General features: G+C 68.8%; 221 protein-coding genes, 4 tRNA genes and 1 other RNA gene (2 of these 226 only partly in view). 96 read left to right on the top strand and 130 right to left on the bottom strand.

Annotated features, from left to right (window positions below; translation table 11 throughout):
* The 6 genes from glyA to CVV72_RS32020 all read right to left on the bottom strand — a co-directional run.
* Positions 1–1,124 carry the 5' portion of a serine hydroxymethyltransferase gene (gene glyA / locus CVV72_RS32045; RefSeq protein WP_219147589.1) on the bottom strand. It extends 145 nt beyond the left edge of the window, so 1,124 of the gene's 1,269 nt are visible here — the first part of the coding sequence; the start codon lies at positions 1,122–1,124; its stop codon lies off the left edge, out of view.
* A 111-nt stretch (positions 1,125–1,235) separates the two neighbouring features.
* Positions 1,236–1,655: a hypothetical protein gene (locus CVV72_RS32040; protein ID WP_219147587.1), complete on the bottom strand. Its 420-nt coding sequence runs from the start codon at positions 1,653–1,655 to the stop codon at positions 1,236–1,238.
* Entirely contained in the window at positions 1,652–2,083 is a 432-nt protein-coding gene (locus CVV72_RS32035; RefSeq protein ID WP_219147585.1) for an uL11 family ribosomal protein, read from the bottom strand. The genes CVV72_RS32040 and CVV72_RS32035 overlap by 4 nt, the downstream gene beginning before the upstream one ends.
* Before the next feature lie 34 nt (positions 2,084–2,117).
* Positions 2,118–2,639 (bottom strand): gamma carbonic anhydrase family protein, encoded by a 522-nt coding sequence (locus tag CVV72_RS32030; protein WP_219147583.1) that lies wholly within the window; start codon positions 2,637–2,639, stop codon positions 2,118–2,120.
* 88 nt (positions 2,640–2,727) lie between these two features.
* Entirely contained in the window at positions 2,728–3,954 is a 1,227-nt protein-coding gene (locus CVV72_RS32025) for a M14 family metallopeptidase (protein ID WP_219154262.1), read from the bottom strand.
* A gap of 115 nt (positions 3,955–4,069) precedes the next feature.
* On the bottom strand, positions 4,070–4,657 hold the full coding sequence (locus CVV72_RS32020) for a TetR/AcrR family transcriptional regulator (RefSeq protein WP_034310021.1): 588 nt from the start codon (positions 4,655–4,657) through the stop codon (positions 4,070–4,072).
* A 123-nt stretch (positions 4,658–4,780) separates the two neighbouring features.
* On the opposite strand from CVV72_RS32020, the gene CVV72_RS32015 reads away from it, so the two are divergent.
* A complete protein-coding gene (locus CVV72_RS32015) occupies positions 4,781–5,245 on the top strand; it encodes a GreA/GreB family elongation factor (protein ID WP_034310019.1) in 465 nt (154 codons plus the stop codon).
* 231 nt (positions 5,246–5,476) lie between these two features.
* Here the strand turns inward: CVV72_RS32015 and CVV72_RS32010 are convergent, their stop codons facing one another.
* The 6 genes from CVV72_RS32010 to CVV72_RS31985 all read right to left on the bottom strand — a co-directional run bounded on the left by CVV72_RS32010 (position 5,477) and on the right by CVV72_RS31985 (position 11,715).
* Positions 5,477–7,009 carry a PstS family phosphate ABC transporter substrate-binding protein gene (locus CVV72_RS32010; RefSeq protein WP_219147582.1) on the bottom strand — a complete coding sequence of 511 codons (1,533 nt, stop codon included), beginning with the start codon at positions 7,007–7,009 and terminating at the stop codon, positions 5,477–5,479.
* Between the two features lie 72 nt (positions 7,010–7,081).
* Positions 7,082–8,569, bottom strand: coding sequence for an NAD(P)/FAD-dependent oxidoreductase (locus tag CVV72_RS32005; protein ID WP_219147580.1), 1,488 nt, complete (start codon positions 8,567–8,569; stop codon positions 7,082–7,084).
* Positions 8,566–9,051, bottom strand: a complete 486-nt coding sequence (locus CVV72_RS32000; RefSeq protein ID WP_219147578.1) for an FAD-dependent oxidoreductase — start codon at positions 9,049–9,051, stop codon at positions 8,566–8,568. Before CVV72_RS32000 ends, CVV72_RS32005 begins: the two co-directional genes overlap by 4 nt.
* Positions 9,048–9,977 carry a ferritin-like domain-containing protein gene (locus CVV72_RS31995; protein WP_219147576.1) on the bottom strand — a complete coding sequence of 310 codons (930 nt, stop codon included), beginning with the start codon at positions 9,975–9,977 and terminating at the stop codon, positions 9,048–9,050. The genes CVV72_RS32000 and CVV72_RS31995 overlap by 4 nt, the downstream gene beginning before the upstream one ends.
* The gene (locus CVV72_RS31990; protein WP_219147574.1) at positions 9,977–10,792 is read right to left on the bottom strand and encodes an SDR family oxidoreductase; all 816 of its coding nucleotides are present in this window, start codon (positions 10,790–10,792) and stop codon (positions 9,977–9,979) included. Before CVV72_RS31990 ends, CVV72_RS31995 begins: the two co-directional genes overlap by 1 nt.
* Positions 10,789–11,715 carry an alpha/beta hydrolase gene (locus CVV72_RS31985; protein WP_219147573.1) on the bottom strand — a complete coding sequence of 309 codons (927 nt, stop codon included), beginning with the start codon at positions 11,713–11,715 and terminating at the stop codon, positions 10,789–10,791. The genes CVV72_RS31990 and CVV72_RS31985 overlap by 4 nt, the downstream gene beginning before the upstream one ends.
* Before the next feature lie 44 nt (positions 11,716–11,759).
* Here CVV72_RS31985 and CVV72_RS31980 point away from each other — a divergent pair, with 44 nt between their 5' ends.
* Positions 11,760–12,413 carry a TetR/AcrR family transcriptional regulator gene (locus CVV72_RS31980; RefSeq protein WP_219147572.1) on the top strand — a complete coding sequence of 218 codons (654 nt, stop codon included), beginning with the start codon at positions 11,760–11,762 and terminating at the stop codon, positions 12,411–12,413.
* A gap of 66 nt (positions 12,414–12,479) precedes the next feature.
* The gene (locus tag CVV72_RS31975) at positions 12,480–13,010 is read left to right on the top strand and encodes a hypothetical protein (RefSeq protein ID WP_219147571.1); all 531 of its coding nucleotides are present in this window, start codon (positions 12,480–12,482) and stop codon (positions 13,008–13,010) included.
* 71 nt (positions 13,011–13,081) lie between these two features.
* On the opposite strand, the gene CVV72_RS31970 is transcribed toward CVV72_RS31975, so the two are convergent.
* A tRNA-Thr gene (locus CVV72_RS31970) sits at positions 13,082–13,155 on the bottom strand.
* 140 nt (positions 13,156–13,295) lie between these two features.
* On the opposite strand from CVV72_RS31970, the gene CVV72_RS31965 reads away from it, so the two are divergent.
* The gene (locus CVV72_RS31965) at positions 13,296–14,987 is read left to right on the top strand and encodes a hypothetical protein (RefSeq protein ID WP_219147570.1); all 1,692 of its coding nucleotides are present in this window, start codon (positions 13,296–13,298) and stop codon (positions 14,985–14,987) included.
* Between the two features lie 384 nt (positions 14,988–15,371).
* Here CVV72_RS31965 and CVV72_RS31960 read toward each other — a convergent pair whose 3' ends face one another.
* The 11 genes from CVV72_RS31960 to CVV72_RS31910 form a co-directional block, all read right to left on the bottom strand.
* Positions 15,372–16,580 carry a DNA polymerase III subunit delta' gene (locus tag CVV72_RS31960; protein WP_219147569.1) on the bottom strand — a complete coding sequence of 403 codons (1,209 nt, stop codon included), beginning with the start codon at positions 16,578–16,580 and terminating at the stop codon, positions 15,372–15,374.
* Positions 16,577–18,631 carry a dTMP kinase gene (locus CVV72_RS31955; RefSeq protein WP_219147568.1) on the bottom strand — a complete coding sequence of 685 codons (2,055 nt, stop codon included), beginning with the start codon at positions 18,629–18,631 and terminating at the stop codon, positions 16,577–16,579. Before CVV72_RS31955 ends, CVV72_RS31960 begins: the two co-directional genes overlap by 4 nt.
* A gap of 146 nt (positions 18,632–18,777) precedes the next feature.
* A complete protein-coding gene (locus tag CVV72_RS31950) occupies positions 18,778–19,383 on the bottom strand; it encodes a hypothetical protein (protein ID WP_255632323.1) in 606 nt (201 codons plus the stop codon).
* 13 nt (positions 19,384–19,396) lie between these two features.
* Positions 19,397–20,617 carry a hypothetical protein gene (locus CVV72_RS31945; RefSeq protein ID WP_219147565.1) on the bottom strand — a complete coding sequence of 407 codons (1,221 nt, stop codon included), beginning with the start codon at positions 20,615–20,617 and terminating at the stop codon, positions 19,397–19,399.
* Between the two features lie 43 nt (positions 20,618–20,660).
* Positions 20,661–21,434: an ESX secretion-associated protein EspG gene (locus CVV72_RS31940; RefSeq protein WP_219147563.1), complete on the bottom strand. Its 774-nt coding sequence runs from the start codon at positions 21,432–21,434 to the stop codon at positions 20,661–20,663.
* A complete protein-coding gene (locus tag CVV72_RS31935; protein WP_034309984.1) occupies positions 21,427–22,218 on the bottom strand; it encodes an ESX secretion-associated protein EspG in 792 nt (263 codons plus the stop codon). Before CVV72_RS31935 ends, CVV72_RS31940 begins: the two co-directional genes overlap by 8 nt.
* A 117-nt stretch (positions 22,219–22,335) precedes the next feature.
* Entirely contained in the window at positions 22,336–24,294 is a 1,959-nt protein-coding gene (locus tag CVV72_RS31930; protein ID WP_219147561.1) for a TniQ family protein, read from the bottom strand.
* Entirely contained in the window at positions 24,291–25,373 is a 1,083-nt protein-coding gene (locus CVV72_RS31925) for a TniB family NTP-binding protein (protein WP_219147559.1), read from the bottom strand. The genes CVV72_RS31930 and CVV72_RS31925 overlap by 4 nt, the downstream gene beginning before the upstream one ends.
* Before the next feature lie 168 nt (positions 25,374–25,541).
* Positions 25,542–27,806 carry a hypothetical protein gene (locus CVV72_RS31920; RefSeq protein WP_219147557.1) on the bottom strand — a complete coding sequence of 755 codons (2,265 nt, stop codon included), beginning with the start codon at positions 27,804–27,806 and terminating at the stop codon, positions 25,542–25,544.
* Positions 27,803–28,411 carry a TnsA-like heteromeric transposase endonuclease subunit gene (locus CVV72_RS31915; protein ID WP_219147556.1) on the bottom strand — a complete coding sequence of 203 codons (609 nt, stop codon included), beginning with the start codon at positions 28,409–28,411 and terminating at the stop codon, positions 27,803–27,805. Before CVV72_RS31915 ends, CVV72_RS31920 begins: the two co-directional genes overlap by 4 nt.
* Before the next feature lie 332 nt (positions 28,412–28,743).
* Positions 28,744–29,178: a VOC family protein gene (locus tag CVV72_RS31910; RefSeq protein ID WP_219147555.1), complete on the bottom strand. Its 435-nt coding sequence runs from the start codon at positions 29,176–29,178 to the stop codon at positions 28,744–28,746.
* Positions 29,179–29,289: 111 nt separating this feature from the next.
* Here CVV72_RS31910 and CVV72_RS31905 point away from each other — a divergent pair, with 111 nt between their 5' ends.
* The 3 genes from CVV72_RS31905 to CVV72_RS31895 all read left to right on the top strand — a co-directional run bounded on the left by CVV72_RS31905 (position 29,290) and on the right by CVV72_RS31895 (position 32,742).
* Complete coding sequence (locus tag CVV72_RS31905; protein WP_255632322.1) at positions 29,290–29,826, top strand: MarR family winged helix-turn-helix transcriptional regulator; 537 nt, start codon at positions 29,290–29,292, stop codon at positions 29,824–29,826.
* A 124-nt stretch (positions 29,827–29,950) separates the two neighbouring features.
* The gene (locus CVV72_RS31900) at positions 29,951–31,474 is read left to right on the top strand and encodes an MFS transporter (RefSeq protein ID WP_219147554.1); all 1,524 of its coding nucleotides are present in this window, start codon (positions 29,951–29,953) and stop codon (positions 31,472–31,474) included.
* 62 nt (positions 31,475–31,536) lie between these two features.
* A complete protein-coding gene (locus tag CVV72_RS31895) occupies positions 31,537–32,742 on the top strand; it encodes an FAD-dependent monooxygenase (RefSeq protein ID WP_219147553.1) in 1,206 nt (401 codons plus the stop codon).
* 875 nt (positions 32,743–33,617) lie between these two features.
* Here the strand turns inward: CVV72_RS31895 and topA are convergent.
* On the bottom strand, positions 33,618–36,515 hold the full coding sequence (gene topA, locus CVV72_RS31890) for a type I DNA topoisomerase (protein WP_219147552.1): 2,898 nt from the start codon (positions 36,513–36,515) through the stop codon (positions 33,618–33,620).
* A 269-nt stretch (positions 36,516–36,784) separates the two neighbouring features.
* Here topA and CVV72_RS31885 point away from each other — a divergent pair, with 269 nt between their 5' ends.
* A complete protein-coding gene (locus tag CVV72_RS31885; RefSeq protein WP_219147551.1) occupies positions 36,785–37,597 on the top strand; it encodes a serine protease in 813 nt (270 codons plus the stop codon).
* Between the two features lie 328 nt (positions 37,598–37,925).
* On the opposite strand, the gene CVV72_RS31880 is transcribed toward CVV72_RS31885, so the two are convergent.
* The 4 genes from CVV72_RS31880 to CVV72_RS31865 all read right to left on the bottom strand — a co-directional run bounded on the left by CVV72_RS31880 (position 37,926) and on the right by CVV72_RS31865 (position 42,208).
* Positions 37,926–38,537 (bottom strand): hypothetical protein, encoded by a 612-nt coding sequence (locus CVV72_RS31880; protein WP_219147549.1) that lies wholly within the window; start codon positions 38,535–38,537, stop codon positions 37,926–37,928.
* 34 nt (positions 38,538–38,571) lie between these two features.
* The gene (locus tag CVV72_RS31875) at positions 38,572–39,156 is read right to left on the bottom strand and encodes a hypothetical protein (protein WP_219147547.1); all 585 of its coding nucleotides are present in this window, start codon (positions 39,154–39,156) and stop codon (positions 38,572–38,574) included.
* 91 nt (positions 39,157–39,247) lie between these two features.
* The gene (locus CVV72_RS31870) at positions 39,248–39,799 is read right to left on the bottom strand and encodes a hypothetical protein (RefSeq protein WP_255632321.1); all 552 of its coding nucleotides are present in this window, start codon (positions 39,797–39,799) and stop codon (positions 39,248–39,250) included.
* A gap of 114 nt (positions 39,800–39,913) precedes the next feature.
* Positions 39,914–42,208: a sodium-translocating pyrophosphatase gene (locus tag CVV72_RS31865; RefSeq protein ID WP_219147546.1), complete on the bottom strand. Its 2,295-nt coding sequence runs from the start codon at positions 42,206–42,208 to the stop codon at positions 39,914–39,916.
* A 318-nt stretch (positions 42,209–42,526) separates the two neighbouring features.
* Here CVV72_RS31865 and CVV72_RS31860 point away from each other — a divergent pair, with 318 nt between their 5' ends.
* On the top strand, positions 42,527–44,992 hold the full coding sequence (locus tag CVV72_RS31860; RefSeq protein WP_219147545.1) for a DEAD/DEAH box helicase: 2,466 nt from the start codon (positions 42,527–42,529) through the stop codon (positions 44,990–44,992).
* 13 nt (positions 44,993–45,005) lie between these two features.
* Here CVV72_RS31860 and CVV72_RS31855 read toward each other — a convergent pair whose 3' ends face one another.
* The 8 genes from CVV72_RS31855 to ssd form a co-directional block, all read right to left on the bottom strand.
* A complete protein-coding gene (locus tag CVV72_RS31855) occupies positions 45,006–45,632 on the bottom strand; it encodes a bifunctional DNA primase/polymerase (RefSeq protein ID WP_219147544.1) in 627 nt (208 codons plus the stop codon).
* A gap of 419 nt (positions 45,633–46,051) precedes the next feature.
* Positions 46,052–46,408 carry an Rv3654c family TadE-like protein gene (locus CVV72_RS31850; RefSeq protein ID WP_219147543.1) on the bottom strand — a complete coding sequence of 119 codons (357 nt, stop codon included), beginning with the start codon at positions 46,406–46,408 and terminating at the stop codon, positions 46,052–46,054.
* Positions 46,405–46,749 (bottom strand): TadE family type IV pilus minor pilin, encoded by a 345-nt coding sequence (locus CVV72_RS31845; protein WP_219147542.1) that lies wholly within the window; start codon positions 46,747–46,749, stop codon positions 46,405–46,407. Before CVV72_RS31845 ends, CVV72_RS31850 begins: the two co-directional genes overlap by 4 nt.
* Positions 46,749–46,922 carry a DUF4244 domain-containing protein gene (locus tag CVV72_RS31840; protein ID WP_219147540.1) on the bottom strand — a complete coding sequence of 58 codons (174 nt, stop codon included), beginning with the start codon at positions 46,920–46,922 and terminating at the stop codon, positions 46,749–46,751. Before CVV72_RS31840 ends, CVV72_RS31845 begins: the two co-directional genes overlap by 1 nt.
* A gap of 113 nt (positions 46,923–47,035) precedes the next feature.
* Positions 47,036–47,614: a type II secretion system F family protein gene (locus tag CVV72_RS31835; protein ID WP_219147538.1), complete on the bottom strand. Its 579-nt coding sequence runs from the start codon at positions 47,612–47,614 to the stop codon at positions 47,036–47,038.
* Positions 47,608–48,351, bottom strand: coding sequence for a type II secretion system F family protein (locus tag CVV72_RS31830; RefSeq protein ID WP_219147536.1), 744 nt, complete (start codon positions 48,349–48,351; stop codon positions 47,608–47,610). The genes CVV72_RS31835 and CVV72_RS31830 overlap by 7 nt, the downstream gene beginning before the upstream one ends.
* Positions 48,348–49,490: a TadA family conjugal transfer-associated ATPase gene (locus tag CVV72_RS31825; protein ID WP_219147534.1), complete on the bottom strand. Its 1,143-nt coding sequence runs from the start codon at positions 49,488–49,490 to the stop codon at positions 48,348–48,350. The genes CVV72_RS31830 and CVV72_RS31825 overlap by 4 nt, the downstream gene beginning before the upstream one ends.
* Positions 49,487–50,560: a septum site-determining protein Ssd gene (gene ssd / locus CVV72_RS31820; protein WP_219147532.1), complete on the bottom strand. Its 1,074-nt coding sequence runs from the start codon at positions 50,558–50,560 to the stop codon at positions 49,487–49,489. Before ssd ends, CVV72_RS31825 begins: the two co-directional genes overlap by 4 nt.
* A gap of 564 nt (positions 50,561–51,124) precedes the next feature.
* On the opposite strand from ssd, the gene CVV72_RS31815 reads away from it, so the two are divergent.
* The 7 genes from CVV72_RS31815 to CVV72_RS31785 all read left to right on the top strand — a co-directional run bounded on the left by CVV72_RS31815 (position 51,125) and on the right by CVV72_RS31785 (position 60,622).
* Positions 51,125–51,922, top strand: a complete 798-nt coding sequence (locus CVV72_RS31815) for an HAD family phosphatase (protein WP_219147530.1) — start codon at positions 51,125–51,127, stop codon at positions 51,920–51,922.
* Positions 51,923–52,498: 576 nt separating this feature from the next.
* Positions 52,499–54,313, top strand: coding sequence for a glycoside hydrolase family 3 protein (locus CVV72_RS31810; protein ID WP_255632320.1), 1,815 nt, complete (start codon positions 52,499–52,501; stop codon positions 54,311–54,313).
* Positions 54,310–55,578: an exo-beta-N-acetylmuramidase NamZ domain-containing protein gene (locus tag CVV72_RS31805; RefSeq protein ID WP_219147528.1), complete on the top strand. Its 1,269-nt coding sequence runs from the start codon at positions 54,310–54,312 to the stop codon at positions 55,576–55,578. The genes CVV72_RS31810 and CVV72_RS31805 overlap by 4 nt, the downstream gene beginning before the upstream one ends.
* Positions 55,579–55,589: 11 nt before the next feature.
* A complete protein-coding gene (locus CVV72_RS31800) occupies positions 55,590–57,365 on the top strand; it encodes a serine hydrolase (RefSeq protein ID WP_219147527.1) in 1,776 nt (591 codons plus the stop codon).
* Between the two features lie 209 nt (positions 57,366–57,574).
* Positions 57,575–58,573, top strand: coding sequence for a MurR/RpiR family transcriptional regulator (locus CVV72_RS31795; RefSeq protein ID WP_370641834.1), 999 nt, complete (start codon positions 57,575–57,577; stop codon positions 58,571–58,573).
* A 17-nt stretch (positions 58,574–58,590) separates the two neighbouring features.
* Positions 58,591–59,520 carry an N-acetylmuramic acid 6-phosphate etherase gene (locus CVV72_RS31790; protein WP_219147524.1) on the top strand — a complete coding sequence of 310 codons (930 nt, stop codon included), beginning with the start codon at positions 58,591–58,593 and terminating at the stop codon, positions 59,518–59,520.
* Between the two features lie 67 nt (positions 59,521–59,587).
* On the top strand, positions 59,588–60,622 hold the full coding sequence (locus CVV72_RS31785; RefSeq protein ID WP_219147522.1) for a HoxN/HupN/NixA family nickel/cobalt transporter: 1,035 nt from the start codon (positions 59,588–59,590) through the stop codon (positions 60,620–60,622).
* Between the two features lie 142 nt (positions 60,623–60,764).
* Here the strand turns inward: CVV72_RS31785 and CVV72_RS31780 are convergent, their stop codons facing one another.
* Entirely contained in the window at positions 60,765–61,934 is a 1,170-nt protein-coding gene (locus CVV72_RS31780) for an MFS transporter (RefSeq protein WP_219147520.1), read from the bottom strand.
* Positions 61,935–61,986: 52 nt separating this feature from the next.
* On the opposite strand from CVV72_RS31780, the gene CVV72_RS31775 reads away from it, so the two are divergent.
* Positions 61,987–62,292: a helix-turn-helix transcriptional regulator gene (locus tag CVV72_RS31775; protein WP_219147518.1), complete on the top strand. Its 306-nt coding sequence runs from the start codon at positions 61,987–61,989 to the stop codon at positions 62,290–62,292.
* On the opposite strand, the gene CVV72_RS31770 is transcribed toward CVV72_RS31775, so the two are convergent.
* Positions 62,233–63,126, bottom strand: a complete 894-nt coding sequence (locus CVV72_RS31770; protein ID WP_219147516.1) for a PHB depolymerase family esterase — start codon at positions 63,124–63,126, stop codon at positions 62,233–62,235. The two genes, CVV72_RS31775 and CVV72_RS31770, sit on opposite strands and share 60 nt — an antisense overlap.
* A 115-nt stretch (positions 63,127–63,241) precedes the next feature.
* Here CVV72_RS31770 and CVV72_RS31765 point away from each other — a divergent pair, with 115 nt between their 5' ends.
* Both CVV72_RS31765 and CVV72_RS31760 read left to right on the top strand, forming a co-directional pair.
* Positions 63,242–64,513 (top strand): tannase/feruloyl esterase family alpha/beta hydrolase, encoded by a 1,272-nt coding sequence (locus CVV72_RS31765; protein WP_219147515.1) that lies wholly within the window; start codon positions 63,242–63,244, stop codon positions 64,511–64,513.
* Between the two features lie 4 nt (positions 64,514–64,517).
* Positions 64,518–65,102 (top strand): nitroreductase family protein, encoded by a 585-nt coding sequence (locus CVV72_RS31760; RefSeq protein WP_219147513.1) that lies wholly within the window; start codon positions 64,518–64,520, stop codon positions 65,100–65,102.
* Here CVV72_RS31760 and CVV72_RS31755 read toward each other — a convergent pair.
* From CVV72_RS31755 to CVV72_RS31735, 5 genes are all read right to left on the bottom strand, one after another.
* Positions 65,080–66,915, bottom strand: coding sequence for a GAF domain-containing protein (locus CVV72_RS31755; protein WP_219147511.1), 1,836 nt, complete (start codon positions 66,913–66,915; stop codon positions 65,080–65,082). The genes CVV72_RS31760 and CVV72_RS31755 overlap by 23 nt on opposite strands.
* On the bottom strand, positions 66,912–68,228 hold the full coding sequence (locus CVV72_RS31750) for an MFS transporter (protein ID WP_219147509.1): 1,317 nt from the start codon (positions 68,226–68,228) through the stop codon (positions 66,912–66,914). The genes CVV72_RS31755 and CVV72_RS31750 overlap by 4 nt, the downstream gene beginning before the upstream one ends.
* Before the next feature lie 23 nt (positions 68,229–68,251).
* Entirely contained in the window at positions 68,252–69,010 is a 759-nt protein-coding gene (locus CVV72_RS31745) for a 3-hydroxybutyrate dehydrogenase (RefSeq protein ID WP_219147507.1), read from the bottom strand.
* A gap of 158 nt (positions 69,011–69,168) precedes the next feature.
* The gene (locus tag CVV72_RS31740) at positions 69,169–69,900 is read right to left on the bottom strand and encodes an oxidoreductase (protein WP_219147505.1); all 732 of its coding nucleotides are present in this window, start codon (positions 69,898–69,900) and stop codon (positions 69,169–69,171) included.
* A complete protein-coding gene (locus CVV72_RS31735; RefSeq protein ID WP_005166906.1) occupies positions 69,897–70,394 on the bottom strand; it encodes a phosphoribosyltransferase in 498 nt (165 codons plus the stop codon). Before CVV72_RS31735 ends, CVV72_RS31740 begins: the two co-directional genes overlap by 4 nt.
* A 115-nt stretch (positions 70,395–70,509) precedes the next feature.
* Between CVV72_RS31735 and CVV72_RS31730 the strand changes: the two genes are divergently transcribed.
* The 3 genes from CVV72_RS31730 (at position 70,510) to CVV72_RS31720 (ending at position 73,819) form a co-directional block, all read left to right on the top strand.
* A complete protein-coding gene (locus tag CVV72_RS31730) occupies positions 70,510–71,097 on the top strand; it encodes a GNAT family N-acetyltransferase (protein ID WP_219147503.1) in 588 nt (195 codons plus the stop codon).
* Between the two features lie 100 nt (positions 71,098–71,197).
* Positions 71,198–73,168, top strand: a complete 1,971-nt coding sequence (gene acs, locus CVV72_RS31725) for an acetate--CoA ligase (protein WP_219147501.1) — start codon at positions 71,198–71,200, stop codon at positions 73,166–73,168.
* A 165-nt stretch (positions 73,169–73,333) separates the two neighbouring features.
* Positions 73,334–73,819: a DUF6319 family protein gene (locus tag CVV72_RS31720; RefSeq protein ID WP_219147499.1), complete on the top strand. Its 486-nt coding sequence runs from the start codon at positions 73,334–73,336 to the stop codon at positions 73,817–73,819.
* 55 nt (positions 73,820–73,874) lie between these two features.
* Here CVV72_RS31720 and CVV72_RS31715 read toward each other — a convergent pair whose 3' ends face one another.
* Entirely contained in the window at positions 73,875–74,210 is a 336-nt protein-coding gene (locus tag CVV72_RS31715; RefSeq protein WP_219147497.1) for a cupin domain-containing protein, read from the bottom strand.
* Complete coding sequence (locus CVV72_RS31710; protein WP_219147495.1) at positions 74,207–75,511, bottom strand: MFS transporter; 1,305 nt, start codon at positions 75,509–75,511, stop codon at positions 74,207–74,209. Before CVV72_RS31710 ends, CVV72_RS31715 begins: the two co-directional genes overlap by 4 nt.
* Positions 75,512–75,618: 107 nt before the next feature.
* Between CVV72_RS31710 and CVV72_RS31705 the strand changes: the two genes are divergently transcribed.
* Positions 75,619–76,299 (top strand): DUF2848 domain-containing protein, encoded by a 681-nt coding sequence (locus CVV72_RS31705; protein WP_219147493.1) that lies wholly within the window; start codon positions 75,619–75,621, stop codon positions 76,297–76,299.
* On the opposite strand, the gene CVV72_RS31700 is transcribed toward CVV72_RS31705, so the two are convergent.
* Together CVV72_RS31700 and CVV72_RS31695 are read right to left on the bottom strand one after the other, a co-directional pair.
* Positions 76,263–77,039, bottom strand: coding sequence for a tRNA(His) guanylyltransferase Thg1 family protein (locus CVV72_RS31700; protein ID WP_219147491.1), 777 nt, complete (start codon positions 77,037–77,039; stop codon positions 76,263–76,265). The two genes, CVV72_RS31705 and CVV72_RS31700, sit on opposite strands and share 37 nt — an antisense overlap.
* Before the next feature lie 3 nt (positions 77,040–77,042).
* The gene (locus tag CVV72_RS31695; RefSeq protein ID WP_255632807.1) at positions 77,043–77,486 is read right to left on the bottom strand and encodes an ATP-binding protein; all 444 of its coding nucleotides are present in this window, start codon (positions 77,484–77,486) and stop codon (positions 77,043–77,045) included.
* 120 nt (positions 77,487–77,606) lie between these two features.
* Between CVV72_RS31695 and CVV72_RS31690 the strand changes: the two genes are divergently transcribed.
* Positions 77,607–78,326: a VIT family protein gene (locus CVV72_RS31690; protein WP_219147487.1), complete on the top strand. Its 720-nt coding sequence runs from the start codon at positions 77,607–77,609 to the stop codon at positions 78,324–78,326.
* A gap of 214 nt (positions 78,327–78,540) precedes the next feature.
* Here CVV72_RS31690 and CVV72_RS31685 read toward each other — a convergent pair whose 3' ends face one another.
* A complete protein-coding gene (locus tag CVV72_RS31685) occupies positions 78,541–80,001 on the bottom strand; it encodes a peptide MFS transporter (RefSeq protein WP_219147485.1) in 1,461 nt (486 codons plus the stop codon).
* Between the two features lie 208 nt (positions 80,002–80,209).
* Here CVV72_RS31685 and nhaA point away from each other — a divergent pair, with 208 nt between their 5' ends.
* Genes nhaA through CVV72_RS31665 form a run of 4 tightly spaced genes read left to right on the top strand, consistent with a single transcriptional unit; the run spans position 80,210 to position 83,310 of the window.
* Positions 80,210–81,406, top strand: a complete 1,197-nt coding sequence (gene nhaA, locus CVV72_RS31680) for a Na+/H+ antiporter NhaA (protein ID WP_219147482.1) — start codon at positions 80,210–80,212, stop codon at positions 81,404–81,406.
* Positions 81,407–81,457: 51 nt separating this feature from the next.
* The gene (locus CVV72_RS31675) at positions 81,458–81,961 is read left to right on the top strand and encodes a phage holin family protein (protein ID WP_219147481.1); all 504 of its coding nucleotides are present in this window, start codon (positions 81,458–81,460) and stop codon (positions 81,959–81,961) included.
* Positions 81,962–81,976: 15 nt separating this feature from the next.
* Positions 81,977–82,900 (top strand): alpha/beta fold hydrolase, encoded by a 924-nt coding sequence (locus CVV72_RS31670; RefSeq protein WP_219147479.1) that lies wholly within the window; start codon positions 81,977–81,979, stop codon positions 82,898–82,900.
* Positions 82,897–83,310: a DUF1992 domain-containing protein gene (locus CVV72_RS31665; RefSeq protein WP_219147477.1), complete on the top strand. Its 414-nt coding sequence runs from the start codon at positions 82,897–82,899 to the stop codon at positions 83,308–83,310. The genes CVV72_RS31670 and CVV72_RS31665 overlap by 4 nt, the downstream gene beginning before the upstream one ends.
* Before the next feature lie 40 nt (positions 83,311–83,350).
* Here the strand turns inward: CVV72_RS31665 and CVV72_RS31660 are convergent, their stop codons facing one another.
* The 4 genes from CVV72_RS31660 to nth are packed head-to-tail and all read right to left on the bottom strand — an operon-like array spanning position 83,351 to position 86,522.
* Positions 83,351–84,535, bottom strand: coding sequence for a MarP family serine protease (locus tag CVV72_RS31660; RefSeq protein ID WP_219147475.1), 1,185 nt, complete (start codon positions 84,533–84,535; stop codon positions 83,351–83,353).
* Positions 84,536–84,541: 6 nt separating this feature from the next.
* Positions 84,542–85,249, bottom strand: a complete 708-nt coding sequence (locus tag CVV72_RS31655; RefSeq protein ID WP_219147473.1) for a CoA pyrophosphatase — start codon at positions 85,247–85,249, stop codon at positions 84,542–84,544.
* Positions 85,246–85,842, bottom strand: a complete 597-nt coding sequence (locus CVV72_RS31650; RefSeq protein WP_219147471.1) for a TlpA disulfide reductase family protein — start codon at positions 85,840–85,842, stop codon at positions 85,246–85,248. The genes CVV72_RS31655 and CVV72_RS31650 overlap by 4 nt, the downstream gene beginning before the upstream one ends.
* Positions 85,839–86,522: an endonuclease III gene (nth, locus tag CVV72_RS31645; RefSeq protein WP_219154254.1), complete on the bottom strand. Its 684-nt coding sequence runs from the start codon at positions 86,520–86,522 to the stop codon at positions 85,839–85,841. The genes CVV72_RS31650 and nth overlap by 4 nt, the downstream gene beginning before the upstream one ends.
* Before the next feature lie 237 nt (positions 86,523–86,759).
* Here nth and CVV72_RS31640 point away from each other — a divergent pair, with 237 nt between their 5' ends.
* From CVV72_RS31640 to dnaN, 4 genes are all read left to right on the top strand, one after another.
* Entirely contained in the window at positions 86,760–87,011 is a 252-nt protein-coding gene (locus tag CVV72_RS31640; protein WP_005166943.1) for a hypothetical protein, read from the top strand.
* A gap of 160 nt (positions 87,012–87,171) precedes the next feature.
* Positions 87,172–87,846, top strand: a complete 675-nt coding sequence (locus tag CVV72_RS31635; protein ID WP_003081747.1) for a Crp/Fnr family transcriptional regulator — start codon at positions 87,172–87,174, stop codon at positions 87,844–87,846.
* Between the two features lie 464 nt (positions 87,847–88,310).
* The gene (locus CVV72_RS31630) at positions 88,311–89,573 is read left to right on the top strand and encodes an MFS transporter (protein WP_219154253.1); all 1,263 of its coding nucleotides are present in this window, start codon (positions 88,311–88,313) and stop codon (positions 89,571–89,573) included.
* A 9-nt stretch (positions 89,574–89,582) separates the two neighbouring features.
* Positions 89,583–90,647, top strand: coding sequence for a DNA polymerase III subunit beta (gene dnaN, locus CVV72_RS31625; RefSeq protein ID WP_219147469.1), 1,065 nt, complete (start codon positions 89,583–89,585; stop codon positions 90,645–90,647).
* Positions 90,648–90,840: 193 nt separating this feature from the next.
* On the opposite strand, the gene CVV72_RS31620 is transcribed toward dnaN, so the two are convergent.
* From CVV72_RS31620 to CVV72_RS31590, 7 genes are all read right to left on the bottom strand, one after another.
* Complete coding sequence (locus CVV72_RS31620; protein ID WP_034314716.1) at positions 90,841–91,092, bottom strand: glutaredoxin domain-containing protein; 252 nt, start codon at positions 91,090–91,092, stop codon at positions 90,841–90,843.
* Positions 91,089–91,859: an MBL fold metallo-hydrolase gene (locus tag CVV72_RS31615; protein ID WP_219147467.1), complete on the bottom strand. Its 771-nt coding sequence runs from the start codon at positions 91,857–91,859 to the stop codon at positions 91,089–91,091. The genes CVV72_RS31620 and CVV72_RS31615 overlap by 4 nt, the downstream gene beginning before the upstream one ends.
* Positions 91,856–92,668, bottom strand: a complete 813-nt coding sequence (locus tag CVV72_RS31610) for an NUDIX domain-containing protein (protein WP_219147465.1) — start codon at positions 92,666–92,668, stop codon at positions 91,856–91,858. The genes CVV72_RS31615 and CVV72_RS31610 overlap by 4 nt, the downstream gene beginning before the upstream one ends.
* Before the next feature lie 89 nt (positions 92,669–92,757).
* Positions 92,758–93,900, bottom strand: coding sequence for a hypothetical protein (locus CVV72_RS31605; protein WP_219147462.1), 1,143 nt, complete (start codon positions 93,898–93,900; stop codon positions 92,758–92,760).
* Between the two features lie 38 nt (positions 93,901–93,938).
* Positions 93,939–94,568 (bottom strand): hypothetical protein, encoded by a 630-nt coding sequence (locus CVV72_RS31600; protein WP_034314705.1) that lies wholly within the window; start codon positions 94,566–94,568, stop codon positions 93,939–93,941.
* Positions 94,568–95,023, bottom strand: a complete 456-nt coding sequence (locus CVV72_RS31595; RefSeq protein WP_034314703.1) for a RidA family protein — start codon at positions 95,021–95,023, stop codon at positions 94,568–94,570. Before CVV72_RS31595 ends, CVV72_RS31600 begins: the two co-directional genes overlap by 1 nt.
* Positions 95,024–95,035: 12 nt before the next feature.
* The gene (locus tag CVV72_RS31590) at positions 95,036–95,197 is read right to left on the bottom strand and encodes a DUF4177 domain-containing protein (protein WP_005166970.1); all 162 of its coding nucleotides are present in this window, start codon (positions 95,195–95,197) and stop codon (positions 95,036–95,038) included.
* 129 nt (positions 95,198–95,326) lie between these two features.
* Between CVV72_RS31590 and CVV72_RS31585 the strand changes: the two genes are divergently transcribed.
* From CVV72_RS31585 to CVV72_RS31570, 4 genes are all read left to right on the top strand, one after another.
* Positions 95,327–96,271 carry a triacylglycerol lipase gene (locus CVV72_RS31585; protein WP_219147460.1) on the top strand — a complete coding sequence of 315 codons (945 nt, stop codon included), beginning with the start codon at positions 95,327–95,329 and terminating at the stop codon, positions 96,269–96,271.
* 106 nt (positions 96,272–96,377) lie between these two features.
* A complete protein-coding gene (locus CVV72_RS31580) occupies positions 96,378–96,626 on the top strand; it encodes a hypothetical protein (protein WP_219147457.1) in 249 nt (82 codons plus the stop codon).
* A 22-nt stretch (positions 96,627–96,648) separates the two neighbouring features.
* Complete coding sequence (locus tag CVV72_RS31575) at positions 96,649–97,653, top strand: ArsA-related P-loop ATPase (protein WP_034314838.1); 1,005 nt, start codon at positions 96,649–96,651, stop codon at positions 97,651–97,653.
* Positions 97,653–98,783 carry an ArsA family ATPase gene (locus tag CVV72_RS31570; RefSeq protein WP_219147455.1) on the top strand — a complete coding sequence of 377 codons (1,131 nt, stop codon included), beginning with the start codon at positions 97,653–97,655 and terminating at the stop codon, positions 98,781–98,783. Before CVV72_RS31575 ends, CVV72_RS31570 begins: the two co-directional genes overlap by 1 nt.
* A 63-nt stretch (positions 98,784–98,846) precedes the next feature.
* Here the strand turns inward: CVV72_RS31570 and CVV72_RS31565 are convergent, their stop codons facing one another.
* Positions 98,847–99,164, bottom strand: coding sequence for a WhiB family transcriptional regulator (locus tag CVV72_RS31565; protein WP_005166974.1), 318 nt, complete (start codon positions 99,162–99,164; stop codon positions 98,847–98,849).
* A gap of 350 nt (positions 99,165–99,514) precedes the next feature.
* On the opposite strand from CVV72_RS31565, the gene CVV72_RS31560 reads away from it, so the two are divergent.
* From CVV72_RS31560 to CVV72_RS31550, 3 genes are all read left to right on the top strand, one after another.
* Entirely contained in the window at positions 99,515–101,683 is a 2,169-nt protein-coding gene (locus CVV72_RS31560) for a transglycosylase domain-containing protein (RefSeq protein WP_219147454.1), read from the top strand.
* A 221-nt stretch (positions 101,684–101,904) separates the two neighbouring features.
* Positions 101,905–102,885 carry a metallophosphoesterase gene (locus tag CVV72_RS31555; protein WP_219147453.1) on the top strand — a complete coding sequence of 327 codons (981 nt, stop codon included), beginning with the start codon at positions 101,905–101,907 and terminating at the stop codon, positions 102,883–102,885.
* A 29-nt stretch (positions 102,886–102,914) separates the two neighbouring features.
* Positions 102,915–102,988: transfer RNA gene (locus CVV72_RS31550), tRNA-Pro, on the top strand.
* A 644-nt stretch (positions 102,989–103,632) separates the two neighbouring features.
* Here CVV72_RS31550 and CVV72_RS31545 read toward each other — a convergent pair.
* Positions 103,633–104,325 (bottom strand): class I SAM-dependent methyltransferase, encoded by a 693-nt coding sequence (locus CVV72_RS31545; RefSeq protein WP_219147452.1) that lies wholly within the window; start codon positions 104,323–104,325, stop codon positions 103,633–103,635.
* Between the two features lie 39 nt (positions 104,326–104,364).
* Between CVV72_RS31545 and CVV72_RS31540 the strand changes: the two genes are divergently transcribed.
* A complete protein-coding gene (locus CVV72_RS31540) occupies positions 104,365–106,209 on the top strand; it encodes a prolyl oligopeptidase family serine peptidase (protein WP_219147451.1) in 1,845 nt (614 codons plus the stop codon).
* 13 nt (positions 106,210–106,222) lie between these two features.
* Here the strand turns inward: CVV72_RS31540 and CVV72_RS31535 are convergent, their stop codons facing one another.
* The 6 genes from CVV72_RS31535 to CVV72_RS31510 all read right to left on the bottom strand — a co-directional run bounded on the left by CVV72_RS31535 (position 106,223) and on the right by CVV72_RS31510 (position 110,223).
* Positions 106,223–106,408, bottom strand: coding sequence for a 2-hydroxymuconate tautomerase (locus CVV72_RS31535; RefSeq protein ID WP_034314685.1), 186 nt, complete (start codon positions 106,406–106,408; stop codon positions 106,223–106,225).
* 10 nt (positions 106,409–106,418) lie between these two features.
* Entirely contained in the window at positions 106,419–107,045 is a 627-nt protein-coding gene (locus tag CVV72_RS31530) for a TIGR03085 family metal-binding protein (RefSeq protein WP_219147450.1), read from the bottom strand.
* A 62-nt stretch (positions 107,046–107,107) separates the two neighbouring features.
* The gene (locus tag CVV72_RS31525; protein WP_219147449.1) at positions 107,108–108,481 is read right to left on the bottom strand and encodes a glutamate decarboxylase; all 1,374 of its coding nucleotides are present in this window, start codon (positions 108,479–108,481) and stop codon (positions 107,108–107,110) included.
* Positions 108,482–108,552: 71 nt separating this feature from the next.
* The gene (locus CVV72_RS31520) at positions 108,553–109,029 is read right to left on the bottom strand and encodes a Dps family protein (protein ID WP_034314675.1); all 477 of its coding nucleotides are present in this window, start codon (positions 109,027–109,029) and stop codon (positions 108,553–108,555) included.
* A 57-nt stretch (positions 109,030–109,086) separates the two neighbouring features.
* Positions 109,087–109,509, bottom strand: a complete 423-nt coding sequence (locus tag CVV72_RS31515) for an organic hydroperoxide resistance protein (RefSeq protein WP_125679742.1) — start codon at positions 109,507–109,509, stop codon at positions 109,087–109,089.
* A 138-nt stretch (positions 109,510–109,647) separates the two neighbouring features.
* Entirely contained in the window at positions 109,648–110,223 is a 576-nt protein-coding gene (locus CVV72_RS31510) for an NADPH-dependent FMN reductase (protein WP_219147448.1), read from the bottom strand.
* 147 nt (positions 110,224–110,370) lie between these two features.
* Between CVV72_RS31510 and CVV72_RS31505 the strand changes: the two genes are divergently transcribed.
* Positions 110,371–111,417, top strand: coding sequence for an alpha/beta hydrolase (locus tag CVV72_RS31505; RefSeq protein WP_219147446.1), 1,047 nt, complete (start codon positions 110,371–110,373; stop codon positions 111,415–111,417).
* Positions 111,418–111,700: 283 nt separating this feature from the next.
* On the opposite strand, the gene CVV72_RS31500 is transcribed toward CVV72_RS31505, so the two are convergent.
* Both CVV72_RS31500 and CVV72_RS31495 read right to left on the bottom strand, forming a co-directional pair.
* A complete protein-coding gene (locus CVV72_RS31500; RefSeq protein ID WP_219147444.1) occupies positions 111,701–112,231 on the bottom strand; it encodes a hypothetical protein in 531 nt (176 codons plus the stop codon).
* Positions 112,232–112,663: 432 nt separating this feature from the next.
* Positions 112,664–114,106, bottom strand: a complete 1,443-nt coding sequence (locus CVV72_RS31495) for a catalase (RefSeq protein ID WP_219147442.1) — start codon at positions 114,104–114,106, stop codon at positions 112,664–112,666.
* A 208-nt stretch (positions 114,107–114,314) separates the two neighbouring features.
* Here CVV72_RS31495 and CVV72_RS31490 point away from each other — a divergent pair, with 208 nt between their 5' ends.
* Complete coding sequence (locus CVV72_RS31490) at positions 114,315–115,457, top strand: MFS transporter (protein ID WP_219154252.1); 1,143 nt, start codon at positions 114,315–114,317, stop codon at positions 115,455–115,457.
* Between the two features lie 73 nt (positions 115,458–115,530).
* Here the strand turns inward: CVV72_RS31490 and CVV72_RS31485 are convergent, their stop codons facing one another.
* The 4 genes from CVV72_RS31485 to CVV72_RS31470 form a co-directional block, all read right to left on the bottom strand.
* The gene (locus CVV72_RS31485) at positions 115,531–115,902 is read right to left on the bottom strand and encodes a hypothetical protein (protein WP_034314657.1); all 372 of its coding nucleotides are present in this window, start codon (positions 115,900–115,902) and stop codon (positions 115,531–115,533) included.
* A gap of 73 nt (positions 115,903–115,975) precedes the next feature.
* On the bottom strand, positions 115,976–117,166 hold the full coding sequence (locus tag CVV72_RS31480) for an RtcB family protein (RefSeq protein WP_219147440.1): 1,191 nt from the start codon (positions 117,164–117,166) through the stop codon (positions 115,976–115,978).
* A gap of 147 nt (positions 117,167–117,313) precedes the next feature.
* Entirely contained in the window at positions 117,314–118,354 is a 1,041-nt protein-coding gene (locus CVV72_RS31475; protein ID WP_219147438.1) for an aspartate-semialdehyde dehydrogenase, read from the bottom strand.
* A complete protein-coding gene (locus CVV72_RS31470) occupies positions 118,354–119,619 on the bottom strand; it encodes an aspartate kinase (RefSeq protein WP_034314653.1) in 1,266 nt (421 codons plus the stop codon). Before CVV72_RS31470 ends, CVV72_RS31475 begins: the two co-directional genes overlap by 1 nt.
* A gap of 227 nt (positions 119,620–119,846) precedes the next feature.
* Here CVV72_RS31470 and CVV72_RS31465 point away from each other — a divergent pair, with 227 nt between their 5' ends.
* Positions 119,847–120,443: a nitroreductase family protein gene (locus tag CVV72_RS31465; protein ID WP_219147436.1), complete on the top strand. Its 597-nt coding sequence runs from the start codon at positions 119,847–119,849 to the stop codon at positions 120,441–120,443.
* Here CVV72_RS31465 and CVV72_RS31460 read toward each other — a convergent pair.
* Positions 120,404–121,864, bottom strand: a complete 1,461-nt coding sequence (locus tag CVV72_RS31460) for an MFS transporter (protein ID WP_219147434.1) — start codon at positions 121,862–121,864, stop codon at positions 120,404–120,406. The two genes, CVV72_RS31465 and CVV72_RS31460, sit on opposite strands and share 40 nt — an antisense overlap.
* A 103-nt stretch (positions 121,865–121,967) precedes the next feature.
* On the opposite strand from CVV72_RS31460, the gene CVV72_RS31455 reads away from it, so the two are divergent.
* Positions 121,968–122,807 carry a helix-turn-helix transcriptional regulator gene (locus CVV72_RS31455; RefSeq protein ID WP_219147432.1) on the top strand — a complete coding sequence of 280 codons (840 nt, stop codon included), beginning with the start codon at positions 121,968–121,970 and terminating at the stop codon, positions 122,805–122,807.
* A gap of 9 nt (positions 122,808–122,816) precedes the next feature.
* Entirely contained in the window at positions 122,817–123,410 is a 594-nt protein-coding gene (locus CVV72_RS31450; protein WP_255632316.1) for a hypothetical protein, read from the top strand.
* Here CVV72_RS31450 and CVV72_RS41785 read toward each other — a convergent pair.
* Positions 123,403–123,729 carry an ANTAR domain-containing protein gene (locus CVV72_RS41785; RefSeq protein WP_255632315.1) on the bottom strand — a complete coding sequence of 109 codons (327 nt, stop codon included), beginning with the start codon at positions 123,727–123,729 and terminating at the stop codon, positions 123,403–123,405. The genes CVV72_RS31450 and CVV72_RS41785 overlap by 8 nt on opposite strands.
* A gap of 154 nt (positions 123,730–123,883) precedes the next feature.
* On the opposite strand from CVV72_RS41785, the gene CVV72_RS31440 reads away from it, so the two are divergent.
* Complete coding sequence (locus CVV72_RS31440; RefSeq protein ID WP_255632314.1) at positions 123,884–124,219, top strand: ANTAR domain-containing protein; 336 nt, start codon at positions 123,884–123,886, stop codon at positions 124,217–124,219.
* 1 nt (position 124,220) lies between these two features.
* Here CVV72_RS31440 and CVV72_RS31435 read toward each other — a convergent pair whose 3' ends face one another.
* From CVV72_RS31435 to CVV72_RS31425, 3 genes are read right to left on the bottom strand one after another with little or no spacing between them, the layout of a single operon-like run.
* Entirely contained in the window at positions 124,221–126,071 is a 1,851-nt protein-coding gene (locus tag CVV72_RS31435; protein ID WP_219147428.1) for a CheR family methyltransferase, read from the bottom strand.
* Entirely contained in the window at positions 126,068–126,673 is a 606-nt protein-coding gene (locus CVV72_RS31430) for a chemotaxis protein CheB (protein ID WP_219147426.1), read from the bottom strand. The genes CVV72_RS31435 and CVV72_RS31430 overlap by 4 nt, the downstream gene beginning before the upstream one ends.
* Positions 126,674–126,696: 23 nt before the next feature.
* Positions 126,697–127,062, bottom strand: a complete 366-nt coding sequence (locus CVV72_RS31425) for a hypothetical protein (RefSeq protein WP_219147424.1) — start codon at positions 127,060–127,062, stop codon at positions 126,697–126,699.
* A gap of 244 nt (positions 127,063–127,306) precedes the next feature.
* Between CVV72_RS31425 and leuA the strand changes: the two genes are divergently transcribed.
* Entirely contained in the window at positions 127,307–129,064 is a 1,758-nt protein-coding gene (gene leuA, locus CVV72_RS31420; RefSeq protein ID WP_219147422.1) for a 2-isopropylmalate synthase, read from the top strand.
* Positions 129,065–129,225: 161 nt separating this feature from the next.
* On the opposite strand, the gene CVV72_RS31415 is transcribed toward leuA, so the two are convergent.
* Complete coding sequence (locus CVV72_RS31415; RefSeq protein ID WP_219147420.1) at positions 129,226–129,864, bottom strand: peroxiredoxin-like family protein; 639 nt, start codon at positions 129,862–129,864, stop codon at positions 129,226–129,228.
* Between the two features lie 58 nt (positions 129,865–129,922).
* Here CVV72_RS31415 and CVV72_RS31410 point away from each other — a divergent pair, with 58 nt between their 5' ends.
* Positions 129,923–130,528 (top strand): TetR/AcrR family transcriptional regulator, encoded by a 606-nt coding sequence (locus CVV72_RS31410; protein WP_370641832.1) that lies wholly within the window; start codon positions 129,923–129,925, stop codon positions 130,526–130,528.
* Here the strand turns inward: CVV72_RS31410 and CVV72_RS31405 are convergent.
* A complete protein-coding gene (locus tag CVV72_RS31405; protein WP_219147418.1) occupies positions 130,464–131,423 on the bottom strand; it encodes a LysR family transcriptional regulator in 960 nt (319 codons plus the stop codon). The two genes, CVV72_RS31410 and CVV72_RS31405, sit on opposite strands and share 65 nt — an antisense overlap.
* An 87-nt stretch (positions 131,424–131,510) precedes the next feature.
* Here CVV72_RS31405 and CVV72_RS31400 point away from each other — a divergent pair, with 87 nt between their 5' ends.
* The gene (locus CVV72_RS31400) at positions 131,511–132,434 is read left to right on the top strand and encodes an EamA family transporter (protein ID WP_219147416.1); all 924 of its coding nucleotides are present in this window, start codon (positions 131,511–131,513) and stop codon (positions 132,432–132,434) included.
* Here the strand turns inward: CVV72_RS31400 and erm are convergent.
* Together erm and CVV72_RS31390 are read right to left on the bottom strand one after the other, a co-directional pair.
* The gene (erm, locus tag CVV72_RS31395; protein ID WP_219147414.1) at positions 132,337–133,071 is read right to left on the bottom strand and encodes a 23S ribosomal RNA methyltransferase Erm; all 735 of its coding nucleotides are present in this window, start codon (positions 133,069–133,071) and stop codon (positions 132,337–132,339) included. The two genes, CVV72_RS31400 and erm, sit on opposite strands and share 98 nt — an antisense overlap.
* Positions 133,072–133,254: 183 nt before the next feature.
* On the bottom strand, positions 133,255–133,953 hold the full coding sequence (locus tag CVV72_RS31390) for an SDR family oxidoreductase (protein ID WP_219147412.1): 699 nt from the start codon (positions 133,951–133,953) through the stop codon (positions 133,255–133,257).
* A gap of 87 nt (positions 133,954–134,040) precedes the next feature.
* Here CVV72_RS31390 and CVV72_RS31385 point away from each other — a divergent pair, with 87 nt between their 5' ends.
* Positions 134,041–134,604, top strand: a complete 564-nt coding sequence (locus CVV72_RS31385; RefSeq protein WP_219147410.1) for a CGNR zinc finger domain-containing protein — start codon at positions 134,041–134,043, stop codon at positions 134,602–134,604.
* Here the strand turns inward: CVV72_RS31385 and CVV72_RS31380 are convergent.
* From CVV72_RS31380 to CVV72_RS31325, 12 genes are all read right to left on the bottom strand, one after another.
* Positions 134,597–135,238, bottom strand: a complete 642-nt coding sequence (locus CVV72_RS31380) for an SDR family oxidoreductase (protein WP_219147408.1) — start codon at positions 135,236–135,238, stop codon at positions 134,597–134,599. The genes CVV72_RS31385 and CVV72_RS31380 overlap by 8 nt on opposite strands.
* A gap of 134 nt (positions 135,239–135,372) precedes the next feature.
* Positions 135,373–136,485 carry an ABC transporter ATP-binding protein gene (locus CVV72_RS31375; protein ID WP_219147406.1) on the bottom strand — a complete coding sequence of 371 codons (1,113 nt, stop codon included), beginning with the start codon at positions 136,483–136,485 and terminating at the stop codon, positions 135,373–135,375.
* A complete protein-coding gene (locus tag CVV72_RS31370) occupies positions 136,482–137,477 on the bottom strand; it encodes an ABC transporter ATP-binding protein (protein WP_219147404.1) in 996 nt (331 codons plus the stop codon). Before CVV72_RS31370 ends, CVV72_RS31375 begins: the two co-directional genes overlap by 4 nt.
* Before the next feature lie 6 nt (positions 137,478–137,483).
* Entirely contained in the window at positions 137,484–138,419 is a 936-nt protein-coding gene (locus tag CVV72_RS31365; protein WP_126737230.1) for an ABC transporter permease, read from the bottom strand.
* Positions 138,416–139,417 (bottom strand): ABC transporter permease, encoded by a 1,002-nt coding sequence (locus CVV72_RS31360; protein WP_219147403.1) that lies wholly within the window; start codon positions 139,415–139,417, stop codon positions 138,416–138,418. Before CVV72_RS31360 ends, CVV72_RS31365 begins: the two co-directional genes overlap by 4 nt.
* Before the next feature lie 86 nt (positions 139,418–139,503).
* Entirely contained in the window at positions 139,504–141,045 is a 1,542-nt protein-coding gene (locus tag CVV72_RS31355; protein ID WP_219147401.1) for an ABC transporter substrate-binding protein, read from the bottom strand.
* Between the two features lie 605 nt (positions 141,046–141,650).
* Positions 141,651–142,199, bottom strand: coding sequence for a uridine kinase (locus CVV72_RS31350; RefSeq protein ID WP_219154246.1), 549 nt, complete (start codon positions 142,197–142,199; stop codon positions 141,651–141,653).
* The gene (locus tag CVV72_RS31345; protein ID WP_034314607.1) at positions 142,196–142,633 is read right to left on the bottom strand and encodes a DUF2304 domain-containing protein; all 438 of its coding nucleotides are present in this window, start codon (positions 142,631–142,633) and stop codon (positions 142,196–142,198) included. Before CVV72_RS31345 ends, CVV72_RS31350 begins: the two co-directional genes overlap by 4 nt.
* Before the next feature lie 10 nt (positions 142,634–142,643).
* On the bottom strand, positions 142,644–143,345 hold the full coding sequence (locus CVV72_RS31340) for a glycosyltransferase family 2 protein (protein WP_125679871.1): 702 nt from the start codon (positions 143,343–143,345) through the stop codon (positions 142,644–142,646).
* Between the two features lie 59 nt (positions 143,346–143,404).
* Positions 143,405–145,372: a DUF6541 family protein gene (locus CVV72_RS31335; RefSeq protein WP_219147399.1), complete on the bottom strand. Its 1,968-nt coding sequence runs from the start codon at positions 145,370–145,372 to the stop codon at positions 143,405–143,407.
* Between the two features lie 80 nt (positions 145,373–145,452).
* Complete coding sequence (locus CVV72_RS31330) at positions 145,453–146,757, bottom strand: lipopolysaccharide biosynthesis protein (RefSeq protein ID WP_219147397.1); 1,305 nt, start codon at positions 146,755–146,757, stop codon at positions 145,453–145,455.
* On the bottom strand, positions 146,754–147,773 hold the full coding sequence (locus tag CVV72_RS31325; RefSeq protein ID WP_219147395.1) for a glycosyltransferase family 2 protein: 1,020 nt from the start codon (positions 147,771–147,773) through the stop codon (positions 146,754–146,756). The genes CVV72_RS31330 and CVV72_RS31325 overlap by 4 nt, the downstream gene beginning before the upstream one ends.
* Before the next feature lie 86 nt (positions 147,774–147,859).
* Here CVV72_RS31325 and CVV72_RS31320 point away from each other — a divergent pair, with 86 nt between their 5' ends.
* Positions 147,860–148,957 (top strand): UDP-N-acetylglucosamine 2-epimerase, encoded by a 1,098-nt coding sequence (locus CVV72_RS31320; protein WP_219147393.1) that lies wholly within the window; start codon positions 147,860–147,862, stop codon positions 148,955–148,957.
* 45 nt (positions 148,958–149,002) lie between these two features.
* Here the strand turns inward: CVV72_RS31320 and CVV72_RS31315 are convergent, their stop codons facing one another.
* The 4 genes from CVV72_RS31315 to CVV72_RS31300 form a co-directional block, all read right to left on the bottom strand.
* Complete coding sequence (locus CVV72_RS31315) at positions 149,003–150,961, bottom strand: DUF6541 family protein (RefSeq protein WP_219147391.1); 1,959 nt, start codon at positions 150,959–150,961, stop codon at positions 149,003–149,005.
* Between the two features lie 168 nt (positions 150,962–151,129).
* Positions 151,130–152,050, bottom strand: coding sequence for a PIG-L family deacetylase (locus CVV72_RS31310; protein WP_219147389.1), 921 nt, complete (start codon positions 152,048–152,050; stop codon positions 151,130–151,132).
* Between the two features lie 114 nt (positions 152,051–152,164).
* Positions 152,165–152,761: a recombination mediator RecR gene (gene recR, locus CVV72_RS31305; protein ID WP_005166260.1), complete on the bottom strand. Its 597-nt coding sequence runs from the start codon at positions 152,759–152,761 to the stop codon at positions 152,165–152,167.
* Position 152,762: 1 nt separating this feature from the next.
* Positions 152,763–153,119 (bottom strand): YbaB/EbfC family nucleoid-associated protein, encoded by a 357-nt coding sequence (locus tag CVV72_RS31300; protein ID WP_007035126.1) that lies wholly within the window; start codon positions 153,117–153,119, stop codon positions 152,763–152,765.
* A gap of 68 nt (positions 153,120–153,187) precedes the next feature.
* Between CVV72_RS31300 and CVV72_RS31295 the strand changes: the two genes are divergently transcribed.
* Both CVV72_RS31295 and CVV72_RS31290 read left to right on the top strand, forming a co-directional pair.
* Positions 153,188–154,045 (top strand): N-acetylmuramoyl-L-alanine amidase, encoded by an 858-nt coding sequence (locus tag CVV72_RS31295; RefSeq protein WP_370641831.1) that lies wholly within the window; start codon positions 153,188–153,190, stop codon positions 154,043–154,045.
* Positions 154,046–154,262: 217 nt separating this feature from the next.
* Positions 154,263–155,243: a helix-turn-helix transcriptional regulator gene (locus tag CVV72_RS31290; protein ID WP_219147387.1), complete on the top strand. Its 981-nt coding sequence runs from the start codon at positions 154,263–154,265 to the stop codon at positions 155,241–155,243.
* 80 nt (positions 155,244–155,323) lie between these two features.
* On the opposite strand, the gene CVV72_RS31285 is transcribed toward CVV72_RS31290, so the two are convergent.
* Positions 155,324–157,372, bottom strand: coding sequence for a DNA polymerase III subunit gamma and tau (locus CVV72_RS31285; protein WP_219147385.1), 2,049 nt, complete (start codon positions 157,370–157,372; stop codon positions 155,324–155,326).
* A gap of 30 nt (positions 157,373–157,402) precedes the next feature.
* On the opposite strand from CVV72_RS31285, the gene CVV72_RS31280 reads away from it, so the two are divergent.
* Positions 157,403–158,236, top strand: a complete 834-nt coding sequence (locus tag CVV72_RS31280; protein ID WP_219147383.1) for a spermidine synthase — start codon at positions 157,403–157,405, stop codon at positions 158,234–158,236.
* A gap of 7 nt (positions 158,237–158,243) precedes the next feature.
* Here the strand turns inward: CVV72_RS31280 and ffs are convergent.
* An RNA gene (gene ffs, locus CVV72_RS31275) (signal recognition particle sRNA small type) lies at positions 158,244–158,338 on the bottom strand.
* A gap of 46 nt (positions 158,339–158,384) precedes the next feature.
* On the opposite strand from ffs, the gene CVV72_RS31270 reads away from it, so the two are divergent.
* Entirely contained in the window at positions 158,385–159,275 is an 891-nt protein-coding gene (locus CVV72_RS31270; RefSeq protein WP_219147381.1) for a serine/threonine dehydratase, read from the top strand.
* On the opposite strand, the gene CVV72_RS31265 is transcribed toward CVV72_RS31270, so the two are convergent.
* Both CVV72_RS31265 and CVV72_RS31260 read right to left on the bottom strand, forming a co-directional pair.
* Positions 159,253–160,734: a cell wall metabolism sensor histidine kinase WalK gene (locus CVV72_RS31265; protein ID WP_219147379.1), complete on the bottom strand. Its 1,482-nt coding sequence runs from the start codon at positions 160,732–160,734 to the stop codon at positions 159,253–159,255. The genes CVV72_RS31270 and CVV72_RS31265 overlap by 23 nt on opposite strands.
* The gene (locus CVV72_RS31260) at positions 160,712–161,461 is read right to left on the bottom strand and encodes a response regulator transcription factor (protein ID WP_034314576.1); all 750 of its coding nucleotides are present in this window, start codon (positions 161,459–161,461) and stop codon (positions 160,712–160,714) included. The genes CVV72_RS31265 and CVV72_RS31260 overlap by 23 nt, the downstream gene beginning before the upstream one ends.
* Positions 161,462–161,632: 171 nt before the next feature.
* Here CVV72_RS31260 and CVV72_RS31255 point away from each other — a divergent pair, with 171 nt between their 5' ends.
* On the top strand, positions 161,633–162,202 hold the full coding sequence (locus tag CVV72_RS31255; protein WP_219147377.1) for a hypothetical protein: 570 nt from the start codon (positions 161,633–161,635) through the stop codon (positions 162,200–162,202).
* Here CVV72_RS31255 and CVV72_RS31250 read toward each other — a convergent pair.
* On the bottom strand, positions 162,196–163,254 hold the full coding sequence (locus tag CVV72_RS31250) for an AAA family ATPase (protein WP_219147376.1): 1,059 nt from the start codon (positions 163,252–163,254) through the stop codon (positions 162,196–162,198). The two genes, CVV72_RS31255 and CVV72_RS31250, sit on opposite strands and share 7 nt — an antisense overlap.
* 52 nt (positions 163,255–163,306) lie before the next feature.
* Here CVV72_RS31250 and CVV72_RS31245 point away from each other — a divergent pair, with 52 nt between their 5' ends.
* From CVV72_RS31245 to CVV72_RS31235, 3 genes are all read left to right on the top strand, one after another.
* Positions 163,307–164,476: a sensor histidine kinase gene (locus CVV72_RS31245; protein WP_219147374.1), complete on the top strand. Its 1,170-nt coding sequence runs from the start codon at positions 163,307–163,309 to the stop codon at positions 164,474–164,476.
* The gene (locus tag CVV72_RS31240; protein WP_034314566.1) at positions 164,473–165,129 is read left to right on the top strand and encodes a response regulator transcription factor; all 657 of its coding nucleotides are present in this window, start codon (positions 164,473–164,475) and stop codon (positions 165,127–165,129) included. The genes CVV72_RS31245 and CVV72_RS31240 overlap by 4 nt, the downstream gene beginning before the upstream one ends.
* A gap of 68 nt (positions 165,130–165,197) precedes the next feature.
* The gene (locus CVV72_RS31235; protein WP_219147372.1) at positions 165,198–165,404 is read left to right on the top strand and encodes a hypothetical protein; all 207 of its coding nucleotides are present in this window, start codon (positions 165,198–165,200) and stop codon (positions 165,402–165,404) included.
* A gap of 424 nt (positions 165,405–165,828) precedes the next feature.
* Here CVV72_RS31235 and CVV72_RS31230 read toward each other — a convergent pair whose 3' ends face one another.
* A complete protein-coding gene (locus CVV72_RS31230; RefSeq protein WP_219147369.1) occupies positions 165,829–166,287 on the bottom strand; it encodes a nitroreductase/quinone reductase family protein in 459 nt (152 codons plus the stop codon).
* A 117-nt stretch (positions 166,288–166,404) separates the two neighbouring features.
* On the opposite strand from CVV72_RS31230, the gene CVV72_RS31225 reads away from it, so the two are divergent.
* Positions 166,405–167,094 carry a TetR/AcrR family transcriptional regulator gene (locus tag CVV72_RS31225; protein WP_219147367.1) on the top strand — a complete coding sequence of 230 codons (690 nt, stop codon included), beginning with the start codon at positions 166,405–166,407 and terminating at the stop codon, positions 167,092–167,094.
* Here the strand turns inward: CVV72_RS31225 and CVV72_RS31220 are convergent.
* A complete protein-coding gene (locus CVV72_RS31220) occupies positions 167,078–167,701 on the bottom strand; it encodes a TetR/AcrR family transcriptional regulator (RefSeq protein ID WP_219147365.1) in 624 nt (207 codons plus the stop codon). The two genes, CVV72_RS31225 and CVV72_RS31220, sit on opposite strands and share 17 nt — an antisense overlap.
* Positions 167,702–167,710: 9 nt before the next feature.
* Complete coding sequence (locus CVV72_RS31215) at positions 167,711–167,905, bottom strand: hypothetical protein (protein ID WP_219147363.1); 195 nt, start codon at positions 167,903–167,905, stop codon at positions 167,711–167,713.
* A gap of 169 nt (positions 167,906–168,074) precedes the next feature.
* Between CVV72_RS31215 and CVV72_RS31210 the strand changes: the two genes are divergently transcribed.
* Positions 168,075–169,598: a 3-hydroxyacyl-CoA dehydrogenase gene (locus CVV72_RS31210; protein WP_219147361.1), complete on the top strand. Its 1,524-nt coding sequence runs from the start codon at positions 168,075–168,077 to the stop codon at positions 169,596–169,598.
* Positions 169,599–169,653: 55 nt separating this feature from the next.
* Here the strand turns inward: CVV72_RS31210 and CVV72_RS31205 are convergent, their stop codons facing one another.
* The 4 genes from CVV72_RS31205 to CVV72_RS31190 form a co-directional block, all read right to left on the bottom strand.
* Complete coding sequence (locus tag CVV72_RS31205; protein WP_219147358.1) at positions 169,654–172,476, bottom strand: PQQ-dependent sugar dehydrogenase; 2,823 nt, start codon at positions 172,474–172,476, stop codon at positions 169,654–169,656.
* Positions 172,477–172,598: 122 nt separating this feature from the next.
* Positions 172,599–173,234 carry a L,D-transpeptidase gene (locus tag CVV72_RS31200; RefSeq protein WP_219147356.1) on the bottom strand — a complete coding sequence of 212 codons (636 nt, stop codon included), beginning with the start codon at positions 173,232–173,234 and terminating at the stop codon, positions 172,599–172,601.
* Between the two features lie 94 nt (positions 173,235–173,328).
* Complete coding sequence (locus CVV72_RS31195; protein ID WP_219147354.1) at positions 173,329–174,213, bottom strand: serine/threonine-protein kinase; 885 nt, start codon at positions 174,211–174,213, stop codon at positions 173,329–173,331.
* Entirely contained in the window at positions 174,214–175,866 is a 1,653-nt protein-coding gene (locus CVV72_RS31190; protein ID WP_219147352.1) for an N-6 DNA methylase, read from the bottom strand.
* 77 nt (positions 175,867–175,943) lie between these two features.
* Between CVV72_RS31190 and CVV72_RS31185 the strand changes: the two genes are divergently transcribed.
* From CVV72_RS31185 to CVV72_RS31160, 6 genes are all read left to right on the top strand, one after another.
* Positions 175,944–176,690 carry a PP2C family serine/threonine-protein phosphatase gene (locus tag CVV72_RS31185; protein WP_219147350.1) on the top strand — a complete coding sequence of 249 codons (747 nt, stop codon included), beginning with the start codon at positions 175,944–175,946 and terminating at the stop codon, positions 176,688–176,690.
* Between the two features lie 72 nt (positions 176,691–176,762).
* Positions 176,763–176,847: transfer RNA gene (locus tag CVV72_RS31180), tRNA-Ser, on the top strand.
* Between the two features lie 140 nt (positions 176,848–176,987).
* The gene (locus CVV72_RS31175; protein WP_005167132.1) at positions 176,988–177,248 is read left to right on the top strand and encodes a hypothetical protein; all 261 of its coding nucleotides are present in this window, start codon (positions 176,988–176,990) and stop codon (positions 177,246–177,248) included.
* 1 nt (position 177,249) lies between these two features.
* On the top strand, positions 177,250–177,495 hold the full coding sequence (locus CVV72_RS31170) for a hypothetical protein (protein ID WP_016337967.1): 246 nt from the start codon (positions 177,250–177,252) through the stop codon (positions 177,493–177,495).
* A 15-nt stretch (positions 177,496–177,510) separates the two neighbouring features.
* A complete protein-coding gene (locus CVV72_RS31165) occupies positions 177,511–180,252 on the top strand; it encodes an FtsK/SpoIIIE domain-containing protein (RefSeq protein WP_219147349.1) in 2,742 nt (913 codons plus the stop codon).
* The gene (locus tag CVV72_RS31160) at positions 180,245–180,616 is read left to right on the top strand and encodes a hypothetical protein (protein WP_219147348.1); all 372 of its coding nucleotides are present in this window, start codon (positions 180,245–180,247) and stop codon (positions 180,614–180,616) included. Before CVV72_RS31165 ends, CVV72_RS31160 begins: the two co-directional genes overlap by 8 nt.
* Positions 180,617–181,013: 397 nt before the next feature.
* Here CVV72_RS31160 and CVV72_RS31155 read toward each other — a convergent pair whose 3' ends face one another.
* Positions 181,014–183,491 (bottom strand): endonuclease/exonuclease/phosphatase family protein, encoded by a 2,478-nt coding sequence (locus CVV72_RS31155; RefSeq protein ID WP_304511296.1) that lies wholly within the window; start codon positions 183,489–183,491, stop codon positions 181,014–181,016.
* 173 nt (positions 183,492–183,664) lie between these two features.
* Between CVV72_RS31155 and CVV72_RS31150 the strand changes: the two genes are divergently transcribed.
* Both CVV72_RS31150 and CVV72_RS31145 read left to right on the top strand, forming a co-directional pair.
* A complete protein-coding gene (locus CVV72_RS31150; RefSeq protein ID WP_219147347.1) occupies positions 183,665–184,993 on the top strand; it encodes a BNR-4 repeat-containing protein in 1,329 nt (442 codons plus the stop codon).
* A 126-nt stretch (positions 184,994–185,119) separates the two neighbouring features.
* A complete protein-coding gene (locus CVV72_RS31145) occupies positions 185,120–185,290 on the top strand; it encodes a hypothetical protein (RefSeq protein ID WP_167373521.1) in 171 nt (56 codons plus the stop codon).
* 146 nt (positions 185,291–185,436) lie between these two features.
* Here CVV72_RS31145 and CVV72_RS31140 read toward each other — a convergent pair whose 3' ends face one another.
* On the bottom strand, positions 185,437–185,883 hold the full coding sequence (locus CVV72_RS31140; protein ID WP_219147346.1) for a limonene-1,2-epoxide hydrolase family protein: 447 nt from the start codon (positions 185,881–185,883) through the stop codon (positions 185,437–185,439).
* 94 nt (positions 185,884–185,977) lie between these two features.
* Here CVV72_RS31140 and CVV72_RS31135 point away from each other — a divergent pair, with 94 nt between their 5' ends.
* The gene (locus CVV72_RS31135; RefSeq protein WP_219147345.1) at positions 185,978–186,523 is read left to right on the top strand and encodes a DUF305 domain-containing protein; all 546 of its coding nucleotides are present in this window, start codon (positions 185,978–185,980) and stop codon (positions 186,521–186,523) included.
* A 468-nt stretch (positions 186,524–186,991) separates the two neighbouring features.
* Here CVV72_RS31135 and CVV72_RS31130 read toward each other — a convergent pair whose 3' ends face one another.
* The 5 genes from CVV72_RS31130 to CVV72_RS31110 form a co-directional block, all read right to left on the bottom strand.
* Entirely contained in the window at positions 186,992–187,897 is a 906-nt protein-coding gene (locus CVV72_RS31130) for a hypothetical protein (protein ID WP_219147344.1), read from the bottom strand.
* A 257-nt stretch (positions 187,898–188,154) separates the two neighbouring features.
* A tRNA-Ser gene (locus tag CVV72_RS31125) sits at positions 188,155–188,245 on the bottom strand.
* Positions 188,246–188,295: 50 nt separating this feature from the next.
* Positions 188,296–188,502, bottom strand: a complete 207-nt coding sequence (locus CVV72_RS31120) for a CsbD family protein (RefSeq protein ID WP_007035155.1) — start codon at positions 188,500–188,502, stop codon at positions 188,296–188,298.
* An 84-nt stretch (positions 188,503–188,586) separates the two neighbouring features.
* Positions 188,587–188,988, bottom strand: coding sequence for a nucleoside deaminase (locus CVV72_RS31115; protein ID WP_241783701.1), 402 nt, complete (start codon positions 188,986–188,988; stop codon positions 188,587–188,589).
* A gap of 74 nt (positions 188,989–189,062) precedes the next feature.
* A complete protein-coding gene (locus CVV72_RS31110) occupies positions 189,063–189,545 on the bottom strand; it encodes a tRNA adenosine deaminase-associated protein (protein WP_199745611.1) in 483 nt (160 codons plus the stop codon).
* 76 nt (positions 189,546–189,621) lie between these two features.
* On the opposite strand from CVV72_RS31110, the gene CVV72_RS31105 reads away from it, so the two are divergent.
* The 8 genes from CVV72_RS31105 (at position 189,622) to CVV72_RS31070 (ending at position 196,764) form a co-directional block, all read left to right on the top strand.
* A complete protein-coding gene (locus tag CVV72_RS31105) occupies positions 189,622–190,851 on the top strand; it encodes a M20 family metallopeptidase (protein WP_219147342.1) in 1,230 nt (409 codons plus the stop codon).
* A gap of 33 nt (positions 190,852–190,884) precedes the next feature.
* The gene (locus CVV72_RS31100; RefSeq protein ID WP_219147340.1) at positions 190,885–191,355 is read left to right on the top strand and encodes a heme-degrading domain-containing protein; all 471 of its coding nucleotides are present in this window, start codon (positions 190,885–190,887) and stop codon (positions 191,353–191,355) included.
* Between the two features lie 539 nt (positions 191,356–191,894).
* Positions 191,895–192,812, top strand: a complete 918-nt coding sequence (locus CVV72_RS31095) for a dihydrodipicolinate synthase family protein (protein WP_255632313.1) — start codon at positions 191,895–191,897, stop codon at positions 192,810–192,812.
* A 434-nt stretch (positions 192,813–193,246) separates the two neighbouring features.
* The gene (locus tag CVV72_RS31090; RefSeq protein WP_219147336.1) at positions 193,247–194,269 is read left to right on the top strand and encodes an acyl-CoA desaturase; all 1,023 of its coding nucleotides are present in this window, start codon (positions 193,247–193,249) and stop codon (positions 194,267–194,269) included.
* Positions 194,269–194,448, top strand: a complete 180-nt coding sequence (locus CVV72_RS31085; protein WP_219147334.1) for an RGCVC family protein — start codon at positions 194,269–194,271, stop codon at positions 194,446–194,448. The genes CVV72_RS31090 and CVV72_RS31085 overlap by 1 nt, the downstream gene beginning before the upstream one ends.
* Positions 194,449–194,457: 9 nt before the next feature.
* Positions 194,458–194,616 (top strand): DUF6307 family protein, encoded by a 159-nt coding sequence (locus tag CVV72_RS31080; protein WP_167373519.1) that lies wholly within the window; start codon positions 194,458–194,460, stop codon positions 194,614–194,616.
* Between the two features lie 141 nt (positions 194,617–194,757).
* Positions 194,758–196,101 carry a diaminopimelate decarboxylase gene (gene lysA, locus CVV72_RS31075; protein WP_219147332.1) on the top strand — a complete coding sequence of 448 codons (1,344 nt, stop codon included), beginning with the start codon at positions 194,758–194,760 and terminating at the stop codon, positions 196,099–196,101.
* 168 nt (positions 196,102–196,269) lie between these two features.
* A complete protein-coding gene (locus CVV72_RS31070; RefSeq protein WP_034314503.1) occupies positions 196,270–196,764 on the top strand; it encodes an Lrp/AsnC family transcriptional regulator in 495 nt (164 codons plus the stop codon).
* 82 nt (positions 196,765–196,846) lie between these two features.
* Here CVV72_RS31070 and helR read toward each other — a convergent pair whose 3' ends face one another.
* Both helR and CVV72_RS31060 read right to left on the bottom strand, forming a co-directional pair.
* Positions 196,847–199,051 (bottom strand): RNA polymerase recycling motor ATPase HelR, encoded by a 2,205-nt coding sequence (gene helR, locus CVV72_RS31065; RefSeq protein WP_304511292.1) that lies wholly within the window; start codon positions 199,049–199,051, stop codon positions 196,847–196,849.
* Positions 199,052–199,225: 174 nt separating this feature from the next.
* Positions 199,226–201,040, bottom strand: coding sequence for a LamG-like jellyroll fold domain-containing protein (locus CVV72_RS31060; RefSeq protein WP_219147328.1), 1,815 nt, complete (start codon positions 201,038–201,040; stop codon positions 199,226–199,228).
* A 77-nt stretch (positions 201,041–201,117) separates the two neighbouring features.
* Between CVV72_RS31060 and CVV72_RS31055 the strand changes: the two genes are divergently transcribed.
* Positions 201,118–201,645: a hypothetical protein gene (locus CVV72_RS31055; RefSeq protein WP_219147326.1), complete on the top strand. Its 528-nt coding sequence runs from the start codon at positions 201,118–201,120 to the stop codon at positions 201,643–201,645.
* Here CVV72_RS31055 and CVV72_RS31050 read toward each other — a convergent pair whose 3' ends face one another.
* On the bottom strand, positions 201,646–202,110 hold the full coding sequence (locus tag CVV72_RS31050; RefSeq protein WP_219147324.1) for a DUF6328 family protein: 465 nt from the start codon (positions 202,108–202,110) through the stop codon (positions 201,646–201,648).
* Complete coding sequence (locus tag CVV72_RS31045; RefSeq protein WP_219147322.1) at positions 202,055–203,017, bottom strand: DMT family transporter; 963 nt, start codon at positions 203,015–203,017, stop codon at positions 202,055–202,057. Before CVV72_RS31045 ends, CVV72_RS31050 begins: the two co-directional genes overlap by 56 nt.
* Before the next feature lie 83 nt (positions 203,018–203,100).
* Here CVV72_RS31045 and CVV72_RS31040 point away from each other — a divergent pair, with 83 nt between their 5' ends.
* The gene (locus tag CVV72_RS31040; RefSeq protein WP_034314490.1) at positions 203,101–203,652 is read left to right on the top strand and encodes a superoxide dismutase family protein; all 552 of its coding nucleotides are present in this window, start codon (positions 203,101–203,103) and stop codon (positions 203,650–203,652) included.
* Here CVV72_RS31040 and CVV72_RS31035 read toward each other — a convergent pair.
* Positions 203,649–204,050 (bottom strand): TIGR03667 family PPOX class F420-dependent oxidoreductase, encoded by a 402-nt coding sequence (locus CVV72_RS31035; RefSeq protein ID WP_219147320.1) that lies wholly within the window; start codon positions 204,048–204,050, stop codon positions 203,649–203,651. The genes CVV72_RS31040 and CVV72_RS31035 overlap by 4 nt on opposite strands.
* Before the next feature lie 43 nt (positions 204,051–204,093).
* Positions 204,094–206,058: a DUF2339 domain-containing protein gene (locus tag CVV72_RS31030; RefSeq protein ID WP_219147318.1), complete on the bottom strand. Its 1,965-nt coding sequence runs from the start codon at positions 206,056–206,058 to the stop codon at positions 204,094–204,096.
* A gap of 253 nt (positions 206,059–206,311) precedes the next feature.
* Between CVV72_RS31030 and CVV72_RS31025 the strand changes: the two genes are divergently transcribed.
* From CVV72_RS31025 to phoU, 8 genes are all read left to right on the top strand, one after another.
* Positions 206,312–206,527, top strand: coding sequence for a hypothetical protein (locus tag CVV72_RS31025; RefSeq protein ID WP_219147316.1), 216 nt, complete (start codon positions 206,312–206,314; stop codon positions 206,525–206,527).
* A complete protein-coding gene (locus tag CVV72_RS31020; RefSeq protein ID WP_219147314.1) occupies positions 206,524–206,901 on the top strand; it encodes a hypothetical protein in 378 nt (125 codons plus the stop codon). The genes CVV72_RS31025 and CVV72_RS31020 overlap by 4 nt, the downstream gene beginning before the upstream one ends.
* 112 nt (positions 206,902–207,013) lie before the next feature.
* Positions 207,014–208,159 (top strand): tRNA dihydrouridine synthase DusB, encoded by a 1,146-nt coding sequence (gene dusB, locus CVV72_RS31015; protein ID WP_034314478.1) that lies wholly within the window; start codon positions 207,014–207,016, stop codon positions 208,157–208,159.
* A gap of 22 nt (positions 208,160–208,181) precedes the next feature.
* Positions 208,182–209,015: an alpha/beta fold hydrolase gene (locus tag CVV72_RS31010; RefSeq protein WP_219147312.1), complete on the top strand. Its 834-nt coding sequence runs from the start codon at positions 208,182–208,184 to the stop codon at positions 209,013–209,015.
* Between the two features lie 58 nt (positions 209,016–209,073).
* A complete protein-coding gene (idi, locus tag CVV72_RS31005) occupies positions 209,074–209,685 on the top strand; it encodes an isopentenyl-diphosphate Delta-isomerase (RefSeq protein ID WP_219147311.1) in 612 nt (203 codons plus the stop codon).
* A 65-nt stretch (positions 209,686–209,750) separates the two neighbouring features.
* Positions 209,751–210,479: a GGDEF domain-containing protein gene (locus CVV72_RS31000; RefSeq protein WP_219147310.1), complete on the top strand. Its 729-nt coding sequence runs from the start codon at positions 209,751–209,753 to the stop codon at positions 210,477–210,479.
* A gap of 806 nt (positions 210,480–211,285) precedes the next feature.
* Complete coding sequence (locus CVV72_RS30995; RefSeq protein WP_219154242.1) at positions 211,286–212,692, top strand: LCP family protein; 1,407 nt, start codon at positions 211,286–211,288, stop codon at positions 212,690–212,692.
* 80 nt (positions 212,693–212,772) lie between these two features.
* Positions 212,773–213,435 (top strand): phosphate signaling complex protein PhoU, encoded by a 663-nt coding sequence (phoU, locus tag CVV72_RS30990; RefSeq protein ID WP_034312635.1) that lies wholly within the window; start codon positions 212,773–212,775, stop codon positions 213,433–213,435.
* 396 nt (positions 213,436–213,831) lie between these two features.
* On the opposite strand, the gene pstB is transcribed toward phoU, so the two are convergent.
* From pstB to CVV72_RS30960, 6 genes are all read right to left on the bottom strand, one after another.
* Complete coding sequence (pstB, locus tag CVV72_RS30985) at positions 213,832–214,608, bottom strand: phosphate ABC transporter ATP-binding protein PstB (protein WP_016338000.1); 777 nt, start codon at positions 214,606–214,608, stop codon at positions 213,832–213,834.
* Positions 214,609–214,618: 10 nt separating this feature from the next.
* Complete coding sequence (gene pstA / locus CVV72_RS30980) at positions 214,619–215,536, bottom strand: phosphate ABC transporter permease PstA (protein WP_034312630.1); 918 nt, start codon at positions 215,534–215,536, stop codon at positions 214,619–214,621.
* A gap of 2 nt (positions 215,537–215,538) precedes the next feature.
* On the bottom strand, positions 215,539–216,456 hold the full coding sequence (pstC, locus tag CVV72_RS30975) for a phosphate ABC transporter permease subunit PstC (protein ID WP_219154240.1): 918 nt from the start codon (positions 216,454–216,456) through the stop codon (positions 215,539–215,541).
* Positions 216,457–216,668: 212 nt separating this feature from the next.
* Positions 216,669–217,796: a phosphate ABC transporter substrate-binding protein PstS gene (pstS, locus tag CVV72_RS30970; protein WP_219147309.1), complete on the bottom strand. Its 1,128-nt coding sequence runs from the start codon at positions 217,794–217,796 to the stop codon at positions 216,669–216,671.
* A gap of 229 nt (positions 217,797–218,025) precedes the next feature.
* A complete protein-coding gene (gene mshD / locus CVV72_RS30965; protein ID WP_219147308.1) occupies positions 218,026–218,901 on the bottom strand; it encodes a mycothiol synthase in 876 nt (291 codons plus the stop codon).
* A 63-nt stretch (positions 218,902–218,964) separates the two neighbouring features.
* Positions 218,965–219,717, bottom strand: a complete 753-nt coding sequence (locus CVV72_RS30960; RefSeq protein ID WP_219147307.1) for a response regulator transcription factor — start codon at positions 219,715–219,717, stop codon at positions 218,965–218,967.
* A 143-nt stretch (positions 219,718–219,860) separates the two neighbouring features.
* Here CVV72_RS30960 and CVV72_RS30955 point away from each other — a divergent pair, with 143 nt between their 5' ends.
* From CVV72_RS30955 to CVV72_RS30920, 8 genes are all read left to right on the top strand, one after another.
* On the top strand, positions 219,861–220,754 hold the full coding sequence (locus CVV72_RS30955) for a DUF2993 domain-containing protein (RefSeq protein ID WP_219147306.1): 894 nt from the start codon (positions 219,861–219,863) through the stop codon (positions 220,752–220,754).
* Positions 220,755–220,761: 7 nt separating this feature from the next.
* Positions 220,762–221,181, top strand: coding sequence for a thioredoxin family protein (locus tag CVV72_RS30950; protein ID WP_219147304.1), 420 nt, complete (start codon positions 220,762–220,764; stop codon positions 221,179–221,181).
* Between the two features lie 226 nt (positions 221,182–221,407).
* Positions 221,408–221,842 carry a DUF4395 domain-containing protein gene (locus CVV72_RS30945; RefSeq protein WP_219147302.1) on the top strand — a complete coding sequence of 145 codons (435 nt, stop codon included), beginning with the start codon at positions 221,408–221,410 and terminating at the stop codon, positions 221,840–221,842.
* A 22-nt stretch (positions 221,843–221,864) separates the two neighbouring features.
* Positions 221,865–222,701 carry a sulfurtransferase gene (locus CVV72_RS30940; RefSeq protein WP_034312619.1) on the top strand — a complete coding sequence of 279 codons (837 nt, stop codon included), beginning with the start codon at positions 221,865–221,867 and terminating at the stop codon, positions 222,699–222,701.
* Positions 222,701–223,009 (top strand): DUF1416 domain-containing protein, encoded by a 309-nt coding sequence (locus tag CVV72_RS30935; protein ID WP_125679653.1) that lies wholly within the window; start codon positions 222,701–222,703, stop codon positions 223,007–223,009. The genes CVV72_RS30940 and CVV72_RS30935 overlap by 1 nt, the downstream gene beginning before the upstream one ends.
* Before the next feature lie 227 nt (positions 223,010–223,236).
* The gene (locus CVV72_RS30930) at positions 223,237–223,860 is read left to right on the top strand and encodes an FABP family protein (RefSeq protein ID WP_219147300.1); all 624 of its coding nucleotides are present in this window, start codon (positions 223,237–223,239) and stop codon (positions 223,858–223,860) included.
* Positions 223,861–223,870: 10 nt separating this feature from the next.
* A complete protein-coding gene (pxpB, locus tag CVV72_RS30925; protein WP_219147298.1) occupies positions 223,871–224,482 on the top strand; it encodes a 5-oxoprolinase subunit PxpB in 612 nt (203 codons plus the stop codon).
* Positions 224,479–225,079, top strand: partial view of a biotin-dependent carboxyltransferase family protein gene (locus CVV72_RS30920; RefSeq protein WP_219147296.1) — the 5' portion only. Its footprint extends 272 nt past the window's final position; 601 of the gene's 873 nt are visible here — the first part of the coding sequence; the start codon lies at positions 224,479–224,481; the stop codon falls past the right edge of the window. The genes pxpB and CVV72_RS30920 overlap by 4 nt, the downstream gene beginning before the upstream one ends.

Here is a 225,079-nt window from a genome sequence, read left to right as displayed (position 1 = left end):
TTGAGCCCGCGGGTGGTGATCGCGGAGGTGCCGAGCCGGATGCCGGACGGGTCGAACGGCTTGCGCGGGTCGAACGGCACGGTGTTGTAGTTCAGTTCGATGCCTGCCCGGTCCAGCGCCTGCGCGGCGGGCTTGCCCGGCACGTTCTTGTTCGTCAGGTCGATCAGCAGCAGGTGGTTGTCAGTGCCGCCGGACACGAGGTCGTAGCCGCGCTCCACCAGTGCCTCCGCCAGCGCCCGCGCGTTCGCGACGATCGTGTGCGCGTACTCGGAGAACTCCGGCTTCTGCGCCTCGCCCAGAGCGACGGCGATCGCCGCGGTCGTGTGGTTGTGCGGCCCGCCCTGCAATCCGGGGAACACCGCCTTGTCGACGGCCTTCGCGTGGTCGGCGTCGGAAAGGATCATCGCGCCGCGCGGACCGCGCAGCGTCTTGTGCGTGGTCGTGGTGATGACCTGCGCGTGCCCGACCGGCGACGGGTGCGCGCCACCGGCGACCAGCCCGGCGATGTGGGCGATGTCGGCGACCAGGACGGCGTCGACCTCGCGGGCGATCTCCGCGAACGCCGGGAAGTCGATGGTGCGCGGGATCGCGGTTCCGCCCGCGAAGATCAGCTTCGGCCGGTGCTTCAGCGCGAGTTCGCGGACCTGGTCGAGGTCGACCCGGCCGGTCTCCTTGCGGACGCCGTAGCGGACCGGGGTGAACCACTTGCCGGTCGCGGACACGCTCCAGCCGTGCGTGAGGTGGCCGCCGTCCGGCAGCGCCATGCCGAGCACGGTGTCACCCGGCTGCGCGAAAGCGAGGTACACCGCGAGGTTCGCCGGGGAGCCGGAGTACGGCTGGACGTTCGCGTGGTCGACGCCGAAGACGGCCTTCGCGCGCTCGATGGCGAGGTTCTCGACCTGGTCGATGAGCTGCTGGCCTTCGTAGTACCGCTTGCCGGCGTAGCCCTCGGAGTACTTGTTGGTGAGGACGGTGCCCGTCGCCTCCAGTACGGCCTGGGAGACGTAGTTCTCGGACGCGATCAGGCGGATCTTGTCGTGCTGGCGTTTCGCCTCGTCCTCCACGAGCCCCGCGATCTGCGGGTCGGCGGCGGCGAGCGCGGAAAGTTCGGGCTGGTGTGTCATCGGACGTACTCCTGCCAGAGACGGCCGGACCCAGGCGCGCGGTACCGGCCTTGTCGTCGCTTCCCGGTGGTGCTCCACCTCAAATGGCGCCAGTCGCTGGTGCGGACCAGACTAGAGCACTCCGCTCGAGCGGGGCTCGGCGTGCGGACGATGCCGGGCGCACCATCGGCGGCTGCATCCGGCCGTGCGATCACAGAACGCCTGCGCGCAGACGGCGCAGCGTTTGATCCGCCGCCAGCCGCCGAACACGACGAGTTCCGCCAGCCCGGAGGCGCCCGCGACCAGGTCCCCGCAGCCCGGCCACGACGGCACCTGCACCAGGCGCCAGCCGTTCACGGCCTCGACCAGCCGGGGCGCGGCACCGTTCCCGGCGAGGACGCGGTTGAGCCGATCGGCGGCGGCGTGCTCGTCGGGCAGCGCCGACACAACGCCGGTGAGCCAGGGATTCCCTTGCGCCAGCAGCCTTTCCGCGACCTCGAGCGCCGGGTCGAGGTCGCGGAACGGCGGGACGATCACGTGCTTGCGCGTCACGGTTCTTCGATCGCGACACCCATCGAGCGCGCCGTGCCCGCGATCGTGCGCATGGCCGCCTCGATGTCGCCGGTGTTGAGGTCCGGCAGTTTCCGTTCGGCGATCCCGCGCAACTGCTCCTGGGTCAGTGCCCCGGCGACCTCATGCCCCGGACGGCCGGACCCCTTGCCGCCCAAGGCTTTCTTGATGAGGAACGACGCGGGCGGGGTCTTCAGCCGGAGTTCGAAGGAGCGGTCCTCGAACACCGACACGACCACCGGGACGATGTCGCCGCGTTGCGCGGCGGTCGCGGCGTCGTAGGCCTTCTTGACCTCGACGAGGTTCACGCCGGTCTGCCCGAGCGTCTTCCCGAGGTCGACCACCGGCGCGTTGCCGGCGGTCAGCTCGAGTGTCGCCTGATGGGTCTTCTTCTTGGACTTCGGTGCCATATGCCCGAAGCTATGGTCTCCAGTTACTGGAGAGTCAATCGATCGGTTTGACGCTTTCCGCGTGACGGCGCGCCAGCTCCTGGTAGATCGCCGCGTTGTGCTCGACCCAGCCTCGGGCGGTGCCGTCGAGCGGGACGTGCTTCTTGGCCGGGCTGCCCATGGCGACCGTCTCCGGCGGGATGATCATCCCGGGCGTCACCGTGGCGCCGGCCGCGACCAGCGCCTTCGCGCCGATCTGCGCCTTGTCGAGCACGGTCGAACCGTTCCCGATCAGCGCCTGCTCGCCGATCGTGCAGTCGTGCACGAGGCACTGGTGCCCGACGGTGACGTTCTTGCCGACCTCGGTCACGCCGCCGTTGACGTGGATGACCGAGTTGTCCTGGATGTTGGCGCCCTCGCGGACGAGGATCTTCCCGAAGTCGGCGCGCAGCACGGCGCCGTACCAGACGGAGGCGCCCTTCTCGACGACGACGTCGCCGATCAGGGTGGCGGTGGGGGCGATCCACGCTTCGGGATCCACCTGGGGACGGTGTCCCTCGAATTCGAACATCGGCATGCCCCGCACCCTATGCGTCCTAGCGCGTGAAGGCCCCCTTCCCTCGGCTGAGCCGAGGGAAGGGGGCCTTCACGCGCTGGAAGCAGTATCAGCCGATGGCGGTGTTCAGGAGGAGGTCCACGGCCTTGTCGTTACGGGTGGTTTCGCGGACGATCACCTCGTCGGGCGGGTAGAAACCGGGGTTCGACCCCCGCGGGTACATCTCGAAGGTGAAGCTCAGGATCTTGTGGGTGCCCCACATCCAGTCGTCGATCGTCCCGTCCGTGATGTACAGGTCGCTCGACTGCTGCGGCGTGTAGCCGTTGGTCGCCGCGAGCTGCCTGCCCACCGTCTGGAACCGCTGCGCCTCCGCGGCGGTCATGCCGGGAGCGGTGTCGTTGTAGGTGAAGCCGAACGGCCACAGCACGAGCTCCGAATAGGTGTGGAAGTCGATGCTCGCCTTGATCTGCTGGACGCCGCCGATCTTGCGCGAGTTGACGAAGTTGGACACCGCGCGGGTCTCGGGTGCCGAGAACGCCGACGGGCCGCGGTAGGTCTCGCTGGTGGTCGAGCCCGACGAACCGCCGCAGCAGCCCCAGTTGTAGGCCCAGTTGCGGTTGGGGTCGGTGCCGTTGCCCTGCCGGTTCTTGCGCCAGTACTTGTAGCTGCCGCCGGAGATGTCGTACTCCGAACCGTCCGGGTTGACGTTCGGGATCACGTAGATCTCGACGCTGTCGACGAACCGTTTGATCGCCGGGTCGGAGGCGTAGCCCTGGGTGAACCGGTTCACGATCCGGAGGCACATCTCGGTGGTGAGGTGCTCACGGGCGTGCTGGTTGCAGGTGAAGAGGACTTCGGGCTCGTTCTCGTCCGTGGCGACGTTGTCGCTGATCTTGAGCAGGTTCAGCGCCCGGCCCTGGTACGAGTTGCCGACGCTGCTCAGCCGGGCGATCGAGCCGAAGTTCGACTGGGCGTTGCGGAGTTCGGTCGTCACCTCGGCGTAGTTGTGGAAGCCGGAATCCGACGGCGGGAAGTCGTTGATCGCGTTGGTGCCGACCTTCTCCGACCTGTCGACGACGCCGCGCTGCTCGACGCGGTAGCCGAGCGAACGGATCTTCGCCGCGTCGCGCGCCTCGCCGATGAACGTGGTCGTGCCACCTGCGGAGCCGAGGACGTCGACACCGAGCCGGGAGATCTGGGTGCGCTGCTGCGAGGTCCCGGTGCCGAAGACCTCGTAGATCTGCACCTGCGCGTCCTCGGCCTGCTGGTCCGCGGTCGCCGGACTCGCGGCGACCGGGATGGTGAACGCCGCGACGGCCGCGATCGCCACGGCCATGCACCGTCTTATGCGCATCGTCGTCTCCTAGCTCTCAGGCAGGGAAGGGGAACCTCACCATGGCCGGAGCGGGAAGACCGAACAATCCGTAACGGTACGGATCTAATGCGTATTTCTACCCGTAGTTCGCGAAACAGAGAGCTTCGATGTCGCCACGCAACGCGGCGAACGGCCGCCGCCGGACGCGCTGCTGGACGATCGCGCCGAGCAGGTAGGACAGCAGTGCCCGCGCCCGTGCCCGCGGGTCTTCGACGTCGAGCGGGGCGAGCAGTTCCGCGAGCAGTTCGGTGATCGACGTCAGCATCACGTCGATGGCCTGAGGATGCTGCGCGCGGCCCGCGGCGATCCAGTATTCGAACCAGAGGAAGGCCGCGTTCGGGCGGCCGGAGAACTCGCCGAGGAAGGCTTCGAGCGCGGCGAAGAGCCGCTCGGACGGGTGATCGTGCTTCGCCGAAATTTTGCGCAAATCGGCGATGAACGTTGTGATGTGCGCCGCCATCGCGCGATCGATCAGGACGTCGATATCCGCGAAGTAGTAATGAATCGCACTCTTCGTGAGCGGTCCGGCGTCCGCGATCGCGCGGACGGTGCAGCCCGCGAGCCCGTCCCTGGCGAGCACGACACGCGCCGCTTCGACGATCTGCTCCTGTTTCTGCAGCTGATTGGGGGAGAGCCGCGCGCTGCGGCCGGGAACGGCGGTCACGAAGTTCCTTACACCAAGTAGTCAGGACAGGAGCCCTGAAGCTTAGGGCAACCGTCCTGGCCGATCACAGCGGGTGAAAAATCTAGGTGGCTAGCCGCCGATCCGTAGCGGACAATGCGCGGCATGGTGACCTCAGGGGACAACGGGTTCAGCCCGGCCGCGCGACGGCAGCTGGAGAAGGAACTCGCCGATCTGCGTGCGCAGCGCGACGCGATGGCGCCGCTCGTCGGCGAGCAGGAACGAACCGGCGACGCCGCGGATCAGGCGGAGGTGCTGGACCGCGCGGAGGCCGCCGCCTACCTGGACCGGCGCATCGCCGACGTCGCGGCGAAGCTCGAGCACGGCGGCCGGAACAGCAAGGGTCTGCTGCCCGACGGCACCACCGTCACCCTCAGGTTCGCCGACGGCGACGAGGACGAGCTCCACATCGTCACGATCCCGGGCGAGGACGCCGACGCCTCCACGGTCACGTCGGACAGCCCGCTCGGCCTGGCGCTCGTCGGCGCCAAGGAAGGCGACGAGATCACGTACCGGACGCCGCGTGGCGAGACCAGCGCCACCGTCGTCACGCTGAAGCCTCCTGCCTGACTCGTTCGCGCGTGAAGGCCCCCTTCCCTCGGCTGAGCCGAGGGAAGGGGGCCTTCACGCGCGTTGTCGAGGGGGACGTCGAAGGCGGCGTGTTGCGAAAGCGGCTTTCGCAACGTCAGCGGCCTGCCCAGGTCGTCTGGACGCATGTCGCGAAAGCCACTTTCGCGACGCCTGATGTCTCGAAAGTGGCTTTCGCGACACCCAAGCGCAAGGGGGGCGGCAAAGGGCACCTCACGTACCCGGACGGCACAGCACCGGATTCGCCAGCTCGGCGCACGGCCGGTGCCCGTGCGACCGCACGATGTCCTTGCCGACCTGATTCGTCAGGTACCGCAGGAAGCTCGCGGCGAGCGAGTCGGCCTTCGGCTCGCCGAAGGTGTACGCGTACTCGGTTTCCCAGAACGGGTAGGCCGCGTGGATCGCGCCCTCCAGGGTCGCCTGGTGGCCGTCGATCCGCACCGGCAGCACGTCCTCGCGTTTCGTGGCCGCGCCCAGTTCGCTGTAGCCCAGCGCGCCCGGCACCCGTGACACCGCGTCGAGAACGTCGCTGGTGGACGGCTTCGCGCACCGCACCACTCCCGGCTGTGCGCCCCGCGCCGGTTTGAGGCAGTCGTCGGAGTTGTCGCCGGGTTCCCGTTTGCCCGCCAGGATCCGGGCCTCGAACGTCCGCCGCGTGCCCGAGTCCGAATGCCGGTCGACGAGCCGGACCGGCTGGTCCTTGCCGCCGATCTCCTTCCAGTTCGCGATCTTGCCGTCGTAGACGTCGTGGATCTGCGCGAGCGAAAGGTCCTGGACCCCGGCCTCCTTGTTGATCACGAGCGTGAACAGCGAGAACGCGACCGGACGCGGCAGCAGTTGCGGAAACCCCTCGCCCTTCGCACCGTCGGAGAACGCCAGCGTGCCGTCGTTCGCCGCCTGTTTGAGGCTGCCCAACCCTTCGGCGCTCCCCCGGCTGTCGAACACGAACGACGCTCCCGGGCACGTCTTCGCGTACGAAGCCGTCGCTTCCTTCAGCACGGGAGCAAAGGCCGTCGACCCGGTGATCGTGAGCTTCCCGGACGCGCAGTCCAGCGGCGGCGGCTTCTCGTCGAAGAACAGTGAGCGGGTCAGCTGGAAGATGCTGATCACGACGAGGAAGAGGATCAGCGCCATCACCGAACCCGTCGGCCCGGTGCGGCTCTTGGTCTCTCGGAGACTCCCGCCCTTGATCTCGCCGATGACCTGAGGATCGTCGAAGGCGTCCGGCGAGCCGTTGGGGACGCGGTCGAGGACGGCGAGGATCTTGTAGTGCGCGCCGCGGTTCAGCGGCACCCTCGGCAGATCGATCACCCCGGTGGGGCGTTCGGGATTCTCGTCGCGAGCGCCCCACCCGGAGTCGTCACCGAAGCATTCGTGCAGATGCGGCGAGCTGAGCTCGGTCACCACCATCCCGGCCACGGTGCGGCCGGGGAACTTCACGCGGATGCCGACGCGGTCGTTCTCGTTGACCGCGTAGTCGTCGGTGTCGATGTCGGTGGTACCGCTGTTCTCGATGCGCAGCAGCACGAACGACGGGTCGACGAGCCGTTCGCCGTTCTCGTGCTGGAGTTGCGCCAGCGCGTCGGCCGTCGGCGCGAACCCGCGCCCGGACGCCGTGGGGGTGTCCATCTGCACGCGGTAGCCGAGCCGTTTGCGGCCGACGAGCACGAACTCCCACAGGAACGCGACAGCCGGGACGGTGATCCCGACCACCGCGAGCAGGACGTCCCAGGGAAACCCTTCCAAGACCAGCCTCCAGGTTCGGGGTATCGAACCTATGGCTCATCCCGGCGGACGACGGCGGACTTCAGCCAGTGTTCACCGGCCGTCCGCGAAGGCGTAGTCGTCGAGGTCGAAGAACCGGCTCGTCACCATGGTTTCCAGGGTGGGCGAGGCGCGGAAGGGCACGTCCCCGTTCGCGTCGAAGTAGTAGCTGTTGGCCAGGGAACAGCTGTCCTGGAAGAAGACCTGGTGCTTGCGCCGCTCCAGCATGGTCCGGAAGTACCGGTCGTTGGCCTCGTGCGTGACCTCGACGCGGGTCGCGCCGGTCTTCCTGGCGTTGCGCAGGCAGCGGACGATATGCGCGGTCTGCGTCTCGATCAGGTTGAAGTACGAGGAACCGTTGTAGCCGTACGGCCCGAGAATGGTGAAGAAGTTCGGGAAACCGGGGACGCTGACGCCCTGATACGCCTGGAACCGGTTCTCCGCCCAGAACTTCTCCAGATCGGCGCCGCCGGATCCGCGCACGGTGAAGGCGGGCATGTTGCCCTTCTCGAACACTTTGAACCCGGTGGCCAGCACCAGGACGTCCACCGGATGCTCGGTGCCGTCGGTGGTGCGCACCCCGGATCCGGTGATCGCGTCGATGCTCGTGGTCTCCAGCGTGACGTTGTCCCGGTCGAACGTCTGGAGGTACTCGTTGGAGAAGCTCGGCCGCTTGCAGCCCAAGGCATAACGCGGGGTGAGCTTCTCGCGGGTCACGGGGTCCTTCACCGCGCGGCGCAGATGCGCGCGCCCGATCCGCTCCCCCGCGCCCGCGGTCGGCAGGAGGTTGTGGAAATGCGCGGCCAGCGGGAAGGTCACTTCGACGAGCGCCTGGCTGGCCAGGCGGGACACCAGTTTCGCGCCCGGCAGCCGCCGCAGCGCGAGCCGCGCCGGCCGCGGCAGGACGGCGTCGGGTTTGGGCAGGCACCAGATCGGCGTGCGCTGGAACACCGTCAGATGGCCTGTCTCCGGCGCGATGGACGGGATCACCTGCACGGCCGAAGCCCCGGTACCGACGACCGCGACGCGTTTTCCGCGCAGATCGACGCCGTGGTCCCAGCGCGCGGTGTGCATGACCGTGCCCCGGAAGCCGTCGAGCCCGGCGATGTCCGGCGGTTTCGGCTGGGTGAGCACGCCGGTGGCGCCGACCACGAACCGTGCCGTCATCGACCAGCCGTCGGCGGTTTCGAGGCGCCACAAGTGCGTTTCGTCGTCGAAGGCCGCGGAGACGACCTTGCTGCCCAGGCGCGTGCGGCGGCGGATGTCGTACTTGTCGACGCAGTAGTCGGCGTAGGCCTTCAGCTCGCGGCCCGGCGCGTAGACCCGCGACCAGCCGGAGATCTGCTCGAACGAGAACTGGTAGCTGAACGACGGGATGTCGACGGCGACGCCCGGATAGGTGTTCCAGTGCCAGGCGCCGCCGACGCCGTCGCCCTCTTCCAGCATCAGGAAGTCTTCGAAACCGGCTCGGTGCAGCAGGATGGCGGCACCGATACCGGAGAAACCCCCGCCGATGATCGCGATCTCGTGGTCCGGCGTCATGCGGGAAGTCCTTCCTTGGCGAACAGCGAACTCGCGCCGAGCACGACGACGTCGGCCTGGTGCTCGATACCTTCGGCGGTGCGGATCCCGTCGGGCGCGAAGGCGTAGATCGGCCATGTGACGAGCTTGCAGCCCGGCCGCCGCAGTGCCCCGTAGTAGCCGAGACCGGGTGCCGTCCGCCGCGAGCCGAAACGCCGGTCGGGCGTCAGGAGCCTGCGGATCCAGGGGTCTTTCACCTGCCAGCGCAGGAAAACCCGGGCTACGGTGATGCCGAGGACGTGCGGTCCGGGGACCGGCATCGGCACGACCCAGTCGGGTTCTTCCTGGAACACCTTCACCGAACGTGCGGTGGCCGCCACCTCGGGCACGATCTGCGCCGCCTCGCGGCCGGGCGCGACCACGGCCACCCGCTGCCCGGAGAAGTCGTGCCCGAACCACTCGGTGCCGCGCAGCACCTCGCCCCGGAATTCGCCGAGCGTCATGACGCGACCGGCTCGTGGGTGATCTCCTCGGTCCACGACTGCGGCTTTCCGAGTAGCCGCGCGGGGATCAGGCGGGTCATCTTCACCATCGGGTCGGCGAGCAGCCGATGGTAGACGTGCGAGCGGTCGACGATCATCGCCGCCTGCGCCTTGAGCACGTGGTACGCCGGGATGCGTCGGGTGAACTCGCCTCGGCCGCCGATGGTGGAGAATCGCTTCACGGCGTTGTACAGCTTCTTCTCCGGCAGGCCCATCGCGACGATGTTGTCCCGCATCTTGTTGATCAGCGGGACGAACACCACGATCAGGCCGAGCACGATCTGGGGTTTGAGCGAGCCGACGGATTCGGTGATCAGCTTGGTCGTGGATCCGGCACCGATCAGCTCCAGTACCTCGAAGTCGGCCGTGATGTGCCGGGCCTCGTCGGAGTTGATATGCCGGAACACCTGGTGGCACACCGGATCGGAGACCTCGTCGAGCAGGAACTTCACCAGCGCGCCGTCCAGCGCGCATTCCAGCAGCGGGATGAGCGTGGCCAGCGCCGTCAGCGGGAGCGTGTCGCCGTAGTCGTCGAGGACCTTGATGGCGAGCTTGACGTTGATGTTCGGCTCGGGCATCGACCCGTGCTCGTCGAGCATGCCCCAGCGTTTCATCAACGCCAGTTCCGCGTTGGCGTGTTTCTGTTCCTCCGCGTGGAAGTAGCGGTAGATCTCCTGGATCACCGGGGTCGGCGCCTTCTTGGCCAGCGAGGCGAACCCGCGCGCGCCGACGTGCTCGATCCACACGAGATCGGCCATGAACGGCCGCATCTTGGCCCGGAGTTCGTCGGTCATCGTCTCCGCGCCGGGCGCGTCCCAGTCGATGTCGGCCAGCGACCACTGCTTGTCCTTGATGGTCCGGAGCATCGCGTCGAAGTCGTAGGCCATCACTTCTCCTTTTCGGCGGGCAGGAACCGGCCGAGCAGACCGGCGATCCGCGTGTACGGAACGGGCACGAAACGCTTGGCGTGCCAGAGAAGCTGAGCGTCGGGCTGCGGCACCACGTACAGGCGTCCGCGATCGTGGGCGTCGAGCGTCATCCGCGCGACGCGCTCCGGCGAAAACCCGACCACGTCGGAGACCCGCTGGGCGAGCCCGCGTGCCCCGTCTTCGATGAGCTCGCCGCCGAAGATGTTGGTGCGCACGAAGGTCGGGCACAGCACGGTGACCGCGACGCCGGTGCCGGACAGTTCGGCGGCCAGCGTCTCGGAAAGACTGACGACGCCCGCCTTGCTCACGTTGTACGCGGCCATCCTCGGCGCGGCGGTGAAGCCGGCCGCCGAAGCGACGTTGATGACGCCGCCCGCCTTCGCCGCGCGCATGGCGGGGACGAAGGTGTGGCAGCCGTGGATCACGCCCCAGAGGTTCACGCCGAGGGTGCGCTGCCAATCGGACAGCGGGCTCTCCCCGACGAGTTTGCCGCCCGCGCCGATCCCGGCGTTGTTGACGACGAGATCCGGCTCGCGGCCGAACCAGGACCGCGCCTGGCTCGCCAGGTCGGCGACTTCGTCCACATCGGACACATCGCAGGCGATGGCGACCGCGCCCTCGATCATCTTCGCGGTCTCTTCGGCCGCTTCGAGGTCGATGTCCGCGCAGACGACCCGGCTGCCGCGCCGGACGAGTTCGGCCGCGATGGCCCGCCCGATCCCGCTTCCCGCGCCGGTGACGACGGCGTGTGCTCCGTGGGTCCGTTTCGTCATGCCGCCCTCACGATCGCCGGAAGGTTGCCGGTGAGGAAGCGGCAAGCCCGCTCCATCGCCGGTGCCGCTTCGGGGATGAAGCGGGTCAAGGCCTGGAAAACGTGCATCTGGCCGGGGACCACTTCGAGTTCGCAGTCGGCCCCCGCGCGACGCAGGGCCCTGGCCAGTTCGATGGCGTCCGCGGCGAGCATTTCCAGCCCGCCCGCCTGGATGATCGTCGGCGGGAAACCCTTGATGTCGTCGAAAGCGAACCTCAACCGTGTCGAAGCGAGGTCGGCGTCCACCGTGTACAGACCGACCAGCCGCGCGGCCGCGGCGGCGGAGATCATCGGGTCCGGGCTCATGCGTTCTCGTTGGGCGGCCAGCGAAAACGTCACGTCGAACAGCGGCGAGAAGAGGGCCAGCGCGGCAGGAGGTTCCCGGCGTTCCCGGATCAGCTGCGCGGCGAGGTCGACCGCGAGATGCCCGCCCGCGGAGTCGCCGGCGACGAGGATCCGCCGATACCCCTGGTCGAGGAGCCGGTCGTAGGCCGCGCGGACGTCTTCGGCGGCGCTCGGGAACCGATGTCCGGGCGCGAGGCGGTACTCGCAGGCGAAGACCGGCAGCCCGGTGCCGCCGGAAACCCGTGTGGTCAGCCCTCGATGGGTGCGCGGAGAGCAGAGCACGTATCCGCTGCCGTGGATGTACAGGACCACGGCGTCGCCCTCGGTCACCTCGGGCGCGCGGACCCACTCGCCGCGGATGCCCGGCTCGACTCGGCTTCCCTTCAACGGCGGCGAAGCCAGCCACAGGCTGCTCGCGATGAAGGCGCGGGAAAAGGCGACACCCGCCCGGTTGGCCGGGATCGCGTTGGCGATCGGCCGCACGAAAGCGGACGTCAGCGCGGCGGCCAAACCAGTACGCAGGCCATTCTGCGGTCGCATGCCCTCAGAATGAATCCGAGGGCATCTGCTGTCAAGATGAGGAGGTGACCGCGTCCCGCCGCTACAGCGGCAAGACCGCCGACGAACGCCGCGCCGAACGGCGGCTCGCCCTCCTCGGCGCCGCACTCGACATCTGGCAGGAACAAGGCTGGGCCGCGGTCACCATGCGGGGCGTCTGCGCACGGGCGAACCTGACCGACCGGTACTTCTACGAGAGCTTCGCCAACCGCGACGCGCTGCTCGCCACCGCCTGGGAACAGGTCCGCGACGAGACCCTGCGGATGGTCCTCGACGCCGTCGCGGCCCACATCGAGCGACCAGCCCTGGAGCAACTCCGCGCCGCCGTCGACGTCGTCGTGCACCACGTGCAGGAAGAGCCCGCCCGCGCGCAGATCCTGTTCGGCGACCACGCCGGCAGCGCGGTGCTGGAGCAGCTGCGGCGGCAGACCGTCCAGGACACCACCGGCCTGCTGATCGAACTCGCGCGGCCGCATCTGAAACCGGACGTGGACGGACTGGAGTTCCGGGTCAACGTCCTGCTCGGCATCGGCGGCTTCGTGGAGATCATGCTCGCGTGGCGCTCCGGCCTGCTCGACGCGGACGCGGACACGCTCGTCGGCCACCTCACCGGTGTGGGCACTTCGCTGTCGCGGATGTTCCTCAAAAGCTCCGCCGAAGGGGAAATTCCGGCGGATTGAAGCGGCCCCGGCCGGAGTGTTCACTGATACGCAGGAAGGCGGCGGTGGACATTCAGGGGGAAGTGAATGCAGGTCATTTCGGCACTGATCGGCGTGCTCGTGGGAGGCGCGATCTCGTTCACGGTCCAGCGACTGGAATCCCAGCGAGCCACCCGCGTGAGCAGGACACATCGGCTGTACGAGACCTGGCAATCCGCGGAAAGCCTGGTCCACCGGGTCAAGGCGGTCCATGTCCTGCGCGACAACATGGACTCGCCGGATCCCGTGGGATTCATTTCGCTGATGAGCGACGAGTCCTCGCTGGCGGCCGACGACCAATTCGCACTGACGCGTATTTTGCATTTCTTCGAAGAGTGCGGCACATTGCTCGAAGTCAAGGCCATCGACCAGAAACTGTACAAAAAGCTCTTCGAGAGATATGTCGTCTACTGGGTGGACGGCTACCTGCAGCCGCTCCACGAGGTGTCCTCCAGGACGGAGAGCGAGATCGAGACCGGCTGGTTCCCGCACGTGGCACGTCTCCGGTCCGCGATGGACGCGCCTCGAGGGTTCCCCGGAACGGGTGAACTTGACCAAGCCGCGGACCCGGCGGCTTAGTCACTCGGTCAGTCACTCAGCCAAAGGGTCAGGGCCCCACCCGGGTGTCCGGATGGGGCCCTGACCTGCGGAGCCGCCTAGGGGAATCGAACCCCTGACCTATTCATTACGAGTGAATCGCTCTGGCCGACTGAGCTAAGGCGGCGGACATCGGGCTCGCACCCGATGACGGAGACAAGTGTAGCGGAGGCTTGAACGTCACCTTCGAGGGCCACCGTCGTTAGGGTCCTATGACGCCGGTCTCAGTCCCCCAAGATCGGCCCATCCCCACTGGAGGACCTGTTCATGCGGCAACGACTGCCCCGTGTGCTGGCGCTTCCGGCCGCCGCGGCCCTGCTTCTGCTGACCGCGGCCCCGGCGACGGCCCAGACGATCCCGACCACGCCGATCCCCGATCCGGCGAACCCGGGACAACCGCCGATGTCGGCGCCGATCGGTCCGCAGCCGCTGGGCAAGGCGGTCGGTGACGCGGGTGCGGCGCTCGGCGTGCTGCGGCTGCTGCCGAACGCGGTGCCGACCAGCGCCATCCTCCCCGGAGCGGGCGAGATGCTGCCGAAGCAGTCCGCGCTCGAAGCCGGAATGGGGCTTTCCAGCGCGCAGGCCAACTCCGAGGCCTACCTGAACTACGAAAAGGCGATCGCGCAGTCGTCGCCGTTCGGCTTGTCCGCCGCGGGCAACGCGCCGCAGACGCCGGGCAGCCTCGTGCAGACGGCGCTGCCGGACAACCCGAAGCCGATCAGCGGCGGCCTCAACGCGCCGAAGAACCCGCTGTTCAATCTGGGCCTGCTCAACGGCGAGGCGCACGCGCGCTGGAGCCCGACGCTCGGCCCGTGCGTCGGCACGATCGCCGACTCGAGCACGTCGATCGCGAACCTGGCCTTGCTGCCGACCATCCCGAACATCCCGGGCGCCGACCAACTGACCCAGGCCTCGGAGCAGCTCACGGCCGGTTTGAAGGCGCTTCCCGGCCCGCTGGCGAACCTCGGCGGTCTGCTTTCGGGGAACAGCACCAGCGCCGACGGCAAGGGCGCCGTGCTGAGCCTGCCGAACACGCTGTCGTCGCGTTCGGTCGTGCGGCTGGTCGACATTCCCGGCTCGAAGAACAAGGCCGTCGAATCGACGTCGACGTTGCAGGCGGCCAACATCGAACTGCTGAAGGGCACGCCGCTCGGCCTGACGATCAAGGTCGCCAGCCAGCCGACCCTGCGGGTCACCTCGACCGGCGACAAGAAGACGTCGAAGGTCGAGTACACCGCGCCGGTGCTGCAGATCGTCCGCGGCGACAAGGTGCTGTTCACCCTCGACGCGAACAACCCGGCCAAGGACATCCCGATCGGGATCCCGCTGCCGTCGCTCAAGCAGGTCCCGGGCTTCGAGCAGCTGAAGAACGTGCCGGTCGTCGGCGGGCTCGCCGAGATGCTGGACGGTGCCACCAAACAGCTTCCGGGCGGCGAGGCCGGGAACGGGCTCACCCTCGACCTCGGCGTGCTGAAGCTGTCGATCGCCGGGCTGAACCAGAAGTCGAGCGACATGACTTCGCCGTTCAAGGGTTTCCAGATGGGTGCCTCGGCGCGGCTGCTGGACCTGCAGATCCTGCCGACGACGGCCCTGCAGAAGGCGCTGCCGCCGGAGGCCGCGAAGAACCTTCCGTCGTCGCTGGCCCAGGTCTCGCTCGGTGAGCAGATCGCCCGCGCGTACGCGCCGGCCGGCGGTGTCGAGTGCGGCACGGCCACTCCGCCGCCCGCGGGCAACAACGGTGGCGCGGCGCCGAAGGGTCCGGTCAAGAACCTGGCCTACACCAACGCGGCCTACGACACGGTGCCGATGTTCTGGACGGGTACGGCGATGCTGCTGATCGGTGTCGTTCTCGTGGCCGCCATGCCGGGACGCCGACGGCTCGCGGTCGTTCCGGTCGCGAAGAACTCGCCGGGCTTCAAGCCTTCGCCGCGGCCGCGTTCGCTGGATTCGGAGGACTAGACGGGTGATGAACGGTCCTTTCACGCCTTGCCCGGCGTGAGAGGTCCGTTCGTCGCTTTTAGACAGTCAGGGGCCTTCGCCGCTTTGAAGCGGCGAAGGCCCCTTTGCTTTGGCCTCGGGCAGACTCGGCGTGGCCGCTCCCGATTCCTCGCCTGATGTCCCCAATGCCACATTGGGGACACTGAGCGTCTCTAATGCGACATTGGGAACACTGCCGCCCCGCGAACCCGAAGCGACTTCACTTACCCACAGCACTTGTCCACAACCATCCCCACCTGTGGACAACTCCCGCGACCAGCCCTTTTCCCCCTCCACCCCCGGTAGACTGGACTCGGGGTCGCCCCCCTGGGACGGGCGGGGGGCTGGGGTGGTGAGTGAAGCGCGTCAGCCTTGGCGCAGGGTGGTGACCATGGCTTCGACGGCGATCCTCGGTTTCACGTTCAGGTCGATGGCCTCGCGGCATTCCAGGACGGCTTCGAGCCGCCGCAGGATCGAGTCCGGCGCCCAGGCGGAGGCGGCCTGCGCGATTTCCGAGGCGTGGTCGGGGTGGTTCAGCGTCGCGCCCGCGCCGCTCGCGGTCACGAGCACGTCCCGGTAGAACGCGGCAAGGTCCACCAGCGCGAGGTCGAGAGTGTCCCGCTGGGTTCGGGTCGCGCGGGACTTCTGGCGCTTCTCGAGCTGCTTCACGGCGGCTTCGGCGGCTCGTTTCGCCCCGGCGACGCCCTTCCCGATGCCGTCGCCGCCCATCGCGGTGCGGAGTTCGGAACGTTCGGCCTCGTCGCGGACCTTGCTCTCCTCGCCCGCGTCGGCCTCCGCGGCGCTGATCAGCTGGTCGGCGCAGGTGAACACATCGGCCGGACGGCGCAGGCCGAGCGGGATCCGCAGCACGGTCGCCCGCCGCTGCCGGGCCGCCTCATCGGTCGCGAGCCGCCGCGCGCGCCCGACATGTCCACTGGAGACGGACGCGGCCCACCGCGCGCGTTCGGGATCGATGCCGTCCCGCTCCATGAGCACCTGCGCGATCGCCTCCGGCGGCGGCGTCCGCAGCGTGACCAGACGGCACCGCGAGCGAATCGTCACCGACACGTCGTCCGGGTGATCCGACGGCGCGCACAGCAGGAACACCGTGCGGTCCGGCGGCTCCTCGACGGCCTTCAGCAACGCGTTCGACGCGCCTTCGGTCAGCCTGTCGGAGTCCTCGATGATCACCACCTGCCACTTCCCGGTGGTCGGGCGGCGGGCGGCGGCCTGCACCAAGGAACGCATTTCCGCGACCGAGATCGAAAGACCTTCGGGCACGACGAGCTTGACGTCCGCGTGTGTCCCGGCCAGCACGGTGCGGCAGCCGGGGCATTCGCCGCATCCGGTGCCGGTGCCGCACTGCAACGCCGCCGCGAAGACCCGCGCGGCCGTCGAGCGCCCCGAACCCGGCGGACCGGTGACCAGCCAGGCATGGGTCATCGCGCCGGGCGCGACGGGCTGGTTGTCGACGATCCGCGCGGCCGCGGCCGACGCCGTGGAAAGCGTGCGCGCGGCGGGCTCCTGGCCGACGAGCTGCTTCCAGACACCGATCAGCGCAGGGGCTTCCGTCATCTCACCTCGACCTTTTCCTCCGCCGGGGCGAGCCCGGCGAGCCTGCCGACGAGCACCGCGCGGATCGCCGTCCGCACCCGGTCGCTCACCTCGTCCTCGGTGCCTTCCGCGTCGACCACGACGTACCGGTCCGGGTCGGCGGCGGCCATTTCCGTGAGCAGATGCTGCACCCGCCACTGCGCGTCCAGCGACGGGGACTTCCGCATCACCGTGCCGGGATCGGCGTCGAGCAGGATGGTGATGTCGGGCCGCAAGCGCCCGGTCGCCCAGTCGGCGAGCCCTTCGAGTTCCTGGCTGTCCAGCCCGGCGACCGCGGACAGATGCGCCAGCGGCGAGTCCACGAACCGTTCCATCACCACGACGGACCCGGCGTCGAGCGCCGGCTGGATGTCCCGTTCGACGATGTCCGCCCGCACCGCGGCGGCGGCCAGCGCCTGCGCCCGCGCGCCGGACAGCGAAGCACCGGAGACGAGCTTCGCGAGCCGCTGATCGTCCAGCGCCGGGTCGGCCGCCAGCACGACGGGACGCGTCCCCGCGCGCAGCCATTCGGCCAGCCGCGCGGCCTGCGTCTCGGTGTTGATCGCCCGCGTGCCTTCCAGCGCGATCAGCAGCCCGTTCACGCGACGCGGGCTGCGGCGCAGGGCGTTGCGGAGGTCGGCGAGGATCGGCTCGGCCCGCCGGTCGTCCATCTGCCGGTACGCGAAGATGCCGGCGAGCAGCGCGAGGATGCCGCCGCCGATCATCACCGGCCGCGTCCCGTCGATCGTGATCGTGCTCCCCCACACGGAGATCGCGGTCGGCTGCACCAGGCTGATCAGCACGGGCACCAGCACCGTCGAGCCGAACAGCACGATCTTCATCAGCGACTGGTAGATCGCGTTGATCCGGCCGCGGATGGAGTCCTCGATCCGCGAACCGATGATCGTGACACCGGTCAGGAACGCCGTCCCCGCCCAGACCCCGACGGCGGCGACCGCGACCAGCGAAACGGCGAGATGCGGCGAGAGCGCCACGACGACGAGGCACAGGCCCGCGGCGACGATCGAGATCCCGAACAGCCGGTCGTGCGCGAGCCGCCGCGCGAGCTTCGGGGCCACCGCCATCCCGGTGGCGAGCCCGAGGAAGACGGCGAGGACGAGCAGGTTGAACGCCGCGTCACCGGCGAGCAGGCTCGACGAGTACGGCTTGGCGGAACCGATCACCGCGCCACCGGCGGCGAACGCGCCGAAAGCACCGATCATCAGCCCGCGGACCAGCGGCGTCGTGCGCACGAAACGGGCGCCGTCGGCGATCATCTGCCGGAAGCCGAACTTCTCTTCGTCGGCGGCCTTGACCTTGGGTTTCTCGACCGAGTGGACGTTGCGCAGCGACAGCTCGGGGATCCGGGTGGCGATCACGATCGCGCTGGTCAGGTACAGCAGGCCGGTGATGACGACGGCGACCTTGGCGATGCCGAGCTGGGCGTCGCCCTGGAAGAAGTGGAACGTCGTGTTGCTACCGGTGAGCACGGCGTTCGCGCCGGCCGCGGTGATCACCGCGAGGCCGTAGGTCATCACCATGCCGAGCTGGTTGGCCGTCTCGACCTGGTCCGGACGGCGCAGCAGGTTCGGCACCGCCGCGTCCTTCGACGGGATCCACATCATCGAGCAGCAGCCGACCAGGAAGTTCCCGACGAACACCCACCACGGCGTGCCGACGAACGCGATCGACAGCAGGAACCCGCACCGGCCGAGGTCGCAGAGCACCATCACCTTGCGCCGGTCGAACCGGTCGGCGAGCAGCCCGCCGAGCGGGGCGAACAGCAGCCCCGGCAGCAGCGAGGTCAGCACGACCCCGACGAACGCGAAGTTCTGCGCGGCATAGTTGTCGGTCAGTTTGGTGACCAGACCGGTCAGCGTCAGGAGGTTCAGCCAGTCCGCGACGCTGCACAGGTACGAGACACCCCAGATCCGGCGGAACGGCTTGATCGCCAGCACCCGCCGCACGCGGTGCATGGTCGAAGCGTCACGCCCCGACGAATCACCCGTGCCCGCTTCGGGCACCGACCGCACGCCCTCGCTGATACGCCCACCCCACTAGTCACGCGGCGCCGAGGTGCGACCCGGGTCAACACCGGGTACCCCGACCGTACGGCCAGGGTATCCCGATGGGTGAGGTATGGACGGACGGGCCCGTCCGGCGCTATCCGCCGGACGGGTTACCCGAAGATCCCTGCGATGCTGTTGAACAGGCTGGCCAGCAACTGGATGGCCAGGACCGCGAAGACGATCATGAGGGCGATCGCGATCATGACGCCCGCCGTGTTCGACGACGGTTTGCCGAGCCGCGGCATCTGCATGGAGCGCTTTGCCCGCCGTACTTCGACTTCGGCCTCTTCGTCGATCTCGACCGGCTCTTCCTGCCTGACGCGCCGTGGCTGGCGGATCAGCTGGGAAGGCCTCGACGGCCAGGTGCGCTGCTGGGGCAGGATCCCGATCGGCGCAGCGCCCTGCTCACCGACCGTGCTGACGATCTTCGACGGCGGCTGCGCGGCGGTCTGCTCGGGGCCGGGGCTCTCGGCGGGCCGCTCGTCCGCGAGCATGGCCGCGTCGACCATCCTGCTCACGACTTCGGGGTCGTGCTGTACCGGTCCCGGCACCTGCACGCGGACGTCGTCGGCTCCCGCCGACGGGGCCGCCGGGGCCGTCGTGACCAGCCCGGACAGCGGGTCGGCGAACCTGTCGCCCGGAGGATCTGCCTGAGTGCCGTCGCCTTTCACGAAGTCGGGGGCATCGAAGAAGGGAGTTTCGCCCTTCCCGCTCATGGTGACCACCTCACTACGGAATGTCCTCTGCTTCCAGGGTAACCACCTCGGCCCGCCGCACATCCGCCCAATGGGCCAGATAAATGTCACGCGCCGCGAGGCTGATCTTCACATCCTCCAGCAAAGGTTCGAAGAAAGAACGCCGGTACCGGACATCTGTCGCGGTCGATGCGGCGAAGTACAAACCGGAGAAGACGGCCAGGAAGACGGAGACGTTGACGAGCGCGGAACTCACCGGAAGAGGGACACCCAGCAGTGTTCCCGGCGCCGATTCACGGCCGGCGAACTCGGTCACGACCTCGGGGCTGAGGATCAGCACCCCGAACACGACGAAGAAGGCGAACACCAGCACCCCGAACGCCACGATCTGCACCGCCTGGGCGAAGAACAGCACCAAGGCGATGTTCAGGCGCTCGGTCTTCGTCAGCGCGCGCCGGTCCGGTGGAGGCGTGTCGTCGTCGAACGGCGTGCCGCGCAGAACGGCCGCCCCGGGTTCCACGGTCCAGGACTTCAGCTCCTTGATCTCGTCGGACAGCATCGACGCCAGGAACACCGCACCGATCAGGACGAGGAAGCCCGCCACCAGCCACAACCGGCCGGGGGTCAGCCGTTCGACGGCCTGCCACAGCTCGGCGGTGAAGAAACTGAACATCACCACCAGCAGGAGCAGCGGCAAGGCCCGGGACGCCAGCGTGCCGATGGCCCTGACCTGGGCGACCGCGCTCCGCGCCGCCCAGGTCAGGATCGAACCGACGCCGATCCTGACCAGCAGCATCAACACGCCCAGCGCGGCGAGGTTGGCGAGCACGGCGACCCACAACGGGTTGTCCCACGCCACCAGCCCGGTGAGCCGCTCGCCGAGCGGCAGCACGAACAACCAGAAGCCGATCGTCGCCGCCATGACGGCCAACCGGACCCTGGTGCGGCTCGGCACGCGGAGCAGCTTCGCCATCAAGCGGCCGGCGATCACCGGGACCACGACCACGGCGAACGTCAGCGCCAGCACGCCGAGGACGTAACCGACACCGCTGTCGCGCATCCTGGCCGCGAGCACGTCCTCGGGGACGTCGAGCAGCTTCAGCAGCCCGGCCAGCAGCAGGTCGAGCAGGCACAGGAACACCAGCCCGGGCGTGGACCGGCGCACCATGCCCGCCCCGCGCCTCCGCCGGTGGATGACCATCGGCAGCCCTCGCCGCCGGAACCACGCGTCGGCCGCGCGCCGGTCCAGGTCCATGCCCGTCCTCCCCAGTCGTTCATCGCTCAAGGCGCCAGGAACACTAGGTACGACTCAAGTCCACCGCCTCGTGCAGCCAGCCCGCCAGTGCCCGGCGGTCCATTCCACCGAACATCAGCCACCCTTCGGAAGGGGCGGCGTACAACACGAACCTCCCCAGATCGTTGTCGACGATCACGAAGCCGTAGTCCGGGTACTCGGCGTTCAGCCCGCCGAAGGCGACCAGGTCGAGGATCGCCGTGCCGGTCCGCGGGTGGCTTAGTGTGTCGGCGACCAGGCCGACCTCTTCGTCCTGGCCGGGCAGCGGCACGCCGTGCCCGTCGATCCTGATGCGCATCAGCTCGGTCTCCCCGGCGGGGACGTGCGGGAGCCCACCGAAGACGCGGGCGCCCAGCTCGCCGAAATCGCTCAGGCTGAACGTGGTCCGCCGCCCCGACCGCATCCGCCAGACGACCGCCTGATGCCCGTCGCCGTAGCAATCGACGCGCACCGAACGAGGCGCGGACGCGAAGACGCCGGTGAGGACGCCTCGCACCGAACCCCGCAGCATCACACCGTGCATCCGGACCGCCGCGGGATGGATTTCGCCGTTCTCCATCAGCCCGGCCTCTTCGAGCATCGCCGCCTTGGCCGCGTACCGCTCGGCCTGGGTGACGAGATCCGCCGGCTCGTCGTACGACGGGCACAGGCGGCGGATCTCGTCGTCGGTGATCTCCGGGTCGTAACCCAGGTACACGCTCCGCCGCTCGGGCACGGCGCGCAGCACCGGCTCGGCGGCGCGCCTCATCAGTTCCTTCACGGTCGCCGGTTCACGCATGGTTCTGCACCGCCTTCACGATCCATTGCTCGGCCGTCGACCGGCTGGCCGGGCCCCAGGTGAGCGTCCAGCGGCCGTCGCCGTCCATCGCCGCGCTGAACTGGTACCGGCCGAGGTCGTTGTCCACCAGGCCGAACGCGCCGTGCGGATACTCGGCGAGGATGGAGTTCCGCACCGCGAGATCGACGAGGACCGTGCCGTGCCGGGGCCGCGAAGCACCCTCACGGATCACCTCGACGGCTTCTCGCGCCCGCAGCGGGATCAGCCCGCCCGCGTCCGTCTCGATGCGCACGGTCTCGCCGGTGCCGGGCGGATGGTCGGGCAGCCCGTCGAACACCCAGCCCGGCAGCGCGCTGAGGAAGCCGGACCGCAGCCGCGCTCGCCTGCCGAGCTTGTTCAGCACCGTGGTGTAGTCCTCGTCGCCGAAGAACCGGACCTCCCACGGCTCCGCGCGCGAGGGGAACACCCCGGTCACCACGCCGCGGATGAACCCGCCGCGCAGTGCGCGATACAGCCCGACGGCCTCGGGCGTGACCTCACCGCCGGGGGCCAGCCCGATGGTCGCCATCCCGCTCACGAACCGGGTGTACTGCTCCACCTCCTCGGCCAGGGTGAGCCCCGGCGTCGGCTCCTCGTCGGCCAGGACCGGCGGCACGGAAAGCTCCGGATCGTAGAACTCCATCACCGAGGGACGCTCCGGAACCTCGGCGGCCAGCGGGGCGATGACCTCGTCGATGACGTCGAAGACAGCGGTCGTTGAAGTGCTCACCTGACCATTGAACACCCTGGTACCGACAATTTTTAGAACTTTTGTTCGAACGGGTGAGGTCGTTCGGCGAGCGGTCGGTGAGCGGTTTTCGTGCGACTGTGAGCGATATCTGTCACTTGTGAGCGCTTGTTGTCACAAACGCGGACGGGTAGGCGCGATGAAGGTTCCGTGGTCGATGGCGTGTTCGAGTTGGGCTCGGTAGGGGTCGAACGCGTTGAGCAGGTCGAAGACGTGCTTGTTGCGGTCCTTGCCTTTGCCGGTCAGGAACTCGAACATCAGGCGGTGGGTCAGGCTCGCGAACCGGTCGTCCCGCGGTCTGATCTGGGTTCGGTTGCGGAACAGGGAGGCCGCGCGGTAGTCGCCGTTGGTGATCACAGTCCAGAGCAGCAGCGAGGTGATGTGGCGTTTGCGGGGGCCGAAGTCCTTCGCTGGGCGGGGCAGGCGCTGGAGTGGTTCGGTGACGGTCTCCCAGACGTCTTCGGGGATCAGCCATCCGTCGAGCGCTCGTCTTCTTCGTTGATAGTCGATGGTCGGCGGGGAGCTGTTGAGTCTCTCGATGACGTCCTGGACTGCTGTCACGATCTCGGTTGAGGCGTCGTTCAGTTTTGTCCATCTGGTCCAGTGGGCGACGGCCTTGTTGGCGCGAGTTCCCCAGCCGTAGGGCAGGTCGAGTTCGGCGGTGGCTGCCTCCGTGGAGAGTCCGGCGGAGCGGATCGCGGTGATGGCCGCGAACCGGTGCACTGTGCGCCGTTGTATGGCGGTTTCGGGGATGAGCATGGTGAGCGGCCGAATGTGATCGTCGTCCAGGTAGTGCGGAATGTGGCGGCGATCGATGGTCAGCCGCCACTTGAGCTTGGGCATGGACTCGATTAAGGCGAGTCGTCGTCGCGGCGGTGCAGCATTGCGTCGTCTTGTCGTCGGTGCGTCACTGCGTCGCTTTGCTGGGACCTTCGACAGCTCTGCCTTCACGTGCGGCTCGGCGGCCGCTTGTGTCGTTGCTGAGCAGTGGCGGAGGAACACCTCGAGTTCGCGTCCCCAGACGCTGCCGCCGCTCACCGATGACACCAGCGTGCGGAGCTGGTCGTGATCCTGGCGCAGGTGTCCGGCGAAGGCCAGCAGGTGCGCGGAGGCGCGCGGGTCATCCGGCGGGCCCGCGCGCAGCAGCTTGTTGTGGACCGGTTTGCCCGCCTCCCGGGCCTGGGCCATCTCGCGCCGGAGTTGGTCGACGTGGTCGTCGAGGACGTTGAGGTCAATGCCTGGTGGGGCGAGCTGAGCAGCGAGCGGCCAGGATCCGCGAATGAGCCGCGTGATCAGGTGCAGGTCGTAGAAGTAGCGATTCCCGCTGTCGGGGTGCGTGGTCGCCTCGTCGCGGTCGAGCTGTAGCCGGGTCAGTAGTTGATCCTGGAACTCGAACAAGCGCGGGGCTGTTGTCCGGCTGGGCTCGTCCGGCTGGGCGATGTCGTGATCGAGCCGGTGCCCGCAGGCGGGCGCTCCTGCCGTGGAGGTGCTGCGGCATTGGGCGGGGTGCTGGACCAGCGACGGCGCGGCGAAGATCCGCGGGTTGACTCGGTTGCGTTGGAGAGCGGGAACCTTGCAGCGCGGGCAGTCGTAGCGCAGGAGCCGATTGTGGATGGGGCAGGCGAAGACGACGGACAGTCGCCATGTCTTTCGCCAGGATCCGCCGTGAAGTTGCTGGACCTCGCTGCCGTCGCCGGCGAGGCAGTCCGGGCAGTAGCGCGTCGCGCTGGTGAGAACCCAGCCGGGGACGCTCGGTAGGTTCTTGCTGCGGCGGACAAGGTTGCTGTCGGTGTATTGCAGCTCCAGCGGCGGGTAGCGCTCTCGAAAGCTGTCCAGGCAGAGCCTGGCGATCTCCGTCTGTGTCAGCCGGGTCGCCCGCGCGAAGTCTAGCGCGTTCGCCGCGGGGATCCGCAGCTGATGGATCGCGATGGTGATTCCGGATGTCCTGCTCAGCCCGGTCAGCGTCGCGAGGCGAGTGGGCGGCAGTTCGAGCCGGTGAGACAGTCGCAGCATGAACCCGATCAGGGATTCGTCGGGGAGCGGATCGAGACTGCGTGGCAACGCCTGGATCATGCGCTGGCCTCTCCGGCGGATGGCGTGCCGGTGTCGTCGAAGACGGTGTTCCGCGGCTTGCGTCCGCGCCGCTTCCGCGTGCCGGGCGCGGGGACGGCGGGGACTTCGCCCGCGGTGGGATCGCGGGTCGGGTCGTTGCCCAGGTCGATCAGGATGCCGTCGAGCAGGTCCTCGGTGAGCACTTCGGTGCCGGTGTCGACGGCGTCGGCGCAGCCTTCCTCGACGAGTCGTTCCAGCAGGCCGACGACTCCGCTGGTGCGGCGGAACAGGTATTCGGGCATCGTGCCGCCGGTGAGCATGTCCGGGCCGGCGTGGAAGAGCCGCAGTTCGTCCTGCAGCCCGGCCAGGTGCGCGGTCCAGGCGGCGATGCCGTCCGGGGTGTCATAGGTGAACGGTTCGAGGTGGATCAGGTCGAAGCGGCGTTCGGTCTGCGTGGACGGGTCGTCGCCCAGGTGTCCGCGCGGTGGCGGGAACACCCAGTGGCCGGTGCGCGGGTCGTGCCGTCCTTCCCGCAGCAGCCCGGAACCGGGGATGTTGACCCCGACCAGCACCAACGTGGTGTGCATGCTCATGAACGCGCGCATCAGGTCGAGGGTGTCCTGGTCGTCGGCGCGGTGCATCTTCAGGCGGGTGATGTCGTCCAGCAGCAGGACCCGGTTGCCGTGATCGTGCAGTGACGTCCGGACCGCCCGTGTGAGCTGGGGAAGCGTCATTCCTTTGTGGTCGGCGCCGAAGAAGTCCAGGATCGCCTGGCAGGTGCTTTTCGGCTTCGCGGTCACCGGGGTCTGGACGTAGGCGACCGGGGCGTGCAGGTCGCGGGTTCCGGGAACGGCGTTCGGGTTGAGCTGGGCGTGCATGGCCAGCCAGGTGTCCTCGAACGCGGCCGCGATCTCGCAGGTGGTTTCGGTCTTGCCCTGATAGCCGCCGCCGGTGATCATCAGCCCGGCCCGGGTGGTCGGTTTGTGCTTGAGCGCGTTGGTCTGCAGTCGCGACCGCATGATCCGCCCGACCGCGCGCGTCATCGGCGTCTCCAGCAGCGGCAGGTTCGCGTGCGTGGCCGCGCGGTGCAGGTCGTGCAACTGTCGCTTCCGAGGGCTCAGCGCCTTATAGGCCGCCAGATCCAGTTTGGGCGCCGGGACGAACTGGTGACGAGTCAGCCGCCACTGTTTCCAACCCTCGACGGTTTCGCGGTCTGGAATCTGTCCGGGAAGAACAAATGAGCTGGCGCTGGGATCGGGGGCTGGTGCTCACGAATCACCTTCCGCGGTGTCGGCGGTGTCCGTCGGGTCGTCGGCGAGCAGGAACAGGTTGCCGCGCCGGAACGCATCCCCCAGCCGCGCGGGCCGGGCCGGGGGCTCGGCACCGAGCGCCTCCCGCCGTCGACGCCGGTCGCCGTCGACGACCTGCTCGACGGTCCGAGAGTGCTCAGGCCAGCTCGCCGGGCCCGACGCTGGAGCGGGAGCAGGCGTGCGTCGGCGCGCCGCGGTGGCCTCTCGCAGCGGCCGTGCGCTGGCCCGGTCCGCGGTCGCCGCGCGGCCTTGGGTGGTGTCGCGGGCCAGGTCGGTGCGCTGGGCCTTGGCCAGCGTGGGCCAAGACTCGACCGGAACGTGCGCGCCGAGCAAATCCAGCAGCAGCGGCAACAGCTCGGTGTCGCTGCGTGGCTTCAAGCCGGCCGCTTTCGCGGCCGCGAGCAGGTCGCGGGCGCGGGCGTCGCTGAAGGCGGGGACCTCGTCCTCCGGTGGCAGCCCGGTCCAGCGCAGCGTGTGCCAGGCGTGCGTGCGCGGGTCCTGGAAGAACACTGTCCGTGCGTCGCGGGGATCCCGGCGGATCTGCCACTTTCCCTTGTGTCGTCCGCCGCGCACCGACTTCTCGTGCCGGTAGGGCTCCAGTGCCGGGCCGTCGTAGAACAGGCCCCGGATCTTCACCCCGCGCAGGCCGTGGATGACGACGTAATGCGCGGGCAGCAACTGGTAGTAGAGCTCTGGCGCCGGGATCTGCATGGCGAAGCCGCCCTGGTTCATCGCGGCGGCGAACAGGGTGTTCGGGCTGTGGTCCCCGGCCGGGTCCCAGCTCGGGGCGTGCTCGCCGAGCCGCCGGTTCTGCCAGACCGAGACGATCCAGGTCGCGATCAGATGCTCCATCGCGTCGATCGTCAGCGTCGCGTCGGCCTCCGGATCCGCGCCGCGGTCATAGACATCGACCCCGGAATAGCCGGGCAGGACCTCGAACAGCAGCGATCGGATTGAGCCGAACGCTCGCTCGACGGCCTGCTTGTCGGTCGGGCGCAGCACCCGAGCGGGCAGGATGTTCGCGCCGATCACCCGCTCGACCTCGACCAGATGATGGTTGCGATAAACCGATCCATGATCGGTGGTGACCGTCTCCGGCGCGAAGAACGGCAGCCCGGCGACCCGGTGCCCGGCGAACTCGGCCACCACGTTCGCCGGCAACCCCGGATAGGGCCATTCCAGGTCATCGCCCCAGTCCGGGCGCATCGGCAACGGCATCATGATGTCCCGCAGCACCATCGCGACGTCGACCGAGCTGTCCGAGACCAGCGTCAGCCGGAACGCGACCAACGACCTGGTGTGAACATCCAGCGCCAGCGTCAGGTGAACCGACACCGGATCACCGAACACCGTCTCCCGGACCTTCACCGGCAAGATCGTGGTGTCCATCGCGACGACCTGCCCCGGCCGGTGGATCACCACGTGCTGCCCGCTCGTCGGCTTCGCCGCCGACCGGACGTAGCGCTGCCGTCCACCACCCGAGCCGAACCAATCCGCCCAGACTGCCCGCAGCGTGTAGTAGCCCGGAATCTGTGCTGTCGCGTCCGGGCCGTGCAGCTCGCGGACGTACTGATGGATCAGGCGTTCCTTGGCCCGCAACGACATCCGCGACCGATGCAGCGTCTCGGCGTGGACGGCGAAGATCGCCTCGCGAACCAGCTCGTTTACGCTGGGATGACCGCCGCCCGGCCGAAGCCACCGATCATCGGCGCAGCCGACCGCGCCGACCTGGCGGTGCCGTGCCGCCCATCGGATCAACGTGCGGTAACCGACCTTGTCCAAGCCCAGCAACCGAGCCTGCTCACGATCCATGGCCGCCAGCTCCGCCGCCTTCGCCTGCCGCCGCTGGGTCAGCGTCGTGACCGACGGATCGAACTCCGGCCGCGGCTCTCCTGAGCCCGGCCGCAGCGGGTCGCCGCCCCGGAACCCTGTCTCGGCCTCCAGCAGATGAGCCAGCCGAAGCTCGACCACGACGCGCTGGTGCTCGGTCAGATCCGCCAGCGTCGGCTGTTGCCGTCCCCGCCCAGCCGCGAACTCGCCCGACGTCGACGACGACCGGCAATCGGGGTGGTTCACCAAGAACCGTATGGACACCGGAAGCCGACGGCCGCCACGATCGAGCAGCACCACCCGCCCGAACTGCGGCTCGGCCCGCTCTACTGTCCACTCCTGCCCGTCCAGCACCACCGTGGCCCCCGGCGCCAGATTCAACGTGCCAGTCACCGAACCGCCCCGGTGACCAGCGTTCGATCGGTGAGCGGAGCGGACAGATCCATGCCCAGCCTCCGATGCCAAAGCAGATGCAGCAGGAAAGCCCGTCCGATCACCGGTGCCGACGTCGCGGCAGCCAGTTCGCCGAATGGTCTGCTGCCCTCACCGACGTCGTCGAGCAACTGCGCCGCGATGCCGAGCGGGTCCGCCAACGGCCGCCGCTGTGCCGAGAACGCGTCGACCGTCGCCTCCGCCGGCTGACGCCAACCCGTCACCACCACATAACCCCAGCCCAGCAGCAACGCCACTTCGGCGGTCGCGGCGAACGCGACTTCGTCTCGCGCTGCGATCCGGCCCGCCGGGCGAACGTCGATCAGCCATCGTCCTGACCGCGTGTCAGCATAGAAATCCGGGATATGCTCCCGAGGGCCGTCAGAGGTCTGGAACTGCAGTTTCATCGGCTGCGACAAGACGTCGTTCAGCTCACCGGCGAAGTCCAGCATCAGTAACAACCGTGACTCGGCCAGCGACTCGAAGCCGTGCAAGCGGCCGGTGCTTACCAGGAACTCCAGGCCAGGACGATGCCGCTGCGCCCGGCTCCAGGAAAACCGCCGCATCGGCTCTCTGCCTACCAACGGCAACGACGCCAGATCTCGCACCGGGACGACGACTTGGTCCCCCCTGAATGACGCAGACGCACTCCAGCTTCGAGACCAGCCGCTCCCCAAACTCAGGTGGCTCCGACTATGAGCGAACCCCGTCTCGGCCAGGGCGAGATCCGGCCAGCGACACACATGCGACCAGAACACCCGCCCAAGCTCGACAGCCACCGCGATATCCAAGCGCAACCCCACGCCCCAGCACGCAGTGGGTGACCGCAAACGCTCACACTTCGGCTGTGACCGGGTTCTTGTGGTCTTGCAGGTGAATGCCCACGGCGCCAAGGAGGTCAAGGGGCGGGTAGTTCACCGGGTGAGGTGCCGAACAGCCAGCGGTTTCCTTCTGGGTCTTGGAGTTCGCAGTCGCGGGTGCCATGCGGGGTGTCGTAGGGCTCGCGGACCACGTCGGCTCCGGCGGCGATGGCACGGAAGAAGAGCGCGTCGGGGTCGGGTTCGACGACGTAGCACCGAATCGGCGCCACGGGCATCCGCTGTCGTGGATCGACGTAGTCGTTACCGTCCAAGCCCAGCATGATGCCACCACCGCGAGGACCGGCGAGTTCGGCGTGAACGAGTTGCCCGGTGTGGTCGGGATAGGCGACCCCGGCCCGGAAACCGAATGCCGCTTCGTAGAAGCCGATCAAAGTGCGAAGGTCACGGCATCGCAGGGTGGGCCAGATCTGGGGGCCAGCCGGGGTGAGCCCGGCCGTGTTGCTTGTCGTCATGAGGACCAGACGCTACGAGGCGACTCCACTGCGGGGAAGACCTTGACCTGGTGGCAACCGTCACACAATTTCACTAAGCTAGTTAGTGACTTATCTAGTAGTCTATCTGTCATGACTTCCTCTGCTCGCGCGTCTCGTCTCGCCGACATGCCGCCCGCCACCGGGCCGGACCACTTGTCTGGCCGGCGACCGGTCGAGTCCCCTGGCGTGGGCAACGCGGTGATGGAGCGTCTGCAAGAGGTAGGAGTGCTGACGCGGGTGGTCGAGCAGCGGCTGAGCGGCGCACTGGGGATCAACGCCACCGACCTGGCGGCGATGGAGCACCTCACGACCGACGGACCGCTGACCGCCAAGGACCTCGCAGACAGGCTGCGGGTCTCGACCGCGGCGAGCACGCACATCGTCGACCGGCTCGAGAAGGCCGGGCACATCGTCCGCCGCCCGCACCCGACCGATCGCCGCAAGGTGATGGTCGAGCCGGTCGCGGAGTCGATGGACCGGCTCTTCGGTCATCTGCATCCGCTGCTGCGCGGCGTGGAGGGCCTCGTCGAAGCGCTGGCTCCCCGCGACAGGGATGTCGTGGAGGCCTTCCTGGCCGGAGTCGTGCAGGTCTACACGGACACGGCGGATTCCTTCCCCCAGGGCTGACATCTCGCTGCGGCCGGCAAGCCGCCACACCTACCCAGCGGGGGCGCGTTCGTTCCGCGCGGATGTCCTCCGGCGTACGAACACGCCCTGAAACGGGCGCTATCACCAGAATCCGGAGAAAATCATGGCTGTATCAGAGAAGAAGATATCGCCGAGGGCGGTGTGGTGGCTGCTGGCCACGGTGCTCGTCGTCGAGCTGATGGATCTGCTCGACTCGACGATCGTCAACGTGGCGGGCCCGTCGCTGGAAAAGTCGCTGGATTCGAGTCCGGTCGGTTTGCAGTGGGTGATCGGCGGCTACGCCCTGACTCTCGGCGCGGGCCTCGTGCTGGGCGGGCGGCTCGGCGATCGCTACGGACGCCGCCCGATGTTCCTGTTCGGGCTCGTGGCCTTCACTCTCGCGTCGTTGCTGTGCGCGATCGCGCCGAGCATCGAAACGCTGATCACCTTCCGGCTGGTCCAGGGCGTGGCGGGGGCGATGATGCTGCCGCAGGGCCTCGGCATCCTGCGCGACAACCTGGCTCCCCGCGATCTCACCAAGGCCCTGGCGATCTTCGGGCCGGTGCTGGGGCTCGGCGGTGTCCTGGGCCCGGTACTGGGTGGCGCGCTGGTCGACTGGGACCTGTTCGGTCTCGGCTGGCGCCTGGTGTTCCTGGTCAACGTCCCGGTCGGTCTCGCGGCGTTGGTGTTCGCCTGGCGGCTGGTGCCCCGCGGCGTCGGGACCAGGACCCTGCGCGTGGACGTCGTCGGAGCCGTGTTCGTCGCCGCCGCGTCCGCGCTGCTGGTCCTTCCGCTCAACGAGGGACAGGCCGCGGGATGGCCGTTGTGGACGTGGCTTTCGCTGTCCGCCGCCGCGCTCGGCTACGTCGGATTCGCGCTGTGGCAGCGCCGGGTCGTGCGCTTGGGCCGCGATCCGCTGGTCACCCCGGCCCTGTTCGGCAAACCCGCGTTCACCGTCGGGCTGGTCGCGGTCGCGTTGTTCTTCGGCGGCATGATCGGCACCCAGCTGGTGTTGACGTTCTTCCTGCAGATCGGCCAGGGGTTCACCGCCGGACAGGCCGGGCTGGGCAACCTCCCGGTCGCACTGGGAACCGCCGTCGGCGGCACGATCAGCGGAGGCCTGCTCGCCGCCAAACTCGGCCGCCGGGTGTTGCAGGCCGGAGCCATCGTCCAGCTCGCCGGTGTCGCCTGGCTGTGGCTCGCCCTTGCCGACACCACCGACTTCACGATCTGGCGGATCGTGCCCGGCAGCGCCGTCGCCGGCATCGGCTCGGGAATCGTGATCGCCGCGGTGTTCAACACCGTGCTCGGTGCCGTCGACGATGACGAGGTCGGCTCCGCCTCCGGCGTCCTGTCCGCGGTCCAGTCCATCGGCGGCTCGGTCGGTGTCGCGGTGTTCAGCACCGTGTTCTTCGCCGGCGCCCTCAGCGGCGCGGTCACCGAGAGCTTCCGTGACGCCCTCGTGGTCCAGGCGATCGTCATCGGACTGTTCCTGCTCATCTCACCGCTGTTCCCCCGACGCGCCCGCCCGGACGACGCGGACCTCGCCGCCGGTACCGACGCCACGACACCGGCGGACATCGTGGACGCGGACACCACGCTGGCGAGCGCCGCGCCAGCGTCCCGGACCGCCGAAGGCTCCCGCTGATCATGAGCACCGCACCGGTGCCCATGATCAGGCCCCGCCACCGCTTCGCGAGGAGGACACCCATGTCCCGCACCGTCCTGATCTCCGGCGCCAGCATCGCTGGACCCGCACTCGCCTACTGGCTCCACCAGCACGGCATGACCGCGACCGTGATCGAACGCGCACCGGAACTACGTCCTGGCGGGCAGACCGTCGACCTGCGCGGCGCCGGTCGCACCGTCATCGAACGGATGGGCCTCGAGCAGGCCGCCCGCGACCGCGTCACCCACGAGGAGGGAGTGCACTTCGTCGACGGCCGCAACCGGATCCGCGCGTCGTTCGGCACCGATTCCCTTGATGGCGACGGGTTCGTCACCGAACTGGAACTCCTGCGCGGCGAACTCGCCGGCCTGCTTCACCAGCGCACCCGAGACGATGTCGACTACGTCTTCGGCGACGAGATCACCGGGTTGACCGACACCAGCGACGGCGTGGACGTCACCTTTCGAAACGGCGCGGACCGGCGATTCGACCTCGTCGTCCTCGCCGACGGCCTCCGATCCCGAACCCGGGACCTCGTCTTCGCCGACATCGCCCGCACCCGCTCGTTCGGCCTCTACACCGCCTACTTCACCATCCCCCGCGCCGCGTCCGACGGCCGCTGGGCCCGCTGGTACAACGCCCCCGGCCGCCGCGTCGTCCTCCTGCGCCCCGACAACCAAGGCACCACCCGCGCGTCACTGTCCTTCCTGTACCCGCAACGCGGGCTCGAACGGCTGCAAGCCCTTGCACAGCAGGACTTCCTGCGCCGCCACTACGCCGACGCCGGTTGGGAAACCCCACGCGTGCTCGACACCATGGCCGACTCCCCGGACTTCTACTTCGAATCCATCGGCCAGATGCATCTCAAGAAGTGGTCACGCGGCCGCATCGCAGCCGTCGGTGACGCCGCCTACTGCGCCTCCCCGCTCAGCGGTATGGGCACCAGCCTCGCTCTCGTCGGCGCCTACGTCCTCGCCGGCGAACTCAGCCGACACACCGACCACAGCGACGCCTTCCGCGCCTACGAAACCATCATGCGGCCCTACGTCGCACAAGCACAGAAAGTCCCCTGGATCGCACCCCGGCTGGCCTCCCCGAAAACCCGCACCGGCATCCGGCTCCTCAACACCATCGCGAACCTCGCCACCAACCCCAAAATCAGCCGCCTCGCCACCCGATTCACCAACCCACCCTCAGACGCCATCGACCTCCCCACCTACCCCCAGACCCAGCCGCCCCCGCCCTGAACAGCGCACGACCCACCCCATACAGGACGGCGCCCCGCCCCCACCAAAGTGCCGGTGGCACAGCATCACTGCGCCACGTGACCGATGTGACTCCCCTCGGCCCAGGAGCCCTTCGACGCCCCGTCACCCACAAAATCAACCCATGTACGCACTACTGACAACTAACGCTCACAACTAGTGACAGAAACCCTTCACTACGCGCGGTCCCCCTCCAGCTCACCATCGTTTACATGTGACAGGTACCGCTCACAGTCACATTTCGGTCACCGAAAGTGCGCGATGCGCACAGCCAGTGACGACTGTCATTGGGTCGATCGCCGAGTTCGGCTACCCCCGCACGCCAGGCGAAACCCGCTTCGCGGACAAGGAGGAACTCGTCCGAGAGCGAGGCGCCGCGGGCGCACCTGGAGCCGAACCTCGGATTCGCCGCCGCGCTAACGCACCCGGATGCGCGCGTCGCTGAAGATCTTCCTCGGCGGCGCCTCGACGAGGATCCGGTGTCCGGTGGAGGCCGGTCTTTCCTGCTCGCCGGAACGCCCGGCCGTCCTGTCGGGTGTCGGTTGACTCCGTTCCCGCCCTCGGCATCGCGCTCGAACAGTCGCCGGGCGAGGCGCGGAAACGTCTTTCGGCGCAGATGATCGCGTACTGGACCACCTTCGTGCGCCTAAGTGATCCGAACGCGCCCGGATCACCCGCTGGGATTGGGAGGCCGTGCCGCAGCTCGCCCCGGACGCACTTCGTCCTGTCTCGCCTGCGGCCGATCACCGGGCCGCTTCCTGCCCCCGGACGAACCTTCGCTTCTGCCCCCGGATGCTATGAACGGGCCGTTACTTGCAAATTTGCAAGTAACGGCCCGTTCTAGCGCGCTAAGGGAGCTACTTCGTCTTCGTGGCCGTCGAGCGCGTCGAGGGCTTCTTCGCCGCCGCGGTCTTGGTCGCCGTCGACTTGGCCGCGGTGGTCTTCTTGGCCGCGGTCGACTTGGTGGCCGTCGTCTTCGACGCCGCCGTCTTCCGCGCGGGAGCCTTGCGCTTGGGCGCCGGGCCCTTCGCGCGCTTCTCGGCCAACAGTTCGGCGCCGCGCTCGGCGGTCAACTCCTCGATGCTGTCCGACTTCCGCAGCGTCGCGTTGTACTCGCCATCGGTCACGTACGGACCGAATCGGCCGTCCTTGACCACCATCGGCTTACCGGACACCGGGTCGTCGCCCAGTTCCTTGAGCGGCGGCTTCGCGGTGGCGGACCGGCCACGCTGCTTCGGCTCCGAGTAGATCTTCAGCGCCTCTTCGAGCGTGATCGAGAACAGCTGATCCTCGGTCGTGAGCGAACGCGAGTCCGTGCCCTTCTTCAGGTACGGCCCGTAACGCCCGTTCTGCGCGGTGATCTCGTCGCCGGATTCCGGGTCTTTGCCAACCACGCGCGGCAGCGAGAGCAGCTTCAGCGCGTCTTCGAGGGTCATCGTCTCGATCGACATGGACTTGAACAGCGAACCCGTACGCGGCTTCGGCTGCTTCGCCTTCGCGGCCTTCTTCTGCGCGGCTGTGGCGCCTTCGGGCAGCGGCTCGGGCTCAGGCAGCAGCTCGGTGACGTACGGGCCGAAGCGGCCTTCCTTCGCCACGATCTCGTGTCCGCTGACCGGATCCTTGCCGAGTACGCGGCCTTCCTGCGGCGTCGCGAACAGCTTCTCCGCGATGTCCTTGGTCAGCTCGTCCGGCGGCAGATCCTCGGGCAGGTTCGCCCGCTGCGACGTCCCGTCGACCTCGCGCTCGAGGTACGGGCCGTAGCGGCCGACACGCACCACGACGGTGTGCCCGTCGGCGTCGGTGAACAGGGGGATCGAGTTGATCTCGCGGGCGTCGATGTCCTCGACGCCCGAGCCGACCAGCTTCTTCAGCCCGCCGAGACGGCCGACCGAACCGTCGACGCCCATGTCTCCGCCGAAGTAGAACTTCGACAGCCACTGCGTGCGGTGCTCGTCACCGGCGGCGATGCGGTCGAGCTCGTCCTCCATGCCGGCGGTGAAGTCGTAGTCGACCAGCCGCTCGAAGTGTCGCTCCATCAGCCCGATCACGGCGAACGCGACCCAGGACGGCACCAGCGCGGAACCCTTCTTCCACACGTAGCCGCGGTCCTGGATGGTCTTGATGATCGACGCGTACGTCGACGGGCGGCCGATGCCCAGCTCTTCGAGCTTGCTGACCAGGCTCGGCTCCGAGTACCGCGCCGGCGGGGACGTGGTGTGCCCGTCCGGGCTCAGCTCGGTCGCGGTCAGCGCCTGGTCCTTGACCAGCTGCGGGAGACGGCTCTGCTTGTCGTCCGCCTCGCCACCGCTCTCGGTGTCGACGGCCTCGACGTACGCCTTCAGGAACCCGGCGAAGGTGATCGTGCGGCCCGACGAGGCGAACGTGACCTCCTCGCCGCTGGTGGCGGTGCCGACGATGCGCACCGACATCGTGGTGCCCTTCGCGTCCGCCATCTGCGACGCGATCGTGCGCTGCCAGATCATCTCGTAAAGCCGGTACTCGTCGGTGTCCAGATCCTTCGCGACCTGGCCCGGCGTGCGGAAGACCTCGCCGGAAGGACGGATCGCCTCGTGCGCTTCCTGCGCGTTCTTCACCTTGCGGGTGTACTGGCGCGGCGACGGCGAGACGTACTCCTTGCCGTACAGCTGCGTCGCCTGGCTGCGCGCCGCCGAGATCGCCGACTCCGACAGCGTCGTGGAGTCGGTACGCATATAAGTGATGTACCCGTTCTCGTACAGCTTCTGCGCGATCCGCATGGTGCGCTCGGAGGTGAACCGCAGCTTGCGGCCCGCTTCCTGCTGCAGGGTCGAGGTCATGAAGGGCGCGTACGGCTTCCGCGTGTACGGCTTCTCCTCGACGCTCGCGACCTTGAAGTCACGGTTCTTCAGCGCTTCGGCCAGCCGGACCGCGTCGGCCTCGGCCAGTACGCGGATCTCGTTGTTGGACGCCTTCAGCTGCCCGTCGGAGCCGAAGTCACGGCCGGTGGCCAGTCGCGCGCCGTCGACGGCGATCATCCTGGCCGGGAAGTTGCGCGGAGACGCGTCGGCGCCGGCGTCCATCGTCGCCGAGATGTCCCAGTACGACGCCGAGGTGAAGCGCATGCGCTCGCGCTCCCGCTCGACCACGATCCTGGTCGCGACGGACTGCACGCGGCCCGCCGAAAGCTTCGGCATGACCTTCTTCCACAGCACGGGCGAGACCTCGTAGCCGTACAGGCGGTCCAGGATGCGGCGGGTCTCCTGCGCGTCGACGAGGTCTCCGTCGAGCTCGCGGGTGCTGTCGGCCGCGGCGCGGATCGCCTGCTCGGTGACCTCGTGGAAGACCATCCGGCGCACCGGGACCTTCGGCTTGAGGGTCTCCAGCAGATGCCACGCGATGGCTTCGCCCTCGCGGTCGGGGTCCGTGGCGAGGTAGAGCTCGTCGACGTCCTTGAGGAGGCTCTTCAGTTCGGTGACCTTGGACTTCTTGTCCGGCGTGACGACGTAGAGCGCCTTGAAGTCGTTGTCGACGTCGACACCCAGCCGTGCCCACGACTCGCCCTTGTACTGGGCGGGGACGTCGGCCGCGCCGCGAGGGAGGTCGCGGATGTGTCCGACGGAGGACTCCACGACGTAGTTACCGCCGAGGTACGGGGCGATCTTGCGGGCCTTGGTCGGCGACTCGACGATCACCAGCCGACGACGGCCCGCGCCGTCGTCCGACGCCGCGGTCTTCTTCGTCCGTGCTCCTGCCACGCTGTCCTGCTCTCCGCTCATCTTCGGCGCCTTCGCGCCGCCTCTCGACCCGTCAGTGTGCACGCTCGCACCGCCCGGACCACGGCTAGGTGGTGCAACACGCCGCCGATCGTGTGTCCAGCGCATCGCCGCTGACCTCGTCGATGTTTCCTTTCAACACCTAGCACGTGATGTCGGACACGTCCGCCTGGGGTCCCGCGTGACGGGGCGAACACCCTCCGTTCGACGGTGGTGGCTCGCCGCCCGCCAACGCTTCACTTGATGTCCACGCCGACCCGAAAGGACTCCACGTGACCCGACGACTCCTCGGCACGCTGTTCGCCATGCTGACCGCGTCCGCACTGGTCGGCACCGCGCCGGCGCAAGCGGCCACGACCACTTTCGCCGGAACCGTGGCGTTGTCGAACTGCTCCGGGTCGGTGGTCAAACCACCCGAGGCGAGCCTCGACGACCCCGCCCTCGTCCTTTCCAACGGCCATTGCCTGCAAGAAGGTTTCCCGGACCCCGGAGAAGTAATCGTCGACAAGCCGTCGTCGCGGACCTTCAGCCTGCTGTCCAAGGACGGCCGCTCTTCGCTCGGCACGCTCAAGGCGAAGAAGCTGCTTTACGCGACGATGACCGACACCGACGTCTCGCTCTACCAGCTCGACACCAGCTACGCCAAGATCAAGTCGGCCTACGGTATCGCCCCGCTGACGCTCTCGCCGACCCGTCCGTCGGCGGGCATCGGGATGGACGTGGTGTCGGGTTACTGGAAGAAGATCTACTCCTGCAACGTCGACGGCTTCGTCCACGAGCTGCGCGAAGCGAACTGGGTCTGGAAGGACTCGATCAGGTACACCTCGGCGTGCAAGACGATCGGCGGGACTTCGGGTTCGCCGATCGTCGAGAGGTCGACGGGCAAGGTCGTCGGCGTCAACAACACCGGCAACGAAAGCGGCCAGCGGTGCACGATGAACAACCCGTGCGAGGTCGACGCGGCCGGGAAGGTGACCGTGCGGAAGGGCATCAACTACGGGCAGCAGACCTACCAGCTGACCTCCTGTCTCTCTCACAGTGAACTCGACCTCTCGAACCCGAACTGCCGGGCGCCTAAACCCTGACGTCTCACCCCCTCGTGAGCGGCTAGTCGGTTCTGACCGTCCTAGCCACTCACGAGGGCTTTGTGCCGTCCAGCCCGCGCGTGACCAGACGGCCTTTTCGCGTGATCAGGCGGACGGCACGTGTGATCAGGCGGACGACACGCGTGACTGAATGGACGACACTCCCGTACTCGGGTCAAGCGCACGTGTCGTCCGTCCCATCACGAGAGTCGGCCGTCTGAACACACGTGTCGTCTCCCCACTCACGCGAGCCGTCCCCAGCACGCGAAACCGCTCGGCAGCGGACACCAAGCCACGGCTGTCCTGACCGTCCTCACCACTCACGAGTTCAAACCGCACGGACCACGGGCACCAGGCTCGGCCAAGCGGGCTCGGCACCCGCCGGCGCGTCTCCGATCAGCTCCAGCACATGCGCGAGCCGCCTTCGTCCGGTGACCCGAAGCAGCGCTTCTTCACCCTTCTGCGCCTTCGCCGGCACGCCCAGCTGGGCCAGCGCCGTGATCAGCCGCTCGTGCGTCTCCGGCGCCTCCGGATCGAGCGCGAGCAGGTAGCCGTTGCCCTGGGGACTGCCCGCCGCGAGCGCCCACATTCTCAACATCGCCCCGTCGAGCCGGAAGCCCTCCGGCAGGACCTTCTCTTCACCACGGTTCCAGCGCTGCTCCAGGGGCAGCAGGTCGACACGGAACGGCGTCCTCACGAGCGGCCGCCCGCATTCGGCGGCCGAGACCTGCGCCTCCGCGCCGCGCCGACGGCATTCCCTGGCGAGGGCACCCGCCCGCCACGGCTCGTCGACCACGGCGGACAGCCGCGCGGCCGTCCGCCCGAAACCCGTCATCCGCCCGGGCCCGCACAGCACACCGGCGAGGTCGGCGAGCCCCGGCCCGCTCGCCTCCGCCGAGAAGAGCGAGATCGTCCCGTCCACCCGGACAGAATAGAACACAAGTTCGAGTCATGGCCAGTGATCGCGGGGTGACTCAGCGAGGTTGTTTGACCAATTCCTGGCAAATCGGGATCCGGCTGCTCGCCGCAGCGAGCTGAGGAACGTCGTTAAGGCCCCTGAGAAGGTCGAGGCGGTCTAGTTCGTCGAGGGACGTCCTCGCGTCACGAAGCGCCGTCTTCGTCGCTTCGGGGTCGCTTGAGGAGCCGAGGCGGTGACGGACGTCGTCGGCGCGGGCCCGGATGCCTTCAAGCTGGGCGACGGCGGACGTACGCGAAGAGTCACCGCCCGCGACCGGCGCCGGACCGAGGTTCTCGAAGGCCGCGGACGTGCGATCCAGCCCTTCGACCACCGAGGTCATCAGCTCGCTGGACGTCCGGGAAGCCTGCTGCGGCGTGCTCGGATCGACGCTGGGCAGCGTCGCCAGCGTCCGGACGAGGCCGCCCGCCGCGCCGCAGTATCCCTCTGTCCAAGCGGAGGCGGGGTCGGCCTCCGACGCGCTGACCGTCGCGAGACCTTCTTGTCTGGCGTGGGAAGTCACCGCGGGCTGGTGCCCGCACCCGGCGAGGCCGAGTCCGATACCTGTTGCTAGCGCGGCAAGGACGGTGAACCGCGGCCGCACGAAAACACCTCCCGACCTGACGACTTCCCGGCTGGCCCCCGACGGTACCGATACCGGTGGGCAATGCAAATCAACGCGGCGGAAAGAAGCGTCAGGAAGGCAGCTTCTTGCAGTTCGGGGCCTGCGCGGCCAGTGTTTTCAACGAAACGTTCGTTTCCAGCTGCTGGAACGGTTCGGGCATGTCGTTGATGTCGGATCCGATCTGCCGGAAGGAAACCGCGGCGGCCGCCACGGCGGCCTTGTCGTCCTTCGGCGCCGCGTCGAGCGCGGCCTTCGCGGCGAGCACCTTGTCCCGGATCGGCGTCAGCGCGGCGACGATGCTCTCGCGCGCCGCGTCGGCTTCCGCGCTCGGCGCCTGGCCGAGCTTCCCCAAACCGGTGACCGCGTTGTCGAAACCGGGCGCGAACACCCCGAAGGCCTCGTCCATCACCTTCCGCGCGCCGGCGACGTCGTCCTGCTCGAAATCGGGCATCCTGAAATCGCCGATCTTGGCGAAGTCGATCAGCGAACCGCAGAAACCGTCCATCCAGGAACTTCCGGCCATGGGCGCGGGAGAAGAAGGAGAAGGAGCGGCCGCCGGCTCCGCGCCACCACAGCCCGCCAGCAGGAAAGCGGCGGCGAACAGGATGATCGAACGCCTCATGGCAGGGACTCCCCGGATCGGATCGGTGTGACGCGCAGACATTAGCCCTCGCCGGACAGACGCCGGGCCCGCCACGGGAGATCGTGGCGGGCCCGGCGGGCGGAACTTTCGGAGTTACGCCTTCGCTTGCGCGGGGTTGTCGGAAAGAACCGACTCGCGCCGCTTCGAGACGACGATCGCGGCGACGATGATCGCGACGGCGACCAGCGAAATCCCGATCCGGACGGCGACGTTCGCGTCCGCGCCGATCGAGAACTGCACGACCGCGGGGGCGATCAGCACCGACACCAGGTTCATCACCTTGATCAGCGGGTTGATCGCCGGACCGGCGGTGTCCTTGAACGGGTCACCCACGGTGTCACCGATGATGGTGGCCTCGTGCGCGTCCGAACCCTTGCCGCCGTGGCTTCCGTCCTCCACGAGTTTCTTCGCGTTGTCCCAGGCGCCACCGGAGTTGGCGAGGAAGATCGCCATCAGGGTGCCGGAAGCGATCGCACCGGCCAGGTAGCCGGCGAGCGCGCCGGTGCCGAGGCCGAAGCCGACCGCGATCGGGGCGAAGACCGCGAGCAGACCGGGCGTGGTCAGCTCACGCAGCGAGTCACGCGTGACGATGTCGACGACCCGGCCGTACTCGGGACGGGTGGTGCCCTCCATGATCCCCGGGATGTCCCGGAACTGGCGGCGCACTTCGTAGACGACCGCGCCGGCGGCACGGGACACCGCGTTGACCGCGAGACCGGAGAACAGGAACACGACCGCGGCACCGATGATCACACCGACCAGGGTGTTCGGGCTGACCACCGAGTTCACGAAGAAGTTCACCGCGCTCGTGCTCGCCTCGGCCGCCTCCGGGATCGACTTCAGCGCCTTGCTGATCGCGTCCTGATAGGACCCGAACAGCGCCGTCGCCGCGAGGACCGCCGTGGCGATCGCGATGCCCTTGGTGATGGCCTTGGTGGTGTTGCCGACCGCGTCGAGTTCCGTGAGGATCTGCGCCGCGTCCTCGTCGACGTCACCCGACATCTCGGCGATGCCCTGCGCGTTGTCCGAAATCGGGCCGAAGGTGTCCATCGCGACGATGACGCCGACCGTGGTGAGCAGACCGGTACCGGCCAGCGCCACAGCGAACAGCGCGACGCCGCCACCGAGCAGGTACGCACCGAACACGGCCGCGCTGATGACCAGCGCGGTGTACACGGCGGACTCGAAACCGACCGAGATTCCGGCCAGGATCACCGTCGCCGCACCGGTTTCGGAGGACTTGCCGACCTCCTTGACCGGCTTGTGCTCGGTGCCGGTGTAGTAGCCGGTCAGCTTGAGGATGACCGCCGCGAGCACGATGCCGATGATCACCGAGATGGTCGCGATCAGCGCCGGGCTGCCGGACTCGTTGGTGGCACCGCTGGTCAGCTCGGAGAACGAACCGGGCAGGTAGACGAACGCGGCGATCGTCGAGAGCACCGCGGAAATCCCCGCGGAGATGTAGAACGAGCGGTTGATCGTGACCAGGCCGCCTTCACCCGCTTTGGCCTTGGTGATGTAGACACCGATGACCGCGGTGATCACGCCGATGGCGGGAACGATGAGCGGGAAGATCAGGCCGTGCACGCCGAAGGCCGTGCTACCCAGGATCAGCGCCGCGACGAGCATGACCGCGTACGACTCGAAGAGGTCCGCCGCCATGCCGGCGCAGTCGCCCACGTTGTCACCGACGTTGTCGGCGATGGTGGCCGCGTTGCGCGGGTCGTCCTCGGGGATGCCCTGCTCGACCTTGCCGACCAGGTCCGCGCCGACGTCGGCGGCCTTCGTGAAGATACCGCCGCCGACACGCATGAACATCGCGATCAGCGCGGCACCGAAACCGAAGCCCTCCAACACCTTCGGGGCCTGTCCGGTGTAGACCAGGACGACCACCGCGGCGCCGAAGAGGCCGAGACCGACGGTGATCATGCCGACGACGCCACCGGTGCGGAAGGCCAGGCGCATCGCCTTCTCGCGACCGCCTTCCTCGCGCGAAGCGGCCGCGACGCGAAGGTTCGCCTGCGTCGCCAGCCACATGCCGAGATAGCCGATCGCGAAGGAGAATCCGGCGCCGACCAAGAAGAAGATGGACCTGCCGATCTTCTCGTTCCAGTCATCGGCCGGCAAAGCGAAGAGCAGCACGAACACGATTCCCCCGAAGATCACGAGGGTGTTGCGCTGCCGTTTGAGATAGGCAGCCGCGCCTTCCTGCACTGCCTTCGCGATGTCCTGCATCTTGGAGGTGCCCTGGCCGGCGGCCAAGACCTCCTTGAGCAGAACGTAGCCGATGACCAGTGCGGCAAGGGCGACCACGGCGATCACACCGACGATGGTGTAACCACCTCCGGAGAGCGTGAGTTCGCCCTCCGCGAGGAACTGCCGGGACATTCGTCCTCCTGGAGACGTCGCCGTTGGCCAACGACGATCCGCCGATGGAACCGGCGTGCCGACGTTGGCATGGGGATCTGAGCCGAACGTCACGCTAGTCGCACTGCAAGGCACGTCTCACATGACGCTCGCCACAGACGGTGTGGATTGCGGGAGTGTATTGGTAGTGGGATGGCGGGCGGCAAGGCGTCCCCGCCACCGTACGTTCCGTAATCTTGTGAGGCTGGTCACTGTATCGATCATCGGGGGCCGCTTCCAGTGCCTGTTCTGTCCGGCGGCGGACCGTTTCTGTCGGTGCGCTGTGCCAAGCTTCCGAAGGTGGACGGCACGGTGCGATCCGGCAAGGGCCGGCGGCTTCTCGACCGCGCGACGGCGGGGATCCCGGCTTCGCTGTACCCGGTCACCCATGTGGCCGAGTTGCCGGCCCGTCCGGCGGATCGCGTGGACTGGCCGGAGTGGGCGGCGGGTCCGGTCGTCGAGGCGCTGAAGGCGAACGGGGTCGAGGCGCCATGGCGGCATCAGGTGGAGGCCGCGTCCCTGGCTCGCGCGGGCAGGCACGTCGTGATCTCGACCGGCACCGCCTCGGGCAAGTCGCTCGCGTACCAGTTGCCGGTGCTCTCGGCACTCGTCGAGGACGAGCGGACCACGGCGCTGTACCTGTCGCCGACCAAGGCGCTCGGCGCCGACCAGCTGCGCGCAGTGTCCTCTTTGGACATCAAGAAGACCCGGCCGGCGTCGTTCGACGGCGACACTCCGCTGGAGGAGCGGGACTGGGTCCGCGCGCACGCGAACTGGGTGTTCACGAACCCGGACATGCTGCACCGCGGGATCCTCTCGTCACACGCGCGCTGGTCCCGGTTCTTCCGACGGCTCTCGTTCGTCGTCGTCGACGAATGCCACAGCTATCGCGGTGTCTTCGGTTCCCATGTGGCGCTGCTGCTGCGCAGGCTGCGAAGGGTCGCGGCGTACTACGGCGCTTCGCCGGTCTTCGTCCTCGCGTCCGCGACGACGGCGGACCCGGCGGCGTTCGCGTCGAAACTCACCGGACACGACTGTGTCCCCGTCACCGAGGACGGCTCGCCGCGCGGCGAGCGCACGGTCGCGCTGTGGGAACCCCCGCTGCTGTCGGAACTCTCGGGCGAGAACGGGGCGCCGGTGCGGCGTTCGGCGGGGGCCGAGGCTTCCCGGATCCTCGCCGAACTGGTCATCGAAGGCGCTCGCTCGCTGGCTTTCGTCCGGTCGCGGCGGGGCGCGGAGCTGACCGCGCTCGGCGCCAGGCGCATTCTGTCCGAAGTGGACGGTGCGCTGGCGGAATCCGTCGCCGCGTACCGATCCGGATATCTCCCGGAGGAACGGCGAGCCCTCGAAGCGGCGTTGCTGTCCGGGCGGTTGCTCGGTGTCGCGACGACGAACGCGCTCGAACTCGGTGTCGACATCGCCGGGCTGGACGCGGTGGTACTGGCAGGCTATCCGGGGACGCTCGCTTCGTTCTGGCAACAGGCGGGCCGGGCCGGGCGCGCGGGCGACGCGGCACTGGTCGTGTTCGTGGCCCGCGACGATCCGCTGGACACCTACCTCGTGCACCATCCGGCCGCGATCCTGGACCGACCGGTGGAGGCCGCCGTCCTCGACCCGTCGAATCCGTATGTGCTCGGACCGCAACTGGCCTGCGCCATCGCCGAACTCCCGCTGACCGAACCAGAGGTCGCGGCCTTCGGCGGTGACGCGGCACGCGCCGTACTCGCCGATCTGGTCAAGGAGAAGATCGTCCGCCGCCGCACGAGCGGCTGGTACTGGACCTCGCGCGACCGGCCGCACGCCGAGGTCGGCATCCGGGGTTCCGGTGGCGAGCAGATCGCCGTGGTGGAAGCCGATTCCGGCCGGATGCTCGGCACCGTCGACCCGGGTTCCGCCTGTTACGCGGTCCATCCCGGCGCGGTGTACCTGCACCAGGGTTCGTCCTACGTGGTCGACGAACTGGATCTGGAGACCGGGCTCGCCCTGGTTCACGCGGAGGACCCGGACTGGACCACGTCACCGCGCGAGATCGTCGACATCAGCGTGTTGCGCACCGAAGAGAAGCGAGTGCACGGCGGGGTCACGGTGAACCTGGGCGAGGTTTCGGTGAGCTCGCAAGTGGTCGGCTACTTGCGGAGACGTCCGTCCGGTGAGGTGCTGGACCAGACTCCGCTGGATCTGCCGGAGCAGAGCCTGCACACGCGTGCCGTCTGGTACACGATCTCCGCCGAGCTGCTCGGCGCGTCCGATGGCGTGGCGGGGACCGGGGGCCATCGGTCGGGGACCGAAGTTCTGGAGCCGGTGGGGACCGGAGGCTCCAGGGTGGGGACCGAGGAACTTGGCGGGGCACCGGGGACGGGCGCCGAGTTGGATCCGGCGCGCGTCCCCGGTGCCCTGCATGCCGCCGAGCACGCGGCGATCGGCCTGCTACCGCTGTTCGCTACTTGCGACCGCTGGGACATTGGCGGGGTGTCGACCGCGTGGCACGAAGACACCGGGGAGGCGACGGTGTTCGTGCACGATGGCCATCCCGGGGGTGCGGGATTCGCCGACCGCGGGTTTGCCGCGATTGTCCCTTGGCTGGCCGCAACGCGGGAGGCGATCGTTTCCTGCGAGTGCCCGGCCGGCTGCCCGTCCTGCGTCCAGTCGCCGAAGTGCGGGAACGGCAACGATCCGCTGGACAAGGCGGGGGCGGTGGCCGTTCTGGACACCGTGCTCGGGGCTTTGCGTCAGCACGGGTCCGTGTCCGGCCACTTGGTGGTTTGAAATTGTGGGTTGATCAGGCGGCGGTGCTGAGGCTCGCCACCGGGGCGACGGCCTGGTCGCCGGCCAGCGCACGGACGAGCACGTCGTGCACCTCGGCGGCCTCGGGCAGCTGCCAGCCCCAGACCTCGGGCTTGACCCGCCAGTGCACGACACCGTGCTGGAACGGCGACGGGGGCAGCGGGATGTAGCCGTTCGCACCGTGCCACTGGATCGAGGCCTGGTCGGCCAGTTCCCGCGGGATGCTCGCGGCGACGGTGGTGAGGAACAGCCAGCGGCCGTTCGGCATCGCGACGATCGGGGCGGGGTGCCCGGTGGCGCGCAGCAGGCGGGCGGCGGCCTTGCCGAGCTCGTCGTCGACCTCGATGGCGTCGAGCACGGTGCCGGTGGCGACGAGCAGGCTGTGCGTGTCGTCGCCGAACCAGGTGGCGACCTCGTGCGGGTGGGTCTCGGTCAGCTCGCGCCAGTTGTCCTGGGCCGGGACGGGACGCCGCCAGGTGAGGTCGTCTCCTTCGGCGGTGAGCGCCGCGGGCTCGGCACCCGGGAGCACCGGCCAGCCACGCCAGGCGAGACCGATCGCCTCCGCACGCATTTCGATGCGGAAGGCGCCCCGCCAGCTGTCCGGCCAATTCGCGTCCAACATTACTGTCCCTGCCTCAGGTCAACTCTGTCCTGTGTCTGTCTCTGTCCGCACCGGCCTCGGCGAGCTTTCGAAGTGGCGCACATCTCAATAAACGGCAAGTTGCACATCGGGAGAAGACCTCACGCGACAACCGGCGGTTACTTAGCGATGAACGCGCGGTAGTGCGACCGGACGGACCGAACGCCGGACGTCCGGTTAACGGGCCCGCGCGACCGGGATGGAGCCGCTGGTCGCAGCCGACCTGGGCTTCCCGCCTGCGTGACGGCGCTCAGGATGAGCGGCGGGCGGCCGTTCGGCGGCGAGCTGATCATGGGTTCGACCGCTCGCCGCGCCTCAACGACCGCTGCTCGCGCCCAGCGGTTACTCGCGCGTACTACCGGCCGGTCACCGCCCGGCGACCGTTCACCGGGCGACGTCCGTCACGGTGGCCGGTCGACCGGACCCGCCCGGGCCCGTGCCTCCGCCCGACCGGCGACCGCCGGCCGGCCCGACGGCTCAGAGCGCACTTCGACCAGGGCGTCGCCGCGTTCCCACCGGCAGCTCAGCAGCGTGACCGACATCCGGACGGCGACCTGCCGCGCCCGTTCGCAGGCCGCGGCGGGACCGTCCGACGCGTGTGATGCCGCCGCGAGCGCCGCCAGGTCCGCGGCGGCCTCGGCACGGTGCCGGGTCGTGACGGCCGCGCCGATCCAGAAGGCGACCGCCGCCGCGGCGACCAGGACGGCGACGAGCGAGGCGGTCCACACGGTCGCGACGCCGCGATCGTCGGCGGTCACGGCCCGCTCCCCGGCTCGGCGATGGCGAAGGCGCTGGAGCGCAGCCGGATACCGGGCAGGAGCCCGGCGACCGGTTCGGCCTCGACGCCGGCCGTGATCGTGTCGCCTTCGCGGACGATGTTCAGCCGGGCGCCGGGCGGCGCGATCTCCCGCACGGCCTGTTCGGCACGGGCGGGCTGGCCGCAGGCGAGCAGCCTGGCGGCCTCGCGGGCCGCGTCCGTGCAGCGGAGCTGGTCGGAGGCGACGCCGATCCCGGCGAGCAACAGGGCCGAGACGAAGGTCAGCGCGCCGATGCCGAGCGCGGCCTCCACCGTGACGGAGCCGCGATCCTCCCCGCGCATCAGAACTTCACCGACAAGGCCCGCTCGATGAGCGCGGTGAGCCCGGCGCGGACGGGTTCGCTGTCGATGACCAAGTAGAGGAGGGTCGCCAGCGCGGCGGCGGCCAGGGTGGCGATGGCGTATTCGATCGTCGCCATGCCGTCGTCTTCACGGAAGGTGGGGAGCTTGTTCAAGGGAATCGCCTTTCAGTGATAGCCGGTCGGTGAACCCGCGACCGCGATCGACGCGGCCGTGTTCACGTCTTTCGATCGCTTCTCGCGCTTTCTTCAGCGCCGCTCTCCGGCGCTCAGAGGACGCCGTCGAGCCGCCCGGCGAGGCCGAGCACGACGGGCAGGACACCGAGGCACAGGAACGCGGGGAGAAAGCACAGGCCGATCGGGGCCGCCAGGAGCACTCCCGCCCGTTCCGCGCGTTCCTCGGCCTCGGTGGAAAGCGACTCGCGCAGTCTTCGCGCGAGGTCCTTCGCGTGCGTGGCGAGCGCGGTGCCCGCCCGCGCCGTCCGGACGGCGGCGACGGCCAGTTCGGTCAGGCCAGGCCGGTCACGGACCGGCGCCCAGGCTTCCGCCGGCTCGACACCCACGGCGAGGTGCGACGCCACCGAACGCAAAGCAGCCGCGGTCTTCGGAGAGGCGGTCGGCACGACGGCCTCGAGCGCGACGGGTACTGGCAGCCCGCCGGCCAAGCAGGCGGCCAGCAGATCGAGGGTGGCCGCCGACCGGACGAGTTCGAAGGTGCCTTTGTCCCGGGGCGGGCGTTCCCGAAGCCGCGTGAACAGCCGGCCTGGCCGCGCTACGCCTCCGGTCGCCACGTACGGCCAACAGAAGACGGCACCACCCAGCAGGATCAACGCCGCGCCGGTCAGCATGACGCCACCCGACCGGTGAGGGCCCGGCACCATGCCGTGCCCGCCCAGACGAGTCCGCTGCCCACGACGAGCAGCAGCTGCCCGGCGCCCGTCCCGGTGAGGACTTGGACGGGGCCCGCCCCCATCGCCTCGCCGAGCGGCAGGCACACCAGCGGGAGAGCCGCGAGCACGGCGGCACTCGCCCGGGGACCGGCCATCTTGGCTTTGAGCCGGCGGCGGAAACCGATTTCCGCCTCCGCGTCCTGCCGCGCGGCATCGAGCACGTCGGCCATCGGCAGCCCGAACCGGTTCGCGAGCGTCCACGCGTTCACCAGCGCCGGTGGCGCGTCCGGATCGGCGACGGTCTCACCACCGAACCGGGCGGCCGCGATGAGTCCGCGCAGCCGCTCGGACGCCGCGGGGATCGCCTCCGCGGTGGCTTCGGCCGCCGTCACCGGATGGGCGCCGGCGCGGAGTTCACCGATCATCGTCCGCAGCACGGACGCGCTGAGCTCGGCTTCGGCCAGCGCCGCCTTCGCCCGTGCCCGCGACCGGACCTCCTGGCGGACGGTCACGGTGAACACGAGTACGGCCACCGCCCAGCCGATCCCGAGGAACGGCAGGACGAGCAGCGCCGGCAGAGGCCACCAGCCCGTCCGAACCACCCGGGGCGAACGCCAGGCGATCGGCGCGCGCACCATCGGCTCAGGCCAGCAGGCCAGCCCCGCGCCGCAGGAGAGCAGGAACCAGGGATTCATGCCGCCAGCTCCTCGAAGGGCGTCTCGTCACCGATCCAGGTGCCTTTGCTCCACACCGGAACGACTTTGGCCTCACCTCGGAAGGACCGAAGGACACCGACCTCGTCCAGCCGCCGGATCCCGCTCGGCAACCGGACCATGTGCAGGACCACCCGCACCGCCGCCGTCAGCTGGCTGTGCAGCGCGTCCCGTTTCAGGCCGCCGAGCGCGGCCAGCGCCTCCATGCGGGCCGGGACCTCCTCCGAGGAATTGGCGTGCAGGGTGCAGCCGCCGCCCTCGTGCCCGGTGTTCATCGCGTTGAGCAACGCGATCACCTCTCCACCGCGCACCTCACCGACGACCAGGCGGTCCGGGCGCATCCGCAACGCTTGCCGCACCAGTTCGCTCAGCCCGATCTCGCCCGCACCCTCGACGTTGGCCGGGCGGGTGAGCAGGCTGACGAACTGTGGATGGTCCGGTTGCAGTTCTCCGGCGTCCTCGACGCAGACGATGCGCTCGCCCGGCGGCACGGCGCCGAGCAACGCGGCGAGCAAGGTCGTCTTGCCCGACCCCGTCGCGCCGGAGACCAGGAATGCGAGCCGTCGCCGGATGACCGAGTCGAGCAGCTCCGCACCGCTGGTGCCGAACACCCCGCGCAGCCGGAGCTCGGCGAGGTCATGGGTGGCGGGCCGGAGAACGCGGAGCGAGAGGGAGGTCCCGGCGGGCGCGAGCGGCGGGAGTACCGCGTGCATCCTGACCCGGCCCTGTGGCCCCACTCCAGGCAGCCAGCAGTCGGCGAACGGTTGCGCGTCGTCCAGCCGCCGCCCGCCGGCGAGGGCGAGCCGCTGGGCCAGCCTGCGGACCGCCTCCTCATCGGCGAAACGGATCTCCGTCTTCTTGGGGCCTGTGCCGGTGTCCACCCAGACCTTGTCGGGAGCGGTGACGAGAATGTCGGTGACGCCGGACTTTTCGAGAAGCGGCGCGAGCGGGCCGGCGCCGACGAACTCGTCGCGGGCCAGCCGGACCGCTCCGAGTACGGCGTCCTGACCGAGTGCGCCGCCCGCTTCGGCGCGGACCGCCCGCGCGACGCTCACCGGATCCGCCGGGGCCGCCGATCCGGCCAGCCGCCGCCGGACCCGCTCGACCAGATCTTCGGTCATCGCGCGGCACCGGCCAGGTTTCCGCGCGCGGCCGCGAGGACCTCGGTGGCGGCCGTGGCCAGGTGCCCGCGATGTCTCGGGACGAATTCGCCGCGGTCGAGCGCGACCGAGAGAGCCCGCTCGCGGCCCATCGACGTGATGAGCGGGACGCCGACCGCGTCGGCGATCTCCTGCGGGATCAGCCCGGCGGGCGACGGCCCGCGGACCGCGACACCGATCCTCGTCGCGTGGGGTTCGAGCCTGGCGATGACCTGTTTCGCCGCGGCACAGGCACGGAGTTCGGCGGGTACGACGACCACGACGAGATCGGCCAGTCCGAGCACGGTGGCCGTCTCGGCGCCGAAATACCTCGGCAGATCGCAGACGACCGTCCGTCCCGCCCGCCGTCCGGCGTTCAGCACACCCTCGATCGCCTCCGGCCCGGGGCCGCGGCCTTCCCTGCCATAGGACACAAAGGACAGTGAGCCGGTCGAGTATTTCTTTCGCGGCAGGGCTTCGCTCAAAGCGGCCATGGACACCCTGCCGCCGAGGTCGAGCTCCGGCCAGCGGGGCCCGCGATCGCGTTCGGCGGCGAGCAGGACGTCGACCCCGCCACCGAGCGGGTCGCAGTCGACCAGCAGCCCGCCGGTGCCGGACTTTTCCGCTTGGTACGCGACGGCGGCCGCCAGCACGGAAGCCCCGGCACCGCCCCGCCCGCCGATGATCCCGATGACGACACCGTCGTCACGCGCGGGCCCGTCGACGACGTCGGCGAACTCGCCGATGAGGTCGCCTTCCTCGTCCGGGAGCGACAGGACCTTCTCCGAACCGGTGTTGAAGGCACGCTCCCAGGTCACCGGCGTCGGCGCGCCCTTGCAGACCAGCAGGACCTTGTTCCTTCGCAGCAAGCGGTTCGGCGCGCTCGCGGCTTCCTCGTCGAGCACCACGAGCGGCGCGCGGGCCCACCTTCCGCGGGCGGCGGCCAGATCGGATGCGCGCTCGACCTCGCAGCCCGCGGCCGCGGCCACGCGCAGGATCTCGTCGAGCAGGATGTCGTCGCCGGCGACGACGAGCGGATGTTCCGCGGTCATGGCTCCCCCAGTGATTCGGTCGGACTCGGGTGATGACTCCACGGTCGCGCCGGCCCCCGCCGCGCACAACGCCATTCCGTCCCGCCTGTGGACAACCGGGGTGTTGTGGACAACTCCGCCACGAGAAACCGGTTTTCGTCGGTCCTTCACCGCACGGATCCAGGACACCTCTCACCCTGGGGCGAGAGCGCGAAAAGGGTTGAGAGAAAAGAAAGTTAACGAACTCCCGGCGAGTTCAGCCTTGTCCTGGCACGCTTTTCACGAGAAACGAGGTCTGAACCATTGGCACCGCAAGGGATAAGGAGGCGGCCCTCGCCAGGGGGGAGGGACGAGGGCCGCCTGGGGTTCAGCCCCGGGGGGTCGGACTGAACCTGGGCCCGGTGCAATACCGGACAATCTCACTGTAACTCCGGTACCGGCCCGTTGCGGGCGACCTCCGTACCCACAATTCGATAACGGCACGACACGCCGGAGCGGGTACGCGGTCGTGGATTTTCCACCGCGGCATCCCGATCGTGGTCGACCAACGGGCGCGCGGCCGTCCGGCTCTCCTATCCTTGGCGAGTGGACCGACCCAGTACGACGCCCAGCCAGGTCGCGGCGTTCTTCGATCTCGACAAGACGATCATCGCGTCATCGAGCGCGTTGGCCTTCAGCAAGCCGCTTTTGCGCGAAGGCCTGATCAACCGCCGAGCCGCGCTTCGCAGCGCGTACGCCCAACTCGTCTTCTCCCTCGCGGGCGCGGACGCGGCGAAGACCGAGCGGATGCGGGCCGAGGTTTCCGCGCTGTGCGCCGGATGGGATGTCGCGCAAGTCTCCGCGATCGTCCGCGAAACGCTGCACGACGTCGTCGATCCGCTTGTCTACGCGGAGGCGGCGGAACTGATCTCCTCGCATCGCGCGGACGGGCACGACGTCGTGGTGCTGTCGGCGACCGGCGAGGAAGTCGTCGCGCCCGTCGCCGAAATGCTCGGCGCGACGCGCAGCGTCGCCACGCGGATGCAGATCGTGGACGGTCGCTACTCGGGCGAAGTCGATTTCTACTGCTACGGCGAGAACAAGGCCGTCGCGGCGAAGCAGCTCGCGGCGACTTACGGCTACGACCTCGCCCAGTGCCACGCGTACACCGACTCCAGCACCGACATCCCGCTCCTCGAGGTCGTCGGACGGCCGCACGCGGTCAACCCCGACCGCGTGCTGCGCAAGCACGCGACGGAGCAGGGTTGGGAGATCCTCGCCTTCGAGCACCCGATGTCGCTGCGGACCCGGATCCCGGCGCGCTCGGCCGGCTTAGTCGCGCTCGGCGCCGTCGCCGCGGGGGCCACTTGGTACGGCTACAACCGGCGCAAACGTACCCGCTGAGCGCACACCCACACGGCGGTACCGAACCGGTTTTCGCAGTCAGGGCCGCGAATTGTCCGTCGCGGAGGGTGCCCGTGTCACTAGATCGAGCCTCTGTACCGGTGCACCCGTCTGCGCACTTGAAGTGACCCGGCTCACGGCGTAGAAAGTAGGTGCGGACGTTCGGTCGGCCAGGGAACAGGTAGAAGAGAAGCCTGTTCCACCCCGGCGAATCTCCGTGTGCGGACACCGGGTACCCACGCGCAGCGCGCCGCGGGAGGCTCGTCGTCTAGGGACTGCGTACCGGGACGCCGGACGCCGAGTCCATGAAGGTACGACCAGAGTTGCACGCTTGGTCGCCCGAGTGGTCCGCACCGACTGGCGGCGCCCGCCGGCTTCTTGCCGACGGGCGCCGCCAGTGTTTTGCCCCCGTTTTCAAGCGTGACAGGCCCCTTCGCGTCCCTTTGTGTATGAACGGACCGTTCGTGCGGGTGGCCGATGGACAAGCAAAGTGCTCGTGGGTAGCTTCCGGATATCAGTGCTTCCAGGTGGACTTCTTTCCATCTGAGAGTCAGGCACGAATCTGGGAGGCTTGAGGTGACGACCCGAACCGCGCACGCCCGTCATCGGAGGATCCATGCGCTCGCCCTGCCCCTCGCGGGCCTGCTCACCCTGGGTGCCGGAGCCTCGGTGGCGGTTCCGGCGACCGCGCAGCCGGTGACGGCGGACGTGGAGGCGCAGCGGACGCTGCGCGGGCTGACCCTGGAGCAGAAGGTCGGGCAGCTGTTCGTCACGTGGGTGAACGGGAAGTCCGCCGACGAGGTCAACGCCAAGAACAAGGCCGACTTCGGCGTCGACACCCCGGCGCAGGTGATCGAGAAGTACCACCTGGGCGGCGTCATCTATTTCAACAACGACAGCCGCGACAACTTCGACGACCCGGTGCAGGTCGCCAAGCTCTCGAACGGGCTCCAGCGGGCCGCGCTCCGCAGCGGCGCCCGTATCCCGTTGCAGATCGCGACCGACCAGGAAGGCGGCACGGTCACCCGGATGGGTGCCCCCGCCACCGAGCTGCCGAACGCGATGGCGATCTCGGCGGGCCGTGACACCAAGGCCGCGCAGGAAGCCGCCCGCATCCTCGGGCACGAACTGCGCGCCGTCGGCATCAACCAGGACTTCGCACCCGACGCCGACGTGAATTCCAACCCGGCCAACCCGGTGATCGGTGTCCGGTCCTTCTCCGGTCGCCCGGAGCTGGCGAGCCAGTTCGTCGAAGCGCAGGTCAAGGGCTTCCAGAACTCCGGACGGCGCTCCGAGACGGTGTCCGCCGCCGCGAAGCACTTCCCCGGTCACGGTGACGCGGCCACCGACAGCCACCACGAGCTGCCCAGGATCGACCGCAGCGAGGACAGCTGGCGCGCGACCGACGTGCCGCCGTTCAAGGCCGCCATCAAGGCGGGCATCGACTCGATCATGAGCGCGCACATCCAGTTCCCCAGCCTCGACCCGTCGGGCGAGCCGGCCACGCTGTCGAAGCCGATCCTCACCGGCAAACTGCGCGAGGAACTCGGTTACCGCGGCGTCGTCGTCACCGACTCGCTGTCGATGGACGCCGTGCGCGAGATGCACACCGACGCGGAGATCCCGGTGCTGGCCCTCAAGGCGGGTATCGACCAGCTCCTCATGCCGGTGAACCTCGAACTCGCGATCAACTCCGTGCTCGACGCCGTCCGCAAGGGCGAGCTGACCGAGCGCCGCATCGACGAGAGCGTCCTGCGGGTGCTCAAGCTCAAACTGAACCGGGGCATCCTGACCTCGCCGTTCGTCGACCCGGCCAAGGTGATGTCGAAGGTCGGCACGCCGGCCAACCTCGCGACCGCGCAAGGCATCGCCGACCGGTCGGTCACCGCGATCCGCAACGACGGCGGTGTCCTGCCGCTCGAGCAGCAGCCCGCGAAGACACTCGTGACCGGCTGGGGCGTGAGCACGACGACGTCGCTGGCCGCGAAGCTCACCGCGCACGGAACGCAGGCGACCGCGTTGCAGACCGGTCAGACGCCGACCGACGCGCAGATCTCCCAGGCCGTCGCGGCGGCGAAGAACGTCGACCTCGTCGTCGTGCTGACCAACAACGTCGGTACGTATCCCTTGCAGGGCAAGCTGTTGCAGGCGCTGGCCGACACCGGGAAACCCGTCGTCGCGGTCGCCGCCCAGATCCCGTACGACGCCGGTTACGAGAACCCGATCAAGACGTGGCTCGCCACGTACGGCTACATCTCGCCTTCGCTCGAAGCGTTGGCGAAGGTGATCCTCGGGAAGGTGAAGCCGCAGGGCAAGCTGCCGGTGGACGTTCCCGCGGGCAAGGACGTAGGCACGGTGAAGTACCCCTTCGGCCACGGACTGACCTGGTGAGCCTCAACCGCCGCCACTTCCTCACCACCGGTGTGCTCGCGGTCCCCGCGCTGACGGCCGGGTCCTCCGTCGCGGGGGCCCAGCCGGAAAGCGAGAGCAAAGGTCCCCCGCTCACCCGCACCGGAGCGGACGTGCTCGCCGCGAAGGGCTGGGCGCCGCTGTCCGGCCGCAAGCTCGGTGTGCTGTCGAATCCGACGGGAGTACTGGCGAGCGGCGACCACATCGTCGACTCGATGGTCGCCGCCGGGGTCCGGCCGCTCGCCGCGTTCGGGCCGGAGCACGGTTTCCGCGGCAGCGCGCAAGCGGGCGGCTCCGAAGGTGACTACACCGATCCACGCACCGGCGTACCCGTCTACGACGCGTACGGCGCCGACGCGACGAAGCTCGCCGGGATGTTCACGAAGGCGGGCGTCGACACTGTCGTCTTCGACATCGCCGACGTCGGCGCGCGGTTCTACACCTACATCTGGTCGCTGTACACGGCGATGGTCGCGGCGGCGAAGGCCGGTGCGGCGGTCGTCGTGCTGGACCGGCCGAACCCGTTGGGCGGCAAGGCCGCCGGGCCGATGCTGAACCCGGCGTTCGCCTCGGGTGTCGGCCGGAAGCCGATCGTGCAGCAGCACGGCATGACCGTCGGCGAGCTCGCGCGGTTCTTCGCCGCCGAGTTCCTGCCCGCCGAAGGTGTCACGCCGGGCAAGCTCGAAATCGTCGAAGTGCGTGATTGGCGCCGTGATCAGCTCTTCGCACGCACCGGGTTGACGTGGGTCCCGCCGAGCCCGAACATGCCGACGCCGGATACCGCGCTCGTCTATCCCGGCACCGGGATGTTCGAGGGCACCGCGTTCTCCGAAGGCCGGGGCACCACCAGGCCGTTCGAGATCGTCGGCGCGCCGGGCCTCGACTGGCGCTGGCGCGAGAAACTCGGCGAACAACGGCTGCCCGGGGTGAAGTTCCGCGAGGCGTACTTCGTGCCGACGTTCGGCAAGTTCGTCAACGAGCCCTGCGGCGGCGTGCAGGTGACGGTCACGGACCCGCGGGCCTTCGACGCCATCCGCACCGCGGTCACCATGTTCGTCACCGCGAAACAGGTGCACCCGGACAAGTTCACATGGCGGCCCGACAACTTCCTCGACAAGCTCTCCGGCTCCGACAGGTTGCGCACGATGATCGACAAAGGCGCGGGAGTGGACGAGATCGTCGGGTCCTGGCAGGCCGAACTGGCCGAGTTCGACCGGAAACGCCGTCGCCATCTCATCTATCGCTGAGGGGAACGACCTTGCGTGTTAGGAAGATCCTGATCGCGGCCGTCTCCGTACTGGTCGCGGCGACCACGCTGTCGACGGCGGGAGCACAGGCGATTCCAGGGAGCGAGCAGCAGCGCGACCGCGCGGCGGGCCGGTTCGACAAGCCGCGTGAAGGTTTCGCGCCCGCGGCCACCGTCCTGCGTGACGGCGCACCCTCCGACGTCGGTCTCGACCCGGAGCCGATCAAAGCGGCCGAGCGGTTCATCGAGAGCTGGACGAAGCCGGACGCCACCGGGCATCCGCACTTTTCGGGCGCGGTCGGCCTGCTGGCGCACGACGGCGTGGTCGTCGAGCGGCAGGCCGTCGGCGGCGCGGTCCGCTACGCCGACGCGAAGGGCACCGAGTTGCCGCCCGAGCAGCAGGTGCCGATGCGCGCGGACACGATCTTCGACATGGCCTCGATCTCGAAGCTGTTCACCTCCATCGCGGTGATGCAGCTGGCCGAGACGGGCAAGCTGGACATCTCGGCGCCGGTGGCGCGGTACCTGCCGGAGTTCGGGGTGAACGGCAAGGAGGCCGTCACCGTCCAGCAGCTGCTCACCCACGTCTCGGGCTTCGCCGCGACACCGCTCCCGTCGCTGTGGGAGGGCTACCCGGACATCCCGTCGCGCCGGAAGGCCGTCCTCGACAGCCCCCTGAAGAACGCACCGGGCAGTACGTACCTGTACTCCGACATCAACCTGCTGACCCTCGGCTTCCTGGTCGAGAAGGTGGCCGGGGCACCACTGGACAAGGTGGTCCAGGACCGCATCGCCACCCCACTGGGCCTGGCCGACACCGGGTACAACCCGCCCGCGTCGAAGCTCGCCAGGGTCGCGGCGACGGAGTACGCCGCGAAGCCGCCTCGGGGGCTGGTACGCGGCGAGGTGCACGACGAGAACGCCTGGTCCCTGGGCGGCGTCGCCGGGCACGCGGGCGTGTTCTCCACGGCCGCCGACATGGCGGTGCTGGCGCAGGCGATCCTCAACGGTGGCGCGTACCGAGGCCACCGGATCCTGCGCGAGGAGACCGTGCGGGCGATGCTGACGAACTACAACCACAAGTTCCCCGACAACGCGCACGGCCTCGGCTTCGAACTCGATCAGCCTTGGTACATGGGCGCGCTGTCGGCGCCCTCGACGGCCGGGCACACCGGGTTCACCGGGACCTCGCTGGTGATCGACCCGCTGTCGCGGTCGTTCGCGATCCTGCTCACCAACCGCGTGCATCCGACCCGGAACTGGGGCTCGATCAACATCGCCAGGGAGACCTGGGCGAGCTCGCTGGCGAAGGCGATGGCCGTCCGCCCGGTGCGCGGCAACGACGCGTGGTTCAGCGGCGCCGGGGATGTCTCCACGGCCACGCTCACGACTCAACCGTTACAGACGCGTGGCGGGCCGCTGAAGGTCTCCTTCGACACCTTCGTGGACACCGAGGGGCCCTCGGACTCGCTGTTCTTGGAAATAAGTACCGACGGCGGAGCGACCTGGAAAACGATTACTCTGCGTGCAAACGGACCAGGCGCTCCAGCCGGGGACCAAGCCGGCCTCGGCGGGCACGGTCATCGGGCTTGGTGGCGCGCGGCGGCCGAGGTGCCACAAAGCTCACAAATCACCCTCCGCTGGCGTTACACGACCGATGCCCGTTACACCGGACGGGGAATTTCCTTGGACGGTGTGAAAGTCACTGAACGCGGCCGCACACTGCTGGACAGTGAGCATAATCCGCCTACTTTCGTCGCTACCGGCTGGAAGTTGAGCCGTAGGTAACCGGCCAGCTCCGATGCGCTGACCGGACGCCCCGTTGACCGGGACACATCCCCTTGCATCGCGACACTAAGTTGCCAAGTCGTTAGCTCGACCTCGTTAACGGCCTCGACCTGGTTAGCGACTTTCTGGTCAACGATTAATCGCAAATCGAATCCGCAGACACGGATAGGTTGCGATCTTCCCGAAGGGTGTGGGTAGCCTTGTCGCAGATGCCAACGGTTAGTAACTTTCCCACGGTGGGCGATACCGATTCCGTAATCGCGGCCGCACCGTCCGAGGCCGTGCCGGCGCAGCCGACACGGGACGCTGACGCGAGCCCGCTCGTCCGGATTCGCTCCCTCCTGCCCGGGCTCGCCCGGGCCGAGCAGCGTGTCGCGAAGGTCGTCCTCGACGACCCCGCGACGGTCGCGCGGCGCAGCATCACCGAGGTCGCGCTCGCGGCCAACACCAGCGAAACCACCGTCACGCGGTTCTGCAAGGCGGTCGGCGTCGGCGGGTATCCGCAGCTCAGGATCGCACTGGCGGCCGACACCGCGCGGTCCGAGGCGCGGTCGTCCCGCAACCTCGGCGGCGAGATCGGTCCGGAGGACGACCTGGCCGCGGTCATCGGCAAGGTGAGCTTCGCGGACGCCCGTGCCGTGGAGGAGACCGCCGACCAGCTCGACATCCCGTCGCTACAGCGGGTGATCGACGTGCTGGCCGGCGCGGGCCGCGTGGACGTCTACGGGGTGGGCGCGAGCGCGTTCGTCGCCGCGGACCTGCAGCAGAAGCTGCACCGCATCGGGCGGGTCAGCTTCGCCTGGTCGGACACGCACATCATGCTGACCTCGGCCGCCGTGCTGAGCCCCGGAGACGTCGCGATCGGCATCTCGCACACGGGCGCGACCACGGATACCGTCGAGGCGCTGCGGGTGGCCCGCGAGCACGGCGCGATCACCGTCGCCGTGACGAACTTCCCGCGTTCGCCGATCACCGAGGTCGCCGACCACGTACTGACCACGGCCGCGCGGGAGACGACGTTCCGCTCGGGTGCGACCGCCAGTCGCATCGCGCAGCTGACCGTCATCGACTGCCTGTTCATCGGTGTCGCGCAGCGGCACATGGACGCGTCGGTCAACGCGCTCGACGCGACCAGGGACGCGGTGGGTTCGCACCGTCTGGGCGTCCGGCCCGACGGCAGGCGGCGGCCGCGGGAAACCGGCAAATGAGCGAAAAAGTGAGGCGCATGATGACCGTCCCACGCCAGGTGGTGCACGTCGATTCGCCAACCGAACAGCGCAATCCACGGACGACCGACATCGACCTGATGTCGACCATGGGCATCCTCGGCGCCATCAACGCCGAGGATCGCCGGGTCCCCGAAGCCGTCGCCGCGGTGCTACCGCAGGTGGCTCGGGCGGTCGACTTCGCCGTGGAAGCGCTGCGGTCGGGACACCGCGTGCACTACTTCGGGGCCGGCACGTCCGGCAGGCTGGCGACGTTGGACGCGGCGGAGCTCGTGCCGACGTTCAACGTGCCCTCCGATTGGTTCATCGCGCATCACGCGGGCGGCGCACGCGCGCTGCGCCAAGCCGTCGAAGACGCCGAGGACAACGCGAAGGCCGGAGCCGCCGAGGTGGCCGAGTCCGTCGCACCCGGTGACTTCGTGCTCGGGCTGACGGCTTCCGGCCGGACGCCCTACGTCCTCGGCGCGCTGGCCGCGGCCAGCCGTCGCGGCGCCCGCACCGCCTTGGTGTCGGGCAATCCGGCCGCGGTGACGCCGCCGGGTGTCGATGTCCTCATCGCGGTGGACACCGGCCCCGAGGCGATCGCCGGGTCGACGCGGATGAAGGCGGGCACGGCGCAGAAGATCATCCTCACCGCGTTCTCCACCGCGACGATGATCAAGCTCGGCCGTACGTATTCGAACCTGATGGTCAGCATGCGGGCGACCAACGCGAAGCTGCGCGGACGGACCATCAGGATCCTGCGCGAGGCCACCGGGATGAGCATGGCGGACTGCTCCGACGCGCTCACCGAGGCCGACGGCGACCTCAAGGTCGCGCTGGTCCATCTGCTGTCCGGCGAGGACGTCGCGAACGCGGCGAACGCGCTGGCGGCCAACGATGGCCACGTACGCAAGGCTCTCGACTCCTTGCGGGTGCGCGCGAGCTGATCGATTGCCCAGTTCCGGCGGACAGACCCGTTCATCCCGACGCCTCGCCCTCACGCGACGCGAACGGGTGTCCGTCGCCGGGATGGCCGGGTTCATCCTGCTGCTCAACGTCATCGGCTGGGGGGTCCTGACACTTTTCGTGGCGCCGCGCCACTACGAGCTCGGCGCCACGGGCGTGTTCGGGGCCGGCCTCGGTGTCACGGCGTTCGTGCTCGGGATGCGGCACGCGTTCGACGCGGACCACATCGCCGCGATCGACAACACCACCCGCAAGCTGATGGCCGACGGGCAACGGCCGCTTTCGGTCGGTTTCTGGTTCTCCCTCGGCCATTCGACGATCGTGTTCGTCCTGTGCCTGTTGTTGTCACTCGGCGTGCGGGCGCTGGCCGGCGCCGTCGAAGACGACTCGTCGGCGCTCCACGAGGTGACCGGGCTGATCGGGACGTCGGTTTCCGCGGCGTTCCTGTACCTCATCGGGATCATGAACCTGGTCGTGCTGGTCGGCATCGTGAAGGTGTTCCGGCGGATGCGGCGCGGCGAGTTCGACGAAGCGGCGCTGGAGCGGCGACTCGACGACCGCGGCTTCCTGAACCGCCTGCTCCGCGGTGCCACCAAAGCAGTGCGCAAGCCGTGGCACATCTACCCGATCGGCCTGCTGTTCGGCCTCGGCTTCGACACCGCGACCGAGATCAGCCTGCTGGTGCTCGCCGGCGGGGCGGCCGCGTTTTCGCTGCCCTGGTACGCGATCCTGGTACTGCCGATCCTGTTCGCCGCGGGGATGACGCTGTTCGACACCGCCGATGGTTGCTTCATGAACTACGCGTACGGCTGGGCCTTCGCGAAGCCGGTGCGGAAGATCTATTACAACCTCACCGTGACGGCGCTTTCCGTCGCGGTCGCCTCGCTCATCGGGACGATCGAGGTCATCTCGATCATCACCGAACGGTTCGGCATCACGACCGGACCGCTCGCGGCGATCGGATCGCTGAGCCTGGACTACGTGGGCTACGCGGTCGTAGCGCTCTTCGTGCTTACGTGGGTCTTCGCGCTCCTCGTGTGGCGCTTTGGGCGTATCGAGGAGCGCTGGTCCGTCTCAAAATAGCCCCTGACCTGCGGCCGGAGAGCAAGGGACCTTTGCTATCGCTGCGCACGGCCCCAGGGTGACCCAGCGTCCCCCATGCGGCCACGCACTATTTAGCGTACTCACGCTAACGAGAGCAAAGGTCCCTTGCTCCCACTTTCGGTCAGACGGGCTCGGGCACCTTCGCCCGCGAAGACACCGAAAGCGCGAAGCCCAGCAGGGCGACGAAGGCGGCAACAGGACCGACCCACCCGACACCCGCCGAGGACAGTACGACGCCGCCCAGCGCGGCGCCGAGAGCACCGCCGCCGTAGATCGCGGAGCCGTTGAGTCCCATGGCGACCGTCGGCGCGTCGGGCGCCAGAGAGAACAGCCGGTGTTGCTGCGGCACCATCAGCATTCCGCCGAAGATCCCCGATGCCAGCGCGAGGACCAGCGCGCCGGGCAGGCTTAGCACGGCGACGTCGAGCAGCGCGAAAGTCACGACCGTCCCGACGAGCGAGATCGACCGGACGCGCGCGGGGCCGAGTGAGTCGGTGGCCGGGCCCGCGAAGGCGTTGCCCGCGATCTGCCCGATCCCGAAACCGACGAGCAGCCACGAGATCATCGCGCCCGCCGCCACCGGAGCGACCAGCACCGGCAAGTACACGAAGGCCGCGAAGGCCGCGGCGGTTCCGAGAACGCTCACGCCGAGCACGCGCGCGATCGGCGGCCGCGCGACGACGGCCAGCCTGTCGCGCAACGACACCGTCGGCATCCGGACACCCGGCAGAAGTGGCACGAGCAGCATCACGATCAGCGCCACCGCGCCGATCCCCCACACCACCGCGCGCCAGCCGAACCAGTTCCCGGCGAGCACGCCGATCGGCACGCCGAGCACCATCGACACGCTCATCCCGGCGGAGACCGTGGCCAAGGCGCGGCCGCGGCGCTCGTCCGACGCCAGCGCGCCGGCGAGGACGTAGGCGTTGGACTGGAACGCGGCGGCGCCGAGGGCGGCCAGCACGCGTGCGACGGCGACCACGGCGAAGGACTCGCCGAGCGCCTGACCGGCCATGCCGATCGTGAACAGCACCATCCCCGCGCCGAGCACCCAGCGGCGGTCGAGCCGTCCGGTGAAGGCCGCGATGATCGGTGAGGAAACCGCGTAGGTCACCGCGAAGACCGTGGTCAGCTGGCCCGCGACGGCTTCGGAAACGCGCAGGTCGGCGGCGATGGTGGGCAGCAGCCCGTTCAGGACGAAGCCGTCGGTGCCGACGGTGAACGTCCCGACGGCGAGTACCAGCAGAGCCCCCAGAGCGAGCCGATCATTAGATGATCGTCGAATCGTCATGGGAGGTATAGTGGCGGGACTATTCGATGACTGTCAAATAGTTTGGAGTGAAGTGAGCAGCACGCTGCCGCAACCGTCGATCGACGAGATCGAGATCGTGCCGGTCCTCCAAGCGCTCGCGGACCCCGTGCGCCTGGAGCTCATCCGCGCGCTGCGAAGCAATCCTTCACCGCGAAGCTGCGCCATCACCGAGTACGACGTCGAGATCAGCGCACCGACGCTCTCCCATCACTGGAAGGTGTTGCGCGAGGCCGGCCTCACGACGACGTTCGTCGAGGGCCGGACCCGCTGGGTCGAGCTACGCACCGAAGACGTCCACTCGCGCTTCCCCGGGCTGCTGGACGCCGTCCTCGCCTAGCCGCCACTTCGCCGCGAGCTCGGCCGCGGCGCACACGCCGACGTCCAGCAGATACGGGCCCGCCTGCCCACATCCGGCTCCCGGCGCGATCGGCTGACCGTGCCCCATGCCGGTGACGGCGTGCGTGTCGACGGCGGCGCCGACGTCGGTCCACTGCTCGGAAAGCTCGCGCATGTTCAGCGGAACGACCGTGTAGTCCGCGGTCCCGTGCCAGGCGCTGACCGGCGAACGCGGCCCCGTGCCCGCCGCGCGCACCTTGTCGCCCCACTGCTTCGGCGTCAGATCCTTGCCGGGATTCATGCAGGAGTACGCGTCGATCATCGAAGTCGCGCAACCGTAAGGAAGCCCCGCGACGACACCGCCGCCCGAGAACAGCTCCGGGTACGCCGCCAGCATCACCGACGTCATCGCACCACCCGCCGACAGACCGGTCACGTACGTCCGGCTCCCGGCCGAGAACCGCGCCATCTGCGCGATCGACTCGGCCTCACCGGATCCTCGCTTGATGTCGCCTGCCTGGAACCAGTTGAAGCATTTGGTGAAGTTGTTCGCCGAAACCTGCTGTGGCAGAACGAGTTTGAACCGCAGCCTGTCCGCGAGGCCGACCCAGCCGGAGCCGCGCGCGTAGCCGGCCGCGTCCTGGGTGCAGCCGTGCAGCACGACCACCGCCGGACGTCCGGACGGCAACCCGTCGGGAACGTATTCGAACATCTGCAACGCACCGGGATTGCTCCCGAACCCGGTCACCGGGCGGATCTCCGCCGCCTGTGCCGGAGTCGCGAAAAGAAGGGCCAATGCCGAAACCACCGCGCCGATGAGGAGTTTTCGCATCATTTCAGGATAAAACCGACGGCATCCGCTTCCCACGTGGGAGAACACCACAGCGGCGGCCCGTTTTGTGTGGCCGCGCCCGATACCGGCGCACGAAGCCGCCGCTTACCGTCGTCCGATGCGGCTCTTACTGGTCCTCGCGATGATGCTGGCCCTGGCCACCCCCGCCCAGGCGGCGAGCGGCTGCGCGAACGTACGCGTTCCCGGGGCCGCGAAACAACAACTGTCCTGTTTGGACGATTTGACGACCACCGGCACCCTGGTCACCGGGCACACCGTCCAGGCCGACTGGGCCGGGCTCACCTCCGCCGGTTTCCCGGCACCCAAGGGTGTCCCCGGCATCCAGATCGACGGCTACTTCCCGGATTCGTCGACGGCCAACACGACGCACGGCTGGAACCACGACGCGCAGTTCGTGCTGCGGCTGCCCGATCGCTGGAACGGCGGCCTGGTGGTCTCGGGGTCGCCCGGTGTGCGACGGCAGTACGCGAACGACCGCGCGATCGGCGACCAGGTCCTCGCCGCCGGCTACGCGTTCGCCGCCACCGACAAGGGCAACACCGGCGCCGACTTCCACAGCGACGGACGCCGCCCCGGTGACGCGCTCGCCGAATGGAACGCGCGGGTCACCCAGCTGACGATCGCCGCGAAGGCCGCCGTCGCGCATCGCTACGGGCGCCTGCCGAGCCGCACCCTCGCGGCCGGGATGTCGAACGGCGGCTACCTCGTCCGCTGGCAGCTCGAGAACCGGCCGTGGCTCTACGACGGCGGCATCGACTGGGAGGGCACGCTTTGGCACGAAGACGGGCCGAACCTGTTCACCTTCCTGCCGCCCGCGATCAAGGCCTACCCCGCGTACGTCGCCGGTTCCGCGCAAGCCCAGCAAGAAATTCTCGACGCCGGTTTCGCGCCGGGCTCGGAATTCCTCTGGCCGTACCACAACGACGTCTACTGGGGGCCTACCCAGCGCATCTACCAGGCCGAATTCGATCCCTCGTTCGCCGGAACCGACTACGACTACGCCACTCGTCCGCCGTCGGTGCACCGCGCGGTGGAACGGATCTCACTGACCGGCCGGATCGGCAAACCGCTGATCACCCTCCACGGCACCCTCGACACCCTGCTGCCGATCACCCGCGATTCCGACGTCTACCAGCGGATGATCGCCGACCAGGGCCGCGCCGGGCTCCAGCGCTACTACCGGATCGTCGACGGTAACCACGTCGACGGGCTCTTCGACGCGTATCCGGACAAGCTGCGGCCCATCGGCCCGTGTTTCCGCACGGCGTTCACCGCGCTCGAAGGCTGGCTCGACGGCGTCCGCCCGCCCGCTTCCGCGACGATCCCGCGCGCGAGCGGTGACCTGGCGACCAGGTGCGCTCTAGGCTGATCGCATGGAATTCCAGGACGTCGTACGACGCCGTCGCATGGTCCGGAAGTTCACCGGCGAGCCCGTCGCCGAGGCCAGCCTGAAGCGCATCCTGCGCAACGCGCTGAAGGGGCCATCGGCCGGTTTCTCACAGGGACAAGGATTTCTCGTCCTCACCGGCGAGGAGCTCGCGAGATTCTGGGAGTTCGGGGCGAGCTGGGCGCCGGAAACCGTGACCACGGCACCGGTCGCGATCGTGCCGCTCTCGGTCAAGAACGCCTACCTCGACCGCTATGCCCAGCCTGACAAGGGGTTCGCCGACCGTGACGACTCGTGGTGGCGCGTGCCGTACTGGGACGTCGACACCGGGATGGCGACGTTGCTGATCCTCCAGACGGCCGTCGACGAGGACCTCGGCGCCGTGTTCTTCGGGCTGGCACCCGAAAGCGTGGAACGGCTGCACAGCGAGTTCGGCGTGCCCGAGGATCACGACCCGATCGGCGTCGTGGCGCTCGGGCACGGCGCGGAATCCGGGCCTTCGCCCGGTTCTTCGGCGACCAAGATCGCTCGCCGCGACTTCGACGACGTCATCCGTTTCGGTCACTGGTGAGGCGGTGCAGCCTGAGCGCGAGCTGAAGTTCCAGCGCGCGCTCGGGCGCTTGCCACTGGTCGCCCAGCAGGGACGCGATGCGGTCCAGCCGCTGCACGACGGTGTTGACGTGCACATGGAGCAGGTCTTTGGCCCGCGTCAAGTTGCCGCCACAGGCGAAGTACGCGCGCAGGGTGCCGATCAGATCCGTGCCGCGGCGTTCGTCGTAGTCGAGCACCGGGCCGATCGTGGCGGTCACGTACGCGCCGAGGTCGGCATGCTCGCCGAGCAGCAGCCCCACGAAGCCGAGGTCGGCCATGCTCGCCCCTTCTCCCGCCCTGCCCAGCGCCAGCAGCGACGCGACGCATCGCGCGGCTTCGGCGTGCGCCACGGCCAGCTCCCGCGGTGACGCCGCCGGCCCCGCCGCGCCCACCGTCACCGGGCAGTCCATTGTGGACGACAGGTCGGCCGCGACGGACCGGGCCAGCACTCCGGGGTCCGCACCGCGGACCAGAAGGACCACCTCGTCGGCGTGCACCCCGACCAGGTCCGCGTGCCGCGAAGCCGCCGCGGCCAGCCTTCGCCGGGAGGCGCCGTCGGCATGCGCGACCAGCACCGCGTGCGATGTCGACAAGTCGACTCCTAAGCGACGTCCGCGGGCCAGTAGCGCGGCGGGATTGCGGCCCGGCGCGGTGAGCAGGTCCGACAGCAGCTCCCCGCGCACCTCGTCCTCGGCGCGCGCGACGGAACGCCGCTGCATCAGCAGGACGGCGGTGACCACACCCGCCCGTTCGAACAGCCGCCGGTCGGCCTCACCGAGCGACCGTCCGCCGCCCAGTACCAGGCTGCCGAGGAATTCCTGCCCCGCCTGTACCGCGCACAGCCAACCGTCCTCAGTGGACACAGCGCGCCCGCTCGTCCTGGAGGCCGAAACCGCCGCACGCGAAAGATCCAGCTCGCCGTCGGTCCTGGCGAGGACGACGCCGTCGGCGTCGTAGACGGCGATCGCGCCGCCGAGCACATCCGCGACCGCGGCGGCGACCTCGGCCAGGTCTCCACCGCGCAGCACGAGATCCATCAGCCGGTCGTGGGCGTCCTCGGCGCGGCGCATCGCGTCGTTGTGCGCGCTGATCGTCGCGTTGGCGGCGTTCAGTTCGGCGACCGCGCGGCGCGTCTCGTCGAGCAGATGCGCGTTGTCCAGCGCGATCGCCGCGTGGTCGGCCAGCGACGACAGCAGTGCGACCTCGTCGGGCGAGAACTCGCGGGTGGTCCGGTCGGAGGCGAACAGCACCCCGATGACCTTGCTGCCGATCGCCAGCGGCACCCCGAGGATCGCCGTCAGCCCCTCGTCGAGCACGCCGGTGTCGATCGCCGACGTATGGCGGAACCGCTTGTCGTCGAAGTAGTCCGCCGTCGCGTACGGCCGCGCGGTCTGCGCGACCAGCCCGCCGAGCCCCTCGCCCATGCCCAGCACGATGTCCTGGAACAGCGCGGAAACCGAGCCGTCGGTCACGCGGACGTAGGTCTTGCCCTCGGTTTCGTCATTGAGACTCAAGTACGAGACGTCCACGCCGAGCAACGCCCGCGCCCGCCGCACGATCGACCGCAGGACGGCGTCCGGATCGTCCAGCCGGGCGAGGTCGCTGGCCGTGTCGAACAGCGCGGCCAGCTCCGCCTCTCGCCGCCGGTGCTCGGCGACGGTGTCCCGGATCCGCAGCGCCAGCTCGGTGGCCTTCGGGTCGACGGGGACGTGCGCCAGCTGCTCGCTGCCCGCCCCGGAGGCGAGCAGTTCGAGCAGCCGGCGCAACTGTGCGGAACTGTCCACAAGGGTCATGCTGACACGTGGCTGCGCTCCGTGAGAACTTCGGAGTGCAGGGACTCGCCCTTGGTCTCACGGGCGGCGAGCAGGGCGATCACGGTCAGCACGCACATCGCGACCACGTAGAGCGAGACCGGGATCGTGCTGCCGAACTCCTTGAACAACGCGACCGCGATGAGCGGGGCGACCGCTCCGGCCGCGATCGACGACAGCTGACCGCCGACCGAGAGGCCGGTGTAGCGCACCCGCGTCGGGAACTGCTCGGAGAAGAACGCGGCCTGCGGGCCGTACATCGCGCCGTGCAGCACCAGCCCGACGGTCGCCGCGAGAATGATGACACCGGAATTCTTCGTGTCGAGCATCGCGAAGAACGCGAAACTCCAAGCCGCCATGCCGATCGCGCCGAACAGGTACACCGGGCGGCGGCCGATCCGGTCGGAAAGCATGCCCCACAAGGGAATGGTCAGGAAGTGCACGGCCGAACCGATGAGCACCGCGTTGAGTCCCGCCGATTTCGGCAGGCCCAGCCCGGTGGTGACGTAGACGAGGATGAACGCGGTGATCACGTAGTACGAAACGTTCTCCGCCATCCGCGAGCCGATCGTGATCAGCACCGCGCGCCAGCTCTTGCGGAACACCTCGACGACCGGGGCCTGCGTGGTCGCGTTGTTCTTCTGCGCCGCGAGGAAGACCGGCGACTCACTGACCGCGAGCCGGATCCACAACCCGATCACCACGAGGACACCGGAAAGCAGGAACGGGATCCGCCAGCCCCAGCTGAGGAACGCCTCGTCGGACTGCGTCGCGGCGAGGACCGCCAAGACCGCCGTCGCGAGCAGGTTCCCGCCGGGAGCTCCGCATTGCGGCCAGGACGCCCAGAATCCGCGCCGCTTGTCGTCGCCGTGTTCGGAGACGATCAGCACCGCGCCACCCCATTCGCCGCCGAGCGCGAAACCCTGCACCAGCCGCAGCAGCGTCAGCAGGATCGGCGCCAGGACACCGACGGAGGCATACGTCGGGAGGATGCCCATCGCACAGGTCGAACCGCCCATCAGCAACAGGCTCAGCACCAGCAGCTTCTTGCGGCCGACGCGGTCACCGAAGTGGCCGAACACCAGCCCGCCGATCGGGCGGGCGAGGAAGCCGACCGCGTAGGTCAGGAACGCCAGCAGCGTGCCGGTCAGGGGATCGTTGGAGGGAAAGAACAATTTCCCGAACACCAGCGCCGCGGCGGAGGTGTAGAGGAAGAAGTCGTACCACTCGATCGTCGTGCCGATCAGGCTGGCGCTGACGACCTTCGCGATCGAACCACGGTTCTGGGTGGTCACCGGGGACGTCCTTTCTTGGGGGTTCACGCGGCGGTCCAGCCGCCGTCGAGGGGGATCGAGGTTCCGGTGACATGGGCGGCGTGCTCGCCGGACAGCCAGAGCACGCACGCGGCGACGTCGGCGGGTTCGATGAGCCGCTTGATCGCGGACCGGCGCAGGAGGACCTGTTCGATCACCGCGTCGCGTTCGAGGCCGTGTTCCTCGGCCTGCGCCTGGAGCTGGCCGGTGACCAGCGGCGTGCGGACGTAGCCGGGGTTGACACAGTTGCTGGTCACGCCGTGCTCCGCGCCTTCGAGCGCGGTGACCTTGGAGAGGCCTTCGAGCGCGTGCTTCGCGGTGACGTACGCGGATTTGAACGGGCTCGCGCGCAGGCCGTGGACGCTGGACATGTTGACCACGCGCCCCCAGCCGCGGTCGTACATATGCGGCAGCGCGCGGCGGATGAGCAGGAACGGCGCGGTGACCATCAGCGCCTGGATCCGGGTGAACGTCTCCGGCGGGAACTCGTGGATCGGCGCGATGTGCTGGAAACCGGCGTTGTTGACGAGGATGTCGATCTCGGCCGGCAGGGTCCCGACGGCTCGAGCGTCGGTGAGGTCGACGACGTGCGCGATGCCGTCGACGTCGGCCGCCGCCTTCTCGACGGCGTCGTCGATGTCGGCGAGGTAGACCTTGGCCCCCGCCTCGGCGAGCGCTCCGGCGCAGGCCAGGCCGATCCCGCTCGCCGCGCCCGTGACCAGCGCGGACTTACCGGCCAGATCGCTGTGATACGCACCACTCATGCCGGACGACGTTAGGTCGCTCTCGGCACTTAGACCATGTGGTTAGGCCCTACACCGCCCCAAGATCCCATGTGCGCTCCCCACACCCCCGCAATTCGTCACCTGGTTGCGATGGTTGCGCGTGCAAGCATCGCAACCAGATGACGAATTGCGGGCGTTTAGCCGGCGGCGTCGGAGATCGACTTCGCCTCGCGGGCGCCCGCCTCGAAGGCTTCACACGAAAAGAGCAACCAAGCCCGGACGCCTTCCGGAGTTCCGCCCGCGAACGCCGAAGCGGCTTCGAGGTACTTCGGCACCCGCCGGAAGTACGCGACCTCCGGCACCGTCAGCGCCTTCGGGTCCAGCCCGGTCGCCACCGCCGAAAGCCGCGCCGCGGCCCGCGCGACGACACCGTCCGCCGAGCCGAAAGGCTTCAGCGCCAACAGTTCCCCGTGCACGACGGCGGTCAGCACCGGCCCCGGCACCGACGTCGCGCCGGTGACCAGCTGCGCCAGCATCTCCAGCCGCGGCCCGACGTCACCGGACGACCGAGGCCGCCCCAGCGCGTCGGGATCCGTCACCAGATCCGACGCGGCGAGAACGTGCAAGCGCGCCAGCGCCTGCGACGGCGCACGCCGCCACGTCGGGAGCAGACCCTCCAACGCTTCCGCGACCCGCAGCGCGCCCGCCAGCACCGGATCGGTCACTTCACCGGATTCGGGCAGCTCGGGTGCGGCGCCTTCGATCCCGGCCGACGCCCGCGCCGACCGCACGGAGGCTTCGGCGGCCGTCGCCGCGCCGCCGCGCAGGTTGGCGGGCAGCCGGTGGACGGCGAACACCGCGTCCTGCGCCGATTTCGCGGCCGCGGCGACCCCTTCGAGGTCCAGCAGCGGCTTCAGCGGATCCGTCACGCGTCCAGCACCTGGCCCTCGCGGCGCACGACCGGCGCCTGCACCGACCACGGGAAGTTGATCCAGCGGTCGGTGTGCTTCCAGACGTACTCGCATTTGACCTCGGAGCGCGGCTTCTCGTAGACGACCGCGCAGCGCACCTCGGCGACGTGGTCGGCGCAGAAGTCGCGGACCAGCTTCAGGGTCGCGCCGGTGTCCGCGACGTCGTCGGCGACGAGCACCTTCTTCTTCGTCAGGTCGACGACGTTCGGTACCGGCGGCAGCATGACCGGCAGGTCGAGACGCTGATCGACGCCGGTGTAGAACTCGACGTTCATCACGTGCAGGTTCTTGACGTCCAGCGCGTAGCCGAGCGCGCCGGCGACGAACAGCCCGCCGCGCGCGATCGACAGGATCAGGTCCGGCTCGAAGCCGTCGTCGGCGACGGCCTGCGCAAGCTCCCTACTGGCCGTCCCGAACAACTCCCAAGTGAGCTCTTCCCGCTCTTCGGCCATGCCGCCTCGCCTTCGTCGATCGTTCCCGCGAGCATAGGCAACGCCGCAGTGGCCTTCTCGAATGCTTCGAAACTGGCTATCCAGTAAGGCCATTGCCATCCGTAGCGTCGAGCCTATGACCGACTGGAACAGCTGGAGTGTCCATGCCACCCTGACCGGCGAACGCGTCCGCCTCGAACCGCTCTCCCGCGACCACGCGAAGGGCCTGTTCACGGCGGGCTCCGACCCGGCGATCTGGACGTGGCTCAGCCTCCGGCAGCCGAGGGACCTCGCCGCGGCCGAAGCGATGGTCGACGACATCCTCGCCGACACCGACCGCCGCGCCTGGGCCCAGATCGACGCGCGCACCGGCGAGGTCGCCGGCACGACGTCGTTCTACGCGATGAGCGCGCGCCACAAGATCGTTTCCGTCGGCTACACCTGGATCGGTTCCGAATGGCAGCGGACCGGACTCAACCGCGAGTCGAAACTCCTGTTGCTGCGCCACGCTTTCGACGACCTCGGCGCGAACCGCGTCTCGTGGGAGACCGACATCCGCAACCTCAAGTCGCAGAAGGCGATCGAACGTCTCGGCGCGCAGCGGGAAGGGGTGCTGCGCGCACACCGCGTCCGCCCGGACGGAACCGTCCGCGACACCGTCGTCTACTCCCTCACCGGACCAGAATGGCCGGCGGTCCGTACCGCTTTGTCCTCAAGCGGATGAATGCCGCGCGCAACCACGATGCAACCTTTTACTTCGCGTCGTAACGTCGATAGCGTGCCAACGGGCGTGAAGACACGCGAATCACAGGAGGCATCGCACCATGACCGAGCAGTCGCCGGCGCTGGACAATTTGCTCACGGAGAGCAGGACCTTCCCCCCGAGTGAGGCTTTCAGCGCGCAAGCGAATGCCACCGCCGACTTCTACGCCGAAGCCGACGCAGACCGGGAAGCGTTCTGGGCCAAGCAGGCCGAGCGCCTCCACTGGGAAACGAAGTGGTCGCAGGTACTGGACTGGACCAATGCGCCGGTGGCGAAGTGGTTCGTGGGCGGGAAGCTCAACGTCGCGTACAACTGCGTCGACCGCCACGTCGATTCCGGGCACGGCGACCAGGTCGCCATCCACTGGGTCGGCGAGCCCGGCGACAGCCGTGACATCACCTACGCCCAGCTGAAGGACGAGGTTTCCCGGGCCGCGAACGCGTTCGAGTCCCTCGGCCTCAAGGCGGGCGACCGCGTCGCCATCCAGATGCCGATGGTGCCCGAAGCGATCTTCGCGATGCTCGCGTGCGCCCGGATCGGTGTTCTGCACAGTGTCGTCTTCGGTGGTTTTTCCCCGACAGCCCTGCGTTCCCGGGTGGACGACCAGGCGGCGCGGATCGTCATCACCACCGACGGCCAGTACCGCCGCGGCAAGGCCGCCCCGATGAAGGTCAATGTCGACGAAGCGCTCGAAGGCGCCGAATCGGTCGAGAAGGTCATCGTCGTCCGCCGCACCGGCGAAGAGGTGCCGATCACCGAAGGCCGCGACCTCTGGTGGCACGACTTGGTCGACGGCCAGTCCGCGGAGCACGCGCCGCAGGCGTTCGACTCGGAGCACCCGCTCTTCATCCTCTACACCTCCGGCACCACGGGGAAGCCGAAGGGCATCCTGCACACCTCCGGCGGATACCTGACGCAGGCGGCGTACACGCACCACAACGTCTTCGACCACAAGGCAGGCGAAGACGTCTACTGGTGCACCGCCGACATCGGCTGGATCACCGGGCACACGTACATCGTGTACGGGCCGCTGGCGAACCGGACGACGCAGGTCGTCTACGAAGGCACGCCGAACACCCCGCACGAGGGCCGCCACTGGGAGATCGTCCAGCAGCACAAGGTCTCCATCTACTACACCGCGCCCACGCTGATCCGCACGTTCATGAAGTGGGGCAACGAGATCCCGCAGAAGTACGACCTCTCGTCGCTGCGCGTGCTCGGCAGCGTCGGCGAGCCGATCAACCCCGAAGCGTGGATCTGGTACCGCGAGAACATCGGCGCGAACTCGGCGCCGATCGTCGACACCTGGTGGCAGACCGAGACCGGCGGGATCATGATCTCGCCGCTGCCGGGCGTCACCGCCACGAAGCCGGGCTCGGCGCAGAAGGCGCTGCCGGGCATCTCGGCGAAGGTCGTCGACGACCAGGGCGTCGAGGTCGGCAAGGGCGGCGGCGGATACCTGGTGCTCGACAAACCGTGGCCGGGCATGCTGCGCGGCATCTGGGGCGACGAGCAGCGGTTCCGTGACACCTACTGGTCCCGCTTCGCCGACCAGGGCTACTACTTCGCCGGCGACGGCGCGAAGTACGACGCCGACGGCGACGTCTGGCTGCTGGGCCGGGTCGACGACGTGATGAACGTGTCCGGGCACCGCATCTCGACCACCGAGGTCGAGTCCGCGCTGGTCTCGCACCCGACGGTCGCCGAGGCCGCCGTCGTCGGTGCGACCGACGCGACCACCGGGCAGGGCATCGTCGCGTTCGTGATCCTGCGCGGCAACGCCGTGGATGGTGGAGACGAGGCCGTGCAGGAACTGCGCAACCACGTCGCCAAGGAGATCGGGCCGATCGCGAAGCCGCGGCAGATCCTGGTCGTGCAGGAACTGCCGAAGACGCGGTCGGGCAAGATCATGCGCCGCCTGCTGCGCGATGTCGCCGAGAACCGCCAGGTCGGCGACGTGACCACGCTGGCCGACTCGTCGGTGATGGACCTGATCTCGTCGGGCCTGAAGTCCGGCAAGACCGAGGAGTAACCCACCTCGAGCGCTATGAGCGGTCCGTTCCTCGCAAATTTCGCAAGGAACGGGCCGTTCCTCGCATCCGACACGCCTACCACACCCCGGTTCGCTCTACTCGAACGCCTGTTCTAGGATGTGCCGGGTACCACCCCATACCCGGGCAAGGAGACGACACCGACGATGACCGTGGATGCCTTGACACGCACTGACGCCGTGTCCGAAGAAGCGGCTACCGAAGCGCCCGTCGACTCGACGCCGCAGGCGGAGACGGCCGAAGCCCCGGCCGAGGCGAAGACCGAGACTCCGGAAACCCCGGACACCCCCACCGACGAGAACGCGGTGGAGTCCCCCAAGCCCAAGCGTGGCCGCCCGAAGGTCGCCACGACGGCGAAGAAGACCCGCACCGTCGAGCTGACCCTCACGGTCACCGGCACCGCCGACGGCGAGTGGCAGGCCGAGCTCAAGAACGGCAGCAAGTGGGTCACGAAGGGCCTGGAGATCCCGGCCGCGGCCGTGTCCCGCGCCGCCAAGGAGCTGCACGCCGACCTGTCCGGCCCGATCGACGAGGTCATCAACGCCGCCCGCGAGTTGCAGGCCGCGAAGGTCGCTCAGCTCGAAGCCGAGCTGGAGAAGGCGAAGCTGGCGCTGGCCGAGCTGGACGCGTAAGACTTTTCTCCCGACCGGGGCGGACGCTGGATATCAGTGTCCGCCCCGGTTTTTTTCATTCCGCGATCGGCGGCCGCGCGGGCAGTGGCGTCTTGAACTCGATCCACTGACTGTCCACAATGGCCTCGACACTGTGCGGGACACCGCGCGGGTGGACGATCGTGCCGCCGGCTTCGAGCGTCACCTCCCGGCCGTCGAGCGTGCCGCGGAGGGAACCCGAAACCAGGTACACGATGCTGTCGTGATCGTGGCTGTGCACGGGAGAAGCGACGCCCGCCGGGTAGGAGATCTCGTACGCCAGCCCGCCTTCCGCCGTGGCGAGCGTCCGGAACCGGCCCTGCCCGCCGATCAGCGGCAGACCCTCCACTGTGGACATCGTCGTCCAGGTCATCGCACGGGCTCCATGGCGGCCGCCTCCTCGCGGTCCGGGTCACGGGCGAGCAGGACACCGACGACGGTCACCACCGCGGTGGCGAGCAGATAGACGCCGATCGCGACCCAGGTGTCGAAACCGGCCAGCAGCGCCGTGAACAGCAGCGGCGCGGGCGCACCGCCGATCACGCCGGCGAGGGTGTACGCCAGCGAGCTGCCGGTGTAGCGCAGCCGCGGCGAGAACTGCTCGGTGACGAGCGCGGCCTGCGGCCCGTAGAGCGCCGCGTGGATGACGAGCGCGAGCACGATCCCGATCGCCAGCATGAGGAACGAACCGCCGCTGACCATCGGGAAGAACACGAACGGCCAGATCCCGGCGGCGATGGTCGCGACCAGGTACATCTTCCGCCGCGAGATCCGGTCCGAGAGCGCGCCGAACAGCGGCATCAAGATCAGCTGGAACGCCGAACCGATCATCACCGCGGCCAGCCCGGCGCCGCGCGAGAGGTCGGTATGCGTGGTGACGTACGTGAGGACGAAGACGGTGAACAGCGCGTACAGCACGTCCGGGCAGACGCGGATCAGCACGGCCGCGACCAGCGCGCGGCGTTCGGTGCGGAAGACCTCGGAGATCGGCGCCGACGGACGTTCGCCGCGCTCCTGGATCTGCTTGAAGACCGGCGTCTCCTCCAGTTTGAGCCGGATCCACAGGCCGAACCCGACCAGCGCGCCGGAAAGCAGGAACGCGATCCGCCAGCCCCAGCTGTTGAACTGGTCCTCGGTGAGCAGCCCGGCCAGCACGGCGAGGACACCGTTGGCGAGCAGGTTGCCCGCGGGCGGGCCGATCTGCGCGGCGGACGCCCAGAAACCGCGTTTGTTCGGATCGCCGAACTCACTCGACAGCAGGACGGCGCCACCCCATTCGCCGCCGATACCGACACCCTGCGCGAACCGCAGCGCCACGAGCAGCACCGCCGCGAAGCCGCCGATGGTCTCGTACGTGGGCAGGACACCGATGAGGAACGTCGCCACCCCGGTGAGCACGAGCGTCATGACCAGGATGCGCTTGCGGCCGAGCACGTCGCCGAGGCGGCCGAACAGGAACCCGCCGAGCGGCCGGGCGAGGTAACCGACGGCGTAGGTGGAGAACGCCGCCATCGTGCTCGCGAGCTGGTCTTCCGAGGGGAAGAAGAGATTCCCGAAGATCGTCGCGGCCGCCACCGAGTAGGCCGCGAAGTCGTACCACTCGAGCGCCGTGCCCGAGAGGCTGGCCGCGAAGGCCTTGTGCAACGAACGCCGGTCACCGGCTGGTGAGGTCATGTCCACATCCGTCCGTAGGAGATCCGCAACCCCGCCGGGAGGGGTTGAATTGCGGATATACTCCTTGTATACAAGCTGTATGCGCAACCCCCAATCTCGGAGGACAAATGCCTGAGCTGCGTTTCACCCTTCCCGACGGCCAGGAGCGGCGGACCGAGGTCCACACGCTGCTGAACGCCGGATACGCCGGTCGCAGCCAGGAGGACGTCGCCGCCCACGTGGCCGAACTGGCCGAACTCGGCGTTCCCGCGCCTTCGGTGATCCCGGCCCTCTACCCCGTCGCGCCGTACCTGGCGAGCCAGACCGACGAGGTCCCGGTGCAGCACGAGCGGACCTCCGGCGAGGCCGAATGGGCCATCGTCATCACCGGCCCCGCGCCCGAGGACGTCCTCCTGACCGCCGCCTGCGACCACACCGACCGCGCGCTCGAAGCGCACGGCGTCGCATGGAGCAAGAACGCCGGCCCCGACGTCCTCGCCACCAAGGCGTGGCGGCTGCTGGACGTCCAGGACCGGCTCGACGACCTCACGCTGTCCGCCTGGGCCGGGGAAACCCTCATCCAGCAAGGAAAGCTCGCGGAACTGCTGCCGCCGTCGTACTGGCTGGACGTGCTGCGCGAGCGTGACCTCTACGCCCCCGGCACCGTGCTGATCTCCGGGACCATCCCGATGGTCCACGGCGTCGACCAGTTCGCCGGCTCGTGGCGCGTGGAACTGGGCGACCCGGCGACCGGTGAGACGATCGACCTCGCCTACACCGTGCGACGGCTGCCCGAACCGATCGGCTGAAGCAGCTCGCCGAGGAAGGTCCGGTACTCGTCCTTCATCGGCAGCTCGCGGTCCACGCGGACGCGGCGGCGGGTCGCGGAGACCTCGACCTCGCGCACCGGATCGAATCCCGTGCGCTCGTGGGATTCCCAGTACAGCCCGACGCCGCGCCGTTGCCAGGCGGGGACTTCGGCGAAATTGACGCCGTGCGCGAAGAGCAGTTCGTTCTTCTCGGAGACGCTGGCGCCGTCGAGAACGGCTCCGGCTTCGGTCGCCGATTTCCCCGCCTTGCGGAGGATCCAGTAGCACCAGCCGTTGAGCGCGCACCGGGCCGCGTCCGCCTGGCGCCAGGAGAAGTAGTCGACGACGTCGTCCGCCGACGTGCCGAGCCAAACGCGGCCGTCGAAGTGCGCGGGCACGCCGGCCGCGTGCGTGAACGCGGCCGAGGCGACCCCGGCGGAGATCGACACGAGCTTTTCGACGCCCCGGCCGAAGAGGTCGGCGGAAGGGGCGAGCACGAGCGAGATCTCGTCGCTTTCCGTGTATACGTAAGGTGAAGCGAACTCCGACAGCAACGCGCTCGCCGTCTCGGCCATACAGTCCGCGAACCGGGGATCGAACGGCTTCTCGAACCGCGCTTCGGTGAACTTCGAGAACCCCCGGCCGTCGACGCGGAGCACCGTCCACGCTCCCGGTGGCACGGTCAGCCCGTGGAACCATTCGCGTTCCCGTTGTCGCGCCTCGAAATCACCGGCGTCCATGACTCACCCCCGCTCGACGACGAAACCGCCCTCACCGTCGAAACCGACGGTGTACAGCTCGTCAAAACCGTCTTCGGCGCTCGGACGCCTGAGGCGTTTCAGCGTCGCATACAGACCGACGTCGGGCACCCGGGTTTTCCCTTTCCGGCGCGCGTTGCGCACTCGAGAGCCTTCGAGATCCGGCGGGAACCAATACCCGAGGACCCGCGCGCCGTACCGTCTGGCGACTTCGACCAGCGGGGCCCATTCCTCCGGCGAGGGGTTGGTGTTGTCCACGACCACCGACCGGCCGTCCTCGAACGCTTCGGCCAGCATCCGCAGTTGCCGAGCCTGCGGCCGCCGGGCGTTGGGGAAGGTGTCCTTGCTGACGTGGACGTGCGTCCCCACGAACTCGCGCCGGAAGAACGTCGACTTCCCGGACGCCTGGAGCCCGATCAGGATCACCATCTCCGCCACGGACACAACGTAGCCGATGAGTTAGGTAAGGCAATATTCAATAAGGATTGCCTCTATTCACCGAAACGGTCTTCGCTCGCCGGATAGCGTTCTTTGTGTTTCACTGAAAAGGTGACCGATACCGTATCGACTTCACATCCTCACGAACCGCACGAGGACCTGAGCGGCAAGCTGAACTGGCTGCGCGCCGGGGTTCTCGGCGCGAACGACGGGATCGTCTCGGTGGCGGGCATCGTGGTCGGCGTCGCGGGCGCGACCACCGACTCCACCACGATCGCCACCGCGGGAATCGCGGGGCTCGTCGCGGGCGCGCTTTCCATGGCGGGCGGCGAATACGTCTCCGTGAGCACACAGCGCGACACCGAACGCGCCCAGTTGCGACTGGAAAAGCGCGAGCTGAAAGAGATGCCCGAGGCCGAAGAACGGGAACTCGCGGAAATCTACGAGGAGAAGGGCCTTTCCCGGGAACTCGCCGCCGAGGTCGCCCGCGAACTGACCGAAAAGGACGCGCTGCAGGCGCACGCCGAGGCCGAACTCGGCATCGATCCGGACAATCTCACCAGTCCGTGGCAGGCGGCGTGGGCGTCGCTGGTGGCGTTCACCGTCGGCGCGCTGCTGCCGCTGCTGGCGATCGTGTGGACGCCGACCTCGGCGCGGGTGTGGGCGTGCGCGTCGGCGGTCGGGGTCGGGCTGGCGCTGACCGGGTTCATCAGCGCGAAACTCGGCGACGCCCGCGCCGGCCGCGCGATCGCGCGCAACGTCGGCGTCGGCGCGCTGACGATGCTGGTGACCTACTACGTCGGCGTGCTGTTCGGGACGACCGTCGGCTAGACGCCGTTTCTCGTGCTCGAAGGCGTAACTCGCGTGATCGGACGGCGATCTCGCGTGTTTGGAGGCGTAACACACGAGTTACGCCTCCAAACACGTGAGTTACGGCTTCCATCACGTGAGTTCTGGATAGCGAAAGGGCCCTTCACCGCTCCTCGGCGGTGAAGGGCCCTTTCAGCACGTTCGAGGATCACTCGTCAGTGCGGCATGAAGCGCGTCAGTGAACGCCCTTCATCAGCTTGCGGATCATCGGCGTCGCCACCAGGAGCGCCACACCGACCACGATGGCCACCCCGCCGACGATGCTGAAGTACGGCGCCTCGTCCTCCACCGAGTAGAACTCGGCGAGCTTTCCGGACATCGCCGTACCGAGCGAGATGGACAGGAAGTTCAGCGCCACCATCTGCGTCCGGAACGCCTCCGGCGCGAGTTTGGTCGACAGCGAGAGACCGACCGGCGAAAGCATCAGTTCCGCCATGGTGAACACGAACAGGATGCCGGCCAGCGCGAGCAGCGGGCTGGCGTTCTTGCCGCTGCCGACCATCGGGAGGAACAGCAGGAACGCCACGCCCATGGTGACCGTGCCGAGCACGAACTTGATCGGCGAGGACGGCTGCCGCGAACCCAGTTTGGTCCAGATCGCCGCGATCACCGGCGCGAACAGGATGATGAACACCGGGTTGATCGAGTTGACCCACGCCACCGGCATCTCCCAGCCGAAGATCGTCCGGTCGAGACGTTCGTCGGTGTAGGCCGCGACCACGGTGAACTGCTGCTGGTAGAGCGAGAAGAACGCGGCGCTCGCGATGAACATCGGGATGAACGAGTACACCCGGCTGCGTTCGTCGGAGGTGATCTTCTTGCTGCTGATGATCACCACGAAGTAGATCACCGAGATGACCGCGACGGCCCAGACGACGACGTCGACCAGGTTCGCCGGGTTGATCACGCCGAAGACGACGAGCAGCACGATCGCGGCGACACCCACCGCGGTACCGCCGAAGACCAGCGGCCGCTGCGACGCGGGCAGCGGGTTGGGGATCTCGCTCGCCTTCTCGCCGAGGTTCTTGCGGCCGATCGTGTACTGGATCAGGCCGAGCGCCATACCGAACGCGGCGAGCCCGAAGCCGACGTGGAAACCGATCTCGCTCTGCGCGAGCCCGGTCAGCAGCGGGCCGACGAAGCCACCGACGTTCACGCCCATGTAGAAAATCGTGAAACCGCCGTCGCGGCGCTCGTCGCCCGGCGCGTACAGCGTCCCGACGATGGCCGTCGCGTTGGACTTCAGCCCACCGCTACCCACCGCGACGCAGACGAGGCCGACACCGATACCCGCCAGACCGGGCAGCACGGCGAGGCTGATGTGGCCGATCATGATCAGGATCGCGCTGTAGAACAGCGTGCGTTCCGAGCCGAGCACCCGGTCCGCGACCCAGGCGCCGATCACCGCCGACAGGTAGACCATGCCGCCGTACGCGCCGACGATGCCGAGCGCGGAGGCCTTCGGCAGCGCCAGGCCGCCCTGGCTGACTTCGTAGTAGAGGTAGATCGGGAGGATGCCGAGCATCCCGTAGAACGAGAAACGCTCCCACATCTCGACGCCGAAGAGGTTCGCGAGCCCTCGTGGGTGCCCGAAAAACCTCGTGTCTCGCTGGACCTCGGTAGAGGTACTCACCATGCCGTCCTTAGTGAAGACATCGTTGTCGGTTTCCGGTTGACATGCTAGAAGCCCACAATGTGGACGGGACACCGACGTCCGCATGATCTCTGTGGCAGCTGTCATGAAGGCGAGATTTCCGCAGCTTGAAGCGTTAAAATCGTGTCAAGGTGCGCCGGGAAGTCTGGTCGGCAACAGTATTCGTCGTTGCCGAAACCCGGAGGATGCCTTGTCCGGCCCCACCCGCCCCGCGAAAGCCGTCGCAGAGTTCGCCCGCTACCTGCGCACGGAGACGACCGGCGGGATGATCCTGCTGGGCGCCACCGCGATCGCCCTCATCTGGGCCAATTCGCCCATCGACGACATTTACCGCGCGATCCGCGATTTCCGGCTGGGTCCCGAATTCCTCCACCTGAATCTGACGATCGGCGACTGGGCGAAGGACGGCCTGCTCGCGCTGTTCTTTTTCGTCGCGGGGCTCGAACTCAAACGCGAACTCGTGGTCGGCGAACTTTCGCGGTTCAAGCAGGCGATCCTGCCGGTGGTCGCCGCGATCGGCGGCATGATCGTCCCGGCGCTGGTCGCGCTCGCGGTCGGCTGGGGAACGCCGGGCATCGAACGCGCGTGGGCCATCCCGGTCGCCACGGACATCGCGTTCGCGCTGGGCGTGCTCGCCCTGACCGCGTCGAACCTGCCGAGCAGCGCCCGTGTCTTCCTGCTCTCGCTCGCGGTGGTCGACGACCTCGGCGCGATCCTGGTCATCGCGATCCTGTTCACCGCGAAATTCGACCTCGTCGCCGCGGGCGTCGCCGTCGTCGCGCTCGCGCTGTACGCCTACCTACAGAAGCGCCGCGTCCGCAGCGCCTGGATCTACGTGCCGCTGGCCTTGATCACCTGGGTCGCGGTGCATTCGGCGGGTATCCACGCCACGATCGCCGGCGTCGCGCTCGGCCTGCTCACCCGCGTCCGCGCCGACGAGGGCGAGGAGCACGCGCCCGCGATCCGGCTCGAACACCGGTTGCAGCCGTGGTCGGCGGCGGTAGCGGTGCCGTTGTTCGCGCTGTTCGCGGCCGGGATCAAAGTGGACGGCGAGTCGCTCGGAGCGGTGTTCACCACCGCGTTGCCGCTCGCCGTGCTGGTCGGTCTGGTCGGCGGGAAACTGATCGGGATCTTCGGCGCCAGCCTGCTCGCCGTGAAGTTCAAGCTCGCGGAGAAACCACGGGGCATGGGCTGGCGGGACATCGGCGCGTTGTCGATGCTCGGCGGTGTCGGGTTCACGGTGAGCCTGCTGATCGCCGACCTCGCGCTCGACGGCGAAGCCGTGGACCAAGCCAAGATGGCGGTCTTGATCGCCTCGGCCATCGCCTCGCTTTCGGCCGCCGCGATGCTGCTGCACCGCAGCCGGGTGCACGCGCGCGAAGATTGAGAATGCGACACTCGCCGGTCCGCCGCGCCCGTGATCGGGGCACGTGGCACGATGACCGGTGTGAGCAGCCCCAAGCACGAACGTACCGGCCCCGACGGCGTGGGGGCCGTGCCCTACCTCCCCCTGTCGAGCGATGACGACGTGGTAGCGAGCGAGCAGTCCCTCGGGAAACTCGTCGGCGATGCCACACAACACGTCTCGACGCTGATCCGCGCCGAGGTCGAGCTGGCCAAATCCGAGGTCGTCGCGGAGGCGAAGAAGGGCCTCAAGGGCGCCATCTTCTTCCTGGTCGCGCTGGTCATCGGCCTGTACAGCTCGTTCTTCTTCTTTTTCTTCCTGGGCGAACTGCTGTCGGAGTGGCTGATGCGCTGGGCGGCGTTCGCGATCGTGTTCGGGCTGATGCTCGTCGCGACGGCGGCCGCGGGCTTCCTCGGCTACCGCAAGGTGAAGAAGATCAAGGCGCCGGAGCGCACGATCAACAGCTTCAAGGACACCGCCGCCGCGTTCAAGCCGCGTCACAGCGCCGAAGACGACGCGCCCGCGGGCCGCGACTGAGAAGTTTTCGAGTCGGTGCAGGCGACACCGGATCCGTCGATCGTCCGGATCGACGGTCCGTGGACCCATCGTGACGTCTCGGCGAACGGCATCCGGCTGCACGTCGCCGAACTCGGTGACGGACCGCTGGTCGTGCTGCTGCACGGCTTCGCCGAGTTCTGGTGGGCCTGGCACCACCAGCTGAAGGCGCTCGCCGGCGCCGGTTTCCGCGTGGTCGCGGTCGATCTGCGCGGCTATGGCGACTCCGACAAGCCCCCGCGCGGCTACGACGCGTGGACGCTCGCCGGCGACGTCGGCGGGCTGATCAAGTCGCTCGGCGCGCGCAAGGCCCATCTCGTCGGGCATGCCTGGGGCGGCATGCTCGCCTGGACGGTGGGCGCGCTCCACCCGCGGCTGGTCTCGTCGGTCAGCGTGCTGGGCGGCGCGCATCCGCTGGCGTTGCGCCGGTCCGTCCGGCGGCCGGGACAGCTGCGGGCTTCGGGACATCTGTTCCGCTTCCAGGTGCCGATGGCGCCGGAAAAATGGCTGGTCAAGGACGAGGCGCTCGCCGTCGAGGAGCTCTTCCGCACCTGGTCCGGTCCACAGTGGACGGATACCTCCGACTTCACCGAGACGGTGCGGACGTTCCGGCAGGCGATGCTGGTGCAGGGAGTGCCGCACAGCGCGCTCGAGTACTACCGATGGGCGTTCCGCGCGCAGTTCCGCGGCGAAGGACGCCGGTTCGGCGAAGCACTGCAAGGCCGCTTCGCTCCTCGCGTGCTGCAACTGCATGGCGAGGAAGACCGGTGCGTCCTGCCGGAGACGGCGGCGGCGTCACGTCGCTGGGCCCCTGAAGCCCGTCTCGAACGCTGGCCCGGCATCGGCCACTTCCCGCATCTGGAGGCCCCGGAGCGCACGTCGGCCGCGCTGCTGGACTTCTTCCGTATCTTGGAAGCATGACCGAGCGCAAACCGACGGGCGTGTCGTTCGAGTCCTGGGTGGACAGGCAGATCAGCGCCGCGGAGGCGAGGGGCGAGTTCGACGACCTCCCCGGCGCGGGAAAACCGCTGCCGAAGACCGACGGCAAGGACACCGCGCTGGCCTGGGTGGTGGACAAGGTCCGCGCCGAGGGGCACGACGTTTCGGCGCTGCTGCCGCCGTCGCTGGCGATCGCGAAGGAACTGGACGACCTGCCGGACACCCTGGCTCGGGTACGTCGCGAGGCGCGGGTGCGGGAGATCGTCGAAGACTTGAACGAACGGATCCGCGCCGAGCACCGGCGTCCGGCGGGCGGCCCGGTGCTGCGGGCACGGCCGCTGGACGTGGACGAGGTCGTGGCCTCCTGGCGCGAAGGCCTCTCGTCCTCGTGAATGGTAAGGACGGTTCTAACCGTCCTTACCATTCACGAGGCTAGTTGGCGCAGGGCCCCGTCGACGTGTTCGCGCTCAGCGCGGGAGCCGTCTCCACCACCGGCCGCACCTGCTCCGAGGTCAGCGTGAAGCCGGTCTCCGGATCCTCGACCGCCGCACCGAAGACGACCCCGATGACCTCGCCTTCGGGGTTGATCATCGGCCCGCCCGAGTTGCCGCTGCGCACCTGCCCGCGCACGGTGAACACGTCGCGCTGCACGGTGTTGGCCTCGTAGATGTCCGGTCCGCGCAGGTTGATCCGGCCGCGCACTCTGGCGGGCGTCGCGGTGTACGGGCCGTCGAGCGGGTAGCCGAGCACGATCGCGTTGTCGCCTGCCCGGGCGACCCGCGGCGTGAACGGGAGGACCGGCGCCTGGAACCTCGGCACCGCGAGCACGGCCACGTCGGCCTCCGGGTCGAAGTACACGACCCTGGCCGGGAACTTGCCCGAAGTCGATTCGATGGCGACCTCGTCGGTCCCCGCGACGACGTGCGCGTTCGTCATCACGCGCTGCGGCGCGACGACGAATCCGCTGCCCTCCAGCGCCCGCGAACACGAAGTCGCGTTGCCGCGGATCTTCACGACACTGCGGTGCACCTGTTTGACGATCGCGCTCGCCTGCAGCGCGGTGTCCGGCGGGCTGGTGTCCTCGACGTTCGGCTTCTGGAAGGGGTCCACAATGGACGGGAAGCCGGAGGCGTCCAGCAGTTTGCGCAGTTCGCTCGGGAAGCCCTGCGCCGCCTCGGGCATGACGTTGTTCACTTCGCCGAGCACGACCGAGCTGTTGATCGACTTGGCCAGCCCGGGCACTCCCGAAACGGCCGTCAGCGGCGTCGCGATCAGCCACGCGACCACGAACACCACGGCGGCCTGCACCACCGCGCCGAGCGTCTTGTCGACGCCGGAAAGCTTGTCCGGGTTGATCTTCTGCCGCAGCTTCCGCCCCGCCCAGACCCCTAGGGTCTCGCCGAGCGCGACCAGGAACACCACGGTGGCCACCGCGAAGGCCACCTTCGCCGCCGGGTGCTCGAAGAGTTCGACGATCAGCGGCGCGATCTTGATCCCCGCGAGCGCGCCGAGCACCACCCCGACCAGCGAGGGGAGGGCGATGATCACCCCCTGGAACGCGCCGGACACGCCCGCCAGCAGCGCGAGGAGGATCACCAGTACGTCGACCCAGTTCACCGGCGCCTACTCCTTCTCCGGCACTTGCCGCCCGTCGACCCGCGCCTGATGTTCGGCCAACGCTACGTCAAGCTCCCGGACGTCGCCGTGGTCCCAGTCCCGTTCCCAGCCGCCGAGCGACAACGTCATCGCCAGCAGGCCGCCCGTGAACCCCCAGACGAACATCCCGCCGACGTCGAACGCGGGCCCTTTCCAGTCGTAGCCCGCGCGTTTGACCTGGAACCGGTTGGCCGGGTCGGTGAGCTCGGCGATCGGCACCCTGGCCACCGCCGCGGTCTCGCCGGGATCGACGGCGTGCACCGGCGACGGCGTCCGCCAGTAGGCGAGCACCGGCGTCACGGCGAAGCTCGACACCGGCACGAAGAGCTCCGGGAAGACCGCCACCGGCAGTACGCCCTCGGGTTCGACGCCGGTCTCCTCCTCCGCTTCGCGCAACGCGGTCCCGACCGGGCCGCCGTCTTCCGGTTCGGCGCCCCCGCCGGGGAAGCTGACCTGCCCGGCGTGCGAGCCGAGCGTGTCGGCGCGGCGCTGGAGCAGGACGTCGGGCCCCTGCGGGCCCTCGCCGAAGAGCATCAGGACGGACGCGGACCGGTAGGTCGCGTCCCTCGGCACGCTGAACCGGCTGAACGCGTCCGCGCCGACCTCGCCGCTGATCTTGACCAGCGGCTGCAACCAGGCGGGCACGGCGTCCGGGTCCACGAGGGGGCCGGTCATGGTGTCCCTTCCACAGCTGCGCGCACCTGCTCAGTGTTCAGGAAGACGCGTGGGTTCTCGATGAGCCGGACGTCGCCACCCGCCGTGACCAGGTACGTCGAGGGAAGGGAGGAAGGGACCTTCAGTGCCGTCCGCACCGGCCCCGACTGCCCGTCACCGTCGAACACGGACGGCAGCCGGACCCCCAGTCCGGCCAGCATCGCCAGCCCGTCGGCCCCGGAACTCGCGACCTGGACGAGGAGCACGCGCGCGGCACCGGGCTGTGCGGCGTACTTCTGGAGCAGCGGCAGTTCGGCGCGGCACGGCTCGCACCACGACGCCCACAGGTTGACCAGCACGGGGCCACCCGAAACCACCTTGGCGAGGTCGACCCGGGAGCCGTCACCGAGGCATTCGACGTCGACTCCGCGCAGCTTCGCCACCTCGCCCGGCCCAGGCGGCGGGCAGGGGGCGAGCGCGGCCTTCGCCCGCGCGGCCGTGAGATCCCCCGACGTCTTGGCGGGCGCCTGCCCGTCACGCGTCGTGAGCAGCGCGACGATCAGGGCCACCACCAGCACGGCGGCGCCGACGGCCAGTTTGGTGACCCTGGTCACCGGCGGGCCGCCAGTTCCAGGATGTGGTCGCGTTCTTCGCCCTTGACCAGCTTCGCGGCCTCTTCGAAGCCCGTCGGGCCGATTCCGTACGAGGGGCACATCTTCGCCAGCGGGCAGGCGCCACAGGCGGGTTTACGGGCGTGGCACACGCGACGGCCGTGGAAGATCGTCCGGTGCGAGAGGAGCGTCCACTCCTTGCGCGGGATCAGCTCGCCGACGGCGTGCTCGACCTTGACCGGGTCCTCCTCCTCGGTCCAGCCCCAGCGGCGGACGAGACGGCCGAAGTGCGTGTCGACGGTGATCCCGGGAACCCCGAAGGCGTCGCCGAGCACGACGTTGGCGGTCTTGCGGCCGACACCCGGCAGCGTGACGAGGTCTTTGAGCTTGCCGGGCACTTCGCCGTCGTAGCGCTCGACCAGGGCGGCGCCCAGCCCCATCACCGAGTTCGCCTTGGCGCGGAAGAACCCCGTCGGACGGAGGTACTCCTCGAGTTCGGCGCGGTCGGCGCCGGCGTAATCGGCGGCCGTCCGATAGCGGGCGAAGAGCGCGGGCGTGACCTGATTCACGCGGACGTCGGTGGTCTGCGCCGAAAGCACGACCGCGACCAGCAATTCGAGCGGAGTGGTGAAGTCAAGCTCACAGTGCGCGTCCGGGAACTCGTCGTCGAGGCAACGCTTCATCCGCCTGGCGCGTCTCACCAATGCGAGCCGGCTTTCACCCTTGCCACCCGCACGGGGGGCGTTGGTGGGGGCAGGAGGCACCCCGATAGCCTACGGGCGCCATCGGACGAGCCAGTGGGAGCACCCGCCGGTCGACGGCCGACACGCCAGAGCACCACCTCGGCGCTTCGATCGAGGACGCCATGAGCGAGGATCTGGAGTAATGCACAACTTTTCGGAATTCCCGGGGCAGGGCGCATGACCGTCTGGTTCGTCATCCTGGTGCCACTGGTGATCATGTTCTTCGCGCTGTTCATGGAACGCGTGGAGACCAGGCTCAAGCACGTCGCGGTACAGGAGAACGAGGTCGAGGAGTTCCTCGAGCAGGCTCAGCCCAACGAGGTCAGGGCCCTTTACGGGCACGGCATCGGGCGCGCGCTCGAGCTTTTCCGGCTGCGCAGGCTGGGCGGGAAGGCGGCCAGGCTTCGCGCGCGACGCGTGCGGAGTTAGGCTCCACGTTCGAGCGAGATCGTTCCCCGGCCACGCGCACGTTCGGCGTGCCGACGAGCGATCTCGCGCGCACGACCTAGACTGACGCGAAAAGTGATCGACGACACGGTCCTCGGCAGAATGAGGATCGACGTCGTATCTCGATGAGGAGGCACCCGAGGTGGACGAAACCCTGGCCCGAGCGGGCATTTTCCAGGGTGTTGAGCCGGCAGCCGCCGAGGCGCTGGCACAGACCTTGGAATCCGTGGAGTTCCCTCGCGGGCATGTCATCTTCAACGAGGGTGAACCCGGCGACAAGCTTTACATCATCCAGTCCGGCAAGGTGAAGATCGGCCGCAAGTCACCCGACGGCCGCGAGAACCTGCTGGGCATCTTCGGCCCGTCCGACATGTTCGGCGAGCTGTCCATTTTCGACCCCGGCCCGCGGACGTCCAGCGCGACGACCGTGACCGAGGTCCGCGCGGTGACGATGGACCGCCCGGCGCTGCGGCAGTGGATCTCCACCCGCCCGGAGATCGCCGAGCAGTTACTGCGGGTGGTCGCCCGCCGGCTGCGCCGGACGAACAACATGGTCGCCGAGCTGATCTTCACCGACGTTCCCGGCCGCGTGGCGCGTGCGCTGCTGCAGCTGGCGCAGCGTTTCGGCAGCCAGGAGGCCGGCCTGCTGCGGGTCACGCACGACCTGACGCAGGAAGAGATCGCCCAGTACGTCGGCGCTTCGCGCGAGACCGTCAACAAGGCTCTCGCCGACTTCGCGCACCGTGGCTGGCTGCGGCTCGAAGGCAAGAGCGTGCTGATCCTGGACCCGGAGCGTCTGGCCCGCCGCGCCCGTTGATTTCAAGTACGTGAAGGCCCCCTTCATTGCGCTAGACGCAATGAAGGGGGCCTTCACGTACTTGCGCTGAGCACAGTGCTCGACACAACGAAGAGCCGGGCGCCACCCCCGACGTGGCGCACCGGCTCTTCGCTGTGCGCGGACCATCCCCCGACGATCCGCGCTCCCCGCCCTCCGGAACAAGGCCCCGACCCGTACGCCGGAGGGAGCTGGAGACTGTGTGTTTGTCGTTCAACCATCCACGGCCATCGGCCGTGAACTCAAGCTCTTTCACTCTCAAGGACGCCAAACGCGTCGATTTGTTGCCCCGAATGACCCAGAATGGACCGACTGTTACCCGATCGTGATGAACCGAGGGCACTTCGAACCCCCGTAGTACCCAAAACCGGTGGTGACCAAACTTACCGCCACAGATCTGGTACTCGCGTACCAAAGTCTTCATACTGGTACGCGTGTCCCAGTCTGTGTCCGCTTCCGCCGAGAGCCACCGCACCTCCCTCGCCGACTACCGAGCCGCGCTGACCGCGCCCGGATCCCGCGGGGCGGTGATCGCGTCCCTGCTCGCCCGCCTGCCGATCGCGATGATCGGCATCTCCGCGCTGCTCTACGTCCAGCGCGAGACGGGCTCCTTCGCCTCGGCCGGGCTGGTTTCGGCCGGGTCGCTGGTGGGCGTCTCCGTCGGCGCGGTCGTGCAGGGACGGCTCATCGACCGCTTCGGGCCGACGAGGCCGCTGCTGACCACCACGGTGCTGTTCGCGCTGGCGATGACCGGGCTGGTGTTCGCGATCGAGGCGCACGCGCCGACCCTCGTACTGGTCCCGCTCGCCTTCGGCACCGGAATCACGGAACCGATGGTCGGTTCGGCCTCGCGCGCGCTGTGGACACGGCTGTTGCCCGCCGGGCCGACGCGGAACGCCGCGTTCTCCTACGAGGCGATCAGCATGGAGGTCTTCTTCATCCTCGGCCCCGGGTTCGCGGGACTGCTGATCGCCGCGCCGTGGGCGGGCACCGGCATCGTGACCGGCTCGCTGACCATGATCGCGGGCGCGGTGCTGTTCGCGCTGAGCCCGACCGTGCGTGCCTGGGGTCCGTCGCCTTCGTCGGGCGGCAAACTGCTCGGCGCGCTGGCCAGCCCCGGGATGCGCACGCTCGCGGTCGCCGCGCTGGGCTTCGGCGCCGTGATCGGGTTCGTCGAGGTCGCCGTCCCGGCGGCCGCCACCGAGGCGGGGAACACCTCCATCGGCGGCCTGCTGCTCTCGGCGTGGTCGGTCAGCTCGGTCGCGTTCGGGGTCGCGTACAGCCTTCGCCCGTGGCCGCGTCAGATGGGCCTGCGCTTGCCGGTGCTGCTGGCCGGATTCGGCGCGCTGGTGGCGCTGCTCGCGCTGCCCGGCTCGCTCTGGGGCCTCGCGCTCGCCATGCTCGCCGCGGGGGCGCTCATCACACCGCAGTCGACGACGCATTCGGCGGCCATCGAGATCGCCGCGCCGAAGGGCACGGCGGCCGAGGCGTTCGGCTGGGTGCTCACCGCGGTGACCCTCGGTCTCGCGTTCGGGCAGTCGATCAGCGGCTACCTGGTCGAGCACGCCGGGCACGAAGCGGCCTTCCTCGCCGCCGGCGGTGTCGGGTTCGCGCTCGCCGCGGTGGTGTGGCTGTTGCGCGGCACGTTCCGCCCGCAGCCGGCCGGAGCCGTCGCCGAAGCTCCCGAACTTGTCGGTGCCGCCCGCTAGCTTGCGGGCATGGACCTGACTGCCGCCACCCGCTCCCTCTCGTCCGCCGTTTCCGCCGCCGCCCGGCTGCTCACGGCCCGCTCCGGTCTGCTCCTGCGCGCCGGGAAGGACGGGCTGACCGTCGGCGGCAGCGACAGTGAACGGGCGGTGCTCCTCACCGGTGACGCCATGGTCCACACCGACGGCGAGGTCATCGTCCCGGCCGGGCCGCTCGCGGAAACACTCCGGATGCTCGAAGACGACCTGGTGCGCCTGGTCGTCGAAGGTTCGAGGCTGGCCGTGCGGGTCGAAGGCGGCCGTTTCGCGCTTCCGTTGCTGAGCCGGGAACTGCATCTCCCGGACCTGCCGCCGAAGGTGTCCGAAGTGGACGGTCAGGCGCTGGTGACCGCGTTGCGCACCGTCGCGGGCACGGCGGCGAAGGACGACGCCCTGCCGATGTTCACCGGAGTCCGGGTGCAGAGCTTCAGCCGCGAACTGCGGCTGACGGCGTCCGACCGGTACCGGATGGCCGTGGCCACCCTGCCACTGCGGTCCGAAGGCGAGCCGATCGACGCGCTCGTCCCGGCAGGCCTCCTCGCGGAGACGGCGAAGCAGGCACGCGGCGTCGTCGGCCTGCACGGCGACAAGACCCGCTTCGGGCTGAGCTGGGCCGGAGTCACCGTCACCACCGCCGTACTCGACGCGGGATTCCTGTCGGAGAAGCTGATCGAGTCGTCCACCGTGGACACTACCGTCGAGGTCGCCGCCGACGCGCTGGCCGCCGCCGTGCGCCGGGTGGGCGTCTACGCGGACGATCGCCGGGTATTGACCTTGGAGGTCGGTGACTCCCAGGTGCGGCTGGCCAGTTCCAAGCAGGACACCGGGGAGGCGGAGGAGACTCTGAAGGCCGAGGTTTCGGGCGGCCGGACGTCGCCTTCGTTCCAGGCGCGGTACCTGCTGGACGCGCTGCAGGGTTTCGCCGGGGAACGGGTGCGGCTCGAGATCCAGCCCGGGATGCGGGCCTGCGTCATCCGGGCGGTGGAGCCGGGCGATGTGGAGCTGACGTACTACGTGATGCCGATGCTGGCGCGCTGACCCTGTCCACAAGGGACTCGTGTCGTGGCGCCGTGTCGCGAAAGCCACTTTCGCGACGTCTGGTGTCCCGAAAGTGGCTTTCGCGACACCGGCCTCGGCGCCCCAGCTCGACGCGCCGCCCCGTCCCGCATGCCATGAACGGTCCGTTACTTGCAAAATTTGCAAGTAACGGACCGTTCATGGCATTGGCGACTCAGGCGGAGGCGGCCTTCACGGCGGCCTCGATCTCACCGAACGAGGGATTCACCATCGCCTTCGAGCCCACGAAGACCGTCGGCACGACCTCGTTCCCGTTCGCCACCGAACGCACCCGCGCGGCGGCGTCCGGGTCCTCCCAGATGTTGACCCGCTTCACCTTGAAACCGCTCTTCGACAGCGGCCGTTCCAGCGCGGCGCAGAACCCGCATCCGGGGCGCCAGTAGAACTCGACCTCGACGTCACTCATTCGCCGTCCTCCGACCTCAAGTAGTCCAACTGTGCCTGCACACTCCACTCCGCGGGCGCCCACAGAGCCTTGTCGACGTCGGCGTAGACGACCTCGACGACCTGGCGCGGGGTGGCGTCGGCGCCGAGCTTCTCCAGCGCCGAACGCACCTGGTCGAGCCGTTCTTCCCGGTGCGCCAGGTATTCGCGCGCGGTCGCGGCCAGGTCGGGCAGTTCGGGGCCGTGCCCCGGTAGTCCGATGGTGCCGCCGGGGAGGCCGATGAGTTTCCGCAGCGAGCGCAGGTAGTCGCCGAGGTCGTGCAGCACGGTGGTGCCGCGGCCGAGGATGGTGTCGCCGGTCAGGATCTGCCCGTCGGACACCAGACAGATCGAGTCGCCGGTGTGGCCGGGCGTGTGCAGCACCGACAGCCGGAGACCGGCCGCCTCGATCACCTCACCGTCCACAAGGGACTTCCCGCCGATGCAGAGCGCCTCGTCGAAGGCCCGCACCGGAGCACCGGCGCGCTCGGCGAACCAGGGCGCGCCCTCGGCGTGGTCGGGGTGGTGGTGGGTCAGCACGATCAGCTCGACGGCGCCGGTCTCCGCCAGCAGTGTCAGATGCTCGACGTCTTCGTGACCGGGGTCGACGACAACGGAGCCTGCCGCGCCCGGTGCGCGCAGCACCCAGGAATTGGTGCCCTCCAACGTCATCGACGACGGGTTGTGCTCCAGCAGCACGGACGCCGTCGGCGTGACCTGGCGCAGCACGCCGTACGCGGGGGCGCTCATGCCGGGTCCAGGACGACGCGGACCTTGTCGCCTTCGCGCACCAGCGTCGGCATGATCTTCGAGATCTCGCGCTCGACGGCCTGAGCCGCGGCCGCCGAGCCGAACTCGCCCAGTTCCGCGAGCGTCATCCAGGTCGGTGGCATGAGCATGCGGCGCCCTTCCTTGGCATCGGCGATGGCCTCCTCGGGCCGCTGCCAGCCGGAGCTGACGGCCTCGGAGGTGGCGCCGTCCGCCTGCTGCCCCTCGGGCAGCACGGCGACGAAGAAGCAGGTGTCGTAGCGGCGCGGTTCCTGCGGCGGGGTGACCCAGTTCGCCCACGGGCGCAGGAGATCCGCGCGCAGTGTCAGGCCGTTGGCTTCGAGGAACGCGGCGAGGGAGAGTTCCCGGGAGACCAGCTTCGCGCGCGCGTCGTGGTAGGGCGTCGTGTCGGTGACGACGGCGTCCCCGACGCTCGCGAGCAGCACGCCCGACTCCTCGAACGTCTCACGCACGGCCGCGCACACCAGGGCGCGAGCGAGCGATTCGTCGCAGCCGAAGCGTTCCGCCCACCACGCGGGCTCCGGGCCCGCCCAGCTGACGGAGGTGTCGACATCGCGGGAATCCACGCCACCGCCAGGGAAGACGGTCATCCCGCCGGCGAACGGCATGCCCTTCACCCGGTGCTGCAGGAAGACCTCGACGCCGTCGGTGCCGTCGCGGAGGAGGATCACGGTCGCCGCGTCCTTGGGTGTCACCGGCACGCCGTCGGCGTTGGCGCGGGTGCCCACCCCGGCCCCCACCGGGATGTCGAATGTCAGTTCTTCAGCCACACCAGCAACCTAACATCGCAATTCGGCACCTGGTTGCGATCGTTGCGCGTGCAACTACCGCAACCAGGTGCCGAATTGCGTGGGACTCGCTAGGACCAGCTCGAACCGCTGCTGCGCGAAGCGCCGTTCAGCCGGATCTTCGCCGCTTCGGCGCGCTCCCGTTCGGCGAGCTCGGCGTGCAGCTCGCGCAGGAGCGCGCGGTCGCGCTCGCTCAGGCTGGGGTCGTCGAGGTCGAGAGCGGGCAGCTCGACGACCTCGTGCATGCTCGGCTTGCCCGTGGCGATCTCGCGGCCCTTTTCGGGGTCCTCCTTGAGCGCCTGGCGCAGCTGCGCCACCTCGGCCGGAGTCAGGTCGGCCGTGCGCTCGGCGCGGGTCTCCGCCCGCGACTTGCGCGGTGTCGCCGACTCCGACGACGACGGCGTCGCCGCGGGCGCCTGCTGCACGATCGGCACCACCGGCGCGATCGGCTCGACCGGTTCGTGCGTACCACCGCCGACCGGCCGCAGCCCGTGCCTGCTCGGCTGCTCCTTGACCGGCTCGGGAGCCGGGGCGGGAGCGGGCGGCGGAGTCACCGGCTCGGACCGAAAGTCACTGGAGTGGGTACTCCCGGTGACCCAGACAGGACTCGCGGCCGACGACGCGGCCTGGTGGTACGCGGACCGTGCGACGCCGGGTCCCGCGACCTCGACGACCGAACGGATGCCCGCGCGGCGAAGCGCGGTGTCCACGCGGAACGCGACCGCGGGCGGGTTGCCCTCCGGGCCGATCTCGACCAGGACCACCCGCTGCGGTAGCGCGCCGGGCACGCTGCCCGCCGGCGTGTTCCGCCACACCGCGTGCACCGACCGGACGTCCGGCAGCACCTGCAGGGTGCGGTCGAGCGCCTCGACGAGGCCGAATTCGGGCTGGTTCTCACCGGTGAACCGGTGGGTGAGCACCGGCTCGTCCTCCTCGACGACCAGCAGGTCGTTCGCCAGGGTGGCGTCGGACCTGCTCATTTCGAGGACGAGCGCGAGTTCACGCTGTTCGGCCGAGCTCACCGGGATCTTCCCCGCGATCAGGGTGCCGGTGGTGAGCTCCACCGCTTCGTCGATGTGCGCACGCGCGATCAGCTCACGCGCTTCGGTCAAAGCACTGTCGTCGATCCGACCCGCCAAGGCCAGTAACAGGTTGTGCAGGCGCAGGGGCACCGAGAACCCGTCCATGGGCGGGCCGTCGTGGACCTCCACCATTGCTCTGCTCCCTCCCGGCTCGCCTGGTGGAGCGAGCGTTAAGCGGCGACCAGCCGACTTCCGGTGTCCACCGCGCCCACACAGATCAGCTCGGAGTTGGCGAGCGCGGTGCGGTGATAGCCGGTGAGGTCGATGCTCGGCGGGAGAACCTCGACGCCGGGCTCCTCGTCACCCAGCACGCGCAGGACGCGTTGCAGTTCGCCGGTCAGCCTCGGCAGCCCGTTGAGCGCCGTGACCAGGAGGACTCGTTTCGCCCCACCCTCGCCGACCACACCGAGGTGTCGCCAGCTTTGCCGCACTTCACCCACATCCGGCCGTCCCCGCAACGTCGCGTGGATCAATACGGACACAGAGTCGACGGAGTTCACCCATTCGGGCGCACTCTGCGTGAATGTGTACCTGGTCTCGGTGACGTCGTCTACCCCCAGGGTGGAACTCACCTGATGCCAGTCGGCTCCGTGAGGGATGAGCCCGGCGACTAGCAGGCGATACTCGGTTTGATCGAGGTCGATCCTGTGCTTAAGCAAAGACCTGGGCAGGGTTCGCGCGAGCGTGCCCATCGCGCCCTCGCCCAGCCAGTCACGGAACCGCCACAAGAGCTGGTCCGGCAGCCGTCCGGCCAGCCGGAGCAGGAGCTCGTGCGAGGACCGTTCGATGTCCGGGTCCATCACTTCACCTCCACGATCAGTTCGATCTCGACCGGCGCCCCGATCGGCAGCTCGGCGACCCCGACGGCCGAGCGGGCGTGGATACCCGCCTCGCCGAAGATCTCGCCGAGCAGCTCGGACGCCCCGTTGATCACCGCGGGCTGACCGGTGAAGCCCTCCGCGGACGCGACGAAGCCGACGACCTTGACCACCCGCACGACGTTGTCGATGCCGACGACCGAGTCGACCGCGGCGAGGGCGTTGAGGATCGACGTCCGCGCGTACTGCTTCGCCTCTTCGGGGCTGACCTCGGCGCCGACCTTGCCGGTCGCTTCGAGCTCACCCTTCACGAAGGGCAGCTGCCCGGCCGTGTAGACGTGCGAACCCGTGCGGACGGCGGGCACGTAGGCCGCCAGCGGGGCGGCGACGGCAGGCAGCTCGATCCCGAGCTCGGCGAGTCGATCGCTCCAGGTCATGGCTTCAATCCCTCAGTTCTTCGCTCGTTTGAGGTAGGCGACGTGCTGCTCGCCGGTCGGGTTCGGGAGCACGGTGACGAGCTCCCAGCCGTCCTCTCCCCACTGGTCGAGGATCTGCTTGGTGGCGTGGATCAACAGGGGGACGGTCGCGTACTCCCACTTGGTGGCGCTCATGCCCGGGAGCGTAGCCAAACCGGCAAGCGCGCCCGACACACATGCGGAAAACCCTCTCGCGGACGGTTCGCCGAATTCCCGTCGATGTGGTTCACTTCACACCTACTCGGGAGTAGATAGGACGCCGACATGCGGACGACGAAGTCCCTCGCCGCCACCTTCCTGGCCGCGGCCCTTGCCCTGATCTGCGCTTCACCGGCGAACGCCGAGGAGGACCTCCCCGTCCCGTGGACCCTCGCCGCGGCGCTGCCCGCGCAGGCGGCGAATCCCGGCGGCCCGCCACCCGGCGCGAACGACTTCGACTGCCGTCCGAGCGAGGCTCATCCGAATCCGGTGGTGCTCACCCATGGCCTGAGCGCCAACCAGACGGTGAACTGGCAGACCTTCGCCCCGCTGCTCAAGAACAACGGGTACTGCGTCTTCTCCCTGACCTACGGGGTCCCGGGGAAGCCGCTGCCGATCTACCAGCCCGGCGGCCTCCTGCCGATGGAGCAGAGCGCGAAGGAGCTTTCGGCGTTCGTCGACAAGGTGCTCGGCGCGACCGGCGCGTCCAAGGTGGACCTCCTCGGCCATTCCGAAGGCACACTGATGCCTTCCTATTACGTGAAATTCCTCGGTGGCGCGTCCAAAGTGGACAAGTACGTCAGCCTGACCCCGCTCTGGGACGGCACGACCTTGTTCGGTGCCTCTCATCTGTACGCGCTCGCCGTCGCGCTGGGGCTCGCGCCCGGGTTCAACGGCATCCTCGATCCCGCCTGCGGTTCATGCCGCCAGTTCCTGCGCGGCTCGGAATTCCTCACGAAACTGCGGTCGGGCAACGGCGTCTTCCAGCCGGGCGTGACCTACACGAACATCATGACCCGCTACGACGAAGCCGTCGTCCCGTACACGAGCGGCATGGGCTCCGGACCGAACGTGAAGAACATCGTCCTGCAGGACAGCTGCGTGCTGGACCTGGCCGAGCACGCCGGCGTCGCCGCCGACCGCAACGCGGCCGGGCACGTCCTCAACGCGCTGGACCCGGCGCACGCGAAGCCGGTCCCCTGCGTGCCCGCCACCCCCATCGGGAGTTGACCCAACGACCCAACGCGCGTGAAGGCCCCCTTCCCTCGGCTGAGTCGAGGGAAGGGGGCCTTCACGCGCGTTGGACAGTGCTAACCCACGCGCTAACGTCACCCGCATGGAGACCTGGCGTGTGGTCGCGACCGTCCTGCTCGCCGCGGCCGGGCTGCCGCTGGTGCTGGTCCTGATGGCGAAGGCACGGGACCGCACGGACCGCTCGTCGACGGTCGCGATCACCGGCGCGGTGGCCTCCGTGGTCCTCCTCCTGCTCGGTGTGGTGATGCTCACGGTGCTGCCCGGCGCTCTGACCTGGGGTGTCGTCGCGGTGGTCGCGGCCGCGCTCGGCGTCATGATGCTGGCGGGCTGACCGCTCAATTAGGGTGGGACCGGTGAGCACATCCCTTGCCGGCTGGACCGACGAACTCGCGAGAGCCAGGCTGCATTTCGTCACCGGTAAGGGCGGGACGGGCAAGACCACGCTCGCCGCCTCCCTCGGCCTCGCGCTCGCCAAAGGCGGGCGCCGGGTGCTGCTGATCGAGGTCGAAGGCCGCCAGGGCATCGCCCAGCTCTTCGACACCGAGCCGCTGCCGTACGCCGAGCAGCGCATCGCCGCCGTTCCCGGCGGCGGCGAACTGCGCGCCCTGCACATCGACGTCGAGGCGGCGCTGCTCGAATACTTCGAGATGTTCTACAACCTCGGTTTCGCGGGGCGGACGCTGCGGCGGATGGGCGCGATCGAGTTCGCGACCACGCTCGCGCCGGGTCTGCGCGACGTCCTGCTCACCGGGAAGATCAAGGAATGCGTCGGCCGCACCGAATCGGACGGCCGCCACACCTACGACGCCGTCGTCGTCGACTCGCCGCCCACCGGCCGGGTCGTCAAGTTCCTCGACGTCACCAAGGCGCTGACCGATCTCGCCAAGACCGGCCCGATCCGCGGGCAGGCCGACGGGGTCGTGCGCCTGCTGCACTCCGGTGAGACCGCGGTCCACCTGGTGACGCTGCTGGAAGAGATGCCGGTGCGGGAGACCGTCGAAGCGGTCGCCGAACTCGACGGCGCCGACCTGCGCCCCGGCGCGGTGCTGGTCAACCGGGTCCGCCCGCCGCGGCTGCCCGCCCGTTCGGTGACCGCCGCCGCGGACGGCCGCGTCGACGCCTCGCGCGTCCGCGCCGGCCTCGCGTCGGCCGGGCTGAACCTGCCCGACAGCACCCTCGACGCGCTGGTCGAGGAGACCGTCGAGCACGCCGTGCGGGTCGCGGCCGAGCAGCGCGCCCGCGAGCAACTCGCCGAAGCGGACTTGCCGGGCCTCGAACTGCCGGACCTGACCGACGGGGTCGACGTCGCGGCGCTCTACGACCTCGCCGAAGCGCTGACCGAGCAGGGGGTGCGCTGATGTCGGACATCCTGGAGGTCGACCGCCTGATCGACGATCCGGAAAGCCGGGTCATCGTGTGCTGCGGATCCGGCGGGGTCGGCAAGACGACCACCGCGGCGGCGCTGGCGTTGCGCGCGGCCGAACGCGGGCGGCAGACGGTGGTGCTCACCATCGACCCGGCCCGGCGGCTGGCGCAGGCGCTCGGCCTGCGGGAACTGGGCAACCACCCGAAGCAGGTGCAGGTCGAAGGCTTCGAGCCCAAGGGTGAGCTCTGGGCGATGATGCTCGACATGCGCCGCACCTTCGACGACATGGTGCGCGTGCACGCCGGCCCGGAACGCGCCGAGCAGCTGTTGCAGAACCCCTTCTACCAGACCATTTCCACGTCGTTCTCCGGAACGCAGGAGTACATGGCGATGGAGAAGCTGGGGCAGCTCGCGGCCACCGACGAGTGGGATCTGATCATCGTCGACACGCCACCGAGCCGGTCGGCGCTGGACTTCCTCGACGCGCCGACGCGGCTTTCCAGCGCGCTCGACGGCCGGATGATCCGGCTGCTCACCGGTCCGGCCAAAGCGGGCGGCTGGGGTTTGCGCAAGGTCGTCAACGCCGGGTTCTCGATGTTCGCGAAGGCCGTCTCGACCATCATCGGCGGCCAGCTGCTGACCGACGCTTCGGCGTTCATGCAGGCCTTCGACAGCATGTTCGGCGGCTTCCGCGAACGCGCGCGCAAGACCGCCGAGCTGCTGCGGTCCGGCGGGACGTCGTTCCTCGTGGTGGCCGCGCCGGAGCCGGACGCGCTGCGCGAGGCGTCCTACTTCGTGGAGCGGCTCTCGGAGGAGAGCATGCCGCTGGCCGGGCTGGTCGCGAACCGGACGCACCCGGTGCTGGCGCCGTTGTCCAGCGCCGAAGCCATCGCGGCCGCCGAGCAGCTGGCGAAGGGCGGGGCCAGCGCTCCGCTGGCCGAAGCCGTCCTTCGCCTGCACGCGGACCGAGTCGCGCTGGCCGATCGAGAGACGCGGCTGCTCGCCAGGTTCACGCGGGCGCATCCCGAGGTCCCGCTGGTGCGGGTGCCCGCGCTCCCCAGTGACGTGCACGATCTCGAAGGCCTGCGCGACATCGGCACGCGTCTGGCCACCCAGTCCTGAATCTCCGTGAAGGACCCCTTCCCTACCTTGGACTCAGGGAAGGGGCCTTTCACGAAGCCATGATCACGAGACTCGGACGCGTACGTCTTCCTCTTCGTCGATCCCGGTGAAACTGCGCTTCGCCGCTTCAAGCAGGTCCGCCCAGCTGGAAACGTCCGGCCGCCGCCGCAGCAGCGCCCGCCGTTCCCGTTCGGTCATACCTCCCCAGATGCCGAAGTTGATCCGGCCATCGAGCGCTTCGGCGAGGCATTCCGTCCTGACCGGGCAACCGAGGCAGACCGCCTTGGCCCGGTTCTGTTCCGCCCCCCGGACGAACAAACCGTCCGGATCGGTGTCGCGGCACGACGCATTGACTCGCCAGCTCGACTGGTTGGTTTCCATACCCCCAGCTCCCTACCCTGGTGTTCGACACACCACGGGGGGACGAAAAGCCTGCGCTCCTGCCCCCATGAGCGTGTCTCCCTTTGTGCTCACGTCGGTTGAGCCGGCACCTCCCCGGTGCCGGTGCCTCCGTTCGGTCGAATGCGACTGCCGCTCGCACTCACCCGTCTGTCGGCTTTTTCATACGTGAGACGTTGACGGACTGTAGGGGCCCTCGGTTCCCCCCGCCAAGCCCTAGAATGCCTGCCGTTACCGAAAGTCACCTCATGGGGTCGATTTCGTGACCGAATCCCCACTGACAGCGAGGTGACGTCACGGTGGGCTAACGGGATCCGCGTACCCTGGTCCGCGTGCGCAAAACGGACGGTCTGCTGAAGCTCATTGGCCTGTGTGTGCTCGCTGGGGTGCTGGTCGCGGGGATGTTGTTCCCGGTGGCGGGCGCCGCGGGGGTGTTGTCGAACCAGGCGAGCGAAACCGTCGACAAGACATCTTCGGACCTTGCGGACATACCGCCGCCGTTGGTGACGACGATCACCGACAACACCGGCAAGCAGATCGCGACGCTGTACAAGCAGTTCCGCATCCCGACGAGCGAGACACAGATCAACGACGCCATGAAGTGGGCGCTGATCTCGGTCGAGGACAAGCGCTTCTACGAGCACAACGGGGTGGACTGGAAGGGCACGCTGCGCGCCGCGGTCAGCAACAGCACCGGCGGGGACACGCAGGGCGCTTCGACGCTGACCCAGCAGTACGTCAAGAACTATCTGATCAACGTCGTCTACCGGGACGACAAGCCGGGGCAGAAGCGCGCACAGGAACAGTCGGTCGCCCGGAAGCTGAAGGAAGCCCGGATCGCGATCCAGCTGGAAACCAAGCTGAACAAGATGCAGATCCTGACCGGCTACCTGAACGTCGTCGAGTTCTCGCGCGAGATCTACGGCGTCGGCGCTGCCGCGACCGCGTACTTCAACACGCCAGTCGAGAAGCTCACGGTGCCGCAGGCGGCGCTGCTGGCCGGTCTGGTGAACAACCCGATCGTCAACGACCCGTGGAAGAACCCCGCGAAGGCGACCGAGCGCCGGAACCTGGTGCTGGACCGCATGGTCGACAACCAGAAGCTCGCGAAGGTGGACGCGGAACGCTTCAAGGCCGAGCCGCTCGGCGTCGTCGAAGGCGGCCCGCAGAAGCCCGCGTCGAACTGCACCGGCGCCGGTCCGGAGAACGGTTTCTTCTGCCAGTACGTCGAGGACTATCTCCTCAAGTCCGGGATGACGAAGGACGACCTCTACACCGGCGGTTACCAGATCAAGACCACTTTGGACGAACGGGCGAACCACGAAGCCAAGATGTCGGCCGAAGCCCAGGTCAAGAAGACCCAGGACAACGTCGCGAACACGCTTTCCCTGGTGAAGCCGGGCAAGCAACGGCACGAAGTCGTGGCACTGGCGGCGAACCGTGACTACGGGCTCCACGAAGACCAGGGACAGACGACGTTCGCGCTGCCTTCCGGCGTCTACAACACCGGTGGCGCCGGGTCGGCGTACAAGGTCTTCACCGCCGCCGCGGCGCTGGAAGCGGGCGTCGCCGGGATCAACTCCCCCCTTCCGGTGCCCGATTTCTACACCTCCCACGTGTTCGCCGGTGGTGGCCCCAAGTGCGCCCCGACCGGGCCGCCGTTGCGCTCGCGTTGGTACTGCCTCGGCAACGCGGGTGACTACAACCCGGCGGGCGGGACCATGTCGATGCAGCAGGCGCTGGCGACTTCGCCGAACACGGCGTTCGTGGCCCTCGAAGAGAAGGTCGGGAGCACAGGCCCGATCGTGGAGATGGCGCGCAAACTCGGTATGCGCGACACCATGGCCAGCAACCTCGGCGGCGGTGCCGTCGACCCGAAGTCCGACAACCCCGGCGCCAACGCCAGCCAGCTTCAGGCCTTCGGCCCGCGGCCCGGGTGGCCCGGAAACGCTTCGTTCACCCTCGGCCCCGCCCCGTTGAGCGGCCTGGAGCTGGCGAACGTCGGCGCCACGATCATGAGCGGTGGCGTCTGGTGCCCGCCGACGCCGCTGTCCGGCGTCACCGACCGGGACGGAAAGCCGGTGCCCGTCAAGGAAGCCGCCTGCGAGCAGGTGGTGCCCGAAGGGCTCGCCAACACCCTCGCGGTCGGCATGAGCCGGGACAGCCAGCCCGGCGGGACGTCGTTCGGCGCCGCGAGCGGTGCCAAGTGGAACCGGCCGGTGATGGGCAAGACCGGGACCACCCAGAGCAACGGCTCGGGGACATACCTCGGGGCCACTCCGCAGCTCGCGGGCGCGGCGATGGTGTTCCGTCCGAAGGGTGGAAACGGCGGTCTCTGCTACCTCGGGCCGGGTAACGTGACCACCCGCGGCTGCGAAAACATGTTCGGCGGGAAGACGCCGGCGCAGACCTGGTTCGGGGCGATGTCGAAGATCCTCGAAGGCCAGGAGCCGCTGCCGCTGCCGCAGCCGGACCCGAAGTACATGGGTGGCGGACGCTGACCATGTTCACCAGCGCAAATTACGATGTGTCACACGAATCTAACTTTGAGTGAGCGCCTGGCGGCCTAACGGGGAACAGCGGTCGACGGGATCGTGCCGGTTCATCGCGACACTCCGCGCCGACCACGGAAGGTGAAGAAAAGAGGCCATTCCAGCGATTTACCGAGATCGCCGGAATGGGGGCGAACGATCACCACCGAAGAGCACGTAAACTGGACTTTGTGAGCACGCTCAGTAACGAAAGCACTTCGGGGGCGACGGTACGGCGCTTGGCCGTGGGAACCGTCGCCCTGGGAGCCGCGACCCTCGGTTACGCGGTCGGCATCGAAAGGCGCCGGTGGACGCTTCGCACCGCGGAGCTCCCGGTCCTCGCGGCAGGGGCGAAGCCCTTCACGATCCTCCACATCTCGGACCTGCACATGCTGCCCGGTCACGTGAGCAAGCAACGCTGGGTAGCGGCGCTCGACGAACTCGAACCGGACCTCGTCGTCAACACCGGTGACAACCTGTCACATCAGCAGGCTGTCCCGTCCGTGCTACGCGCACTCGGCCCCCTGCTCGAGCGGCCCGGCGTGTTCATCTTCGGCAGCAACGACTACTACGCGCCGAAGCCGAAGAACCCCGCGCGCTACCTCATGCCGAAGGGCAAGAAGAAGCGCATCCACGGCGAGCACCTGCCGTGGCGCGACCTCCGCGCGGCCTTCGTCGAACACGGCTGGCACGACCTCACGCACGTCCGGCGCACCATCGAGGTCGCCGACCAGTACGTGTTCACCGCCGGCGTCGACGACGCCCACCTCCGCCGCGACCGCTACGCCGACATCGCCGGCCCGGTGGACACGGCGGCCGCCGTCCGCATCGGCGTCACGCACTCCCCGGAGCCCCGCGTCCTCGACGAGTTCGCCGGCGACGGTTACGACCTCGTCCTCGCCGGGCACACCCACGGCGGGCAGCTCCGCGTCCCCGGCTACGGCGCGCTCGTGACCAACTGCGAACTCGACCGCACCCGCGCCCGTGGCGCGTCCCGCTGGGGCGCCCAGATGTGGCTTCACGTCTCCGCCGGGCTGGGCACGTCGCCCTACGCCCCCGCGCGCTTCGCGTGCCCTCCCGAGGCGAGCCTGCTGACCCTCGTCCCACGGGGTACGACCAGCGGCAATCGCCGGAACGCGGCCCCCCGTAAAGCCCGGAACACCGTCCGCTAGACTTCTCCACGACCCGTTAAGCAGTACCCCGGGGTGTGGCGCAGCTTGGTAGCGTGCCTCGTTCGGGTCGAGGAGGTCGTGGGTTCGAATCCCGCCACCCCGACGTTGGATCGAAAGAGCCTTGTTCGCTTTGGCGAGCAAGGCTCTTTCGCGTTGGTCCGGCTCTGTATGTCCTGAAGGGCACCTTTGAGACGTTGAGCGTCTCAAAGGTGCCCTTCAGGACAGGGGTTCCCGTCGGACCGAGCACGAACGACGCTAAGCGCCGCGGACCGGGCAGCCCCGCACACCGGGCGGCCGTGCCTGCCTGGAGCGCCTTCGCAAAACTCCTGCCACTGCGTGTCGCCAGCCTCCGGCCCCGGTAGCCCAGCCCATCGGTCAGCCGCCGCGCACCGGCCAGCACCCGGCCATCGGCCAGGCCCCTCCATCAGGCAGCCCCCTCCACTCCCAGGGGGGCGACCCCGGGTCCAGCGTATCGCCGAGGGGCGTCGGGGGCGGGCGAAAGCGGGGGTGTTGGGGGGTTTTGTCCACAACGGCGGGTGGGTGTGGACAACCGGAGGGGGCGCCGGAATCGGGGTTCCCAATGCCGCATTGGGGACACTGAGCGTCTCCAATGCGGCATTGGGAACACCGACGGAGGGCGCAAGCAACCGGACGGCGAGCGGCGGCGGAGCGCAAGCAACCGGACAGCGAGCGGCGGCGGAGCCGAAGCAACCGGACAGCGAGCAACCAGAGAAGACGAAGCAGGCCTCAGCGGGTGGCGAGGAGTTCGGTCCAGCATTGCGCGAAGTCCCCATCGCCCGAGCGCGCCCACGACCACGCCGAGCGGGCCGCCGAAGCGAGCTGATCGCGGTCCGGGGTCGTCGCGGTTTCCAGCGCCGTCACCAGCCGCGCCTCCACGGAGGTCGCCAGCGCCCGGTATGTCGTATCCGTGCGGTAGCGGATTTTCGTTCGCACGTCGGCGAAACCCGCGGCCGTGACCGCGGCGGGCAGCGAGCGTCCGGCGAACGGGTCGCCGCCCGCGCGGCGCCACAGCAGATAGTGGCCGCGGAGGGCGGCGTCGACGTTCGCCGTCTTCGGCCGCAGCCGCGCCCGGCTCCAGTCCGATGTGGACAGTGCGAGCGTGCCGCCCGGTTTGAGGACCCGCCGGAATTCCGCCAGCGCGGCGCCCGGTTCCCTCAAATGCTCGAAGACGGCGTGCGCGAAGAGCACGTCCACCGACGCCTCGGCGAACGGCAGCGCGCACGCCTCCGCCACCAGAAAGTCCACTGTGGACTTTCTGTGCCCGCTGTCGATACCGAGGGTGATCGAACCCGGCCCGCAGCCGACGTCGACGCACCCCATCCCCGGGCCGAACAGCGGTTGCGCGAACACGGCCCGCTCGACCGCCTGACGCGCGAACCGCGCGGACGCCGCGGCGCGCGGCGCGTTTCCCTCCAGCACCCCGCACACAGTACGGCTCCGGAGTGGCAGGATCGAGGGGTGAGCACGCAGCCAGGCACTGAATATCCGTCCGCGGCGGTCCCGGACCGCCTGTTCGACGACGCCGAAGCCGAGGCCAGGTGGCGGGCCCGCTTCCGCGCGCCGCGCATCTCGGTGCCCGAATGGGCCATCGACGCCCCCGACGCCAACGTCTACGTCTCCAACGCCAGCGGCGTGTGGGAGGTCTACTCCTGGGACCGGTCGACGGGCGAACACCGCCGCGTCACCGATCGGCCCAACGGCACCCTGCACGCGACCCCGTCTCCCGACGGCCGCTGGATCTGGTGGTTCAACGACACCGACGGTGACGAATTCGGTTCCTGGGTCCGCGAACCGTTCGCGCCGGGGGCCGCCGCCGAGCGCGCGGTGCCGGGCGTCCACGACGGCTATCCCGCCGGGCTCGAGATCGGTACCAAGGTGGTCGCCGTCGGTGTCTCGACCGACGACGGAACCGAACTTTTCGCCCATATCGACGGCGAAACCACGTCCTTCTACCAGCATGAGGACGACGCCGGGATCGCCTCGCTGTCCCGCGACGAGTCGCTGCTCGTGATCTCCCACTCCGAGCACGGTGATTCACGACACCCCGCGCTGCGCGTCCTGTCGACCGACGGCTTCACGGCGGTCGCCGACAAGTGGGACGGCGAAGGCAAGGGCCTCGGCGCGCTGGAGTTCTCGCCGGTCGCGGGTGATCAGCGGTTGCTGGTGCTGCACGAGCGGCGCGGTCGCGAAGAACTCCTGATCTGGGACACCGCCGCGGACACCGAGCAGGAGATCGAGCTGGACCTGCCCGGCGAGGTGGTCGCCGGCTGGTACCAGGACGCGCGGGCACTGCTGGTCGTCCATTTCCACCAAGGCCGCAGTTCCCTGCACCGCTACGATCTCGCCAGTGGCGAATTGTCCTCTTTGGACACCCCGCTCGGCCGGATCGGCGGCGCGGGAGTGCGGCCCGACGGCACCGTCGAGTACTCGTGGTCCAGTGCCGCGCAGCCGACGGCCGTGCGGGCGCGGACGGCGGACGGCACGGACTCGGTGCTCCTCGAACCGCCGGGCGAGCGCGCCCCGGGGTCGGTACCGGTCACCGACGCTTTCGTCGACGGGATCGGCGGGCGGATCCACGCGCTCGTCTCGCGTCCGGCCGACGCGCCGGAAGGTCCGCTGCCCACGGTCTTCTCGTTGCACGGCGGGCCGCATTCGGCCGACGAAGACCGCTTCTCCGCGTACCGCGCGGTGTGGCTCGACGCGGGATTCGCCGTCGTCGAGGTCAACTACCGCGGTTCGACCGGCTACGGGTCGGCCTGGCGTGACGCCATCGAAGGCCGCCCCGGCCTTACCGAACTCGAAGACGTCGCCGCGGTGCACGACTGGGCGGTCCAAAGTGGACTTTCGGACCCGGAGAAGTGCGTGGTGAACGGCGCTTCGTGGGGCGGATACCTGAGCCTGCTGGCGCTGGGCACCCAGCCGTCGCGCTGGGCGGCGGGGATCGCCGGAGTGCCCGTCGCGGACTACGTCGCCGCGTACGAGGACGAGATGGAGCAGCTCCGCTCGTTCGACAGGGCGCTGTTCGGCGGTTCGCCGGAGACGGTGCCGGCGGTGTACCGGGAATGCTCACCGATCACCTACGTCGAAGCCGTGACGGCGCCGGTGCTGGTGCTCGCCGGGGACAACGATCCGCGCTGCCCGATCCGGCAGGTCGAGAACTACCTCGACAGGCTCGCGAAGCGGGAGATCCCGTTCGAGTTCTACCGGTTCGACGCGGGCCACGGGTCGCTGGTGATCGCCGAGACGATCAAGCAGACCGCGATCGAGGTGTTCTTCGCGCAGCGGGCGGTCGGTCTTCGCTGACCCCGGCGAGGGGTCAGCGCTCGGAGAAGAGAGTCCCGCCGGACGCCCAGTGTTCGGCGGGAATCTCGGTGATCGTCACCCAGACTCCTTCGGCTTTGCCGCCGCAGGTGCGGACGAAGGCGTCGGTCACCTCGCGTACGAGGGCCTGCTTCTGTTCGGCCGTGCGGCCGGGGAACATCGAAACACTGATCATCGGCATGGCCGGAACTCTAAAGGCCACGGTCGTGCTTCCGGAGCCTGTCCACCGCGTAAGCGTCACCCTCGAAGGTGAGACGGACCGCGTCGCGGCCGAAGACGAACAGCAGCAGCTCGATCGGCTCACCGACCACGGTCACCGTGTCCGGGCCTTCCTTCACCCGCGCTTCGCGGCCTTCGGGAGTCTTCAGGATCACGCCGACCGGTGATTTACGCAGGTTGAGCTTCGAGGCCTGCTTCGCCGACTTCCACGCCGCCGCGTCCCGCGTGGCGTCCGCCGGACGCGGTTCCCAGCCGGGCTGTCCTCGGCGGACGTCCTCATGGTGGATCAGGAACTCCGCGCTGTTCGCCAGCTCGTCGAGCGCGGCGATCGACGTCGGCCAGTACCAGGCGGGGCCGGACCGCACCTTGCCGACGACGTCGGACCACGGCCGCGCCGCGTAGGAATCCTGCACACGCTGCGTGTACGACGCCAGCGCCGGGACCAGGATGCCGGGCGCCGCGTCGGGCCGCCGCTCGCGGACCAGCAGGTGCGCCGCGAGATCCCGCGTCTTCCAGCCCGCGCACAGGGTCGGCGCGTCCGGGCCGACCTCTTCGAAAAGCTCGCTCAACGCACGACGTTCGTCTCCGGCGACTCCCATACCCCACGACGTTACGCGCCGGTAGGACTCGGGGAAATCCGGCGTGACGCAGGGCACCCGGCTCAGTGATGGAACGCGGTGCGCTGCCGGGGGCCGCGATCGAGCTCGGGCAGCAGGCGCCGGAGGTCGGCGAGCAGCAGATCCGCGAGGTCGTGCGTGAAACCGTTGCGCACCACGATCCTCAGCACCGCGAGATCGGTCCGGTTCTCGGGGAACGTGTACGCCGGGACGAGCCAGCCACGCTCGCGAAGCCGCCGTGACACGTCGAAGACGTCGAAGCTGTCGACACCCGCCTTCGTCGTGAAGGCGAACACGGGCAGCTGATCACCGCGGGTCAGCAGTTCGAACGGCCCCAGCTCGGCGATCCCGTCCGCCAGCTGGGTCGCGACATCACGCGAAGCCTGTTGCACGGCACGGAAACCTTCGCGGCCGAGCCGGACGAACGTGTAGTACTGCGCGGCCACCTCGGCGCCGGGGCGGGAGAAGTTCAGCGCGAAAGTCGGCATGTCGCCACCGAGGTAGTTGACGGTGAAGACGAGCTCCTCCGGAAGCGCCTCCTTGTCGCGCCACACCACCCAGCCGACACCGGGATAGACCAGCCCGTACTTGTGCCCGGAGGTGTTGATCGACGCCACCCTCGGCAGGCGGAAGTCCCAGCACAGCCCGGGGTCGAGGAACGGCGCGATCATCGCGCCCGACGCGCCGTCGACGTGCACCGGGATGTCCCAGCCGGTTCGTTCCCGCAAACCGTCGAGCGCGGCGGCGATCTCGGCGACCGGCTCGTAGCTGCCGTCGAACGTGGACCCGAGGATCGCGACGACGCCGATCGTGTTCTCGTCGCAGCGGGCGATCGCCTCGTCGGCGGTGAGGTGGAAACGGTCACCGTCCATCGGCACCAGCCGCGGCTCGACCTCCCAGTATTCGCAGAACTTCTCCCAGCAGACCTGGACGTTCGCGCCCATCACCAGATTCGGCTTCCCAGTGCGGCCCAGTTTCGACCAGCGGCGCTTCAACGCCATCCCGGCGAGCATGCAGGCTTCCGACGAACCGGTCGTGGAGCAGCCCATGATCGCGGCGGGATCGGGCGCGTGCCACAGGTCGGCGAGGATGTTCACGCAGCGCCGCTCGAGTTCCGCGGTCTGCGGGTACTCGTCCTTGTCGATCATGTTCTTGTCGACGCATTCGGTCATCAGCTCGCGGGCCTGCGGCTCCATCCACGTGGTGACGAACGTGGCGAGGTTGAGCCGGGCGTTCCCGTCGAGCATCAGCTCGTCGCGCACCAGCTGGAGCGCGGTGTCCGGCGGGAGCGGGTCTTCGGCGAGGCTGTCGTGCGGGAGACGGATGTTCGCGGCGAGCGCGGGATACGCGCCGGCGTGCAGCGGGTTGGCCCCGCTCTTGCGGTCCGGATCGGACGCGGTTCCCTTGTGCAGCACCATGAATCGAACGGTAGCCGCTCGTGAGTGGTAAGGACGGTTAGAACCGTCCTTACCACTCACGAGGTGGAAGGTCAGGCCTGCTGCGCCTGCCACATCCAGTGCGCCTTTTCGAGCTCCTGGGTGATCTCGATGAGCAGGTCCTGGGTGACCAGGTCGCTCTTGTCGGTCTCGTCGATGCGCTTGCGCAGCCGCTCGATCAGCGCCGCGAGGATGTCGACGATCGCGGCGACCGTGGATTCGACGGACTGCCAGTTGTCGGGGTAGTCCGGCAGGCCGGAGCTCTCCACGACGGCCTTCGCCTGGCCGTTCGGCGAGATGCCGATGGCGTTGGCGCGCTCGGCGACCTCGTCGACGTACTGGCGCGCGGTGGCGACCAGCTCGTCGAGCTGCAGGTGCGCGCTGCGGAAGTTCGCCCCGACGACGTTCCAGTGGGCCTGCTTCGCGATCAGCGACAGATCCACCAGATCGACCAGCGTGGCCTGCAAGGCGTTACCGGTGATCTCCTTGTCGGCGTCGCTCAGCGGACTCTTGATCGGAGACTTGCCCATCTTCGGTCTTCCTTTCGGAAATCAGTCGGTTCGGGAATGGACCTGCCGCGGCCGGGATCAGACCGTCGCGGACAGCGCGACCTCGATGTTGCCGCGGGTCGCGTTCGAGTAGGGGCACACCTGGTGCGCCTGCTCGACGAGCTGATCGGCCTGCGCCTGCTCCAGGCCGGGCAGCGAAACGTTGAGTGCCACGCCGAGACCGAAGCCCTCGCCCTGCTTGAGCACGCTGACCTCGGCGGTCACGGTGGAGCCGTTCAGCGTCACCTTCGCCTGGCGCGCGACGAGCTGCAACGCGGAGTGGAAACAGGCGGAATACCCGGCGGCGAAGAGCTGCTCGGGGTTGGTCTTGTCCCCGCCCGGCCCGCCCATCTCCTTCGGGATCGCCAACGACTCGTCGATGACGCCGTCAGAGGACGTGACCTCACCGTTGCGGCCGTCGCCGCGAGCGGTGGCCACAGCGGTGTACAGAGCCTCAGCCATTCTTCGCCTACCTCCTGGTCTCAAGACACGCCCCGTTGAGCGTCTCTTCGGTGTCAACGTCCCGCAACCGCGAAACCTTGCCACCCCATGGCAGGCATCACGTCCGGGAACTACCCGGACGAAGACCGGAGCAAACGATTAGTGACCAGCGCGACTCAGCGCGAACTCGGCGACCTGGGTGCCGATCAGGCGAAGCGTGCGGACGCTCTTCTCGTCCGAGGCGCCGCCGGCTTCGTCGAACTTGGTCTCCGCGGTGTTGATCGAACCACCCAAAGGGGTGGCCCAGCCGCGCAGCGCGTGCGTGATCGTGCGCAGCTGCTCCAGCGTGGTGACCGCCGCCTGCCAGCCGTACGCGACGGCGGCGAGGCCGACCGCGCGGCCGTCGAGGTACGGGCGGGCATCGTCGCGCAGGTCTTCGACGTAGTCCAGGGCGTTTTTGACCAGGCCGGACAGCGCGCCGTGGTAGCCGGGCGAGACGACGACGATCCCGTCGGCGCGACGGATCGCTTCGACCAGCCGGGTGGCCCGCTCGTGCCGCTCGTCCAACGCGGTGTCGTAGAACGGCAGCACCAGCTCGGGTCCGGCGATCAGCTCCGTGGTGACTCCGGTTTCGGCCGCGGCGCCGAGCGCGATGCGCAGCGCACGCTCGGATTGCGAGCCCTCCCGGAGGGAGCCGCCGATACCGAGGACATGCACCGCGTTCGTCGAAGTCACGCTTTCGAGGCTAACCCCTCTACTTAAGTGGAGGACCAGGATCTGGAACGGAGGCCTGCATCACACCCGTTCGCCGCAACGGCCCCGGTCCCGCTGGACGGCATACCTACTCGAAAGTAACCTGGCGGGAAGCCCCCAGGAGGAAGCATGGCGATACCGCTCCAGATCCGTGCCGAGGCCGCGTTTTCGCAGCTGGCGTTCTGGCTCCCGAAGCCGGTCAGACGGGCCATCGCGGGACCGCCCCTCCGCTTGGACGGACAGGAACTCGCGCTGGACGCCCAGCTCCTGCTCCGCCTGCAGAAGCTGGCGAAAGCGTCGCTGGTGCGGGGAACCGTCGAAGAGTCGCGCACCATGCTCCTGGCGAGCAGGCATCTGGTCAGCGGGCCGACGATCGAACCGGTCGCCACCAGGGAACTGCTCATCCCCACGGGTGACGGCGACGTGCCCGCCACGCTCTACACCCCCGCCGGGCTACCGGATCCCTCCGGGCTGCTGGTGTTCTTCCACGGTGGCGGCTGGGTGGTCGGCAGCCGCGTCTCCCATGACAACACCGTCCGCTACCTGGCGAAACAGGCGGGCGTGCGGGTTCTTTCGGTGGAGTACCGGCTCGCGCCGGAGACACGGTTCCCCGGCGCCACCGAAGACGCGATCGCGGCGTTCGAGTACGCCTTCGCGAAAGCGCGGGACCTGGGTGCCGACCCGGCGCGCATCGCCGTCGGCGGTGACAGCGCGGGTGGGAATCTCGCCGCGGTGACGGCGCAGCAGGCGGTCAAACGCGGCGGCGGGATCCCTGCGTTCCAGCTGCTGTTCTATCCGGCGACCGATTTCACCGTGCGGCGCCGCTCCCGGGAATTGTTCGCCGAGGACCTGTTCCTCACCGATTCGGATATGACCTGGTTCGAAGGGCATTACGTGCCGAAGGGCACCGATCTGTACAACCCGAAACTGTCGCCGTTGCACGGTGACGTTTCCGGACTGCCGCCCGCGTATATCGCGACGGCGGGTTTCGATCCGCTGCGCGACGAGGGCGAGGCGTACGCGGAGAAATTGCGGAAGGCCGGTGTCCCGGTGGCGCTCAGCCGCCAGCCGGACCTGATTCACGGGTACATCAACTTCCTCGGCGTCGGACGGCGGTTCCGCGAGGCGACGGCCGAAGCGGCGGGAGCCCTGCGGCTGGGTCTCGCGCCGAAGTGAAAGCCAGAGCCCGAGTGAGGAGAAATGTCCCCACTCGGGCTCCGGCCCCCATATCGTGGCCCGCCGCCCTGCACGGCGGAACCTGACGATTCTCGATCAACTCGACCGCTCTCGGCCGACCCAACGACTGTCTCTCGGTAGCGCGTCAGCGCGAAGAGAGACTTCACCGCGCGCCTCTTTGGCCGGAGGCCACGGAAACCTTTCGTAGGGCGCCCCTACCTGCCTGCGTGAGCGGGCCTCGCTCCCGCGCCCTGCGAAAGGTTTCCGTCAGCGCGCGGCGATGTCACGGCGTGGGAAGCGGTACGGGCGGGACCGGCAGCGGCGGGACAGGGAGTCCGCCGAGCAGGCCCGCGAGGATGCCGGTCACAGCCGTCAGCAGGGCTTTCACCAGGTCGCTGACGATCTTCAGCGGTCCGGGAAGGTCCGGAAGCGAGGGGATCGGCACCGGCAGCGGCGGCAGCTGTCGCGCCTTCGCCGTCGGGTCGGCCAGCAGCCTGCTGGACTCGACGGAACGACCCTGGGCCAGGTCGCCGAGCTTCTGGGTTTCGGTCTGGATCTGGTAGCGCTTGCCCGCGGCGATGTCACCGAGGACGGGGCTGAGCTTGTCCAAGTCCGCCCGCGTCTTGGCGACGTCGCCGGCGTAGGCCACCTTGGTGAGGCCGTCTCGCATCTGCAGCACCTGCGCGGCGAGCGCCTGTGTGTTGGACGAGCCCTTCCCACCATCGGTGCTAGCCGTAGCGGCGCCGGCTGAGGCCACCGCCAACAGACTGCCTGCGGCGACCGCGGCAATCGTCCGGGCAATGTTGCCTTTCATTCCCTTACCTCCTGGCCTCTGGGACCTGACGAGGTAAATCGATACCCGCCGTATCGGCCGAACACCACCCGATCACCGGTTGGAACACTTTTCTAACCCTTACGTGCCGGATTCATTCCCGGAGAAGACCCCCGCAATTGATTAACGTCGAAATCTTGTGCTTCCCCCTGAAGATCATCCTTTTCCCGCCGTTTTATGACCACCCGTGACCGATCGACACGGTGGTGCGGCTCGTTCACCCACAGCGGTGTAAACGGTGATCGTTTGGCTTGATCACTCCGTCGGACAGGCGTGTCGCACTGCTCCACTCGGGTTGTCCCCCACGCACGCCACGCCCACTTCTGGTTTCACATGCGAGTGGGGACATGGGAACGCCCCCGGTGCGCGCACCGGGGGCGTTCCGTGGTGGGAGCAGCCTCTCGAAAGAGGTCATTACTCGCGGAAAGCGTCCGCGACCTTGTCGCCGAGGTCCTTGTCGACGTTCCGCCAGTACTCGAAGACACGCTCGAGCACCGGGCGCGAGACGTCGTTCGAGGCGTGGCCGATGATGTTGCTCGCGAGCCGCTCGCGCTGCGCGTCGTCCATCACGTCGCGGACGAGCGTGCCCGGCTGGCCGAAGTCGTCGTCCTCGGCGTGGAGCTTGTACGCCGACCGGATGACCTCGTCCTCGACGCCGTAGCCCGAAGCGGTCTCGGCGGCGATCTCCGCGTTCGCGTGCGGACCGCCGTAGGAGTTCGGCGCGTACACCGGGTCGCCCGGGTTGTTGTAGCGCATCGCGCCGTCGCGCGAGTAGCTGTTCACCTGGGACTTCGGCGCGTTGACCGGCAGCTGCGTGTAGTTCGCGCCGATCCGGTAGCGGTGGGCGTCCGGATACGCGAACAGGCGGCCCTGCAGCATCTTGTCCGGCGACGGGCCGATGCCCGGCACCAAATTGGACGGCTCGAACGCGGCCTGCTCGATCTCCGCGAAGTAGTTCGCCGGATTACGGTCGAGCACCCAGCGGCCGACCTTGATCAGCGGGTAGTCGCCCTTCGGCCACACCTTGGTCAGGTCGAACGGGTTGAAGCGGTAGTCCGCGGCCTCGGCGTAGGGCATCACCTGGACGTACAGCGTCCAGCTGGGATGGTTGCCCTGCTTGATGTTCTTGAACAGGTCGCGGATGTAGTAGTCCGAGTCCTCGCCGGCTATCCGGTCCGCGTCGGCCTGCGAGAGGTAGCCGATGCCCTGGTCGGTCTTGAAGTGGTACTTGACCCAGAACTTCTCACCGCCCGCGTTCTCCCACAGATAGGTGTGCGAGCCGAAACCGTCCATCTCACGCCAGTTCGACGGGATGCCGCGGTCGCCCATCAGCCAGGTGACCTGGTGCGCGGACTCGGGCCGCAGCGTCCAGAAGTCCCACTGGATGTCGTGGTCGCGCAGGTGGTTGTCGGCGCGGCGCTTCTGCGAGTGGATGAAGTCGGGGAACTTGATCGGATCGCGGATGAAGAACACCGGGGTGTTGTTGCCGACGAGGTCGTAGTTGCCCTCGGAGGTGTAGAACTTCACCGCGAAGCCGCGCGGGTCGCGCCACGTGTCGGGCGAACCGTTCTCACCGGCGACCGAGGAGAACCGGGCCAGGCTCTCGGTGCGCACACCCGGCTGGAACAGCGCGGCCTTCGTGAACTGGCTGACGTCCTCCGTGACCTCGAGGAAGCCGTGCGCGCCGCCGCCCTTGGCGTGGACGACGCGTTCCGGCACCCGCTCACGGTTGAACTGGGCGTTCTTCTCGATCAGGTAGTGGTCCTGGAGCAGGATCGGGCCGTTGGCGCCTACGGTCAGGGAATCGTTGTCGCTCGCGACGGGGATGCCCACGTTGTTCGTGGTCGGCAGGGTCACGCCGATGCCTCCTGGTTCGTGGTGGTGAGCGGTCGGTCCTCCCCCACCCTCTCGCCTAATCTGGAATCAGTCAAGAAAGCACCCCGGACCGGGTGACCCGGGCCTCGCGAAAAAAACTTGCACGCGCGTACCAGGTTACGTTCTCATCGGACGTATGGCCCTCGCTCCGTATCGTCGTGTGTTAGCCGTGCCCGGAGTTCCCAGCTCGATGCTGCTGATGTTCCTGGCCCGCCTCCCGATGACGGCCATGGGCGTGACGATGACGCTGTACGTGGTCAACGACCTTGGCCGCGGCTACGGCGCGGCCGGGCTGGTCGGCGCCGCCACCACCCTCGGCAGCGCGATCGGGGCACCGCTCGTCGGCCGGTACGTCGACCGCTACGGGCTGCGGCCGGTGGTCGCGATCTGCGGGCTGGCCTCGTCGACGTTCTGGATCAGCGCGCCGCATCTGCCGTATCAGGTGCTGCTCGTGGTCGCGCTCCCCGCCGGTGTCCTGTCGGTGCCCGCCGGGACGCTCGCGCGACTGGTGCTCACCGCGCTCGTACCGCTCGAACAACGGCGGGCGGCCTACTCGCTGGACACGATCCTGGTGGAGGCGTCGTTCATGATCGGGCCGTCGGCCGGGATCATGGCGATCACGCAGCTGCCCGCGGTCTACGCGCTCACCGGGATCGGGGTCTGCTTCGCGATTTCGGCGACGCTGATCTACCGGCAGAACCCGCCGATCCGCGCCGAGGCCGACGCCGAGGTGTTCACCGGGGAGCGGCCGTCCGTGCGGAGCTGGCTCACCGGACGGCTCGTGATGGCGATGTTCATCGCCGCGGGCGCGCTGTTCTGCCTGGTCGGCATGGAGCTCGCCGCGCTGGCGACGCTGCGCGCGAGCGGTGACATCGCCTGGTCCGGGCTGCTGATCACGCTGATGTGCGTCGCGTCGGTCCTCGGCGGGGCGATCCACGGCGCGGTCCGGCGGTCGCTTTCGCAGGGCACGCTGATGCTGCTGCTCGCGGTGCTGACCCTGCCGGTCGGGCTGATCTCGGAGCCGTGGTGGCTGCTGGCCATCGTGCTCTTCCCGAGCAACGTGCTGTGCGCGCCGACGCTCGCGGCGAGCACGGAGACCGTCAGCGCCGCCGCGCCCGCCCGCGTGCGAGGGGAGGCGATGGGCCTGCTGGACGCGGCCAGCCGGATCGGGCTGGCGATCGGGAGCCCGGTCATCGGATTCGCGATCGACCACTCCAGCCCCGGCTGGGGCTTCGCGGCTTCGGCGCTGGGAGCGCTGGCGATCGCCTCGGTCGGCCTGTTCTGGCGCCGCTCCCACACCCCGGCCCAGGTGCCCGCGCTCACTTCCTCCTGATGCGCGTGAAGGCCCCCTTCCCTCGGCTGAGCCGAGGGAAGGGGGCCTTCACGCGCTAGGGGATGATGCCGGGCTAGGCGCAGACCTTCCGGAGGGCTTCCAGCTGTTCGAGGTTGCGCTTGGTCCAGTCCGCGACCTTGCCCGCGTCCTGGATGTTCTCCTTCTGCACCTGCAGGTACGAGTCGGCCATGCCGGTGAGCGCACCCGCCACGTTCTGCTCGCCGACGCTGCCCGCCAGCTCACGCAGGCGCTTCTCCTTGTCCGCGGCGCGCTCCTTGAGCGTCGCCGGGTCCGGATTGAGGTCGGCGAGGCTGAGGGCCTCGGCGCAGGCGCTGACCTTCGTCGCCGCCTTGTTCGTCTGATCGACCGCGTTCGTGACCTCGCTGCAGCCCGCCAGCGCGAGCCCGGCGGCCGCCAGGAGCGCCGCGATTCCCAACCTCTTCATGAGAACCACAGTAGCGAGAACGTGGGTGGTATGTCGGGTTCCCCCGGCCACCACCCACGAACCGCCCGGTAATTCAGCCCTTCACACAGACGACCTGCTTGAGGTGCGCGACCACCTCGACGAGATCCGTCTGCGCCTTGATCACCGTTTCGATGTCCTTGTACGCGGCCGGGATCTCGTCCACCACACCGGAGTCCTTGCGGCATTCCACGCCGGCGGTCTGCGCGGCGAGGTCCTCGGCGGTGTACAGCTTCTTCGCCTTGTTCCGCGACATCCGGCGGCCCGCCCCGTGCGACGCGGACCGGAAGGACGACTCGTTCCCGAGGCCGCGCACGATGTACGAACCGGTGCCCATGCTGCCCGGGATGATCCCGAGATCACCCGAACCCGCGCGGATCGCGCCCTTGCGGGTCACCAGAAGGTCGACGCCGTCGTAGGTCTCTTCGGCGACGTAATTATGGTGGCAACTGATCGCGTCGTCGAACGTCGTCTGCGGCACGACGTCCTTCAGCGCCTGCTTCACGAGCGCGACCATGGTGGCGCGGTTGCGCGCCGCGTAGTCCTGCGCCCAGAACAGGTCGCGCCGGTACGCCTGCATTTCGGGCGTGCCCGCGACGAACACCGCGAGGTCCGGATCCGGCAGGTCCGCGTTGTGCGGCAGCTTCCGCGCGACGGCCATATGCCGTTCCGCGAGTTCCTTGCCGATGTTGCGGGAACCGGAGTGCAGCATCAGCCACACGCGGCCTTCGTCCTCGCCGCCCTGTTCGAGGCAGACCTCGATGAAGTGGTTGCCGCCACCGAGGCTCCCGATCTGGCGCGACGCGCGGTCGTGCAGGTCCTGGACACCGGGATGCAGCTCGCCGAAGGACTTCCAGAACGCGTCCCAGCCACCGACACCGTGCACCTTCGCCGGGTTCACCGGGGTCTTGTGCAGGCCGAACCCGACCGGGACGGCCGATTCGATCCGGCGGCGGAGCTTCAGGAGGTCGTCGGGCAGATCGGCGGCGGTGAGCGAGGTCCGTACCGCGCTCATCCCGCAGCCGATGTCCACGCCGACGGCGGCCGGGGACACCGCGTCGCGCATCGCGATCACGCTGCCGACGGTCGCGCCCTTGCCGTAGTGGACGTCGGGCATGACCGCGACGCCGTGCACCCACGGCAGGTTGGCGACGTTGTGCAGCTGTCGCATGGCTTGGTCCTCGACCGATGTGGGGTCTGCCCACATCCGGATCGGAACCCGCGAGCCTTCGACCGCCGTGTACATGATTTTCCCTTCGTGGAAACGTTTGTCGCCACAGAGCATGCACCGGCCGAAGGCGCCCCACAACGCAATTAGTCACCTACTTGCCTGGACGCCTTCCGGCGCCTGACCACGCTCGGGGGCAAGTAGGTGACTGATTGCGGGAGAGCGTCAGGAGTTCGCGGCGACCAGTTCCGCGATCTGCACGGCGTTGAGCGCCGCGCCCTTCCGCAGGTTGTCGTTCGACACGAACAGCACCAGACCGCGGCCGCCGTCGACACCCGGGTCCGTCCGCAGGCGCCCGACGTACGACGGGTCCTGGCCGGCGGCCTGCAGCGGCGTCGGGATGTCCGACAGCTCCACGCCGGGGGCGCCGGTCAGCAGTTCGGTCGCGCGGGCGACCGAAAGCGGCTGCGAGAACTCGGCGTTGATCGAGATCGAGTGCCCGGCGAACACCGGCACCCGCACGCAGGTGCACGAGACCAGCAGCTCCGGGATGCTCAGGATCTTGCGGCTCTCGTTGCGGAACTTCTTCTCCTCGTCCGTCTCGAACTCACCATCGTCCACAATGGACCCGGCCAGCGGGAGGACGTTGTGCGCGATGGGGCGCGCGTACTTCTTCGGCTCGGGGAAGGCCACCGCCGAGCCGTCGTGGGTCAGCGCGCCCGCGTTCGCCGCCGCGGCGGCGAGCTGGCCTTCCAGCTCCTCCACGCCGGCGAGCCCGCTGCCGGACACGGCCTGGTAGGTGCTGGCGACCAGCCGCACCAGGCCCGCTTCGGCGTGCAGCGGCTTGAGCACCGGCATCGCGGCCATGGTGGTGCAGTTGGGGTTCGCGATGATCCCCTTGCGCGCCTCCTTGACCGCCTCCGGGTTGACCTCACTGACGATCAGCGGGACATCCGGGTCCATCCGCCACGCCGACGAGTTGTCGATGACCGTGGCACCGGCGGCGGCGAACCGCTCCGCCTGCGCCTTGGAGGTCGCGCCACCGGCCGAGAAGAGCGCGATGTCCAAACCGGACGGATCCGCGGTCGTCGCGTCCTCGATGACGATCTCCCCGTCACGCCAAGGAAGCTTCGAACCGGCGGACCGCGCCGAGGCGAAGTACCGCATTTCGGCGACCGGGAAACCCCGTTCGGCCAGCAGACGGCGCATCACGCCGCCGACCTGACCGGTCGCCCCGACCACGCCTACCCGCAAACCTTCCGACATCAGCGACCACTCCCCGCGTAGACGACGGCTTCTTCGTCGCCGCCGAGTTCGAACGCCTCGTGGATCGCGCGCACCGCGTCGTCGAGCTGCGCGTCCCGGATCAGCACCGAGATCCGGATCTCCGAGGTGTTGATGATTTCGATGTTGACGCCCGCCTGCGCGAGCGCTTCGCAGAACGTCGCCGTGACACCGGGGTGCGAACGCATCCCCGCGCCGACGAGCGACACCTTGCCGACGTGGTCGTCGTAGAGGACCGACTCGAAGCCGATCTCGTCCTTGATCTTCTCCAGCGACTGCACGGCCTTGGCCCCGTTGGCCTTCGACAGCGTGAAGGTGATGTCGGTGCGGCCGGACGAGGTGCTGGACACGTTCTGCAGCACCATGTCGATGTCGATCTCGTTGTCGGCGATCACGCGGAAGATCCGGGCGGCGGCACCGGTCGTGTCGGGCACGCCGGTCACCGTGATCTTGGCTTCGGAGCGGTCGTGCGCCACACCGGTGATCAACGCTTGTTCCACGGGGATCTCCTCGATAGAACCGGTCACCGTGGTGCCCGGCTTGTCACTGTAGGAAGAACGGACTCGGATCGGGACGCCGTAGCGGCGCGCGTACTCCACCGAGCGCAGGTGCAGGATCTTCGACCCGCTCGCCGCCAGCTCCAGCATCTCCTCGTAGGCGATGGTGTCGAGCTTGCGCGCGTCCGACACGACCCGGGGGTCGGCGGTGTACACACCGTCCACATCGGAATAGATCTCGCAGACGTCGGCGTTCAGCGCGGCGGCCAGCGCGACGGCGGTGGTGTCCGAACCCCCGCGGCCGAGGGTGGTGATGTCCTTGGTGTCCTGCGACACGCCCTGGAAACCCGCCACCAGCGCGATGTAGCCCTGGTCGAGAGCCTCCGTCACGCGGCTGGGGCTGACGTCGATGATCCGCGCGTTGCCGTGCACCGACGTCGTCACCACGCCGGCCTGCGAGCCGGTGAACGACCAGGCCTCCGCGCCCTGCGCCGAAATCGCCATCGCCACCAGGGAGTTGGAGATGCGCTCACCCGCGGTGAGCAGCATGTCCATCTCGCGTTCCGGCGGCGCCGGGTTGACCTGCTGCGCCAGGTCGAGCAGTTCGTCGGTCGTGTCGCCCATGGCGGAGCAGACGACGACCACGTCGTTGCCCGCCTTCTTGGTGGCGACGATGCGTTCCGCGACGCGTTTGATCCGGTCGGCACTTTCCAGCGACGAACCGCCGTACTTCTGGACCACGAGGGCCACGCCCGAACCTCCTCGACGGGCCGGGCGTGCTCCTGGTGGGCACCGAGGAGCCCCCGCGTCCCTTATTTGGGCGAAAGCCTACCGGGGTGACGCGCGCTCGCCACCCTCGTAAGTGGTCCTGACCACCACTTCGAGGACTCCTGGAAGTAAATCTTCCTTAACACCAACGAAATAGTCGGAGGGCTTTCACTTTAGTGACGGAGAGCACGCCTTGTTAGGGTCCGGCCGTGGACAAACCCGCCGAAACGAGTACCCCGATCGCGCCGCTCCTGGCCGCGAGGTGGAGCCCGCGCGCCTACGACGAGTCAGCGATCGTCACCGAAGACCAGCTCCGCGCGCTGCTCGAAGCGGCCCGCTGGGCGCCGTCGTTCGGCAACACCCAGCCGGCCCGCTACCTGGTCGGCCTGCGGGGCACGCCGTCGTTCGACCGCATCCTCTCGACGCTCAACTCGGGCAACCGCGCGTGGGCCCATCGCGCCGGGCTGCTGCTGATCGGCGTGATGGTCACCACGAACGAGAAGGGCGAAGTCCCGTACGCCGAGTACGGGCTGGGGCTGGCGAGCGAGAACCTCGTGCTCCAGGCCGTCGACCTCGGCCTGATCGCGCACCAGATGGCGGGCTTCTCCGCCGAGGCGGCGAAGGACTTCTTCGGCCTCCCCGACGACGTCGTCCCCAAGGTCGCCATCGCCGTCGGCTCGCCCGCGGACCCGTCGGTGCTCGAAGAGGACTGGCGCATCGAGCGCGAGAAGGCGCCGCGCGAACGAGTTCCGCTGGCTGAATTCGCCTACGCCGACGCTTGGGGCACGAGCGCTTTCGACGGCTGAGGGAGCCAGCGCAGGGCGAGGATCCCGAGCCCGACGTGCAGCAGGCTCAGCACCGCGACGGCGATGTGGAGGCCCGCGACGAAGGCACCCTTCGCGTCAAGGGCGGCCGCCGGCGCGATCTCCAGGGTCTCACCGAGTGTCGGCGCGAGATCCGGGCCCGCCAGCCGGAACACCAGCGCGGCGAGCGAACCCATGAGCGCGATCCCGAGCGCGTTGCCGATCTCGTTGCTCGTTTCGGCGATCGCGCCCGCCGCTCCCGCTCGTTCGGCGGGCACCGCGGCGACGGCCGTGTCCGCCACCAGGCTGAACGAGATGCCGTAGCCGGCACCGGCGACCACCGTCGACGCGACGTACCAGCCCGCCCCGCCCGTGACCCCGGTCATGAGCAGCAGCGCGAGCCCGGCGGCGATGGAGAAGGGGCAGGCGATCAATGCCGCGCGTGCGCCGATCCGGTCGACCAGCGCGGGCGTGAGGACGCACATGATCGTGAGCACGGCCGCGCCGGGCAGCGCCAGCAACGCCGCGTGCAGGACGGGCAGGCCGAGCACGGACTGCAGGTGGATCCCCGATAGGTACGCCGCCGCCGACCACGCCGCCAGTGGCAGCAGCCCGGTGACGATCGCGATCGTGAAGACGCGGTCGCGGAACAGGGAGAACTCGATCAACGGGTACTCCAGACCTCGCTGGCGCCGGGCGAACCACACCAGCAGCCCGGCCCCGGCGATCGCGGCGGAGACCGCGGTGACGGACGGTCCGCCGGCGGCCGCGTGCTTGATCCCGTAGATCGCGAGCAGGAGCCCGGTGGCGGAGAGCGCGACGCTCAGCACGTCGACACGCCCCTTCCCGGTGGCCCGCACCTCCCGCAGCAGTACCGGCGCGAGCGCCAGGAACACCGCGATCACCGGCAGGTTGACCAGGAAGACCGAGCCCCACGCGAACCGTTCCAGCAGGACCCCGCCGACGACCGGGCCGATCGCGAAACCGGCGGCGAACGCGGCCGCGAAGATCCCGATGGCCCGCGCCCGGCGTCGCGCGTCGGGGAAGAGCTCGCTCAGCACCGCCAGCGCGGACGGCAGGAGAGTCGCTCCCGCCAGCCCCATCAGGGCACGGAACACGATGAGCAGTTCCGGGTTCGGGGCGAACGCCGCGCCCGCCGAACCGATGCCGAACACGGCGGCGCCGATCATCAGCAGCTTGAGCCGTCCGTACCGGTCGCCGATGTTGCCGAACGCGATCAGCAGCGAGCCGACGGCGAAGCCGTAGACGTCGAGGATCCACAACGCCTGATCGGCCGTGGGGGTGAGCGCCTGGCTGATCCTGGGCATCGCGAGGAACAGGATCGAGCCGTCCATGGAGACCAGGAACACCGGGCAGAGGATCACCAGCAGGCCGAACCAGGCCCGGTTGTGCTGTCGTGTCATGCCTTCGACGCTCTACCGGCTTCGGGACAGCAGCCATCCCCGCGCCGTGGGTACACCCGGCAGGTACACCCACGCGACGCGCGGAGAATTTAGGCTCGGAGTCATGGAAAGCCTCGGCGTGTACCTCAAGAGCCGTCGTGACCGGGTGACGCCAGCCGAGATCGGCCTGCGCACCTACGGGACTTCGCGCCGCGTGCCGGGCCTGCGCCGCGAGGAACTCGCCCAGCTCGCCGGGGTGAGCGCCGGGTACTACACACGGCTGGAGCAAGGACTGGCCGAAACCGCTTCACGGCAGGTGCTCGACGCGCTCGCCCGCGCGCTCCGGCTCGACGACGTCGAGACCGGCCATCTGCACAACCTCGCGCGGCAGCCGTCGCTCCCGAAACTGTCCGACCCCGGCCCCGAAGACCCGCATCCGCGGGTGCTCGCGCTGCTGGAGAACCTCGGCGAGGCCGTGCCTGCCCTCGTCTTCGGCCGTCGCGGCGATGTGCTCGCGTGGAACCACGCCGGCCACACGCTCATGGCCGAACACCTCGATTTCGACGCGCCGAAGGATCCCGAACGGCGGCCTTCGCTGCCTCGCATGTTCTTCCTCGACCCGCTGACCCGCGAGCTGCACCGGAACCGGGCCGAACTCGCGCCGATCCACGTCGCCTACCTGCGGTTGACCGCGGGCCGGTATCCCACCGACGCCCGCCTTGCCGCGCTCATCGGCGAACTTTCGATGCGCAGCGACGAATTCGCGACCCTGTGGGCGACCGGCGACGTCGCCGACTGCACCGTCGGGCCCATGCATCTGCGGCACCCCACCGTCGGTGCGGTGAGCGTCGACTATCAGGTGTGGCTCCAGCCCGACAGTCCCGACCACCGGCTGGAGATCTACACGCCGAAGGATCCGGGATCCGCCGACGCGCTGAAGATCCTGACCCACTTCGATCGCTAACCTGGAGACATGGGGGCATTTCGGAGCGTTCTCCGCAACGAATCCCGCACGATGGCCGGACTCTGGCTCTATCTCAGGCGCCGGCAGGACGGAATCGACGGGGACGCCGTCGCGGTGCCGTATGGCGCGAACGGCAAGTCGATCTTCATCGTGTTCGCGGTGGTGAGCGCCGTCGAAGCGGGTCTCCTCTGGCTGATCGACTTCGGCCTCGTCGTCGACATCCTGCTGCTCGCCCTCGGCGTGTACTCGGCGCTGCTGGTGTTCGGGGTCTACGCCGGCACCGTCGTCCGGCCGCACGTGATCTCGTCGCGTGAGGTGCGGGTGCGCTACAGCTCCTTCTACGACGTGCGGATCCCGCGAGAGAACGTGGTCGGCCTGCGGCACGTCGAGGAAAGCCACGATCCCCTCAAGGCGAAGGCCTTTCGCGACGGAACCTGGGTCAGCCACGACAACTTCTACGAGACGAACCTGGTCGTCGAACTGCGCGAGCCGATCACGGTGACCCGGCCGCTCGGCGCGACCGAGACCGTCCGCGTCGTCAAGTTCCAGGCGGACGACCCGAAAGCCGCCGTCGAGGCCTTCGAACGGCTCGGCGTCAGCTGAGCCGGTACGTCCTGGCCACGATGGCTTGGGCCAGCTCGGTGACGCTCAGGTCCCGCGCGAAGGCATGCGCGCGGATCAGGGCCAGCGCGTCCGAGGCCGTGCAGTCGCGGCCGGCCATCACCACCCCCGTGGCCTGGTGCACCACGACCCGGAGATCGATGTCACCGAACAGCGGATGCACGGGGAGCCCGTCTTCGCCGTCGAGCCGCACCTCCGGGTTCAGCGCGGTGGTGGTCAGCACCTCGGCCAGGCTTTCAAGGGAACGGGCGATCTCGATACCCGGTTCGGGCTCGGACCGGTACGCGGTGAGGGTGCCCATCGGTGCTCCCGCCACGCTCAGCCGAGCGGAAATCACCGCCCGTACCCCGACTTCCCGCACAGCGGGACCGAACTGGGGCCATCGGCTCACGAGGTCGCGCTCGACGCAGACCCCCGGTCGCAGAGGCTCGCCCCGACACGCGGAAACCGCGCCCTTGCCGGTCGCCGACCTGCGGCTCGCGGTCGCGCTCGTCGACGTGGCGACGATCGGCATGCTCAACCACCGCGCGATCACCGGCCTGACCAGGACCTCCGAGCAACTTCAAGGCGCACTGGACAGCCGGGTGATCATCGAACAGGCGAAAGGCCTGGTCTCCGCTCGGCTGGAGATCGACCCGTCCGACGCGTTCCGCGTGTTGCGGCACTACGCGCGCGCGAACAACCGCAGGCTCAGCGAGTTGTGCGAACTGCTGGTCGACCGCCATATGTCGGCGTCCGATCTGGTCGGCTCGGTTTCCCACCGCGCGAAACGCACCGGCTCCCGGCGCTGAATCACTCGCGCAGGCGCCGCTCCATCATCAGGACGACCCCGCCACCCGGTCCGCTCAACGGCGAGCAACTGACCACGGCGACGAGCCGCCTGCCTTTCCGGTCCACCGCGTCGATCTCGACCTGGCTGGCGCGTTGCCCGGTCTCGTTGCAAAGGCCGACGACGTCGCGGAAGCCGCCGGTCGGCAGGCCGAAGTCGAGGGTGAAGAACTCCTCCATGCGCACTTCTTCGGCCCGCAGTCCCCAGAGGTCCTCCGCGCCGCGGTTCCAGCTGCGCACCCGGAGATCGCCGTCCAAAACGACCATCCCGGCTTCGATGCTGGACAGGACTCCTTCGAAGAACATGCGCGTCTCGTCCAGTTCCGCGGTGCGGATGCGCATCTCCTCGTTCATCGTTTCGAGTTCCTCGTTGCCTGACTGGAGTTCCTCGTTGGTGGTCTCGAGTTCCTCGTTCGTGGACTGGAGTTCCTCGTTGGTCGTCTCGAGTTCTTCGATGCTGGACTGGAGTTCCTCGTTGACGGTCTCGAGTTCGGCGTTCGTCGATTGGAGTTCCGCGTAGGCCGTGGCCAGGTCTTCCTGCACGCGTTTCACCTCATGCTGGAGCCTGGTGGCCTCGGTGGTGTCGACGAAGGTGATCGCGGCGCCGATGTCCTCGCCGTCGATGGTGAGCAGGGGCCGAACGATGATGTCGAAGTACTGGGTCTCTTCGGTGGTCTTCTGCCGTCGCACGGAATCGACCCGGATGCTGCGGCGTTCGTTGTGCGCCTGGTCGACCACGGACCGGAGTTCGATCGGCCGGTAGGAAATCTCCAGGTCGTGGAACGGCCTGCCCACGTCGTGCGAGGAAAGCCCGAAGTGCAGCCTCGCCGAACCGTTGATCAGGGCGACCGTGCCATCACGATCGATGCCCAGTACCGAATCGGGCGAGGACGCCAAGGCGAGTTCGCTCACGTGGCGCCGCCGATTGGCGTCCCGCACCCCCGCCCCCGCCCGGACGTCGAATCGGCCAGGACGCCCGGTGGTACCGCCCGTCCGCGGTTTGAACACCCGGTTCCGGATGTCGGCGACATCGAACCGGACACCGTCGGAAAGCAGCATTTCGGCCTTCCCCAGGAACAGGTGGCCACCTTCGTTCAGCGCGAAATGGAAGCGTTCGATGATCTTCGCCTGCGCCTCGACGTTGAAGTACATGAGGGTGTTGCGGCAGGCGAGCAGATCCACCCGGGAGATGGGGGCGTCGCGCGTGATGTCGTGCCTGCCGAAGATCACCCGGCGGCGAAGGTCTCGCCGGAACGCGAACAGATTCCCACTCGGCTCGAAATACTTCTTCTTCAGCTCCTCCGGCAGCCGCTCCAGCGACTTCGACGAATACAGTCCCGTCCTCGCCTCGCGCAAGGCTTCCTCGTCGACGTCGGTCCCGTAGATCTTGACCCGCCGGGTGGCCTCCTCGACGCCTAGCTGTTCCGCGAAGATCATCGCGAGGGAATAGGCCTCCTCGCCGCTCGAACAACCGGCGCTCCAGATCCGGATCTCTTCGTGGGGCGGCACCTTCGCGACGAGTTCGGGCACGACGGTCTTCTGCAGGAACGTCCAGGCTTCGGGGTCGCGGAAAAAGCCGGTGACGTTGATCAGGATGGTGTTGAAGAGCTGCGGGAACTCCTCGGCGTTGATCTCCAGGAAATCCCGGTATTCGGCGTACCCGTCGATGTTCACGGTCTGCATCCGCTTCTGGATCCGGCGGGCCAGCGAAGTCCGTTTGTAGCCGGTGAAATCGAAACCTCGGGAATCCCTGATGAAGGTGAGGAGGTCTTCGAGGTCCTCACCGTGGCCGATTTCGCCGTCCGGCGTGCTCATAACGTCCTCGTTCCCTCGACCAGGCCGACGAGCGCCGCGGCGATCTCGTCCAACGGGAGCACCAGATCGACCGACACGGACTTCAGCACGGCCTGGGGCATACCCTTGAATTCGGCGGTCTCCGGATCCTCGGAGAGGACGGTACCGCCCCGCGCCTTCACCATTCCCGCGCCCACGGCCCCGTCGGTCCCCGTCCCGGTCAGGACGCAGGCGAGCGCCGCCGGGCCGTAGACGGCGGCGACGGATTCGAAGAGCAGGTCGGCCGACGGCCGGACGAATTTGACCTTGTCCACCGTCGACAGGCTGAGCGTCCCGCCGGGTTCCACCAGGAGATGACGGTCCGGCGGTGCCACGTGGACGACGCCGGGTTCGAGGCGTTCCCCGGCCTCGGCCAGCTTGATCCGCAGCTTCGACTGGCGGTCGAGGATGTCGGCGAGAATCGTGTCGTGACGCGGGTCGAGGTGCTGGACGATGACCAGGGGCAGGGGAAAATCGGCGGGCAGGGCACCGAGCACCGCGAGCAGTGCCTTGACTCCGCCCGCCGAAGATCCGATGGCGACGATCTCGTAAGGCGCCGCCCGAGGACGGCTGAGGCCGGACATCTTCCGAGCGTAGTGCTCCCGGGCTAGGCCGAACCGCCGACGCGGCGGATGATCTTGGCCAGGATCCCGGTGACCACCATCCAGAAGACCGCGGCGATACCGTAGTTGATCAGCACGCGGAGCTTGGCGTCTTCGGGCATGAAGAGGTCCTTGAAGCCGAGCAGCAGCCCGTCGGCCCAGCCGCGGACGAACGACACGATGCCGTTGTCGGGGTTCGCCTCGCCGATCACGAAGACGACGTGCAGCACGAGGATGGCCGCGAAGATCAAGCCGACCCAGCGGACCACGCTCGCCAGTATTCCGGCCGCGCGACCACCGCCCGCGCGCCAGTCGACCTTGCGTCTGGTCGGCTGATCAGCGGTTTCCTTCTCTTCAGCGTGCTCGCCCATGCCGGGCAGTGTGGCACGCCGCCTGGTCCGATTGCTACCCGCGAGTAACCCGAATGGGCGCCACTGTGGTCACGGTTCGATCGCGGCCCGGGTTTCCTTTCGAGAGATCTCGCGGTTAAGGTGACGTCGTGGCTCGAGCTCTCCTGCTTCGCTGCCGCGACGGGGCCTGATCGGACCGGCTCCCCGTCGCGGGGCTTCGTGGTGCCGGTCGTCGCACCCGATTCTTCAGGAGAACCGACCCCTCATGAGCATCCGCAAGCCCACCCGTCCTGCCCCTTCCGAGCAGGCTTCGTGGAACACCCAGCGCGGCACTTCGATGCCCGTGCACCGCTATCGCCCCTGGTACGACCTGGTCGAGGACATCTCGCTGCCCGACCGCACCTGGCCGGACAAGCGCATCGACACCGCGCCGCTGTGGTGCGCGGTCGACCTGCGTGACGGCAATCAGGCCCTGATCGACCCGATGTCGCCCGCGCGTAAGCGCAAGTTCTTCGACCTGCTGGTCCGCATGGGCTACAAGGAGATCGAGGTCGGCTTCCCGGCGGCATCGCAGACGGACTTCGATTTCGTCCGCGAGATCATCGACGAAGGCGCCATCCCGGACGACGTCAGCATCCAGGTGCTGACCCAGTGCCGTCCGGAGCTGATCGAGCGCACCTTCAAGGCACTAGAAGGCGCGCCGCGCGCGATCGTCCACATCTACAACTCGACCTCGATCCTGCAGCGCCGCGTCGTGTTCCGCGAGGAGCGCATCGGCATCACGAAGATCGCTTCGCAGGCCGCTGAGCTGGTCGTCGACTACGCCGCGAAGCAGCCGGACACCGACTTCCGGTTCCAGTACTCGCCGGAGTCCTACACCGGCACCGAGCTGTCATACGCGCTCGAGGTCTGCAACACCATCACCGAGATCTGGCAGCCGACACCGGCGAAACCGGTGATCCTGAACCTGCCCGCGACAGTCGAGATGGCGTCGCCGAACGTCTACGCCGACTCGATCGAGTGGATGCACCGCAACCTGGAGCGCCGCGACTCGGTGATCCTGTCGCTGCACCCGCACAACGACCGCGGCACCGGTATCGCCGCCGCCGAACTGGGCTTCCAGGCGGGCGCGGACCGGATCGAAGGCTGCCTGTTCGGCAACGGCGAGCGCACCGGCAACGTCGACCTGGTCGCGCTGGGCATGAACCTGTACAGCCAGGGCGTCGACCCGCAGATCGACTTCTCCGACATGGACGAGATCAAGCGGACCGTCGAGTACTGCAACCAGCTGCCGGTGCACGAGCGCAGCCCGTGGGCGGGCGACCTGGTGTTCACCGCGTTCTCCGGCAGCCACCAGGACGCGATCAACAAGGGCCTCGACGCGATGAAGGCCGCCGCCGACAAGGCGGGCACGCCGATCGACGAGCACCCGTGGGAGGTCCCGTACCTGCCGATCGACCCGAAGGACATCGGCCGCAACTACGAGGCCGTGATCCGGGTGAACTCGCAGTCCGGCAAGGGCGGCGTCGCCTACATCATGAAGGCCGAGCACCAGCTCGACCTGCCGCGGCGCCTGCAGATCGAGTTCTCGAAGGTCGTCCAGCGTCACACCGACACCGAGGGCGGCGAGGTCGACCCGACCACGATGTGGAACGCGTTCTCGGCCGAGTACCTGGAGCTGAAGACGCCGCTGGAGCTGGTTCGCCAGCACGTCAGGGACAACGGCGACGGTGAGTACGACATCACCGCCACCGTGCGGGTCGAGGGTGACGAGCACGAGGTCACCGGCCGCGGCAACGGCCCGATCGCGGCGTTCTTCGACGCGCTGTCGACCGTCGGTTTCGACTTGCGGCTGCTGGACTACAGCGAGCACACGCTCTCGCCGGGCGACGACGCGCGGGCCGCGTCGTACATCGAGTGCGCGATCTCCGACCGGGTGTACTGGGGCATCGGGATCGACCCGTCGATCGTGACCGCTTCGCTGCGGGCCGTCGTCTCGGCCGTGAACCGGGCTCACCGGTAGTTTCCCGCGTTCCGTGAAGGCCTCCTTCACTACCTTGAGGGTAGGGAAGGGGGCCTTCACGGCTTTTCCGGCTTTGTCGTAACTCGCGTGATCACAGCCGTAACTCGCGTGCTTGAAGGCGTATCTCGCGAGTTACGGCTCCAATCACGTGAGTTACGCCTTCAAGCACGCGTGATCGCTGTTTTCACGGCGGCCAGGATGTCGGCCGGATCGGTGCGCGTGGTGTAGTCCGGGTGCACGTCGATGTACCGGATGACGCCCTCGCCGTCCACGACCAGGACGGTCGGATAGGGCAGCTCCCATTCCGCCACCCCGTTGATCTTCTCGACGTCGCCGATGAGCGTGTCGAAAGCCGGCTTCGTCTCCGGAGCCAGCCGGAACGTGATGCCGAGCGCGCGGCCGAGCTCGTTGTCCACATCGGACAGCACGGTGAACTCGAGCTCCTTCGTGGACAGGGAATCGTCCGGGAGCTGCGGGCTGACCGCCACCAGCTTCACGCCCAGGTTCTCCAGCTCCGACACCAATTCCTGCTGATACGTGCGCAGAGCCAGGTTGCAGTACGGACACCACGCGCCGCGGTAGAACACCACGACCGCGGGCCCGTCCGCGACCCGGACACGCTCGCCACCGGCGTCCGGCAGCGCGAGGTTCGGCATCGCCGTCCCCGGTTTCGCGGCCGCCTCGGCGACCACCCCGACGAACGCCGCCCGGTCGGCCTTGAGCACCTCGGCGACCTCGGCCGGGACGTGGCTCGCGACGGATTCCCGCAGCTCGGCCAGGTCGGTGTTGAGATCCCCCATCGTCAGCTCCTTCGGTTGTACTGATCGGTACAGTGAGGCCGACTGTACTATTCGGTACATGAGCGGTCAACCGGCGAAGACCCCGCAGGGGCGGATGACGAGGGACGCGATCGTCGACGCGGCGGCGGAACTGATGTACGTCAACGGCGTCGCCGGGACGAGCGTCGACAAGGTGCTCGCGGCGAGCGGCGCCGGGAAATCGCAGATGTACCACTACTTCAAGAACAAGGATCAGCTCGTCGAGGCGGTCATCGTCCGCTTCCTCGAAAACATCCTCGGCAATCAGCCGACCATCTTCGAGCTGCACGACTGGGCCGATTTCGACCAGTGGGCCCGCGAGATCCTGGCCATCCAGAGCACGCCCAAGGGACCGATCGCCTGCCCGCTGGGCAACCTCACCGGCGAACTCGGCGACGACCCCAAGATGGCGCCGCTGCTGGACAAGGCTTACCGCGAATGGGAGTCACATCTCCAGCGCGGACTGGAATCGTTGCGGGAACAGGGAAAGCTCGCCGCGGACGCCGACCCGGCCAGGCTCGCGCAGGCCGCGATGAGCTGCGTCCAGGGCGGCCTGCTGATGGCCCACCTGCGCCATGACGTCACGCCGATCGCCGACGCGCTCCAGATCGCGTTGGCCCACCTGAAGAGTCACGCTCGCCCGTGAGCACCGCGACCTCGTCGGCGAGCGCGTCGAGCACCTTCGCCACCGCCGGCCGGGAAGACGCCCCGAGCCGGTAGACCGCCTCGACGTGCCGCGCCGCCTTGATCCCGGCGAGCGGGCGGCAGACGAGGCCACTGCCGCGTCGAGTGTCCATTGTGTACCGGGGCAGCAGCGCGATCCCGTGCCCGGCGGCGACGAGCCGTTCGGTGATGCGGAAGTCGTTGATGCGCTGGACGACCTGCGGGCGCACCCCGGTGCGGATGATCAGCGACTGGAGGATGTCGTCCACCGGGAACCCGGAGTTGACGCTGATCCAGCGTTCGTCGGCCAGCTCGGCCAGCTCGATGCGGCGCCGCTTCGCGAGCCGATGCCCGGCGGGGAGCGCGACGTCGAGCGGTTCACGCAGCAGATGCCGTGTCTCCAGCCGATCCGAACCGAGCGAGGGCGCGTGCTCGTCCCGGTGCGCCACCACAATGTCGTAGTCCGCGACGAGCCCGGGAACCTCCGGCGGGGTCATGTCGACGTCACGCACGATGACGTCCAGCCCGTCGAACTCCGCCGTCCGGTGCAGGAGCCCGGGCAGCAGCATCAGCCCGGCCGACTGGAAGATCGCCACCCGGACGCTGCCACGCGGGGCGCTCCGATAAGTGTCCAATTCGGACTCCGCGCGCTCGAGCGCGGCGAGCACGTCGTCCGCGCGGGCGACCAGCGCGCGGCCCGCGTCGGTCAGCCGCAGGCCCCGGCCGGCAGGCTCGGTCAACGCGAGACCGACGTCACTCTGCAAGGCGCGCAGCTGCTGGGAAACCGCGGACGGCGTGCAGTGCAACGCCTTCGCGGCCGCCGTCACGCTGCCGCGATCGGCGAATTCCCGCAGGGTCCGCAACCGGCCGATGTCCATATCGCCAGCATATGTGAAGCCGAACTGAACGATCGCTGCAAATATTCTCGCTGGTCCTAAAGGGTCGTTCCCCGTAAGAGTGAAGACATGCCCGCCCGCGATCGTCTGCTCGCCCTGCTCGTCGCCGTCCTCTGGGGCTGCAACTTCCTCGCCATCCACGCCACCCTCGGCCAGTTCCCGCCCGTCTTCGCCGGCGGGCTGCGCTTCGCGGTCATCGCGATCCCGACGATCCTGTTCGTGCCGTGGCCGAAGGTGAAGATCCGCCACCTGCTCGGCTACGGGCTGGGCTTCGGCACCGGGCAGTTCGTGTTCCTCTTCATCGCGATGGACACGGGCATGCCGACCGGCCTCGCGTCGCTGGTGCTGCAGGCGTCGGCCCCGTTCACCGTCCTGCTCGGCGCCGTCTTCCTGCGCGAACGCGTGTCCGGGCGACAGCTCACCGGCATCCTGCTCGCCGTCGCCGGGATGGCGACGATCGCCTGGCAGCAGGCCGGGAACGCCGCCCTCCTGCCGGTGATCCTCACCCTGCTCGGCGCCTTGAGCTGGGCGTTCGGCAACCTGAGCACCCGGCAGGCGGCACCGGACAACCCGCTGAACTTCGTCCTCTGGATGTCGGTGGTGCCGCCGCTGCCGATGTTCGCGCTGTCGCTGGTCATGGAGGGCCCCGCCGAGATCGGGCACTCGCTGAGCACGCTCGGCACCAGCACCGGGCTGATCGGCCTCGGCGGCCTGGCCTACGTCGTGCTGTTCGGCACGATCGTCGGCTCCGGGATCTGGACGTCGCTGATGCGCCGCAACCCGGCGGGCGTGGTCGCGCCGTTCTCGCTGCTGGTGCCGGTGGTCGGACTGTCGATGGCGTTCCTGGTCCTCGACGAACGCCCTTCACCGGTGGAGATCCTCGCCGCGGCCGTGGTCATCGGCGGGGTCCTGTTCGGTTCGACGAAACGCCGCGTGCGCGAGCCGGACTTCCTAGCCGAAGCCGAAACGCCTCAGCCCACTGGTGTGCGGTGAGACGTTTGGGCACGACTTCCTTGCCGGGGCGGGTGAACACCCGCCGTACGAAGTCCTGGTAGCGCTGACGATCCGCGTCTTCGACGAGCGGACGCTCGCGGCGGGTCATGGTCAGCAGGCCGCCGTCGACCCCGGGTTTCGGCCGGAACGCCGTGGCGGGCACCCGGCCCGCCAGCCGGAAGTCGAACCACGGCCACCATTGCGCGGTCATCATGGTCGCGCCACCGACCCCGGCCCGGCGGCGCGCCACCTCCCACTGCACGAGCAGGACGGCGTCCGTCCAACCGAGAGCGGCGAGGACGTGGCGCAGCGTCGCCGTGGTCAGATGGAACGGCAGATTGCCGACCAGTACGTGGGGCGTCTTCGGCAGGGGGAACCGCAGGAAGTCCGCGGTGACGATCTCCGTGGACGCCCGGACGCGGCGCGCCAGCCGGGCGGCACGACGGTCGTCGATCTCGATGCCGGTCAGTGGCCTGCCGAGCCGTTCCAGTGGCAGGGTGAGCGCGCCGTCGCCCGTGCCGAATTCGATGATCGGCCCGCCGGTCGCGGCGACGAGCTTCACGACGGTTTCGATGGTGTTCCGGTCGATGAGGAAGTTCTGGCCGAGTTCGTGACGGCCAGGACGCTGTGTGCGCAAGGGATCTCCGCGGCTTCGAGGTGAGCCGGGCAGCACGGGGCAGGCCCGGCGATGACTCGCTCGGGCGGCGGTTCCTTGCTGGACGCTGGGGATCCGCCGCTAGGCGCGGCGGGTCCTGGTGAACGCGGAAGCACACATGGCGGCGAAACTACCTCGGGCGCGAGGCCGCGTGCCAACCGTTTTCTACGCGCCGATCCGGCTGGTGCCGAGGTGCTCGACCGGGCCGGACAGCGCGGCCTTGACGTGGCGGGTGAGGTCGTCGGTGAGCACCTCGGTCTCACCCTTCTCCAGGCCGTCGACGACCTGACGGGCGACGTCACGCGGGTCGTTCTTGGGGATGTCGAGGCCCTGCGTCATGTCGGTGTCGGTGTAGGCGAGGTGGACGCCGACGACGTGGGTGCCCTGCTCGGCGAACTCGATGCGGAGCGAGTTGGTGAGCGACCAGAAGGCGGCCTTCGACGCGCCATAGGAACCCGAGCCCGCAGCCCACGACAGGATCGAGTGCACGTTGACCAGCGCTCCGCCATCCCTGAGCTGCGGCGCAAACGCTTGCGCGACGCGCAGTGCGCCGAAGACGTTCGTCTCGAAGACCGGGCGGTGCGCGTCGACGTCTTCGGTGAGCAGCGAACCGAGGCCGAGGATCCCGGCGTTGTTGAAGACGATCGTGGCGTCGCGCGCCTTCTCCGCCAGTGTGCGGACGGATTCCGGATCGGTGACGTCGAGCGGGAGCGGGACGATCCGGGGGTCGGCCTCCGCACGCGGCGACCTGGCGGTCGCGTAGACCTTGGCGGCGCCGCGGTCGAGCAGTTCGGCGACGAACGCCTTGCCGAGTCCCCGCTGCCCGCCGGTGACCAGGACGACGGCGCCTTCGATGGAGGTCATGACATGCTCCCTTGACAGAAGTGTTCTTGGTTTGCCTCTGTCGTCAGCATGGCGACGTGGGACGACAGAGTCAAGTACGCTTGACCTATGTCATGGACCGCGACGGACCGCTACCGGTTACGCACCGCCCCCTCGGGGCTGGCGCTCGTTCAGGACTTCCTCAACACGAAGGCGATCAAGACGTACGGCCTCGACCTGCTGAGCAACGCCGACCTGACGCGGCCCTGGGCCACCGAGGCGCTGGCGGAATGGTCGCTGGCCCGGGACGCCGAGGTGCCCGAGATCCCGCTGGGGCCGGGTGACCTTCGCGCGCTTCGCGACCTGCGGGAGACGTTCGTTTCACTCGTGGAAGGCGGGGACGCGGACTTCGGCAAACCGGTCAAGGCGGAGCTGACGCTCCGGGACGGTGTCGTCCGGCTGTTCCCGTCCGGCACCGGACGGCAGTGGCTCGCGTCGGCGCTGTGGACGGAGACGCTGCTCGCGCAGCAGGCCGGGATCTGGCCGCGGCTGAAACTGTGCCGTCTCGACGGCTGCCGTTCGGCGTTCTACGACGTCTCTCGCAACAACAGCGGCGTCTGGCACGACGTGCGTACCTGCGGGAACGTCGCGAACCTGCGGGCGTCGCGGGAGCGGAAGAAAGCGCTCAGCTGAACGAAGCCAGCGCCGTGGGGATCGGGATATCTCCGCCGATGACGTCGAAACCCTGGTTCTCGGTGAGCGGCTCTTCGAGGGTGGCGACCAGGACGGCGGCGACGTCCGCGCGGGAGACGCGGCCCGGTTCGAGATGACCGGCGATCTTGACGTGGCCGGTGGGCTGGTCGTCGGTGAGCGTGCCGGGCCGGACGATCGTCCAGTTCAGGCTGGAACGCTGGAGAACGCTGTCGGAGATCTGCTTCGCCATCAGGATGGACCGCACCAGGCGATCGCCCTGGTCCGGCGAATCCGCGAACTGCGCGGAAAGCTGTACGAACCGCGAGACACCCGCCTTCTCGGCGGCGCGGATCGCGGTGATCACGCCGTCGCGGTCGACGAGGTCGACCGAGGCCTGATCGGGATCGGGCGCGCCGATCGCGCTGATCACCACCTCGGAACCGGCGAGTGCCTCGACGAGGTCGTCCGCGTCCGCGGTGACGTCCGCGACGACGGTTTCGGCGCCGAGGCCGGCGACCTCGTCGGCGCGGCGGCGGCTGCGCAGCCCCGCCCGCACCTGATGACCCCGCCCCCGCAGAAGCCGGACCACGTGGATCCCCGTCCGCCCCGACGCTCCCAGCACTGTGACCCGCATGACACCGAGTCTGCCCGATCACGCCCTTCCGCGCCTGCCCGCAATTCGTCACCTAATTGCGGGCGAAGCGCGTGAAGGCCCCCTTCCCTCGGCTGAGCCGAGGGAAGGGGGCCTTCACGCGCGTTCGGAACGAACTAGAGGATCTCGACCGCCGAGCCGATGTCCGGCAGGTCGCCCTCGTCGGGGTTCAGGTCCCGAACCAGTTCCGCCTTGACCTCGTGCGGTTTGATCCGCCCGTCGCGGATGTCCTCCGCGTAGTGGCACGCGACCCGGTGCCCGGCGCCGATCTCCCGCAGCTGCGGGCGGTCGGTGTCGCACAGGCTCTGCTGCTTCCACGGGCACCGCGTGTGGAACCGGCAGCCGGACGGCGGCCGCGCCGGCGAGGGCAGGTCTCCGGCGAGCAGGATCTGCTCCCGGTTGTCCTCCACCTCGGGGTCCGGCACGGGGATCGCCGAGAGCAGCGCCCGCGTGTACGGGTGCAGCGGGTTCTCGTACAGCGTGTCGGCGTCGGCCTCTTCGACCAGCGAGCCGAGGTACATCACGCCGATCCGGTCGGAGATGTGCCGCACCACCGCGAGGTCGTGCGCGATCACCAGATACGTGAGCCCGAGCTTCTCCTGCAGATCCTCCAGGAGGTTGACCACCTGCGCCTGCACCGAGACGTCCAGCGCGGACACCGGTTCGTCGGCGACGATCAGGTCCGGCTCGACCGCGAGCGCCCGCGCGATGCCGATGCGCTGACGCTGGCCGCCCGAGAACTCGTGCGGGTACTTCCGCAGCGAGGACTCCGGAAGACCGACGGCGGCGAGGAGTTCGCGCAGCCGCTTGGCCGTCGCCTCCTTGTCCTTGGCGAGACCGTGCGCCTTCATTCCTTCGGTCAGAATGGATTCCACCGACTGCCGAGGGTCCAAAGAGGACATCGGGTCCTGGAAGACCATCTGCATCCGGCGGCGGGCCTTGCGCAGTTCCTCGCCCTTGAGGCCCGCGACGTCGGTGCCGTCGAAGACGACGTTGCCGTTCGTCAGCTCGGTCAGCCGGAGGATCGCCCTGCCCAAAGTGGACTTCCCGCAGCCGGATTCCCCGACCAGACCGTAGGTTTCACCCTTGCGGATGGCGAGATCGACGCCGTCCACGGCATACACGTACCCGACCGTCCGGTCGACCACGATGCCGCGTTTGATCGGGAAGTGCACCTTGAGGTCGTTGACCTCGAGCAGCACTTCCTGCTCCGGTACCGCGTGCGTCATCGGGCCCCTCCTCGTGCGGCCACGGCCGGGATCACCGGGTTGTGGCAGCGCAGCAGTCCACCGCGGTCGGGGGTCAGCTGCGGTGAAACCTCCCGGCACACGCCGAGAGCGTTCGGGCAGCGGGGCGCGAAGGCGCAGCCGCCGTCCCACGGGATGTTGTCGGAGACGGATCCCTTGATGGGGATCAGTTTCTCGCCGCGGCCCGCGTCGAGCCGCGGGATCGAGGCGAGCAGGCCGTGCGTGTACGGATGCCGCGGCTCGGCGAACAGCGAGTGCCGCTCCGCCCGCTCGACGATCTTGCCGCCGTAGAGCACGTTGACCTCGTCGCAGAGACCGGCGACGACACCGAGGTCGTGCGTGATCATGATCAGCGCGGTCCCGGTGTCCTGCACCAGTTCCCGCAGCAGCGCGAGGATCTGCGCCTGGATCGTCACGTCGAGCGCGGTGGTCGGCTCGTCGGCGATGAGCAGCCGCGGACGGCACGCCAGCGCGATCGCGATCAGCGCGCGCTGCCGCATTCCGCCGGAAAGCTGGTGCGGGTACTCGGAAAGCCGCCGTGCCGGGTCGGGAATACCGACCTTGTCCAGCAGTTCCGCCGCCTCCACCGACGCCACCTTGCGCGACATCCCGCGGTGCCGCTCCAGCACCTCGGTGATCTGAAGCCCGATCGGGATGACCGGGTTCAGCGAGGACAGCGGGTCCTGGAACACCATGCCGAGGTCACGGCCGCGGCGGTCCCGCATTTCCTTGTCCGACAGGCTGAGCAGATCCGTGCCTTCGAACGACACCGAACCGCTGACGTGGTTGCCGCGTTTCGCGAGCAGCCGCATGATCGCCAGCGAGGTCACGGACTTGCCGCACCCGGACTCACCGACGAGACCGACCGTCTGGCCGGGTTCGACGTCGAAACTGACCTCGTCCACCGCGGTGAACGGCTTCTCGCCGCGTCGCTGGAAAACGACCTTGAGGTCGCGTACTTCAAGGAGAGCCATGAAAGATCACCGCCTGTTCTTCGGATCGAGGGCTTCCCGCAGGGACTCGCCGAGCAGCGTGAACCCGAGCGCGACGATGATGATCGCGATGGCCGGGTAGTACGCCAGCTCGGGGCGGATGTCGAGGAACTGCCGAGCACTGCGGCTCAGCATGATGCCCCATTCCGCCCGGTTCGGGTCCGGGTCGCCGAGACCGAGGAACGACAGCGCCGCCGCCTCGAGGATCGCGGTCGCCAGGGTCAGCGTGGCCTGCACGATGACCGGGCCGAGCGAGTTGGGCAGCATGTGCCGCAACACGATCGCCCCGCGTTTGACGCCGAGTGACGTCGCCGCGAGCACGTGGTCGCTGTTTCTCTGCGCGAGCATCGAACCGCGCAGCAACCGCGCGAAGATCGGCACGCTGACCATCGACACCGCGACGATCACCGTCCACTGGCTCGGCTTCTGGAACAGCGCGGCGACCGAGATCGCCAGCAGCAGCGACGGCACGGACAGCATGACGTCGACGAGCCGCATCAGCACGGTGTCGACCCAGCCGCCGAAGGCGCCGGCGAGGCCGCCGATGATCATGCCGACCACGACGCCGATGATCGTCGCGAGCACGCCGACCAGCAGCGTGTTCTGCGCGCCGACCAGCAGCCGCGAAAGGTAGTCGCGGCCGAAGTCGTCGACACCGAGCGGGAATCCGGGCTGAGCGCCCGGGATGATGCCCTGGCCGAGGATGACCTGGCTCTGCAGATACCGCTCGTAGGGATCCTTCGGCGCCAGGAGCGGCGCGAAGATCGCGACCAGCAGGAACAGGCCGGTGATCACGGCGCCGGTGATCGCCACCGGGCTCCGCATCATCCGGCGCAGCGCCTCGCCACCGAGGCTGTGCCCCTTCGCCGAGGAAGCCGCGAGCCGGTCGATCGGCTCCTTCTTCTTGTTCAGCAAGGTGTTCATCGGACACGCACCCTCGGGTCGATGAGCCCGTACGAGATATCGACCAGCATGTTCACCAGCACGTAGACCAGCGCGCCGAACAGCAGCAGCGCCTGCAGACGTGGGTAGTCACGCCGCTCGATGCCTTCGGCGAGCAGGAAGCCGAGGCCGCGGAAGTTGAACACCCGCTCGGTCAGCACGGCGCCACCGAGCAGCGCGCCGGTCTGAAGACCGATGACGGTGACCACTGGAAGCAGGCCGTTGCGGAGCACGTGACGGCGCCGGACGATCGGCTGGGTCAGGCCCTTCGAGTTGGCCGTGCGGATGAAGTCCTCGTTCAGCACGTCCAGCACCGAAGCCCGGGTGATCCGGACGATGACCGCGAGCGGGATCGTGGCCAGCGCGAACGCCGGGAGGATCAGGTGGGTGATCGCGTCCCAGGCGGCGTCCCATTCCTGGGTGATGATGCCGTCGAAGACCGCGAAACCGGTGACGGTGGTGGCGTCGAGACCCGCCATCTGACGGCCCTGCGAGGGAAGTCCCAGCGGGGCGGCCAGCAGGTCCTGCATCATGTAGCCGAGGAAGAACACCGGCACCGCGACGCCGACCAGGCTGAGCACGATGATGACGTTGTCGACGGCCCCGCCGCGGAAGCGGGCGGACAGATAGCCGAACGGGATGCCGAGGCCCACCGCGATGAGCATCGCGCAGAAGCCGAGCTCGATCGTGGCGGGAAGGAAGTTCCCGATCTCCGACATGACCGGCTGGGCGGAGACCAGCGAGTTGCCGAAGTCGCCGGTGATCGCCCGGCCGAGGAACTTGAAGTACTGGACGAAAATCGGATCGTCGAGGCCGAGAAGCTTGTTCAGGTCGGCGATCTTCTCCGGGGTCGCCTTGTCACCCAGGAGGGCGCCGGCGGGGCCACCGGGCAGGGACCGGAGCCAGGCGAAGATCAAAATGGACAGGATCAAGAGCGTCGGTATCGCTTGTAGCAGCCGACGCACGAGAAAACGGAGCACGTGCGTTCCTTTGTTGCCAGCCCGGGAATGGGCCACAGGGGGCGGGCGCGGTAGCGCCCACCCCCTGGTGGCTCAGTGGTGGTGGATCAGTTGACCGTGACGGTGTAGAAGCGCTCGTCGGTCAGCGGGCTGGCCACCAGGCCCTTCACCTTCGGGCCGACGACGATCGCCGGGGGGCCGTAGGAGATCGGGATGGCGGGCAGGTATTCCATGATCTTCTGGTTCACTTCCTGGTACGCCTTGGTGTGCGCCTCACCGGCGGGCGCGGCGTCCGCGGCCGAGATGGCCGAGAACAGCTCCGGGTTGCTGAAGCCGAACTCCGGCTTCTCGCGGCCGAAGAAGGTACCGACGAAGTTACCGGCGTCGTTGTAGTCACCGGTCCAGCCGAGCAGGTGCACGTCGTGCTTGCCCGCCTTCTGGACGTCGTCCTTGTAGCCACCGTTCCACGGCTTGGCGATCGGCTCGACCTTGATGCCCATGGCCTTCATGTCCTCGGACAGCGAGGTGAAGATGTCGGCCGGGTTCGGCATGTACGGCCGGGTGACCTCGGTCGGGTAGTAGAACTTCAGCGTCATGCCCTCGGCGCCGGCTTCCTTCAGCAGGTCTTTCGCCTTCTGAAGGTTGTATTCGTACTTGGTGACGTTCTCGTTGTAGCCGTCGATCGCCTTCGGCACGAACTGCGTCGCGGTCTCGGCGCCCTCGGGGAGCTTCGACTTCACGAACTGCTCACGGTTGAGACCGTAGGCCAGCGCCTGGCGGACCTTGGGCTCCTTCAGCTTCGGGTTGTTCTTCTGGTTGATGCCCAGGTACAGGATGTTGAACGACGGGCGGATGAGCACCTGCTCGCCGTCGTTGCGCAGCAGGCCGTAGTCCGCGGGCGACGGGTAGTCGTAGCCCTGGATGTCACCGGCCTTGAGCGCCTGCTTGCGGGCGTTCTCGTCCGGGATGACCTTGAAGACCAGCTTGTCGAGCTTGGCCGTCTGGGTCGGCGAGTCGGTGGCCTTGACCAGCGTGATCTCACCCTTGGCCTGGTCCCAGCTCTCGAACTTGAACGGGCCGGTGCCGGTCGGGTGCTTCAGCGCGTACTCCGGGTAGGAGAACGAGTCACCGCTCTGGGTGACGGCGTCGGCGTTGTACTTCTTCAGCGCGTCCGGGCTCTGGATCGAGAACGACGGCAGCGTGAAGGCCGCGGGGAAGGCGCCCTTGGCCTTGTTCAGGTTCAGGACGGCGGTGGACTCGTCCTTGGCCTGGCAGTCCTTGAAGACCGGGTCGCCGGAAGCGTCGCCCTCGTTCTTGGCGAAGCCCTCGAAGACGTCGCCGTAGTAGATCATCTGGCTCTGGGCGGCGGCGCCCTTCATGTTGAACATGCGGTTGAAGTTGAAGCAGACCGCTTCCGCGTTGAACGGGGTGCCGTCGTGGAACTTCACGCCCTTCTTCAGGGTGAAGGTCCAGGTCTTGCCTTCGTTGCTGCCTTCCCACTTCTCCGCCAGACCGGGCTCGAGGTCCGCGGTCCCCGGCTTGTTCATGATCAGCGTGTCCATCATCTGGCGGATGATGCGGAAGGTCTCACCGTCGTCGTTGAAGAGCGGATCGAAAGTCTTCGGGTTACCGGCGGCACCGAAGACCATGGTGCCTCCCGAGCCACCCCCTGCGCCTTCTTCACGCTTCGATTCGGCACAGGCGGAAATGGAGACCGCGAGTGCGCCGGCAAGCCCGATCAGGGCCACACGGCGTGCTCGGGTCACCCGCAGTTGCTGCATCTGGCACCCCTTGAGGAGATTTTCGGTGTTTAGGCACCGTCCGGTCGGTCGGAAAGTCGAGCTCCACGGACGATCGGTGTGCCCGCCGACACTAGCGGGAACTCAGCCCGCACTTAAGCACGCGAGGTTACGATCGCGCTACACGACGGCCAATACGACCGCAAAGTGTCCGCAATTCCGGACGGAGTGTAATCAATTCCCGACCACTAACGCGCAGAGTGCCGGGTCACTGACTCAAATGGGTGTCCACCACTACGACCAATGGGTGCCGGACAAAACAGGACATTCGCGGGTATCGGGTCGCGTCTCGTGAGTGGTACGGACGGTTAGAACCGTCGACAAAGGGGGTCGCGCCGGATCGCGCCTCATCGAGAGGTAGCGATGGCCTCCTTCACTACCTTCACGGTAGGCAAGGAGGCCTTCACGGCCAGGTGATCGGACGGCACATGTCCGGTCACGCGAAACCGCCGTCCTCACCACTCACGAGAGGTGACCACTCGATCCGCCGCGGCCCGGGTGCCGTCGACGGCGAACCACCCTCGTTCGAACAGCTGCCAGCGCCGCAGTTCCGCGCGGGAGTCCTCACCGTCACGCTCGACGCCGCGGTCCAAGCGTTCGGCCTCGCTCCCGCCGTCCAGCCAGGTCAGCAGGGACAACGAAGGCCTCATCCGCGCGCGGCCGCTGGAAACACCTTCCAGCACCAGCACTTCGGGGACCGGGATCTCGACCTCTTCACCCGGCAGTGGGACACCACTGGACCAGTCCACCCGCCGGTATCGGCCGGGCCTGCCCGCGCGCAGCGGTTCCAGGACGCCGGTTTCCAGCCGCGGCCACCACGAAACGGGTTCGTCCCAGGTGGCGAACTCGTCGGTGCTCACCAGCGCCACCCGGACGCCGCGACCGGCCAGATCGGCCACGATCTTCCCGGCCAGCGTGGACTTCCCGGAGCCGGACGGGCCGTCGACGGCCAGCACGCGGACGGCGCCCAACCTCGGCGGAGCCGCGAGAAGGGCGTCGATCAGCGTGCGCGTGCGGGGCTCACTTCGGGGAGCCCGTTGACGTTGTCGGGAGCCGCGGTCTTGGCTTCGAGTGCCGCGACGCGTTCTTCCAGCTCACGCTGGGCGTCGGCGAGTTCGCAGCGGAGCAGCGCGATCTCCTCGACGGAGGTCCGGACCTCCTCTTCGAGGTGCCCGACCTCGGTCGACAGATGCAGCGCGACCAAGGCCAGCACCACACCGGCCATCAGGAACACGAAGTTCGACGGCGTCTGCATGCCGGTGACGTCGGCGAGGAAGTCCGCGGCCTGCGGAACGAGCGCGAGCACCACCACGCCGACGGCGAGGAAGAGCCAGACGCCCGCGTACTTCTCGCGCAGCTTCCGCCGCCGCATCATCTCGAGGACGACGAACAGCACCAAACAGGCGATGACGATACTGAGAATGCGCCAGCCAGCCATGAAAGCTCCTTTACGCCGAATCCGACGAGTCGACAGCCGGTCGACGGCGCATGAGCGCCAGCAGCAGAGCGAGCCCGGCCCGACCGAGATAAACGGCCGATTTCACCGGCGAATGGCTCGGCGTGCCACCCGCCCGCTCCCGCATGATCACGGGGATTTCCTTGATCTTCAGTTCGGCACGGATCGCCATCACCAGCGATTCGACCGTGTCCCCGAGGTACTCGGCGGGGTAATACGCGGCGAACAGCCTGATCGCGCGGGGGCCCATCGCCTTGAAGCCGGAGGTGACGTCGGTGAGCCGCGTCTTGCCGAGCCTCGAAAACACCAGGGACAGCGCGACCATCGCGTATTTCCGCGGGCCGCTCGCCTTGTAGGAGCCCTTACCCGCGAACCGCGACCCGATCACGATGTCCGCGTCGTTCAGCCCGTCCAGCAAAGCCGCGACCTCGTCGGGGTCGTGCTGGCCGTCCGCGTCCACCTGGACCACGACGTCGTAACCGCGGGCGGCCGCGTACCGGAAACCGGTGCGCATCGCCCCGCCGACGCCGAGGTTGACCGACAGACGCGCGACCTCGGCACCCGCGGCGCGGGCGAGGTTGGCCGTATTGTCGACGGAACCGTCGTCGACCACCAGCACGTCCATCCCCGGCAATGACTTCTTGACCTGGGAAATGACCGCGCTGACACTGGCCTCCTCATTGAGAGCAGGCATCACGATGAGTACGCGACGGGTGGTCACGGACGTACTGGACACTGGATCACTCTATCCTCTTACTGGCCGTGAGCGGTGTCGGCCCCGGTGGTGGCGGCGGAATCGACCACACCTTGCTGACCTTCGATTTCGTAGATCGACGCGTCCGCGTTACGGAAGACACGCTTGAAACCCGGAGTGGTTTCGATGCGCTCGAAACCGACCGGGGTCTGCAGTTTGGGGGAAACCTTGCCCTTGCCGACGAGCACGTACCGCACCTTCAGATCGGTGAGTGTCTGCCGGACACGTGGCTCTTTGTCGATGTCGTTCAGGAACACGCTCAGGTAGCCGGCCTTCGTGGAGAACGCGGCCCCGTAGTTGGACCATTCGACCGGCTGGACCCCGGTGAGGGCGTAGAGCCACACCGATCCGTCGATCTTGTTGTTCATGACGCGCTCGCCGGGCACGGTGTGCGCGGCGAGCCAGTTATAGGCCTCCACCTCGCCCTTGCTGACCGAAGGACCGTCGCCGTAGTGCATCGCCACGCGGGCGGAGTTGCGGCCGATGTACCCGCCCCTGCTCAGCACGCTCACCACCAGTCCGATCAGGACCGCACCGATGACGGTCAGCATGACCGGGTTGAGGCCCGGCTTCCGCTGCCCGATCTTCTCGGCGACCTTGGTGGCCGCAGCGTGCACGAACACACCGAACCCGACGGCCCCCGCCAGCGGGACGAGCGCGCCGAGCCGCCAGTGGTCGTTGTAGAACGGCCCGGTCAGGGTGTGGATCAGCGGGGTTTCGAGCGAAACGGTCGCCGCGAACAAGCCGCCGAGCACGACGTAAGCCCCCACCAGCCACACCATCTGGCGCCGGCGGGCGAGCAGGAACACCCCGATGATCGCCGGGACACCGATCCACCACTGGGGGAACGCGGCCATCGGCGAGAACGTGATGGTCTGCCCGACGGCACCGGACACGGTGGTCTCCGACGCCCAGGAGGCGGCGGTCACCCCGCTCGCGTTGTACAGCGCAGGCAGCACCGTCGGCAGGCCGAACGCGGCCGCGAGCACGATCGTCGCCACCAGCGAGGACGCGCTGCGGCGCCAGTCGATCGCCTCGAAACGGAACAGCACCGCCAGGAGGATCAGGACGAAGTAGACCAGGATGACGAAGATCAGGCTGGTGTGCAGCCCGGCCAGTCCGGCGACGCCGACACCGATCGCGACCGGCCCGGCGATCCCCTTCGGTTTGATCAGCAGGCGGGTCAAGGCGAGCATCGCGGGCACGAGCGCCACGCCGGCGACGTACGGCCACAGCGGGCCACGCCACAGCGAGTCGTACGGGAAGGCGGTGAACCAGGTGGACACAGCCGCCGCGGCGGCGGTCGCGAGGACCGGCAACCCCCACGCGCGGCACATCGCCGCGACACCGAACGGCAAGGTCAGCACCACCATGAGCGCCGCCAGGTTCAGCGTCGGCATGATCGTCAGGCCGCTCTTGCCGAAGACCAGCGCGAGCAGTGCGTGATAGGTGTCCGGATAGAAGTAGTCGGTCTGGTTCGGCAGGTTCGCGATGGTGCCGACGGTCGAGGGCCGGGCGTCGCCGTGCTCGGCGATCCAGCGCACCAGGTTGGCGTGGAACGGCGCGTCCCAGTCCTGCTGGATGTTGTTCAGGCTCCGGTTGCCGCGCAGGAACGTCACCGCGCCCACGACGAGACCGGCCAGCACCCCGCCGCCGATGAGCAACTGATCGCGGACAGAGCGCGCGGGCCGCTCGTCCTCTTCCCAGTCGGGATGGCGCCGCCGCGTGAACCTGGCCGCGGCGTAAGCCAGCCCGAAGCCGACGGCGGACACCACCAGCGTCCAGAGCGCCACGTTCAGCATGGTCCAGCGGATACCGAGGGTGCCGAGCACCGGGACACCGATCGCGACGACGCCGAAGGTGAGCAGTGGCGCGGCACCCGCGAGTGTCCAGCCTCGAAGCCGGATCGCGGCGCCGAACAGCAGGCCCGGCAGCCAGAACGCGAGCATAACGAGGAGCACGTTCATCGAATTCGCTGTCCCAATCTCACCGGTGCCCGGCACCGTCCTGTCCGATTCGGCCCGGTGGGTCGCACCTTACTGGGCCGCTATGAAGACGTTTCAGCGGCGCCCGAGGTTGTCCCCTGGGCCTTGCGGAGCACGAACGCGACCACGACCGCGAGGCCGAGCGTCGGCGCCACGGCCAGCGCGACGACCGCGCGGAACACGGTGTCACCGGGCAGGAACAGCAGGAACAGGGAAGCCGTTCCGGTGACCACGGTCCAGGTGATCAGCACGAGACGCGCCTGCGTCCTTGCCACGAGCACGGCCGTGAGCAGCTGCATCGGCACCAGCACCACCGAAGACCAGACCAGCCCCGCGACCGACCAGCCGTCGACGTCGTAACCGGGACCGCTGACGAACCGCACCGCCCACGGACCGAGCCACAAGCCGACCAGCGCGCCGAGCGCGGCGAGCGCCAACGAGGCCACGACGCCGAGGGCGAGCACCCGTTGCAGGCGGTTCCGGCCCTCGTCGGTGGTCGACAGCCGGACGACGAACGGCACGACCAGCGACTGCACCGGCCCGATCAGGGTCAGCGGCAGCCGGGCGATGACCAGCGCGGCGAACAGGGCGCCGACCCTGGCGCCGTCGTCACCGGGGGCCAGCAGACCGACCAGCGCGGGGTAGCCGGTGATGACCGCGGACGTCAGCGCGGCGCCGACCAGCAGCATGCCCATCCGGCGGGAGGTGACCCCCCAGCCGTCGCCCTCCGCGTGCGGGTCGATCAGGCGGCGGGCCGGGCGGGCGAACAGCAGCCAGGCGAACGAGCCGGCGGCGACCGCGATGGCCAGCGTGACGACGTTGTAGGCGACGGCCACGAACAGCACGCCGAGGACGAGTGCCCGTACCGCCGGTTCGGCGATCACCAGCAGGGAGAAGGGCTTGACCTTGTGCTGGCCGATCAGAAGCCCGCGAGTGCCGAACTGGCAGGCGAAGGCGACGCCGCCGACCAGCACGATCAGCCCCAGCGTCCAGTCCCCGTGGAACAAGCGGTCGTTGATCGGCGGGATCAGCAGGGCCAGTGAGAAGACCGCGGCGACGACCGCGCCGACGGCGACCGCGCGCAGCGCCGGGCGGCCTGCCCTGCCCCCGTCGAGTGCCGCGACCGCCGACTGGCGGGACAGCTCCTGTTCCAGCGGCGAAAGTGTGCTGCCGAGGCCCATGAGCAGGCCCCAGAAGGTGACGAAGACCGCGTATTCCTGCGGGGGCAGCAGGCGCTGGCAGGCGACGGTCAGGACGTAGCCGAGACCGATCGACACGAGCAGCGAGCCGCCGAGACTGCCCGCCGTCGTCCGGCCGCTCCGTGCTCCGGCCTTCGCGTCCGCTTCCTCCACGCCCGCGGAGCTCATCGGCGCCGGAGCCTGGCCCGGACGGCCATGGCCAGACCGCGCAGGACACCGGCACCGAACCCACCGGCGAACACCGGGAGCAGCTTGGTGACCGCCTTGGCCTCCGGGCCGGTCGCGCCGCACTTCTTCACGACTTCACCCGCCGCGACGGCGCCGAGCACTCCGGCGGCCAACGTCGTCTTCGGCTTCTTCGCCGCGAAGGCGAGCCCGGCCACTCCGGCGGCCAGCGCGCCGAACAGGGCGTTGCGGGCCGGGCCGGGCGAGCCGATGTAGGAGTCCACATAGGTGGTGCCGCGGAAGTAGGCCTGCTGGGCGAACTTCTTGAACGAGTCGCGTCCGTTGTAGACCGCGTTGAATTCGGGAGCCAGCCAGATCCGCTCGCGTTCGGCGATCCAGCGCAGCATGCGGGTGTCGTCACTCGCGAAGCGAATGTCGTCGAAGAGGGAGACGAATGCGGTGATCGAACCTTCGAGGAGTTCACGCCGCGCGCAGAAGAATGTCGTCCCCTTGGGATAGACATCGAATTCCTCGATGCCATAGGACGTCAACCGCGGATTCGCGAAATACGCGCGCCAAGGGACCTTCACGAGCCCCGCCATGAAACCGGCGTACGGATTGTTCTCGGAGGCGACGTCGATGTGGCCGTTCCACACCGCGCGCTCGGGGTGGCCCGAGAGCTGTTCGCGCAGGAAGGTGAGACTGCCCAAGCCGACGATGACGCGGCTGTCGAGCAGCGCGATCCACTCGCCGGACGACTTCGCGATACCCGCGCTGCGCGCCTCGAAACGGCCCGAATTGACCTGGCTGAGCACGGTGATGCCGTGCCGTTCGCGCAGCTCTTCGAGCTTCGCGGGCGTGGCGTCGGTGCTGCCGTCGTCCACGACGACGACCTCGATCGGCCAGCTCGCCGCCTCGGCCGAGGCGAGCAGCGCGCCGACACTGCGTTCGATCCAGTCCTGTTCGTTGTAGACAGGGATCACGACACTGAGCGAGGGGACGAGCGGATTCGCACTCACGGTGCCGAGGCTACCCGGCAGCTCCGGCGGCGGGTCGGTCAGTATCCTTGGGCCCACCGCACCCGACTCGAGAATGGGCACTCACGGTGATTTCCTTCATCCTCGGCACCACCGCGGAACTGATCAAGATCGCGCCCGTCTACCACGGAATCGTCGAGCGCGGTATGCGGCCGAAGATCTGGTTCACCGCGCAGCACGTCGACGAGGTGGCCGACGTGGTGGCCGACCTGAACCTCCCGGAACCCGATCTCTGGATGGTGCCGCGGGACAAGGCCCACAATCTCGAGTCGCCCGCGCAGGTGCCGGGATGGGCCGCCCAGGTGCTGCGCACCGCGTGGACCCGCCGGGAAGAACTGCGTGCCGAGCTGACCGCGGACGGCCGTCCGCCGCTGGTCCTCGTGCACGGCGACACGTTCACCACGCCCTACGGCGCGCTGATCGGGAAGCGGATCCTCAAGTCGCGGGTCGGGCACATCGAGGCGGGCGCGCGGTCGGGCAGCATCCTGTCGCCGCTGCCCGAGGAGCTGAACCGCAAGATCGCGGCGAAGGTCGTGGACATCCACTTCGCCCCGACGTCGCGCGAGGTGAACAACCTGCGGAACACCCGCGGCGTCGTGATCGACACCGAGGCGAACACCGCGATCGACTCCATGCGCCTCGCCATCGGCCAGCCGCTGGTGGTCGAGGACCTGCCGGAGAAGTTCGGCCTCGCCACCCTGCACCGTTTCGAGCTGCTGTCCCGGCCGGACAAGTACCGCGAGGTACTCGAGATCCTGCGTGAGGAAAGCCGCAAGATGCCGGTGCTGTACATGGCCGGCGCGCCGGAGCGGGAGAAGCTGCGCGCCCTCAAGCTCGAGCATCTTTTCGACGACCGCTTCATCATCCGGCCGAAGCTGCGGTACCTGAAGTTCCTGCCGCTGGTCGCGCGCGCCGAGTACGTCGTGACCGACTCCGGCGGCCTCCAGGAGGAATGCGGTTACCTCGGCCTGCCGTGCGCGGTGCACCGCAACCGCACCGAGCGGCATGTCGGCATCGGCGCCAACATCGAGCTCACCGAGATGAGCGGCGACAAGCTGCGCAACTTCCTCGACACCTACGACTCGCGGCGCGGCGACAACTGGATGGACAAGTACCACCCGTCCGAGATCGTCGTGAACACGCTGGCTCAGCTCGGCTACTGCTGAGCCCTCCGGCCACGCGCTCCAGGCGCGTGGCCGGTTCCGCCCGCCTCAGCCAGCCGGCGCGTCGCAGGCCGTGATCCGGTACAGCTTGAACGTGCCGCCCTGGTCGATCTGGCGGAAGCCCTCACCGGTCGGGTAGGTCAGCCCGTCCCACAGGTTCCCTCGCGGGATGTCGTTGGTCAGCAGGTAGCGGACGTTGAGCCTGCCGGCGATTTCGCAGACCCGCGGATCGGTCGCCGCCTTGCTGAGATTGCGGGCAAGGTAGATCTGGTCCGCGGTGAGCCTGCCGATGTTGAGCTGCGGGAACAGCACCTGGCGACCGGTCAGCGCCATCACCACGGGGCTGCCGTTGTACGGCATCTGGGCCACGATCGTGCCGGGTTCGGTCCGCTCGCCGATCCGCTCGAACAGCGCGTGTTCCTCCTGGCTGACGAGCGGATCGACCTTGGGATACGCGCTCAGCACCCGGTTGCGGTGGTCGAGGAGATTCAGTCCGCCGGTCGTCACCAGCGCCAGGACGACGACCACGGGGAGCGCGGCGGCGGAAGCCCGCGCGGCCATGACCCGCCGGTGCTCCAGGAAGCTCACCGACGAAAGCCACGCCCGGACCGCGGCCACCACCGCGATGATCCCGATCACCGCGAGCGGGACCCCGGTGATCGGGATCATCGCGGCGAGCCGGTGGGAGTCGGTGTACCAGAACCCGGTGAACACCCGGCGTCCCGCGCCCGGCACGCCCGCGGCCAGCACGTAGAGGCCGATCGAGATGGCGTGCGAGGCCACCAGCCACCGCCGGAACCGCTGCCGGAAGCACGAGACCGCGCCGATGATCACGAGCACGGCCAGCACCCAGCCCGCGCCGCGGCCGTTCGTGGCCCCGGTCAGTGCCTCCCCCAGCGCGTGCGAAGGTGACTCGAACGGCGGCGATTCCGCGTTCATGGTGCCCGCGAACAGCCCGGATTCGACAACCACCAGCCAGTAGGCCGGAGCGGCCAGCACGATCGGAACCGCCATCAGGGCGGCGGTACCACGACGACCGGCCCGGTACCGCCGGATCGACGCCCTGGCGAAACCGACGAACACCACCGGCACCGCGACCGCCGCCAGGCTGATCACCGCGTTCGGGTGGGCGATCGTCACGGCCACGCCGAACATCGGTACGAGCAGCCACGCCCGGCCGCGCCCGATGGCGTCCTCCGTGGCGAGCTTCGCCACGGACAGGAGAGCGGCCAGCGCGGCGGGCACGAGGGAAAGGCCCAGCAGGTTGGGCCAGAGGATCCCCCAGCCGAGCATTTCCCACGGGAACGCGCCGAAGGCGATGCTCATCAGGCCGGCCAGCCCCAGCGCCGTCCGCGACGGCCCGGCGAGCTGCCGCATCAGCAGGACACAGCCCAGCGGCCAGATGACCAGCGCGATCGAGATCGACAGGATGTTCGCGGCCGCCGGCACCGATCCGCCGGTGATCATGACGAACAGCGAAGCCAGGTCGTGCCAGGCGGCCGGGTAGAACCCGTGCGCCCGGCCCGGCACGCCAAGGGTGTCGATCATGAGCGTGGACGCGTCACCGGTGTTGAGGATGTTCGCGATCGCGTTGTAGTGGAACGCGGAGTCATCGGTTTGGATCAGCTCTTCGGGGCCGCGGATCGACAGGCGCACGGTGAGCGCGCCCAGGAGGGCGGCTCCGGCGAGGCCGAGAACCGAAGCGCCGACGACCGGCCAGCCGTCGCCCGCCGCCGGCCGCGGCAGCCGCTTGCGGAGCGGGATGACCACACAGGCGATCACCACCGTCAACCCGGCGAAGACGCCGAGTACCGGCAACGGAGACCAGGCTATGCCGAGTTTCGACGCGGCCATCGCCGTCAGCACGACCACGGCCACCACGACGACCGGCGCGAGCGCGACGGCCGTCAGCCGGCGCAGGCCGAGCAGGTACGTGATCGGCAGACCTGGCAGTACCAGCAGCGACGCGCACAGCAACACGGCAGGTATCGCGGCAAGCCAATCCATGGCGGAATTCCTCGCTTATCGGCCCTGACGCACGCATCCGGATACACGGCGAACTTTCGCCGTCCGATCGGCAGGCCGACGCAGATTTTTACACACGGCGCCGGGCACGGGTTTACCGGGATCTTGCCTTTCACACAGCGTGGCGACCCGTGCCCTCCGCGAACACCACTAGCACTTGCCGAAGTCGCCCGGCGGAACCCAGGGCGTCCCCGGCCAGAAGATCCGGCCCTGCGGCCGGTATTGCTTACCCATCACGTTGTCCCAGCTGGTGGGGCCCATCTGGTGGTCGAAGGGCTTGTAGCGATTCCAGATCTGGTGCTTGCGCTCACGCCAGTAGCCGCTCACGTTGTCCGGGAAATCCGTGATGATGTAGCCCTGGTATTCGTCCCTGCGGATCACCGTGTCGCCCGCCCCGTCGACGTTCGCGTCGGCGACGAGGATCGCCCCGGCGACATGGTCGACGTTGTCCGCCACCCCGTCACGCCGTCGTTCCCGGTGACCGATGGTGCTCTGCGTCCGCAGGTAGTCCGGCCGGACGTGGTCGATGATCGACCGCAGCATGCCGACGAAGGTGGCCTTGGTGTACGCGGGCCGATGGTCGATCGGCCGGGCCACATAGGAGTCGTCATGCACCATCCGGTAGAGGTCCCCGCAGTTGTCCTCCGGTCCGGCGGCCGCGTGGATGTAGGTGAAGACGAGGTGCACGTTCGTCCCGTCGAGGTGGTTGACGGCGACGGGGTGGCCACCGAACCGCATTTCCTGGTACGTCCACGCGTTCGGCACACGTGCCGCCTCGGCGTAAGCGGCGCGCACACCTTGGATCCGCGTGTCCGCGTAGTCCATACCGCAGGGGTGGTGGCTTTCGCAGGGCAGCTCACCCGCGGTGAGATAGGTGACCCAGACCTGGTAACCCGCCTGGATGTCCGACGCGATGTCGGGGTTCATGAAAAGCAGGTCGTCGTCCTGGTGCGCCGCGAAACTCAACGTCGTCGTGGTGTCGTCGGCGACGGCCGCCGGACTGTGGGCCGCGACGAGGGTCGCCGCGATCAAGGCCGTCGCGACCGCGGACCGCGCCATTCGTGCTCGCATGACGTCTTTCCTCCCGGTTCAGTGGTCATCGGCCCGTTCGGGCAGATGGCTGACGCGCGTGAAGGCCCCCTTCCCCGGCTGAACCGAGGCAAGGGGGCCTTCACGCTTGAGAAGCTAGAGAGCCCGCCGGCCCGAGAGTGCCCGGCCCAGTGTCAGTTCGTCCGCGAACTCCAGGTCACCGCCCATCGGCAGCCCGGACGCCAGCCGCGTCACGGTCAGGCCGGGGAAGTCGCGAAGCATCCGCACGAGGTACGTCGCGGTGGCCTCGCCTTCGGTGTTCGGGTCGGTCGCGATGATGATCTCGCTGATCTCCGCGCCACCGATCCGCGCCAGCAGCTCCCGCATGCGCAGCTGCTCGGGCCCGATACCGGACAACGGGTCCAGCGCGCCGCCGAGCACGTGGTAGCGGCCCTTGAACTCGCGCGTCCGCTCGACGGCGAGCACGTCCTTCGGTTCCTCGACCACGCAGATGACCGTGAGGTCACGGCGGGTGTCGCGGCAGATCCGGCAGGTCTCCTGCTCCGAGACGTTGCCGCAGACCTCGCAGAACTGCACGCCTTCCTTGACCTTGCCGAGCACTTCCTGCAGGCGCGCGATATCCGCGGGATCGGCGGCCAGCAGGTGGAAGGCGATCCGCTGCGCGCTCTTGGGACCGACGCCGGGCAGTCGCCCGAGTTCGTCGATCAGATCCTGGACGACACCCTCGTACAAGCTAGCCGCCGAGCCCGGGGAAGCCGCCGAGGTCCGGCATCCCGCCACCGAGGCCGCCGGCGAGCGGGCCGAGCTTCTGCTCGGTCAGCTTCTGCGCGTTGGCCGAAGCGTCCCGCACGGCCGCGACGACCAGGTCGGACAGGGTCTCGACGTCGTCGGGGTCGACCACCTTGGGGTCGATGGACAGCGACTTGAGCTGGCTGTCTCCGGACACGGTCGCGGTGACCAGGCCGCCGCCAGAAGTGCCGGTCACCTCCGTGTTGGCCAGCTCTTCCTGGGCCTCGACCAGCTTCTGCTGCATCTGCTGAGCCTGTTGCATGATCTGCGACAGGTCGAAGCCGCCACCGGGTTGCACCATGATCCGATCGGTCCTCTCCTGGAAAATCCCGTGCCGCCTACCAGCCTAGCCGTCACGCGTGTGGCACCGTGGGCGCCGTGCGACGACGGCTGGGCCTTGTGGTGGCGATCGGATTGACGCTGTTCACGGCGTGCGGGGTGGACACCCCGGCGTCATCGCCGTCGAGTCCGGCTCCGCCCGGCACCACGACGGTCCTCACCACCCTTCCGCAGCCGAGTTCCACGACGAGCACACCGTCTTCGAGCGCGCCGCCGCCGAGCACGCGGCAGCCGAAAACGGGCAAGGTCGTCGTGCTCGATCCCGGTCACAATGGCGGGAACTCCGGCAAGCCCGGCGAGATCGGCAGGCAGGTCCCGGCGGGACGCGGCAAGACGAAACCGTGCAACACCACCGGGACCTCGACGAATTCCGGCTACTCCGAGCACGCGTTCACCTGGGATGTCTCGCAGCGGATCTCGCAGGCGTTGGCGGCCAAGGGAATCCGCGTCGTCCTCACCCGGCAGAGCGACACCGGGGTCGGGCCCTGCGTCGACGAGCGCGCCGCGATCGGGAACGAAGCGCAGGCGGACGCGGTCGTGTCGATCCACGCGGACGGCTCGAATTCCGCCGGGGCGCACGGTTTCCACGTCGCCTACTCGGCCCCGCCGCTGAACGCCCAGCAGGGCGAGCCCTCGGTGAAACTCGCGACGGCGTTGCGGGACGGTCTCCGCGCGGGCGGTTTCCCGACGTCGACGTACCTCGGGTCGAACGGGCTCGCCCCGCGCGCCGACCTCGGCGGACTCAACCTCTCGACGCGGCCCGCCGCGCTCGTCGAGTGCGGGAACATGCGCAACGCCGCCGAAGCCGCGGCGATGGCGAGCGAAGAAGGACGTCAGCAGTACGCGGCCGTCATCGCGAAGGCGATCGAGGACTACCTCGCCGGTTAAAGCTTGAGCAGCGCCTGGCTGTCGGAGTTCCACGGTACCCGGGGCGGCCGGCCGCGTCGCGATCCTCCCCACGACGTCTCACGCGCCGGTGTCCCCGCAGGTCGGCGCCCGGTTTCCATCCCACCCTCCCGAAGTGGGCCGAAGGGCTTGTCTCGGCACGCCCGGCGCGTTTGAGTTACCGGCGGAGAAGAAAATGCCGTCTTGAGGGGGACGTGGCATGACTCTGCGCATGATCTTCGATCGCCAGGATCTCCAGGGGATCCGGATAGCCGAAGCACCCGACCCGCTGTGGGAGCTGGTCCTCGGTTCGCATCAGCTGAGAGAGGACCGCCCGTCGGCCTGGCGGCAGCAGGTCCGGCTGAACCTGCGCCGGCACGAAGGAGCGGCACGATCGCTGAAGACGCTGTTCACGCTGGTTCCGCCGAAGGGGAACTTTCCCGACTTCCTGACCCCGCCCACCTCGGCGGGTTCCGTCGACAGCGGTCTGGAGGCAGTGGCGTGCACGCCTCGCGGGCGGCTGCGCGCCGACCTTCGGACCGTGTTCACCGGCGCCGCGCCGACCTGGGTGAAAAGGCTCGCCGACGGTGATCGCGAGGAGGTCGGCGGCGTCGTCGGCGCCCTGCGGGACGCGTACGGGCTGGTGATCGAGCCGTTCTGGCACGGCATGCGCGAGACCGTCGCCGCCGATCGCGCGCGCCGGGTCCGCACGCTGGCCGCCGAAGGGGCGGGCGCGATGATGCGCGGTATCCCCGGCGTCCGCGGCTGGGACGGCGAGGTGCTGGAGATCGCGTATCCACGGGACCGGACCGTCCATCTCGACGGCCGGGGGCTGACCTTGATCCCGAGCCGGTTCTGCGCGAACACGCCGGTCACGTTCATCGATCCGGCGCTGCCGCCGGTGCTGCTCTACCCGGCCAGGGCGACGGGCCCCCGGCCGCCGGACGTGTCCCCCGGACTGGTGGCGCTTCTCGGCCGGACCCGCGCCGAAAGCCTCGGCGCGCTGCGTGTCCCGCGCACGACCAGCAAGCTGGCCGCCTGCCTCGGCACCTCGATCGGCACGGCCAGCAAACAGGCCGCCGTGCTGCGCGAGGCCGGGCTCGTCACCAGTGCCCGGCAGGGCGGCGCCGTCCTGCACCACCTCACCCGGCTCGGCACGGCACTGCTCACCAGGGAACTCCACGAAGAGCCCGCTCCCTGAAGCCGGCACTCGCGACCCGCTGACCCGCGTTTCGTCCTCTGAATGCGGTACTTGCGCGTGCAAGTACCGCATTCAGAGGACTACTTGCGCTCGTCGAGCGGGCGGGCGTTGAGGTGGTCGGCGAGCAGCTTCCTGGCGATCTCTTCCGGGTCCTGCTCGGGCGGGAGCGGCGGAGGCGGCGGGGCGGGGCTCGCGTCCTCGTTGTAGAGGTCCTCGTCCTCCTCGACCGGCTCGGGCGGGAGCGGGATGTCCGGCTCGGAGGTCGTCACCTTCGGCCGCTGGGGCTCCGGCTTCGGCGCGGGAGGCTCAGGAGGGGCGGCGGGCGCTTCGACGGACCGGCGCGTGAAGGACCGCTCGGGCGCCGGCGGCTGCGGCGCGGCCTTGGGCGCCGTGGCCTGCCGGGCCTGTGCGGCGCCGTGGACGCAGCGGACCTGCCAGTCGCCGCCGAAGACCTCCTTGAACGCGGTCGCGACGCGCTCCGCGTTGTGCGGCTCGGAAAGCCGGCGGGCCAGCGGCTCGGCGCTGTGGGTGAGGGTGACGGCGTTGCCCTCGACACTCACCACGCTCGCCTGCGTGAGCATCGCTTCGGTGCTGCGGCCGCCCGGGACCTTGCGGATCGCGGCGAGTACCTGCGGCCAGCGGCCGCGGATCCCGTCCACATCCGATGCGGGCGCTGCGGGCGCTGCTGCGCCACCCGAAGCCACGGCGAGCTCGGCCGGAGGCGGGGTGGGCGCGGAAGGCCGCTGAGGGGCGGGCCGTTCGGCGACCGGCTCGGGCCGCGCGGTGGGCTGTGGTGCGGCTTGCGGAGCCGGTGTGGCCTGCTGGGCGGGCGCGGTGGCTCGTTGCGAAGGCCGCTGGAATTCGCGCACGGGCTCACCCGCCGGAGCGACAGGGGCGGACTGCGCCACCGGGGCCGCCTGTGCGGCTTGAGCGGACGGCGCGGGAGCGGCGGCGACGGGCGCCGGAGCCGAAACGGCACGGCGTTCGAGCCGTTCGAGCCGGGCGAGCAACGCGTCGGTGCCCTCGGCGACCGACGGCAGCAGCATCCGCGCCGTGAGCAGTTCCAGCACCAGCCTCGGCGAGGTCGCGCCCCGCATCTCCAAGAGTCCATTGTGGACGATGTCGGCGTAGCGCGAGAGCGTTGCGGGCTCCAGTTTGCCCGCCTGCTCCGTCATCTTCTTGAGCTCGTCGTCCGGCGCGGCGACCAGGCCGCGTTCACCCGCGTCCGGCACCGAACGCAGCATCACCAGGTCGCGCAGGCGGTCGAGCAGGTCGGTGGCGAACCGGCGCGGGTCGTGCCCGGCCTCGGCGAGCCGCTCGACGGTGCCGAACACCGCGGCGGCGTCGTCCGCGGCCAGCGCGTCGACCATGCCGTCGATGAGCGCCACGTCGGTGACACCCAGCAGCGACACCGCGCGCGAGTAGTCGACGCCGTCCGGCCCGGCCCCCGCCAGCAGCTGGTCCAGCACCGACTGCGTGTCCCGCGCCGAACCGCCGCCCGCGCGGATGACCAGCGGGTACACCGCGGGCTCGACCTTCGCGCCTTCGGCGGCGACGTTGCGTTCCAGCAGCTCGCGCATGGAACTGGGCGGGATCAGCCGGAAGGGGTAGTGGTGCGTCCGCGACCGGATGGTGGGGAGCACCTTGTCCGGTTCGGTGGTCGCGAAGATGAAGATCAGGTGCTCCGGCGGCTCTTCCACGATCTTCAGCAGGGCGTTGAAGCCCTGTGTGGTGACCATGTGCGCCTCGTCGATGATGAAGACGCGATAGCGCGAGTCGGCCGGGGCGTAGAAGGCCCTGTCCCGCAGCTCGCGGGCGTCGTCGACGCCACCGTGGCTGGCGGCGTCGAGTTCGGTGACGTCGACGCTGCCGGGGCCTTCGGGCGCGAGGTTGCGGCACGAATTGCACTCGCCGCACGGATCCGGCGTCGGGCCCTTCGCGCAGTTCAGCGACCGCGCCATGATGCGGGCGCTGGACGTCTTGCCGCAGCCACGCGGGCCGGAGAAGAGGTAGGCGTGGTTGATGCGCCCGGCGGCCAGCGCCGTACGCAGCGGATCGGTCACATGCTCCTGCCCGACGACCTCGGCGAAGGTAGCCGGACGGTACTTTCGGTAGAGAGCTAATGCCACGGCCGCGAGACTACCGGGAGGGCCCGACAGGTGAGACCGGCACCGACCCCAGGCAGGTATCCGGTCCGCTTCGGCACCGCCGAACTGCTCCGGGACGCCGACCGCCCCAACGCCTGGGTGATCTCGGTCGACGGCGTCGCCCAGTCGCACGTCAACCTCGACGACCCCCGGGATCTCGAGTTCGACTACATCCGCCGGATCGCCGACGTCGTCGACTGCCTCGGCGAAGGTCCGCTCGACGCGCTTCACGTGGGCGGGGCGGCCTGCACGCTCCCGCGCTACATCGCCGCGGCCCGGCCACGCTCACGGCAGCTGGTCTTCGACGCCGACGGCGAACTCGTGGCGCTCGTCCGCGAGCAGCTGGGACTGAAGGGATTGAAGGTCCGCGTCGGCGACGGCCGCGAAGGTGTCTCCGGCAGGTACGACGCTTCGGCCGACCTGGTCATCGTGGACGCTTTCGAACGCGGAGTCCTGGCCGGCGGGCTCGCGACCGTCGAGTTCACGAGCGAGATCGCGCGTGTCCTCCGCCCGGCCGGGACCTACCTCGCCAACGTCTCCGACGGGCCGAACCTGCCGTTCCTCCGCCGGTTCCTGGCGACACTGGCGAGTTCCTTCCCCCACCTGGCGATCCTGGCCGAGCCAGGCGTCCTCCGTGGCCGCCGCTTCGGCAACATCGTGGTCGCCGCTTCACGCGCCGGACTGCCGGTACCCGAGATGACCCGCCGGGCCGCCTCATCCGCCTACCCGGCGCGCTGCGTCGCGGGAGAGGACCTCCGGCAGCTGCAGGGCAAAGCGAAACCCATCGCCGATGCGGAAGCCCTGCCGTCGCCTGTGCCGCCGAAGGATGTCTTCGGGATCTTCTAGCCCCGAAAAAAGGGGATCCCGCGCACCCGTCAGAGCTTGCTTATCCTTGCTGCCTTCCGGCCCTGGGGAGGTTCACAAGATGGACGCCGCGCGGGATCCGAGGACCAGTGTAGTCACTCCCGCCCCGGCATGGAGGACAGTGGGGGGTATGAGCACTCCGACCTGGGAAGATGTCCTCAAGGCCACCGAGGCCGTTCATCCGTTCGTGCGGCGCACGCCGCTGCTGCGCGCCGAGGTCGACGGGCGGCCGCTGGTTCTCAAGCTGGAGCATCTGCAGCGGAGCGGATCGTTCAAACTGCGAGGCGCGGTGAACGCGCTGGTGAGCGGGCCGTTACCGGAGCGGGTGCTGACGGCGTCCGGCGGCAACCACGGGCTGGGTGTGGCGACGGCGGCTTCGCTGCTGAATCTGCCCGCGACGGTGTACGTGCCGGAGTCGGCTCCGCAGGCGAAGACGGCCCGGATCGAGGCGGCGGGCGCGAAGCTCATCCGTCACGGAGCGACGTACGCCGAGGCCGCCGCGAAGGCACTCGAAGCGGCCTCCGAGCCGGGTACGCGGTACCTGCACGCGTACGACGATCCCGCCGTCGTCGCCGGTCAAGGCACCGTCGCGGCCGAAGTGGTCCAGGACGCGCCGGACGTCGACGCGTTCTTGGTCGCGGTCGGCGGTGGTGGGCTGGTCGCCGGGACGTCGCTGGCGGGGTTGCCGACGTTCGCCGTCGAACCGGAGCGGTGCCGAGCGCTCGGCGCGGCGTTGGAGGCGGGCGAGCCGGTGGACGTGGAGATCGACTCGGTGGCCGCGTCCGCGCTGGGCGCGACCAGGATCGGGAGCGTCCCGTTCGCCGTGCTCCGCGATCGGGTGACGTCCGTGCTGGTCAGCGACGCGGAACTGCTCGCCGCGCGGGACCGCCTCTGGGAGGAGTTCCGCCTCGCCGTCGAACCGGCCGCCGCGGTCCCGTTCGCCGCGTGGCTGGCCGGCCGGACCGGGGGTGAGCTGCCCTGCGTCATCCTGTGCGGCGCTAACAGTGATTGGACGCCCTGAGCTCGACCCGGAATTCCGTCCGCCCCGGACGGCTGACGACCCCGACCCGCCCGCCGTGCGCGGCGACGACGGCCGCGACGATGGCCAGGCCGAGGCCGGTACTGCCCGCGGCCCGCGAACGCGAGTCGTCGCCGCGGGCGAACCGTTCGAAGACCTCCGGGAGGATCTCCGGCGGGACCCCCGGCCCACCGTCGACAATGGACAGTGTCACCGTCGAGTCCACTATGGACAAAGCGGTGGCTACCTCGGTCCCCGCCGGGGTGTGCGTGCGCGCGTTGCCGAGCAGGTTGATCACCACCTGGTGCAGCTGATCCCCGTCGCCGAGGACGGTGATCGGCTCCGGCGGGACCTCCAGCAGCCATTTGTGCTCCGGCCCGGCGACGTGCGCGTCGGCGACGGCGTCCGCGACCAGCCGGGAGAGATCGACCGGCTGGTGCACCACCGGACGTCCGGAGTCGAGCCTGGCGAGCAGCAGCAGATCCTCGACCAGGCCGGTCATCCTCGTCGATTCCGATTCGACCCGGCCCATCGCGAACGCGATGTCCGGCGGCACCTCGGAGCCGGAGCGCCGGGTGAGTTCCGCGTAGCCGCGGATGGCCGCGAGCGGCGTCCGGAGTTCGTGACTCGCGTCCGCGACGAAGCGGCGCACCCGGCTTTCACTGGCCTGGCGGGCGGAAAGCGCGTTCGAGATGTGGCCGAGCATGCGGTTGAGCGCGAACCCGACCTTCCCGACCTCGGTCCGCGGATCGGTGTCCACTTCGGACACTCGCTCGGACAGGGCGACCTCGCCGCGGTCGAGCGGGAGTTCGGCGACCCTGGTCGCGGTGGCGGCGAGGCGATCGAGGGGTTTCATGGTGCGCCGCACGGTCACCGCGCCGAGCGCGCCCGCCAGCAGGATCCCGCCGATGGCGACCCCGCCGAAGATGAAACCGAGGTTCCACAAGGTGTCCGTGACGTCCTTCGTGGGCAGCCCGGTGATCGCGACACCACCGTTGGACGCCTGCTTGGCCACCACGCGGTACTCCCCGAGCGAGCCGAGGTCCACGTCGGTGGGCTTGTCGGCCGGCGTCGACCGCAACAGGGCCGAGAGCTGGGCCGGGCCGATCGGATCGTGCGGGAACGGGTCGGCGACCTTCGCGTCGTAGCTGGATCGCAGCACCGCCGCGACCACCCGCCCGTCCGGGAGGATGTTCACGAACAACGAACCGGTGCTCTGACCGTACGCGCGCAGGCCTTCCGGCACCCGTTCCCCGCCGGGGCGCCCCGGCGGCGGCGGACGGCTGGCGCGTTCACTGGTCTCGGCGATCCGCGCGTCGAGCTGGTCGATCAGGAAATCCCGCAGCGCCAGTTCGGTCACCACGCCCACCACCAGGCAGACGAGCGCGAGCAGCCCCGCGACCTGCGCGATCAGCCGCCGTCGCAGGGACCACGGCCGCCTACCCCGCGGGTTTGAGGACATACCCGGCGCCGCGCATCGTGTGGATCATCGGTTCCCGGTCGGCGTCGATCTTCTTGCGGAGATAGGAAATGTACAGCTCGACGATATTGGCCTGGCCACCGAAGTCGTAGCTCCAGACGCGGTCGAGGATCTGCGCCTTGGACAGCACGCGTTTGGGATTGCGCATGAGATAACGCAGCAGTTCGAACTCGGTCGCGGTCAGCGGCACCGGATCGCCGCCGCGGTGCACTTCGCGGCTGTCCTCGTCCAGGGTCAGGTCCCCGACGACCAGCATCGACCCACTCGGCCCGGCGACGCCGCCCGCGCGCCGGAGCAGCGCGCGCAGCCGCAACGCGACCTCCTCCAGGCTGAACGGTTTGGTGACGTAGTCGTCGCCGCCCGCGGTGAGCCCGGCGATCCGGTCCTCCACCGCGTCCTTCGCGGTCAGGAACAGCACCGGCAGGTTCGGCACCTCGGACCGCAGGCGGCGCAAGACCTCCAGGCCGCTCATATCCGGCAGCATGACGTCCAGCACCACCGCGTCCGGCCGGAATTCCCGCGCGACGCGGGCGGCCTCGGTGCCGTCGGCCGCGGTGCGGATGTCCCAGCCCTCCATGCGCAGCGCCATCGACACGAGTTCGGACAAGGTCGCCTCGTCGTCGACGACCAGCACCCGCACGGGGCTGCCGTCGGCACGGCGCAGGCCGGCCTTCGCGGAACCGGACGAAGGGACGTTCACACTGGTCATGCTGCCATCCTGGGCGACCCCGATGAGGCTTCTCTGTGTCCCGCCTGTGCGTTTCCTGTGAACGATCACCCTGCCGGGGAGCGAAACACAGCGCGTGCCCACCGGCGGCACAGCTTCCGCACAGCGACGGCGCCGACCATGGCCGCAACCGACCACACGGAGGCGACCAGAATGACCGAACCGACCAAACCCGCCGACCCCCCGGCGGCCGAGCCCGCCACCTGGGGCGCGCCTGTCCCGGCGGGTGAACCGAAGAAGACCTGGTCGGGCCGCAAGACGGCGATCGCGGCCGGGGTGGCGGTGGTGATCGCCGTCGGCGGCGGGGCCGCGATCTGGGCCGGAACCGCCGCCAACGGCGCCGTACAGGGCGGGATGACGGGCGGCCCCGGCGGCGGCCGGGTGCTCATGGGCCCTGGCGGTGGCATGCCGCGCGACGCGCTGCACGGCGACTTCGTCGTCTCCGACGGCAAGGGCGGCTACAGCACCGAACGGATGCAGACCGGCGAGATCACCGAGATCAGCGCGACGTCCGTCAGCCTGACCAGCAAGGACGGCTACAAACAGGTCTACACGATCGACGCGTCGACGAAGAAGACCGGTGATCCCAAGACCGGCGAGACGGTGACGGTGCACGCGAAGGTCACCGGCGGCACCGCGACGGCGACGAGTATCGGCAAGCCCACGCAGAACCAGCGCGGTGGGCCGCCCGGTCAGGGCCAGGACGGCCAGCGGCGCTACTGAGCCAAGACGGCGAGCAACGCGGCGGCCGTTTCGGCGGGTTCCTGTCCGGAGGTGTCGAGGACGACGCGATCGCCGCCGGAGCGCCGCATCCGGGCGGCCTCGGCGACCGCGCGCGCGGCCACCCGGTCCCGTACGCCGGGTGGCGCGCCGCGTAGTTCGTCGCCTGCCAGCAACGCGGACTCGCCCTCGGCCCGGCGACGGACCCGCTCGGTGAGCGTCGGTTCGTCCGCGTCGAAGTGGACGACGGTGACCGCGCCGAAGACCCGCCGGTGCTCCGGGCGGAATTCCCTGGCCACGACGATCAACCGCTTCGCCCCGGCGTCGCGATAGCCGCGCCACACGGCCGACAGGTGTGCCGCCTCCAGCGCCGGATCCGGGGCGGGGTGTGCGAACCCGAGTTGCGCGAGATCGACGTACGCGACGGGCAGGTCGCGCTCCCACAGGTCCCGCAGCGCGCTGAACGCGGCCGTCGACTTGCCGACCGCCGTCGGGCCGGTCACCACGGTCACCGGCCCGGGCAGCGGCAGGCCGGGATCCGGCGGCCGGACGCTCCCGGCTTCCACGGCACAGCGGTGGAACAGCGCTTCCACGGTGTCCTCGGGCCGCTGCCCGGTCGTGTCCATCTCCTCGCCGAAACCGGCGCGGTCGTAGGCGTCCGCCACCGCGAAGAGGTCGGGCAAGGCCGCGGCGGGTGACCCACGGCCGAGGAACCGGCGCTCGAGTTCGTCGCGGTCACACGTCAGGCGGACGAGCGTGAGGTCGAAGTCTCGGCTCTCGATGTACGGCTTCGCCGGGTCCACCACACCGGACACGACGAGTTGCGCGGTACCCCGCAGGTTTTCCAGCACCCGCAGCAGGTTGGCCGCCTTGATCGCGTGCGAGGCGTCCCCGCCGCCGGGCGGCGGGCCGATCAGCCCGAGCTGGTCGATGTCGACGTACGCGACGTTGCCGCCCGCTTCCCCGATGCGGCGGTACAAACCCCAGGCCGTGGTGGATTTCCCGGTACCCGGCGCGCCGGTCGTCCAGAGCACGGGCGTCTTGGCGGTCCCCATGGCTTTCGATCTTAGGAACCCCTGTCCAGCGAAATAGGGCAGAGTTGGTCGCGTGCGGGACATCAGTGGTTCGCTGGCGAGGCAGGCCTGGGCGGTCGCGGCCGTCTGCCTGGTCGCCGACGCCGGGCTGTTCCTCATCGCCGGCCCGCCGCTCTCGCTCGGCTGGCAGGCGTGGGTGGTGCTGCTGGGCGGAATCCTCGCGAACATCGCGCTCGCCGGGCCTTCACGGTATTCCGGCTGGGTTTCGGCCGCGCACGGCGCGCTGCTCACCGCCGCGCCGCTCCTGCTGTATCCGTACGACGATTACCTTCAGGCCACCAACGCGGGCGTGCTGATCGCGGGTTATCGCGCGGGCGCCTGGCTTTCGACCAAACCGGCGCTGGCCGCGCTGGCGGCGATGCTCGCCGGGCTCGTCGCCTGCAACGTCATCCCGGTCGACCGGGCTGACCGGGACTGGCGGCTGCTGCTCATCGATGTCGGTGTCAGCGGCCTGCTGCCCTGGATGGTCGGCCGCTACACGACCGCGCGGCGCGCGTACATCGCCGACCTCCAACGCGCGGAGGAACAACGGCGGCAGCACGAAGCCGAAGCGGTCCGCCGTGCCGTCGCCGAAGAACGCACGACGATCGCCCGCGACCTGCACGACGTGATCTCCCACCATGTCAGCGCGATCGGCGTGCACGCGGGCGCCGCGCGGCTCGGGCTGCCGGAGGGCGAACCGGCCGTCCGGCGTTCGCTCTCGGCGGTCGAATCGTCGAGCCGGGCCGCGATGGCCGATCTGCGGCGTCTGCTGGATCTGTTGCATGGCAGGGAGAACGGCGACGCGCAGCGGCAACCGGGGCTGGACAACCTCGACGAGCTGCTCGACAACCTCCGCACCGCCGGGCTGCCCGCGCGGCTGACGAGCCACGGCGGGCCGCGGGAACTCCCGGGTTCGGTGGACATCGCGTTGTACCGCATCGCGCAGGAGGCACTGACGAACGCGCTCCGGCACGGCTCCGGCGGGATCGTCGAGATCGATCTCGCCTACCGGCAGACGGAGGTGGTCCTCACGATCACGAACGAGATCGGCCACGCGAACGCGGCGGCCGAGTCGACGAAACGCGGCCTCGCCGGGATCCGGCAGCGGGTCGCGTTGTTCGGCGGACAGGCGGAATGCGGACCGCTCGACGACGGCAGGAGCTGGCGGGTCCGCGTCGGTTTTCCTTTGGAGGCACAGTGATCCGGGTTCTGCTCGCCGACGACCACGCGATGTTCCGGTCCGGCATGCGCGCGGTGCTGGACACCCAGGCGGACTTCGAGTGCGTCGGCGAGGCGGCCGACGGACGCGAAGCCGTCGCTCAAGCGGCCGAGCTGCGCCCGGACGTCGCCGTGCTCGACGTCCGGATGCCCAAATTGGACGGTCTGGCCGCGACCGAGGCGATCATGTCCGCGCCGGGGAACGACACCCGCGTCCTCGTGCTGACGACCTACGACTCCGACGAGTACGTCTATCGCGCGCTTCGAGCCGGCGCGAGCGGGTTCCTGCTGAAAAGCCTCGCCCCCGAAGAACTCGTCTCGGCCATGCGGGTGGCCGCGCGCGGCGACGCGCTGATCGACCCGACGGTGACCCGGCGGCTGGTCTCGACCTTCGCCACCAGCATCGAACCCGCGGCCGCCGAACCGGCGGAACTGGAACGGCTCACCTCGCGCGAACGCGAAGTCCTCCTCCTCGTCGCCGACGCCTCCAGCAACGCGGAGATCGCCGCGCATCTCCACGTGGGCGAAGAGACGGTGAAGACCCACGTCTCCCGCATCCTGGCGAAGCTCGGGCTGCGGGACAGGGTGCACGCCGTCGTCTACGCGTACCGGAACGGGCTCGTCGGCGGACGGTGATCGGTTCGCCCGGCGGGGCTCGTGGTGCCAGAATCGCCACAGGGCACGTTCGAGGCGGGGAGCTGTGGATGAAACGCTGGGTCGGGCTCACGGTCGGGCTGGTCTTCCTGCTGGTCGGCGGCGTCTGGGTGCTCCAGGGCGCCGGCGTGCTGACCGGCAGCTTCATGACCGGGCAGAAACTGTGGTTCCTGATCGGACTGGTCGCGTTCCTGGTCGGGGTGGTGCTGGTGGCCGCCACGGCCCGCCGCGCGCGCCGGGCACCCACCGACGACTAGCCCGCGGCTCTCCGCTTTCGGCCTCCTGCGGTTGCCGCCACAGCCCCGTCCCTCGTGCCCGGACGGCCGACACACGTGACTGGACGGCCAACTCGCGTGACTGGACGGCCGACACGGGGCGAGGGCCGTTCACGGGTGTGTCGTCCACCTGATCACGCGAGTTGGCCCCCTGATCACGGGAGTTCGCCATCTGATCACGCGAGTCGTCCGGTCAATCACGCGAGTCGTCCGTCTGGGCACGCGTCGGCAGCGGGCAGTCGACGCGTGACTCGCGTGATTGGGGACGGGACTCGCGTGATTGGGGGCGTCACTCACGTGATCGGAGGCGTGACTCGCGTGATTGGAGGCGCGACTTGCGTGATTGGGGGCGTAACTCACGTGATCGAAGGCGTGACTTGCGTGATTGGGGGCGTGACTCGCCGCATCAGGCGAGTTTGAAGATCGGGTAGCCGGGCGCGATCTCCAGCAGCTTCTCGTCGGACGCCTTCGCGTCGACACCGTCGAAGAACACCCCGACCTCGAACTTCCAGCGCTTGAGGTACGCGCGCAGGATTTCGGGCTTCTCGGCGTCGGCGAGTTCGGTGTAGGTGAACGTCTCGGTGCGGCGCCCGACGCTGAGCTGTCCTTCGCCGGCGACGCGCAGGTTCCGCACCCACTGTGTGACACCGCGAGGCGCGACCAGGTAGCGCTCACCGTCCAGCTTCAGGAGGTTGACCGGGACCGAGCGCAGTTCGCCGCTTTTGCGGCCGCGGACCGAAAGCACCCGGCTGCCCAGGACGCTGACGCCGAGCCTCGTCAGCTTGAGCACGAATTCGTTGAACGCGCTGGTCGCCTTGGCCGGCTTGAGGTAGCGGGTCGTGGCGGCGGAAGCGGTGGTGGTCATCTCGTCTCCTCGAAGTCTTCGAGAGCAGTGCTCTCTGTTAAGAGCAGTGAACACCAGAGCAGTGCATCGTGTCAAGAGCAATGCTCTCGTTTAGGTGCGATGCTCTAAGGTGAGAGCATGGCTGCCACTCAGACCGCGCGCGAACGCGCCCGCGCCGAGCTCACCCGTGAGATCAAGGACGAAGCCCGCCGCCAGCTCGCCGAAGTCGGCGCACTCGGGCTCTCGCTCCGCGCGGTGGCCCGGGAGCTGGGCATGGTCTCGTCTGCGCTCTACCGATACTTCTCCAGTCGCGAGGAGCTGCTGACCGCGCTGATCGTGGACGCCTACAACGCCGTCGGCGAGGCCGCGGAGGCGGCCGACAACCCGAAGAAGACCTCGCTGGAGCGATGGGAGTCGATCTGGCACGCGGTCCGCGCCTGGGCGAAGGCGCACCCGCACGAGTACGCGCTGATCTACGGTTCGCCGATCCCCGGCTATCAAGCCCCGCAGGACACCGTCGCCCCCGCCGGCCGGGTGGCGTTCGCGCTGGTCGCCGTCCTCCGTGACGCGAACCTCCGCGTCGAGACCGAGGTCGGCGAGATGCCCGTCGCGCTACTGCGCCAGCTCGACACCCTCGCCGGGATCCTCAAGATCAATCTGGGCCCCGAGACGGCCTCCCGGCTGATCATGGCCTGGACCCAGCTGTTCGGGATGATCAACTTCGAGCTGTTCGGCCAGTACGTCGGCTCGGTGGATCCGGCGGACGACTTCTTCGCGCACGGGATCCGACAGATGGCCGAGTTCACCGGGATCAGGATGACCGGCTGAGCGCGGTCCAGGACCGCATCAGCAGCTGGACGGCGTCCACCACGTCCTCGTCTCCGGTCCCCTCGGGGCTGAGGAAGCGCTGCAACAGGAGACCGTCCTCGAGCGCGTGCAGGATCAGCGCGAGAAAGGCCGGGTCGGCGGGCGGTTCGACACCGCGCGCGGCGAGTTCGGTCCGGACCGAGGTCTCCAGCAGCGCCCTTGTCGACTTCTCGCCCTCGCCGACCAGCGGTCGCGCGTCGGGATTCCGCAGCGCGTAGAGGGCCAGCTCAGTACGCAGGGTCAGCCAGCCGGCGAGGTGCTCGGCGCGCTCGACGTTCCACGCGCGCAACCGGTCCATCATCTCGGCGAAGGAGCCGACACCCTCCCGCAGCGCCGCGACCTCCTCGACCTCGCGCTGGGTCCTGCGGCGCAGCAGTTCGACGACCAGCTCGTGTTTGCCGTCGAAGTTGCCGTAGAAGGCACCTCGGGTGAATCCGGCCCGTTCGGCGATCTGTTCGACGGACGTGCCGTTGACCCCTCGGTCGGAGAACAGCTCGGCGGCCGCCGCGAGCAGGCGCTGCCTGGTCTGCTCACGGCTTTCTTCCCGCGTCAAGCGTTTGGCCGTCACACGGCGATCTTAGAGTTCGGTGTTCGCCTTCCGGCCGGTCAGCCACACCCCGCCCGCGAGGACGGCGACGGCGACCACGACGGCCAGTGCGGTGAGCGACCACAACGCCTGGCTCGCCAGGAACGCGGGGAAGGCGCCGAAGAGGACGGCGACGAGGAGCAACGGCGTGGTCCGGACGGCTGCGGCGGCGGGGACGGTGGCCATGGGAGCTTTCCCTTCGGGGTGGGGCGCGGAACACTCGGTTTTCGCGGAGGAGACCGCGCCGGACGGGTGGCCTTACGCCGAGCAGGGCACGGATCACCCTTCCGGGCGAGATATCGGCGTGGCGGCTAGCGTCACGCCGGGAACGACATCGAGGGAAAGGCGGCTCGCGGTGGAGAAGTGGGCGGAGCAGGTCGGCAGGATCCGGGTCATCGGAACCGGGGTGATGGGCCGGGGCATCGTCCAGCTCGCCGTGACGGCGGGACTCGAGGTCGAACTCGCCGACGCCCGGCCCGACGCGGTCGGCGAGGCCATCGAGCAGGTCGGCGCGATGCTCGGCAAACTCGCTTCGAAGGGCAAGATCACCGAGGAAGCCGCCGAGGCGGCGAAGGGCAGGCTGATCGCGGCCGAGGGTCCGCTGGCGCCCGCCGACGGCGTCGACCTCGTCATCGAAGCGGTGCGCGAGGATCTGGAGATCAAACGCACGCTGTTCGCCGAGCTGGAGCGCGTATGCGGGCCGGACACCGTGTTCGCCACCAACACCAGCTCGCTTTCGGTGACCGAGATCGGGGCGGCGCTGACCGATCCCGGCCGGTTGCTCGGCCTCCACTTCTTCAACCCGGTCCCGTTGATGCGGCTGGTCGAGGTCGTGCCCGGCGCGCGGACCGCAGCCTGGCTGCCCCCCGCCGTGACGGAACTCGTCCGCGGCTGGGGACACGAACCCGTCCTCGCCCGCGACGCGCCGGGCTTCCTGGTCAACCACGCCGGCCGCGGGCTGGGCACCGAGGCATTGCAGATCCTCGCCGAAGGGATCGCGAGCCCGGCCGAGGTGGACCGCGTCGCCCGTGACGTGCTCGGCCTGAAACTCGGCCCTTTCGAACTCCTCGACCTCACCGGTCTCGACGTCTCGCACGCCGTGCTCGAGAGCATCTGGAGCGGCTTCCACGGCGAACCGCGACTGCGGCCGTCGTGGCTGACGCGTCCGCGCGTCGCCGCCGGGCTGTTCGGCCGCAAGAACGGCGAAGGCTTCTACTCCTATGTGGACGGACAGCAGCAGGTCGAGCCGGAACCGGCCGCGCCGGAAGCGCCTGCCACGCCGGTGTGGGTCGACGACGAACGGCTCGGCACCCTGCTCTCGGCGGCGGGCATCCAGGTCGTGCACTCCGCGTACCCGGACACGGTCCTGATCGTCAGCCCGATCGGTTCGTCCACTGTGGACGCAGCACGCGCGGCAGGCCTTCCGGCGGAACGGGTCGTCGGCGTCGACCCGCTCGGCGGCTACCGGAAACGCCTGACGCTCTCGGTCCACCCCGCGCTCGACCCGGCCGCCGGCCGCACCGCCTGGGGCGCGCTCGCCGCGACCGGCCTGCCGGTGACCGTGGTCCGCGACGGTCCCGCGCCGATCGCGCAGCGGCTGCTGGCGTCGATCGTCAACACCGCCTGCTTCATCGCCGGGCAGCGGCTCGCGACGCCGGAGGACATCGACACCGCCGTCCGGCTCGGCCTCGGTTACCCGCGCGGGCCACTGACCTGGGGCGACGAGGCGGGCGCGGATCTCGTGCTGCGGGTGCTGCGCGGACTCGCCGCGAGCACCGGCGACCAGCGCTACCGGCCGAGCGCCTGGCTCACCGAACGTGTCGCGCTCGGCCTGCCCCTCACCTCGACCGGCACCACCCCCGCTGATCTGCTGCGCTGACACCCGAAGCGTGTGAAGGCCCCGGTCCTGGTGTGGAAGGGGCCTTCACCCGAGATCACCAGCGGCGGTCGGTCACCGCACCGGTGGTGCTGTTCCAGAACACGTACCCGCCCTGGAAGTTGTTCTGCCGTCCGCCGGAGACGGAGACCTCGTCCGTCGTCGGGTAACGCAGGTACGACCGCTCCCAGCCGAGCGCCGCCCAGCGCTGCCGGATCGCCCCGTAGACGGCGTGCGCGTCGGTCTGCGTCGTCCAGTAGACCGATCCGCCCTTCGTGAAGTGGTTGTACCGGCCGACGCCGTCCGGAGTCGCGGTCTCGTCGGTCGACGGGTATCCGAGGGGACTCCTCTCCCAGTCGAGCTGCGCCCACTTCGCACGGATACGGCCCCAGATCGCCTTGGCGTCGGTCTGCGCCGTCCAGTAGATCGACGCCTTCTTGCTGAAGTGGTTGTAGCGGGCGACGCCGTCCGGCGTGCCCGTTTCGCCGGTGGTCGGATATCCCATCGGCCCGCGCTCCCAGCCGAGCGCCGCCCACTTGACCCGGATCCGCCCGTACACCACGTGCGCACCGGTCGACGGGGTCCAGTAGATCGACGACTGCATCGGGCCCGGCCGGTGCGGGAAGTGGTTGTACCGGCCGATTCCGTCCGGTGTGGCGGTCTCGTCGGTCGCGGGCGGCCCGAAGGTCCGGTGCCCGCCCAGCGCGAGGTATCTCGCCAGGATTTCGCCCTCCATCTGCTTCACACCGGTCTCGGCGCTCCAGTAGAGCCTGCCGTTCGTGTACGGCCGGTAGCGCACGGTCCCGTCGGCGACCTCCGGCCCGGTCGGCACGCCGAGCCGTTGCCGCAACGCGGGTTCCGCCTGGTAGCGCCGGTCGATCGGGGTGAGGTAGTTCGCGGTCAGGGTCAGGTCGCCCGCCGGGACGGTGACGGTCACCGTGCGCGTGGTCCTCCCGTCGGACCAGTTCGCGAACGTCGAAACACCGTCCGCGGCGATCTCCTCCGCCACGACCTCGAACGTCGCCCCCTCGGTGACCATCGCGGTGCTGACCCCGCCCTCGGCCGGGATGCTCAGCGCCGCCGGGACGGCGGATTTCAGGGTCAGCCGGTGCTCACGCGGCATGGCGACGTAAGTCCTGCTCGCCGTCACCCCGGCGCTGTCCGTCACCGTCGCGGTGATCTCGACCCTGGAGTCCTGGTGATCGGTGAAGGGCACCGTGAAAACCGGCCCGCCGCCCGGTGAACCGGGATGCGCGTGGCAGGTCGCCTCCTCCGGGCAATGCCGGATCAGCGTGGTCCACGCGACCGGCAGCGCACCGTCCTCGGCGTCGGTGGCCGTGACCTCGGCGACGACCGGTTCCCCGACGGCGAACGTCCGCGAACCGGGATCCGTCATCGCGAGTTCCGGTGAATGGTTCCCCGGCACCACGGTGACGTCGGCGCTCGCGGACGCGCCGAGCCGATCGGTGACGGTGAGGCGCGCTGTCGCCCGTTCGACCTCGGCGCCGTAGGCATGGGTCACGCGGACACCGGTCTGACTCGTGCCGTCGCCGAAATCCCAGCGGTACGCCAGCGGATCGCCGTCGAAATCGTAGGAACCGGCGCCGTCGAACGTCACCGTCCTCGTCGACGGCTCGGTGCTCGACGTCGCCACCGCCACCGGTTCCGCGTTCGTCCCCGGATAACTGAGCCGGCGCAGGTTCCCGGTATGGATGTCGGCGAAGACGATGTCGCCGTTCGCCGCGGCCGCGAACTTGACCGGGCCGCCGACGCCGGTGAACTTCGGCGGCCGCTCGGGGGCGCGGACGAGCCTGCCCTGGCTGTCGTACGTCATCGTCCAGATCTTCTGCGTGACATAGTCGCCGAAGAAGAACGCGCCCCGGTATTCGTCCGGATAGGACGATCCACTGTAGACGATCCCGGCGGTGACGCTGTTCCCTTCGTCGGCACCGGAACCGTGGTGGTACGCGGTGATCGGGGGCGTGTTGACCACGCCCGCGCACCCCGCGAGGCCGGAATACCCCGGCGTCGGGGTGTTTCCTTCCCAGCAGGGCCAGGCGTGGTTCGCCCCCGGCCGCACGATGTCCACTTCTTCCCAGGTGTTCCAGCCGACGTCCCCGACGATCGGGAGGCCGAGCCGCGGGTCGAGGGAGAACCGGAACGGGCTGCGGTAGCCACTGGAGAAGACCTTGGACCGATTGGCGTTCGGTGTGGCGGCGGAGAAGTACGGGTTGCCGGGGACGCCGGCGCCGTCCGGGGTGACGTGCAGGATCTTGCCGTAGAGCTGATCGAGGTCGAGTGAGCGCAACGCGCCGGGATCCATCCTGGTGAAGTCGGCGGCGTCGCCGATGGAGATCCACAAGGTCCCGTCAGGCGCCGCCACGAGCCCGCTGATGCCGTGGACGTTGTGGAACCCCGGAAGGTCGACGAGCACTCGTTCGTTCGCGAGACCCGTGGGGACGTCCGTGCCGGTCACCGTCCAGCGCGCCACCCGCATGGTGAACGCGCCGCCGCTCGTGTCGAACGACCACGCGAGGTAGAGCCGGCGGGAGGTGGCGAAATCCGGCGCGACGGCCAGTCCGACAAGGCCGAGGTCGCCGTCGTCGTGGACGGGAAGGTTCGCGATCGTCCGCGCCGGACCACCGGTGGGCACCCAGGCGACCTTGCCGCTCTTGCCGATGCTGAGCACCGAACCGTCCGGCAGATAGGCGAAATCGGTCAGATCGAAGGCGGCTTGACCGCTCGGCTGGTCGCGCAGGACGAAACCGGAAGGCAGGGTCGGCGCCGCACTCGCTTCCGGTGCGCCCACCCATCCCGGGAGAAGCAGGATGGAAACCGACAGTACGGCGAACAGGCGAACGAGTGCCCGGCTTCTGACCATCTGCGCTTCCCTGCTTCCGGCGTGTCATGGCACGTCGCCGGAGGCGGGGAAGTCATTGCCGCCGGGAGCTTTCATTTATCTCAAAGCAATCGAACCGCAATGATCGTCACGCGGTGGAGCGGTCAGGCCACGACCTGTACGACGCCGCCCTTCTGCAGCATCGTGAAGTACTTCTGCGAAGCCGCCGCGGACAGGTGGATGCAGCCGTGCGAGTACACCGAGAGGCTGCCCGTGTGGAAGGCGATACCCGGCAGGAAGAACACGGAGTTCGGCATCGGCGCGTCGAACTGCTTCGAGTGGTAGTTCTTGACCTTGGCCGAAACGTGGAAGACACCGGTCGGCGTGGCGTACCCCTTCTTGCCGGGCAGCTGCTTGACCGGGCCGTAGATGACCTTGCCGTCCTGCAGCAGCCACGTCTTCAGCGCGGAAAGGTCCACACAGGCGCTCACGCCCGGCGAGGCCAGCGCGGCCTTGCAGGGAACGTCGGCGGCGTTCGCGGCGGGCTTGGGCGTCGGCTTCGGCGTGGGTTTCGGCGTCGGCTTGGGCTTCGAGGACGTCGGCTTCGGCGTGGAGCTGCTGCTGCTCGGCGTCGGCGTCGGAGACGAGGTGGCCGGTGCCGATGAAGGCGCCGACGTGGTCGTGGTCGCGCCCTGAGCGATGCCACCGCCGCCGGGCGCGCTGCCGCCCGAGTTGCCGGAACACGCGGTCAGCACCAGCGCGGTGGCCAGTGCGGTCCCCCCCACCAGGAACTTCTTCACGACCCGTACCCCCGTTTGCCCGTAGTCCGTCTGACATGGGTAAAGACGGAGCTCACCCGTCCGGGGTTGTTGATCGGAAGGTCACGATCGCGTCTCAGGGCACGCGGCCGACGACCCGCGCGTACATCCGGCCCGGATTGGCGCCTTCGTCCAGATATCCGGGGAGCGGCGGCAGGTCCCGCGCGAACCCGGCCAGCCTGCCGAACAGCTCGTTCGCGTCGGCGGGGCGCCGTTCGGGGTCCTTCTCCAGCAGGTCCGCGAGCAGATCGTTCAGTCCACGCGGGACACCGTCCACTTCGGCCGGACTCTCCTTGACCTGTTTCTCGAACACCGCGTACGCCGTCGGCCCGGTGAACAGCTGCCTGCCGGTCAGCATTTCGTGAAGGACGCAGCCCAGCGCGTACAGGTCACTGCGCGGTCCGGCGATTCCCCGCTGGATCTGTTCTGGCGCCATGTAGGCGGGGGTGCCCAGGATCTGCCCGGCCCGGGTGAACTGGGCGACGTCGGTCTCGCGCAGCATCGCGAGCCCGAAGTCGAGCACCTTCACGCTGCCGTCGGGGCACAGCATCAGATTGGTGGGTTTGAGATCGCGGTGGCAGATGGACAGCGCGTGCGCGGCGGACAGCACGGCGCAGGCCTGCGCGGCGATCGCGGCCGCCCACGGCACCGGCAGCGGACCGTGTTCGGCGGCGAGATCGGCGACGGTCACGCCTTCGATGAACTGCATGACCTGGTACAGCCGTTCGTCGTAGGTGCCGAAGTCGTAGAGCGTCGGCGCGCCCGCGTGTTCCAGGGTCGCGAGGATCCGCGCCTCGCGGATGAACCGCTGTTCGAGTTCGACGTCGGGACCGCCGGGAAGCCCCAGGAACTTCACCGCCACGCGGCGGCCGAGATGCCGGTCGTGGCCGGCGTAGACCGCGCCCATCCCACCCCGGCCGAGCGGCAGCTCGTCGAGTTCGTAACGGTCCGCGATCAGCACCTAGTTCCCCGGCCTCAGTTGACCTTCCGTCAGTCCGGTCAAGCCTAGCCTCACCAGCTCCAGGCCCGATTCCGCCGCCTCGCGCAGGGCTGCCTCGAAGGCGGCGAGGCGGGTGAACGCCTCCCCGTGAGCACGCTGCGTCTCGATCGGCAGGCGCGGGATCCGGGTGCGCCTGAGGTCGATCCTGGTGGAGGAGGCCGGGGCGAGCTGCCCCGCCGCGCGCAGGCATCCGGCGAGGAACGCGGCGTCGAGCCGTTCGGGATCGGTGCGGTACTTCGACATCGTCGGCTCGGCCTCGACCGTCTCTCCACTGTGGACATAAGCGGGCACGGAGGGCGACGCGATGACATCGCCTTCTTCCACCGATTCCGGCACGGTCAGCACGCCGGACTTCAGCAGCTCACCGAGCGTGACGAACGAGGGTTTCCCGTCGGACACCGCCAGCGACGGCAGTTCCGGCCGGATTCCCTCGAAATACCTTCGGACTTGGACAAAGGCCTCGCCCGCGTGTTCGTCCCGATCCTGATACCGCGCGGGGGAAAGGTCGATCTCCTCGTCGAGCAGATCGATGATCCGGACCGCGCCCGCCACCTCGGCGCCGCGCAGGTGATCCCGCCACTGTTCCTCCACAGTGGACGGATCGGCCAGCAGGAGCACCCTGGACGGCGGCCGCTCGCCGGCTTCCGGCCGCCGCAACAACCAGAGGTCCGCCGCGCCGACCGTGACCACGGCACGCAAAGCTCCGGCCCGCAACAGGTTCCCGCGGATCCGCCGCCCGGTGCGGCGGCCGGCGGCGGCGGACGGCATGCGGATCGCGACCAGCCCGCCGGGTTTCACATGCGCGAGGCAGTGCTGCACCCACGCCAGTTCGGGCTCGCCGCGCGGCGGCTGGCCGTACACCCAGCGCGGGTCGCCGACGAGTTCGTCGTAACCCCACTCCCGCTCGTTGAACGGCGGATCGCAGATGACCGTGTCCGCGAGAACCCCTTCGTAGGAGTCCATCGACAGGGCGTCCGCCCCGTACATCTCCATGTCCGCGCCCGCGAGCAGCAGCCGGTGCGCCGCGATGCAGGAAGTCGCCGGATCGTCGACCTGGCCGAGCAGCCGGGTCCCGCCGGAGGCGAGCAGCAGCGTCCCGAGTCCGCAGGCGGGGTCGAGCACCACGCCGGGCGCGGGTCCGACGAGCCGGGTCATCAACTCGGCCACCGGTCCCGCGGTGACGGACAGCTGACGGGAGTGCGCCTCGACATAGCGTTCGCACAGGAACTCATAGGCCTCGCGCGCGCCTCGCTCGCCGGCGAACCGGTCCAGCAGTTCGAGCAGCTCGGCGTCGTCGTATCGCGGCGAGAAAGTCCACGCATGCCGCTGCGACAGGTACGACCCCACCCTGCCGACCCGGTCGCCGAGCGCCAGGTCGTCGCCGAGGTTCCGCAGCCGCTGCCAGATCCGGTCCCCGAGCGAGATCTCGACCGGCTTTCCCCGTTCACGCAGCCATTTTTCGACGGCGTCCAGGGAAAAGAAGGGGCTCGACGCCGTCCCGCCGACGGGCGGCGGAAAATCGCCGTAACGTCGACGCCAGTTGCTGACGGCGGCGCGGCCGACGCCGGCGATCCGCGCGATGTCCGCCGCCGTGACGGTGGCTTGCTCCTCCATCGCCGCATCGTAACCGACAGCCGACTATTCCAACCCTTTGTTTGTGAACTCAGTACACAACTGCTTTACTGGGGTCCATGAGGTACACCCTTCGGTACGCCGCCGGCTCGGACGTCGGGCGGCGCCGCCAGGTCAACCAGGACTCGGTCTACGCCAGCACCAGGATGCTGGCCGTCGCCGACGGCATCGGCGGCCAGCCGCACGGCGAGGTCGCCAGCGCCGAGGCGGTGGGTGTCCTGTCCCGGCTCGACAAGGACCTCCATGGCTTCGACCTCGCCGACGTCGACCTGGTCGAGGTGCTCTCCGGTGGCCTTCGCGCCATCGACGACCGGCTCGCCGCGACGGCCGAGCAGGAGCCCGAGACGCGAGGCATGGGCACCACCCTCACGACCGTGCTGTTCGACGGTTCCCACTTCACGGCCGCCCACATCGGCGACTCGAAGGGATACCTCCTCCGCGGCGGCACGCTTCAGCGCTTCACCCGCGACCACACGCTCGCGCAGGCCCTCGCGGACGACGGGCGCATCGACCCGTCGGAAGTCGAAGGACACCCTCGCGGCTCGCTGTTGATGAAAGCCCTCTTGAGCACCGGCAGCGGCGAAGCGGACATTTGGACCTTCGACGCCGCGCCCGGAGACCGTCTCCTGCTGTGCTCGGACGGGTTAACGGCAACGGTTGTCGAAACCGTTATCAAGGACGTCCTGGGGGCCTTCCAAGATCCCGCGGAGACCGTCCCGAGACTGATCGACCTGGCCAACGAAGGCGGCGGGCCGGACAACATCACGTGCGTCGTGGCCGACGTCGTGGACGCTTCGCGCCTGTGACGGCTTGAAGCCGCAAACGCAGGTCAGACCCGCCTTCGAGGGGGCGAAAGGGCATCCGGTAAAGTTCCCCACGGAGGATTGGCCGAGCGGCCTAAGGCGCACGCTTGGAAAGCGTGTTGGGTTCACGCCCTCGCAGGTTCGAATCCTGTATCCTCCGCCGTCAGCAAGGCCCCGGACGTTCCGACGTCCGGGGCCTTGTTGATTACTTAGCAGGACCTTCACTTAACAGAGTCAGTTGATCACGCTAAGTTTAATAGTGGTCGTTCCAGCCCCCGACGTCCCAAGGAGTCCGCCAAAATGGCCGGAGTCGAAGAGATCCGCGCTGGTATCGCGCTCGCGAACGAGAAGGCATCCGCGAGCATCGCCGCACTTCAGCAGGCCGCGCAGTCTCTCGAAGAAGCCCAGCTTTCGCTTTCCCAGGCCACCCAGGGCAGCACCCAGCACGAGGTGAGCCAGGCGCACGGGCTCCTCGCCGAGGCGCTGCAGGGCATCACCGGGATGCAGAGCACCATCCAGGCGGGCATCTCGTCGGCCGAGTCGTACTCGACCCGTCTCTGACATGTACCTCGAGGAGCTGCACCAGCTGCTGACGGCCGTCCAAACCGGCCTCGCCGACGGACGCGCCCATGCCGAGCGGGCACGGAGCCTGCTCGAGGAGTCCAGGCGTGCCATCGTGGAACCCCAGGCCCAAGCCGTGCCATGGGTGCCGCCGCAGCTGGCGCAGGCCGACGAGGGAATGGAAAATCTCCTGACGCGCCTTTCCGCCGCTGACGACCTGGTCAGCGGCTACCAATCCCGCCTCTGAGATCGGCGAGCCGGTATGGGCAGCAAAGCGAGTGAACAGCGCAATCGCGTCGTTACGGCGCTGGAGCGGGTCCGGCACCAGATCGGGCTCGTCCTCGGCGCCGCCGCCGGCGCCCGCCAGTCCGCCGAGGCGGAACTGGCCAAACTGGAACTGGAACAGCACATAGTCCGGGTGGGGATGAACAACTCCACCTCGGAGCAGTACGCCGAATGGTCGCGGCATCCCGCCGCGAACGAGGTGTTCGGCCTGCTCGGCAGTGTGCGCGGCCAGTTCTACGCGGACTGGGAAGCGGGCCCGAACGCGTTGCGCGAACTCGTCGCGCACAACGCGCCGGGGCCCGCGAGCCAGCCGCCGGGCAACTGGCTCGGTCGCGTCGGCGGGAATCCCGGCATCACCGCGCCGGGACTGTGGCGTGTCGGCTCGGCGACCGTTTCGGGCAAGGACGTCCCGCGCACGTTCGACGTCGCGGTGCCCCTGCTCGACGAGTCGCACCTGTCCATCACGTCGGCGCCCAAGACCAGGGCCGCGGTGGACGGCATCGTGCAGAACCTGCTGATGCGGATCCTGAGCACGTTCGAGCCAGGCGCGGTACGCGTTCACCTGTGGGACGTCGGGCAGCTGACCGCGATCCTGCCCGACCTGTACCCGCTGAGCCGCACGAGCGCGCTCACGCTGTACGACCCGGGACGGCTCGAAGACCTCCTCGACGAGCTGGCGGGCCACATCCGCCGCATCCACGCGACCGGGATGCAGGCGGGGCACACGTCGCTGCGGGAGATCCGGCGGGCGAGCGGCCAGCGCGTCGAACCGTTCCGCGTCGCGGTGCTCTACGGCAACGGCGAAACCCTCGAACCGGAGCGCGCCCGCGAACTGAAGCGAGTCGCCACCGGGGCGCTCGCGGCCGGGATCTGCCTGATCCTGGTCGACGTGCCGACCATGCTGTCGACCTCGGTCGAATCGCTGAGCCTGCACGACGAGCGGCGCGCGAAGAGCAGCATGACCGGCCCTGACCTCGTCGTCGACCTCGACCCGCCCATGCCGTCCGGGCAGGTCATCCGCGCCGCCGGGCGGATCGCCGAGGCGCTGATCGCCAAACAGGGCGGGCCCCGCGCGTTCGCCGACCTCCTGCCGACCGAGCTGGGCAAGGAAAGCTCGGCGCGCGAACTGCGGGCGCCGGTCGGGTTCTTCGAGGGCGAGCCGGTGGAGGTCGTCATCGGCGACGCCAGCCCGCACGCCCTCATCGGCGGGCCGAGCGGTTCGGGGAAGACGAACTTCCTGTACTCGCTGCTCGGCAGCCTCGCGGCCCGCTACTCGCCGGACGAGCTCGCGCTGTACCTGCTGGACTTCAAGGAGGGCGTGTCGTTCGCCGGGCTCGCGCCCGGGCGGCGGGACGCCAGCTGGCTGCCGCACGCCAAGCTCATCGGGGTCAACGTCAACACCGACCGGGAGTTCGGCCTGGCGCTGCTGCGGTTCCTCGCCGACGAACTGCGCCGCCGGTCCGCCGCGGCGAAACTGCACGAAGTCACCAACCTCGCGGACCTGCGCGAGCAGGACCCCGGCGGGCACTGGCCGCGGATCGTCGCGGTGATCGACGAATTCCAGTACCTGTTCGCCGGCCGCGACGGCGTGACCGCGACCGCGACCCAGCTGCTGGAGGACATCGCGCGGCGAGGCCGGTCTCAGGGCATCCACCTGGTGCTGGCGAGCCAGGACGTCGCCGGGATCGAGGCCTTCTGGGGCAAACCGGCGGTGTTCGAGCAGTGCACGCTGCGGATCGCGATGCCGAAGGCGCGGCGCGTGCTTGCCGAAACCAACAACGCGGCGGTCTCGGCGCCGAAGTGGCACGCGGTGATCAACCACGATTCCGGGGTGGCACACGGCAACCAGCTCGCCCACGTACCGGACGCGAGCACCAAGGACGTCTTCAACAAGCTGCAGCACCGGCTCTGGGAGCAGTACTCGGAGTCGTTCAAACGGCCGCGGCTGTTCGACGGCGCGCATTCCCCCGTGCTGGAACAGTTCCCGGCGTTCGCCGACCTCAAGCCGACGGACCGGCCGCGGGCGCTGCTCGGCCAGTCCATCGACGTCGACGAGGCCGCCTGCGGGGTCGAGCTGCCGAAGGCGCCGGGGCGCAACGTCGCCGTCCTCGGCGCGGCCACCGCGGAAGCACTGTCCATCATGGACTCCGCCGCTCGTTCACTGGCCCGCCAGTATCACGGCGAGTCGGTGGAGTTCGTGCTCTCGTGCCCCATCGAAGCGTCCGTCCCCGCGGTGGCCGAACTCGCCGAGCGACTGCGCGCGGACGGACACCAGGCCACCCTCGTCGACGATTTACCCGCCCGGGTAATCGATATCGCGGAGAATCTGTCCTCTTTGGACAAAGCGCAGGTGCTGCTGCTGTACGGCGTCGACGCGTCGATTCCCGCTCTGGAGGCGAAGGCACCCGGACAGCTCAAGAGCGGTTTGGATCAGCTGCGGGTGCTGCTGAAGCAGGGTCCGACGCACGGCGTCCACACCATCGGCTGGTGGCGCAGCATCGCCCGGCTGAAGGACACGCTCGGTTTCGCGGGCACGGACGACATCGGCACCTGGGCGGCGTTGGACGTCCAGGGCAACGAACTGTCGCCGTTCGCCGCCGGCCAGGTCGTGCACTGGTCGCCACGGCCGGGCCGGGCGCTGTTCTTCGACCGCACCACTCACGGCGCCCCTGAGGTGATCATCCCGTTCCAGCGTCCGGAAGGGCTTCTCGATGGATGACGGCACCACCGCGGCCATGCGGTACAAGGAGATCGTCGGCCTCGCACGCGCTTCTGCGGAGAACCTCCGCGACTGGGAGATCGGCCGCGCGGACGAACTGGAGGCCCGGCTCGCCGAAGCGCACCAGGCCGTCGCGGACGCCGCCGAACGCGAGCAGCGCGCCGTCGACCGGTGCACGCGCTGGTGGAAGATGGCTCAGCACAACGTCGAAGGTCTCTCGTGGCTGCCCGACGACGAAGACCCGCGTCCGGTGCCGACCGCGCGGCCCGGCTACCTGGAGAAGTACCTCGAAGAGGTCAAGCCGAGCTACCAGGAACTCGTGCAGGCGGTGCTTTCCCTGGGGTGGCGCGCCAAACGCTCCTGACCCCGCGTGTCGTCCCTCCAATCACGCGAGTTCGCCTTCCAATCACGCGAGTTACGCCTCCAATCACGCGTGTTACGCCTCCAATCACGCGTGTTACGCCTCCAATCACGCGAGTCACGCCTTCAATCACAAAAGTTACGCCTCCGATCACGCGTACTCGATGGAGGGAATTTGTGATCGGACGGACGACACGCGTGATCAGACGGACGACACGGGTGATCGAGGGCGTGACTCGCGTGATCGAGGGCGTGACTCGCGTGATCGAGGGCGTGACTCGCGTGATCGAGGGCGTAACTCGCGTGATCGGAGGCGTAACTCGCGTGATCGGAGGCGTAACTCGCGTGAAGGCCCCCTTCCCTCGGCTGAGCCGGGGGAAGGGGGCCTTCACGCGGGAGAGCTACGGCTTCGGCAGGTAAGGGCCGAGCACCTTCTCCAGGTAGTCCGCCAGGTCGTTGAACGCGTCCTGGACCGGGTTGCCCGCACTCGGCCGGAACCGCAGCACCTGCGGATCGTGGTCGCTCGCCTGCTTCGCGAACTCGGCGTTCAGGTGGACGACGTCGTAGTCGAGCCCGCGCGGCGCCTTCGACGCCAGGATGTGGTCCAGCACCTGCGACTGGCCCTCGAAAACGTAGCTGTACCGCTCGTTCTCGGGCAGCGTCGCGATGAGGTCCTTCAGCGCGCCACCGGCGGTAAGCGTCTCGACGGCGGGCGAGAACGGGTAGTCGTTCAGGTCACCCGCCACGACGATGTTCGCGTTCTTGTCCGACGCGAGCAGCTTGTCGATGAAGCCACGGAGCACGGTCGCCTGCTTGGCCCGCTGCACCTCGGAACTCCGGACCGGCGGCTGGTTGCGGCCGTGGGTCGGCTGGTCGCCGCCCTTGGAGTTGAAGTGGTTCGCGATGACGAATACGGTGCGGCCCTTGAAGACGAACTCGCCGACCAGCGGCTTGCGGCTCGCCGCCCACGCCTCGTCCGCCGGGTCGACCCGGCCGGGCGAGACGGTCAGATGGGTCTTGCCGCGTTCCTTGACCACGTCGACGGGCGTGGTCGCGTTACCGCCCGGACGATCCACAAAGGACACACGCGCCGGGTTGAACAGGAAGCCGACGCGGATGTTGCCGCCCGGCTGGCCGCCGTCCTTGCCGTTCTCCGGGTCGATCTGACGCCACTCGTAGCGCGGGCCGCCGGCGGCGACGATCGCGTCGACGAACTTCTGCAACGTCTGATCGGCGGCGACGGTGCCGTCGTTGGCGGGCCCGTTGTTGTCCTGGATCTCTTCCAGGTTCAGGATGTCCGGCTTCGCCAGGTTGCCGACGACGGCCTTGGCCAGCTCACCGAACTTCTCCGCACTGTCCAAAGCGGACAGGTTCTCGACGTTGTACGTCGCCACGGAGAGTTCACCACTGCGCTGCGCGCGGGTGCTCTCGCGCTGCAACCCGTTGTCCTTGGCCGCGCCCAGTTTCGTCGCGAACAGCGTGTAGCCGCCGAAGTTGCTGTACTCGACCGGGCCGGAGGTCTCGCCGGTGAGGACGTCGCCGGTGTTGACCTTCGGGAACGGCTGCTGGGCGAACGGGATCAGCGACGCGACCTTGAGCACTCCGGTGTTGAGCCGGTCGTAGTCCAGGTACACCGCGCCGCCGCGGACGCTCGGGTTCTGCTTCGGCTTGGTGGTCACGTAAAGCTCGTTGAACGACGACGTCGGGCCGACGACGCGCGCGTCGGAGACGCTGACGATCTCGCTCTCGTGGGTCTCCCAGAAGTCCAGCGAGTACTTCGCGGGCTCGAGCGGCAACGGCTCGATGCTGCCGCCCGGCGCGGGAGCGATGGTGTCCGGCACCGTTTCCGGCGTGACGACGGTCGGGGCGGGCAGGGCGTTCCCGCTCGACTGGACCGTCCACTGTGCACTCGTCAGCTCGGTGAGCGACTGGTACGGCGAGGTCGCGGGAGCGTCCGGGTAGAACTCGCGGACGGTTCCGCCGGCAGTCACCGCGTCGCCGACGGCCACGGCGGGCGTGGTCGAACCGGTGATGACGAACAGGCCCTCGCTGGTGCGCGGGTCGGCGTCGGGCGCGGTGTCGGTGATCCAGAACCCGCGCGCCGAACCGAAGCTCCGGATCGCGGTCACGACACCGGTGACCCCGGCGACCTTCCGGTCCTTGAGCGGCGAGATCCGGGTGGTGCCCTGGATGTCGTGGATCTTGGCGTCGACCGGCGGCGGACCGGTCTCACCCGGCGTCTCACCCTTGCCGTTGGTCGGCGTGGGCGCGCCGGAAGTGAAGTCCGCGGCGTTGTCGTCGGTGTCCGCGAGCGTCGTCCCCCTGGCGACGGAGGCGGTGTTGGACGGCGCCGGCGCCGGGGAACCCTCGCGGATGACGGCGGCCGCGCCGAAGCCGACCAGGTCCCTGATCCGGGTGTCGGCCGCGCAGTCGGCGGCCGTCTTGCAGGTCAGCGCCGTCGTGCCCTGGACGAGCGCGATGGTGCCCGCGGTCGCGGACAGGGCCAGCGAGCCGGTGGCGTCCGGCGACGGCAGCGCGACCGTGCCGCCCGAGCCCTTCGCCTGCGCGATGAGGTACCGCGCGCCGGGCGCGACACTGCCGGCCAGCGGCGTGACCTGCCAGCTGTTCCCCGACGCGGGCGCGTACTGGACGCTGAAACCGTCGAGGCTCACGACGGCCGTGCCGCGGTTGGCGAGTTCGACGAAGTCGTTGGTCAGCGTGGCGCCCGAGTTGCCGCCACCGCCGTAGACCTCGGCGATCACGCCGTCGGCGCTGGGCGCGGCGAGCGCGGCCGGAGCGGAGACGCCGCTCACGACCAGGCCGGAGGCGACGGCCACGGTCAGGGCCCGTCTCCGGGCGGCACGTCGGGATGTGGTCACGCTGGGTCCCCTTTTCACAAGATCGGTCGAGGCATACTCCCCTGAACAAGTGAAATGAGGAAGACGACAAGGCAACGATTCGTCACCGCTAGCCCGTTCGGACCCTGGTCGCGCCGAGTCCGCGCGTGAGAAGATCGACCTCCGCCGCCTGTTACGCACCAGGAGGCGTCTTCATGCGCAGACTGCTTTGCGCGATCGTCGCGGCCGGACTCGTGATCCCGGTTCCCCCGGCGGCCGCCAAGCCACCGGAGAAGGTCGCGTTCGAGGTGATGACCCTGGCGACCACGGTCGCGTCGCGCACCGACCGGCGGCCGACCGCGGGCGGGATCTTCGATCCGGTCGCGCGCAAGACCTTCATCTCGTGGTCCGGCAAGGCCGCGGACACCTACGTCCAGGCCTACGACCACCGGACCGGCGCCTGGACGGCGCCGAAGAAGATCGCCGACGGCGAGTCCGATCCGCACAACTACCCCACGATGCTGCTGGCCGGCGACGGGCGCCTGCTGATCTTCCGCGGCATGCACAACAAGCGGACCGTGCTCAGCCGCGCGCCGCTCGCGCATTCCCTCGACGGCACCTGGACCGACGTGGAGGTCCCCGAGGGGGCCGCGGCGAGCTACCCGATGCCGGTGAAGACCGTCGACGGCACGCTGTTCCTGTTCTATCGGGAGACCACCAAGGAACTGGATCCGGCGGCGGACTCCGACTTCCGCCCGATGAAGTACCTCGTTTCCCGCGATCACGGGAAGACGTGGACGAACTCCGTGCGGTTGACCGGGAAACGGTGGGCGTTCGGCTCGCTGGGCCGGTCCGACCACATGGACGAGGTCTATGTCGGGCAGCTGCGGTACCTGCCGTCGCGGGGGCGGATCCAGTTCGTCTACACGCTCGCGGGCGGTGGGCCCACGCAGCACAAGCACGACATCTACCACCGGAACGTCTACTACCTGTCGTTCGACGTCCACACCCTGCACTTCTTCTCCGCGGCGGGCCACGACCTCGGCACGCAGGTCGACGACGCCGAACAGGAACGGTATCTCAAGGTCGTCGAAACACCGCTCGAACTCCCCGGCGGGCTCAAGTCGCCGGACTACATCCTGCAGGTCGGCACCCAGCGCGACGGCGAACCGTTCGTCACCTGGTTCCAGTTCGACGCCGCGGGCTCGCCGCGCGATTTCGCGGGCGCGTGGAACGGCCGGAACTGGGAAGTGCGCGAAGTCGCGAACGGACTCCGATTGCGCGAGATCGAACAGCTCAATGGCGGCACATGGCGCGTTTACGGAACCCGGGACGGAAAGCCGAACATCGAAACGTTCCTGCTGGGGAACGGGCGCACCTGGCGGCCGGAAACCTTGATCACCACACCGAAACCGGTCCAGCGCGTCGAAGTGATCGCCGGTTTCCGGGACCCGGCCCGCATTCTGGCGACCGGCGCGGCCAGCGCCCGTGACGTCTCCGTGGCCGACGGTGACATTTATGTCGCGGGAACCCCGCGGAAATAGCCCATTGGTGTTCCGCTGCCTTAAATGAACCTCAAGTCCGGGTACAACCCGGCATTCCCGGAGTTACCTTTGGCGACGTGAGCGAGGACACAAATCCTCCGCTCACGTCGCCGGAGGAGGTGTCCGATGAACTGGCTCATCGTCGGTACGGCACTGGTTCTGCTGCTGAGCATCGCCTTGGCCGTCGACCTGCGCGACCGGAAACGCGGCGGACGGCAGGTGGCCCATTTCGGCGGAGCACGGCTCGACGCCGTACTGCGCCAGGCCGACATGGCCGACCGGCACACGACCTTCTGACGCTCGCCGGGGAGGGCGAGCAGGGGGAACTGGGGGCGCACCGCCGGTGCACGGGACCCGTCGGGGGAGGACGGAGCCCGTACACCGGCGGTGTGTCATTTCCGCCTACGCCGCACTCGCGTGCTTGGGGGCGTATCTCATCGATTTCAGCGCTCGAGTTCCTGCCGTGCCTTGTACTTCCCGATGAGCGACTTCGCCCCGGCGATCGCCGCCTTGCCCGCGCCCTTCGCGCTCGCGGCCAGGAACGTCGTCCAGTCGAAGTAGTCGCGCCACAGCACGATCCGGCCGTCGCGCACTTCGAACGTGCCGCACACCCAGAACTCGGCCTCCCACGAACCGCGTCGCAGGACGTCGGTGCGCTCGGTCAGCACGATCGGGCCGTCGGCGGCGATGTGGTGGGTGCGCGCCTCGAACCCGCTGCCGTAGCGGGCCATGGCGCGCAACTGTTTCTCCACCGCCGAAAGGCCGCGGGCCGGGGGCAGCGGGACGTTCTGGTAGACGATGTCGATCGCCACGAAGCCGAGCGCCCGATCGATGTCGAACTCTTCGAGTGCCTGAAGGAAACCGGTCACCACTGTCTTCGGATCCGTCATGCCTGCCAAGGCTAATCCGCTTTTGAACCGCCGGAAGGTCACAGCCGTATCACAGGAGGAGAGGGGCCGCTTTTCCCTGACTACGGAGGTATCGATGCGACGGCGACTGCCGATGGCCCTGTTCGGGCTGGTCGTCTGGGTGCTCGCGGGCTGCTCGACGGCCACGGGCGCCGCACCGGCGACACCGGGCGCCAACCAGGCCGACATCACCTTCTCCCAGCAGATGGTCCCGCACCATCAGCAGTCGATCCAGGTCGCGAACCTGGCCTCGGAACGGTCGGCCTCGGAGTACGTGAAGGCCACCGCCGCCAAGATCGTCAAGGCCGAGTCGGCAGAGGTCCGGACGATGACCGGCTGGCTGCAATCGTGGAACGCGGCCGTCCTGCCCGCGGCGGGGCACGCCGGGCACGCGATGCCGGGGATGATCACCGAAGGGCAGGTCGCCGCGCTGCAGAACCTGTCCGGCGCCGAGTTCGACAAGGTGTGGCTTCCGCTCATGGCCGAGCATCTGCGCAACGGCGTCGCGATGGCCAAGACCGTGCTGTCGTCGGGCGAGCACGCCGAGACCAAGGCGCTCGCACAGGAGATCGTGGAGAACCAGACGGCGGCGATCGACGAGATCACCGCGCAGCTTTCCTGAGCCTGTCCAATCTTGACTCGCACCCAACGTCAGAGCCGGATCACGCAAAGTATTGACGTTCCACTTTCGGGTGTCCTGGTCTTCCTGACCGACAGATACTTCCCCGCAGAGGACGCCCAATATGCAGGCATGAACACCCTGAGCGGCACGACATATGGGGCCAGACGGAGGCGGTCCAGCCCTACGGGAACTTTCAGAGCCGTCGAGAAGTAGTCGTACAACTACGCGGAACACGACAATCGCGGGTAGGGTTCACGCACCTCGCAGGAGAGCCGAGAACGAAAACCAGAGGGTGACCATTCGCCCACCGAACGTAGCAACTCTCACTGCGGCCGAAAACCGAAAGCGTGCCTTTCCTGGCAATTGGCCACTTGTTGATCCACTGGCCACGAAGGCATATCATTGCAGCAGAAGGAGGACTTCGCATGAACTTTCAATCCGGGGACGAAATCGGCGGCTGAGTGCACACTAGTCGTCACCATGGGAGGCCATCGCGTCATGGCCTCCCTTTTTCTGCTGCAAAATGACCCCGAACCGGCAGCCACCATCGACCCCGGTCGCTTCGATGGTGAACGACGGCGACTTACCCGAGACCGGTGGCCGCAGCGTGACACTCTCGATCCCCGCCTGCTTGAATCCCACCGGTTGACATCGTGCTTCGAATCCGGGCGGAAATTTCAGCGTGTACTCCACGCGCCCTATCGGCGCCTGGAAGTTGACCATGAAGTGATCCGCCTTGAAGTCCCGCATGAACGGCCTGCATTTACCCGGCCAGGCGATCGAGAGCAGGACGACGAACTCTTCACCCGCGGGAACCGGCGAGTGGAAGTGCACCAGGACTTCCAGCTTTTCCTGGGTCAACCAGCTTGTGGTCACCTCGTGATCGACACCGCCCACCCCTTCCGATATCGGGCTACACGACCGGACGACCACCTTTCGACGCTGGCGGACCGGCTGCTTCCAGCCGCAACCCACGTGCAGGCGGAAGAAAGTCAACTCCTGGTCGACGGCGATCGCCTTGACGGCCACCAGGTCGTGTGTGTCACCATTGGAATCGATCTCAAGCGTCTTCTTGAGTTCGGTCATCTTCCAATAGAATTGGGCCCGCTTGCTGATCTCGTCGATATAACGCTCGAACAATTCGCGATCCCGCCGGTTCTTCTCCCGTAGCCGCGATCGGCTCACCAGTGTCTGTCCCAGCATCCCGGCGAGCGACAGGAAACTGACGGCGGCGATGTACGAAATCAGCGTCGTGGCGTTGAAGATGAAGGAGAGCGCACCAGTCAGCGAAAGGAGGGTCAAGCCGAAGCGGAGAATTCCGGCTTTTGTGAGACCTCTGAACCCGTCGAAGACGAGTGCCAGTCGATTCTTCATTCGCGTCCCCTCGAGCACATCGATAAGGCCGCCCCTCTCCGCGCCACTTCGACACCCCAGCAGGTCGAGCGACTGGACGCGTCCTGCCGCGGGGCAGCGGTAAGTGCCCATCTGGTCGCGGTGCCATCGCTCGGCGTTACGCTCCCCAGCGCCGTGTGATCGGAACGTCACCGATCGGGAAGAGGACGCCTCCGCCGAATCAGACCCGCAACGCGAAAGCGCCGGTCTCCCTCGGGAAACCGGCGCTTTCGTCATGCTGGCGGTGGCGGTGGGATTTGAACCCACGGACGGGTATTAACCGTCACACGATTTCGAGTCGTGCTCCTTCGGCCGCTCGGACACGCCACCGGTGAGAACACTACCGGAGGCAGGTCGAGGCGATGAGAAGGGGGTCGGATCTACTTGTTGAACTTGTCCTTGAGGTCCTGCACGCCGCCTTCCGCGCGGTCGCGCAGGTCGTGTCCGGCCTCCTTGACCTGGCCTTCGGTCTGGTCGGCCCGGCCGGAGTTCGCGAGGTCCTGGTTGTCGGTCTTCTCGCCGAGCTTCTCCTTGGCGGCGCCGATGGCCTGTTCGGCCTTGTCCTTCGCCTTGTCGAAAACGCTCATGGCGGATGTTCCTCCTTCGACTGCGGTCGCCGTTTGCGACCGCCTGCCTCCGGGTTACCCGGGCCACGGGATCCGACACATCTGTCACCCGGTGCGGTTACCCCGTTGCCCGTGGAAGAACTCTTCGAGCAAGGCGGCGCATTCGGCCTCCAGCACGCCACCGACGACCTCCGCGCGGTGGCTGAGCCGCCGGTCGCGGACGACGTCCCACAGCGACCCCACGGCCCCGGTCTTAGGTTCCCAAGCGCCGAAGACGACCTTTGCGACCCGGGCCATCACGAGGGCGCCGGCGCACATCGTGCACGGCTCCAGCGTCACCGCGAGCGTGCAGCCTTCGAGCCGCCAGCCGTCGCCGTAGCGCTCGGAGGCGGCTCGCAGCGCCAGGATCTCGGCGTGCGCCGTCGGGTCGCCGAGTTCCTCGCGGGCGTTGCGCGCGGAAGCGAGCGGGGTCCCGTCCGGCGACAGGACGACGGCACCGATCGGCACGTCGTCGCCCGCACCTCGCGCCGCCGCGATCGCCGCCCGGACGGCGGCGATGTCGGCTGCGGAGGCGGCGGGGCTCAGATCTCGTCCAGGATCTTGGAGAACTCGGCGGCGAACCCGCACCGCTGCGCGACCATCTGGAGTTGTTCGTCCGGATAGAGGTCCACCTCGCCGACGATCACCTGCAGTTCGGCCCCGGGGAGTCCGAGGTCGGACAGGATCTCCAGGTCGCCTTCCGGCCAGACCGCGTCGTCGTCCTCGTCCGGGGGGTCGACTCTCAGCACGTCGAGGACGTCGGCGGCGATGTCGTAGTCGAGCGCCGCGGCCGCGTCGGACAGCAGCAGCGAGGGGCCTCTGGGACTCGGCCGGACGATCACGAAGAACTCGTCGTCGACCGCCAGTAGCCCGAACGCGGCACCGGTCGAACGCAGTTTTCCCAGCTCGGTGATCGCAGCGTCGAGTTCGGCGAGCGCCCCTGGATCAAGAGAGCTGCACCGCCACCGACCGTCCTCCCGCACCACGGCCACCGCGAACCCCGTGATCGGCTCTTGCACCGCCATGCGCACACCGTATTCCGCCCGCATTCGGAACGCACGCACGGTGCGCCTGAAGCGCCGCATGCGCCACTATCGAGACATGACCGGACCCACCGACCTGCCCACCCTCCCCGACGCGCGCTTCGCCGGATTGCTGGCGGAAGCCCGCGCGCTCCAGACGAAAACCGTAGAGCTCCGCCGGGAGATCCACCGGAATCCGGAGATCGGGCTCCACCTGCCGAAAACCCAGGCCTCGATCAAAGCGGCCCTCGAAGGCCTGCCGCTCGAGATCATCGAGGGCAAATCGACCACCTCGCTGACCGCCGTCCTCCGCGGCGCGAAGCCGGGCCCGGCGATCCTGCTCCGCGGCGACATGGACGCGCTGCCGCTGCACGAGGACACCGGCCTCGACTTCGCCTCCGAGGACGACGGCGCGATGCACGCCTGCGGGCACGACACCCACGTCGCGATGCTGGCGTCGGCGGCGCGGCTGCTCAGCGAGCACGTCGACGAGCTGGCCGGGTCGGTGGTGTTCATGTTCCAGCCCGGCGAGGAGGGCGAGCACGGCGCGCGCCACATGATCCACGAAGGGGTGCTCGACGCCTCGGGCGAGCGCGTCGAGAAGGCGTTCGGCCTGCACATCTTCACCCAGGTCGCGTCGGGCATCGTGCAGACGCGGCCGGGGCCGATCATGGCGTCGGCCAACAGCTTCCACGTCACGGTCACCGGCCGTGGCGGGCACGGTTCGGCGCCGCACCAAGCGATCGACCCGGTGCCGGCGGCGGCCGCGATGGTGAGCGCGCTGCAGACGATGGTGACCCGCAAGGTCAGCGTGTTCGAGCCCGCGGTGGTCTCGGTCACCCGGATCGAGGCCGGGACGACGACGAACATCATCCCCGAGACGGCGTTCCTGGAGGGCACGATCCGCACGCTGTCCGAGCGGACGCAGGCGTACGTGCGAGAGGAGCTGCCGAAGGTGTGCGAGGCGGTCGGCGCGGCGCACGGCGTCCGCGTGAGCGCCGAAGTCCTCCCCGGCTACCCGGTCACGGTGAACGACCCTCAGGTCGCGGCCCGGGTCCTCGATCTGGCGGCCGAGGTCCTCGGCGCCCGCAACTCCGAGGTCATGGAGAACCCGGTGATGGGCGCGGAGGACTTCTCCTACGTCCTCCAGCGGGTTCCAGGCGCCTTCGCGTTCCTCGGCGCCTGCCCGCCCGACGCCGACCTGGCCACGGTGGAAGCGAACCACTCAAACCGGGTGGTCTTCGACGAAGACGCGATGGCCAACGGCGTCGCGATGTACGCCGCTTTCGCGCTGGACGCCCTTCGCTAGCCATTACACAACAGCGTTGATTTAATGGGTGCCATGAGCGATGACACCCTGGCCGTCCTGGCCGCACAGGAGGAGCGCCTGGTCTTCCGCCGGTTCGACAACGAGACCGCGCTGAAGCTGGGCGCCCACCTGCTCGCGGCGGCACGGGACCGCGCCCTCCCGGTGACGGTCTCCGTGCGCCGCGGCGGGCAGCGGCTGTTCCACGCGGCGTTGCCGGGCACCTCGGCCGACAACGACGCGTGGATCGACCGCAAGAGCCGCGTCGTCGACCGTTACGGGCACAGCTCGTTCCTCGTCGGCGAACAGTTCCGCGCGAAGGGGACGACGTTCGAAGCCGATTCCCGGCTCGACCCGGACCGCTACGCCGCGCACGGCGGCGTGTTCCCGGTGATCGTCGAGGGCGTGGGCCCGGTCGGCACCGTCGGTGTCTCGGGACTGCCACAGGCCGAAGATCACGCGTTCGTCGTCGAGCAGCTGGAACTCTTCCTCGCCACGCCGTCCTGATCGGACTATCGACGGAGTTCCGGGGAACTCCGGCCGAGGCGCAAGGTGAGGAAATCGGCGCTGGGCGAGAGATCCGCGTAGTCGACCCGGTGGCCGCCGAAAGGGGACCCCCTCGGCCTTGACCACGTCCATCGTGAACGACACCGCCGGGCCGTCCTGCGGCCGGGCGTAGGACATCGTCACGATCGCGCGCCCCGCCGAAGCACAGGTCTCCCCGGGCGGGCACCGCTCGTCCAGCACCGCCAGATAGGCGAGGCGCAGGTCTTCGTCCGGGAGCACCGTCCAGCCGCCGAGCCGGAACGTGAACGCGTCACCCACCGCCGGCGGGCCGCACGAGGCGTTCAGGAACACGAGCATGAGACCGAACAGCACCAGCCTCGCCGGGGTCCCCCAGAGCCACCGCCTTCGCATACCGGGAGCACGCGCGGACCGGCCATCCCGGTTGCCTCGGACGCTTGTCCCATTTTCCGGGGCAAGTGTCCGAGGCGGCTCGCGTGCTACCGTGATTTGTCACATCATATATCAGATAGGGCATGCCAGTGACCTCCTCATCCCGCTTCGACGAGCGGAAACGGCGGCTGGCCGGGGTCGTGGCCATCCCGGTGACCCCGTTCGACGCCGACGGCGCCGTGGATCCGGACGCCTACGCGAAACTGGTGGACCGGGTGATCGTCGGCGGAGTCGGCGTCGTGACACCGAACGGCAACACCGGCGAGTTCTACGCGCTGGACGAGGCCGAGGCCCGGCGCTGCCTCGAAGTGACGGTCAAGGCCGCGGCGGGCCGGGCGAGCGTGGTCGCCGGCGTCGGGCACGACGTCCGGACGGCGATCGGCGCGGCACGGCACGCCGCGGAAGCGGGCGCGGAGCTGATCATGATCCATCAGCCGGTGCATCCGTACGTTTCGGCGGAGGGCTGGGTCGAGTACCACCGCGCCATCGCGGCGGCGGTCCCGGAGCTGGGTGTCGTGCCGTACGTACGCGACGCGCGAATCGACGGCGAGCGGCTTGCCAGGCTCGCCGACGCCGCGGAGAACGTCATAGGGGTGAAGTACGCGGTGCCGGATCCGGCGCGGTTCGCCGCGGTGGCGCGCGACGCGGGGATCGATCGCTTCACGTGGATCGCGGGGCTGGCGGAGCTGTCGGCACCCGGCTACTTCGCCGTCGGCGCGACCGGGTTCACGTCGGGCTTGGTGAACGTCGCGCCGTCCCTCTCGCTGGAGATGTTCCGCACACTGCGCGACGGCGACTTCCGCGGCGCGATGGCCTGCTGGGAACGCGTCCGGCCGTTCGAGGAGTTACGGGCCGCGGACGGCAACGCCAACAACGTGAGCGTGGTGAAGGAAGCGTTGGCACAGCTGGGTTTTTGCCGCGCCGACGTCCGCCCGCCGAGCCGCGCCCTGACCGGCGCGGAACGAGAGCAGGTCTGCGCGGCACTGGCGGACTGGGGCCTTTTCTGACCGTGTCCGCGCCCACTGGGGCGGGCGCGGACACGGTGACAGGTCAGAGGTCGTGGCCATCGACGATCGCGGCGTGGCCCTGATGGGCGCCTCGGGGCGCGCTGTAGCGCGGCGGGCGGCTGCTCACCGGCGAGGCCGGTGGGACCATGAGCGCGAAGAACGATGTCTGGCCGGTGCTCCTGTCTCCGATCGAAGCTCGCGATCGGACGGAACCGGGGGAAATTTCCCTCGATGTCTTCGACTGTACGCCAGAACGTGCTGCTTTGGTGAATTGCTTCCACTCCTCCGCCGTGGGACACTGGAAGAAGGCCACGGAGCGACCGTGGCGTGTTGTGGTACCAGTGCCTTTTCTCGGCCGACCCAGACCCCTTCGGTGTTTGTGAACCCGTTGCTGGATTGCCCACTTTCACGAACCAGAACGGTGTGATCTCCCCATGACCTCCACACAGACGAGGCAGGGCAGCGATTTCGCTGAACTGTCCAAATTGGTCAAGGACGCCGGCCTCCTCGACCGGCGGCGAAAGTACTACGCGCTGAAGATTTCCTTGAACCTGCTGGCTTTCGCGGGCGGCTGGGTCGCCTTCGCGCACCTCGGCGACTCTTGGTGGCAGCTGTTCCTCGCCGCGTTCTTCGCGATGATGTTCACGCAGCTGTCCTTCATCGGCCACGACGCGGGGCACAAGCAGATCTTCCGCGGCCGCAAAGCGAACGACGTCACCGGATTCGTCCACGGTGGACTGACCGGCCTGAGCTACGGCTGGTGGATCGGCACGCACACCCGCCACCACGCCAACCCCAACCACGAAGACGAGGATCCGGACGTCAATCTCGCCGCGCTCATCTTCACCAAGGCGCAGGGCACCGAACGGCGTGGTTTCCTGCGCTGGATGGCGAAATACCAGGCATTCCTGTTCTTCCCGCTGCTGTTGCTGGAAGGCCTGAACCTGCACGTTTCGAGCGTGACCGCCATGTTCCAGCGCGGCTTCAAGCGGCGGAAACTCGAAGCGGCGCTGATGCTCGCCCACGTCGCCGCGTACCTGACCGCGGTGTTCGTGGTCCTCTCGCCCGGTGTCGGCTTCGTCTTCATCGCCGTGCACCAGTGCCTGTGGGGCGTCTACATGGGTTGCTCGTTCGCCCCGAACCACAAGGGCATGCCGACGCTGTCGGCCGGGCACACGCTCGACTTCCTGCGCAAGCAGGTGCTCACCTCGCGCAACGTGCGCGGCGGCCCGGTCGTGGACTTCGCGCTCGGCGGCCTCAACTACCAGATCGAGCACCACCTCTTCCCGAGCATGGCGCGGCCGAACCTGAAGCACGCGCAGGTGATCGTGCGGGAGTTCTGCGCGAAGCACGGTATCGACTACGCGCAGTGCGGCTGGGCGGCGTCGTACGGCTACGTGCTCCGGCATCTGCACGAAGTCGGGGCGCCCCTGCGTGCTCGACCGGCGGCCGCGTGATGACCTCCGTCCGCTCCCTCGGCGACGTCGCCGAGCCAGCCGCCGGCGACCGGTGCCCGAGCTGCCCGCATCCGATGTCCGCGCACGACGCGATCGCCCGCCGCTTCTGCACCGCGACCGCGGCCGGCGGCTTCAGCCGCGGCTGCACCTGTGCCACGAAACCCGAAACAACCGAATAGAGGATCACCATGAACGCCGACACCGTCCCCGTCTCCCGGTACGAAATCCGGGTCGACACCGTGAAGAAGATCGTCACCGAGCACACCGACCTCGGCAACGAGGCGGCGTTCGCGCTGGCCGTGCACATGGTGCGCGCGCTCGACACCGTCCCGGAGCCCGTCCGCTGAGAGTGTGCCCTGGGTTACTCGCGCGTTAACAAGGCGTCAGCGAGGTCTCGTGGAGCGTCAGGGAGACGTTGCCGGAACGGCCTGGCCGGGTCGATCGGAGTTGTGCTGATGAGGCACTGACCGATCGACGCGGAGGTAACCGTGACGCTCACCGAGCTCCTGCCCAGCCTCGGCTGCGAGGCCGCCGACCACCTCGAACCCGGGGTCTGGCCACGGAGCACCCGGCTCGGGCCCGGCGGGGAACTGCTGTTCGCCGGCGCGCCGGTGTCCCACCTCGCCGCGAGGTTCGGGACACCGGCGTACCTGCTCGACGAGGACGAAGTCCGCCAGAACGCCCGCGCGTACCGGAAAGCGCTGCCGGACGCCGAGGTGGCGTACGCGAGCAAGGCGCTGTGCACCCGCGCGGTCCTGCGCTGGGTCGCCGAAGAAGGGCTTTCCCTCGACACCTGCTCGGCGGGCGAGATCGCGGTGGCGCGGTCGGTCGGCTTCCCCGCCGAGCGGATCCTGCTGCACGGCAACGCGAAAACCCCCGAAGACCTCAAGGCGGCGCTGTCCTACGGCGTCCGCCGGATCGTGGTGGATTCGCTCGACGAGATCGAGCAGCTCGGCGCGCTGGCCACCGGCGCGCAGCAGGTGCTGATCCGGGTGACACCCGACGTCGCGGCGGGCACGCACACGGCGATCACCACCGGCACCGAAGGGCAGAAGTTCGGCTTCTCGTTGCGCGAAGGGGTGCGCGACAACCTCGGCCGTGCCGTCTCCGCCGTGCTCGCGCAGCCCGGGCTCCGCCTGGCGGGGCTGCACTGCCACATCGGCTCGCAGGTGTCCCGGGTGGACTTCTACGAACTCGCCGCCCGCAAGATGATCGGGGAGCTCGTCGCACTTCGTGAGAGCCACGGCGTCACCCTGCGCGAACTGGATCTCGGCGGCGGGCACGCCGTGCGTTACCTGCCCGGCGACCCGGGCTTCGACATCGACGGCTACGTGCGCCGCCTGCGGGTCGCGCTCGCTTACGAATGCACCTCGCACGGCTTCCCCCTGCCGAAGCTGACGATCGAACCGGGTCGCGCGATCGTCGGCCCGGCGGGCATCACCGTGTACCGGGTCTGCGCGGTGAAACGCGGTTCGCGCACTTTCGTCGCCGTCGACGGCGGGATGAGCGACAACGCGCGGCCCGCGCTCTACGGGGCGGCGTACACCGCTCGCCTGATCGGCAGGCGCAGCCGCGCGGCCAGGCGGCCGATGACGGTGGTCGGGCGGCACTGCGAATCGGGTGACGTCCTCGCGGACGGGCTCTCGCTCCCCGACGACGTCCACCCCGGCGATCTGCTCGCCGTCCCGTGCACCGGGGCATACCACCACTCGCTCGCGTCGAATTACAACCTCGTCGGCAGGCCGCCGGTGGTCGGCGTTTCCCGAGGTACGGCGACGCTGCTCGTCCGCCGCGAAACCGAGGAAGACCTGCTCAAACGCGATCTCGGCTGAGGCGCCGTCCGAAATCCTCGGCACCCGGCCTGTCAGGCGACAGAATCCTTTGCCCGAAGGGGCAGAGAAAGAGAATCGCGACAAACAACTTAACGGCGGTAGCATTCTGGACATTGATCGATACGCTGCGCGACAAGAATCGCATGCCGAAACAAAGGGAGGGACGGCATGGGTGACGAACCACGCGCGCAGATGGAGCAGCGCACACCTAGAGGTTTGGACAATACCGATCGCACCCTGATCGCTCTACTGCAAGTCGACGGGCGGGCCTCGTTCACGGCCTTGGCCAAGGCCGTCGGACTGTCGGAGGGTGCCGTGCGGCAGCGGGTACAGCGGCTGCTGCGGGACGAGACGATGCAGATCGTCGCGGTCACGGATCCGGCGAACGTCGGGCTCGGCCGTCAGGCGATGGTCGGGATCAGGGTCCACGGCGATCCGCGGGCGGTCTCCGACCAGCTCTCCGGATTGCCGGACGTCCATTACGTCGTGCTGACCGCGGGAGGCTACGACCTGCTCGCCGAGGTCGCCTGCCGGGACGACGAACACCTCTTGAGCGTGCTGAACGACGACATCCGGCCCATCCCGGGTGTCGTCAGCACCGAAACCCTGGTCTACCTGAAACTCGCGAAACAGACGTACGCCTGGGGCAACCTCACGCGGTAGACCTTTGTCCGGTCGTGAGTGTTTTGGGCCGCCGGAACGACCCGAAACACTCACGACACTTCGAAATCCGCCAGACGACCCGCTAGACGCAATGCAGGAACGCGTCGGGAGTCCGCCGCCCGGAATCAAGACCGCGGAGGACTTTCGGCAGCGTCCCGCTGTACACGACCCCGAGCCGCTGCGTCGCCCGCGTCAGCGCGACGTACAGTTCCGCCTCGCCGCTCGGGCCTTCCGCGAGGATGCGCTCCGGCTCCACCACGAGGACGGCGTCGTACTCCAGCCCCTTGGTCGCGGAGGGCGCGATCGCACCGGGCACTCCCGGCGGCCCGATGACGACCGACGTCCCCTCGCGACCCGATTCCGCACGGGTGAACTCGGCGACGGCGTCTTCGATGTCCCTTTCGGACAGCCGACGCGCCCACGGCCGGACACCGCACGAACGCACCGAGTCCGGCGGAACGGCGCCTCTCGCGAAACTCGCCAGCACGGAAGCCGCCACCGCCATGATCTCCGAGGGCGTCCGGTAGTTGACCGTCAGCTTCCGGTACACCCAGCGATCGGCGACGTACCGGGAGAGCATCGAGTCCCACGACCGCGCGCCCGACGGCGACCGTCGTTGCGCGAGATCCCCGACGATGGTGAACGACCGGCTGGGGCAGCGCCGCATCAGCACCCGCCAGTCCATTTCGGACAGTTCCTGTGCTTCGTCGACCACGACGTGGCCGTACGTCCATTCCCGGTCGGCCGCGGCGCGTTCGGCCAGATCCCGTTCGTCGCGTTCGGCGAACCGGTCCGCCAGCTCCTCCGCCATCAGCACGTCCGTCGGCCGGAGCGCGAACTCGTAGTCGTCGTGGTCCTCTTCCACCTCGACGATTTCCAGCACCCGCTCGGCGTACTCCTTCCGCGCCAGCCGCCGCCGTTCCTCCTCCCGGCGTTCCGCGGTGCGGTCGACGCCGAGGAGTTCGACGGCTTCGTCCAGCAACGGCACGTCGGACACCGTCCACGCGTCCGCGTCCTCGCGGAACAGCGCCGGATCGGCCCCGGCCGCCCGCAAGCGCTCCGGTGAGGCGTAGAGGCCCGCGAGCAGCCGCTGCGGCGTCAGCGACGGCCAGAGGCGATCGAGCACCGCCCGGAGCTCTTCGCTGGCTTCCAGGTCGCGTCTGGCGTTCTTCAGCAGCTCCGGGCGCGTGTGCTCGTCGGCGGACGGCAGCCAGCCCGCGCCGAGCCGGTCGACCGCGCGCGTGGCGAGCGCGGCGATCACCGCCCGTTCGAAGACGGCCTTCGCCTCGTTGTGCAGCAGGCCGCTTTCCCTGGCGGTCTCGCGCGCGGCGGCCGCGACCTCGGCGTCCAGCGGCACGGTGACGTCGTCGAGTTCGATCGGCTCCGCCTCGGCGGGGAGTTCCTGCCGGTCCGCCACCGCCGCCGCGAGCACGTCCAAAATCGCCAGCGACCCCTTCAGCCGCTGCACCGCCGGCGGATCCTCGCGTTCGGTGCGCAGACCGGCGACGAGGTCACCGGGCGTCGCGAAGACGGCGCTGGTCTCGCCGAGCGACGGCAGGACACGGCCGATGTGGTCGAGGAAACCGCTGCTGGGCCCGACCACGAGCACCCCGCGCCGCTCCATGCGGTCCCGTTTCGTGTACAGCAGATACGCCACTCGATGCAGCGCCACCGCCGTCTTCCCCGTTCCCGGACCGCCTTCCACTACGACGACGCCCGGGTGATCCAGCCGGATGATCTCGTCCTGCTCGGCCTGGATCGTGGCGACGATGTCCCGCATCCCCTCGCCGCGCGGCGCGTTGACCGCGGCGAGTAACGCGGCGTCGCCGCGTTCCCCCGCCGATTCCGGACGGCCGAAGACCTCGTCGGTGAAGTGGAGGACGTCGCGGCCGAGAGTGCGGAATTGACGGCGGCGCGCCATTCCTTCCGGGGACGCGCCCGTCGCGCAGTAGAACGCGCGCGACGCCGGAGCCCGCCAATCGAGCACCAAGGGTTCGTAGTCGTTCTCTTCGTCGAAAAGACCGATCCGGCCGACGTACGACCGTTCTCCCGAAAGGGCGTCCAACCGGCCGAAACAAAGACCCTCGTCGGCGATCTTCAGCCTCGCCATCTCACGTGCCTTGGCGCCGACCGAGACCTCGCGGTCGGAAAGCGCGAAGCCTTCTCCCCGCAGTGCACCGGCATATGCCTCCTTCACCCGCGCGCGTTCGGCGTCCAGCCGCCGGTAGAGCGACGCGACGTACTGCCGTTCGGATCGCAATTCCTCGTCGTACCCCTGATTTGACAAGTTCCCCTCACAGCGGTTAGACTGACAACACATTCGGCGCTTCAGATCAGTCATTCTGATTTGGACGCCGATTTTTTATTGTCCACCGCTTGTCAAGAGGGACCCGGCATTTCCCGGTAAACGGTCGTGCGCGATAATGGGGACGGACATCCGCCATTACCGCGCACGATCCGCTCAGCCGAGCATGAACTCGCGGGGCTCCAGCGCTCGCGCCACCACCCGGATATCGCCGAGCCAGCCATGGAACGCCTGCTCGACGATCGAGTCGTAGGCGTAGGCGCCGATCAGCCACGAGCCGCCGGGGTTCGCGATCCCCGCGGCCGGCGTCTTCGGATTCCGCAGCACCGGGCAGCCGTCGACGTAGAGCGTCGTGCGCCTGCCGTCGTTGACCGCCGCGACGTGGATCCATTCCTCCAGCGCCAGTTCGTGCCCCCAGCAGGTGGAAATCCCGTTCTGGTTCACCGGGAACACCGCCCACTGGAACGCGGCACCGTCCGAAAGGGACAGTGTGGCCGAGGGTTCGCCGGGATCGTCGCCGGTCTTGCCCGCCTTGCCGCCGGCGCCCTGCCTGCCGAAGATCGCGGCCCAGGCGTGCTTTCCGTCCTTGAAATCCGCGGGCAGCTTGACGAACGCTTCGACGGTGTAGCCGCGCGCGAACGTCTCCGCGTTCATCGGCGCGGAGTCCGCCGTGCGCAGATATCCGCCGCGCGCCGGTTTCTTGCCGCCGTCGAACCGGAGACTCGACCTCGACGGCTGCCGCCCGGAGAACTCGCCGGAGAACCGCAACGCCTCGGGCGCGCTGCCGGGCAGGGTCACCCGGACCAGGTCGTTGCCCCGCCCCGAAAGGTCACGGACACCGTCCACCGGCGTGCCGTCACGCCCTTCGAACCGCCAATAGGCCACGGTCCCGCGGATCAGCTGCCGTTCGGCAGGCCGCGCGGGCGGGACCGGGACCGGCGCGAATCCGGCGAACCTCGACTCGAAGTCGATCTCCAGGCTGAAGTAGTCGGCCGGGCCGGTGCGTTCGATCTCCTGCCGTTGCAGCTCGTTCAGCCGCGGCGCCTGGTCCGCCAGCCATGGCGAGACGGTGCGGACGTCGATCACGTTCCGCGCCAGGTCGAAGCGGTAGAGCCGGATCATCGCGCTGCCGCCGTAGTAGCGGTCCTGGTAGTTCGTGATGTGCAGATGGACGTCGTGGCCCGCCCGGTTCTGCTTCACCGCGCGTCCCGGTGGCCAGAAGTGCCCGTTGAGCGTCAGGAAGATCTGATCGTTCCCGTCGATCAGCTCGTCCCAGACCTTCTGCCCGAACTCCGAGAACCGCGCCTGCCCGGCCTCGTCGGCCCATACCAATTCATGGATGGTCAGGATGGCCGGAAGCCGCAGGTTCCGCGCGAGCACCGACCGCGCCCACTCCAGCCCGCCCGCCGACGGCCGCCAGTCGAGCGCGAGCAGCAGCCACTCGCGGCCGCCCGCACGGAAGACGTGGTGGCTGTTGTAGCCGTCCGGGCTCGCACCCCGGAAGGTCCGCGAACCCCGCTGCCGGTGCGGCCCGAACGCGTCCAGGTACGGCGTACGGCCGCGCTGGTCGTCGGTGGAGGACTTGATGTCGTGGTTGCCCGCCAGCGTGCTGTACGGGAACCGGCGCCGGTCCAGGTGCTGGAACGAGCGGCTGATCTGCTCGAATTCGCCGGGCTGCCCGTTCTCGGTGAGGTCGCCGAGATGCGCCAGGAAGACGATGTTCTCGTCGCCGCCGGTGACGTACCGCAGGGTGGCGTCCAACGGCGCGGGGTCACCGCGGTCGGCGTCGAAGAGGTACTGGGTGTCGGGCAGCACCGCGAGGGTGAAGCGGCCGTCTTCGAAGTCCGGGTCGTGCCGGCCGAAGGTCGCCGAAGCGGCGGGAGCACCTAGCGCGGGTAACGCGGAGACCGCCGCACCGGCGCCGAGCAGGCCCGCGCCGCGCAGGAAGGTCCGTCTGGAGGAGTCGTTCACGGCCGCAACCTACGGTCGCGGAGGCAACGCGTCCCGAACCGCGGATGAACACTTGCCCCGCTCGGTAGCTTCGTCCCATGGGGAACGTCAAACGCTGGCCCGTGCTCGCCGGGGTCGGTGTGGTGGTGGCCGCGGCAGGCTGGTGGATCGTGGACGAGATGCCTTCGGTGGACGACACCGTCGCGAGGGAGGCCCTGCCCGGAATCGACGAGAATCTGCGCGCGCTCGCCGGTTCCAGGGAGGCGGGAATCCGGTGGGTGTGCACGCAGAAGGTGATCGAGACCCGGCCAGACGGCGACCTGGTCAAGATCGGCCTGGTCGCGAGCTGCGACGAGGTCGCGAAAGAGGGCGACGGGCTCGTCACGCGCGGCGGATTCCGGCGGCAGCCGATGGTCTACCGCGTCGAACGGACCGCCGGCGGGTACCGCGTGCTCGACCGGAAGGTCGCGAAGGACGGGGCGGGCTACTCGCCTTCGGTCAAGGAGATGTTCTCGTGGGTCGGCGCCCGCCGGGTGCTCGGCGGCGCGAGCCCGGACGACCCTCGCGACGTCTCGCCCGCCGCATTCGGCCTGCCCGACGGCACCCCGGTGCGCACCGGCCGCTGATCAGTCGCCGTTGCGGTCGATCTTCTTCGGCACCACGAACCACATGACGACGAACAGCACCGTCGTCACCACGCCGAGGATCGTCATCGCGATCGGGCCGAAGACGACCTTGGCGATGAGCGCGACGGTGGTGGTGATGGCGGCCGCGAGGCAGCCGAGCCCGACCAGGACGGACCGGTTGCCGACGGTGAGGATCCGCTCACGATTCCCGGTGCGGAACAGCAGCCGGTGCCACGCGGCGGGCGCCGTCAGCAGCACCGTCGAACAGACCGTGAGCAGGACCGCCGTCAGGTGGACGGATTTCTCGAATCCGCTCGCCTCGTGGAACTCGTCGGTGAACACCACCGTGAGCAGGAAGCCGAAGAGGATCTGGACACCGGCCTGCGCGACCCGCAGCTCCTGGAGGAGCTCACTGACGTTGCGGGTCAGGCGTTCGTTCTTCGTCTCGCCGGTGTGCTCGACCATTCAACGGCTCCAAGACCATCGGTTGACGCCTGACCTTTTCATGCCAGCCGAGCGAAGTCACTGACACCACGACCACGGCGAGGCCCAGCCACTGAGTACCCGACAATTCGGCGTTCAAGCACAATACGCCGATAACGGCCGCCGTGACGGGGAACGCCAGCTCGGCCAGTGTCGCCCTGGCCGCGGGCGTCGACCGCAGGCCCACGTAGTACAGGCTCAGCGCCAGCAAGCCGGGGACCAGCGCGAGCAAGGCGAGCCCGAGCGCGTTGTCCCAGCCGACCGCGAACTGGCCGCCCTGGTACGCCACGATGCCCGCCGAGACCGGGAGCCCGACCGTGAAGCGCAGCGTGGTGACCTCCTTCGGCGCCAGTTCGGTGGAGAGCAGCCGTCCGAGCACCGTGCCCGCCGCCCACAGCGCGGCCGCGCCGACCGCCAGCAGCGCCGCCTTCGCCGCGGCGACCTGGATGTTCAGCGGATCCTTGAAGGCCAGCAGCCAGGCGCCGAGCAGCGCCGGGATCGCGAACAAGGCGTACCCGGGGCGAACCCGCTCACGGAGGACGAAGTACGCCGCCAGCACGGCGAACACCGGCTGGAGCTTCTGCAGTACCAACGGCGTCACGGGATCGCCCAGTTTGAAGGCCGCGGTGAACATCGCCGTCGCGAGCGCGGAAGACCCGCCGCCGATGGCGAGCACGGCCAGCCATTCCCGCGGGCCGGTGCGGCGCAGCGCCCTGATGGCACCGGGGATGAGGGGACTCAGCACGAGCACCACCAGCAGGTGCTCCCAGAAAACGACCGTGGCCGCCGGGAGCGCCTCGGCGAGCGGGAGCCGCAAAAGCCCGTCGGTACCCCAAAGAGCGGCGGCGACCGCGACCAGCCAGGTGCGATCCGAAGGATTTGTACTCACTTACCCTGCCCATAGTTCGAGAATGATCGCCCGACCGAGTGACCACCCTGGCGTGTCCGATTCGTGCGGACTAGGCAAGGGGCATGCGCCCCGTCCCCGTACTCTCGCTTGTCCTGTCCGCGGCCGCACTGGCCCTGACCGCAGGCGCCGGACCGGCCACCGCCGTCCCCGGCTCCCGCGTCCACGTGATCACCGCCAAGAGCGGCCTCACGAGCTACAAACCCGAACTGGTGCCGCCCGGCGCCCGCGCGCACGTCTTCGGGCTGACGTCCAAGGCCCACGGCACCTCGACCGCGATCCTCGTGACCGGCCTGCTGCCCAACCGCGAATACGGTGCCCACGCGCACACGAAGCCGTGCGGTGCCACCGGTGATCTCGCCGGACCGCACTACCAGAACGTCGAAGACCCGGTGAAGCCTTCGGTGGATCCGGCCTACGCCAACCCTCGCAACGAGATCTGGCTCGACCTCACCACCGACGCCACCGGCCGCGGCGCCGCCGTGTCCAAAGTGGACTGGACGTTCACCGATCGGCGCGCGAACTCCATCGTGATCCACGAAACGCATACGCACACCCACCCGGGCCACGCCGGGACCGCGGGCGCCAGGCTGGCCTGCGTGACCGTCGGTTTCTAGAAGCCCCAGGTACGTTCGGGCCGGATCCTGATCCGGACGTGGTACTCCCGGTCGAATTTCGGGACGTCGTAGTCGATCGCCGGATAGTGCTTCTCGTACTTTTCGAGGAAGCCCGGCTGCTCCGACGCGACACCGTCCGGCAGGATCTCGGCCTTGCCGCCGATCACCAGGATCGAGCCGCCGTGCTCGTCGCTGTTGAAATGAAGGCTGACCTCGGGGTTGCCTTCGATGTGGCGGGTCTTCGCCGTGTCCGGCTGGCTGAAGACGATGATGTCGTCACCTTCGAGCACGAACCACACCGGGCGGGGCGAAGGACGGCCCTTCGGGCTGATCGTGGTCAGCCAGGCGACGTTCTCCTTCGCCCGCTCGGCGAGCCGCGGGTCGGGTCGGTAGCTCATGAACCGACCAACCACGACCCGGCGGCTTTTCTTCCTCGTCCGCTCAGCGGGACGCGACGAGTTTCGCGTACCGCGACCCCGCGCCGAGCAGCACCAGTCCGGCGATGAGGAAGGCGGCGACCCTGGCCAGGCCGTCCAGCGCGGCGAGGTCGAACAGCACCAGCTTCAGCACCGCCGCGCCCACCAGCACGAAACCGATCACCCGCAGGTTGACCGCGGAGATGCCGCGGACGAGCAGCACCAGCGCGGCGACCGTCCAGGACACCGTGATCACGACGTGGCCGACCAGGAAACCCGACCGGCCGGGAACGGCCAGCATCGCGCCGCACAGCACCATCGCGCCCGCGCCGTAGAGCCCGCAGACCCCGGCGACGAGCCACGGCACCACGTTCTCCGCTGCGGCCTTGAACAGCCCGAGCCGGTGGGCGACCCACGGAAGCGTGATCGAGACGGCCAGGATCGCCAGTGCCACCAGGAAGGCGGCGACGAGGTCGGCGTCCGGACGGTTCCGGATCAGGAAGAAGAGCGTCGGCGGGACGTCGAAGACCAGCGCGATCATGCCGCCGATGACGGTGAAGCCCAGCCCGCCGAAGAGCGCCACGTGCTTCTTCGTCCACAGCGCGACCAGTGCCAGCAAGACCCCTTCGCCGATGAGGATCGCCGAACGGGCACTGCCGTCGAACAGCGTCATCGTCGTCTGAAGGGCCGCGACCAGCCCGGCGGCGCCCGCGAGATCACCGGTCCAGCCGTCGAGCCACTGCCCGGCCGCCCACACCGCGAGCAGCACCAGCGCGACCGACGCCGTGACGAGCACGGCCGGGGTCTTCGGCAGGAACAACGCGGCGAGCAGGGAAGGCGCGGGGGCGACGGCGAGCAGGGCGAGCGCGGCGGCGTCTCCGGGCCGCTTGGCGGTGACGATCAGGGCCAGCGCGAGCCCCACGCCTCCCGCGGCCAGCGCGGCGGCGGTGTTGGCCGTGCTACCGCCGACCCCGGCGAACGCCGTGCTGAAGACCGACGCGACCAACGGCGGGATCCCCGCCGCGACCGCGACCGACGGCCACGACTGGCGCAGCTGCACCGGCGTTGACGCGACCTGGACCGCCAGCAGGAACGCGACCAGTTGCGGGGTGAAACCCTGCGTGATGATCGGCGCGCAGACCACACAGCCGAGCACGACGGCCGTCGCGAGCAGCGACGACTTCCACCGCACGGCCAGCAGCAACCCGCCGACCGCGATCAGGAGCCCGAGCGCGAGACCGGCGTAGGCCGGGAGGTACTCGTACATCGTCGTCGCGGCGATGGCGTCGAGGTACAACGCGCCGATGCCGGTGGCGGCGAGCGCGAACGCGCCCGTGCGGCCCGCCGGCGTGCGGTGCAGGCGAAGCCCGATCCCGACCAGTGCCGCGCCGAACACGGCACCGCCGATCACCCGCGGCAACGGGCCGAACCAGCCACGCTGGATCGCGAGCACGAGGAACAGCACGATGCCGAGCAACGTGACCGCGCCGCCGATCCAGGCCAGCAGCCTGCTGCCCGCGCCTTCCTTGCCCAGCTTCTCGGCGAGCGACACCTTCGGCGCGGGCTGGTACGGGCGATAGGGCTGCTGATACTGCTGGCGGTACTGCTGTTGCTGCCACTGCGCGTACTGGGCCTGCTGGTACTGGGCCTGCTGGTATTGCTGCTGGTAGTGGGCGTACTGCTGGTGCTGAGGGTGGGGGTGGGCGTACGGCTGCTGCGGCACCTGCGGCTGCGGGGTCTGCTGGGGCGGCACCTGAGGTGCGGGCTGCTCGGCCTGCGGCTGCGGGGCCTGCTCGGCCTGGGGCGGCGTCTGCTGCGCGGGCTGTTCGGCCTGCGGTTCCTGCTCAGGCGCCTCTTCGTGCTTCGGCTCCGCCGCGGACTGGACGGTCCGCAGCTCCGTGCCGACCCGCGCGAGGCGGGCCCCAAGGTCGTCGATCTCCCCGGCGAGCCTGAGGAGCACATCCCCATCGGTGGTCATGGCGATCAGCATGCGGCCTCAGACCCGTTGAGGGATCCGTAGCACTACTCAATCGTGATGACGATGTGGTCGCGACCTGCAAGATCATCGCGATCGAGCCACACGCGGAGCGCCCGCAGAAGGTCGGCATGCTTAACAGGGTTTCGCCCGCCGCCATGGATCCGCCGCGTTGCACAGTCGCAACGAGACGACCTTTTTCATCCCATCTCAGGAGATGTCTAGCCCGCCCTTGACGGTTGCGTCTAGCCCTCCCTAGACATACCCTGTGAGACGACGAGAGGTCATCAAGAAGATCGCTGTCGCCGCCAGGCGGCAAAGCGCGGCGTGGATCCTGGAACGGGAAGGCGCCAACCACACCATCTACACCTTGAACGGCGTAGTGGTGCCCATCCCGCGCCATACCGAACTGGGCGAGGTCTTCGCCGTCGACATCTTCAAGGAATGCGAGGGCGTCCTCGGGAAAGGATGGTGGAGGAAGTGAAGACCTACCACGCCGAAGTCACTCGCGACGGAAGGTTCTGGCTCATCCGCGTCCGCGAGATCGACCGTTCCACCCAGGCTCTCCGCTACAAGGACGTCGTGACGATGGCCAACGAGCTCATCGAAATCATGGACGGCGTCGAAGACGACGAATACGACTTGCACCTCGAAGTGCGCCTGCCGAGTTCGGTGAAGGATCACCAAGCGCGCGCCGAAGTCCTACGCGAAGAGGCTCAACGCAAGCAGGCCGAAGCCGCCGCGGAACACCGTGCGGCAGTTCAAGAACTGCTCGCTCTTGGGGTTTCGCAACGCGAAGCGGGCGAAGTGCTCGGCATGTCGTTCCAGCGAGTCAGCCAGTTGGCGAAGTCGTCCTGACGAACCCGGCACACGGGGCATCATGAGTCACCGCCTGGAACCAGTGCTCCGAACCGGCCGCTGAACAGCAACGACCCGGCCCACCTGCGAGTGACAGACACCACAGGCGACAATGGAGGACGTGACAGCCACGTTGAGCAAGCCCAGCCTGAAGATCGGCCCCTACGAGGTCGATCCGCCGGTCGTGCTCGCTCCCATGGCCGGCATCACCAACGTCGCGTTCCGGCAGTTGTGCCAGGAGTACGGCGCCGGTATCTACGTCTGCGAGATGATCACCGCCCGCGCGGTGGTCGAGCGCCACCCCGGCACGATGCACATGATGACCTTCGGCGAGAACGAAAAGCCCAGGTCCATGCAGCTTTACGGGGTCGACCCCAAGACCATGGCCGAGGCCGTCCGCATCATCACCGGCGAGGGGCTCGCCGACCACATCGACAGCAACTTCGGCTGCCCGGTGGCGAAGGTGACGCGCAAGGGCGGCGGAGCGGCGCTGCCGTTCAAACGCAAGCTGTTCGCCGACATCGTGCGCGAGTCGGCGAAGGCCGCGGCCGAGGCGGGTGTGCCGTTCACGGTCAAGTTCCGGGTGGGTATCGACGACGACCACCTGACCTACCTCGACGCCGGGCGCATCGCCGAGGCGGAGGGCGCGGCGGCGGTCAGCCTGCACGCGCGCACCGCCGCGCAGCGCTACTCCGGCCAGGCCGACTGGACGAAGATCGCGGCACTGAAGGAAGCGGTCACCAGCATTCCGGTGCTCGGCAACGGCGACATCTTCTCCGCCGAAGACGCGTTGCGGATGGTCGACGAGACCGGCTGCGACGGTGTCGTCGTCGGCCGCGGTTGCCTGGGCAGGCCGTGGCTGTTCGGCGAACTGGAAGCCGCCTTCGCCGGGCGCCCGCAGCCGACGCCGCCGAACCTCGGCGAGGTCGCGAAGGTGCTGCGCCGCCACACGGAGCTGCTCGTCGAGCACGACGGCCACGACAAGGCCATGCGCGACATCCGCAAGCACATGGCTTGGTACTTCATGGGTTTCCCGGTCGGCTCCGAACTTCGCCGCGGTTTCGCGATGTTGTCCAGCATGGACGAACTCGACGATCTCATCGCCAAGCTCGACCACGACGCCCCGTTCCCCAGCGCCGCCACCGGGCCGCGCGGGCGGCAGGGTTCGCCGGGCAAGGTCACGCTGCCGCACGGCTGGCTCGACGACCCGGACGACGACTGCGTGCCCGAGGCCGAGGACATGCATTCGGGCGGCTAGCCGTCCCCGTAAAGTCGGCGTCGTGATCGAGCAGCTGAGCATCCCCACCGCGGCCGGTTCCTTCGACGCCATCGCGGCCGGCCCCGAGGACGGCCGCCCTGTCCTGCTGCTGCACGGCTTTCCCGAGGCAGCGGTGGAATGGGAGCACCAGGTCGCGACGCTCGGCGTGCTCGGCTATCGCGCGGTGGCCCCGGATCAGCGCGGCTACTCCCCGGACGTCCGGCCGGAACAGGCGTCCGAGTACACCATCGACCACCTCGTCGGTGACGTCGTCGCGATCGCGGATCGCTTGGGGTGGAACGAATTCGATCTTGTCGGGCACGACTGGGGCGGCGCCGTCGCATGGTGGACGGCCGACGCGCATCCCGGCAGGCTCCGCAGTCTCGCCGTGATTTCGACGCCACATCCGGCGGCGCTGGCGGAGGCCATGAAGACCGACGAGGACCAGCACCTCCGTTCGGGGTACATGACCGAGTGGCGGCAGACCAGGGTCACCGAACGGCGGATGCTCGAGAACGACGCCGACGCGCTGCGCCGCATGTTCGACTGGAAGGTGTCGCCGAGCAAGGTCGACGAGTACGTCCGGCGCCTGACCGAACCGGGCGCGCTGACCGCCGCGCTCAACTGGTACCGCGCCGGCCGCCCCGGCGGGAAGATCGGCCCGATCGACGTGCCGACGCTCTACATCTGGAGCACCGAGGACGCCGCCTTCGGCTCGACGGCCGCGCTCGACACCGCGAACCGGGTCACCGGTCCGTACCGCTTCGAGATGATCGAGGACGTCTCACACTGGGTGGTGGAAGAGGCACCCGAAGCCGTCACTTCTTTGCTCGTGGAGCACCTTTCATCCCACTAACAGGGGTAACTCTGGTCGCGGTACCGGTTACAGCGGGCCTGCTGGTTCAGTGGGGCCGATGAACAACATGACCGAAGTGGACACCGAACGCATCGTCTACGTCACCGAGGACGGCGAGCCGACCGGTGAAACCGCGCCCAAGCTGGCTGCCCACCACGAGAACACCCGGCTGCACCTCGCGTTCTCCTGCTATCTGTTGCGCAGCAGCGACCAGGCCCTGCTGATCACCAGCCGCGCCGCCACCAAGAAGGTGTGGCCCCGGGTCTGGACCAACAGTGTCTGCGGGCATCCCGCACCGGGTGAACCGATCGAGGAGGCCGTCCGTCGCCGGGCCGCCTTCGAGCTCGGCTTGCCCCGATTGGACGGACTCCGGTGTGTCCTCCCGTCCTATCGCTACTCCACGCCGCCGTTCGAAGGCGTGGTCGAGAACGAGTTCTGCCCGGTGTTCGTCGCCTGGGTCGACGAAGATCCGGAACCGCATCCGGACGAGGTCGGCGACTGGCGGTGGCTGAGCTGGAATGATTACGCACTGTTGCTGAATGACGATGTGACTGACGTGAGTTACTGGGCGAAAGATCAGTTTTCGCAGCTCAAAGACGTCGAGCCGTTTTCCTCCTTAGGGAACGGCACTCCGGTGCGTGACAATGGCGCCGAATCGTCGTCCTCTTGAGCGATATTCACTTTGGCCCGTACTCACACCTCAAGAGATCCCTCCTATACGACGAAAACCAATTCGTGGCGGAGGTGAGCGTGGCAGCCGACGACGAGGCCGCGCTCCCATCGGGCGCGCCGACCACCGATCTGCTCAGCCTGCACGAGTCGATCGCGCGAGTCCTCGCCACGCAGGGTGATTGGCGCCGCGCGTACCACCACCTCCAGTCCGCTTTGGACCTCGCCAGGGCGGGCAGCCTGCGGGACACCCTGACGTCCAGTTACAACCGCCGTTACCTCGATCAGTGGCTGCACGGCCCGGCCGTCGACCACCGCGGCCCGCCCGGTGTCGCCATCGCCTTGGTCGATCTCGACCTGTTCAAGGGCGTCAACGACACTTTCGGGCATCTGGTCGGCGACCGCGTACTCCGGGAGGTGGCCGACCTCCTGCAGCAAGGACTCCCGCCGGAAGCGTTCTGCGCCCGCTACGGCGGCGAGGAATTCGCGCTCGTCATCCCCGACGTCGACGCCGCCCGCGCCGTGCGCATCGCCGACACCGCCCGTATCCGGGTGGCCCGCCATCCGTGGCGCCGGATCCGTCCCGGCCTCTCGGTGACGATCAGCGTGGGACTCGCGCACGAAAGCCGCACGGAACCGGATATCGCGGCGGAACCGGAACGGCAGTTGCGCAGCGCCGACGCTTTGTTGTATATGGCGAAACGGGCGGGGAGAAACAAAGTGGCCTATCAGGACGAGGAATCGTCACGAACGATTCCTCAGCCGGTGAACGCGGCCGAGTCCGCGGGCGCCTAGCCACCCACTCGATCAAGCGTCGCACTCTGCGTAGCGGTTTCACGCCTTTTAACGCAGCTTTAACCACGACCGCTCACCCGATCGCATGGACCGTTCGGCGCTTCTCGGTACCTTGCGTGAAGAAAATTCCGGGATGGTTGTCGTCACGAACCCGAGGTGTCCGTACGATAACGAACGAGCTTCGACGAGTCGTGAAAGGAGACCGAGTGCCCGACGAGCACCACAACCCGGGGACCGGTCGCCACAGTCACACCGACAGGAGCGCCGGTGAGCGCGGCCGCAGGGCCCGACGCCGCTCGATGGACACCCACGGCGGGATCAGTGTTTCCGACGTCGTCGCACGTCACACCGGTGAACGCCCGGTCTTCGATCCCACCGCCGACGCGCCGGCTCCGCGCCGCCTCCGCCAGAGCGAACCGGCGCCCGAGCCGCCGAGACCCGGTGCGCGCGCCGCTCGGACGGAGCCGCCCGCACCTCGCCGTCCTCGTCCGGCCGCTCCCGTCGAAAGCCCGGCACCCGCGCCTCGCGCGGCCAAACCCGCCACGCCGCGAGCACAGACGCCACCGCGGAACCCGCAGCCCACCGAGACCCCGCGTCCGCCTCGCGCGCGTCAGCCGCGCCGCGCCACACAGGCCGCGCCCGGTCCCGAAGCGCCGACTCAGCGCCGCCCGCCGTTGGTGAACCCGGGCGCGCAGCAGCAGCCCGCGGCACCGCCGCCCCCGCGTCGTCCCCGCCGCCCGGTGCAGCGGCCGGTGCAGCAGGCACCGGTCCCGCCGCCGTCGCCGGGTGTCCCGCCGAGGTCCGAGATGGACCGGCTCACCATGACCGACGAGCTCGAGGCGATCGACGACGCGACGATCACCAAGCGGAAGATCGACCACACGCTGGCCCGGTTCTCCGCCGCGCACGACGAACTCGAGGCCGAAGAGGCCAAGAAACGCGAGCGCCGCGAACGGCTCGCCGCCCGCCCCGCCGCATTGCTGGAGCAGACCCGCACGGCACTGCAGCGGGTGGTCACGACCACCGATTCGGCGCCCGCGGAAGCCGCCGAGGAGTCGGCGCCGCAGACCCGGCTGCAGGAGAAGAAGGAACGCAAGACCAGGCAGACGGCCAAGGCAGGCCGGATCGCCGCCGCCGTGGTCGCCGCGCTCGTGTTCCTCTCCATCGGTTCGGCGTGGGGCGCCCAGACCTGGTTCGACGCGAAGTTCAACACCGTCGCTTCGCTCGACGAAGACTCGTCCGACATCCAGGACGCCGCGGGTCAGACCGGCGACGAGAACTTCCTGATGGTCGGTTCCGACAGTCGCGACGGTGCGGCCGCCGAAGACGGCGTCGGCGACGCCGACGGCACTCCGGGCGCCCGTTCGGACACGGTCATGATCGCGCACGTCCCCGCCGACCGGCAGCGCGTCGTCATGGTGTCCTTCCCGCGCGACCTGGAGATCAGCCGCCCGGAATGCAAGCGCTGGGATCCCGCGACGTCGTCGTACTCGGAGGAGACCTCGCCGGCGCAGAAGATCGCGAAGCTGAACACGGCTTACGCGGTCGGCGGCCCGCAGTGCGTCACGAAGGTCATCCAGCAGATCACCGGCATGAAGATGAACCACTTCGTCGGGATCGACTTCAACGGCTTCAAATCCATGGTCGACGCCGTGCAGGGCGTCACCGTGTACAACGAGAAGCCGGTCGACGACACCACGCTCGGCATGATCATCCCGCAGGCCGGCGAGGTGCGGATCTCCGGCGACCAGGCGCTGAACTACGTCCGGGCGCGGCACGTCAAGGGCGACCCGACGTCGGACTACGGCCGGATCAAACGGCAGCAGGCCTTCCTCGGCGCGCTGCTGAAGACCGTGATGTCGAAGGAAGTCATCCTGGACACCGGCAAGCTCAGCGGGTTCATCGACGCGTTCGCCAAGGCCACCTTCGGCGAGAACCTCGGCATCAAGCAGATGATGACGCTGGCGAAGTCGATGCGCGGGATGGGGTCGGACAAGGTCAAGTTCCTGACCGTGCCCACCACCGAAGAGGCGAACAAGCGCGGCAACGAGGTGCTGGTCCAGAGCAGGGCGAAGGCCGTCTTCGACGCGCTGATCAACAACACCCCGCTGGAGGAGAAGGCGCCGGCACCTCCCGCTGCCGGTGACACGCCGTCCGCTCCGACCAGCTCCGCCAAATCCGGCGGCGCCAAGAAGAGCAGCAGCTCAGGCTGAGGATCATTCGTTAGTCCGGGTTCACGTCGGGTTCACTCTGGGATGCGGCTTTTGGTCCCTGTTCCCCGTAGGGTTGGGCCATGCGTGAGGCTTACCATGTCGAACTCGAACAGCTCGCCGAGAACCTAGCGAGCATGTCGCTCCAGGTCGCCGACGCGATGGAGCGGGCGACCCGGGCGTTGCTCGAGGTCGATCTCGGACTCGCCGAGCAGGTGATCAGCGACGACGCGAAGGTCGACGACGCGCGCGCCGAATGCGAGGAGCAGGCGTACGCGCTGCTGGCCCTGCAGGCACCTGTCGCGACCGACCTGCGGACCGTCCTCGCCGCGATCCACGCGGCGGAGAGCCTGGAGCGAATGGGCGATCTGGCACTGCACGTGGCCAAGGCCGCGCGCCGCCGTCACCCGGATCCCGTGCTGCCCGACGAGGTGAAGGCCGACTTCGCCAAGATGGGCGAGGTCGGGGTGAATCTGGCCCGCCAGGTCGAGCAGGTCATCAAGTCCAAGGATGTCGAGGCCGCCCGCACGATCGAGTCGGACGACGACGAGGTCGACGAGATCCACAAGCACCTGTTCACGGTCATCATGGACCGGAACTGGGACCACGGCGTCGCCGCGGCCGTGGACGTCACCCTGCTGGGCCGCTTCTACGAGCGCTTCGCCGACCACGCCGTCTCGGTCGCGCGCCGGATGATCTTCGTGGTGACCGGCAAGATGCCCGGCTACGGTCCCGACGAGCTGTAACTTCCGTCGCGCAGGGGCCCTTCACCGCATCTCAGCGGTGAAGGGCCCCTTCGTCGTCTCACGGGCCGACGCTCGCGGACTGACTCACGCCACTCACGACCGCCTGGGCCGATGTCGGTCGTTTCGCGTGATCAGGCGGACGACACACGTGAGCCGATGGACGACACGCGTGATCAGGCGGACGACACTGCCGCGGCTGGACTACGCGGCGAGCCGTCCCTCTGGACACGCGTGTCGTCCGTTCAATCACACGTGTCGTCCGTTCAATCACACGAGATGGCCAAACCCGCGCGAGACCGTCACCTGTGCTCCCCACCCTGCCAGAGCCCAAGCGCGTGAAGGCCCCCTTTCCTCGGCTGAGCCGAGGGAAGGGGGCCTTCACGCAATAAGAGAGACTCAGCCGAAGCGGCCCGAGATGTAGTCCTCGGTCGCCTTCTCGTCCGGGTTCGAGAAGATCTTCTCGGTGTCGTTCAGCTCCACCAGGCGACCCGGCTGGCCGACGCCCGCCAGGTTGAAGAACGCGGTCTGGTCCGACACCCGCGCCGCCTGCTGCATGTTGTGCGTCACGATGACGATCGTGTACTCCTTCTTGAGCTCACCGATCAGGTCCTCGATGGCGAGGGTCGAGATCGGGTCGAGCGCGGAGCACGGCTCGTCCATCAGCAGCACGTCGGGCCGCACGGCGATCGCCCGCGCGATGCAGAGTCGCTGCTGCTGACCACCGGAGAGGCCGCCGCCCGGCTTGTTCAGCCGGTCCTTGACCTCGTTCCACAGGTTCGCGCCGCGCAGGGCGCGCTCGGCGACGTCGTCGAGTTCCTTCTTGCCCTTGGTGCCGCCCAGGCGCAGGCCGGCCACGACGTTGTCGCGGATGGACATCGTCGGGAAGGGGTTGGGCCGCTGGAACACCATGCCGATCGTGCGGCGGACCTGCACCGGGTCGACCCCGGCACCGTAGATGTCCTCGCCGTCGAGCAGCACCTCGCCCTCGACGCGGGCGCCGGGGATGACCTCGTGCATGCGGTTCAGCGTGCGCAGGACGGTCGACTTGCCGCAGCCCGACGGGCCGATGAACGCGGTGACGTTCCGCGGCGGCACCGAGAGGGTGACGCCGTCCACGGCGTGGAATTTGCCGTAGTAGATGTCCACGTCTTTGACGTCGATTCGTTTGGCCATCTCAAACAGCTCACTTCTTCTTCGGGGCGACAAGACGGGCAAAGAGCATGGCGAGGAGGTTCACGATCGCGATGATCAGCACCAGGGTGAGCGCCGCTCCCCAGATCCTGTCGAACGCGACGGTACCTTCGTCGAACGGGTTGCTGACCCGTTCGTTGTTCATCAGAAGCGGCAGAGCGGCCTGCTCGCCACCGAAGATGTCCCAGTTCACGTAGGCGGAGTAGCCCACGAGGACCAGCAGCGGCGCGGTCTCGCCCATGACCCGGGCGAGCGCCATCATGATGCCGCCGATGATGCCGGACAGCGCGGTCGGCAGGACGATCTTCATGATCGTCTTCCACTTCGGCACGCCGAGCGCGTAGGAGGCTTCGCGCAGGTCGTCCGGGACGATCCGCAGCATCTCCTCCGAGGAGCGCACGACCACCGGGATCATCAGCAGCACCAGGGCGAGCGACACGGCGAAACCGCTGCGCGGGAGGCCGAACGTGGTGATCCACAGGGCGTAGATGAACAGCGCCGCGACGATCGAGGGGACACCGGAGAGGATGTCCACCATGAACGTGGTGATCTTCGCGAGTTTGCCGCGGCCGTACTCGACCAGGTAGATCGCGACCAGCATGCCGATCGGCACCGCGATGATCGCGCAGACCAGGCCTTGCAGCACGGAGCCGATGACGGCGTGGGCGACGCCACCGCCGACCTCGTCCGACAGCACCGAGCCGAAGTCCTCGGTCCACCAGTTGCTGTAGGGGATCCGCTTGACACCGTTGATGACCACGGTGGCGAGCAGCCACACCAGCGGCACGACGGCGATCAGGAACGACAGCCAGATCAGTGCGGTGGCGAAGCCGTTCTTGGCCTTCCTGGCCAGGCTGACCTGCTGGAAGGCGGGCGTGGTGGCGGGGGTCTTCTCGAGCGTGGTGGACATGCTCAGTCCCCCTTCTTGGCGATGATGGATCGCGCGGCGAAGTTGACGACGAACGTCAGCAGGAACAGCACGAGGCCGGCCGCGATGTACGCGCCCGCCGAGATCTCGTTGTTGAGCTCCGCGTAGTCCGCCGCGATCTTCGAGGCGAACGTGGCGCCGCCGTCGAAGAGGCTCCAGGTGAACTCGCGGCCCACCGCGCCGGTCAGGATGATCGCGAGCGCGATCGTCTCGCCGAGCGCGCGGCCGAGGCCGAGCATCGAAGCACCGATGTAACCCGCCTTGCCGAACGGCAGCACCGTGGTGCGGATGACCTCCCAGCGGGTGGCGCCCAGGGCCAGCGCGCCTTCGATATGCGGGGTGGGGGTCCGCTCGAACACCTCACGGGACAGCGAGGTGATGATCGGCAGGATCATCACGGCCAGCACGATGCCCGCGGTGAAGATCGTGCCACGCATGTCCGGCGAGACGTTGCCCGCCGCGAAGATCGGGATCCACGAGAAGGTGTCGTTGACCCACTGGGAGAAGGGCTCGATCGTCGGCGCGAAGACCATGAGGCCCCACAGGCCGTAGATGATCGAGGGGACCGCGGCGAGCAGGTCGATCACGTACGCGAACGGTCGCGCCAGCCGCTTCGGCGCGTACTGGGTGAGGAAGAGGGCGATCCCGAGCGAGATCGGCATCGCGATGACCAGCGCCAGCAGGGACGAGTACACCGTGACGAGCAGCAGGCCCATGATCCCGAAGCGCATGTCCTCCGGGGTGGTCTGCCAGACCTGGCTGGTCAGGAAGTTCACGTTGTCGGCCTGGAGCGCCGGGATGGCCTGCACCAGCAGGAACAACCCGATCAGGCCGATCAGTGCGACGACGAAGACGCCGGCACCGGTGGTCAGGAACTGGAAGATGCGGTCACCGGGTCGCACCGTCCTGGAATTGGGGCTCGCGAGCGGCACCGAGGACTTCTCGGGCGGTGACGCGGCAGGTTGCTCCGAAATCGGGTCCTCCGTGAAGGTCTCGCGGACGCCAGAACGCCCACCGGGGTCGCCGGTGGGCGTTCTGGGCGAAGATGAATCGCTCATCGACTACTTCTGTCCAGCCTGTCTTTTACTGATCAACCTGAAGGTTGGCAACAGGGTCAGGCGATGGCCTTGACAGCGGTCAGGACCTTGTCCTGCAGGCTCTGCGGGATCGGCACGTAACCCTTGTCCGCGAGCGGCTTCTGGCCGTCCGTGGCGGCGACGGTCAGGAAGGCCTTGACGGCCTTCGCGACCTCGGCGTCGGCGTACTTCGAGCAGACGATCTCGTAGGTGGCGAGGATGACCGGGTAGGCGCCGGGGACGTTGCTGGAGTAGATCGCGTCCAGGTCCAGCGCGAGGTCGTTGGTGCCCTCCTTCTTGAACTTCGCCGCGTCGAGGGACTTGGCGACGTTCGCGGCGGTCAGCTCGACACCGCCGGAGCCGCTGTCGATGAGGGCGGTGCTGATGCCGTCCTTCGCGAACGCGGACTCGACGTAGGTGATGGCACCGTCGGTGGCCTTGACCGCGCTGGCCACACCATTGGACTTCTCGGCACCGTTACCGACGCCACCGTTGAACTTCTTGCCGTCGCCCTGGGTCCAGGCGCCCTTCGAGGCGACCTTCAGGTACTTCTGGAAGTTGTCGGTGGTGCCCGACTCGTCGGTGCGGGAGATGACCTGGATCGGCTTGTCCGGCAGGTTGACGCTCTCGTTGCCCTTGACCGCCTTGATGGCCGGGTCGTTCCACTTGGTGATGCCGCCGTTGAAGATCTTGGCGGTGACCTCGGGGGTCAGGGTCAGCTTGTCGACCCCGGAGACCTTGTAGGCGACCGCGACGGGGCCGATGACGAGCGGGAGGTTCCACGCGTCGGAGGCGCACCGGGCCTTGGCCTTGTCGGCCTCATCGCCGGACTTGAGCGGCGAGTCGGATCCGGCGAAGTCGACCTGGTTGCCGTTGAACTGCTTGACGCCGGCGCCCGAACCGCTGGGGTTGTAGTTCACCTTCTGACCGGAGCACTTGGCGGCGTAGGCCTGCACGAAGATGTCGATCGCGGTCTTCTGCGCGGACGAGCCCTCGGCGGAAAGCGGGTTCTTGCCGCCACAGTCGACGTCGGCCGTGCCGCTGGGGGCGGCGGCGGCACCGGTGCTGCCGGGCTTGGTCGCCGCCGGGTCGGATCCACAGGCGCCGAGCACGAGGGCGGCGGTGGCCACGATGCCGATCGCGCCCGCGGGCCGCATGATCTTCACTGCATTTCCTCCACTGGGAGACTTTCGCCGGATCGGTGGAACGGGAGCGTTCCTTCCGGACCCGGACACTAAGCACCGACAGTGGACAGGCGACCGTCTAAGGGTGAACGACAGGTGAACAAGGCGGCCGATGTGAGCAGCGCGACTACTCCGAAAGTGGCCCGTGTCCCAGCCGTGACCTGCGCGTCTGCTCTCCGTGACCGGTCAAGTGCCGCACGTGTGAACGCGGTTACCGAGCGTATTGGACGTCTACCTCGTATCGGGTGAAGCCGAGCTTCGAATAGACCGCGAGTGCCGGCGCGTTGTCGCCTTCGACGTACAAGATCACTTGGCCCAGCCCGCGATCACGGAGGTACCGCAGCCCGGCGAGCGTGAGCGCCTTCCCGAGGCCACCGCCCTGGGCGTCGGGATCGATGCCGACGACGTAGACCTCGCCGGCGGGCTCGCCGCCGAAGCGACCGGGGACGGCTTCGTGGACCTTCGTCCAGTGGAAGCCGATGACCTTCCCGTCCTCTTCCGCGAGGAAGAAGCCCTCGGGGTCGAACCAGGCTTCCTTCTCGGTCGCCCGGACCTCGTCGGCGGTCAGGGCGCCCTGCTCGGGGTGCCAGTCGAAGGCGCGCGCGTTGACGCGGACCATCGCTTCCTCGTCCTGACCGGGGACGAACGTGCGCAGCGTGATCCCTTCGCGCGTCACGGGTTCCGGCCAGTCCGCGGCCTCTGCATCGGCGTGCAGGATCAGCAATTCGCGGGCGCGCTCGAAGCCTTCGGTCCCGGCGAGGTGGACGGCGGCGGGATGGTCGCCGTGCGCCCAGACGCGCAGCGGCTTGCCCGCGACGTGGTCGACGAGCGCCTTGACGAGCGCCCTGCCGTGCCCGGAGCGGCGATGCGCGGGGTGCACGAACAGTTCGGCGACCTGGTTGCCGTGCGAGTCGCCTTCGGTGTCCAGGTGCGCGTACGCGACCAACTCACCGTCGAGGCGCCCCAGAAGATGCTGCCCACCGGCGAACCCGGTGTCCTCCGGACGGCCGTCGGCCTCGCGCACGGCGAGCAGGAAGCGGCGGATCTCTTCCGTTTCCGGTTCACGGGTCCAAGCCAGATCGAGCATGAAACCGACCCTACCGGGGAACCCGATGCCCGCCCGGACGTCTTGTCAGACAGGAAAGGGGACTCAGTGCGCGGAAAGCTCGGTCGGCTCGTAGACGCTCGCGTCCGGGGCGACGGCCTGCTTGGCGGCGGCGCTGCCCTTCGAAGGCCGCTCGAACTTGTAGCCGACGTTGCGCACGGTTCCGATCATCTGCTCGTGCTCGGGTCCCAGCTTCGCGCGCAGGCGCCGGACGTGGACGTCGACCGTGCGCGTGCCACCGAAGAAGTCGTAACCCCAGACCTCCTGCAGCAGCTGGGCACGGGTGAACACCCGGCCCGCGTGCTGGGCGAGGTACTTGAGGAGCTCGAATTCCTTGTACGTCAGTTCGAGGGTGCGCTTGCGGAGCTTCGCGGTGTAGGTCGCCTCGTCGATGACCAGCTCGCCGACCCGGAGTTCGGCGTCGACCTGCGCGGCGCCGCCGTCGCGGGTGGTGACGAGGCGCAGACGGGCGTCGACCTCGGCGGGACCGGCCGTCGGGAGGAGGATGTCGTCGGTGCGCCATTCCGCGCTGACCGCGACCAGGCCGCCTTCGCCGACGACGGCGATGACCGGCGTGGAGGTTTCGTCCTCACCGGCGCCTTTGAGCAGGCGGCAGAGGCTCTTCGCGGAGGCGAGATCGCTGCGGGCGTCGAGGACGATGACGTCGCGGTGGCCGGCGTCGAGCAGCGCGGTCACTTCCGGAGCACGGACGCGTACGGTGTGGGGCAGCAGATCCAGAGCGGGCAATACCGTGGTGGCATCTGCTTCCGCGGTCAGTACCAGAAGGTCCAGGCTCATCGCCGCACCGCCTTCAGTCGTGGTCGCCTCGAACGTGGCTACAGCCGGTGCTTGGTGAGAATAGCGGGTGAACAGCCGAGGACCTACCCCGTGCTGGATCGATCACACCTGGCCAAAGAGGTTTACGAAGGAGATTCGACACAATGGTGAGCAGGCCCGTGGCGCGTGACGACCGACCGTCTTCCGGCCGGTCCGCCAAGCGAGGAAAGCGCCGTGGCCGGGGCTGGCTCATCGCCCTCGCGGTGCTGGTGGTGCTGCTGGTCGGGGCCGATTTCGGGGCGGCGGCGTTCGCCGAGCACACGATCTCCCAGAAGGCCCGCCAGCAGCTGGATCTGGCCAACGATCCGGCGGTCACGGTGCACGGTTTCCCGTTCCTGACCCAGGCCCTCTCCGGTGACTACAGTCACATCACGATCAACGCGCAGGGCGTCGCCGTTCCGCCGCGGCTGCGGGACGTGGACTTCAACGCCGACCTGAGCGACGTCACGGCCCCGTTGTCGGATCTGACGTCCGGCAACACGAAGTCGATCGTCATCGGCACGCTCAAGGGCGAGGTGACGATCAAGGCCGCGGACATCGCGCGGCAGGCACCGCTGGACAAGATCGAGAACCTGAAGATCGAGCCGGTCACCGAGGACTACGTCCGCAACGGCGACAGCGGGCAGGGCGAGACCAAGCCGACCGCGACGAACGAGAACGGCGAGCCGGTCGACACCGCCAGCACCGGGATCCGGGTTTCGGGCAACGTGCAGATCGCCGGGCAGAAGGTGGAGATCTTCTGCTTCGCGATGATCGAACTGGACGGGCAGAAGATCCGTCTCGAACCCAAGCGGCTCCAGTTCGGGAATGACAAGGAGACCACCGTCGTTCCCCAGGCCGTACAGGACGCGCTGCTGCCGAACTTCAACGCGACCATCGACACGGGCGCGATGCCGTTCTCGGTGACCCCGACGTCGGTGCGGGTGAACAGCGGCTCGGTGACCATCAAGGGTGAAGGCAAGAACGTCGCCTTCAGTGGAGCGAAGCCTCAGGGGTGACTTGCGGATGACCGGGGTGTGGGTGCTGCTGGGCGTACTGGTGCTCGGCGGGGTCGCGGGCGCGCTGCTGCAGGCGCGCAACGGCCGCATCCGCGCGGCGAAGTCCACCGCGCCCGCACTGCCCGGCCGCGTCTCCGACGCCCTCGCGCCCGAGGGCGTCACCCTGGTCCAGATCTCCACGACGTTCTGCGCCCCGTGCCGCCACACCCGCGCGATCCTGTCCGCGCTCGCGGAGAAGACCGACGGCCTCACCCATGTCGATCTGGACGTCACCGAAACCCCCGAAGTCGCCAAGGCGCTGTCGGTGCTGCGAACCCCGACGACCCTGGCGTTGACCGCGGACGGCAGGGAGGTCTTGCGCGTCGGCGGCGTTCCCCGAGGTCAGGACCTTCTCGAAGCCCTGAAGCCCCATTTGGCGAACGCCTGATCCCGGATTTCGGGAAGCGTCCCAAGGTGTGAACACGGTTCCCAACCTGAGGGAGCTCTGCGTACCCTCGTGCCCGTGAACCGGCTGCCCCGAACCTTGCTGACCCAGCGCCGCGCAGTGGACCTGTGCCGCGTTCGCAGCAGCCTGTGTCCCGGCGTTCGCTGAACCACGCCTGCGTGTGCCCGCCCGGCACGCACCTCTTTCCCTCTCGTTCGCAGGAGGAACCATGTCCGCAGGACCGGCCGTCGATCCCCGTGGTCCGCGGTTCGCCGCCATCCTGACGACGATCGTGCTCGCGATCGTGCTCATCACCCAGTGGTGGCCACTGCTCGCGGCGCAGGCGGTGGTGTTCGCGATCGGTGCCTTCATCGGACTGAAGCCGGCGCCGTACTCCCTGATCTATCGCTACCTCGTCGCGCCGCGGCTCGGCCCGACGACCGAACGCGAGGATGCCGCCCCGCTGCGGTTCGCGCAGGCCGTCGGTTTCGTGTTCGCCGTGGTCGGCACCGTCGGTTTCGCCACCGGCCTGACCGCGCTCGGCTTCGTCGCGACGGCGTTCGCGCTGCTCGCGGCCTTCCTCAACGCGGCGTTCAACTTCTGTCTCGGTTGCGAGATGTACCTGCTCATCAAGCGTTTCAGCCCCAGCCCTCGCGCGTCCTAACCCAGAAAGAGAGTCAGCTCCCATGAGCCGTGAAGACGTCCTGGTCACCACCCAGTGGGCCGAGGAGAACCTGGACACCCCGGGTGTCGTGTTCATCGAGGTCGACGAGGACACGACCGCGTACGACAACGGACACATCCGCGGTGCGGTGAAGTTCGACTGGCGCAAGGACCTGCAGGACGGTGTCCGCCGCGACTTCGTCAACAAGGAGGGCTTCGAGAAGCTGCTGTCCGAGAAGGGCATCTCGAACGACGACCGCGTGATCCTCTACGGCGGCAACAACAACTGGTTCGCCGCGTACGCGTACTGGTACTTCAAGCTCTACGGCCACGACAAGGTGCAGCTGCTCGACGGCGGCCGCAAGAAGTGGGAGCTCGACGGCCGGGAGCTGAACTCGGACGAGGTCAAGCGCGAGCCGACCGAGTACAAGGCCAAGGAGCAGGACCTCTCGATCCGCGCGTTCCGCGACGAGGTCGTCGCCGAGATCGGCAAGAGCAACTACGTCGACGTGCGCTCGCCCGACGAGTTCTCCGGCAAGCTGCTCGCCCCGGCGCACCTGCCGCAGGAGCAGTCGCAGGTTCCTGGCCACATCCCGGGCGCGCTGAACGTCCCGTGGGCGAAGGTCGCCAACGAGGACGGCACCTTCAAGACCGAGGAAGAGATCAAGGAGCTGTACTCCGACGAGGGCCTCGACGAGTCGAAGGCCACGATCGCGTACTGCCGGATCGGTGAGCGTTCGTCCATCGCGTGGTTCGCGCTGCACGAGCTCCTCGGTTATGACCAGGTGAAGAACTACGACGGTTCGTGGACGGAATACGGCTCGCTTGTCGGCGTGCCGGTCGAGTTGGGAGCCAAGTGATGGCAGATGACAGCTGCGGCGCACCGGCCCAGGAGGCCACGCCCGCCGATTACGACACCCGCGGCCAGGTCGTGCTGGCAGGCAAGGTGACCGGTGCGGAGGGCCCCGTCGGCGGCGCCTTCGTGCGGTTGCTGGACGGCGGCGGCGACTTCACCGGCGAGGTGGTCTCGTCGGCCGACGGCGATTTCCGCTTCTACGCGGCCCCCGGTGACTGGACGGTGCGCGCGCTGCACCGCTCCGGCAACGGCGAGGCCTCCGTCACCGCGCAGGGTCCGGGCGTGCACCAGCTCGCCATCTCCGTCGCCTGACGTTTCGCGCGTGAAGGCCCCCTTCCCTCGGCTGAGCCGAGGGAAGGGGGCCTTCACGTACTTGTGGGCACTGCCACGCGACCTCGGCAGGCCTGTCCGGGCAGGTAGCGACTAAAGTGCGTGGCGTGGAGATCCTGTTTACGACCCTGCTGGTGCTCGCCGGCGTCGCGATCACCTGGTTCGCCGTGTACGTCGTCTACCGGCTTTACGCGGACCAGCGCTGACCGATGACGGCTAGTGGCGACGAGGCCATCCAGGCCGCGGAAAAGCGCGCGGAAAACACGCGCGACCGGAACCTTCCGCAATTCGACGACCTGCCCATCCCGGGCGATACGGCGAACCTGCGCGAGGGGCCGAACCTCAACGACGCCTGCCTGGCGCTTTTGCCGCTGGTCGGCGTCTGGCGCGGCGAGGGCGAGGTCGACTATCCGACCATCGACGGCCCGTACCGGTTCGGCATGCAGCTGACCATCGCGCACGACGGCCGCCCGTTCCTCACGCACGAGGCGCGTGCCTGGCTGCTCGACGAGGACGGCAAGGTCATCCGTCCCGCCGCGCGCGAATCCGGGTTCTGGCGCCCGCAGGCCGACGACACGATCGAACTCCTGCTGACCCACAACACCGGCATCGTGGAACTCTTCTACGGCAAGCCGCGGGGCAAGGCCTCGGTCCCGGCCTGGGAGCTCGGCACCGACGCGGTCGTCCGCACTTCGACCGCCAAGGACGTCACGGCTTCGCAGCGGCTCTACGGCATCGTCAACGGCGAACTCGGCTACGTCGAGGAGCGCGCGATGATGGGCCAGGAACTGCAGCCGCACACGTCGGCGCTGCTGCGTCGCGTGGTGGGCTGACCCTCTTCCCATGCGGTGGCGTGCCTACGGCGAGCACGCCGCCCTGCTCGACTGCGCTTCCCTGACCGAGTCGATGGCGGCGCACGCGACGGTCACGTCCGCGCGCCCGCCCGGGATCGCCGAACTCGTTCCCGGCGCCCGAAGCCTGCTCGTGGTGGAGATCCCGGGTTCCGGCGCCCTCGCGGCCGTCCGCGAACTGCTCGCGGGCGCCGACCTCGAACATCCGCCGGAAGGCGAATCCCGGGAGATCACGCTCGACGTGACCTATGACGGGGAAGACCTCGAACTCGTCGCGCGGGACGCCGGAGTGTCCACTGAGGACGTTGTCCGGCTCCACACCGGCGCCGTCTACACCGTGGCCTTCACCGGCTTCGCGCCAGGATTCGGTTACCTGACGGGGCTTCCGGAGCCGCTGCGACAGCCGCGGCTGTCCGCTCCGCGTACCCGCGTGCCGCCGGGCTCGGTCGGTATCGCGGGCGAGTTCACCGGCGTGTACCCGCGGGTCTCGCCCGGTGGCTGGCGGCTGATCGGCCACACCCGGACCGTCCTGTTCGATCCGCGCGCCGACCCGCCCGCGGTGCTGGCACCGGGCGACCGCGTGCGGTTCCGGAGCGCCGGATGAGAGCCCTGGAAGTGGTCGCGACCGGTCCGCTCGCGCTGGTACAGGACCTCGGCAGGCCCGGTTTCGCGCATCTCGGTGTCCCGCCGTCCGGCGCGCTGGACGTCCCGGCGCTGAAGCTGGCCAACCGGCTCGTCGGCAATGACGAAGGAGCCGCGGGAGTCGAGTGCCTGTTCGGCGGGTTACGGCTGCGCGCCACGACGTCCTGCACCATCGCGGTGACCGGCCCCGCCGTCGCCGTCGAGGTCGACGGCCGCCCCGTCGGCTCGCACGCGCCGGTGTGGCTGGCGGCGGGGCAGGTCGTGGCGATCGGTGCTCCTGCCACCGGATTACGGTGCTACCTGGCGGTTTCCGGCGGAATCGCGGTCGGGGCGGAACTCGGCAGCCGGTCGCGGGACGTTCTCTCGGAGATCGGGCCGTCGCCGCTGAAAGCGGGCGACATCCTCCCGCTCGGCACGCCGTCCGTCTCGAGCGGCGCCGATGTCGTGCTGCCCACGGTGGCACCGGCCGAGCTCGTCGTGCTGATCGACCCGGGGCCACGGGCGCACTGGTTCGAGGACCCGGCGGCCGCACTCGCGAAGACCTGGACGGTGACGGCGG

Origin of the sequence: Amycolatopsis sp. TNS106 (genome assembly GCF_019330265.1) — a bacterium.
Lineage (GTDB): Bacteria > Actinomycetota > Actinomycetes > Mycobacteriales > Pseudonocardiaceae > Amycolatopsis > Amycolatopsis lurida.
This window is presented reverse-complemented; position numbering and strand designations above follow the sequence as displayed.

What these genes read in the sequence shown, in the direction of transcription:
- CVV72_RS30995 (WP_219154242.1), top strand. Translation starts at nt 211,286, where the DNA reads ATGGACCGGCTCACCATGACCGACGAGCTCGAGGCGATCGACGACGCG.
- CVV72_RS31130 (WP_219147344.1), bottom strand. Translation starts at nt 187,897, where the DNA reads ATGAAGAATCGACTGGCACTCGTCTTCGACGGGTTCAGAGGTCTCACA.
- CVV72_RS31675 (WP_219147481.1), top strand. Translation starts at nt 81,458, where the DNA reads ATGACCGGTGTGAGCAGCCCCAAGCACGAACGTACCGGCCCCGACGGC.
- CVV72_RS31485 (WP_034314657.1), bottom strand. Translation starts at nt 115,902, where the DNA reads ATGAAGAGGTTGGGAATCGCGGCGCTCCTGGCGGCCGCCGGGCTCGCG.
- ssd (WP_219147532.1), bottom strand. Translation starts at nt 50,560, where the DNA reads ATGACCGCGGAACATCCGCTCGTCGTCGCCGGCGACGACATCCTGCTC.
- CVV72_RS31230 (WP_219147369.1), bottom strand. Translation starts at nt 166,287, where the DNA reads ATGACCACCACCGCTTCCGCCGCCACGACCCGCTACCTCAAGCCGGCC.
- CVV72_RS31600 (WP_034314705.1), bottom strand. Translation starts at nt 94,568, where the DNA reads ATGGACCCGGACATCGAACGGTCCTCGCACGAGCTCCTGCTCCGGCTG.
- CVV72_RS31665 (WP_219147477.1), top strand. Translation starts at nt 82,897, where the DNA reads ATGACCGAGCGCAAACCGACGGGCGTGTCGTTCGAGTCCTGGGTGGAC.
- pxpB (WP_219147298.1), top strand. Translation starts at nt 223,871, where the DNA reads ATGCGGTGGCGTGCCTACGGCGAGCACGCCGCCCTGCTCGACTGCGCT.
- CVV72_RS30930 (WP_219147300.1), top strand. Translation starts at nt 223,237, where the DNA reads ATGACGGCTAGTGGCGACGAGGCCATCCAGGCCGCGGAAAAGCGCGCG.
- CVV72_RS31425 (WP_219147424.1), bottom strand. Translation starts at nt 127,062, where the DNA reads ATGGGCGAGCACGCTGAAGAGAAGGAAACCGCTGATCAGCCGACCAGA.
- acs (WP_219147501.1), top strand. Translation starts at nt 71,198, where the DNA reads ATGACCGAGCAGTCGCCGGCGCTGGACAATTTGCTCACGGAGAGCAGG.
- CVV72_RS31190 (WP_219147352.1), bottom strand. Translation starts at nt 175,866, where the DNA reads ATGGAGGAGCAAGCCACCGTCACGGCGGCGGACATCGCGCGGATCGCC.
- CVV72_RS31905 (WP_255632322.1), top strand. Translation starts at nt 29,290, where the DNA reads ATGACTTCCTCTGCTCGCGCGTCTCGTCTCGCCGACATGCCGCCCGCC.
- CVV72_RS31530 (WP_219147450.1), bottom strand. Translation starts at nt 107,045, where the DNA reads ATGGGAGTCGCCGGAGACGAACGTCGTGCGTTGAGCGAGCTTTTCGAA.
- phoU (WP_034312635.1), top strand. Translation starts at nt 212,773, where the DNA reads ATGCGTGAGGCTTACCATGTCGAACTCGAACAGCTCGCCGAGAACCTA.
- CVV72_RS31335 (WP_219147399.1), bottom strand. Translation starts at nt 145,372, where the DNA reads ATGAACGTGCTCCTCGTTATGCTCGCGTTCTGGCTGCCGGGCCTGCTG.
- CVV72_RS31300 (WP_007035126.1), bottom strand. Translation starts at nt 153,119, where the DNA reads ATGGTGCAACCCGGTGGCGGCTTCGACCTGTCGCAGATCATGCAACAG.
- CVV72_RS31405 (WP_219147418.1), bottom strand. Translation starts at nt 131,423, where the DNA reads ATGGACATCGGCCGGTTGCGGACCCTGCGGGAATTCGCCGATCGCGGC.
- CVV72_RS31345 (WP_034314607.1), bottom strand. Translation starts at nt 142,633, where the DNA reads ATGGCTGGCTGGCGCATTCTCAGTATCGTCATCGCCTGTTTGGTGCTG.
- CVV72_RS31415 (WP_219147420.1), bottom strand. Translation starts at nt 129,864, where the DNA reads ATGGGGGATCTCAACACCGACCTGGCCGAGCTGCGGGAATCCGTCGCG.
- CVV72_RS31795 (WP_370641834.1), top strand. Translation starts at nt 57,575, where the DNA reads ATGCCAACGGTTAGTAACTTTCCCACGGTGGGCGATACCGATTCCGTA.
- CVV72_RS31870 (WP_255632321.1), bottom strand. Translation starts at nt 39,799, where the DNA reads ATGAGGCGTTCGATCATCCTGTTCGCCGCCGCTTTCCTGCTGGCGGGC.
- CVV72_RS31845 (WP_219147542.1), bottom strand. Translation starts at nt 46,749, where the DNA reads ATGCGCGGGGAGGATCGCGGCTCCGTCACGGTGGAGGCCGCGCTCGGC.
- CVV72_RS32005 (WP_219147580.1), bottom strand. Translation starts at nt 8,569, where the DNA reads ATGACGCCGGACCACGAGATCGCGATCATCGGCGGGGGTTTCTCCGGT.
- CVV72_RS31940 (WP_219147563.1), bottom strand. Translation starts at nt 21,434, where the DNA reads ATGCGTGAACCGGCGACCGTGAAGGAACTGATGAGGCGCGCCGCCGAG.
- CVV72_RS31105 (WP_219147342.1), top strand. Translation starts at nt 189,622, where the DNA reads ATGACCGGACCCACCGACCTGCCCACCCTCCCCGACGCGCGCTTCGCC.
- CVV72_RS31975 (WP_219147571.1), top strand. Translation starts at nt 12,480, where the DNA reads ATGCAGGTCATTTCGGCACTGATCGGCGTGCTCGTGGGAGGCGCGATC.
- CVV72_RS31525 (WP_219147449.1), bottom strand. Translation starts at nt 108,481, where the DNA reads ATGGTGCTGCACAAGGGAACCGCGTCCGATCCGGACCGCAAGAGCGGG.
- CVV72_RS31380 (WP_219147408.1), bottom strand. Translation starts at nt 135,238, where the DNA reads ATGCGGGTCACAGTGCTGGGAGCGTCGGGGCGGACGGGGATCCACGTG.
- CVV72_RS31340 (WP_125679871.1), bottom strand. Translation starts at nt 143,345, where the DNA reads ATGCCTGCTCTCAATGAGGAGGCCAGTGTCAGCGCGGTCATTTCCCAG.
- CVV72_RS31735 (WP_005166906.1), bottom strand. Translation starts at nt 70,394, where the DNA reads ATGGCCGAAGAGCGGGAAGAGCTCACTTGGGAGTTGTTCGGGACGGCC.
- CVV72_RS31205 (WP_219147358.1), bottom strand. Translation starts at nt 172,476, where the DNA reads ATGGTCAGAAGCCGGGCACTCGTTCGCCTGTTCGCCGTACTGTCGGTT.
- CVV72_RS31050 (WP_219147324.1), bottom strand. Translation starts at nt 202,110, where the DNA reads ATGGTCGAGCACACCGGCGAGACGAAGAACGAACGCCTGACCCGCAAC.
- CVV72_RS31040 (WP_034314490.1), top strand. Translation starts at nt 203,101, where the DNA reads ATGCGCCCCGTCCCCGTACTCTCGCTTGTCCTGTCCGCGGCCGCACTG.
- CVV72_RS31745 (WP_219147507.1), bottom strand. Translation starts at nt 69,010, where the DNA reads ATGAGTGGTGCGTATCACAGCGATCTGGCCGGTAAGTCCGCGCTGGTC.
- CVV72_RS31480 (WP_219147440.1), bottom strand. Translation starts at nt 117,166, where the DNA reads ATGTACACGGCGGTCGAAGGCTCGCGGGTTCCGATCCGGATGTGGGCA.
- CVV72_RS31315 (WP_219147391.1), bottom strand. Translation starts at nt 150,961, where the DNA reads ATGGATTGGCTTGCCGCGATACCTGCCGTGTTGCTGTGCGCGTCGCTG.
- CVV72_RS30945 (WP_219147302.1), top strand. Translation starts at nt 221,408, where the DNA reads ATGTCCGCAGGACCGGCCGTCGATCCCCGTGGTCCGCGGTTCGCCGCC.
- CVV72_RS31655 (WP_219147473.1), bottom strand. Translation starts at nt 85,249, where the DNA reads ATGACCGGCCCCCTCGTGGACCCGGACGCCGTGCCCGCCTGGTTGCAG.
- CVV72_RS31355 (WP_219147401.1), bottom strand. Translation starts at nt 141,045, where the DNA reads ATGGTCTTCGGTGCCGCCGGTAACCCGAAGACTTTCGATCCGCTCTTC.
- CVV72_RS31830 (WP_219147536.1), bottom strand. Translation starts at nt 48,351, where the DNA reads ATGAATCCCTGGTTCCTGCTCTCCTGCGGCGCGGGGCTGGCCTGCTGG.
- CVV72_RS31730 (WP_219147503.1), top strand. Translation starts at nt 70,510, where the DNA reads ATGACCGACTGGAACAGCTGGAGTGTCCATGCCACCCTGACCGGCGAA.
- CVV72_RS31455 (WP_219147432.1), top strand. Translation starts at nt 121,968, where the DNA reads ATGGAAAGCCTCGGCGTGTACCTCAAGAGCCGTCGTGACCGGGTGACG.
- CVV72_RS31945 (WP_219147565.1), bottom strand. Translation starts at nt 20,617, where the DNA reads ATGGACCTGGACCGGCGCGCGGCCGACGCGTGGTTCCGGCGGCGAGGG.
- CVV72_RS31085 (WP_219147334.1), top strand. Translation starts at nt 194,269, where the DNA reads ATGACCTCCGTCCGCTCCCTCGGCGACGTCGCCGAGCCAGCCGCCGGC.
- CVV72_RS32025 (WP_219154262.1), bottom strand. Translation starts at nt 3,954, where the DNA reads ATGGCCGTGGCGATCGCGGCCGTCGCGGCGTTCACCATCCCGGTCGCC.
- CVV72_RS31790 (WP_219147524.1), top strand. Translation starts at nt 58,591, where the DNA reads ATGATGACCGTCCCACGCCAGGTGGTGCACGTCGATTCGCCAACCGAA.
- CVV72_RS31430 (WP_219147426.1), bottom strand. Translation starts at nt 126,673, where the DNA reads ATGTCCGGCCTCAGCCGTCCTCGGGCGGCGCCTTACGAGATCGTCGCC.
- CVV72_RS31290 (WP_219147387.1), top strand. Translation starts at nt 154,263, where the DNA reads ATGACTCTGCGCATGATCTTCGATCGCCAGGATCTCCAGGGGATCCGG.
- CVV72_RS31135 (WP_219147345.1), top strand. Translation starts at nt 185,978, where the DNA reads ATGCGACGGCGACTGCCGATGGCCCTGTTCGGGCTGGTCGTCTGGGTG.
- CVV72_RS31165 (WP_219147349.1), top strand. Translation starts at nt 177,511, where the DNA reads ATGGGCAGCAAAGCGAGTGAACAGCGCAATCGCGTCGTTACGGCGCTG.
- CVV72_RS32000 (WP_219147578.1), bottom strand. Translation starts at nt 9,051, where the DNA reads ATGACGCTCGGCGAATTCCGGGGCGAGGTGCTGCGCGGCACCGAGTGG.
- CVV72_RS31365 (WP_126737230.1), bottom strand. Translation starts at nt 138,419, where the DNA reads ATGAACACCTTGCTGAACAAGAAGAAGGAGCCGATCGACCGGCTCGCG.
- CVV72_RS31700 (WP_219147491.1), bottom strand. Translation starts at nt 77,039, where the DNA reads ATGGACGCCGGTGATTTCGAGGCGCGACAACGGGAACGCGAATGGTTC.
- CVV72_RS31265 (WP_219147379.1), bottom strand. Translation starts at nt 160,734, where the DNA reads ATGTCCTCAAACCCGCGGGGTAGGCGGCCGTGGTCCCTGCGACGGCGG.
- CVV72_RS31780 (WP_219147520.1), bottom strand. Translation starts at nt 61,934, where the DNA reads ATGACGATTCGACGATCATCTAATGATCGGCTCGCTCTGGGGGCTCTG.
- CVV72_RS30955 (WP_219147306.1), top strand. Translation starts at nt 219,861, where the DNA reads ATGGTGAGCAGGCCCGTGGCGCGTGACGACCGACCGTCTTCCGGCCGG.
- CVV72_RS31930 (WP_219147561.1), bottom strand. Translation starts at nt 24,294, where the DNA reads ATGATCCAGGCGTTGCCACGCAGTCTCGATCCGCTCCCCGACGAATCC.
- CVV72_RS31535 (WP_034314685.1), bottom strand. Translation starts at nt 106,408, where the DNA reads ATGCCGATGATCAGTGTTTCGATGTTCCCCGGCCGCACGGCCGAACAG.
- CVV72_RS31615 (WP_219147467.1), bottom strand. Translation starts at nt 91,859, where the DNA reads ATGAGCGCCCCCGCGTACGGCGTGCTGCGCCAGGTCACGCCGACGGCG.
- CVV72_RS30935 (WP_125679653.1), top strand. Translation starts at nt 222,701, where the DNA reads ATGGCAGATGACAGCTGCGGCGCACCGGCCCAGGAGGCCACGCCCGCC.
- CVV72_RS31720 (WP_219147499.1), top strand. Translation starts at nt 73,334, where the DNA reads ATGACCGTGGATGCCTTGACACGCACTGACGCCGTGTCCGAAGAAGCG.
- CVV72_RS31685 (WP_219147485.1), bottom strand. Translation starts at nt 80,001, where the DNA reads ATGGTGAGTACCTCTACCGAGGTCCAGCGAGACACGAGGTTTTTCGGG.
- CVV72_RS31950 (WP_255632323.1), bottom strand. Translation starts at nt 19,383, where the DNA reads ATGAGCGGGAAGGGCGAAACTCCCTTCTTCGATGCCCCCGACTTCGTG.
- CVV72_RS31705 (WP_219147493.1), top strand. Translation starts at nt 75,619, where the DNA reads ATGCCTGAGCTGCGTTTCACCCTTCCCGACGGCCAGGAGCGGCGGACC.
- CVV72_RS31255 (WP_219147377.1), top strand. Translation starts at nt 161,633, where the DNA reads ATGACCGAACCGACCAAACCCGCCGACCCCCCGGCGGCCGAGCCCGCC.
- CVV72_RS31370 (WP_219147404.1), bottom strand. Translation starts at nt 137,477, where the DNA reads ATGGCTCTCCTTGAAGTACGCGACCTCAAGGTCGTTTTCCAGCGACGC.
- CVV72_RS32035 (WP_219147585.1), bottom strand. Translation starts at nt 2,083, where the DNA reads ATGGCACCGAAGTCCAAGAAGAAGACCCATCAGGCGACACTCGAGCTG.
- CVV72_RS31695 (WP_255632807.1), bottom strand. Translation starts at nt 77,486, where the DNA reads ATGGTGATCCTGATCGGGCTCCAGGCGTCCGGGAAGTCGACGTTCTTC.
- dusB (WP_034314478.1), top strand. Translation starts at nt 207,014, where the DNA reads ATGGAGGACGTGACAGCCACGTTGAGCAAGCCCAGCCTGAAGATCGGC.
- CVV72_RS31995 (WP_219147576.1), bottom strand. Translation starts at nt 9,977, where the DNA reads ATGGCCTACGACTTCGACGCGATGCTCCGGACCATCAAGGACAAGCAG.
- CVV72_RS31565 (WP_005166974.1), bottom strand. Translation starts at nt 99,164, where the DNA reads ATGGAAACCAACCAGTCGAGCTGGCGAGTCAATGCGTCGTGCCGCGAC.
- CVV72_RS31500 (WP_219147444.1), bottom strand. Translation starts at nt 112,231, where the DNA reads ATGAAAGGCAACATTGCCCGGACGATTGCCGCGGTCGCCGCAGGCAGT.
- CVV72_RS31770 (WP_219147516.1), bottom strand. Translation starts at nt 63,126, where the DNA reads ATGATGCGAAAACTCCTCATCGGCGCGGTGGTTTCGGCATTGGCCCTT.
- CVV72_RS31035 (WP_219147320.1), bottom strand. Translation starts at nt 204,050, where the DNA reads ATGAGCTACCGACCCGACCCGCGGCTCGCCGAGCGGGCGAAGGAGAAC.
- CVV72_RS31460 (WP_219147434.1), bottom strand. Translation starts at nt 121,864, where the DNA reads ATGACACGACAGCACAACCGGGCCTGGTTCGGCCTGCTGGTGATCCTC.
- CVV72_RS31235 (WP_219147372.1), top strand. Translation starts at nt 165,198, where the DNA reads ATGAAACGCTGGGTCGGGCTCACGGTCGGGCTGGTCTTCCTGCTGGTC.
- leuA (WP_219147422.1), top strand. Translation starts at nt 127,307, where the DNA reads ATGAGCATCCGCAAGCCCACCCGTCCTGCCCCTTCCGAGCAGGCTTCG.
- CVV72_RS31825 (WP_219147534.1), bottom strand. Translation starts at nt 49,490, where the DNA reads ATGACCGAAGATCTGGTCGAGCGGGTCCGGCGGCGGCTGGCCGGATCG.
- CVV72_RS31765 (WP_219147515.1), top strand. Translation starts at nt 63,242, where the DNA reads ATGCGGCTCTTACTGGTCCTCGCGATGATGCTGGCCCTGGCCACCCCC.
- CVV72_RS31475 (WP_219147438.1), bottom strand. Translation starts at nt 118,354, where the DNA reads ATGTCGGAAGGTTTGCGGGTAGGCGTGGTCGGGGCGACCGGTCAGGTC.
- CVV72_RS31225 (WP_219147367.1), top strand. Translation starts at nt 166,405, where the DNA reads ATGGCTGCCACTCAGACCGCGCGCGAACGCGCCCGCGCCGAGCTCACC.
- CVV72_RS31580 (WP_219147457.1), top strand. Translation starts at nt 96,378, where the DNA reads ATGGAGACCTGGCGTGTGGTCGCGACCGTCCTGCTCGCCGCGGCCGGG.
- topA (WP_219147552.1), bottom strand. Translation starts at nt 36,515, where the DNA reads ATGAGCGGAGAGCAGGACAGCGTGGCAGGAGCACGGACGAAGAAGACC.
- CVV72_RS31520 (WP_034314675.1), bottom strand. Translation starts at nt 109,029, where the DNA reads ATGGGCAAGTCTCCGATCAAGAGTCCGCTGAGCGACGCCGACAAGGAG.
- CVV72_RS31385 (WP_219147410.1), top strand. Translation starts at nt 134,041, where the DNA reads ATGTCATGGACCGCGACGGACCGCTACCGGTTACGCACCGCCCCCTCG.
- CVV72_RS30940 (WP_034312619.1), top strand. Translation starts at nt 221,865, where the DNA reads ATGAGCCGTGAAGACGTCCTGGTCACCACCCAGTGGGCCGAGGAGAAC.
- CVV72_RS31170 (WP_016337967.1), top strand. Translation starts at nt 177,250, where the DNA reads ATGTACCTCGAGGAGCTGCACCAGCTGCTGACGGCCGTCCAAACCGGC.
- CVV72_RS31855 (WP_219147544.1), bottom strand. Translation starts at nt 45,632, where the DNA reads ATGTTGGACGCGAATTGGCCGGACAGCTGGCGGGGCGCCTTCCGCATC.
- CVV72_RS30950 (WP_219147304.1), top strand. Translation starts at nt 220,762, where the DNA reads ATGACCGGGGTGTGGGTGCTGCTGGGCGTACTGGTGCTCGGCGGGGTC.
- CVV72_RS31715 (WP_219147497.1), bottom strand. Translation starts at nt 74,210, where the DNA reads ATGACCTGGACGACGATGTCCACAGTGGAGGGTCTGCCGCTGATCGGC.
- idi (WP_219147311.1), top strand. Translation starts at nt 209,074, where the DNA reads ATGAACAACATGACCGAAGTGGACACCGAACGCATCGTCTACGTCACC.
- CVV72_RS31515 (WP_125679742.1), bottom strand. Translation starts at nt 109,509, where the DNA reads ATGGCTGAGGCTCTGTACACCGCTGTGGCCACCGCTCGCGGCGACGGC.
- CVV72_RS31605 (WP_219147462.1), bottom strand. Translation starts at nt 93,900, where the DNA reads ATGGTGGAGGTCCACGACGGCCCGCCCATGGACGGGTTCTCGGTGCCC.
- CVV72_RS31490 (WP_219154252.1), top strand. Translation starts at nt 114,315, where the DNA reads ATGCTGCTGATGTTCCTGGCCCGCCTCCCGATGACGGCCATGGGCGTG.
- CVV72_RS41785 (WP_255632315.1), bottom strand. Translation starts at nt 123,729, where the DNA reads ATGGGCACCCTCACCGCGTACCGGTCCGAGCCCGAACCGGGTATCGAG.
- CVV72_RS31400 (WP_219147416.1), top strand. Translation starts at nt 131,511, where the DNA reads ATGCCCGCCCGCGATCGTCTGCTCGCCCTGCTCGTCGCCGTCCTCTGG.
- CVV72_RS30960 (WP_219147307.1), bottom strand. Translation starts at nt 219,717, where the DNA reads ATGAGCCTGGACCTTCTGGTACTGACCGCGGAAGCAGATGCCACCACG.
- CVV72_RS31505 (WP_219147446.1), top strand. Translation starts at nt 110,371, where the DNA reads ATGGCGATACCGCTCCAGATCCGTGCCGAGGCCGCGTTTTCGCAGCTG.
- CVV72_RS31070 (WP_034314503.1), top strand. Translation starts at nt 196,270, where the DNA reads ATGGGTGACGAACCACGCGCGCAGATGGAGCAGCGCACACCTAGAGGT.
- mshD (WP_219147308.1), bottom strand. Translation starts at nt 218,901, where the DNA reads ATGCTCGATCTGGCTTGGACCCGTGAACCGGAAACGGAAGAGATCCGC.
- CVV72_RS31450 (WP_255632316.1), top strand. Translation starts at nt 122,817, where the DNA reads ATGGGGGCATTTCGGAGCGTTCTCCGCAACGAATCCCGCACGATGGCC.
- CVV72_RS31990 (WP_219147574.1), bottom strand. Translation starts at nt 10,792, where the DNA reads ATGACGAAACGGACCCACGGAGCACACGCCGTCGTCACCGGCGCGGGA.
- CVV72_RS31270 (WP_219147381.1), top strand. Translation starts at nt 158,385, where the DNA reads ATGAGCACTCCGACCTGGGAAGATGTCCTCAAGGCCACCGAGGCCGTT.
- CVV72_RS31055 (WP_219147326.1), top strand. Translation starts at nt 201,118, where the DNA reads ATGGGGAACGTCAAACGCTGGCCCGTGCTCGCCGGGGTCGGTGTGGTG.
- CVV72_RS31120 (WP_007035155.1), bottom strand. Translation starts at nt 188,502, where the DNA reads ATGAGCGTTTTCGACAAGGCGAAGGACAAGGCCGAACAGGCCATCGGC.
- CVV72_RS31640 (WP_005166943.1), top strand. Translation starts at nt 86,760, where the DNA reads ATGACCGTCTGGTTCGTCATCCTGGTGCCACTGGTGATCATGTTCTTC.
- CVV72_RS31375 (WP_219147406.1), bottom strand. Translation starts at nt 136,485, where the DNA reads ATGACGCACGCGGTACCGGAGCAGGAAGTGCTGCTCGAGGTCAACGAC.
- CVV72_RS31585 (WP_219147460.1), top strand. Translation starts at nt 95,327, where the DNA reads ATGCGGACGACGAAGTCCCTCGCCGCCACCTTCCTGGCCGCGGCCCTT.
- CVV72_RS31620 (WP_034314716.1), bottom strand. Translation starts at nt 91,092, where the DNA reads ATGAGTGACGTCGAGGTCGAGTTCTACTGGCGCCCCGGATGCGGGTTC.
- CVV72_RS31160 (WP_219147348.1), top strand. Translation starts at nt 180,245, where the DNA reads ATGGATGACGGCACCACCGCGGCCATGCGGTACAAGGAGATCGTCGGC.
- CVV72_RS31900 (WP_219147554.1), top strand. Translation starts at nt 29,951, where the DNA reads ATGGCTGTATCAGAGAAGAAGATATCGCCGAGGGCGGTGTGGTGGCTG.
- CVV72_RS31985 (WP_219147573.1), bottom strand. Translation starts at nt 11,715, where the DNA reads ATGCGACCGCAGAATGGCCTGCGTACTGGTTTGGCCGCCGCGCTGACG.
- CVV72_RS31150 (WP_219147347.1), top strand. Translation starts at nt 183,665, where the DNA reads ATGCGCAGACTGCTTTGCGCGATCGTCGCGGCCGGACTCGTGATCCCG.
- CVV72_RS31910 (WP_219147555.1), bottom strand. Translation starts at nt 29,178, where the DNA reads ATGACGACAAGCAACACGGCCGGGCTCACCCCGGCTGGCCCCCAGATC.
- CVV72_RS31410 (WP_370641832.1), top strand. Translation starts at nt 129,923, where the DNA reads ATGAGCGGTCAACCGGCGAAGACCCCGCAGGGGCGGATGACGAGGGAC.
- CVV72_RS31755 (WP_219147511.1), bottom strand. Translation starts at nt 66,915, where the DNA reads ATGACCCTTGTGGACAGTTCCGCACAGTTGCGCCGGCTGCTCGAACTG.
- CVV72_RS31140 (WP_219147346.1), bottom strand. Translation starts at nt 185,883, where the DNA reads ATGACGGATCCGAAGACAGTGGTGACCGGTTTCCTTCAGGCACTCGAA.
- CVV72_RS31865 (WP_219147546.1), bottom strand. Translation starts at nt 42,208, where the DNA reads ATGTCCCGGCAGTTCCTCGCGGAGGGCGAACTCACGCTCTCCGGAGGT.
- dnaN (WP_219147469.1), top strand. Translation starts at nt 89,583, where the DNA reads ATGGACCTGACTGCCGCCACCCGCTCCCTCTCGTCCGCCGTTTCCGCC.
- CVV72_RS31310 (WP_219147389.1), bottom strand. Translation starts at nt 152,050, where the DNA reads ATGCGAGCACGAATGGCGCGGTCCGCGGTCGCGACGGCCTTGATCGCG.
- CVV72_RS31330 (WP_219147397.1), bottom strand. Translation starts at nt 146,757, where the DNA reads ATGAGCTCCGCGGGCGTGGAGGAAGCGGACGCGAAGGCCGGAGCACGG.
- CVV72_RS31835 (WP_219147538.1), bottom strand. Translation starts at nt 47,614, where the DNA reads ATGCTGACCGGCGCGGCGTTGATCCTGCTGGGTGGTGCCGTCTTCTGT.
- CVV72_RS31260 (WP_034314576.1), bottom strand. Translation starts at nt 161,461, where the DNA reads ATGACCAGTGTGAACGTCCCTTCGTCCGGTTCCGCGAAGGCCGGCCTG.
- CVV72_RS31960 (WP_219147569.1), bottom strand. Translation starts at nt 16,580, where the DNA reads ATGACGGAAGCCCCTGCGCTGATCGGTGTCTGGAAGCAGCTCGTCGGC.
- CVV72_RS31250 (WP_219147376.1), bottom strand. Translation starts at nt 163,254, where the DNA reads ATGGGGACCGCCAAGACGCCCGTGCTCTGGACGACCGGCGCGCCGGGT.
- CVV72_RS31390 (WP_219147412.1), bottom strand. Translation starts at nt 133,953, where the DNA reads ATGACCTCCATCGAAGGCGCCGTCGTCCTGGTCACCGGCGGGCAGCGG.
- CVV72_RS31710 (WP_219147495.1), bottom strand. Translation starts at nt 75,511, where the DNA reads ATGACCTCACCAGCCGGTGACCGGCGTTCGTTGCACAAGGCCTTCGCG.
- CVV72_RS31570 (WP_219147455.1), top strand. Translation starts at nt 97,653, where the DNA reads ATGTCGGACATCCTGGAGGTCGACCGCCTGATCGACGATCCGGAAAGC.
- CVV72_RS31760 (WP_219147513.1), top strand. Translation starts at nt 64,518, where the DNA reads ATGGAATTCCAGGACGTCGTACGACGCCGTCGCATGGTCCGGAAGTTC.
- CVV72_RS31185 (WP_219147350.1), top strand. Translation starts at nt 175,944, where the DNA reads ATGAGGTACACCCTTCGGTACGCCGCCGGCTCGGACGTCGGGCGGCGC.
- CVV72_RS32030 (WP_219147583.1), bottom strand. Translation starts at nt 2,639, where the DNA reads ATGCCGATGTTCGAATTCGAGGGACACCGTCCCCAGGTGGATCCCGAA.
- CVV72_RS31100 (WP_219147340.1), top strand. Translation starts at nt 190,885, where the DNA reads ATGAGCGATGACACCCTGGCCGTCCTGGCCGCACAGGAGGAGCGCCTG.
- CVV72_RS31145 (WP_167373521.1), top strand. Translation starts at nt 185,120, where the DNA reads ATGAACTGGCTCATCGTCGGTACGGCACTGGTTCTGCTGCTGAGCATC.
- CVV72_RS31595 (WP_034314703.1), bottom strand. Translation starts at nt 95,023, where the DNA reads ATGACCTGGAGCGATCGACTCGCCGAGCTCGGGATCGAGCTGCCTGCC.
- CVV72_RS31965 (WP_219147570.1), top strand. Translation starts at nt 13,296, where the DNA reads ATGCGGCAACGACTGCCCCGTGTGCTGGCGCTTCCGGCCGCCGCGGCC.
- CVV72_RS31435 (WP_219147428.1), bottom strand. Translation starts at nt 126,071, where the DNA reads ATGAGCACGCCGGACGGCGAAATCGGCCACGGTGAGGACCTCGAAGAC.
- pstB (WP_016338000.1), bottom strand. Translation starts at nt 214,608, where the DNA reads ATGGCCAAACGAATCGACGTCAAAGACGTGGACATCTACTACGGCAAA.
- CVV72_RS31090 (WP_219147336.1), top strand. Translation starts at nt 193,247, where the DNA reads ATGACCTCCACACAGACGAGGCAGGGCAGCGATTTCGCTGAACTGTCC.
- CVV72_RS31175 (WP_005167132.1), top strand. Translation starts at nt 176,988, where the DNA reads ATGGCCGGAGTCGAAGAGATCCGCGCTGGTATCGCGCTCGCGAACGAG.
- CVV72_RS31590 (WP_005166970.1), bottom strand. Translation starts at nt 95,197, where the DNA reads ATGAGCGCCACCAAGTGGGAGTACGCGACCGTCCCCCTGTTGATCCAC.
- CVV72_RS32015 (WP_034310019.1), top strand. Translation starts at nt 4,781, where the DNA reads ATGGTGACCTCAGGGGACAACGGGTTCAGCCCGGCCGCGCGACGGCAG.
- CVV72_RS31215 (WP_219147363.1), bottom strand. Translation starts at nt 167,905, where the DNA reads ATGGCCACCGTCCCCGCCGCCGCAGCCGTCCGGACCACGCCGTTGCTC.
- CVV72_RS31915 (WP_219147556.1), bottom strand. Translation starts at nt 28,411, where the DNA reads ATGCGGCGGTTTTCCTGGAGCCGGGCGCAGCGGCATCGTCCTGGCCTG.
- CVV72_RS31110 (WP_199745611.1), bottom strand. Translation starts at nt 189,545, where the DNA reads ATGGCGGTGCAAGAGCCGATCACGGGGTTCGCGGTGGCCGTGGTGCGG.
- pstA (WP_034312630.1), bottom strand. Translation starts at nt 215,536, where the DNA reads ATGTCCACCACGCTCGAGAAGACCCCCGCCACCACGCCCGCCTTCCAG.
- CVV72_RS31080 (WP_167373519.1), top strand. Translation starts at nt 194,458, where the DNA reads ATGAACGCCGACACCGTCCCCGTCTCCCGGTACGAAATCCGGGTCGAC.
- CVV72_RS31030 (WP_219147318.1), bottom strand. Translation starts at nt 206,058, where the DNA reads ATGCTGATCGCCATGACCACCGATGGGGATGTGCTCCTCAGGCTCGCC.
- nth (WP_219154254.1), bottom strand. Translation starts at nt 86,522, where the DNA reads ATGAAGCGTTGCCTCGACGACGAGTTCCCGGACGCGCACTGTGAGCTT.
- CVV72_RS31895 (WP_219147553.1), top strand. Translation starts at nt 31,537, where the DNA reads ATGTCCCGCACCGTCCTGATCTCCGGCGCCAGCATCGCTGGACCCGCA.